This is a genomic window from Pantoea sp. C8B4, assembly GCF_051336905.1.
Classification (GTDB): domain Bacteria; phylum Pseudomonadota; class Gammaproteobacteria; order Enterobacterales; family Enterobacteriaceae; genus Pantoea; species Pantoea rwandensis_B.
Genome location: NZ_JBGMNK010000010.1, coordinates 1 through 208854, shown reverse-complemented (window position 1 = coordinate 208854; position 208854 = coordinate 1). Strand labels below are relative to the sequence as shown.

The following is a 208854-nucleotide window of genomic DNA, read 5'->3' as shown; positions in this document are numbered from 1 at the left end:
ATGTCGCACTTGTTCAGGAACACGATGATGTAAGGAACGCCAACCTGACGACCCAGCAGGATGTGCTCACGGGTCTGTGGCATTGGGCCATCAGTCGCAGCAACAACCAGGATCGCGCCGTCCATCTGCGCAGCACCGGTGATCATGTTTTTTACATAGTCGGCGTGGCCTGGGCAGTCAACGTGTGCGTAGTGGCGAGTCGGGGTTTCATATTCAACGTGTGAAGTGTTGATGGTGATACCACGAGCTTTCTCTTCTGGCGCGTTATCGATCTGATCGAACGCTTTAGCAGAGCCGCCGTAGGTTTTAGCCAGAACGGTGGTGATAGCTGCAGTCAGAGTGGTTTTACCATGGTCAACGTGACCGATGGTGCCAACGTTTACGTGCAGTTTGTTACGCTGAAATTGCTCTTTCGCCATGGCGATAATTCCTTACGTTGTGCCTTCATGAGTCATGAAGGCATCAGTTCACAATTTTTAAACCGTAGCTTATTTGCTACGAGCTTCAATAACGGCCTGAGCGACGTTGTTCGGCGCATCATCGTACTTCAGGAACTCCATGGAGTAAGAAGCACGGCCTTTGGTCAGAGAACGCAGCTGGGTTGCATATCCGAACATTTCAGACAGCGGAACTTCAGCATGGATCTGAACGCCAGTAGCGTTAGATTCCTGTCCTTTGAGCATACCACGACGACGGCTAAGGTCACCGATAACGTCACCGGTGTTCTCTTCCGGAGTCTCTACTTCAACCTTCATGATCGGCTCAAGCAGAACTGGCTGTGCTTTCTTAAAGCCATCTTTGAAGGCTAAAGAAGCGGCCAGTTTAAACGCCAGCTCAGAGGAGTCAACGTCATGGTAAGAACCGAAGTGCAGACGAACACCCAGGTCAACTACCGGATAACCGGCCAGTGGACCAGACTTCAGCTGCTCCTGGATACCTTTATCAACCGCAGGGATGTATTCAGTTGGAATCACACCGCCCTTGATATCGTTGACAAATTCGTAGCCTTTCGGGTTAACACCCGGCTCCAGTGGGTACATGTCGATAACAACATGACCGTACTGACCACGACCACCAGACTGCTTAGCGTGTTTACCTTCAACATCGGTAACTTTAGAACGAATCGCTTCGCGATAAGCAACCTGTGGTTTACCGACGTTCGCTTCAACGTTGAACTCACGCTTCATACGGTCAACGATGATGTCTAGGTGCAGCTCACCCATACCCGCGATGATGGTCTGATTAGATTCTTCGTCAGTCCATACACGGAATGATGGATCTTCTTTCGCCAGACGACCCAGAGCCAGACCCATTTTTTCCTGGTCAGCTTTGGTTTTCGGCTCAACGGCGATAGAGATTACCGGCTCTGGGAATTCCATGCGCTCAAGAATGATGACGTTTTCTGGATCACACAGGGTGTCACCAGTGGTCACATCTTTCAGGCCGATCGCTGCTGCGATGTCGCCCGCACGAACTTCTTTGATCTCTTCACGTTTGTTTGCGTGCATCTGAACGATACGGCCCAGACGCTCACGGTTTGACTTAACCGGGTTGAACACGGTGTCACCGGTGTTAACAACACCAGAGTAAACGCGGAAGAAGGTCAGGTTACCCACAAACGGGTCGGTTGCGATTTTGAACGCCAGAGCAGCAAACGGCTCGTTGTCGTCAGAATGACGCTCAGCCGGCGTGTCTTTACCGTCGTCCAGCATACCGTTGATCGCGGTAACGTCAGTCGGTGCTGGCAGGTATTCAACAACCGCATCCAGCATCGCCTGAACACCTTTGTTCTTAAATGCAGAACCACAGGTTACCAGGATGATTTCGTTTTTCAGCACGCGCTTACGCAGAGAAGTTTTGATCTCTTCTTCAGTCAGCTCTTCACCGCCGAAGAATTTCTCCATCAGCTCATCAGAACCTTCAGCAGCGGCTTCAACCAGGTTGGCACGCCACTCTTGAGCCAGTTCCTGCATATCAGCTGGGATATCTTCGTAAACGAAGGTAACGCCCTGATCTTCATCGTTCCAGTTGATGGCTTTCATTTTCACCAGGTCAACAACACCGGTGAATTTCTCTTCTGCGCCAATAGCCAGCTGAAGTGGAACCGGGTTTGCACCCAGGCGCGTTTTCATCTGGTCAACAACTTTCAGGAAGTTAGCACCCATGCGGTCCATTTTGTTAACGAACGCGATGCGTGGAACTTTATATTTGTTAGCCTGGCGCCATACGGTTTCAGACTGTGGCTGAACACCACCAACCGCACAGTAAACCATTACTGCGCCATCAAGCACACGCATAGAACGCTCAACTTCGATGGTGAAGTCAACGTGTCCCGGGGTGTCAATGATGTTGACGTGGTGTGGCTCGAACTGCTTAGCCATACCTGACCAGTAACAGGTGGTTGCAGCGGAAGTGATGGTAATACCACGTTCCTGTTCCTGCTCCATCCAGTCCATGGTTGCGGCGCCGTCATGCACTTCACCGATTTTGTGGTTTACACCGGTGTAGAACAGAACACGTTCGGTAGTGGTAGTTTTACCGGCGTCGATGTGAGCACTGATACCGATGTTACGATAGCGCTCAATGGGTGTTTTACGAGCCATTTGATTCCTCTGATTCTGAGACGTTCTAAGTTAAAAAAGCCCAGCAGGTAAGCCACTGGGACGCCCGCTGGGTTAATAACAACTACGTGGCTGTTACCAGCGGTAGTGTGCGAACGCCTTGTTGGCTTCAGCCATACGGTGAACGTCTTCACGTTTCTTAACTGCAGTACCTTTGTTCTCTGCAGCGTCAGAAAGTTCGTTCGCCAGGCGAAGAGCCATTGATTTATCACCGCGTTTACGAGCAGCTTCAACGATCCAACGCATTGCCAGAGCATTACGACGAACCGGACGGACTTCAACTGGAACCTGGTAGGTTGAACCACCAACGCGACGTGACTTAACTTCTACAGTCGGACGTACGTTTTCGAGAGCAACTTCGAAAGCTTCCAGACCATCTTTACCTGCACGTTGAGCCAGGGTATCAAGTGCGGTATAGACGATAGATTCTGCAGTAGATTTTTTACCATCTACCATCAGGATGTTTACAAATTTAGCCAGCAATTCTGATCCGAACTTAGGATCTGGCAGGATTTTACGCTGACCAATGACGCGACGACGTGGCATGGAAATACTCCGTTGTTAATTCAGGATTGTCCAAAACTCTACGAGTTTATTTTGACATTAAAGTGAAAATGTTTGGCCTTACTTAACGGAGAACCATTAAGCCTTTGGCTTCTTCACGCCGTACTTGGAGCGTGACTGCTTACGGTCTTTAACACCTGAGCAGTCAAGCGCGCCGCGAACGGTGTGGTAACGCACACCTGGCAAGTCTTTAACACGACCGCCACGGATCAGGATCACTGAGTGTTCCTGGAGGTTATGACCTTCACCGCCGATGTAGGAGGTAACTTCAAAACCGTTAGTCAAACGCACACGGCAAACTTTACGCAGTGCTGAGTTTGGTTTTTTAGGGGTAGTGGTGTACACACGAGTACAAACACCACGTTTCTGCGGGCAAGCTTCCAGCGCAGGCACGTTGCTCTTTGCAACTTTGCGTACGCGTGGTTTGCGAACCAGCTGGTTAACTGTTGCCATTAAATAGCTCCTGGGATTTAGCTTTTTGCTTCGTAAACACGTAATAAATCGCCTCGTATTACTACGAGGAGGCAGAATTTTAGGGCTGTGTCAAAAGGGTGTCAAGAAATAACCAGGTTTTCCTTGCTACCAGGCCACTTGTTGTTGGTGCTTCACCGTCATCGCTACGAAACCAGTATAGTCCAAACGTGCTACTTTGGTCGAAATTTGCTCAACCAACCCACGCGCGACCACATCTTCCTCAAGGACCCAAAGCGCGGCCGGAGAGGCTTGCAGCTTGAAGAACATCTGGCTGCCCTCAAGCGCCGCCGTGACGCCATCCTGCATTAGCAGCAAATCGTCGCCCTCCTGCATCAGCAGTAACAGGCTATCGATATCGCATTGCCAGGGTGATTGCAGCAGCGTGTAGAGCATGTTGGATTCTCAGAAACGAAGGATTCGATGATAAGTGGCGAGTGTCTGGCGCAGTGTCGCGGCATCCAGCACTTCAGCCGTCATCACACGTTCAGCCGTCAGACTTTGCCCACGCGCATCAAGTGACTCGCGGCAGACGAAACACTGGTCGATGTCGTAGAGATCGAGCACGCCAAACGTCGCGATATAGTTGCGAGCCAAAATCTGCTCAGGCTGCTGTTCGCGTTGCAGTTGCAGCACGCCATCGCCAATAAAGAACAGTCCAATGTCTTCGCTAAGCGCGCCAGTGGCCAGCACCGCATCCAGCCCTTCCCTGCCCGCGCTGCTGCCGTGAGGTGCCTGAGTGAAAAGAAATGCCACGCGATTCATCAGAATTGCACCAGACGATCACAGCTCAACGCGGCTTCTGCCAGCGCACCTAAGCCGCTCAGTTCAAAACCAGGCTGCAAATTACTGCCTGCCAGTTGCAAGCGAGTGGCTTCCTGCTCATCCGTCACGCCACGGCGCAATGCGGCAGCCACGCAAATATTCAGCGCGGCACCGCTCTCTTCGCGCAGTTGTTGCCATGCGCGCACCACATCCACTTCATCGCTGGCAGGTGCACTAAGCTGGTTGGCATTCAGCACACCTTCTCTATAAAAGAAAACACTTTCCAGCTGATGCCCTGCTTTGAGCAACGCACGAGCAAACAGCAATGCACTACTGGCATGCTGCGTACCGTACGCCGGCCCCGTTACCAGCAAGGTATAACGCATTAGCGATCCTGCCCCTGGAAGTCACCGCTTTTGAACTGACGGATGTAGAGGTAAACCGTGTGCTTGGAAATATTGAGACGGTCAGCGACCTGGTTAATCGCATCCTTGATATCAAAAATTCCCTTCTCATACAGGTTGAGCACAATCTGGCGATTCTTGGCGTTGTTCGACACATTGCGGTCGTTACTCACTTCCTCAATGGTAAATTCCAGCGTTTGCATCACCAGGTCTTCGACTGAGCTGGCAAAGTTGACGTTGGAATCCACCTGCTGCATTTCCGGCGGCATAAAGGTCGACATAATCTGCGAGAACGGAACATCAAGGTTCATGTTGATACACAGCAGGCCAATCACTCGCTGCTGACGATTGCGAATCGCAATGGTGACAGATTTCATCAGCACACCGCTTTTGGCGCGCGTGAAGTAAGCACGGGACACATTGCTGTCTGCGCCATGCATATCATGCAGCATGCGCAATGCCAAATCGGTAATCGGCGAGCCCACTTTACGGCCGGTATGTTCACCGTTGGCGATGCGCACGGCGGAGCATTTCAAATCTTCCAGTGAATGCAGCACGATTTCGCAGTGCGAGCCGATCAGCATCGCGAGGCCATCAACGACGGCTTCGTAAGATTTGAGAATATCGTAATCGGCTTGCTCGAACGGACGTTGCTCCAGTAAATCGAAGTCAGTCAGTTCACCGGGATTGAATGGATTAGACATCGAAGACATTACCCTAAATGGCTGGAGCCTGTCTCGACAGCTTTGGGGCAGACTCATATTGTGATAGTTGTGCAGGCGCTAGTCTGGCAAATGTCGGGATGTTTAGCCAGAGCTTTACTCATTCCCCTAAACAATTTGGCTTGCTGCAAGACGGCATGTTCGTTCAGCCCTGAGCATTGCGAGTACAGCCAGCGAATCTCAAGTCTGGCGGACAAATAAAAACGCCGCCCGGAGGCGGCGTCAGAAGCGCAAGCAGATTACTGCGTTTTCTTATCAGCAGCGGCCGGAGCCTGTGCTTTCTCATCCGCTTTTGGCGCTGGCTTGATATCCAGCAACTCAACATCAAATACCAGCGTTGAGTTGGCCGGAATGCCCGGAACGCCATTTTTGCCGTAAGCCAGGTTCGGTGGGATCACCAGCTTGATCTTGCCGCCTTTCTTCACGTGCTTCAGACCTTCGGTCCAGCCTGGGATCACGCCGTCGAGACGGAATGACAGTGGCTCGCCACGGGTGTAAGAGTTATCGAACTCGGTACCGTCAATCAGCGTACCTTTATAGTTCACGACGACGGTGTCGCTGTCTTTAGGTGCGTCACCGGTGCCTTCTTTCTCAACCTGATACAGCAAGCCAGATTCAGTTTTCTTCACGCCTTTTTCTTTGGCGAATTTATCAGCGTAAGCGGCACCCTTGTCAGAGTTCTCTTTCGCGTCTTTTTCCATCTTCGCCTGTGCAGCGCCTTTCACGCGGCCTTCGAAGGCTTGCAGTGTCTGCTCGATCTCTTGATCAGACAGCTTGCTCTTGCCACCGAATGCATCCTGAACACCTGCGATCAGCTGATCTTTGTCCAGTTTGATGCCCAGCTTCTCTTGTTCCTTCAGAGAGTTGTCCATGTAGCGACCCAAAGAGGCACCCAGCGCATAAGCTGACTGCTGGTCTTCGTTTTTGAAGGCAGCATTTTTCGGTGCCTGCGGTGCTGCCTGAGCAGCGTCAGCCGGAGCCGCAGCGGTTTCAGCTGCCATTGCCAGCGGTGCATTCAGCGCAATGGCCATGGTGGTAGCTAACAATGTGACTTTAAACAGTGATTTCATCCTTTCTCCAAAACCGAAGCATCTAAACCTCGGGAATCATTGCGGACAGTGGCCCACACTATAACTTTACGTGGCAGCGGCGAACACTCCCACAACGTAATTACCCGCTTAACATCCGACCTTTTTTGCATCAGGAAGTTTCACCAGAGATGAAGGCATTAGCGCTGATTTCAACCGCAAAGCCCCATAAAGGTTAAAAATCGGGTGATTCTGGCGCTAAAGGCCGTAGAATCACGCCCGATACGCGCCAGGCGCAGCACCGTGACAGGAGAAGAGATGATGCAGCATGAAGAGTGGGAACAACGCCTTGAGGCGCTGGAGAGCAAACTGGCATTTCAGGAGCATACCATCGATCAGCTCAATCTGACGGTGACTCAACACGAACTAGAGATGAGTCGCATGCGCGAACAGGTACGTTTATTAGTGGATAAAGTGAAAGCAGCGACACCCTCACCGATTGCTTCGCAGTCCGAAGAGACGCCACCACCGCACTATTAAAGCAAAAGGCCACCCGGAGGTGGCCTTTTGTTGTTCAATGCAGAACTTAGTGGCTGCAGCCGCAACCGCCAGTACCACAACCGCCCTGGCCGTGATCGTGACCATGGTCGTGATCGTGGTCATGATGATGACCATCCGCGCCATGCACATGGCCGTGAGCGATTTCTTCTTCCGTTGCTTCACGGATCGCTACCACTTCCACGTTGAAGTTCAGGTTCTGACCCGCCAGCATGTGGTTACCATCAACCACAACGTGCTCGTCTTCCACTTCGGTGATTTCAACCGGCACTGGACCCTGATCGGTTTCTGCCAGGAAGCGCATGCCAACCTGCAGTTCGTCGACGCCCATGAACACGTCTTTTGGTACACGCTGCACCAGGTTGTCATCGTACTGACCGTAAGCGTCGTTTGCTGGAATATGCACATCAAACTTATCGCCAACCGCGTGATTTTCCAGCGCTTTTTCCAGACCAGAAATCAGGGAACCATGACCGTGCAGATAGTCCAACGGTGCACTCACCGGTGACTCGTCAACCAACACACCGTCTTCGGTACGAACCTGATACGCCAGGCTCACCACCAGGTCTTTTGCTACTTTCATGATATCTCCTAACCGTTGAGAACTGAGATCCCGTCTCATTGGTCTATTTTGCGTGCAATAACCAACCAGAAAGGTTCAAGACTGAGGATGCCAACAAATGTGTTGCTGCATACTGCTCAGCGTTAATGGCGCCGATTGTAGCGGAATTCAATCCCGCTGTAAGTTTAAGCTTAAAAAAAGCTGCGCCATTCCGCTACTCAGGATGAAAAATGCCGATCACTTGCTCATTGCTGCGCACCTTATCGCGAACTTGTTTATCCGCTTCACGCATTTGATGGCCGCACTGCACGCACTCCACCACTTCGACATTGTTTTCACGCCATAACGCCAGCGTGTCTTTTTCCTGACATTGCGGACATACCGCACCAGCAATAAAACGTTTACGCATACTCTTTCCTGCCCGCTATTAAGCAACGGATATGTTAAGTGTAGTCTTACTCGTCATCCCAACCGTCGATCTGGCGCTTTTCATGCTGCATTTCGCGCTGGAAGATGTCTTCTAACTCACGGCGAGCTTCACGCACACGTGAGGCCTGCGCATTATCATCGTGGCTTGGCACCAGCTCACGCAGCATGCGCATATCGAGTCGACGGAAGTGCTGTTGCGCACGTTGCGCCTGATGCGGATGCATGCCGAGTGAAATCAGCGTTTTGCGTCCCAGCTCCAGCGCACTGGAGAAGGTTTCACGCGAGAACAGCGTGACGCCCGCTTGCAGTAATTCATGGGCTTCCACACGGCCACGCGCACGCGCCAGGATTTCCAACTGCGGGAAGTGCTGCTGGCAAAGGTGAACGATGGACATCGAATCTTCCGGATCATTGCAGGTAATCACAATGGATTGTGCATTCTCCGCACCGGCAGCACGCAGTAACTCAAGCTCAGTGGCATCGCCATAGTAAACCTTATAGCCATATTTGCGCATCAGGCTGACAGCCGAGATGTCACGCTCCAGCACCGTAATACGCTTATTGTTAGCCATCAGCAAGCGACCCACCACCTGACCAAAACGACCAAAGCCCACCACAATCACCTGCGGCTGATCATCTTCGACAAACGGCTTCTCATTGTCATCATCGGGCTCATTGAACCGACGTGCGAGAATTTTATCTACACCCTGCATCAACAGCGGTGTGGTCATCATCGACAGCGTCACCGTCACCAGCAACAGGGGTAATTGATCGCCGCTAAACAGTTTGGCCGACGAGGCCGCCGAAAACAGCACAAAAGCAAATTCACCGCCCTGGCTAAGCACCCCGGCAAACTGCAGGCGCTCGGAACTGCGTAAGCCATAAATACGGCCCAGCACATAGAGCACCAGCGTTTTCACCGCCACCAGAATCACTACGCCTAGGATAATCTCCGCGATATGGGTATAGAGCACGCCCAAATTCAGCGCCATGCCGACGGAAATAAAGAACAGCCCGAGCAGCAACCCTTTGAAGGGTTCGATCGCCACTTCCAGCTCGTGCCGATATTCACTCTCGGCCAGCAGGATCCCGGCGATAAAGGTGCCGAGGGCCATCGACAGCCCTAGCATATCCATAAAAAGCGCCGAACCCAGCACCAATAATAATGAAGCCGCCGTGAACACTTCACGCACACCGGAAGCGGCGATAAAGCGGAAAATCGGACGCAGCAGATAACGGCCACCCACCAACATGCCGGCAAACGCCAGCACCTTCATACCCACTTTCAGCCAGTCAACATGACCGCTGTCCCCACCGGCCAGCAACGGCACAAGTGCTAATGCGGGGATGACAGCCAAATCCTGGAAGAGGAGCACTGAGAAGCCAAGCTGTCCTGCTTCGCTACGATTCATGCCTTTATCGCGCATCAATTGCAGTGCCATGGCCGTGGAGGACATGGCCAGGCCAATCCCGCCGATAATCGCGGCCTGCCAGCTAAAGTTGGTTAGCCACAGCAGCACACCAAGAATCGCCGCAGAAACCAATACCTGCGCAGCGCCCACGCCAAAGATTGAACGTCTTAACGCCCAGAGCTTGGCGGGATTCAACTCCAGCCCGATGATGAACATCAGGAACACCACGCCGAGTTCGGAGAAGTGCAGAATCTCATCAACGTCGCTGATAAAGCCTAGCCCCCACGGGCCGATGGCAATGCCGGCCAGCAGATAACCCAGTACGGCACCAATGCCAAGTCGTGCCGCAATCGGCACCACAACCACAGCAGCCACCAGATAAATCACTCCGGCGGTGAGTAACGTTTGACCTTCCATCACATCACTCCCTGCGGCAACGGTGACGAGAGCCAGTCACGGTAGGCACGCGCATAATTGCGCATCACTTCCGGCGTCTGACGGCGAGCCCAGTAGATCACCATCGGCGTCATCCAGTGCATACGACACATCTGCGCCGTCAGCTCAAACGGACGCATGATGTCGCTCATCGGATAACGATTCAGACCATTGTGGTGGTACGCAGTTTCTGGTTCTCCGGTGGTCACCACGCTGCGCCAGTACTTGCCCTCCAACGCATTCCCGTCCTGACCGCTGGCAAACCCGCGCGACAACACGCGATCCAGCCACTCTTTCAGCAAAGCCGGGCAGCTATAGGTGTATAGCGGGTGCTGGAAAACAATGATTTGGTGTTCGCGCAACAACTGCTGCTCGTAATGAATATCAATAAAAAAGTCCGGATAGTGGGCGTATAAATCGTGCACCGTGACGTGGTCCAGTTCCATAGCCGACTGCAGCAAAACCCGATTAGCAATCGAATCCTGTGTTTCCGGATGGGCGTAAAGCAGCAAAATTTTGGGTGGCTGCGACATCGTTCCCCTCCAAAGCGTCGTCACCGCAGCGGAATTCCGCTACCATGCTCGACGCAACTAACCATTATTGAATTATGTTGCCGATAAATTAACATATTCTGACGATACGGCGCTTATGATTGTCTTTTCCGCATTACAAATACGCCGCGGCACCAACGTGCTGCTGGACAACGCAACAGCCACCATTAATCCCGGCCAAAAAGTCGGTTTGGTGGGTAAGAACGGCTGTGGAAAATCCACGCTGCTGTCGCTACTGAAGGGCGAAATTAGCAGTGATGCAGGCAATTTCACTTTCCCAGGTAACTGGGCGCTGGCATGGGTGAACCAGGAAACCCCGGCCCTCAGTAAAGCCGCGCTGGAATATGTTATCGACGGCGACCGCGAATATCGTCAGCTTGAATCCGAATTAGCTGATGCCAACGCCAGGGATGACGGCAACGCCATCGCCCTGCTGCATGGCAAGCTGGATGCGATTCAGGCGTGGAGCATACATGCTCGCGCCTCCAGCCTGCTGCACGGATTGGGCTTTAGCCAGGAACAATTAATGCGGCCGGTGAGTGATTTCTCCGGCGGCTGGCGTATGCGCCTTAACCTTGCGCAAGCGCTGGTGTGCCGATCCGATCTGCTGCTGCTTGATGAACCGACTAACCACCTCGATCTTGACGCCGTTATCTGGCTAGAGCGCTGGTTGAAAAGCTATGAAGGCACGCTGATCCTGATCTCGCATGACCGTGACTTCCTTGATCCGGTGGTGGATAAAATCATTCATATCGAACAGCAGACGATGTTCGAGTACACCGGCAACTACAGCTCGTTCGAGCGCCAGCGCGTCGCCAAACTGGCGCAGCAGCAGGCGTTGTTCCAGAGCCAGCAGGAAAAAGTCCAGCACCTGCAAAAATACATCGATCGCTTCCGCGCCCAGGCCACCAAAGCCAAACAGGCGCAGAGCCGTATCAAGATGCTGGAGCGCATGGAGTTAATTGCCCCGGCTCACGTCGATAACCCGTTCAGCTTCAGCTTCCGCGCACCAGAAAGCCTGCCCAATCCATTACTGAAAATGGAGAAAGTCACGGCGGGTTATGGTGAGCGCATCATTCTTGATGCCATCAAACTGAATCTGGTGCCGGGTTCACGCATCGGTCTGCTCGGCCGTAACGGTGCGGGTAAATCAACGCTGATCAAACTGCTGGCCGGTGAGATTGAAGCGCTGGATGGCAAAGTTGGCCTGGCAAAAGGCATCAAGCTTGGCTACTTCGCTCAGCATCAACTTGAATACCTGCGCGCCGATGAATCGCCATTGCAGCATCTGGCCCGCATTGCGCCACAAACGCTGGAACAACAGCTGCGTGATTATCTCGGCGGCTTCGGTTTCCAGGGGGATAAAGTCAGTGAAATCACCGAACGTTTCTCCGGCGGTGAAAAAGCGCGGCTGGTGCTGGCACTGATCGTCTGGCAACGTCCAAATCTGCTGCTACTCGATGAACCGACCAACCACCTCGATCTCGACATGCGTCAGGCATTGACCGAAGCGCTGATTGATTTCGAAGGCGCGCTGGTTGTGGTTTCGCATGACCGTCATTTACTACGATCCACCACCGACGATCTCTATCTGGTGCATGACCGCAAAGTCGATGTGTTTGAAGGCGATCTCGATGATTACCAGCAGTGGTTGAGCGATCTGCAAAAGCAGCAAGCCCAGCAGGATGCTGCACCGAAGCAGGATAACGCCAACAGCGCCCAGTCTCGTAAAGATCAGAAACGCCGCGATGCCGAACTGCGTGCGCAAACCCAGCCGTTGCGTAAAGAGATCGAGAAGTTAGAGAAGCAGATGGCGAAGTGGCAGAGCCAGCTCAGTGAAGCGGAAGCGATGCTGTCAGACAGTGCAATTTACGATCAGAGCCGTAAGGCCGATTTAACCTCGGCGCTGCAACGTCAGGCAGAGAGTAAATCTGCATTAGAAGACGTTGAAATGGCCTGGCTGGATGCGCAAGAACAGCTGGAGCAGATGCTGGCGGGCTAGCCGCTAGGTTGATTCTGTAGGGTTCGCATTTTGCGAACCTGGTAAATTGTGTTGCTGTTTATGTTGCTGCCGGGTTTGGTGTAAGGGCCAGAAAAGCCCCGCCCGATCGCAAAGGGATCACGCATCCATGCTGATCGACCGCCACATCCATGTGGCGGACGCTTTGCTCTTCGGGCGGGGCTTTCCTGTCCTGTTTAGATTCTCATCGCTGTATCTTGTGCGCTTGTCTGGATGTTTGCACACTTCGTAGCGGCGCAATTTATTGCGCATTTTTTTAGACACGCGCGATAAATAGTGCCGCTACGGATATGAATCAGCCAGTTAGAACGGCACATCACCCAGCACGGTTGCGCGATGCATCACTCTACGCGCCGGATAATAATCCGCATTGGCATAATGCTGCGTGACGCGGTTATCCCAAATAGCCACATCATTCTCCTGCCAGCGCCAGCGCACCTGAAACTCCGGTTTTGCCGTGTGCCAGAACAGGAAATTCAGCAGTGCTTCGCTCTCCTTCTCACGCAATCCCAGTAAACGCGTCGTGAAGCCTTCATTCACAAACAGCGCCTTACGCCCGCTCACCGGGTGCGTGCGAATGACGGGATGGTGCACCGGCGGATGCTTCGCCACGGCCTGTTGCCAGCGTTGATGTTCCTCTTCGGTCATACGGTATTTATATTCCTGGAATGACTTCTTGAAATCGTGTTCTGCCTGCAAGCCACTCAGCAGCTGCTTGAAAGGCTCGGACAGCGCTTCATAAGCCGCAATGCCGGTGGACCACAACGTGTCGCCACCGCTTTCCGGCAGCAGCTTCGACGCTAAAATCGCAATCGCTGGCGGCGTTTGAATAAAGGTCACATCGGTGTGCCAGTTATCGTTATCCGGCGGATTATCCTGATGGGTATCCAGCACGATAATCTCATCCACTCCTTCCGCGTGCGGATACACCGGATGGATGTGCAGATCGCCGAAGCGGATCGCCAGAGCGCGCTGCTGTTCCGGTGTGATCACCTGATTGCGCAGAAACAACACCTGATGGCGCAGCAGACCATGATAAAGCTGTTCAAACTGCGCGTCGCTTAATGGGCGGCTGAGATCAAGATCGCTAACCTGCGCACCGATATGCGGGCCCAGCGCGGTAAAAGTGATACGTTCGTTCATTGCTGTTCTCCATTCCAGGGCGTTAATCGGCGCTGCAAAGCGCGCAGACCCAGTTCTAAGCTAAAAGCGATCAAGGCAATCACGGCGATTCCGGCCAGCACCACTTCGGTGGCAAGGAATTCGCCCGCCGACTGCACCATAAATCCCAGCCCGCGCGTGGCGGCAATCAGTTCGGCAGCCACCAGCGTTGACCAGCCGACGCCGAGGCCAATGCGCAAACCGGTGAGAATTTCCGGCAAGGCGCCCGGCAAGATGACAAAGCGCAGCAGCTGCCAGCGCGACGCGCCCAATGCCTGTGCCGCGCGAATCCGTACCTGCTGAGCATTCTTCACACCCGCCAACGTCGAGAGCGTCACCGGCGCGAAGATCGCCAGATAAATCAGTAAAATTTTTGAGGTCTCACCGATACCAAACCAAATCACCATCAGCGGCAAATAAGCGAGCGGTGGCACCGGGCGATAGAGTTCAATCAGTGGATCGAGCAGCCCCCGAATCGCCGGGCTTAGGCCCATCGCAATGCCGACGGGAATGCCAATCAGCGCGGCAAAGAACAGCGCCACCAGCATGCGCGTCAGGCTGGCGCCCAGGTGCTGCCATAACGTGGCATCCATAAAGCCTTGCGGGCTGGCAATCAGCAGCAGCTTTTGCAGCACCTGCTGTGGCGGCGGCAGAAACAAAGGGGCCACCAAACCCAGCGTTGTGACGCCCCACCACACCAGCAGCAACAACGCGACACTCAGTAGACTCAATGAAAACTGGGGGGAAAACGGCCAGCGCAGTGTGCGTCGGCGAGTCTGGGTTTTCTCATCAATCACCGCACTCATACAAACGCCTCCCGCTGAGAAAAGACCTGATTCAGCACATATTCACGGCGCTCGATAAAGGCCGGGTCGGATTTAATACTGCGGCACGCTTCACCGGCAGCGAACCGCTGACCAAAATCGAGTTTGATACGCTCCACCACTCGACCGGGTCCCGGAGACAACAGCACCAGTTCGCTGGCAAGAAACACCGCTTCTTCAATATCGTGGGTAATCAGCAGAATCTGTTTGCCGGTATCGCGCCACAGCGTCAGCAGCAGGGTTTGCATCTGTTCGCGTGTAAAGGCATCGAGCGCACCAAATGGCTCATCTAACAGCAGCAACTGAGGATCAGCCGCCAGCGCACGCGCAATCCCCACACGCTGACGTTGACCCCCAGAGAGCTGCCAGATAAAACGCTTTTCGGCTCCTTCCAGTCCCACTTTGCGGATCAAACGACGCGCAATCGCATGACGTTCTGCTTTCGCCATACCCGTCAGTTGCAAACCAAACGCCACGTTATCGATCACTTTGCGCCACGGCAGTAGCCCTTCATTCTGAAACACCACGCCGCGTTCTGCGCCCGGTCCATTTACCGCTTTACCATCAAGCGTGATACTGCCTGACTCCAGCGGCAGGAATCCGGCGATCAAGTTCAGTAAGGTGGTTTTGCCACAGCCAGACGGTCCCAGCACCACCAGCAGGTCGCGTTGATCCAGCTGCAGATTGATATCCTGCAGCACCGGTTGTCCGGCGTAACGTGCATTCAGGTTGGTGATGCTGAGCATACGGCCTCCGTTATTTCGCTAAAGGCGCGACAAAGCGCGTCGTGACAAAGCTGCTGTAATCATTAGCTGCATCCGGCACTTTGCCCTGCTCTTTCAGGAAGTGCGCGGTATCAACAATGGCTTTGTTCACTGGCTTGCCCAGCTGTTCCACCTGCTGCTGTGCGGTCAGGTAGGTATTGCCTTGCACCAGCACCGGCACATCGCTTTCCGGTACGCCACTCAGGCGCGCCAGTTTGCTGAGATTGTCGGGCTGCTTCAGCCACTGTTCTGGATTTGCAATGTAGGCTTGCTGTGCCTCAATCGCACTGCGCGCGAAAGCGGTCACCACTTCAGGATGCTGCTGAGCGAAATCCTTGCGCACCACCCACACATCCAGCGTTGGCGATCCCCATTTGCCCACCTGAGAAGAGTCGGTTAACACCGTGCCATCCTTTTCCAGCTCGTTAACCGCCGGTGACCAGACGTACGCGCCGTCGATATCACCGCGTTTCCACGCTGCAATAATGGCTGGCGGTTGCAGATTCACTAACTGCACCTGCGATGGCTTGATGCCCCAATGTTTGAGCGCTGACAGCAGGCTGTAATGGGTGGTGGAGATGAAGGGCACGGCGATGCGTTTGCCAATCAGATCCTTGGGACTGGTGATGGATTTTTTGACCACCAGCGCTTCGGAATTGCCAAGCTGTGATGCCAGTAAGAAAGCTTCGATGGGCAACTGCTGTGTTGCCGCCACTGCCAGCGGGCTGGACCCGATATTACCGATTTGCACATCACCGGAAGCCAATGCCCGCAGCACGCTGGCACCGCTATCAAACTTGCGCCAGTCCACCGTCGCACCACTCTCTTTGGCAAAGGTGTTATCGGCCTGCGCCACTTTGGCCGGTTCCGCCGAGGTTTGATACGCCACGGTGACATTCACCGCCTGTGCCTGAAACGCCATCAGGGCCAATGCTGCCGCCACTGCTGTTATTGTTTTTTTTACTGCCATCATCGTTCACCCCAATGTTATGTCGTGATGGCAGTTTCTCTAGCGGCTGTAATTTCATAAAGGAATTAAAAATTATCCCTAATGAAAATCTGTTCTTAGATCAACATTGGGCAACGCTATGCAAAATGCGCAAATGCAAAGAAGGCGTAAAGACGGAAATATGTCACACGCTCACATAGCGACTGTGCTATTGATAGGCGTCTGATTTTTCACCTCTACTGGCGGTACTGAAATCCATGTCGATTGAGAAAGTTGCCCGCCTTGCTGGCGTGTCTAAAGCTACGGTTTCTCGGGTGCTGAACCAGCATCCGGGCGTGCGTTCTGATACGCGAGCAAAGGTATTGGCGGCCATCGATCACTGTGACTATCAGCCCAACCTGCTGGCTCGCCAGCTGCGTACTGCCCAGAGCCATATGTTGCTGGTGTTAATTTCAGACATCACCAATCCCTTCTGCTCACGTGTGGTGCAAGGCATTGAAGCTGAAGCCGAAGCGCAGGGTTATCACATCCTGTTGTGCAATTCGGCCTCGCAGCTGCCGCGTGAAGCCGCTTATCTGGCGTTATTAAGCGGTAAGGTGGTTGATGGCGTGATCACCATGGATGCCGCGGCCTGCCTGCAACAGCTGAAGGGTTTGATAGGTGACGCGCCTTGGGTGCAATGCGCCGAATACGATCCGGCTATCGCCGCTTCCAGTGTCACGATTGACAATAAAGAAGCGGCTTACGAAACCGTGCGTTATCTGGCCAATAAAGGCCGCCGCCGTATTGCATTGGTTAACTGTGATATGCGCTACCTTTACTCGCATCAGCGTGAAAGTGGCTATCGCGAAGCGCTGGAGCAGCTGGAACTGAATTGGGGTGGCGTGGCATACGCCGAAAACATTTCGTGTGAAGCGGGCAGTGCCGCACTGCGTGAACTGCTGGCGCGACCGGAGCGACCAGACGCCGTGTTTGCGGTCTCAGATGTGCTGGCGGTTGGCGTGATTCACGCCGCGCTGGAGGCAGGATTGCGCATTCCGGAAGATCTCGCTGTCGTGGGGTTTGATGGCATTCCCTTCACCAGCAGCCTCAATCCACCGCTGACTACCATCGAACAACCGATGAATCGGCTGGGTGCACGCAGTGTTCAGCTGCTACTGAACCGCATCCGCCAGCCGCTCAGTGAAGTGGTGCGTGAGGTGTTACCCTGGAAGCGCGTTGAACGCGCCTCCAGCTAACTCAACGCCAAATCAGCAGTACACAGGCTGCCGTGAGCGCACCCATCGCCAGGTTGAAGATTTTCCACGCACGCGGGCTGCGCAACAACCGGCCAATCAGCGAACCAAATCCCATCCAGATAACACCGGATACCACATTAACCAGCGCCATGCCGATACTGATGGCGATCACGGAATGCAGATACGCGTCGCCCGCAAGGCTGAAGCTGGCCACCGCGCCCAACGCCATCAGCCAGGCTTTTGGGTTGATCAGCTGTAACAGACCACCCTGCCAGAACGGCATCTGTTTCACCGTGGCGTCTTCGGTTTCCAGCTTCTCGTACTCTGCGGTGGCAATTTTCCACGCCAGCCACAGCAGATAGAGACTACCGGCAATCTTCAGCACCAGATGCAGTGAAGGATAAAGCAGGATCAAACCGCCGATGCCAAATGCCACCATCAGCAACATGACTTGCATACCAATCATGATACCAATGAGCAGCGGGATGGTGCGCAGGAAGCCAAAATTAGCACCTGAGGCGGTAAGTAACATATTATTGGGCCCTGGCGTGATGGCAGCGACCCAAAGAAAACCCAACATTGATAAAAAAAGACTCAGTTCCATGTATATTCGGGTGCTCCTCACCCAGTAAAGCGGACAACCCATCGAAGCTATCAGCGAGTTATGCATCAGACAAGCCTTTACCCAAGCTATTTTGATCGCCTGAACGGCGAGCGATTCACTCCGCTGCGCGGATTCAGTAACGCGCATCTGCAAACCCTGCTGCCGCGCATACTGCGTCGGCGCGTAACCCTGCGTCCGCACTGGCAGCGACTTGACCTGCCTGACGGTGATTTTGTTGATCTCGCGTGGAGCGAAGACCCCGCGCAGGCGCGCCACAAGCCGCGTATGGTGATGTTTCATGGCCTGGAAGGCAGCTTCCGTAGCCCGTATGCTCATGGCTTAATGCAGGCGTGTCAGGCGCGGGGCTGGCTGGCGGTGGTGATGCACTTTCGTGGCTGCAGTGGCGAACCTAATCGCCTGGAACGCATTTATCATTCCGGTGAAACCGAAGACGCGACCTTTTTCTTGCACTGGCTGCAACGCGAATGGGGCACGGTGCCGACGGCAGCAGTGGGCGTTTCACTCGGTGGCAATATGCTGGCCTATTTATTGGGCATGCAGGGCAATGATGTGCCTGTGGATGCAGCCGTCGCGATTTCGGCACCCTTTGCGCTCGAACCCTGCAGTGAAAAGCTCGATGCCGGCTTCTCACGTTTCTATCAGCACTATTTACTGACCAAGCTGAAACAGAACGCCACGCGCAAACTGCTGGCCTGGCCTGGCACGCTGCCGGTGGAACTGAGCCAGCTGCGGGCATTTCGCCGCATTCGTGAGTTTGATGATGCGATTACCGCACGGGCGCACGGTTTTCTGGATGCCAACGACTATTATCAACGTGCCAGCGCTATGCCGCTGCTCACGGGCGTGCGCAAGCCGCTGCTGATCATCCATGCCAAAGACGATCCCTTTATGACCGATGCGGTAATCCCGCAGCCGGAGCAACTGTCGCCTTCGATTGAATATCAGCTGACGCAAAAAGGCGGTCACGTTGGCTTTGTCGGCGGTACGTTAATGAAGCCGAAAATGTGGCTGGAACAGCGTGTGCCTGACTGGCTTTCAACCTATCTGGATGTGTGATCGTGATTATTCCCTGGCAAGAACTTGAAGTCGCAACACTGGAAAACCTGATTGAAACTTTCGTGCTGCGCGAAGGCACCGACTATGGTGAGCAGGAGCGCAGCCTGGAACAGAAAGTCGCCGACGTGCGCCGCCAACTGGAGCGCGGAGACGTTGTGCTGGTGTGGTCGGAACTGCACGAATCCGTCAACATTATGCCGAAAGGCGAGTTTCGCGGTTAATGCACCCCACAGTAATTCGTGGTAACAATGCTCATCGCCCGACTTCACAGGGAGTTCTGTTATGTCAGCCAGGCATCCAATCATTGCCGTGACCGGTTCCAGCGGTGCCGGTACCACGACCACCAGCCTCGCCTTCCGTAAGATTTTCCAGCAGCTGGATCTGCATGCTGCGGAATTGGAAGGTGACAGTTTTCACCGTTATACCCGTCCAGAAATGGATATGGCGATCCGTAAGGCTCGCGATCTGGGCCGTCATATCAGTTACTTCGGTCCGGAAGCCAATGACTTCGGGCTGCTGGAACAGACGTTTAAGCATTACGGAAAAACCGGGCTGGGTGAGTCGCGCAAATATCTGCACACCTACGACGAAGCGGTGCCGTGGAATCAGGTGCCGGGCACCTTTACGCCCTGGCAGCCGCTGCCGGAAAACACTGACGTGTTGTTCTATGAAGGATTACACGGTGGCGTGGTAACACAGCAGCACAACGTCGCCGAGCATGTCGATTTGCTGGTCGGCGTGGTGCCGATTGTCAATCTGGAGTGGATTCAAAAGCTGGTGCGCGACACCAGCGAGCGCGGCCATTCCCGTGAAGCGGTGATGGATTCAGTGGTGCGTTCAATGGAGGATTATATCAACTTCATCACGCCGCAGTTCTCGCGCACCCACATCAACTTCCAGCGTGTGCCAACGGTGGATACGTCAAACCCCTTTGCCGCGCGTGAAATTCCGTCACTCGATGAAAGTTTTGTAGTGATTCACTTCCGTGGGCTGGAAGGCATTGCTTACCCTTACCTGCTGGCGATGATCCAGGGCTCGTTCATTTCACATATGAACACGCTGGTGGTGCCGGGCGGCAAAATGGGGCTGGCAATGGAGTTAATCATGACGCCACTGGTGCAGCGGCTGATTGAAGGTAAACGGATTGAATAATCCAGAAATTCTGTAGCGGCGGCCGTTTGGCCGCCCGCTGATGTTATCGCTCAATCACTTCGTAACTGTGCGTCATTTTCACACTATTGCCGAGCATGATCGCCACCGAGCAATACTTCTCCGCCGACAGATCGACAGCCCGCGCCACCGCTTTATCGCTTAGCGCGGTGCCGCTAACGATAAAATGCAGGTTGATGTGCGTAAAAATACGTGGCGCTTCTTCACGGCGCTCGGAGGTGAGTTTCACCTCGCAGTCAGCCACATCATTTCGGCCCTTTTGCAGGATCGATACCACGTCAATCGCGCTACAGCCGCCTGCTGCCATCAAAACCATCTCCATCGGGCTTGGCGCTTTGTCACCCGAGTTACCGTCCATTAATACCTGATGGCCAGATGAGGATTCTCCGAGAAAGGTCAGCCCTTCCACCCATTTCACTCGTGCCTGCATTATTCTTTCTCCTGAAGTGGCGGTTTTGCCGCCAGAGTACGCTTTCACTTGATAAACAGCAATCCAGACTCTTCCGCCTGTTGCTGAAGCGAGACAACAGAAGACAGCTTGCAAAAGCTGTGCTACAAACAGTGCTGAAAATATTTTCGTCATCACAGACGAAGGCGGGAAGAATCAAAAGCGTAGCTTAAGAATCACCCGGAAATAATTTTCCTTTACTGGAAACGCTCGACGATTACACCGCCTGACAGGGAAAACTGCCCCCTGTATTTTGGGCACGATTACAACAGAGGATAATAGCGAATGGTTCTCGGCAAACCGCAAACAGACCCTACACTCGAATGGTTCCTGTCCCATTGCCATATTCACAAATATCCGTCCAAAAGCACGCTCATCCATCAGGGTGAGAAAGCGGAAACGCTGTACTACATCGTGAAAGGTTCCGTTGCGGTTCTGATCAAAGATGAAGAAGGCAAAGAGATGATCCTCTCCTACCTCAATCAGGGAGATTTCATCGGCGAACTCGGCCTGTTTGAAGAAGGCCAGGAACGTAGTGCCTGGGTACGTGCTAAGACTGCCTGCGAAGTGGCTGAAATTTCCTACAAAAAATTCCGTCAGCTGATTCAGGTAAACCCGGATATTTTAATGCGACTTTCGTCGCAGATGGCGCGTCGTCTGCAAGTCACCTCCGAGAAAGTGGGCAACCTTGCCTTCCTCGATGTGACGGGCCGTATCGCGCAAACACTGCTTAATCTGGCGAAACAACCCGATGCGATGACGCACCCCGACGGGATGCAAATCAAAATCACCCGTCAGGAGATTGGTCAGATCGTGGGTTGCTCACGCGAAACCGTGGGTCGTATCCTGAAAATGCTGGAAGATCAGAACCTGATCTCCGCACACGGTAAAACCATCGTCGTCTACGGCACCCGCTAATTTCTTATCACCCACGGCGTGATGGCAACATCGCGCCGTTTTTGTTTGCGATGAGCTGATGTGGCGCCGAATCATCTATCATCCTGAGGTCAACTACGCACTGCGGCAAACGCTGGTGCTGTGCCTGCCTGTGGCACTAGGCTGGCTGTTTGGCGATCTGCAAAAAGGCCTGCTGTTCTCATTAGTTCCTGCCTGCTGCAACATGGCGGGTCTCGATACACCACATAAGCGCTTCTTTAAACGCCTGATTGTGGGCGGCTCACTGTTTGCTACCGCCAGTTTCCTGATCCAATTTCTCACCAGTGACGCCATTCCGTTACCGCTGATCCTGTTTGTGCTGCCGCTGTTGATTGGCGTGACCGGCGAAATCAGCCCGCTGCACGGCCGCTTACTGCCCGCTACGCTCATTGCTGCTATCTTCAGCCTCAGCCTGGTGGGCCGCATGCCCATGTGGGTGCCGCCTCTGCTGTATATTGGTGGCACGCTGTGGTACGGCCTGTTTAACTGGTTCTGGTTCTGGCTGTGGAAAGAGCAGCCAATGCGCGAAACCCTCAGCCTGCTGTATCGGGAACTGGCGGATTATTGCGATGCCAAATACACCCTGTTGACGCAGCTTACCGATCCCGAGAAAGCGCTGCCGCCGTTGCTGGCGCGTCAGCAAAAAGCCGTTGACCTGATCACCACCTGCTATCAGCAGATGCACATGCTCTCTGCCAGCCGCGATAACAGCCATAAGCGCCTGACGCGGGCTTTCCAGGTAGCGCTTGATTTGCAGGAGCACATCTCGGTGAGCCTGCACCAGCCGGAAGAAGTGCAAAAGCTGGTCGAGCAGAGTCACGCTGAAGCGGTGATCCGCTGGAATGCCAAAACCATCTCGGCGCGCCTGCGCCTGTTGGCCGATGCCATTCTCTATCATCAGTTGCCCGATCGCTTCCACATGGAGAAGCAACTGGGTGCGCTGGAAAAAATCGCGCGCCAGCATCCTGATAACCCGGTGGGCAACTTCTGCTACTACCACTTCAGCCGCATCGCCCGCGTGTTGCGCACGCAAAAGCCGTTATACACTCGAGACTTGATGGCGGATCGCCAGCGTCGCCTGCCGCTGTTCCCGGCGCTGCGCAGCTACCTGTCGCTCAAGTCCGCCGCATTGCGCACCGCCGCGCGTATTTCGGTGATGCTGATGTTCGGCAGCGCGCTGGCGCTGTTCTTCAATATCCCCAAGCCTTACTGGATTCTGATGACCATCATGTTTGTCAGCCAGAATGGCTACAGCGCCACGCGGGTGCGCATTCAGCACCGTGCGCTGGGCACCTTTGCCGGATTGCTGATCGCCGCAGGATCGCTACAGCTCGACGTCCCCGAATCGATCACCCTACTGTTTATGCTGGCCATCACCCTCGCTAGCTACCTGGTCACGCGCAAGTATTACGGCTGGTCGATGATTGGCTTCACCGTGACGGCGGTGTATTCACTTCAGCTGTTGTCGCTGAACGGGGCGCAGTTTCTGCTGCCGCGCATGATGGATACCCTGATGGGCTGCCTGATCGCCTTTGCCGGTATGATCTGGCTGTGGCCACAGTGGCAGAGCGGATTACTGCGCAGCAACGCGCATGATGCGCTGGAGGCTTATCAGGAAGCCTTGCGAATGTTGCTGGGGCCGGAGCAGTCTCCTGAAAAGCTGGCGTATCAGCGCATGAAGGTCAATCAGGCGCACAATGCGCTCTTCAACTCACTGAATCAGGCATCAAGCGAACCGGGCTTCAACGCGCAGTACCTGAAAGATATGCGCATGTGGGTGACCCACAGCCAGTTCATTGTGGAACACATAAACGCGATGACGATCCTGGCGCGTGAGCACACCATGCTGACGCCGAAGCTGGCGGAACGCTATCTGCAATCCTGTGAAATTGCGCTGCAACGCTGTCAGCAACGGCTGGCGTATGATGGGCCAGGCAATGACAGCAATATTCTGGAAGCGCCGGAGAATATGAATGAAGGGCCGGTAACGATTGTCGAGCAGCATGTGAAGCGCATCCTGCAACACCTGAATGTGATGCACACCATCTCTTCACTGGCGTGGAGCCAGCGACCGCATCACGGCCGCTGGCTGAAAGTGCTACGTCCGAAGGGCTGATTACGCCGCCAGCACTTTCTCAATCGCTTTGGCGAAACGCGCCATACCTTCTTCGATGTCAGTCGGCTCGATCACCAGTGACGGCACAAAACGCATCACATCAGTGCCCGCGGTCAGAACCATCAACCCTTCTGCTGCTGAGGCATTGAGGATATCGCGCGCTTTACTGGCGTGTTGTGGCTTCAGCGCTGCGCCAATCAGTAAACCTTTGCCGCGAATCTCACTGAACAGATCGTATTTGCTGTCGATCGCTTGCAGTGCATCAACGAACTGCTGACGACGGGCCTCTACGCCATCCAGCACTTCTGGGGTGTTGATGATATCCAGTGCGGTTTCAGCAATCGCACAGGCCAGCGGGTTGCCGCCATAGGTGGTGCCGTGCACGCCCGGTGCCATTACCGACGCGATTTCATTGGTGGTTAGCATCGCGCTCACCGGGAAACCGCCGCCCAGCGCTTTCGCGGTGGTGATGATGTCTGGCTTGATGCCGTAATGTTCGTAGCTGAACAGCTTACCGCTACGACCCATGCCGCTCTGTACTTCATCCAGCACCAGCAGCGCTTTATGCTCATCGCACAGCGCACGCAGACCCTGCATAAATTCCTGCGTCGCAGCCACCACGCCGCCTTCACCCTGAATCGGCTCCACGACAATCGCGCAGGTGTGGTCATCCATCACCGCTTTCACCGCATCCAGATCGTTAAACGGCACATGTACGATATCTGCCGGCTTTGGACCAAAGCCGTCGGAGTATTTCGGCTGGCCGCCAACAGAAACGGTAAACAAGGTACGACCGTGGAACGCATTGTGGAAGGCGATGATTTTGCTTTTGAACGGGCTGTGTTTTTTGCAGGCATAGTAACGAGCCAGCTTGAAGGCGGCTTCGTTGGCTTCCGCACCGGAATTACCAAAGAACACGCGATCGGCAAAGGTCGCGGCAATCAGTTTGCTCGCCAGACGTAATGCCGGTTCATTGGTAAACACGTTGCTGGTATGCCACAGGGTTTCACCCTGGCTTTTCAGCGTTTCCACCAGCGCCGGATGGCAATGACCCAGAGCCGTCACCGCGATACCGCCGGAGAAGTCGATATACTCTTTGCCCTGCTGATCCCAGACTCGGCTGCCCTTGCCTTTCACCGGCACGAACTGCGCAGGTGCATAAACAGGCAAAATCACGTTATCGAACGTTTCCCGGGTTACCGCTAGTTTTTCCGCTGCCATTGCCGACCTCATTGGGTTATTTATTGAGCTGAAGTGAAATTATAATCACAAAATATGCATAAAAAATCACACGAAGGCAAACATAAGTTACGTGTCGAGGAAATTAGCCAACAGCTGATGGCCCTGCTCGCTGAGGATACTCTCAGGATGGAACTGCACCCCTTCTAAGGGCAGCGTACGGTGGCGGAAGCCCATGATCTCATCCGGCTCGCCATTACGCAGGCTCCAGGCCGTGACTTCGAATTCTGTGGGCAGCGTCTCGCGCGCCACAATGAGTGAATGGTAGCGCGTAACGGTGAGCGGATTATTAAGGTCGCGAAAAACGCCCCGATTGGTGTGCTGGATAACAGAAGTTTTGCCGTGCATCACCTGCCGCGCGCGCACTATCTGCGCGCCATAGGCTTGCGCAATCGCCTGATGGCCGAGGCAAACACCCAGAACCGGCAAACGCCCAGCAAAATGGCGGATGGCGTCCAGTGAGATACCAGACTGATCCGGCGTGCAGGGGCCAGGGGAGATCACCAAATGGGTGAGTGGCAGCGTCTCCATCTCCGCCAGCGTGATGGCATCGTTACGCACCACGCGTACTTGTGCGCCCAGTTCACAGAAATACTGGTAGAGATTCCAGGTGAAGGAGTCGTAGTTATCAATTAACAGCAGCATAGTGCCCTCAGGCCAGTCAAACCGCCGCTATTCTACGCATTTTACCGGGCTGGGCTCACCACTTTTGCAAACTGCGCCGTCAGCGGCGTCAGATCGCCCGATACACCAGCATACAGTGCGGTACGCCACGCCTCTCGATCCAGCTTATCCCATGTCAGCAGATAACCGGCGTGCAGCGCCAGCTGTTCAAAGAAAATGCGCTGCGTGCGGCCGTTGCCGGCGCGGAACGGATGCAATACGAAGATTTCACAGTAGTAATGCGCAAGCCGCGCAACAAACTCATCCTGTGCCAGGTTTGTCAGTTGTTGTTCATCTTCCAGCGCGCTCATCAGCGCGTTGCCCTCTTTCTCAATATATTCGCAGTGGCAATAGGGTGTCTCATCACGCCAGATATCGATGCTGCGTAACTCCCCTGCCCAACTGTAGAGATCCTGAAACAGCGTGCGATGAATATGGCATAGCCATGGCATGCCGGTGCTGCGCGGACCGAGTTCCAGCGTGGCTAGCCGGGCGGCACTGAAAGCCAGTTCGGCTTTACGCAACTGCACGTCATCATGAATATCGAGGCGGTTTTTCAGCACCGTATCATTGTGCCAGACATAAGGGTCGCGCACGGCCAGCGTGTTATCCGCCATATTGCCTCCTCAGTGACTCAAGTCGCTCTTCATGTTGCTCAGCCGTCATATCGCTGAGTATGTAACCGGCAAGACGGCAACTGGCCTGATAACTGGCCATGCGGCGCTGTTGCCACAGGGTGGCTTTCTGTTTTTCGGTGAGTTGGCTGGTCATGGCGCCTCCGACAAGCAATTTGCCCTAAGTATAAGAGCTAATTTTAGCTTTGCCGGAGAGCAGCAGAACGCGCCGACGAGTGCCGGCGCGTTAAATCATTAAGGCAGGACTTTCGCAGAAAGGATAACAATCGGTTTTGACGGCACATTTTGGTACGGGCCGACATCCTTGGTTGGCACCTGAGCAATCTTGTCGATCACATCCTGGCCTTTCACAACTTTACCAAATACCGCATAACCGAAGTCACGTTGGCCATGATCGAGGAAAGCGTTATCCGCAACGTTGAGGAAGAACTGGCTGGTCGCACTATCTTTATCAGCAGTACGCGCCATCGAGATGGTGCCACGCAGGTTACGCAAGCCGTTGTCGGCTTCGTTCTTAATCGGTGCCACGGTCTGCTTCTGCTGCATATCCGTGGTGAAACCGCCGCCCTGGATCATAAAGCCAGGAATCACGCGATGGAAAATCGTGTTGTTGTAGAAACCGTTGTTGACGTAGTCGACAAAGTTTTTCACCGAAACCGGGGCTTTCTGGTTGTTCAGTTCGAGTTCGATATTGCCCGCAGAGGTGGTGAGCAGCACATGAGTATCCCCTTTAGCGGCCAGAGCCGAAGCGGATACAGAAGAGAGCGCTAACAGGGCGACTGCCGCTGTCAAAGTACGTTTAAACATGAAAGATTCCTTACCATGAAGTGCAAGCTCAAAAACGAGATCGATTGTAAAGAGCAAGTTATATAAGAGCCAGCGTTTTACCGATATTTACGCTGATGTTGCGATTGTCATACTTTTTTGGGCACGCAATCATTTGCGTGATGAAAATCACACTATTAATGAAATATTTCCCGCTCGTTACACTCGTTGTTTATTAAGATCACAGTTGCATTTACAATTCATGACACTTTTTGCCAATCCCGGCGCATCACAGGTTCAGAACATGACAAACCGTAATCGCATTGGCCTTACCTGGATCAGCTTTTTCTCCTACGCGCTCACCGGCGCACTGGTGATCGTTACCGGTATGGTACTGGATAATATTGCCCAATACTTCCAGTTGCCCATCTCAGAAATGAGCAACACTTTCACCTTCCTGAATGCCGGTATCCTGGTCGCGGTATTCCTTAACGCCTGGCTGATGGTGATTGTGCCGTTGAAACGCCAGCTGATTTTTGGCTTTGTGCTGATGATCCTCGCGGTGGCAGGCCTGATGACCAGCCATAACCTGACCATCTTCTCACTGTGCATGTTTGTGCTCGGTGTGGTCAGCGGTATCACCATGTCGATCGGTACCTTCCTGATTACCCATCTGTACGATGGCCGTCAGCGTGGCTCCCGCCTGCTGTTTACCGACTCGTTCTTCAGCATGGCCGGTACCATTTTCCCGATCATCGCCGGTGTGTTGCTGGCTCGCATGCTGCCGTGGTACTGGGTATACGCCTGCATTGGCGTCATTTACATCGCCATTTTCGTTCTGACGTTGATGGTGGAATTCCCGGAACTGAAAAGCGAAGCTGCCGTACAAGGTGGCGAGAAAGAGAAATGGGGCATCGGCGTGCTGTTCCTGTCGATCGCGGCGCTGTGCTACATCCTTGGTCAGCTGGGCTTTATCTCCTGGGTGCCAGAGTACGCGACCAAATCGATGGGTATGGACATTGCGGCAGCCGGTCAGTTGGTGGGTAACTTCTGGACCGCGTACATGGTCGGCATGTGGGTGTTCAGCTTCCTGCTGCGCTTCTTCGATCTACAGCGCATCCTGATGGTGCTGGCCGCATTGGCGACGGTACTGATGTACTGGTTTGTCACCACCAACGACGCCAGCATGCTGCACTGGATCATCATGATTCTCGGCTTCAGCTCCAGCGCCATTTACACCACCATCATCACCCTCGGTTCGCTGCAAACCAAAGTCTCTTCGCCGAAGCTGGTGAACTTTATCCTCACCTGCGGCACCGTCGGCACCATGCTGACCTTTGTGGTCACCGGCCCGATTGTGGCGAAAGGCGGCGCACATGCGGCACTCTCTACCGCGAATGGCTTGTATGCCGTGGTGTTTGTGATGTGTGTGCTGCTGGGCTTTGTGACCAAACATCGCCAGCACGGTCATATTACGCACTAATCGGTGACGTGCAGGGGTGAACGTTCGCCTCCGTTGCCTGGTGCTGTAGCAAGAGAGTGCGCAGTGATGCGCACTCTTTTTTATTAAGCGACTATCGTCGGAATGTCACCGCTTCTGCCTCGCCCAAATAGATTTCACTGCTCGCGGGCTGCGTTGCCGCCACCACGCTTCCCTGCCGTATCGAATAGCGCACGGGCACTTGTCTGCGCACCGCATCAAAGCCACTCTCAGCCGGCAGAATAATCAGACTGGCATAGTCACCCACCGCCAGACCGTAATCCTTCAATTGCAACGTTTTCGCGCTGTTGGTGGTAATCAGACTCAGGCCGTTGTCGATCTGTTCGTAGCCCATCAACTGACAGACATGTAATCCCATATGCAGCACCTGCAGCATGCTGGCCGTGCCGAGCGGATACCAGGGATCAAACACATCATCATGGCCAAAACAGACGTTGATGTCGGCGTCGAGCAACTCTTTCACTCGCGTGATGCCGCGACGTTTGGGGTAGCTATCAAAACGTCCCTGCAAATGAATGTTCACCAGCGGATTAGCCACAAAGTGAATCTTCGACAGCTTCAGCAAGCGGAATAATCGCGAGGTGTAGGCGTTGTTATAGGAGTGCATCGCCGTGGTGTGGCTGGCGGTGACGCGTTCGCCATTGCCATCACGATGTGCCAGCGCCGCCACGGTTTCGACAAAGCGCGATTGCTCATCATCGATCTCATCACAGTGTACATCCACCATGCGGTCATAACGGTTGGCGAGCGCGAAGGTTTTATGCAGCGATTCCACGCCATATTCGCGAGTGAACTCGAAGTGTGGGATGGCGCCCACCACATCGGCGCCGAGACGCAATGCCTCTTCCAGCAGTGCTTCACCATTTGGATAGGAGAGAATTCCCTCCTGCGGAAACGCCACGATTTGAATATCGATCCACGGCGCCATTTCCGCTTTCACTTCCAGCATCGCTTTCAGCGCGGTGAGAGTGGGATCGGAAACATCAACGTGGGTACGCACATGCTGGATACCGTTGGCAATTTGCCACTTCAGCGTCTGCTGTGCGCGCTGTTTGACATCGTCATGGCTGAGCAGCGCTTTGCGCTCCGCCCAGCGTTCAATGCCTTCAAACAGGGTGCCGGACTGATTCCAGGCAGGCTGCCCGGCAGTTTGCGTGGTGTCGAGGTGAATGTGCGGTTCGATAAACGGCGCACTCGCCAGCCCGCCTTCGGCGTCCAGTGCGTCACTCTGATCCACGATTTGCGATGGCTGGGGACGTATCGCCGCAATTTTTCCACCGTTGATTTCCATTTGCCACAAGCCCTGCTGGCCCGCTAAGCGCAGATTGTTGATCCACTTCAGTGACCGGTTCGCCATGCCATCCTCCTGTTCAAAGCAACAGGTTAAGCTAGCACGAAAAACTGTCTGTCAGCGTCATCGATTTTTCGGGTGTCATTATTGGCGCCCCAGCGAGTGACTTTTCACGGCGCCATCGGCAGTGACCCGTTCTGCACAATATTCAACCAAATAAGTCACTTATCTATTTCGTTCAAAATCAATTACATACCTCAAAATAGGTATATGAAGATGCGCTTGATGTGCATCAATAAGCGCCTGATGTAGCGCGCTATCGTAAGCGCAGATACCGCAATTTTTGAGGCAAGCATGAGCAAGCACAGTGTCGTGATCATTGGCAACGGCATGGTGGGCCACCGCTTTATAGAAGAACTGATCGATAAAGCCGAGCCCGGCCAATTTGCCATTACCGTCTTTTGTGAAGAACCGCGCGTCGCCTATGACCGCGTCCACCTTTCCGCCTACTTCTCCCATCACACCGCTGAAGAGCTGTCACTGGTTCGCCCCGGCTATTACGAAAAACATCAGGTCAAACTGCTGATCGGTGAACGGGCGATTACCATCAACCGCGACGAAAAACTGATTCACTCCAATTCCGGTCGCGCGGTGCATTACGACACGCTGATTTTTGCCACCGGCTCTTATCCGTGGATACCGCCGATAAAAGGCGCCGAAGGCAGCGACTGCTTTGTCTATCGCACCATCGAAGATCTCAACGCCATAGAAGCCTGCGCCCGCCGCAGCCAACGCGGTGCCGTGATTGGCGGCGGTCTGCTTGGCCTCGAAGCGGCAGGCGCACTGAAAAACCTCGGTATCGAAACCCATGTCATTGAGTTCGCACCCGGATTAATGGCGGAACAGCTGGATGCGCAAGGTGGCGAGCAACTGCGTCGTAAGATCGAACAAATGGGTGTGCGTGTGCACACCGGCAAAAATACCCAGCAAATTGTGCACCACGCTAAAGGCGGTAAGACGCTGGAATTCGCCGATGGCAGCGCGCTGGATGTCGATTTCATCGTGTTCTCCACTGGCATTCGTCCGCAAGACAAGCTGGCAAAACAGTGTGGGCTGGAAATCGGCCAGCGTGGTGGCATCGCCATCAACGACCGCTGCCAGACGCGCGATCCGGCGATTTATGCCGTCGGCGAATGCGCAGCCTGGCAGAACCGGCTGTTCGGCTTAGTCGCGCCGGGCTACAAAATGGCACAGGTCGCCAGCGATGCGTTGCTTGGACGCGACAGTGCCTTTTCTGGTGCCGATATGAGCGCCAAACTTAAGTTGCTGGGCGTGGATGTCGGCGGTATCGGCGATGCGCATGGCCGCACACCGGGCGCGCGCAGCTATATGTGGCTCGACGAACAGAAACACATCTACAAGCGCCTGATTGTCAGCGAAGACAACCGCACGCTGCTCGGCGCGGTATTGGTCGGTGACACCAGTGATTACGGCAATCTGCTGCAGCTGGCGCTGAATAACATCGCGCTGCCCGATAACCCTGAAGGTTTGATATTGCCAGCAGGCAGTGGCGAGAAGCCGGTATTGGGCGTCGATTCCCTGCCGGACAGCGCGCAAATCTGCTCCTGCTTTGATGTCAGTAAAGGCGATATCGTCAAAGCGGTGCAAGGCGGTTGCCATACCGTGGCGATGCTGAAAAGCGAAACCCGTGCCGGAACGGGCTGCGGCGGCTGCATTCCGCTGATCACTCAGGTGCTCAACGCGGAACTGAGCCGCCAGGGCATCGAAGTCAACAATCACTTGTGCGAGCACTTCCCCTATTCGCGCCAGGAGTTGTATCACCTGATTCGTGTCGAAGAGATCACTTCCTTCGATGCCTTACTGGCGAAATACGGTCAGGGTTATGGCTGTGAAGTGTGCAAACCGACCGTGGGTTCGCTACTGGCCTCCTGCTGGAACGACTATGTGCTCAAGCCACAACTCGCGCCACTTCAGGACAGCAACGATCTGTTCCTTGGCAATATCCAGAAAGATGGTACCTACTCGGTCATCCCGCGCTCACCCGGGGGCGAAATCACGCCAGAAGGGTTGATGACGATCGGTGCGGTGGCGCGCCAGTACAATCTTTACACCAAAATCACCGGCTCGCAGCGTATTGGCCTGTTCGGTGCCCAGCGTGATGACCTGCCTGCCATCTGGTCGCAGCTGATTGATGCCGGATTTGAAACCGGCCAGGCGTATGCCAAAGCGTTGCGCATGGCAAAAACCTGTGTGGGCAGCACCTGGTGTCGCTATGGCGTCGGCGATAGCCTCGGCTTCGGTATCGAGCTTGAGAACCGCTACAAAGGCATTCGTACACCGCACAAAATGAAGTTTGGCGTCTCGGGCTGCACGCGCGAATGTGCGGAGGCACAGGGCAAAGATGTCGGCATTATCGCGACGGAAAAAGGCTGGAATCTGTATGTGTGCGGCAACGGTGGCATGAAACCACGCCACGCCGATTTGCTGGCAGCGGACCTGGATCGCGATACCCTGCTGACTTATCTCGACCGCTTTATGATGTTCTATATCCGCACCGGTGACCGCCTGCAACGTACCTCGCTGTGGCTGGAAAGCATGGAAGGCGGTATCGACTATCTGCGCAGCGTGATTATCGATGACAAACTCAGCCTGAATGCGCAGCTGGAAGCTGAACTGGCGCGCCTGCGGGCTGAAGTCGAGTGTGAATGGGCGGCGACGGTGAACGATCCCCGGCAGCACATCCACTTCAGCACCTTCATCAACAGCGATCAGCGCGATCCGCTGGTGCAGCACGTCGCTCAGCGCGATCAGCATCGTCCGGCAAGCCCTGCCGAGCGTATTGCCATCACCCAGATTGAGGAGATCGACGCATGAGCCAGTGGCATTCCGTGTGTGAACTCGAACAAATCCTGCCTGCCACCGGCGTCTGCGCGCTGGTGAAAGGCCAGCAGATTGCCATCTTCCGTCCGCATGATGATGAGCAACTCTATGCGCTGAGTAACATCGATCCTTTCTCCGCAGCCAGCGTGCTGTCACGCGGCCTGATTGCCGAACATCAGCACACGCTGTGGGTCGCCAGCCCGCTGAAAAAACAGCGCTTCCGTTTAAGCGACGGCGTCTGCCTGGAAGATGCCGCCCGTTCCGTGGCGAGCTATCCGGTGCGCGTTACTGCGGGCCAGGTCGAAGTGTGCGCCTGACAGAATTCTTTTACTTTATGAGACGTCACTATGTTTACTGACACCCTGAATACCTGCGCCGCCAACGCGGCGCGCATTGTGCGTACGGCACAGCACAGCCCGCTGGCCTTCTGGATCAGTTCGGCGATGGCGGGCGCTTACGTTGGTCTCGCCATCATCCTGATTTTCACCCTCGGCAATCTGGCCGATCCAGCCTGGCGTCCGCTAGTCATGGGCGCCACCTTTGGTATCGCTCTGACCCTGGTGATCATTGCAGGGTCAGAACTGTTTACGGGTCATACGATGTTCCTTACCGTGGGCGTTAAAGCCGGTACCATTAGCCAGGGTCAGATGTGGTGTGTGCTGCCGCAAACCTGGCTGGGCAACCTGATCGGCTCGGTATTTGTCGCCCTGCTCTATTACTACGCGGCAGGCGCGATGCTGCCCAATGCAGGCGCACTGATTCACAGCGCCGCGCTGGCGAAAACCACGCAACCGGCAATGGCGCTGTTCTTTAAAGGGGCGCTGTGTAACTGGCTGGTGTGTCTGGCGATCTGGATGGCAGTGCGCACCGAAGGCACGGCAAAATTCATTGCCATCTGGTGGTGCCTGCTGGCCTTTATCGCCTCCGGCTATGAGCACTCTGTCGCGAATATGACGGTCTTTGCACTGTCGTGGTTTGGTCAGCATAATGCCGAACTCACCTTGAGCGGCATTGGCCATAACCTGCTGTGGGTGACGCTGGGTAATATGTTCTCTGGTATGGTGTTAATGGGCCTCGGTTATTGGTACGCCACCCCGCAAGCTCAAAGACCGCAAGTGGCGACACAAGCCGCTGCGCTCAAATCGGTTTAAATGTTTCTAAGCCCACGAACCTCGTTATGTGAATCACGTTATCAACATTAACGGTCACACAGATTTGCAGCGGCGCAATTTATTGCGCGTGTTTAAGCGCCTGCGCGATAAATCGCGCCGCTACGGATTATGCGTACCGAAACTAAGTTGCTTAACTGATGATCATCACGTGGCTCGCGGGCTTTTTTGAGGATGAGCGATGGACTATTTTCCACTGTTTTGCCGCCTGAAGGGCAAACGCTGCTTACTGGTTGGCGGTGGCGATGTGGCAGAACGCAAAGCGCGCCTGCTGCTGGATGCCGGTGCCGATCTGCACGTCGGCGCACTGGATTTCTCCCCTGTATTTCAGCAGTGGGCCGAGCAGGGAAAGTTGCACCTCATGTCCGGCACCTTTCAAGAATGCTGGCTAGAAGGCTGCTGGCTGGTGATTGCCGCCACCGACGATGACGCCGTGAATCAGCAAGTGGGCGATGCCGCCGAAGCGCGCCGCATCTTCTGCAATCTGGTGGATGCACCACAGGAAGCCAGCGCTATCATGCCATCGATTATCGATCGCTCCCCGCTGATGATTGCGGTGTCCTCCGGTGGTCGTGCTCCGGTGCTGGCTCGCCTGCTACGCGAGAAGCTGGAAGCGATGCTGCCACAGCATTTAGGCCAACTGGCTTCACTCGCTGGCACACTGCGCAGTCGGGTGAAGAACACTTTCGCCAGCATGGGACAGCGCCGGGCTTTTTGGGAACGCTTCTTTGCCAGCGATCGTTTGGCACAAACGCTGGCTAATCGCGACCAGCCACGCGCCGATCATATCGTTGATACGCTGTTCAATGCGCCGCTGTCACAACAAGGTGAAGTGGTGCTGGTGGGCGCGGGTCCGGGCGATGCCGGATTGCTGACACTGAAAGGGTTGCAGTGTATCCAGCAGGCCGATGTGGTGGTGTATGACCGCCTGGTATCCGAACCGATTCTAAACCTGGTGCGCCGCGATGCAGAGCGCATCTTTGTCGGTAAACAGGCGGGACATCACTGCGTCCCACAGTCACAAATCAACCAGCTTCTGCTGGAGCAGGCCCAGAGCGGCAAACGTGTGGTGCGGCTGAAAGGCGGCGATCCCTTTATTTTTGGTCGTGGCGGCGAGGAGCTGGAGGTGCTGGCACAGCACCACATTCCGTTCAGCGTGGTACCGGGTATTACCGCCGCATCGGGCTGTGCCGCCTACAGCGGCATTCCACTGACACACCGCGATCACGCCCAGAGTGTGCGCTTTGTTACCGGCCATCTGCAACAGCAGGGCGAAATTGAGTGGAGTAAGCTGGCAGCAGAACAGCAAACGTTGGTGTTCTACATGGGCCTGAATCAGGCACCCGAGATTCAGCGCCAGCTGTTGCAACATGGCATGGATGCAACAATGCCGGTCGCCATCGTGCAGAACGGCACGACATCAGAGCAACGGGTAGAGACCGCAACGCTGGCTGAACTCAACACGCTGGCGCAGCAGTTTGCCAGCCCAGCGCTGATTATCGTCGGGCGCGTGGTCAGCCTGCGTCGCCAGTTACGCTGGTTTTAAACATAAAAAACGGCGAGTCATGACAACTCGCCGTTGTTAGATCATACCGCTCGTCGCTTAAGGCTGAGCCACAAAACCCACTGCTTCGTAGACTTTCTTCAGTGTCTCTTGCGCCTGCGCACGGGCCTTGGTGGCACCATCGCGCATGACCTGATTCAGGAAAGCTTCATCATTACGGAAACGATGATAACGCTCCTGCAGCTCAGTCAGCATGCCGGAAACCGCTTCCGCCACTTCGCCTTTCAGGTGGCCATACATCTTGCCTTCGAATTCCTGCTCCAGCTGCGGAATCGACTTGCCGGTGACACCCGACAAGATATCCAGCAGGTTAGAGACACCGGCTTTTTCTTTGACATCGTAACGCACGACTGGCGGCTCGGCGGAGTCAGTTACCGCGCGTTTGATCTTCTTCACTACCGCTTTGGTGTCTTCCAGCAGGCCAATCACGTTGTTGCGGTTGTCATCCGACTTCGACATTTTCTTGGTCGGTTCCAGCAGCGACATCACGCGTGCGCCTGATTTCGGAATAAACGGCTCAGGAATTTTGAACACATCGCCATACAGTGCGTTGAAACGACCGGCGATATCGCGGCTCAGTTCCAGATGCTGCTTTTGATCTTCGCCCACTGGCACCTGGTTGGTCTGATACAGCAGAATATCGGCCGCCATCAGCACCGGGTAATCGAACAAACCCGCGGTGATGTTTTCAGAATAACGCGCGGACTTATCCTTAAACTGCGTCATACGGCTCAGCTCGCCAAAGTAGGCATAGCAGTTCAGCACCCAGCTCAGCTGCGCGTGCTCAGGCACATGCGACTGCACAAAGATGGTGCTTTTTGCCGGGTCGATACCGCAGGCAAGGTACAACGCTAACGTATCCAGCGTGGCTTTGCGCAGCGCAGCGGGGTCCTGACGAACGGTAATGGCGTGCAGATCGACGATGCAGTAAATGCAGTGGAAATCATCCTGCATCTGCACCCACTGACGCAGCGCACCCATATAGTTGCCAATGGTCAGTTCACCGGAAGGCTGGGCGCCGCTGAAAACGATGGGTTTGCTCATGTTATATCCTGATAATTACAGCCCGAGAGCGGGCAAAAGTTCGCTAAAAGTATCGAGAGTTAAATCGGGTTGGCTGGCGGCAATCGGCTCGCCATAGTTGTAGCCAAAAGTCATACCGACATTGGGTACACCCGCAGCCTGAGCTGCGTGAATATCATTACGAGAATCACCGACAAACAGTAATTCTTTTTGCAGTACGCCAAAGTGACCCAAAACAAGGAAGATCGCTGCCGGATGGGGCTTTTTCACCACCACATCATCACCGCCAATAATCAGCGTGAAGAAATCGGCAATGCCCAGCGATTGCAGCAAAGGCGCGACAAACGGCGTCGGCTTATTGGTGACGATGGCCATCGGCAAGCCTTTGGCGTGCAGCGCCGCCAGCGTCTCTTTCACCTGCGGAAACAGCGTGCTGCCCGCTTCCACCGTTTCGGCGTAGTACTTATCGAACAACGAGCGCGCGTCTCGCTGCTCCTCGGCGTGCGGTTCGCGGCCTAATGCCCAGGTCAGCGCGCGTGTCATCATCACATCTGCGCCATTGCCAATCCAGGTGGAGGCCAGCGCAACGCCGGGCGGCGGCAACTGCAAATCACCTAAAGCATGATCGATGGCCTGGGACAGACCCGGTGCGCTATCGACCAGCGTACCATCGAGATCAAACGCCAGCGCGTGGATATCAGTGAAATGAGCCATTAACTTTCTCCAGTTCGCCGCGCATTTCGTCGATCACTTTTTTGTAATCGGGGTGACCAAAGATAGCTGAACCAGCCACAAACATATCCGCACCTGCCGCCGCGATCTGACCGATGTTATCGATCTTCACGCCACCGTCCACTTCCAGACGGATATCGTAACCGCTTTGATCAATCAGACGACGCGCCTGACGCAATTTGTCCAGCGTGCCAGGAATGAAAGATTGACCGCCGAAGCCAGGGTTCACTGACATCAGCAGAATGATGTCGAGTTTATCCATCACGTAGTCGAGGTAATCGAGTGGCGTCGCCGGATTGAACACCAGACCCGCTTTACAGCCGTGCTCTTTGATCAGTTGCAGCGTGCGGTCAACGTGCTCACTGGCTTCAGGATGGAAGGTAATGTAAGTTGCGCCCGCTTTAGCGAACTCTGGAATCAGTGCATCCACCGGTTTCACCATCAGATGCACATCAATCGGTGCCGTAATGCCATAGTCGCGCAGCGCTTTCAGCACCATTGGCCCCATGGTCAGATTAGGCACATAGTGGTTATCCATCACGTCGAAATGCACCACATCCCCGCCTGCTGCCAGCGCTTTGGCGGTATCTTCGCCCAGGCGAGCAAAGTCAGCAGCAAGAATTGAAGGGGCCAGCAAAAATTGTTTCATCCGATTCTCCCAATTTTGTGCGCCAGCCAGAGCTGGCGTAATGCGTTGGTCGCGGACGAAACAGGCTAGCGGAAAAGCGCCAGCAGTTCGTCAACCTGAGTGCGACCACTTATGCTTCGGCTGATGGAACGCCGGGCTTTGACTACGTGTAAAACCGCATTCTGATACCACTCACGCGTAAGCAACGTGTCGTGGTTGGAAATCAGCACCGGTATGCTGTTTTCATGTGCCAGCTTATTTGCCAGCTCGGCCAAATGCTGCTGCTCGCGCAGGCTAAAGCTATTGGTGTGGTACGCGGTAAAGTTCGCCGTCGCCGACAAAGGCGCATACGGCGGATCGCAATAAACCACTGAGCCAGCAGGGGCGTTGTTCAGAGTAACATCGTACGATTCACAGACAAAGGTCGCTTTTTGCGCCCGTTCGGCAAACCACAACAGCTCCGCTTCCGGGAAGTAAGGTTTGCGATAACGACCAAAAGGCACATTGAACTCACCGCGCAGATTGTAACGGCACAAACCGTTGTAACCATGCCGATTGAGATAGAGAAACAGTAATGCACGCTGATATTCATCTTTGCTGGCGTTAAATGCCAGACGTTGCGCGTAATAGGTCTCTGCGATATTACCTTCAGGCGTGAACAGTTGCCGCGCGTCTTCAATGAACTCAGCCGTGCGGTTTTTAACGATGTTATAGAGATTGATCAGGTCACCGTTGATGTCCGCCAGGTGATAGCGATCATAATCGGTGTTGAGGAACACGGAACCGGCACCCACAAAAGGTTCGACTAAACAGTCACCTTGTGGCAAATGACGACGGATATCGTCAAGCAGCGGGTATTTCCCTCCGGCCCATTTAAGGAAAGCGCGATTTTTCTTCATGCTGTCGTGGTTATTACATCTTAATTATGGGCTGTGGTGGAACCGACAGCAGCTTTGCGCTTTAAACGGGGCCGCGCGATCGCAGCCCCACATCAATTACTGACTTTCTTTCTTCACCTGACTCAACGGTTTTACCCACGGATTTGCCGCACGGACTTCAGCCGGCAGTGATGCCACTGCACGCTTGGCATCGGCTGGCGTAGCGTAAGCACCGCTGACCAACACATACCAGGGCTGACCGTTACGCGTGGTTTTATACACGTGATAACCGCTCAGATTTTGTTTCTTCGCCCAGGCATTCAGGCTCTCTTCTTTCGACGCACCGCTCAACTGCAGCGTGTAACTACCGCCCGTTGGCAGTGACTTACTGGCACCGCTGCTGGCGCTCACCGGCGCATTATGCGCGGCAGTGGTATGCGTTTTATTCTCTTTTGCTCCGGCTGCCGGTTTCGACGTGGTCGGCGCTTTATGCGCGGTGTTGCTGTGCGTTTCACGTGAACCATTGCTGTTGGTACGCGCAGGTGTCTCAGAACGCATCGCCGGAGGCGTCATCGCTTTGCCGTTACCGCTTACGGTAGCAGGGGCGGTCGGCAATGAACTGTTGCCTTGTGCACCCTGTGCCGCGTTATCAACCTGGCCTTGCTGATTGCTCAGCGCACTGTTGAGATCACCCGGCAGCGTTACACGTTGCTGATTGGCGGGCGTATCGACAGGTGCAGCTTGCGTCGGCGTTGAAGACACTGCTGGCATTGAAATCGAGTTGGAATCGCCGCCTGCTGAAGAGGAGGATGTCGCCGGCGTCTGCGATGCGTCCGCTGAAGGTGTGGCGCTTTGCTGGCCACTCATGGACGTCGAGCCGGAAAGGTCGATGTTCTTTTCACCACCGGTTGCCGTTGGCGCCGCATTGCCATTGCTGGCCGTGTTTGCGGGTTTCTTATCATCCGGACCGGTCAATGCCGAACCAATACCCAGCACCACCAACAGCAGAACAAGGATGCCGATCCCCATCATCATATGCTGACGAGAAACAGGTACCTTCGCTTTCGGCGCAGAAGACGTTTTGCGTGGCCGCGTAGGACGGCGGTCACTGGCATCAGGTTTTAACTCGTCTTCCGGTTTGAACTCATCCATCTAGCCTCCTCCGTAAAACAGCACGCTTCCCACGCACCGCATCACCACTCACTGCTTTATCCGTGATACTTCAAGCTGAAACGACGTTGGCTGCATCCTATCATCCAGACATCTCACTGATGTCAGCGCCTGGAACGCATGCGATGGCCACCTTGCTGCAGCTCAACTTATTCCGGATATCTTCAGTATTTTATACAATCGTTAATCGCAGCCAGCACCATATCATGTGCCACACCTGCGCGCACTTCAGAGCGACCAATTGCGAGAGGCAGCACCAAACGCATTTCACCCGCCAGCACTTTTTTATCGCGCATCATGTGCGGAAGATACGCTTCTGCTTGCATGCTTGCCGGGCCGTGCACCGGTAAACCCGCTCGCAAAAATAGCGCAATAATGCGATCGGTATCCGTCGAAGTGAACTGACCCAGCCGTTCGGCGGTACGGGCAGCCATGACCATTCCCGCCGCAATCGCTTCACCGTGTAACCAGTTGCCATAGCCCATGTGCGCTTCAATCGCATGACCAAAAGTATGGCCCAGATTGAGCAGTGCGCGTTGACCGTTTTCACGCTCATCGGCGGCGACCACTTCAGCTTTGAGTTCACAGCAGCGACGGATGCAGTAGGCAAGGGCTTGCTGATCCAGTGCCAGCAGAGCATCAAGATTCTGCTCCAGCCACTGGAAGAATTCCCCGTCGAGGATAATGCCGTATTTGATTACTTCTGCCAGACCAGACGCCAATTCGCGCGCCGGCAGCGTAGCCAGGCAATCGGTATCGACCACCACTGAGGCGGGCTGGTAGAAGGCACCAATCATGTTTTTGCCCAGCGGATGGTTGACGGCTGTTTTACCGCCGACTGAAGAGTCGACCTGAGACAGCAGCGTTGTCGGTACCTGAATAAAGCGCACACCGCGTTGATAGCTCGCAGCGGCAAACCCAGTGAGATCACCAATCACACCGCCGCCGAGCGCAATTAACGTGGTATCACGTCCATGCGGTTTCTGCAGCAGCGCGGTGAAGACATCGTCCATCACAGCGAGCGTCTTGTACTTTTCACCATCAGGTAAAATCACCTGATCCACCTTCACGCCCGCCTGCGAAAGCAGTGCTGACAGCTTGTCGAGGTAGATCGGGGCAAGCGTCTCATTGGTCACCAGCATGGCGTTATCGCCTGCTTTTAGCGGCCAAAAAGAAGCCGGATCGTTAAACAGTCCGGCAGCGATGGTGATGGGGTAACTACGATCCCCGAGTGAGACAGTGATCTTCTCCATGATGACCGATACCTATTGCTGAGCCGTCAGGGCGCTGGATTAATTTTTTTCCAGCATGTTGATGATCTGATTGGCGACAACTTTTGCACTTTGATCGTCAGTGCGAATAGTGACGTCAGCGATCTCTTCATAAAGTGGATTACGTTCGCCAGCTAAAGCTTCCAGTACTTCGCGCGGTGGCTCTTCAACCTGCAACAACGGACGTTTTTTATCACGCTGTGTACGAGCAAGTTGCTTTTCGATAGTCGTTTCAAGATAAACGACCACGCCGCGGGCGGAGAGACGATTGCGGGTTTCACGGGATTTGACAGAACCACCACCGGTCGCCAGGACAATGCCTTGTTTCTCGGTGAGTTCATTAATGATCTTCTCTTCGCGATCGCGGAAACCGTCTTCGCCTTCCACATCAAATACCCAGCCTACATCCGCTCCGGTACGTCGCTCAATTTCCTGATCGGAATCGAAAAATTCCATATTGAGTTGCTGAGCTAACTGACGACCAATAGTGCTTTTGCCGGCACCCATCGGCCCAACCAGAAAGATATTGCGTTTCTCTGCCATTTTATCGGTATTACTAAGAATTCGTTGATGATACCCCGCGTTCAGCATAGTGCTGGCGGGACAGGAACTGAGACCTCATGAGCATTAACAAGAGTCAGACGGAAAATTATCTCAACACTCATGGCCGTTTGGCAACCGAATAAATTGCCCCCGGCGACCTTGTAACAGGACCGGTCTGTGGTTCGCGAGACGGTAACGCCCCTCCTGTTTTCCTTCACACTTCAAGCACCATGCGCGTTGGCTGTGTCTTTTCATCCCTGAAACTTACATAAATAAGCTTAGGAATGAACGCTTTCACCGCCGCGCTTTAACTCAATTTATTTAAGGAAAATATATTCTGACGCCAGTATCGCTTGTGACCGACGCCCATCGGAAGGTTATCCTGCCGCGTTCCGCTACACCGTTTTAAAAATCGCTAAACCTTGTAAGCTAATTCCTGCCCTGCGTCAACGCAGATGGCAAATCAGAGTGAATTTTCCGCTTTATCCGGCTGTAAGCGCTGCTTCCCTGACCAGTCTGGGGGTAATGAAGATCACCAACTCCTTCTTTTTATGTTCTTTGGTTTGCTGCCGAAACAGCGTTCCCAGTAAGGGCAGTTCAACCAACCAAGGCACCCGCTGTTCGGTCTGTATGCGCTGTTGCTGAAAAATCCCGCCCAGCGCCAACGTTTCTCCATCACGCAGCGTCACCTGCGTTTCAATTTCCTGCTTATCAATACTCAGCACGTTGCTTTCACCCACGTTCAGGCTGCGCCCCGGCATGTTCTGGCTTAAGCGCAGTTTTAACTGAATCCGTCCATTCCCCAGCACCATGGGCGTCACTTCCATCCCTAACACTGCCTCTTTAAATTCAATCGCCGTTGCACCACTGCTGCCCGACTTCACCTCGTAAGGAATTTCGGTTCCCTGTTTAATGGAAGCGGTTTGCTGGTGAGAGGTAAAAAGCCGCGGGCTGGCGATGATTTCGATTTGGTTCTCCTGTTCGAGCGCGCTGAGTTCCAGATTCAACAATCCCCCACTGACCTGCCCCAGCGTGACGCCCGCGCGCAATGCAGGACTATTCACGGCCAATGGGATCGCCAGTTGTGGATGGTGCAATGCCGTCGTCACACTTTGCGCAGGCGCGGTGTGCCAGTTCACCCCCAGCTCACGCAGATGTTCTTCATTGATAGTGATGATGTGGGCAGACAACTCGACCTGTTCGAGTGGCATATCCAGCGCGCGCAACCAGCGCGAGGCATCACGCAGCGCGGCGGCGGTGTCACGCAATAACAAGCTGTTGGTGCGGCTATCGACCGTGACACTGCCGCGTGGAGTGAGGAGTGAACGCTCCGCTTGCAGACTACGATAGACATCGCTGGCATTGGCGTAATGCAGCGTGACGGACTGCTGTTCGAGAGGAAGTTGCTGTTGCCGCTCCTCATGTTCTGTTTTCGCCTGTTGTGTCTGCATCTGTTGCCAGCTTTCGGGATAAACCAGCAGCACGCCCTCTTCCTGCACCACGGTGAGTTTTGCCAGCCGGGTCACCAGCGCCAGTGCGCGCTCCCATCCTACATTTTCCAGGCGCAGTGATAAGCGCCCTTCAACGCCAGGTGCAATCAGCAGGTTGGTTTGTTGATAATCTGCCAGCGCCTGCAAAATACGTTCAACGGGGGCATCATCAAACACCAGGCTTAAGCGTTCCTCATTTGCCTGCAAGGGCAGGCTCAAACTCAGGCACAGCAGTAGTGTCATCCATTTCATAATATCCTCCTTTTATAGACCAGGTGATTTGCTGCGGTGGGCAGCTTTGCGCGACATGCAAGGTCATGCTATTCGCGGTTAACGCTGCCACCTGCCAGCTTGAGCGCGGTAACCGAGCCGAAGGGCCAAGCCGATGGTTTTTTCCTTCTGGTGAGCGTAGCCAGGCAACATAGCGCGTGGGAGTACCGATAATGCCCTGCAACCGCCAGCCATCAGGTTCAGCTACCTGCATCCGACATTGCACCTCGGCCTGCGGCTGAAAGGGATCGCGTGCCAGCGTAAAGCCGCTCCACATTACTAACAGCCATGCACTATGGCGCATCTCCATCCTCCAGCCACAGCTGTGTGTTCAGCGAACCCTGCTCTTCTTTGAGTTCAAAGCGCTGCGGTACAGGCAGGCGAGTCAATGACAGCGCTGAAAACAGCGGGACAAATTGCGTCCAGCCGAGCCGCAGCTGTAACTGCTGTGGCTGATTATCCGGCAGCCAGCTTTCCAGTTGATCGCCACGCTCGGTGATCAAAGCTTCGAGCGTAACTTGCTCAGTGACGCCACTAATGGGTTGCTGTAAACGTGCGATTTCCTGTTCCAGCACGTTGATGGCAGGTCGTGCAGCCAATAGCTGCTGACGCTGCATCACCTGCTGTGACATCACCGCCTGCTGGCGTAATTGGGCAGCATGGACCTGTTGCTGCGGGCGTAGTAAAACCCACCACGCCAAAAGCATCAGCAGCAGAGACATGCCCAACAGGCAGGCAATGCGCCACATCAGGGCTAAAGCGAGCCAGCGCTGCAATGCATCATTCACCGATGTTCTCCTGCATCCGCGCGCGCAAGACAAATCGATAGTGCCCAGCGGTTTGGCGCTGCACGCTGGCCGGTTTTACCGTGGCAAACAGCGGCTGCCTCATCAATTGATGACGAAAATCCTGGATCGCCATCATGCTCTGCGCCTGCCCTTCGAACAGCAAGATGCCCTGGCGCCGCTCCACCCGTTTGAGCCAAAGCGTGTCCAGCATCAATATCGGCAAGCGCTGCCAGAACTGTTGCCAGCGCTGATGCTCATCCTTTTTACGCTGCCGTATCAGCTGCGCCTCTAATAGCTCATCGCGTTGCTGCAGCAGCAGTTGCTGTTGCGTCAACTGGCGTTGCAACGCTTCATGCTGTTGGCTGATATCCGCCAACGCCCTGTGCATCTGGCCCTGTGCCTGGCTTCCGCGCCACCATAACGACAGCACCATCATTAACGTCGCCAGCAGGACGCATCCCAGCAGGCAAAAACTTTGCTGGCGGCGGCGCTGCTGCAACCGCACGCGCCAGGGTAATAAATTGACGGCCAGCATCATGCATCCTCCGGGCGCAGTGCCAGACCGAGCGCGATAGCAAACTCACCTTCCTGTGCGGGCAGAGGCGGTTGCCGATAGTGCAGTAATGAAAGCGGTCGGCAGTGCGTCACGCTGGGTTCAGCCAGGCTGAAGGGCGAGGTGCAAAAGATGGACGATGCCTGAGGGAAGGTTTCACGCAGTTTCGCCAGCGTTAGAGGTTCAGTGGCCGCGCCTGAAGTGCCCGGCTCACCGGCTAACATCCATAGCCAGTGATCGCTAAGCGGATGGATTAAAAGTTGGTCACGATGCAGCGGCATGCGCATGGCGATTTGGGTCAACGCCAGGCTGCTCAGTTCAAAGACATCGGGTCGCAGGCCAGCCTCCTTTAGCGGCGCCAGCCACTGCGCAATCACTTCACGCCGTGCCGCCGTAATGCACAGTTGCGTTGCATTACGTGCCGAGCGGTAGTCAATCGACAGCGTGGCGGGTTCAACCGGAAACAGGCGTGGTGCCGAGGATGCCACATAACGGCTCATTGCCGGCTCACTGAGCGAGGTTTCTGGCAGCGGCAATGTTCGCTGCAACACCAGTTGCGGCGGCAAGCCAACTCGCAGTGAATAGCGTTTCGGCAGATGACGCTGCCAGCGCGTCAACATCTCCTGTAACAGTGGGGTCGTTTGCAACACGCCGTTGCGTAACGTATCGTGCGGCAGCGGTTGTTGCCACCAATGGCGTAACTGCCAGCCATGACGTCGGCGTTCAATGCCCAGGGCGCAGAGTTGCCCGTTTTGGATGTCCAATCCGATTTGCCAGCGCTGAAAAGCCATATGCGCGATCTCCTTATCTTTTAAGGTAAAAAAAGAGATACCCTAAATCATTCGAGTCGCGGCAAGGCGGAAAACCAGCGATGGCTCAGGCACTTACTGAAGTCAGCGTCTAAGGTAAGCTCGCGCAGCCGACACAGCTGCAGCTCGAAGTATGACGGGTATATCAAAGCGTCAGGCTTGCCTTTATACTACCGCGCGATTGTTTATAAACTGCCCAAACGACAACAGATGGGAATTCTCAGGTGAAGTTCGTAAAGTATTTATTGATTCTTACAGTGTGTTGCATTCTGCTGGGAGCAGGCACGGTTTATGGTTTGTACAAATACATAGAGCCGCAGCTGCCCGATGTGAACACGCTGAAAGACGTGCGTTTGCAAACCCCGATGCAGGTTTACAGCGCGGATGGCGAACTGATCGCCCAGTATGGTGAGAAGCGCCGCGTGCCGCTCACCCTGCAACAGATGCCGCCTGAGCTGATCAAAGCGTTCATTGCAACGGAAGACAGCCGCTTCTATGAGCACCACGGCGTCGATCCGGTGGGCATTTTCCGTGCCGCCAGCGTCGCGCTGGTGTCCGGTCATGCTTCCCAGGGTGCCAGTACCATCACGCAACAGCTGGCGCGTAACTTCTTCCTTAGCCCTGAACGCACGCTGATGCGTAAGATCAAGGAAGCGTTCCTGGCGATTCGCATCGAACAACTGCTGAGCAAGGATGAAATCCTCGAGCTCTACCTCAACAAAATCTATCTCGGTTACCGTGCCTATGGTGTCGGAGCGGCAGCACAGGTCTACTTCGGTAAGCCGGTTGATCAGCTCTCACTGAGTGAGATGGCGATGATTGCCGGTCTGCCGAAAGCACCGTCAACCTTTAACCCGCTGTACTCTCATGCGCGCGCGCTGGCGCGTCGTAATGTGGTACTGGCGCGTATGCTCGACCAGAATTACATCACGCAGCAGCAGTATGATGACGCGCGCAACACGCCGCTGGTCGCAACCTATCATGGTCCCGAAATTGCCTTCTCCGCACCTTATCTGAGCGAAATGGTGCGTCAGGAGATGGTGAAACGCTATGGTGACGCCGCTTACGATGATGGCTACAAGGTGTATACCACCGTCACACGTCATCTGCAGGAGGCCGCACAACAAGCTGTTCGCAATAACGTGATGGCGTATGACATGCGTCATGGTTATCGCGGCCCGACTAACGTGCTGTGGAAAGTGGGCGAAGCAAGCTGGGATAAGAGCCGCATTCAAAACGCGCTGAAAGATCTGCCCACCTACGGCCCACTGAATGCCGCCGTGGTGACCACTGCCACGGCCGATGAAGCCACCGCGATGATGAAAGACGGCAGCAGTGTCTCTCTGAGTATGGCGGGCGTTCGCTGGGCACGTCCTTACAAATCCGACACGCTACAAGGCCCTACGCCCCGCAGCGTGACGCAGGTACTGCAGGCTGGCCAGCAGATTTGGGTGCGTAAAGTCGATAACGACTGGTGGTTAGGTCAGGTGCCGCTGGTCAACTCGGCCCTCGTCTCGCTCAATCCAGAAGACGGTGCGGTACGCGCGCTGGTCGGTGGTTTTGACTTCAACCAGAGTATGTTTAACCGCGCGACACAGGCACTGCGTCAGGTCGGTTCAAACATCAAACCGTTCTTGTATACCGCCGCGATGGACCGTGGACTGACGCTGGCTTCCATACTGAACGATGTGCCCATTTCACGTTGGGATGCGGGTGCCGGAGCGGACTGGCGCCCCAAAAACTCACCGCCGACCTATGCGGGACCTATCCGCTTGCGTCAGGGCCTGGGTGAGTCGAAAAACGTGGTGATGGTACGTGCGATGCGTGCAATGGGTGTGGATTACGCCGCAGAGTATCTGCAGCGCTTCGGCTTCCCTGCACAAAACATCATCCATACTGAATCGCTGGCATTAGGTGCGGCTTCGTTTACCCCAATGCAGGTGGTGCGCGGTTATGCCGTGATGGCTAACGGCGGCTTCCTTGTCGATCCTTACTTCATTACCAAAATTGAGAATGAACAAGGCGGCGTGGTGTTCGAAGAGAAACCGAAGATTGCCTGCCCACAGTGCAATCTGCCGGTGATCTACGGTGATACCAAAAAATCGCTGGCGCTGAGCGAAGAGAGCGTGGAAAACGTCGCGACCTCCGATCAATCGCAAAATCAGGCGGTGCCACAGCCGGAGCTGGAGCAAGTGCCTGCCCAGCCGCAACCCGCAGGTGATCAGCAATATGCTCCGCATGTGATCAATACACCGCTGTCGTTCCTGATCAAAAGCGCACTGAACTCCAACGTGTTCGGTGAGCCCGGCTGGATGGGAACAGGCTGGCGCGCGGGTCGTGACCTGAAGCGTAACGATATCGGCGGAAAAACCGGTACCACTAACAGCTCGAAGGATGCATGGTTCTCTGGTTACGGCCCTGGTGTCGTGACCTCAGTGTGGATTGGTTTCGATGATTCACGCGCGCTGGGCCGCTCGACCATGTCAGGTGCGATTCCTGACCAGATTTCTGGCTACGAAGGCGGTGCGAAGAGTGCTCAGCCAGCCTGGGATGATTACATGAAATCTGCGCTGGATGGCGTGCCGGTACAGCCGCTGACACCGCCAGATGGCGTTGTCACTGTGACGATCGATCGCGGTACGGGCAAGCTGGCCAACGGTGGCGGCAATACCCGTCAGGAGTACTTCATCAATGGCACTCAGCCAACGGAGTATTCAGTGCATGATGTGGGCACCACACTCATGGACAACGGCCAAAGCCACGAACTGTTCTGATAAAAAAAGCCGGCGTATTCGCCGGCTTTTTTATTGCGTATTTGTCGTATTCAGTAGGTCAATCGACCCTGCTTCACCAGCCACTCACGCACCAGGAACAGCGCACTGACATTCCGGGCTTCACGGAAATCTGGCTCTTCCAGCAACGCCAGCAGGTTATTGAGCGGCCAGCGGTGAACAATCAGCGGTTCAGGTTCATCCCCTTCCAGCTTCTCTTCATACAGCCCTTCTGCCACCACAATGTTCATTTTGCTGGAGAAGTAAGAGGGTGCCATCGTGAGTTTACCCAGCGCTTCGAGTTTTCGGGCACCAAAGCCGGCTTCTTCTTTTAACTCACGGTCTGCGGCTTCAAACACGCTTTCGCCTGGGTCGATTAACCCCTTAGGAAAACCCAACTCATAGCTTTCCAGCCCTACGGCATATTCCTGAATCAGGATCACATCATCACCCAGAATCGGCACAATCATCACCGCTTCCCGGTTGGAAGGTTTCATACGCTCATAGACACGGCGTGCACCGTTACTGAAAGCGAGATCAACCGCTTCAATAGTAAACAAGCGGGAGCGGGCCACCGCTTCCACGTTGAGGATGTCAGGTTTTTTCATTGGAGTTTTCATATCAGCCTCAAACTTAGCACAGCCTTGTGAATCGCGATGACGCCAGCATACCGAAGCCCGCAGCAATGTGCGACACGCAGCGCAGGGAAAGCATCGTGACACACATTTGCTTACGCCTGCTAACAACTTATTGTTATCTATACACTTAAATTTTCACAATAAGTCAATGGGGTTTTGTTAAATTCAGAAAATACCGATATTTAATTGAGAGTCCTGTGGTTAACATCCCATTAAGGAATAATCTAATAAATTATAATTCAATGATTTTGTGCGTTATTTTATCTGAGTTTTTTCTTGTAAGAATGACTTCTGCTCGCCAAAATTGACTGGTAATAATGGTTCCACCGGGAGCACATCGTAAACGTGAAGGCAGTTTTTTGGCTGGATTGAGCAAAGCATGAGCACTTTTATCATCATTCTGGCTGTCATGCTGGCCTGCTCTCTGATAGCAGGAATAGGTTATTGGTACGCTATGCGGCATCGTCCGCCGTTGGCGAAACCGCTGCCGTTTATTAGTCCCCCCTGCCGCAAACTCACTGATGAAGAACGTCTCGCCGTTGAAGCGTACATTGCGTCCCTGGCGAAACAGCAAAAACAAAAACAGAGTACTGCCCGCTCCTCAAAGAAGTCGCGTGAGACCGAATCCCTGACGCTCACGGCGCAGAGCAACAATGTTTATCCCGTCACGCGTTCCATCACTCGCTATGGCCTCTCAACGGATGATGCGCATCAATGGCGCTACTACCTCGATGAAGTGGAAGTGCATCTGCCACCGCTGTGGGAGCAGTACATTGCGGAAGAGAATTATGTTGAGCTGATCCGCACTCAAACGCTGCCACTGGTGATCTCACTCAACGGTCACTCGTTAGTGAATTATGCCCTAGAACAACCCGCCTTGCCGCCGCTGGTGCGTTCAATGTCGAGCAACGCCTCTATTCGTAAAGAGGAGAGCGAAAATGTCGAGCTGCTGCAGGTGCGTAAAGAATCGCCGGAAGAGTACCGCCTATCGCGGCCAGATGGCACGCGCGAGGCCATTGTTATCTGCTTTGCCTTCCTGCTGTTCTTCCTCAGCCTGGTGCTGCCCGGAAGCCTGATGGTGTGGATTGCCCTGCCAGCCTGCGCAATGATCGCGGTTAGCTTGTGGTTCCTTTACCGCTTCCCGGGTGAAAAAGGGCTGCGCGATGTGCACTGCTTGCGCGGAGCACCGAAACGCTGGGGCCTGTTTGGTGAATCCAATCAGGAGCAGAGCAATATCTCGCTGGGCATTATCGATTTAATTTATCCCGCCCACTGGCAACCCTATGTGGCGCACGATTTGGGCCAGGTGACGGATGTCGACATCTATCTGAATCGGCAAGTGGTGCGCCAGGGGCGTTTCCTCTCCCTGCACGATGAGGTTCGCAATTTCCCGGTTCAGCGCTGGCGCAAAAATCTGGTGCTGGCATGTGGTTCTCTGGTGGTCCTGGTGATGCTGTTTACCTGGATTCCGCTCAGTATGCCGATCAAGCTCAGCCTCGCCTGGGTAAAAGGCACCGAAAGCATTGAAGTGAATAGCGTGGATAAACTTAACGCCCTGCCGCTGCACATCGGTGACAACCTGAAGGTGAGTGGAACCGGCATGTGTTCCGTACCGGGCAACTATCAAAGTAATCGCAGCTATGCGTATATGCCGTTCGACTGCTCAGCCATTTACTGGAATAACGCAGCACCTCTGCCGCAGCCGCAGTCAGATATCATCGATAAAGCTGCCGCTCTGCTTGATACCACCACACGTCAGCTGCATCCGGAAACCAACACCGATCCGAAACTCAATCCACAGCTTGCCTCCGCGATTCAGAAATCGGGCATGATTCTGCTGGATGATTTCTCTGATTTAGTGCTGAAAACACAGGATCTGTGCAGCCAGCAGCAAGATTGCGTCCGGCTGAAAAATGCCCTGGTGAATCTGGGCAATGCTAAGGATTGGGATTCACTGATCCACCGCGCTGATTCCGGCAAGCTTAACGGCATGAACGTGTTGTTACGCCCGGTCAGTGCGGAAGCGCTGGAGAACCTGGTGAATACCGCGACCTCGACCTTCTTCTCGCGTGAAACCCGTCGTGCAGCAGAAAATCTGAATAGCCCACCACCGGGCGGCTTCCTGATAATGAGTGATGAGGGCCGTCAGATGGTGAACCAGCCACAGCCTTCCGTGTCGCTGTTTGATCTTGATGCGCCGTCGCAATGGCGCGAATTGCAACGCATGTCCGGTATGCTGTTGCACACGCCGTTTGCTGCCAACGGCATTATTACCAGCATCACCACTGACGCTAACGGCACACGCCACATTGCGTTGCACAATGAACCGGATGCGATGGCGCAATGGCGATACCTCGGTACCGCATTATTGATGCTGGTGCTGATCCTCTGCGGCGTCACCAATGGGCTGCTGGCCCTGCGACGTGTGCATCGTAATCGTCTGCGCATGGTGGAAATTCAGCAGTATTACGACAAGTGCTTCAATCACAATCTGAGCACTATGCAGAGCGTGCGCTCACTGTTCTGAGCCCTTCCCTTCTGTGCTACCCTGTCGCCCTATTTTTTAGGGCGAGAGAGTATGACGATGACGCTAAACTGGTCCGGGATTGATACCGTGCTGCTGGATATGGATGGCACGCTACTCGATCTCGCCTTTGACCGCCATTTCTGGCTGGAGCACGTTCCGGAAACTCTGAGCCGCGAGCGTGATATCACGCTGGCCGAAGCACACCAGCTGATTCAGCAAAAGTATCAAGCCGTGGTGCATACGCTAAACTGGTATTGTCTTGATTACTGGTCGCAAGAACTGGCCTTGGATATCCGCGCCATGACATGGGAAAAGCGTCACCGTGCGGCCATGCGCGAGGATACGCTGCCGCTACTCCAGGCACTGCGTGCTGCGGGTAAACGCACCATCTTGCTGACCAATGCGCATCCGTACAACCTCGAGGTAAAGCTGGAGCAAACCGGTTTGGCTCCCCACCTTGATTTATTACTTTCTACCCATACCTTTGGGTATCCGAAAGAGGATCCACGTCTCTGGCAGGCCGTTCAGCAGCAAACTGCATTCGATAGCGAACGCACGCTGTTCATTGATGATAGCGAAGCGATCCTTGATGCAGCGGCACGCTGGGGCATTCGCTGGTGTTTAGGCGTCAGCAATCCGGATTCCGGTCGGCCCGATCAATCTTTCCAGCGTCATGCTGCAGTGCGAGACTATCGCCAGTTGTGTGAAACGCTGCGTTAAAGCAGGAGCCGCAATGAAAGAAAAAACCAGCGAAGGTGTCCGTCTCGATAAATGGCTGTGGGCTGCGCGTTTTTATAAAACGCGCGCGCTGGCTCGCGAAATGATCGATGGCGGTAAAGTGCATTACAACGGCCAGCGCAGCAAACCGAGTAAAATTGTGGAATTGCAGGCCGAGCTAACACTGCGCCAGGGCAACGATGAGCGAACGGTGGTAATCACCGCCATAGGCGATCAACGCCGCCCAGCCACTGAAGCGCAAGCGATGTATGCGGAGACAGCCGCCAGCATTGAGAAGCGTGAAAAAACGGCACTGGCGCGCAAAATGAATGCCCTGACCATGCCGCACCCCGATCGCCGCCCGGATAAAAAAGAGCGCCGCGATCTGATGAAATTTAAATTGTCGGGCGATGAATAACCGTCGCCCCAACGAGAGAAACACTATGTCTGTTCAAGATCAACTGCACCGTTACCTGTTCGAAAATGTCGCCGTTCGCGGCGAGCTGGTCAACGTATCCGAAACCTGGCGTGAGATTGTCAAAAACCACGACTACGCCGAACCGGTGAAAAACCTGCTGGGTGAATTGCTGGTCGCGACCAGCTTGTTGACCGCAACGCTGAAATTCGATGGCGACATCACCGTTCAGTTACAGGGCGATGGTCCACTGACATTGGCGGTGATCAACGGCAACAACAAACAGGAATTACGTGGCGTTGCACGCGTGAAGGAAGATGCCGACATTGCGCCGGGCAGCAGCCTGAAAGCGATGGTGGGCAACGGCTATCTGGTCATCACCATTTCTCCGGAAAAAGGCGAGCGTTATCAGGGCGTCGTCGGTCTGGAAGCCGATACGCTGGCTGGTTGCCTGGAAGATTACTTCATGCGTTCTGAGCAGTTGCCAACTCGCCTGTTTATTCGTACCAGCGATAAAGGCGCCGCCGGTATTCTGTTGCAGGTTCTGCCTGCACAAGAGCCGAGCCAGGATGATTTTAACCATCTGGCCACCCTGACCGAAACCGTGAAGAGCGAAGAGCTGATTGAGCTGCCCGCGACGGATGTGCTGTGGCGCTTGTATCACCAGGAAGAAGCCACGGTGTTTGATCCGACGCCGGTCAGCTTCAAATGCACCTGTTCACGTGAACGCTGTGGCGAAGTATTAAACACGCTGCCGGTTGAAGAAGTGGACGAAATTCTCGAAGAGGATGGCAAGATCGATATGCACTGCGATTATTGTGGCTCGCACTATGTTTATGATGCTGTAGACATTGCTGCCATTCGTAAAGCACCAACGCCTAACAGCGATCAATTGCACTAATCCCCCTACGGGCGGCATCGCCGCCCGCATTCCTGTCAGGAATGAACTCATCACTTTTTCGCGAAAATTAACTACCTTATACTGACTTTAGTTTCTTAAGTGGCGGATTTCTCTGCTTGTCACGTTCCAGCTCGCATTTTTAACTCTCCTCACTTTTACGCCCTGCTCAGACGTGTACACTGCGCGCGATCTGCCCTGTCCGGCTATGCACGACAGGACGCAGAACCCCTCATAAAAATGCTATGAAGCACCGATTTAAGGAGCAGCCACATGCGCGTTCACGGCCTGACATCGCAAGCCCTTGCCGCTTTGGGCATCAGCAACACCACAGAAGTGGTGTACAACCCTGACTTTGATACGCTGTTTCAGGAAGAAACCCGCCCGGAACTGGAAGGTTATGCGCGAGGCACCCTGACGCAAAGCGGCGCCATTGCCGTGGATACCGGCATCTTTACCGGGCGTTCGCCAAAAGATAAGTACATCGTGCGCGATGACACCACGCGTGACACCTTATGGTGGAATGACGTCGGAAACGGCAAAAATGACAACCAGCCGCTGTCGCAGGAAACCTGGCAGGCGCTGAAAGATCGCTGCACGGCGCAACTCTCTGGCAAACGTCTGTTTGTTATCGACGCCTTCTGCGGCGCGAATCCGGATACCCGCCTGAACGTGCGCTTTGTGATGGAAGTGGCCTGGCAGGCGCATTTCGTCAAAAACATGTTTATCCGCCCTGATGAAGCCGAGCTGGCCTCCTTTAAACCGGATTTTGTGGTGATGAACGCCGCGCAGTGTACCAACCAGGACTGGCAGGTTCAGGGGCTGCACTCTGAGAACTTTGTCGCCTTTAACCTCACCGAACGCATGCAGCTGATTGGCGGCACCTGGTACGGCGGCGAGATGAAAAAAGGTTTGTTCGCCATCATGAACTACCTGTTGCCGCTGAAAGGCATCGCGTCAATGCACTGCTCGGCGAACGTGGGTAAAGCGGGTGACGTTGCGGTATTCTTCGGCCTGTCTGGCACCGGTAAAACCACGCTGTCCACCGATCCCGACCGCCAGCTGATTGGCGATGACGAACACGGTTGGGACGATGACGGTGTCTTCAACTTCGAAGGTGGCTGCTACGCCAAAACCATCAATCTGTCGGAGAAAGCGGAGCCGGAGATCTATCGCGCTATCCGTCGTGATGCCTTGCTGGAGAATGTCGTGGTGCGGGCAGATGGCAGTGTTGATTATGCTGATGCCAGCAAAACTGAAAACACGCGCGTTTCCTACCCCATTGAGCATATTGAAAACATCGTGCAGCCGGTCTCCAAAGCGGGCCATGCGCAACGCGTTATTTTCCTTACCGCTGATGCCTTTGGTGTGCTGCCGCCGGTTTCACGCCTGACACCGGAACAAACCCAGTATCACTTCCTGTCGGGTTTTACCGCCAAACTGGCCGGCACCGAGCGCGGTGTCACCCAGCCAACGCCGACTTTCTCAGCCTGTTTTGGCGCAGCCTTCCTGACGTTGCATCCAACGCAATATTCCGATGTGCTGGTGAAGCGCATGGAAGCAGCGGGTGCAAAAGCGTATCTGGTGAATACCGGTTGGAATGGCAGCGGTAAACGTATTTCACTGAAAGATACCCGCGCCATCATTAATGCGATTCTGGCGGGTGAGCTGGACGACGTAGCGACGGAAACGCTACCGGTATTTAACCTGCAGATGCCAGCGACCCTGGCGCAAGTCGATGACGCGATTCTGGATCCACGTCGCAGCTGGCCGGATGAAGCCGCGTGGCAGGAGGCAGCGCAGGGGCTGGCGCAGCGTTTTGTCACCAACTTTGAGAAGTATACCGATAACGATGCAGGCAAGGCGCTGGTTCAGGCTGGGCCGCAGTTGTGATGTGAATGAGCCGCCAAATGGCGGCTCATTGATACGAAGTCCAACGCGTCACATCGATCTGAGCGAGGCGTTAACTGTGATGCGTACTGATTAACGCTGTACTGTTATTTTCCGGAATCGGCAACCACGCGCGAATGCGCAATCCGCCATGCTCGCTCTCACCTATCTCCAGCGAGCCTTCATGCGCATCGATAATACGCTGCACAATCGCCAGCCCTAAGCCGGTGCCGCTGGTGCTGCGTGCGCTATCGCCACGTACAAAGGGCTGGAACAGATGCTGAAGCTGATCGGGCTTAATACCCGGGCCATCATCTTCCACCTGGAACCAGGCGCGATTCAGTTCCTGACCGCTGCTGACTTTGATCCAGCCGTTACCATAACGCGCGGCATTCACCACCAGATTCGCCACGGCACGCTTAATCGACAGCGGGTTGATATCCAGCATCAACTCTTCCGGCATCACCGCATTCTCAATCTCACGCTCATAGCCGCTTTCCGCCGCAACCACTTCACCTAGCACGCTGTTGAGATCGGCGCGTTCGGTCTGCATCTCCTGCCCAGTACGCAGATAGTCGATGAACTGCTCGATGATGGCGTTGCACTCTTCGATATCTTTATTGATCGACTCGGCCAGATAGCCATCCTGTTCACTCATCATCTCGGTGGCGAGACGAATGCGTGTTAAGGGGGTGCGCAAATCATGGCTCACCCCCGCCATCAGCAACGTACGGTCATCGGCGAGCTGTTTTACACCCGCCGCCATCTGGTTAAAGGCTCGGGTGACGGAACGCACTTCCGATGCGCCATACTCACGCAGAGGAGGAGGAATGATGCCTTTACCGACCTGAAGCGCTGCGTGCTCCAGGTCGACCAGGGGTCGGTTCTGAATGCGGATAAACAGCCAGGCCCCGCCGATCGCCAGCAACATAATCGCCAGGGTGTAGCGGAACAGTGGCGAGAAATCGCCCTGATGGATTTCAGTCAGCGGTACACGCACCCAGATGTCTGGCGACAACCAGGTTTTCAGCCAGACCACGGGGGAATTCTTGTTAACCTCGACACGGACATCGGTCGGGCCACCCAGCTGTTGCGCCATCTGCTCGCTAAGGAATTCGTAATGCTGTGCCCAGCGCAGGCCACTCTCTTCTGCCGCTGCGTTGGTGTACAACGAAATACCCAGTTCACGATAAATTTCACGCCGGAAGGCGGGCGGCACTTCCAGTTGCGTGCCATCTTCCAGCTGCAGTCGATCGGTCATCAACATACGCACTTCGTAGGCGAGGACTTTATTGAACTGCTGCAAACTTGGAAGAATGGCGAAATTCAACACCACCAGATAGGTCGTTACCAGGCTGACGAACAGCAAGGTAACGATCAATAACAGGGTGCGGGCAAACGAACTGCGAGGAGAGAAGCGCAATCGCCTCATGCTTTACTGCCGTCCGGAACGAAGACGTAGCCAAGACCCCAAACGGTCTGGATGTAGCGCGGATGCGCTGGATCTTCTTCTACCATGCGACGCAGACGGGAAATCTGCACGTCGATAGAACGTTCCATCGCACTGTATTCACGGCCACGCGCCAGGTTCATCAGCTTATCGCGTGATAACGGTTCACGCGGATGGCTCACCAGCGCTTTCAACACCGCAAACTCACCACTGGTCAACGGCATTGGCTCATCTTCACGGAACATTTCACGCGTGCCGAGGTTCAGTTTGAACTTACCAAAGGCGATAACCGCTTCTTCCTGTGAAGGCGCACCTGGCAATTCATTGGCCTGACGGCGCAGCACGGCACGAATACGGGCCAGCAATTCACGTGGGTTGAACGGCTTAGGAATGTAGTCATCAGCACCGATTTCCAGTCCGACAATACGATCCACTTCTTCGCCTTTTGCCGTCACCATAATGATCGGCATCGGGTTGCTCTGGCTGCGCAAACGGCGGCAAATGGACAAGCCATCTTCGCCTGGCAACATCAGATCCAGCACCATTAAATGGAATGATTCACGGGTCAGCAGACGATCCATCTGCTCGGCGTTGGCGACACTGCGCACCTGAAAGCCCTGCTCGGTGAGATAACGTTCGAGCAGTGCGCGCAAACGCATATCATCATCGACGACCAGAATTTTGTAGTTCTCTTGCATTGTTCAACTCCCAAAGGCGCCATTGCCTGAGTCAATATTGTGTAAAAAAGATGCCTGCATGTGACAGTTATTAATGGTTTATATTCTAGCCGAAATTGTTACAAAGCATATTAAACAGCAGCTTATATTTAATTTAAGCCCTGAAATGCGTGTTGTCTCCCGCTTTTTATCGGGGCTTTCCAGCCGCTTAGCGCTAATCCGAAAATTTCCGTGGTTTTCTTTTCGAAAATGGATCACCGGGCCGCAGACCGCTCGTTATCACAGCATTTGGGACCATTTGACTTAAGTCGGCAGGCCAGAATCGTTCGATGGGCGATCATTCGCAGCATAATATCTGGCTCTTTTCGTTTTCAGTGCTCATCTGCTCTCGGAACAATACGCATCTCGCGCCTGATAAGGCCAGCGTTAAATAAAGTCTGATTAATCAGTCACTCATCAGCACTTTCTTCCCGCACAACGATCTCAGAAACTGCAAGGGTTCCTGCTGATATTGCGCATCTTTGGAGAGAGAAAAATGAAAAAATCTGCGGTCTTGCTGAGTACACTGGTGCTGGTCAGCCTTTCTCAGGCTCATGCGGCCACCAGCGCGGGTGAAGCGGCGGGAGCCCAGGCCTCCACGACCGCCAAAGGCAATTCAGACGCGATGGGTGTGGGTGCCGTGGGTGCACTGTTAGGGGTGGCGCTGGCAACCATGGGCGGCGGTGACAAAGGCACCAGCAGCACATCGACCACCACCGCGACCACACCAGGCAAATAATCCGAACGTTTAAGGCGCGGCAAGGCTGCGGCGCTTCCCCCTTTTACTGCCAGCCCATTTCGCCACCGGAGAATAAGTTGCACCCAAGGCTTTTTTACCCAAGCCATTATTCTCCGCCTCTTTTTTACTCTGGGTTCTTCACATACTCGATGCAGTTAACAAACCACACTTTCTGTCCTTCCGGCGTATTCACCACGACTTCGTCATCCACCTCTTTCTTGATCAGCGCACGGGCCATCGGTGAATCAATGGAGATGTAATCCTTAACCGCATCGCCATAGATTTCATCCGGCCCCACAATGCGAAACCGCTTTGCATCACCCTGTTCATTTTCCACCTCAACCCAGGCACCAAAGAACACCTTTCCTTCCTGTTGCGGCGCATAATCGACAATTTTCAGATCGGCGAGGCACTTGCGCAGATAGCGCACACGGCGGTCAATCTGACGCAACAGGCGTTTGTTATAGGTGTAATCGGCGTTTTCCGAACGATCGCCAAGGCTGGCCGCCCAGGAGACAATTTTGGTGATTTCCGGACGCTTTTCGTTCCACAAATGGTCGTGCTCGGCACGTAATTTGTTATAGCCTTCGCGGGTAATCAGTTGGGTTTTCATAACATCTACTCGTGGCAATAATGGGTCTTTACGGCAAAGAGGCCAACAATAAGCGACTGCATTGCTATCAGCAAGGTGTGCGCAGCGATGTGCGTGCTGCATTCAGAAAAAGACGGATTCGCCTGTCCCCGGCTGGCAATTTGCCGCCCCAATCCGTATAACTGTCCCCTATTTTCCAACCCTGTGTAAGCATTGTTAATGATGATGAAAGATTCACTGAGCCAGATTATCGCAAGTGAGCTGAAAGCACGCGCCGACCAGGTTGACGCCGCTGTACGCTTGCTGGATGAAGGGAACACCGTGCCGTTTATCGCACGTTATCGTAAGGAAGTGACCGGTGGGCTGGATGATACCCAGTTGCGTCAACTGGAGAGCCGCCTTGGCTATCTGCGTGAGCTGGAAGATCGCCGCCAGTCAATTCTGAAATCCATCGATGAGCAGGGCAAACTCACCCCAGAACTCGCCACGGCCATCAATGGCACGCTGAACAAAACTGAACTGGAAGATCTGTATCTGCCGTATAAGCAGAAACGTCGCACGCGTGGGCAGATCGCCATCGAAGCAGGCCTGGAGCCACTGGCTGAAACGCTATGGAGCGATCCTTCTCAGGAACCCGAGTCATTGGCTGCAAACTATGTGGATGCAGATAAAGGCGTCGCCGATGTGCGCGCAGCGCTGGATGGCGCACGTTATATCCTGATGGAACGTTTTGCCGAAGACGCCACGCTGCTGGCAAAAGTGCGTGATTATCTGTGGAAAAACGCGCATCTGGTGGCTCGGGTGGTGGAAGGTAAAGAGGAAGAGGGCGCGAAATTCCGCGACTACTTCGATCACCACGAACCTCTCAGCACCGTTCCTTCTCACCGTGCGCTAGCGATGTTCCGTGGTCGCAATGAAGGCGTGCTGCAACTCTCTCTGAACGCCGATCCACAATTCGAAGAAGCGCCGCGCGAAAGCCACGGTGAAACGCTGATCGCCGACCATCTGCAACTGCGTCTGAACAATGCTCCGGCAGACAGCTGGCGTAAAGCGGTGGTGAGCTGGACCTGGCGCATCAAAGTGCTGCTGCATCTCGAAACCGAACTGATGGGCACCATTCGCGAACGCGCAGAAGATGAAGCGATTAACGTATTCGCCCGCAACCTGCACGATTTGCTGATGGCGGCTCCGGCAGGCATGCGCGCCACCATGGGCCTCGATCCGGGCCTGCGTACCGGCGTGAAAGTCGCCGTGGTGGATGCCACCGGCAAACTGGTGGCACATGACACCATCTATCCGCACACCGGACAGGTGGCGAAAGCCGCATCGGCTGTGGCAGCACTGTGCATCAAACACCAGGTGGAGTTGGTGGCGATTGGTAACGGTACCGCTTCACGTGAAACCGAGCGTTTCTTCCTCGACGTGCAGAAGCAGTTCCCGCAGATCAACGCGCAGAAAGTGATTGTCAGTGAGGCTGGCGCATCGGTCTATTCCGCATCGGAACTGGCCGCGCTGGAGTTTCCGGACCTGGATGTTTCCATTCGCGGCGCCGTCTCCATTGCGCGTCGCTTGCAGGATCCGCTGGCCGAGCTGGTGAAAATCGATCCGAAATCCATCGGCGTTGGCCAGTATCAGCATGATGTGAGCCAAAGCCAGCTAGCGAAGAAGCTGGACGCGGTGGTGGAAGACTGCGTAAACGCCGTCGGCGTGGATCTGAATACCGCTTCAGTCGCCTTGCTGACGCGCGTGGCAGGCTTAACCCGCATGATGGCGCAGAACATTGTCACCTGGCGCGATGAGAACGGCCGCTTCCAGAATCGCCAGCAGCTGCTGAAAGTCAGCCGTCTTGGGCCAAAAGCTTACGAGCAGTGTGCCGGCTTCCTGCGCATCAATCACGGCGATAACCCGCTGGATGCCTCCACCGTGCACCCGGAAGCTTACCCGCTGGTCGAACGTATTCTGGCCGCGACTGAACAGGCGCTGAGCGAACTGATGGGCAACCCGGGTGGGTTGCGTGATCTCAACGCACGCGACTTCACCGACGAGCGTTTTGGTCTGCCAACCGTCACCGACATCATGAAAGAGCTGGAGAAACCGGGACGCGATCCCCGTCCGGAATTCAAAACTGCGCAGTTTGCCGAAGGCGTGGAAACGCTGAACGATCTGCTGCCGGGCATGATTCTGGAAGGCGCGGTCACCAACGTCACCAACTTTGGTGCTTTCGTGGATATCGGCGTGCATCAGGATGGTCTGGTGCACATCTCTTCACTGTCAGACAAGTTCGTCGAAGATCCCCATCAGGTGGTGAAAGCGGGCGATATCGTTAAAGTGAAGGTGATGGAAGTGGATATGCAGCGTAAACGCATCGCCCTCACCATGCGTCTTGACGAGCAGCCCGGCGAGAGCAATGCGCGCGGCGGCAATAACCGCAGCAGCGGCAAAGAGAATGCACGTCCCGCCGCTAACAGCAAAGGACGCGGTAAACCTGCCAATGCACCTGCAGGCAACAGCGCGATGGGTGATGCGCTGGCAGCAGCATTTGGCAAAAAACGCTAACGCCCAGCCCTGAATAACGCGCGGAGGCGGCTTCGCTCCGCGCGTACACATTTGATAAATCCCCTCATCCGTCTACGCTGAAAAAATCCGTGTGAAAAAATGACCTTCCGCGTGGCCCGACGATCTGATGGACATAATCAACGCCCTACTTGATGAGATTTACGCAGGCCGCTTCCCCGTCGCCGCACGTGAGCGTCTGCTTTCCCACATTCGTGCAGCGCGAGATACCGCTAAACTGCCGCGCAAAGCCCACTGGGATGAGAAGGATGTGGTATTGATCAGCTACGCCGATCAGTTCCGTGAACCCGATAAGCCCACACTTGCCAGCTTCTCGCACTTCTATCAGCAGCATCTGCAATCCACTTTCAGCCTGGTCCATCTGCTGCCGTTTTTTCCCTACTCTTCCGACGATGGCTTCTCCGTGATTGATTATCACCAGGTGAATCCTCTTTGTGGCGAGTGGCAGCATATTGCGGCGCTGCACAGTGAAACCCGGCTGATGTTCGATTTTGTCTGCAACCATATGTCGGCGCACAGCCAATGGTTTCGCCACTTTTTGGCGCAGGATCCCGGCTGGGATGACTTTTTTATCAGCATGCCGCCGGCCACCGATCTCAGCGCCGTGACGCGTCCCCGCACCTCGCCGCTGCTCACACCCTTCGAGATGGCCGATGGTGAGACACGCTTTATCTGGACCACATTTAGCGCCGATCAAATCGACCTTAACTTTGCCAATCATGAAGTGCTGATTCGCATGGTCGACGTATTGCTGGATTACCTGAACAAAGGCGCCGATTACGTTCGTCTCGATGCGGTGGGATATATGTGGAAAACGCCGGGGACAAATTGTATTCACCTGCCCAAGACCCACCAGTTGGTGAAGCTGTTTCGCGCCATCGCTAACGAAGTCGCACCGGGCACGGTGATCGTCACGGAAACCAATGTGCCGCACAAGGACAACATCAGCTATTTTGGTAACGGGCGCGACGAAGCGCAGATGGTGTATCAGTTTTCACTGCCGCCGCTGGTGCTGCATGCCATTCATTCAGGATCCGCACGCGCGCTGCGCCAATGGGCCAGCACGCTGGGCACCAGTAACGGCACCACCACTTTCTTCAACTTCCTTGCCTCGCACGATGGCATTGGCCTCAATCCTGCGCGCGGTATTTTGTCTGAAGTGGAGATCGTAGCACTGGTGCGAGATTTGGCACTGGAAGGGGCGCTGGTGTCTTATAAAAACAATCCCGATGGCACCACCAGCCCTTACGAAATTAACGTCACCTATTTCGATGCTCTCAACCAACAGAATGATGACGATGACACGCGTCTGCGTCGCTTCCTGCTGGCACACGCCATTCTGCTCGCCTTTCCGGGCGTGCCGGCGATCTATATCCAAAGTATTCTGGGATCGCGCAACGACAATGAAGGCGTGCGCGCGGCAGGACACAACCGCGCCATCAATCGCCAGAAATACAGTTTGCGTGAAATGGAACAGTGGATCAGCGGCGATGACCCGTTGCGTCAGCAGGTGTATGAACGACTCAGCGCATTGATCCAGCTGCGCACCCGCCAGCGTGCGTTCCACCCGGATAATGCGATGACGCTACTGGAGAGTGAAAATACCGTGCTGATGTTGCGACGGCATGCGCCAGGCAGTGATGACGGGCTCTTGTGCGTATTTAATCTCAGCAGCCGGGAAGTCACCACGCATCTGCCACAGACACGACATTTTCAGGATGTGATCAGCGGCGAGAAGATCGACGGCAGCCAGCCGATGACACTGGCTGCGTGGCAATTTATGTGGCTGCGTGGATAAACTGCTGCACCTGCTGACAAAACGCATCAGGATGAGAGATAAAGGGAGCGTGGGCGGCCTTCTCCATCACAACCGATGGCGACGCGGGCCAGCGCGCATCCAGCTCCGCCGCAATACGACGCGGCACCAGTCCGTCGAGTGATCCATAGATACGCATAAACGGCAGCGCAAGATGATCCAGCGCCGTACGCAGATCATCCTGTCGCAAAATCTCTAACCCACCTTCCAGCACCGCGACCGAAGGCATTGGCTGCGATAGCACCACGTCTTTGAGCTGACGTGCATCCTGGCGAGCGTTTTCCGTACCCATGGTTTGCAAGGCCAGGAAACGTTCTACGGTGCGCTGGAAATCATTGCTCAACTGCTGCTGGAAGCTCTCCAGCGTCTCAGGCTTGATGCCCGGCCAATTCTCGTGCGCGGTAAAACAGGGTGACGATGCCACGCTAATCAGCGCGGTGACACGTTCAGGCTGCGTCAGTGCAAGCTGGCTGGCAACCAGTCCCCCCAGCGACCAGCCGAGCAACACGGCACGCTCAGGCAGTTGTGGAACCAGCTGTTGAGCCATGTCGGCTAAGGTCAGTGCACCAAATCCCTGGCTGCGGCCAAAGCCGGGCAGATCCACCAGGTGCAGACGAAAATGCGGGCTGAGTCGTGGAACAATGTTCTGCCACACTTCGGCATTCAATCCCCAGCCGTGCAGCAGCACAAGATCGCGATCGCCCGTGCCTGTGGTGTGCCAGTAAAGCGAACTCATCGGTTACACTCCCGAAAAGTGAAAAGAGGCCGCTATGCTATCAATCCCTGCCCTGTGTTGGCTATGCCGCCTGCCATTACAGATTGCCAGACATGGGCTATGCAGCCGCTGTGTGCAACTAATCCCGGCGCTGCCCGCGATCTGCCCTTGCTGTGCACTGCCGGCCAGCGGCACCCGATTGTGCGGCCGCTGTCTGCGTCGTCCACCGCCGTGGCACAGCCTGACCTGCGTTAGCGATTACCTGCCGCCGCTGAGTGATTGGGTCATCCAGCTGAAATTTTCTCGGGCAACCGCACTCAGAGTGATGCTGGCGCGGCTACTTTTGTTAAAATTGTTAAATAGTCGCCGCGTTAACCTGACGCCGCGCATCGATTTGGTGTTGAGTGTGCCGTTACATCGGCGTCGTGCCTGGCAGCGTGGCTATAATCAGGCTGAGCTGCTGGCAAAACCGCTGGCACGCTGGCTAGGTTGTGAATATCGTGCGGGGGTGCGCCGCAGACGGCGGGGGTTGGTCCAGCATGCGTTGCGCGCTTCGGCGCGGAAAAAGAATCTGCGCGGGGCCTTTTCCCTTGAAATGCCGGTGCGCGGACGCCATATCCTGCTCATCGACGATGTGGTGACCACCGGAAGCACGGTGGCAGAAATCAGCCGCATTTTGCTGGCGCAAGGTGCGGCCAGCGTGCATATTGGCTGCCTGTGCCATACCTTGTAGAGCGTCGGCGTTGGGCGTATTATAACCAAGTAATTTAGTCAACTATTGAGCAATCGCCATGATCGTTATTACTGATGCTGCGCAAGAGCACTTCTCAAAATTGCTGTCAAAACAAGAAGATGGCACACAAATTCGCGTATTCGTCATTAATCCGGGTACGCCAACCGCTGAATGCGGTGTTTCTTACTGCCCACCCGATGCAGTAGAAGCCACTGATACTGAAATGAAGTTCGAAAAGCTGTCAGCCTATGTTGATGAGCTGAGCGCGCCTTATCTGGAAGATGCTGAGATCGATTTTGTCACCGATAACCTCGGTTCCCAGCTGACGCTGAAAGCGCCAAACGCCAAGATGCGTAAAGTGTCTGATGATGCGCCAATGGTTGAGCGCGTGGAGTATCTACTGCAAGCGCAGATCAACCCACAGCTGGCTGGTCACGGTGGTCGTGTATCCCTGATGGAAATCACCGATGACGGTTACGCGATTCTGCAGTTTGGCGGCGGCTGTAACGGCTGTTCAATGATCGACGTCACGCTGAAAGATGGCATCGAGAAAGAGCTGCTGGCAGCGTTCCCTGAGCTGAAAGGTGTGCGTGACCTCACTGAACACCAGCGCGGCGAGCACTCTTACTACTGATTTTTTGCGGCAGCACACCCGAGCTGCCGCAAATTTCTACCTCGCTTTGCGCCCGTCATTCACCGCTTTCAGAACCTGCTTCACGGCTTTGTCGGCAAACATCTCTTCCAGCGTGACACATAACTTGCGCCGCCAGTTCGGATACTCATCCACGGTGCCAGGCACGTTTACCGGCATTGTCATGCCGAGCCAATCTTCCGGCTGCAATCCCAGTAATGCGCTTTCCGTGCGGGCCAGGTAACGGTGCATCGCCACATTCAGCGCCGGCGTAAGCGGTTGTTTCAACGCAGGTTGACGACTGCGCGCAGGCATGGCCCCCGCCTGCTGTAAGGCATCCAGTAAAGCCTGCTTTTGTGCCGTGCGTTGTTGTTGCAGGGAGTGCAGCACGCTATCGCGATACATGCCAAGCTTTTCACCCAATGCCAAATCTTCCGCCTGCCAGAATCCGCTCAACGTGGGCAAATCATGGGTGCTGGCACTGGCAATCGACTGGCGAGGATAAGCTGAAGGCTGGCGATAGCGGCCATCGCGCTCCTGTTCGAAGAACAGTACTTTCCACGAGAAAATGCCGTGGCTACGCATCATGCGCACGATGATCGGCGGCACAATGCCCAGATCCTCGCCGATCACCATGCAGCGATGTCGCTGACTTTCCAGCGCCAGAATCGCCATCAAATCGTCCACCGGATACGACACATAGGCGCCTTTATCCGCTGTCTCACCATACGGAATCCACCACAGCCGCAATAACGCCATCACGTGATCGATACGCAACGCGCCGCAATCACGCATATTGGCGCGCAACAAATCGATAAAAGGCTGATAGCCGCGCGCGCGCATCTCGTGCGGATCAAGCGGTGGCAACGCCCAGTTTTGCCCCAATGGCCCCAGGCGATCCGGCGGCGCACCCACAGAAGCGCCCAGCTTGTACAGCTGCGCATCCTGCCAGGTTTCTGCACTGTGCTGCGCCACACCCACGGCGAGATCACGGTAAAGCCCCACCGTCATGCCGAGTTGCTGGCTGCGCTGCCAGCAGGCGGCAAATTGCTGTTGCGCCAGCCACTGCAACCAGCACCAGAACTGAATCTCGTCCTCATGCTGCGAGCACCACTGTTGCACCTCGGGCTGATGTGCATTGCGCCAGGTTTCCGGCCATGACGCCCAACCCCACTCCTTCTCCTGCTGAGCGCTGCGTTCTGCCAGAATGCCGTCAAACGCCGCCTGATAGCGCAGATGATCGCCGCCCTCAGCGACAAATTGCAGGAACGCCTGCTCAGGCTGATAATGCTGCCAGGCCAGACGTAGCGCCGTGATTTTCAACTCCGCCACCGCACGATAGTCGACATAGTCAGTTGCGCGCGCGGCTTGCACAGCCTTGCGCGTTTCAGTGCGTTTCCACCAACGCTGTGCTTCATCACTTTGTGCGAATGCCGCGACCTGATTGATGTCGATATACAACATATTCAGCCAGCGACGCGAGGTGGGGCTATAAGGGCTGGCGTGTTCAGGCTGCGCAGGATAAAGCGCGTGTAACGGGTTGAGGCCAACAAAATCGCCACCGTGAGCGGCAACCTGCTCCAGCATTTGCGCAAGATCGCCAAAATCACCGATCCCCCAATTGCGATCGGATCGCAGCGTGTAAAGCTGTACCAGCGCTCCCCAGCGTTTGTCGCCTTGCGCTAGCGGTTCGGATAAATAGCAGCGACGTGGCGCGATAATAATGCGCGAGTGCCACTGCTGACGTCCCTGCCGCAAGGTCAAACGGTGATAACCCTGCGCCAGACGCGGTGGCAACGCGAAGGCTTCCCCCGCCTGTAGTGTGCCGCTGTAAGTTTTGCAGCGTTCGGTTTCAAACTGCCAGCTAAACTCGCCTTTGCCCTGCGGGCAACACTGACGCGGACGGCGCGGGGTGAAAACCAGCACCGGCGGCAGTGGTGGCGCTTTACCTTCCGGCGTATTCATCACCGCCAGCAGTGCACGTTTGGTGTCGTCGCTGATGCGCACCCGCTCACCGTTCGCGTTGGTAAAATCTACCGCAATACCTGCGTCCTGCGCGGCCTTATCCAGTTTGCTGAGTGTCATCGCGTCTCCTTGGGTGCGGTGCGCATCCATGCGCACCCGACGAAAACCGTACCGAACAACATCGGGTTGCCATTGATGGCGAGCTGGAAATCAGCGCGCGGCCTGCCAGATACGCTGCTGGTAATCGCGAATCGAACGATCGGAGCTGAAACGTCCGGTGCGCGCGGTGTTAAGAATCGCCGCTTTGGTCCACGCCTCCGGATTTTTCCACAAGGCTTCAACCTGCTGCTGCGCCTCGAGATAAGCCTCGAAATCGGCCAGTACCAGCCAGGGATCGCCGCCTTTGGTCAGGCTGGTGAGCAGCATGTCAAATGCCTGCTTGTCACCTGCACTGAACTTGCCCTTCTCCAGGTCTTTCAGCAAACCATCCAGATACTTATTCTGCTTGCGCAGCTTTTTCGGGCTGTAGCCGTTGGCTTTGAGCGCCTTTACCTCATCCACCGTATTGCCGAAGATAAAGATGTTCTTCTCGCCCACCGCTTCGGCGATCTCAACGTTTGCGCCATCCAGCGTGCCAATGGTCAGCGCGCCGTTCAGCGCCAGCTTCATATTCCCGGTGCCGGATGCTTCATAACCGGCGGTCGAGATTTGCTCCGAGAGATCGGCTGCCGGAATCATCAGCTCTGCGGCGGTAATGCGATAGTCCGGAATAAATACCACTTTCAACCGATCGCCAACTTTGGGATCGTTGTTAATCACTTCAGCCACTTTGTTGATGGCGTAGATGATGTTCTTGGCCAGGTAGTAGCCTGGCGCGGCTTTCGCACCAAACAGAAACACGCGTGGCACAAAGTCGGGGTTATCAGGATTGTCCCGCAGCTGACGATAGCAGTGCAGCATATGCAGCAGGCTGAGGTGCTGACGTTTGTACTCGTGTAGCCGCTTAATCTGCACATCGAACAGCGCATCAGGGTTCACATCAATGCCGGTCACGCGTTTGATATACACGGTCAGCCGCAGCTTGTTCTGCTGCTTGATGGTACGGAACTGCTGACGGAAAGCTTTCTTGCGCGCATAGGGCGCCAGCCACTCCAGCGCATCCAGATCGTTGGCCCACTCCACCTGCAACGTCTCATCAATCAGGTTCGACAGCAGCGGATTGCACTGCTTCAACCAGCGGCGCGGCGTGATGCCGTTGGTCACATTGTGGAATTTGGTCGGCCACAGTTGGTGATACTCCGGGAACAGATCCTTCACCACCAGCTCAGAGTGCAGCGCCGCCACGCCATTCACGGCGAAACAGCTCACCACACACAGGTTCGCCATACGCACCTGCCCGTCGGCCACCACCGCCAGCTTTTGCCAGGTCGCGCTGTCGCCAGGCCACTGCTTCTTGACGATTTTTTTCAGCCGCTGGTTAATTTCGCGGATGATCAGCATATGGCGCGGCAGCAGATCGCGCACCAGCTGTTCATCCCAACGCTCTAGTGCTTCCGGCATCAGCGTGTGATTGGTATAGGCGAATACACGACTGGTGATGTGCCAGGCTTCATCCCAGCTCAATTGATGCTCATCCAGCAGAATACGCAGCATTTCCGGGATGGCGATGGTGGGATGGGTATCGTTGAGCTGGATGACTTCAAAATCGGGCAAGGTGTGAATCGAGCGCCCAGCGAGATGATGACGACGCAAAATATCGCCCACCGCGCAGGCGCACTGGAAATATTGCTGCATCAGGCGCAGGCGCTTGCCTTCAGCGTGATTATCGTTGGGATACAGCACCTTGGTGAGTTTGTCAGCATCAATGCCGGGCTGTTCGGCCTGCAGGAACTTGCCATCATTGAACAGGGTGAGATCGAACGGATGCACGCTGGTGGCTTGCCACAAACGTAACGGCAGCGTCACGCCATTGCGGTAGCCGACCACCGGCAAATCCCAGGCTTCACCTTTAAGATGAAATTTAGGTCGCCACTGCAGCGAGCCATCGCTGTTTTTCTTCACTTTGCCGCCGATGCCTACCTGCACATCCTGCGCGGCGTTATGGCGAAACCACGGATAACTGTTGCGCTGCCAGTCGTCCGGCGCCTCTTTTTGCTGGCCATCGTCAAAGGTCTGGCGGAACAAACCGTACTGATAATTAAGGCCATGTCCCATCGCGGCCTGCCCGACAGTGGCCATGGAGTCCATGTAGCACGCGGCCAGGCGCCCCAATCCACCGTTGCCAAGCGCCGGATCCACCTCCTCCTCCAGCAATTCACTGAGTTCTACCTGATGCGCCGCCAGCGCTTCCTTCACCTCGTCGTACCAACCGAGATTCAGCAAGTTGTTGCCGGTCAGGCGGCCGATAAGAAACTCCATCGACAGATAGTTCACATGGCGTTGGCCTGCGCGCGGTGTGGCGGGCGCCTGCGTGGCGAGCATCTCCGTCAGCACACGGCTTAATGCCTGCCACCACTGATGCGGTGTCATTTGCTGGGCGGAGGTAAGTCCAAGGTGCTGCCATTGGCGGGTAAGTGCGGCGTCGAAACGTGTCTTATTAAATTTTTGCTGCGACATATCAATCCCTTCGAGTCCGTTAACGGTAAAGATGGGCGAGCGCATAACCAGAAAGGATAAGTAAAGCCGGGGGCGAAGAAAAAAGCGACAGAGAAATGCGGATGAAGGGAAAAAAAGTGGATTTAAGCGTGGCGCTCAACCTGATGCGACCCTGCGGGCGGCACAGAGGCCGCCCCGGCAGGATGGATTAGCAGAGTTCGAGATGGACTTCGTGTTGCTCAATCACCTTCAGCACGCTGGCGGGCGGCGTCTGATCGGTATACATGTAGTCAATCAGGCTCATATTCCCCAGGTTCACCATCGCATTACGGCCGAACTTAGAATGGTCCACCACCAACATCACGCAGCGTGAGTTTTCGATTATCGCGCGTTTGGTGCGTACTTCGTGGTAATCGAACTCCAGCAGTGAGCCATCCATATCAATACCGCTGATGCCGAGAATGCCGTAGTCGAGGCGGAACTGGGAGATGAAATCCAGCGTCGCTTCGCCCATAATGCCACCATCACGCGTACGCACTTCACCGCCGGCGATGATCACGCGGAAGTCCGGTTTCGCCATCAGCAAAATTGCCACGTTGAGGTTGTTGGTCACCACGCGCAGATTGTTATGGTTCAGCAACGCATGCGCCACCGCTTCAGGCGTGGTGCCGATATCGATAAACAGCGTGGCACCATCGGGGATTTGGCTCGCCACACGCTCGGCAATGCGCGCTTTCTCCGCCGACCACATCATTTTACGATCCTGCCATGCGGTGTTTTCAGAGCTGGAAGGCAGCGCCGCGCCGCCGTGATGACGCTGGATTTTATTCTGATCGGCCAGATCGTTCAGGTCACGCCGAATGGTTTGCGGGCTCACCTCAAAGTGATCCACCAGCTCTTCCGTACTGACATATCCCTGGCGTCGCACCAAATCGATAATGGCGTCATGACGTTGCGTCTGCTTCACATCTCTCTCCTCGGCTCAGAGCCGTTTTCTTTTTATACCTGCTACCGACGTGCCACATTGCGCGTATCGACAAACGCCATTGCCAGGCCGACCAGCAAGCCGGTGACATGTGCAGCGTTAGCAATCGACAGCCCAAAAGCGCCGTACCAGCCAATAATCAGCCATACAATAGCGAAGCCCATCAGACCGCGCTCCAGATAAATGCCACTTTCGGGATCGCGCTCGCCACGCAGCCAGCAATAACCCATCAGCGCATACACCACGCCCGATAGTCCGCCGAACAGCACACCGCTGAATTTGGCCTGCATCCAGCCGCTCAACAGCGCGGAAATGAGCATAATCACAAACAGCTTGCCGCTGCCAATGCGCTTCTCCACTGCGCCACCGAGATACCACCACCACATCAGATTGAACAGGATGTGCAGCAGTGAGAAGTGCAACAGCGCATGGCTAAACCAGCGCCACACCTGGAAATACTGCGAGGAGTCAGCAGGCCACGCCAGCCAATCCAGCGCCACATCATCACCGACAATCTGCATCATGATGAACACCGCCACGCAGGCAATCATGATCGTCATGGTGAGCGGGCCTGCGCGTTCACGAATATTCGCCCAGATGTTGCTGCGTTCATAGCGCAAGCCACTTTCGGTACTGCCTGTATGCCAGCTGGCGGCCTGATAGCGCGGGTGATTAGGGTCGCGTACGAACTGGGCAAGTTCGTTTTCAACCATCTCCAGCCTGGCTTCATCATCCAGCATAATGACATAGTGGCTTTCGCGCTCAATACGCAGCGTGACGCCGCGCGTTGCCATGTAATCCACAAACGCCTGCGCCATACGCGGGTTGTTGAACTGAGTAATGCGCATCGTGCGGGTTCTCCTTCCTTTATGTGATCGTCTCAGACGCCGCCAGTGGCCACCTGCGCGGGGAAGACGGCACGCCAGGCGTCAAAACCGCCATCGATGCTATACGCTGCACTGAATCCCTGCCCTAACAAAAACTGCGCCGCCCCTTTGCTGCTGTTGCCGTGATAGCACATCACCAGCACCGGCAACGCATGATTCGCCTGCGCGATAAAGTCCGCCAGATTGTCATTCGACAGATGCAACGAGCCTGTCGCGTGGCCCATGGCAAAGCTTTGTGGGTCGCGAATGTCCACCAGCTGTGCGCCTTGTGCCAGGTGCTCGTTAGCCTGCTGAACCGAAATACATTCGAAGTTTTCCATGGTGTCTCTCATAAGGTCGTCACAATTAGCGCCTAGTTTAACCTGAGAATCCGTCGCGATAACCTGACAAAAGTTATGGCTATGGATTTTTTTTCCTGCAGGAATGTTAGCTATATCACGCAAAAATGTTTTTATTGAGTTAAGCGCTGGCATCAATGTTGGTTTCCGATTATTATTACGCTCGAAAACGAACATTTTAGAACTATTCCGAACATCGGAGGAGATGACGTGGAAACCAAAGACCTGATCGTGATCGGCGGCGGCATTAACGGAGCCGGCATTGCAGTGGACGCTGCAGGACGCGGACTGTCAGTGCTGATGCTGGAGGCGCGGGATTTGGCCTGTGCAACCTCCTCCAACAGCTCTAAATTAATCCACGGTGGCCTGCGCTACCTGGAACATTACGAATTCCGTCTGGTGGGCGAAGCGCTGGCCGAACGTGAAGTGCTGCTGAAAATGGCACCGCACATTGCCTTCCCAATGCGCTTCCGCTTGCCACATCGCCCGCATCTGCGTCCGGCGTGGATGATTCGCCTTGGCCTGTTTATGTACGACCGCCTGGGTAAACGCACCACCTTACCGGGCAGTAAAGGCCTGCGTTTTGGCGCGGAATCGGCCCTTAAGCCTGAGATCACGCGCGGATTCGAATATTCCGACTGCTGGGTGGACGATGCGCGCATGGTGGTACTTAACGCGCAGGAAGTGGTGAAACAGGGTGGCGAAGTGCGCACCCGCACCCGCGTTAACCGTGCATGGCGCGAAGGCGGTCTCTGGATGGTAGAAGCGGAAGATATCGATACCGGCAAAATTTTCACCTGGCGCGCTAAAGGCCTGGTCAACGCCGCTGGCCCATGGGTGAAGCAACTGTTCGACGATGGTCTGAAACTAAAATCACCTTATGGCATTCGTCTGATCAAAGGCAGCCACATTGTGGTGCCGCGCGTACACCGTGAAAAGCAGGCTTACATCCTGCAGAACGAAGATAATCGTATCGTGTTTGTGATTCCGTGGATGGACGAGTTCTCTATCATCGGTACGACGGATGTGGAGTACAAAGGCGATCCGAAAGACGTGAAGATCGATGACAACGAAATCAGCTATCTGCTGAAAGTGTTTAACGGACACTTCAAACAGCAGCTGAGCAAAGATGACATCGTCTGGACTTATTCTGGTGTGCGTCCGCTGTGTGATGACGAATCGGATTCTCCGCAGGCCATCACCCGTGATTACACGCTGGATGTACACGATGACAACGGCCAGGCGCCGCTGCTGTCCGTGTTTGGCGGTAAGCTGACCACCTATCGTAAGCTGGCAGAGCACGCACTGGAGAAACTGGCGAAGTACTATCCCAACGCCGGCCCAGCCTGGACTAAATCAGCAGTACTGCCAGGCGGTGATTTCTCTGGCACCCGTGAAGATTACGCCGCAGGCTTACGTCGTCGCTATCCGTTTATCAGCGAAGGCATGGCGCGCCACTTTTCCCGTACCTACGGCAGCCGCACCGAAGAACTGCTGGCAGGCGCAAGCAGTCTGGCGGATCTGGGCGAGAACTTCGGCCACGAGTTTTATGAAGCCGAATTGCGCTACCTGGTGAAAAATGAGTGGGTGCGCGAACTGGATGATGCAATCTGGCGTCGTACTAAACAAGGTATGTGGCTGACAGAAGCCGAGCAGACACGCATTCGCGAGTGGCTGGCGGTCAACGGTCAGAAACCGGCGCTGTCGCTGGCTTCGTAATCCAGGCCAAATAAAAAGGCCGTTATCCTGAAAGGGGTAACGGCCTTTTTTATGGTGTCTGAAGTCAAAACAGCGCGATGAGTCGCACCGCTACAACGAAAGTTCACAACCCGCAGCGGCGCAATTGATTGCGTATCATTGAACTTATAAACCGGTATTCTCGCGAATATATTTACGTGCTTTCACCGCATATTCGAACGGATTGGCCAGCGCCGGATCCTGCTCCGCTTCCACCACCATCCAGCCTTTGTAGCCGTAATCGTCGAGGATTTTGAACACCGGTTTGAAATCAATTACGCCGTCGCCCGGCACGGTGAAGGTGCCTTTCTTCACGCCATCAAGGAACGACAGTGATTTTTCACGTACTTCAGCCACCACGCTGTCACGCACATCTTTCAGGTGGACGTGGAAAATACGTGGCAGATATTGGGTCAGCACATCCAGCATCGCCTGCTGTGAGCCTTCGGAGTAGTAGATGTGGCCAGTGTCATACAGCAGGCCGACATTCTGATTGGTCGATTCCATAAAGCGATCGATTTCCGCTGGGGTCTGAATGCCGGTCCCCATGTGATGGTGCAGCGTCACGCGCATGCCCTTCTTCGCCGCGATTTCAGCCAACTCGTTGTAGCCTTCCGCCGTCAGGCGCCACTCTTCATCCGTGAAGATCGGCTTCTGCTCCAGCACCGCCAGCGTGGTGCCCTGAATACTTTTACTTTGCTCGGAGCAGCCAATCACGCGTGCGCCCATGGCGTGCAGGAAGTTCATGTGATGGGTGAACTCGTCGATGGTTTTCGCCTTGTCACCGTTGGCGAAGAAAGTGCTGAACCAGGCATTGCAGATTTGGATACCACGAATATCCAACATCGGCTTCAGCACTGCGGGATCTTTCGGGTATTTACTGCCGACTTCACTGCCGGTGAAACCTGCCAGCGCCATTTCACTGACGGTCTGCTGGAAGGTATTTTCGCTGCCCAGCTCTGGCATGTCATCGTTGGTCCAGCCGATTGGCGCAATCGCCAGTTTTACATTGTCTTTGTTCATTTCAATTCCCTGATTCTGAGAGAGAAGTGTTAGCGCACGGATTCAGTTATTTGGCGTAAAAGTCTGGACGCGCTGGCATGGTCACCGGCTCAATAGCGCCGCTGTTCTGGGCTTTATGGCACGCATCCGCCGCAACGGAAGCGGCAAACCCATCCCAGGCGGAAGGACCGGTCAACTTGCCCGCCGTGGCGTCATTGATGAAGGCCTGCAGTTCAACGTCATAGGCTTCAATGAAACGGTCTTTCCAGTCAGTGAGCAGCGCATTGCCGAGACGCGCGTTTTTGCGCATCTGAATAGAGGAAGGCTCAGGCAGCTTGGCAATGCCCTCTTCGCCCACCACTTCACACTGAATGTCGTAGCCGTATGCGCAGTTCACGAAGATCTCGACATCAATACGAATGCCCTTCTGGGTTTCGAACAGCACGATTTGCGGATCTTTCAATTTGGCGTGGCTCTTCGAGGTGGAGCGCGGGAACACCACCTGCACCGATTTATAATCGTCTTCGGTCAACCAGCGCAGCACGTCCAGCTCGTGAATCAGGGTGTTGGTGATCGCCATATCGGTGGTGTAATTTTCGCCCACGCTCTGGTTGCGGTGCGCACAGTGCAGCATCAGCGGCTCGCCGATTTCACCGTCAGTGATCACTTTCTTCAACGCGCGATAGCCTGAATCGTACGGACGCATAAAGCCCACCTGCACCAGGCGTTTACCGTGTTTAATTTCGGCATCAACGATGCGGCGGCAGCCTTCGGCGCTCATCGCCAGCGGCTTCTCGCAGAACACCGGCTTACCAGCAGCAATGGCGGCGAGGGTGAATTCTTCGTGGGTCGGATCCCATGATGTCACCAGAATGGCATCCACCTCCGGCGAGTTAATCACCTGATGACCATCCTGATACACCTCAGCTTCGATATTCAGACGCTGCAGCGCCGCACGGGCCCCTTCCACGTTGATATCTGAAACCGCCACCACTTTCGCGCCCTGCAACACATTGTTGCAGCGACGAATGTGATCCTGACCAATTGCACCGGTACCAATTACACCGAGTTTGAGCGTCATAATTACACCTGTAGAGTCGGATAAGTATGCCCTTCATATTTCAAGATGCAGGTGCGTTGGCTGCTCTCGTTGGCCGCCTTCCTGACTCTCGAATTATTTGGGGTACATAGGGTGAAACAAGGCCGACGAACGCCGGCCTAAAAAGGGTGTTAGTACTTACGTGCTTGTTCGATATGCACGTTAAGCTTGTCAGCGACTTCCTGCGTGCGTTCAGACGTTGAAGTCTGAGCCACACCAACGTGCCACCAGCTGAAATATTTGTGAATCATGGTTTTTGGCAGCACTTTGATGTCGAACAGCACTGAAACGGTCTGTTTCTGCGCGTCAATCAGTGCAGCTTCCAACTGTTCCAGCGTGGTGATGCGATAAGTTTTACAGCCGTAACCGCCCGCAATCGCCGCGAAATCGACCGGAATAAAGCCGCCATCCAGCTTGCCGCCTTCCGGGTTGCGGAAACGGAACTCGGTGGTGAAGCTGTCCATGCCGTGTTCCATCTGCAGGTTGTTAATACAGCCGTTGGTCATGTTATCCAGCAGCACCACGTTGATTTTCGCGCCTTCCTGAATCGAGGTGACCAGCTCGGAGTGCAGCATCATGAACGAGCCATCGCCAACCATCACGTAAACTTCACGCTGCGGCTGCGCCAGTTTCACGCCCAACGCGGCGTTGACTTCGTAGCCCATGCAGGAATAGCCATATTCAACGTGGTACGAGTTGTAATCTTTGGTGCGCCACATGCGTTGCAGGTCGCCCGGCAGACTGCCCGCTGCCGCGACAATCACTGCATCCTTTGGGAGCTGCTCGTTTAAGGTGCCCAGCACACTGCTCTGCGTCAGCACTGACTGCGTCAGGCGCTCAAACTCAGTAAACAGCGCTTCACGGTCAATGTGATCGGCGATTTCGGGAATAAAATCGTCAGTGTTATAAGTGGCGGCATACACACGCTGCGTCTCTTTCAGCAGCTTGCTTTGCGCCTGCTCAACCTGACCGCCCCAGTGGTTCTCAAAGCCTTTCAGTCCGCTTTCCAGTGAGGTCAACCCTTCACGCGCATCCGCTAACAGCTGCACTGCATCGAGCTTGTAGCTGTCGAAATTGCTGACGTTGATGTTGAGGTAGCTCACTTCAGGATTCTGGAAAATCCATTTCGAAGCGGTGGTGAAATCGGTGTAGCGCGTGCCGATCCCGATCACCAGGTCGGCTTCTTTCGCCAACAGGTTAGCCGCCAGGCAGCCGGTTTCGCCGACGCCACCCACATTCAGTGGATGATCAGAAACAATGGTGCCTTTACCGGCCTGTGTTTCCGCAAACGGGATGTTAAAGCGTTCCGCGAATTTCAGCAGCGCGGTACCGGCATCGGAATATTTCAGACCGCCACCCACGATAATCAGCGGCTTGTGTTTACGCGCAATCAGCGACAGAGCATCTTCCAACTGGGCAGCAGTCGGCAGACGGCGATCCAGACGGTGCACACGTTTCTGGAAGAAATATTCCGGGAAGTCCCAGGCCTCACCCTGCACGTCTTGCGGCAGCGCGATGGTCACGGCACCGGTTTCCGCCGGGTCGGTCAGCACACGCAAGGCATTAATACAGGCAGTCATCAGCTGTTCAGGACGGCTAACGCGGTCCCAGTATTTGCTCACCGCGCGGAAGGCATCGTTGGTACTGATGCTGAGATCGTGGCTCTGCTCGATCTGCTGCAAAACGGGATCGGGCTGACGCGTCGCGAACACATCACCCGGCAGCAGCAATAAAGGAATGCGGTTCGCGGTCGCCGTGGCAGCTGCGGTGATCATGTTCGCCGCGCCCGGTCCCACTGAAGAGGTACAGGCAATAATCTGACGACGCAGTGACTGCTTGGCGAAACCAATCGCCGCATGCGCCATGCCCTGTTCATTACGACCCTGATGCACCACCAGATCGCCGCTGTCCTGCTCCAGCGCTTGCCCCAGTCCCAGCACGTTACCGTGGCCGAAAATGGCAAAAATGCCTTTCACAAATTTGGTTTCAACGCCGTCAACGTTCAGATACTGGTTATCGAGAAATTTCACCAGCGCCTGTGCCGTGGTAAGTCTGATTGTGCCCATATGCTTCTTCCTTTACATGCTGGTACCTGACGTGAGGTACAACGCGGTTCGGGTTTTCGCTGCCGTTACGGCACCCGCGGATAAGTGAAACGTGTGGCGATTATAAACAAATATTTTTTTCATTAAACGTAATTACAGAAGAAACATTTCATTTTGCGATGGAGATCAAATTCAGCGATGAAACGTTGCCAGCGGAGGCCGTTGCAGGGGTAAAAGTGGAATGACAAAATAGCATTTTAACAAGATAGCGAAATTTCATTTCACTTCAGTAGCTTCCTTTATTCACAGCCATTTTCCTGCGACCTGGCTCACAAGCCAGAGCATCAGTGAAACTGATGCTAAACAGCGTGCCGTGATAGCGCATTGTGCAGAGTTTTACCTCGGTCACAAAATCGCGATGGATGTTTCATTTCATATTGTATTTGGAATTTTTATTCCTCATACTGCAACCATAGCCAATCAGGCACCTTGAGAACCCGGAAGCATAGCGCTTGATGTTGGGCGTTTTCGCCCCAGTGTCTGCTTATCACAGAAGGAAACCACAGGTATGAGTACACAACAGAAGCGGCTTGATGTGATTTGTATCGGACGCATCGCCGTCGACCTCTACGGTCAGCAAATCGGATCACGTCTGGAAGATATGACCAGCTTTAATAAATATCTGGGCGGTTCTTCCGGTAACGTGGCCTATGGAACAGCCATTCAGGGCTTGAAATCAGCCATGCTGGCACGCGTAGGGGATGAACATAACGGCCGCTTTCTGCGAGAAGAATTGCAGCGCGTAGGTTGTAACACCGATGGGCTGATCACCGATAAAAACCGCCTGACCGGCCTGGTGATCCTCGGTATTAAAGATGAAGATACCTTCCCGCTGATCTTCTACCGCGATAACTGTGCCGATATGGGCCTGGTGCCGGATGACATTAAAGAGGAATTCATCACCTCTTCTCGCGCTGTCGCGGTCACCGGTACGCATCTTTCACATCCGCAAACCCGCGCTGCGGTACTGAAAGCGTTGGATATCGCCAAACGTAATGGTCTGCGCACCGCACTGGATATCGATTATCGTCCGGTGCTGTGGGGCCTGACGTCACTGGGCGATGGCGAAACGCGTTTCGTTGAATCCGGTGAAGTCACGAAACAGCTGCAGGAAGTGCTGCACTATTTCGATTTGGTGGTAGGAACGGAAGAAGAATTCCATATTGCCGGCGGCAGCACGGATACGCTGACAGCACTGAAAAATGTGCGCCAGGCAAGCAAAGCCACGCTGGTGTGTAAACGTGGCCCGTTGGGTTGCGTGGTGTTTGAAGGTGATATCCCGGACAGCTGGGAACAGACCAAATTGCAAACCGGTGTACGCGTTGAAGTCCTGAACGTGCTGGGTGCAGGCGATGCCTTTATGTCTGGCCTGCTGCGCGGCTGGCTGAATGATGAAAGCTGGGAACAGGCTTGCCGCTACGCCAACGCCTGTGGTGCGCTGGTGGTCTCACGCCACGGTTGCGCGCCAGCGATGCCAACCAAAGAAGAGCTGGACGATTTCCTTGGTCGCGATAAAGATGTGAAACGTCCGGATTTGGATGCGCGTCTCAACCATCTGCACCGCGTCACCACGCGTAAACAGCAGTGGCCAGAACTCAACGTGTTCGCCTTTGACCACCGTAAGCAGTTGGCCGATATGGCACGTGAAGCGGGCGTCAGTGAAGATAAGATCCCGCAGTTGAAACTGCTGCTGTTGCAGGCGGCACAGGAAGCGGCCAACGAAGCAGGCTTAAATGAGAAGAGTGGGATTCTGGCGGATACCACCTACGGCCAGAAAGCGCTGAACGCCATTACCGGCAAAAACTGGTGGATTGGCCGCCCTATCGAACTGCCAAGCTCGCGTCCCCTGCGTCTGGAGCACGGCAACATCGGTTCGCAGCTGGTCGACTGGCCGGCAGAGCACGTGGTGAAATGCCTGGTGTTCTACCATCCGCACGACAGCGCCGAACTGCGTAAAGAGCAGGATGAACTGGTACTCGATGTGTGGAACGGTTGTAACAAGAGCGGGCATGAGCTGCTGCTGGAACTGATTCTGCCGGAGAGCAATCCGGACCGTAATGAAGCGTACTATTACGACATGCTGAGTCACTTCTACAGCCTGGGCATCCAGCCGGACTGGTGGAAACTGCCACCGCTGTCGGCGGAGAGCTGGCAGGCCATCAGCGGGTTGATCGAACAGAACGATCCCCACTGCCGCGGCATTCTGTTGCTCGGCCTCGATGCACCGGAAGAGACGCTGAAAGCCGGTTTCGCTGCGGCGGCGCAAGCGCCTTGGGTGAAAGGCTTTGCCGTCGGACGCACCATCTTCGGCCAACCGTCACGCCAATGGCTCAACGGTGAGCTGGATGATAAAGCGCTGATTGAAACGGTGAAAGGCAACTATCTGCGACTGATTGGCTACTGGCGCGCGGCGCGTGGCTGACAGGGTTTAATCACAGTTAAAAGCGGCTCGCAAGAGCCGCTTTTTTTATTGGCTTTTGCCTTCTCGCTAATCACTTCTTTTTGTGAGGCATTTCATAAACCGATGAAATAAGCGTCACGATAGCGTCAAACAAATGAAATTTTCCATCCATCTGGTACTATAGCGCTCATTATCCAGCCATATTTTCTTTTTTGACGGGCCGAAGTCATGACCAATAATCCAACCCAATTAACCTTGTTACAGGACGATATCCGTCGTCGCTATGAGACGCTGAGTAAACGCCTGAAGCAGGTGGCTCGTTATATACTTGATAACAGCAACAGCATTGCTTTCGATACCGTCGCTTCCATCGCGCAACAGGCCGATGTGCCGCCCTCCACGCTGATTCGCTTTGCCAACGCATTTGGCTTCAGCGGTTTCAACGAAATGAAACAGGTTTTCCGTCAACATCTGATGGAAGAAACGGTGAACTATACCGAGCGCGCCCGTCTGTTCCGCCAGACCGCAACGGATGACAGCGCCAGTTCTCCTGAGAGCCCGGTTGAGATTCTCAACGTCTTCACCATGGTGAACAGCCAGGCATTGCAGCAGCTAGCCATGCAGGTTAATCCGGACCAGCTGAACAAAGCGGTGAAAATGCTCGATGAAGCCGAGAATATCTACATCATTGGCCTGCGTCGCTCATTCAGCGTTGCGTCCTATCTGGTGTATGCACTGCGCCATCTGGAGCGTCGTGCGTTTCTGATCGACGGTCTCGGCGGCATGTTTACCGAGCAGTTGAGCATGGTGAATCCCAAAGACGTGGTGATTGCCATCAGCTACTCGCCGTATGCGCGTGAAGCGGTTGAGCTGGTTGAGTTGGGTGCCAAACGCGGCGCACATCTGATTGCCATCACCGACAGCCAGGTGAGTCCGCTGGCCGCCTTCAGCGATGTGTGTTTTGTGGTGCGCGAAGCGCAGGTTGATGGCTTCCGTTCGCAGGTCGCCTCACTCTGTCTGGCGCAGACGCTGGCGGTTTCACTAGCGTTGAATAATACCGGCACCGGCGAATAACTTCGCCGAGCGTTGCACATCAAAAAGGGCAGCCATTTGGCTGCCCTTTTTACATATGTCATTCATATCTTGCGATGTTCTGGCAGATGCGCATCACTGCACACCCAACGACAAGCGTATCGCTAGCCGATAGGGTCGCCATTAGGGCGACCTGCGACTTTATTTACTGCGCGGATACTTATCGCTGTTCACCCAGGCGTGATCTTTTTCCCAGGTAAACTTCCACAAACGCACCGGACCGGCCATCACGTTCAGATAGTAGTTATCGTAACCCGCAATGGTGGCCACCGGATGGTAGCCACGCGGGACGGTCACCACATCGCGGTTATACGGCGCCATGCACTCGTCGAGTGAACGGTCGTCGGTATACACGCGCTGCATCGCGAAACCAGGCTCTGGATCGAAACGGTGATAATAGGTCTCTTCCAGATAGGTCTCATCCGGGCTGGTTTTCTGGTCATGTTTATGGCTCGGGTACGAACTGGTCGCGCCCTCGTCGGTATACACTTCCACCACCAGCAGGCTGTCGGCCTCTTTGTTGTCCGGTAAAATGTTGTGCACCAGACGCTGATTGCGCCCTTTACCACGCTGCTCCACACCCACATCTTCCGGGGCAATCAGGCGCGCAGGCAGGTTGCCTTTGCTCGGCGCATTACACACCGCCAGTTCCAGATCGCTGTCGGCGTAGACTTCTACTTCATCATCGTGCGGCACATACACCGAGTACGGTGGAATACGCTCGAACGGTGACAGGCGTTTGCCGAGGTTGGGAAACTCCGCGTTGCGGGTTTTCACTGAGGCAAAACCCGCCACCAGCACCAGGCACAGCTCTTTATCGCCGCTGCTGAGTTTCAGGCTTTGGCCCTTCTTCAACAGATAAGCATCAAAACCGACATACTCCCAGCCCGCACTTTCCGGCGTGACGTGCTGAATACGGCCGTTGCTGTCTGGCTGCTGTGCTTTCGAAATCAAAGACATCATCGATCTCCTTGTTAGAGCGAGATTAGCCCAGCGTCGGCATGCTGAACTCTGAAACAGTCTGCTGACCGCTCGGCCAACGCACGGTGGCGGTTTTCATGCGGGTGTAGAAACGCACGCCGTCTGGACCGTGCACGTTCAGGGCACCGAACACTGAGCGCTTCCAGCCGCCGAAGCTGTGGAACGCCATTGGCACCGGCACGGGAACGTTAACGCCTACCATGCCCGCTTCCACGTTCTGCACGAACTCACGCGCGGTGTGGCCGTTGCTGGTGAAGATGGCGCTGCCGTTGCCGAATTCATGGCTGTTTACCAGCTTCAGCGCGCTGTCGAAATCGGTAGAACGCATGATGCTCAATACCGGTCCGAAGATCTCTTCGCGCCAGATCACCATGTCCGGGGTAACGTTATCAAACAGGGTGCCGCCCACGTAATAACCCTCTTCATGGCCTGCGACTTTCACGCCACGACCATCTACCACCAGTTTTGCGCCCTCGGCTTCACCTTTGTCGATGTAGCCCAGTACTTTCTTCTGATGTGCGGCAGAAACCACCGGGCCCATTTCGTTCTCTTCAGCACCTTTCTGGATACCGGGGCCGATGCGCAGCGCTTTGATCAGCGGAGTCAGACGCGCAATCAGTTTGTCAGCAGTATCATTGCCCACTGCGACAACCACAGGCAGCGCCATGCAACGCTCACCGGCAGAACCAAAGGCGCCGCCCATGATGGCATTCACAGTGGCATCCAGATCGGCATCTGGCATCACGATAGCGTGGTTTTTCGCCGCACCAAACGCCTGCACACGTTTACCGTGGGCGCTGGCGGTTTTGTAGATATGCTCGGCCACGCCGGAAGAGCCGACGAAGCTCACTGCCGCAATACGCGGATCTTTGTACAACTGCTCAGCATCTTCGTTAGACGAGTGCACCACGTTGAACACGCCATCCGGCAGTCCCGCTTCTTTCAGCAGTTCAGCCATACGCACAGAGGCTGATGGATCCAGCGCCGGTGGCTTCAGGATAAAGGTGTTACCGCACGCCAGTGCGATAGGGAACATCCACAGTGGCACCATCGCCGGGAAGTTGAAAGGCGTAATACCCGCGACCACGCCAACCGGCTGCATCAGCGAGTAGCTATCCACGCCGGTGCCGACGCTTGGTGAGTTTTCACCTTTGATCAGATGCGGGATTCCGCAGGCAAACTCGATCACTTCGATACCGCGCGTCAGCTCACCTAACGCATCCGACCACACTTTGCCGTGCTCAGACACAATCAGCGCAGCCAGCTCGTCACGGTGTTTTTCCATCAGTGCTTTGAAGTTGAACATCACACGGGCACGACGCAGCGGCGCAGTTTTCGACCATTCAGGGAACGCGGCATGGGCGATTTCGATCGCTTTTTCCACTTCAGCAGCGGTGCTCTGCGTCAGTTCACGCGCGACTTTGCCGGTGGCTGGATCGTATACCGGGATGGTTTCATTGCTGGCGCTGTGGGTAATCTTGCCGCCGATAAAGTTTCCTACGATAGTCATGTCGTTGCCTCTTTGATGTGAAGTTCCCTGCAGGCAGTCGGTTATCACTGCAACACCACCTGACCAGGCAATACGAAAAGCGTGCTATGAAGCTATTACAATGAAATAAATTTTTCAAATACTTCTTTTTGGAAAATTTCCTTTTAGCGGCATGGATCGCATTTTTCCCGCTCTGGCCGTCAGGCAGGCGCAAAGCCCTCACTACGGGCGTTCTTCCCCTCTTGCCCCGGCGCAACCCTAACCCACTGTGACCACACATTTTCTACTTAAGTCACGTCGCTATGCTGTTGCGGGAAACGAAATATGAAATTTTTGCGAGGAAGATCCAATATCTGATATTTCATAATTCACTAACAATGAAATAAATGTTTTCTTTGCAGCATCTGATCCGTATCCTATTACAGGAGCCACACATGGCCATCGATCCAACCCGTTTCTGTATCAACCGTAAAATTGCGCCTGCGCTCTCACTAGAAGCTTTTTTCCAGTTAGTTCAGCGACTGGGTTTGAGCAAAGTGGAACTGCGTAACGATATGCCGGGCGGCAAGGTCACCGATGGTCTGAGCGCGTCGCAGCTGCGATCGCTGGCGGATAAGTATCACATCGAGATCGAGACCATTAACGCGCTCTATCCGTTTAACCGCCCTGATGACGCGCTGTTGAGCAAAGCCGAAGCGATGTTGCAAGAAGCGAAAGCCATTGGAGCCAAAGCGCTGGTGATGTGCCCATTGAACGAGGGTATTGCCATCGCCCCAGAGAAAACGCTGGAGGCGTTGCAGATCCTGGCACCGCGCTTCGCTGAATACGGTATTCAGGGGCTGGTTGAGCCGCTGGGCTTCCCGGTGAGTTCACTGCGCTCTGCGGTGCAGACGCAAAAGCTGATTAAGCAGGCGGGCGTGCCGTTTAAATTGCTGCTGGATACCTTCCATCATCACCTGTACGAGAACGCCGAGCAGGAGTTCCCGCAGGAGATTGAGGTGAACCAGATTGGTTTAGTGCATCTCTCAGGCGTGGAAGATACCCGCCCAACGGTGGAACTGACGGATGAAGAGCGCATTATGCTGAGCGACCGCGATGTGCTGAACAGCGTGGCGCAGGTGAAGCGTCTGGAGATGCTTGGTTATAAGGGCATTTACGCATTTGAGCCATTCTCCTCGGAGCTGGAGAAGTGGGGCGCGAAAGAGATTGAACGCGAAATTCGCCAGAGTATTGAGTTACTGCAAGCCTGATTTATAACGGCGGCCGAGGGTGTGTGGTCGCCGTTTCCCCTACCCTTATCTGTGTCCATAACAAGACACACTTTGTTAGTGTTGGCCTCGGTCGGAGGCCCTTTTTTCCATCCTCGTCATATTTTACGTCATAGCTGCGTTGGCCGCTCTTACTCACCCCAGTCACTTACGGACGTAAGCTCCCGGGGATTCGCGCGTTTGCCGCCTTGCTCTGACTTAAACTATTTCGGGTATGCCTGAGTGCCATAACAACGTTTGCACACCTCAATCACTGACGGACGTAAGTTCCTGGGGACTTACAAACTTGCCGCCTTGCTCTGACGTAAACTATTTAGAGGATGCCTGAGCGATTGAAGACCCTGTTTAGATGCGCCTGAGCGATTGGGATGAATGATGTGAGGGTGCTTTATTCATTGAAGTCAGGCATTTTCTTTGATTTCTACGTTCGCCTCTGCGGGCATGCGCTTCATCATGCGTAACGTGCAGAACAGCGCCAGACATACCAGCAGCGCAGTCAGCAGATACACCAGCGAGACTCCGGCGTAACTCATGATAAACCCCGCAATCGGGCCGGTGATGCCCAATGACAGATCCATAAACGCCGTGTAGGTCGCTAGCGCGCTGCCCTGATTCTGCTGCGGTACCACCTTTACCGCCACCACGCCAATCGCCGGGAACACCAGCGAGAAACCTGCACCGGTTAGAAACGCCCCCATTTTCGCCATCCAGGGATCGAATGAACCCGCCACCAGAAACAGTCCAACCGCTTCGACGGCAAAACAGATGCTGGCGACGCGCAGGCCACCGAGTTTATTGATAGCGTTGGGGAACAGCAGGCGCGTGCCGACAAAGGCGGCACTGAACATCGTTAGGGCAAAGGCGGCACCATCCCAGCCTTTATCCTGATAGAACAGGGTGATAAAGGTGGCGATGACGCCAAACCCTGCTGACCCCATCGCCAGGATCAGGCCAAAACCGTAGATTTTGCCCAGCACATCACGAAACGGCAGCGGTTTGGCTTTGCTGCCTTTCACCGGCGCACGCGGCAGTGCCAGCGCAATCGCCAGCACGCAGATGGCAATGATGATGCTGGAAAGCAGCAGTAAACCGCCGCTGCGGAAAATCACCACACCCAGCGGTGCACCAATCGCCATCGCGCCGTAGGTGACGATACCGTTCCAGGAAATCACCCGACCAATATGCAGCGACCCAACACGCGCCACGCCCCACAGTGAAGTGCCGGTGCCAGAGAAGCTTTGCCCCACGCCCAATATCACGCGCCCCAGACACAGCAAAATCAGGCTGAGGACGCCCTGCCCTTCCGTCAGAGCTGAAAGCAGGATACAGATGCCGCTAATCAGACAACCCACCAGCCCCAGCACCACGACCTTCTTCGGCCCCCACATATCAGCATAGCGCCCGGCATGTGGACGGCTCAGCAGCGTGGCGATGTACTGCAGGCTGATCACCAATCCCGCCCAAAAGGCGCTGTAGCCCAATCCGTCATGGACAAAGCCCGGCAGCACCGCCAACGGCAGGCCAATCGTGAGATAGCTGGCGAAGTTGAACTTCACAATGGAGAGGATCAGAAGATTCAGGCGAAGTCGGCCGTGTTCAGGGGCTGCGGCAGGCTGGTCAGGCATGAGTGATTGCGCTCGTGGGTGACTAAATATTTGTATAGAAGGCTAACTATACGCCTTTTCCTGCCAACTGCATCCGGTGATCGCCCTAATTTATGGTCATCATTTCGTCATATCGCCCACTTACACTCGCGCCCAACAAATCCCAAAGAGGATAAACAATCTGATGCTGCTCCTGATTTGCTGTCAGGCGCGCGTGCCGCAGTGCTACTCCTTCACGGGAGGTAGCCAGTGACGCATGCCGTGCCTATCGAACTGAAAAATCTCAGATGGTCGGTGAACAATCTGACGATTCTGCACGATCTCTCCCTGACGATTCCCGCAGGCGAAATCCTTGCGCTGCTCGGCCCGAGCGGCTGTGGCAAAAGCACGCTGCTGAAACTGCTGGCGGGTTTGCTGCAACCCACGGCGGGTGAGCTATGGATTGGCGATCGCTGCGCTGCCTCTGCACGTCATTGTGATGCGCCGGAAATGCGCAACCTCGGCATGGTTTTCCAGGATTACGCCTTGTGGCCGCACATGACGGTGGCGCAAAACGTCGCTTTCCCGTTGCGCATGCGCGGTGTGAAAAAAGCGGCGGCGCGTGAACAAGCCGATGCAGCGCTGGCGCAGGTTGGCCTGGCTGATTTTGGCGATCGCAAACCGGCGTTGCTCTCTGGCGGACAGCAGCAGCGTGTCGCCCTCGCCCGTGCTTTGGTTGCCAAACCCGCGATTTTGTTGTTCGACGAACCGCTCTCCAATCTTGACCGCGATCTGCGCGAAACCCTGGTGCATACCATGGCCGATCTGCTGCGCAGTGCGGGCATTACCGCTGTTTATGTCACGCATGACCGCGAGGAAGCCAACACACTCGCCGACCGCATTATTCACCTGGCACAGGGCCAGATTGTTTCCGTTACTCACCTCTCAGGGGACCGCAATGCCATCTCTCAAGTCAGTTAAAACAGGAGCCATCAGCGCGATGATTTTGACTTCCGCTATGATGATCAACGATGCCCAGGCGCTGACGGTGTATACCGCCGGTCCGGGTTCGCTATCAAAAAGTCTTGCCACCGGATTCGAAAAGCAAACCGGTATTAAGGTGAATATCTTCCAGGCCACGACCGGCAAAGTCATGGCGCGCCTGGAAGCTGAACAGGCTAATCCGCAAGCCGATGTGCTGATCTCTGCCTCATGGGATACCGCCGAAGATCTGCAACATCGTGGCTGGCTGCTGCCGTATGAAAGCGCCAATGCGGCGAAAGTGCCAGAGCAGTTCAAAACGGCAAACTATGTCGCGCAGGGTATTTCTGCACTCGGCATTGTGTGGAACACCAAAAGCGGCACGCCAGAGCCAAAAACCTGGCAGGACCTGACGGCACCCGCGTTTAAAGATAAAGTCACCACGCCGGATCCCGCTCTGTCCGGAGCTTCACTCGATCTGTTGATTGGCCTGCAAAACAGCGAAGGCGAGAAAGCCTGGCAGTTGTTTGATCAGTTAAAAGCCAATGGCATGGTGATGAGCGGCCCGAATGCCCAGGCCGTCACACCCGTGCTGCAAGGGGCGAAAGCGGCGGTGTTTGGTGCGGTGGATTACGTCACCTATAACAACATCGCGCAGGGTGAAAGCGTCAAAGTGATCTTCCCGGAGAATGGCACCGTGGTGGCACCGCGTCCGATGATGATTCTGAAAAGCAGCCAACATGCCGATGATGCGAAGAAGTTCGTCGATTATGTGCTGTCGGATGAAGGCCAGGAGCAAGTCGCGAAGGCCTGGTTGATGCCTGCACGTACCGATATCAAAGCACAGCGTCCGCTGTTCACCGAGATCAAATTGCTGCCCGCTAATAGCGATGGCAGCAGCGAGCGTTCGGCGGTGCTGAAGCGCTTTGGCGCCCTGTTCGGGCAGTAAATGATGTCGCGTGCCCTGAATGGATTGATTCTACTGGCGCTGACGCTGCTGGTGGCACTGCCGCTGCTGTTTATCGTGCTACAGGCACTGTTTCCACAGCTTGGCGAGGGGAACTGGAGTGGGGCTTTCAGCGCGTTACCGGCGCTGTTTGAAGATCCTCAGCTGGTTCCGATGTGGCTGGGCACGCTGAAAATCGGCGGCGGCGTGGCGCTGTGCAGTTTGCTGCTGGGCTTACCGCTCGGCGCGCTGCGCGGCCTGTTCCGCCTGCCGGGTGCGGCAATGTGGGATCTGTTATTCCTGATCCCCTTCCTCACGCCGCCCTATATCGTGGCGCTGTCATGGACGCTGGCGCTGCAACGCAACGGCTATTTTGAGCAACTCATCGGCATCAACTTTGATAGCCTGCTGTTCAGCAGTACCGGCATGACGCTGGTGATGACGCTGAATATTTTCCCGGTGGTCTATTTTGCGGTGTCGCGTTCGCTGATGGCGAGCGGTCAGCGCCTCGCCTGGGTGGCTCGCGTGCACGGCGCATCAGCCTGGCGCGCTTTTGCCCAGATCACATTGCCCCTGACGCTGCCGGCGTTAGCCGGTGGCGTGCTGCTGGCATTCACGCTGGCGATTGAAGAGTACGGCGTGCCTGCGGCGCTCGGCACTCAGGCGCATCTGACGCTGATGACGGTCGGAATCGAAACCAAACTGGCGGACTGGCCAATCGACTTACCGGGCGCGGCATCCCTCTCGTTGATGCTGAGCCTGGTGGCGCTCACCGCCTGGTTCCTGCAACGTAAACTGACCGGCAGCAGCGATGTGACGGCAGTGAACGGCAAACCGGTGGTACAGGAGCTTGCCGAGGGCGGGCGCTGGCTGCCGCTGATGTTGCTGCCGTTTGTCCTCACCGTTTTACTCGCCGTGGTACTGCCGCTGGGCGCAATGACGCTGAGTGGATTGCTGAATACGCTTTCCGGCGGCCTGCATGTGAATAACCTGACGCTGCGCCATTTCGGCGCGCTGTTCAGTCAGCAAGGGGATGCATTAGCGGCGTTCTCCACCAGCATTGGGCTGGCGTTGGGTGCGGCACTGCTCACCGGCTTGCTCGGCTTCCTGATCGCCTGGCGCGTCTCAGAAGGTAAAACGCGTCTGCTGGCGATGATGGATGGGCTGGCGCTGCTGCCTGCCGCCATGCCCGGCGTGGTAGTCGGCGTCGGTTTGATTCTGCTGTGGAACCGCGGCTTCTGGCCGGTATCGCCCTACAACACGATGTTTATTCTGCTGCTTTCCTACAGCTGCCTGCTGCTGCCGTGGCCGGTACGCTATGTCAGCAGTGCGCTGCGTCAGCTGGCCCCCACGCTGGAACCGGCGGCGCGCGTGCACGGCGCATCACGCTTACAGGCGCTGCGCCTGATCGTCCTGCCGCTGGTCGCTCCGAGTCTGCTGGCTGCGATGATGATGGTGTTTGCCGTAGCATCGCGCGAACTGGTGACATCGCTACTGCTGGCACCCGCCGGGACGCAAACCGTGGCGATTTTTATCTGGCGTCAGTTCGAGCAAGGTTCCGTGGGACAAGGAATGGCGATGGCCACCGTGACACTGCTTGCCAGCCTCACCCTGATGCTGGGCGCCACCATGCTGATGCAGCGCCAGGGGAATAAATAGCGCGATGAATCGCGCCGCTACAACTCAGCTGCACATGCCAGTAGCGGCGCAATTTATTGCGCGTTACACAGCGTCTTTACCGAAAAACGCACTCACGCGTTTCGCTTATTCCTAAATAAACAATCACTTACTCTCATTCAACTACACTCTCCTGAGCCATTGATGACTCAGGAGAGTAAATGAACAACCTGCCCCAGGAAAAAATTGGCCAGAACATGCTGGTCAAAATGGCGATGCTGGTGATTATTCTGGCAGGCATCCGTGCTGCGTCAGAAATTCTGGTGCCCTTCCTGCTCGCCAGCTTTCTGGCGATTGTGCTGAATCCGCTGGTCACCCTGCTGATGCGTCGAGGTGTGCCGCGTGGTCTGGCCATCACAGCAGTGATCAGCGTGATATTTGTCGTCATCCTGTTGTTGGTGGGCGTGATGGCCAGTTCGGCCAGTGACTTCAGCGATACCTATCCGCAAATCCGTAGCATGCTGGAACAAAAGCTCGGCGTGGTGCAGCACTTTGCCGCTCGCTTTCATATCAATGTCTCCACGGAAGCCTTAGCCGCCCGTCTCGACCCGAATGTGATGATGGATATGGCCACCACGCTGCTGAAACAGTTTTCCGGTGCCATGACCAACGTGCTGCTGCTGATCCTCACCGTGGTGTTTATGCTGTTCGAAGTGCGTCATCTGCCTTACAAAATGCGTAACGCTATGGTGAATCCGCAAATCCGCATCGCGGGGTTACACCGCGCCTTCAAAGGCGTGACCCACTACCTGGCGCTAAAAACCCTGGTTAGCCTGATGACCGGTCTCGCCGTTTGGCTGGTGCTGGAACTCATCGGCGTGAAGTTTGCGCTGTTCTGGGGCGTCGTGGCCTTTATCCTCAACTTTGTACCCAACATCGGGCCGATCATCGCCGGCATCCCGCCATTTATTCAGGCGCTGGTATTGAACGGAACTTACGATGCGTTGTTTGTGGTGGCACTGTTCAGCGCGATTCATATGGTGTTTGGCAATATGCTGGAGCCCAGGCTGATGGGCCGCGGCTTAGGGCTTTCCACGCTGGTGGTGTTTCTGTCGCTGATTTTCTGGGGCTGGCTGCTGGGGCCGGTAGGCATGCTGCTGTCAGTGCCGCTCACCAGTGTCACCAAGATATTGATGGAGACCACGCCGGGCGGCAGCCGACTGGCGATTCTGTTAGGCACTGGGCGGCCGGGATCGCGTCCGCGTTAAAACATAAGCATGGCGGCGCGATGCATCGCGCCGGGTGGCCGATTATTGCGTAAACACGCTGTTATCGGTAATCGCCTGCACATCGACCTTGTTCGGCAAAATCTTCAGCTCGCTAAACAGATCTGACACCTTCTGCACTTTCGCCACATCTGCTGCCGTCACACCCCGAATGCCGTGCGAAATGCGCGGCGTAATCTTCTGCGCATCTTCCGGCGAGAGACGTGTTAACTGGGCATAGACTGCGTTGTACTGCTGCGGGTGCTCCAGCGCCCATTCGCGAGCTTTGGCTAAACGATGGGTGAAATCGACAATCGCCGCCCGCTTAGCGGGATCGTCCAGCGAACTCTGCGTGGCAGTGACAAACGACAGTGCCGTGGTTAACCCTTTCCCATCGCGCAGCAGGCGTGCACCGTGCTGTTCGGCAATCCCCAGATAGGGATCGAACGTGGCCCAGGCGGCAATTTGCCCGGAATTAAACGCTGCGCTGGCATCGGTTGGCAAAACAAACCGCACCGGCACCGTATCGCGTTTTACCTGCGCTTCTTCCAGCGCTTCATACAGCAGATGCTGGGAAATACTGCCGCGCGCCGATGACACCACCACTTCCTTTCCGACCAGCTCTTTCACACTGTGAATCGGTGAATCAGCCGGGACGATCACCCCGTTCGAACCAGCATCGCCGACGTTGGTGGCGATGATCTTCAACGGTACACCGCCGGATGCCGCCATCAGTACCGGGAGATCCCCGGCGTAAGAGGTATCGACTGCCCCCGCACGTTGCGCTTCAAACAGCGGTGCCGCACCCTGGAAATTCGCCCAGCGATACTGATAGGGCGCATCTTTCATAACATCGGCGGCCTCAATCAGCGAACGCAGATTGCGCGCCTGATCGCCCAGCACCAGTGTGACTTTGCTTAAATCAGGTGCCGCCTGACTGCTAAACGCCGCGCACAGCAACAGCGTCGAAACAACCGGTTTCATCCATTTCATAGGGGATTCTCAGAGTGCGTTGCGGTTGAGCTGGCGGATGTAAGCATCCCAGTGCAGCTGATATTTGTGGTTACGGATGCTGTTGTCGAAGGCTTGCGCCGCTTTCTCGGATACCGCATCAGGCAGGATGATCAAATCCGCACCGCCCGACTGAGCCGCTAGCTGCGCCTGGCAAGCACGCTCCAGGTAGTAAAGGTTATAGAACGCTTCTTCGATGCTGCCACCGCTGGTGAGTAAGCCGTGATTGCGCAGAATCAACGCGTTAAGATCGCCAAGATCGGCCACAATGCGTTGCTGCTCATCAAGATCCAGCGCAATGCCTTCGTAATCGTGATAGCCAAGGCGATTGTGGAAGCGCGTGCTGTGCTGCGAAATCATCAGCAAACCGTTGCGCTGCGCAGAGACACCAATGCCCGCCGCCGTATGCGTATGCAGCACGGCATGCGCATCCGGACGCGCACGGTGAATGGCGCTGTGAATCACAAATCCCGCGTGGTTAATCCCCAGCCCCGTCGGGTCATCAATGATGTTTCCGTCGATATCAATTTTCACCAGCGTCTCCGCCGAGATTTCATCGAAGGTTTGACCGAAAGCGTTAATCAGAAAATGGGGCTGATCGCCCGGCACACGCAGAGAAAAGTGGGTGTAGATATGGTCAGTCCAGCGCAGCCTGGCCGCCAGGTGATAGGCCTGCGCCAGCTTCACACGCGCCTGCCATTCGCCTTCGCTGATGCGTTGGCGCAGGGAAGCCACATCCAGGGTTTCAGTGCTCATTTTCGCTCCTCATTTCAGGTCAATATGCTTTCCCATCATCGTGGCACAGCGCTTTTCCCGCTGGGAAATGCCAATAACGGCAAAACATTGTCAATTAACGCAAAGCGACGCCGATATTTGACCTGAGTCAGTCCAGAGCAAAAGCAAAACGCTAATATGCACGGCCCCTGGAAGTGTTATGCTGCTGACGCCGCAGCTTAGCCCTCATCTGCTGCTTAAAATGACCGAGGAAAGTCAGGTGCCACCGCAAAGAAAAAATCGCGATTTTGGCTGGCTGTTAATTGTCTGTGCCGGGTTATTACCGTTGGTACTGGGCATCCTTTGTACGGCCATTGAAGCGCGGCACACGGTGAGCCAGCAGCAGATCTCCACCGCTAACTCCTTACTCACTCAAGCCGAAAAAATGAGTGATAACGCCTGGGATATGATCACCCAGCTGCGTCAATACCATTATCAGCCTTGTGCGAAGATCGAGGATCAGCTGCAGCGTGCTGGCACCCTCAACGCCTATTTCCGTTCCGTTGGTCTGCTGAGTGGCGAGAACATTAGCTGCTCGTCTGCCTTTGGTTTAGCCAATGGCACACTGACCCAGATGATGATGCAACCGCCGCCGATCACCGGCAAAGCCTGGTGGAGCATCTCCATTCGTGGCACTTACGGCGTGCCCAATCGACCTGCCGTGGTGTTCGTGCGTCAACTGCCAGACAGCACCGGCTTCTGGGCGGTGATTGATGGCCAGTATCTGATGGACTTTATGCACGCTATTGGCGAGTCACGTGGCTATCAAATGAGCATGCGCTTTAGCGGCGGCGCACCGATTACCAGCGGCCCTGCCGATATCGAGCCCGAGCTGTATTTGAAAAGCGAGCCTTATCAGGCCGAATCCAGCCGCTACCCCATTAGCGTGAATGTCACCGTGCCCGCCTCCGAGTTGCTGAAGGCCTGGCGTCAGGCGCTGTTTATCTTCCTGCCGATGGCGGCAATTTTCTCTATCCTGCTGATGGTATTGACCGCCAACTGGCTGCGCCGCCGCATTTCGTGGGCCGATGAAATCCGCCGCGCGATGCGTAGCCGTCAATTCTCGGTCCATTACCAGCCGGTTTACAGCACGGAAATCGAGCGCTGCAAAGGCGCGGAAGCCCTGTTGCGCTGGCAATTGCCGAATGGTGAGATGATCCGTCCGGATATCTTTATCAGCCACGCCGAATCTGAAGGGATAATTGTGCAACTGACCCAGCATTTGCTGGATCTGATGGCGGAAGATATTCAGGGCTGGGAGGTTGAGCCCGGTTTCCATATTGGCCTGAACGTGGCGGCAGAACACTTGCAACATGCCGATTTCGTGCAGGACATTCAGCGCTTTGCCCGCCGCATTAAAGACAAGCAGATGGTGGTGACGCTGGAGCTCACTGAGCGCAGCCTGATTGATGACGGCGAACTGGTGGCGCGTAAACTCCGCTACCTGCAGTCACACGGCATGAAAGTGGCGATTGATGACTTTGGTACCGGCCACTGCTCACTTTCTTATCTGCTGACCTTCCCGCTGGATTACCTGAAAATCGATCGCGGCTTCATTAACGCCATTGAAGGTCTTGAGGTAGAAACACCGGTGCTGGATGCCATCATTAATCTGTGCCACAAACTCAAGCTGGACGTGCTCGGTGAAGGGGTGGAGACCTCGTTGCAATTCGAGTACCTGAAGCAACGTGGCGTTGTCTACATCCAGGGCTACTATTATGCCCGTCCGATGGATAATGACCGGCTCCGCGCCTGGCTCAATGAGCAAGGGCGCCAGCCACTTCTCGTTGAGGAATCCCATGAGCCTGAATTGCATCATTCTTGATGATTACCAAAACGTTGCCCTGTCGCTAGCCGATTGGGCATCGCTGCAACCTACTGTCCACACCACCGCACTGACCCGGCATTTTGATCATGAAGATGAGCTGATTCGTCACATCGAACACGCCGATATTCTGGTCATCATGCGCGAGCGCACACCGCTCACGGCCGAACTGATTGGTCGCTTGCCTAACCTGAAACTGGTGGTCACCTCCGGCATGCGTAATGCCTCGATTGATCTGCATGCCTGTGCCGAGCGTTATATCGCCGTGTGCGGCACCGCCAGCAGCAGCGCTGCACCGATGGAGCTCAGCTGGGGTTTGCTGATTGGGCTGGCTCGCCACATCGGGGTAGAAAACCAGGCACTGCGCAATAACGGGCCGTGGCAGCAAACGCTGGGGCTCGGTTTGCAGGGCAAAACGTTGGGCTTAGTGGGGCTGGGTAAAATCGGTGGCGAGATGGCCAAAGTGGCGCAGGCCTTTGGGATGCGCGTTTGCGCATGGAGTCAGAATCTCACCGACTCACGCGCAACCGAATGTGGCGCAGAACGGATGCCTTCGCTGCACGCCTTGATGCAAGCGAGCGATTTTGTCTCGGTGCACCTGGTGCTCAGCGAGCGCTCGCGCCACGTGATTGATCAGGCTGCACTGGCGCAGATGAAGCCGGGCGCGCTGTTGATCAACACCTCACGCGCCGCACTTGTCGACCAGCAAGCGATGATTGCCGCGCTGCAATCCGGTCAATTGGCTGGGGCCGGAATCGATGTGTTCGAACAGGAACCGCTACCTGCTGACCACCCGTTGCGCCATCTGCCCAATGTGCTGGCCACGCCGCACCTTGGCTATGTCGCCGACAGCAATTACCACACCTACTTCACGCAGGCAGTGGAAGATATTCAGGGATGGATAAGCGGCGCACCACTGCGCTCGCTACTCTGAACGACGGCGTTTTTCGGCGATACGCAGCGCCACTTCCAGAGTGTCATCCGCCAGCGTGACCGGCGGGCGCTGGCCATTCAGGCGCTGGTTAATACGTTCCAGGGTCGGCGTCAGCTGTCCCACCAACTGCTGATACTCATCAAGCTGGGTAATGGGTTGATTACGCGCGATGCTGGTTTGCGTCAGGCGTTGCAGCTGCCGCAAACTCTCGGCCGCCTGGCTGGTGAGCAATCCCGCCTGCCGCCAGGTTTTCAGGCGTTTCAGCAGCTCATCAGGTTGTTGGGCCAGTAACGCCAATTGGGCATCGGCGCGTTCACCGCAGTCAATCCAGCCAATCGGTGCCACAGGATCGGCAAGCGTTCGCCGTGCATCAGGCGCATAATTGATAAGATTCCTTTCTACACTGTCAATTTGCGACAGCCAGGGATTCTCAAACAATCGGGCGTTTTTTCTCGACATGAACACTCCACCTGAGCCAGGCGGCAGAGTATTACCGAATGATGACAAGCTGGCAAGCAAACTTACCGCTTCGCTTAATGATAAGAAATTCTTATTTATTTGCGCAACAATCAGGTATGGCAATCAAGCCGCCACTTGTCAGAACAATGGATTAATCAATCAGCGATGCGCAGTTGATCTCGCTGATTATCATCAAAATTTTCTCCGCGTTTTTTCAGAAAAAAAATAAATGACACGCTTTGCCTCCCTTTTGATGCATTCCTGGCTGAAACGCACGCATTACGCGGCCTGACGCGCGATAACCAGGATTTTATAAGCTGCGTTTCCTCCGTCATTCCGCCAGAGTTTTAGCCAAAAAATAGCCAGTTGTTGGCTGAAACATGACAAATATCACACAAAATCGGTATACTCTGTCGCGGGACGTAATCATTTCGCCCCTAATTATTACCGTTGCTATGCCGGATAAAATCCTCTTTCACGGCTATGCTTAAATCTTCTCAACGGCGTGGACTGGCCACAAAATGTAGTCTGCAGCGTTGAGGATTTTTCGATTTCCAATACAGGGTTACATCATGAAACTACGTAGGAAGCGTGTAAAACCTATCGGGCTGGATGACGTCACGATTATCGATGACGCCCGTTTGCGAAAAGCCATTACCGCCGCGTCTCTGGGCAACGCGATGGAGTGGTTTGATTTCGGTGTTTATGGCTTTGTCGCGTATGCGCTGGGTAAAGTGTTCTTCCCGGATGCGTCGCCAAGCGTGCAGATGATTGCTGCACTGGGTACCTTCTCTGTTCCCTTCCTGATTCGCCCGCTGGGTGGTCTGTTCTTTGGTATGCTCGGCGACAAATACGGTCGTCAGAAAATCCTCTCCATTACCATTGTCATCATGTCGATCAGTACCTTCTGTATCGGACTGATCCCCTCTTATGCCACCATCGGCATCTGGGCTCCGATTCTGCTGCTGCTGGCGAAAATGGCGCAGGGCTTCTCGGTGGGCGGTGAATATACCGGTGCGTCGATCTTTGTCGCGGAATATTCGCCGGACCGTAAGCGTGGCTTTATGGGCAGCTGGCTCGACTTCGGCTCCATCGCCGGCTTCGTGCTGGGTGCGGGCGTGGTGGTGCTGATTTCCACCGTCATCGGCGAAGCGAAATTCCTTGAGTGGGGCTGGCGTCTGCCGTTCTTCCTCGCGCTGCCGTTAGGTATCATCGGTTTGTATCTGCGTCACGCACTGGAAGAGACACCGGCGTTCCAGCAGCACGTTGATAAGCTGGAACAAGGCGATCGTGAAGGTCTGCGTGATGGCCCGAAAGTATCGTTCAAAGAGATCGCCACCAAGCACTGGAAAAGTCTGCTGGCCTGTATCGGTCTGGTGATTGCCACCAACGTGACCTACTACATGCTGCTGACCTACATGCCGAGCTATCTGTCGCATAACCTGCACTACTCGGAAGATCACGGTGTACTGATCATTATCGCCATCATGATGGGTATGCTGTTTGTGCAGCCGGTGATGGGCATGCTGAGTGACCGCTTTGGCCGTCGTCCGTTTATCATCATCGGCAGTATCGCGCTGTTCGCCTTCTCGATTCCGGCCTTCATGTTGATTAACAGCGGCGTGCTGGGGCTGATTTTTGCGGGTCTGCTGCTGCTGGCGGTGATCCTTAACGCCTTTACCGGCGTGATGGCTTCGTCGCTGCCGGCGATGTTCCCAACGCACATTCGTTACAGTGCGCTGGCCAGTGCCTTCAATATCTCGGTACTGATTGCCGGTTTAACCCCGACCTTCGCCGCGTGGTTGGTTGAGACAACCAGCAATCTGTATATGCCGGCTTATTATCTGATGGTGGTCGCGGTGATTGGTTTGATCACCGGTATCTACATGAAAGAGACCGCCAACAAGCCGCTGCGCGGTGCCACACCGGCGGCGTCGGATATTGAAGAAGCGCGTGAAATCCTGCAGGAGCATCACGACAACATTGAGCAGAAAATCGAAGATATTGATGAAGAGATCGCTAAGCTCGAGGCTAAACGTAAAAACCTGGTGCAGCAGCACCCGGACATCAACGAGTAATCTTCCCCACTCCCGCCGCCCGGCGGGAGTTTTCGTTTCCGCACACAATCCTTCATCCCCGCTGGCGAAAAGGGGTAAACTGTTGTCACTTTTTTCACCAGCAAAAGTTGTACGAACATGTCTGAATTCAATCTTCTCCAACGTCCAAGAAGACTGCGCAAAAGCGCATCAATGCGTGAAATGTTCCAGGAATCCCACCTTCGTCTGAGCGATCTGGCCCTGCCAATCTTCGTTGAAGAAGGCGTGGACGATTACGTGCCGATTAACGCCATGCCGGGTGTGATGCGTATTCCTGAGAAACGTCTCGCCTATGAAATTGAGCGTATCGCCAAAGCCGGTATTCGCTCTGTGATGACCTTCGGTATCTCGCATCACACGGATGCGACCGGCAGCGATGCATGGAATGAGAATGGCCTGGTGGCGCGTATGTCGCGTATCTGCAAAGACACCGTGCCAGAAATGATCGTGATGTCCGATACCTGCTTCTGTGAATACACCAGCCACGGCCACTGTGGCGTGCTGTGCGATCACGGCGTGGATAACGACCAGACATTAATTAACCTCGGCAAACAAGCCGTGGTCGCCGCGCAAGCCGGTGCGGATTTTATCGCCCCTTCAGCGGCAATGGATGGCCAGGTGAAAGCCATTCGTCAGGCACTGGATGCCGCAGGCTTCACCGATACGGCCATCATGTCTTACTCCACCAAGTTCGCCTCTTCATTCTACGGTCCGTTCCGGGAAGCAGCAGGAACGGCATTAAAAGGCGATCGTAAAACTTATCAGATGAATCCGATGAACCGCCGTGAAGCGATTCGCGAGTCCCTGATCGATGAAGCCGAAGGGGCAGATTCACTGATGGTAAAACCGGCGGGTGCTTACCTCGACATCCTGCGTGATATCCGCGAACGCACTACTCTGCCGCTGGCTGCGTACCAGGTGAGTGGTGAATACGCGATGATCAAATTCGCCGCGCAGGCGGGTGCCATCGACGAACGTAATGTGGTTCTGGAGAGTCTTGGTGCGATTAAACGTGCCGGTGCTGACCTGATTTTCAGCTATTTTGCCCTTGATCTTGCCGAGCAAAAAGTGCTCTGATAATCGTTACGCTTAGCAATGGATATCGCAACCGTTGCTAAGCGCTTTATGCCGTTATGGCAGCAAAACACCAGTGAAGTTGTACCCGAATAAATCAAAAGAAAGAGTAACGCGATGAAAGCACCTGCACTGCCTGCGGACGAGTCACGTCGTCTGGCCCAGTTACGTGCGCTCAACATTCTGCACACGCCTGCAGAAGAGCGTTTTGACCGTTTAACCCGCCTTGCCCGTCGTTTATTCGGCGTGCCGGTTGCGCTGGTTAGCCTGTTGGAGGAGGACCACCAGTGGTTCAAATCCATCGCAGGCCAAAGCGCGGCGACCGCACCCCGTAATACGTCGTTCTGTGGTCATGCCGTCCTGCAAGACGATGTGATGGTGGTGGAAAACGCCCTCGAAGATGAGCGCTTCCACGATAATCCGCTGGTGAATACCTCAGAGAATCCGGTGCGTTTCTATGCAGGTTGTCCGCTGCGTACGCCCGCAGGTGCCAAAGTGGGCACGCTCTGTATCGTCGACCACCATGCGCGCGAATTCAATGCGGATGATATGAATACGCTGCGCGATTTGGCCGCGATGGCCGAAGCAGAGTTAGTGGCGTTCCAGACAGCGACCTCGGATGAACTGACGCAAATCACCAACCGACGTGGATTTATGACGCTGGGACAGCTTGCGCTGAATGAGTGCGAAGCCAAACAACTCCCGGCCAGTCTGACCTTCCTCGACCTCGACCGCTTTAAAGCCATCAATGATACGCTCGGCCACCGCGAGGGGGATCGTGCATTGATGGATTTTGCGGATGCGATGAAAGTGAGTTTCCGCCACGCTGATATCTTTGCGCGCCTGGGTGGCGATGAGTTTGTGGTGCTGTTTAACGGCTTACAGCAGGCCGATGCTGAGGGCGTTTTGGCGCGCTTTGATGGCTTCCTGCAAAAGCAAACTCAGGATCTCGACCGCCGCTACGCATTGCACTTCTCATCAGGCATCGTGGAGTTTGACCCCGACCATCCGCTGTCGCTGGAACAGCTGCTGGAAGGCAGCGATGCGCGTATGTACGAAGCCAAAAACGGCAAAAAAAAGCAGGCACAGTAATGCCAGGGCGTGCATAAGCACGCCCCTCTGCCACCGCACCTTACAGTGGACGCGCCAGATCGCTAATCAGTGTCTGATTAAACTTCTGCGGCTCTTCCATCTGCGGCGCATGCCCCATACCTGGGAACTCAATTAAATGTGCCCCCGGAATCATCTTTGTCACCTGTTTGCCCAACACATTGTAATGACCTAACTGCGCTTTGACCGCAGCCGGAGCGATATCGCTGCCAATCGCGGTAGTATCGGCGGTTCCGATCATCAGCGTTGTCGACACTTTCAGGTCTTTGAATTCGTAATAGACTGGCTGGGTGAAAATCATGTCGTAAATGAGCGCAGAGTTCCACGCCACCTTCTTGTGGCCTGGCCCGTTGTTGAGGCCTGCCAGCATATCCACCCACTTGTCGTACCCCGGCTTCCACTGACCGCTGTAGTAAGTCGTCTGCTCATACTTTTTAATGCCCGCCGCACTGAGCTTCAGTTCGCGCTGATACCACTGATCCACCGAGCGCCACGGCGCGCCTTTGGCTTTCCAATCCTCAAGCCCAATCGGATTTACCAGCACCAGCTTCTGTGTCTGCTGTGGATACATCAGCGCATAGCGCGTCGCCAGCATCCCACCGGTTGAATGCCCGACCATCACCGCTTTAGCCACGCCAAGATGCGCTAACAGTTGATGGGTATTCAGCGCCAGCTGCTGGAAGCTGTATTGGTAATTGGCAGGTTTCGTCGAGCTGCAAAAGCCAATCTGGTCCGGCGCAATGACCCGATATCCCTCCTGGCTAAGCGCTTTGATGGTGTCTTCCCAGGTCGCACCACAAAAATTCTTACCGTGCAGTAGCACCACCGTTTGACCATTGGCCTGCTGCGCGGGTTTGACATCCATATACCCCATGCTCAGCGGTTGCTGCTGAGAGGAGAAATTAAAATGCTCGAGTGTGTAAGGGTAATGAAAACCTTCAAGCTGTTCGCCATAAACATTGGCCGCCAATGCAGAGGGGGTGGGTAGCGCTGCCATCGCCGTCAAAATCACGGCAAGTGACTGTTTTATCGGGAAACGAAAAGCCATGCGCACTGCTCCTGAGCTATGAAAAAACCATCAGTCTGGCACGTTAATCGGCAGGACGTATTGATGAGGTGTGCCAGCGCCACGTTTTCTCAAACTGTTAAGCCCGGCAAAGCGATGGGAAATTTGAGTTAAAAATAACGTACGTGATTACGCTAAATATTCAACATCGGTTCAACAAAAACGGCCTTTATTTCACTAAAAGCAAGACCAGTCTTGATGACAAATAATAAAACAGCCAATTCCTTATAAAACTTTACGTTAATCGGATGAATGGAAAGATTAATTATTTTACACTGTGTCCAGTTAATGGAGGATCAAAAAGATGCCGCAAAAATACAACGAAGGGGTTATTGATTCGGTGACCAAATGGATTATGGACAATCTGGATCAGCGCTTAAGCATTGATGATATCGCCGTGAAATCGGGTTATTCCAAATGGTATTTGCAGAAATTATTTGCCCGCTATCATAATGAAACGCTGGCACGGTATATCCGTAAAAAGAAACTGGCATGCTGTGTCAGCGAGCTGAAATACAGCAACGCACCGATCATCAGCCTGGCCGTAAAATACCATTTTGAAAGCCAGCAATCGTTCACTCGCTCCTTTAAGCAAGTGATGGGTTGCACCCCACTCTACTGCCGTAAGCGTCAGCTGGGGAGCGAAGCCGAGCAGCAATTAAAAGAGAGCACTGATCCCTGCGTGATTTGCCGTAAGCATGGATTTAACAGCAGTGAGAAAATGAAAGAGGTGAGAACGCCATCGCTGCGTTCAGGTCAATTTCCCTCACGCATTGATTGTGTGATGCGTTAATAAACCGCGTAACTATTTTTCTTTGCAGGATTTGCATAACAACGGATGGTTCGCCATCCGTTGTTAAGAATAACCCTCATTGATCACGCTGAGATATTCTTCTCATCAGATAGCCTGTCAAAAATGAGCCGGGAATAATTTTAGCCGCCCTATTTTTAATGCATTCTTATCAATAGGTTGATTTACAAACCATTAATTCACATCCGACCACGAAATGTTTTCCGATATTGTAACGGAGACGTATTCAAATTCTTTTTAAAATGTCTTCTTAACATCAACGGTGAAGAGAATCCGGCTTTTTCAGCGATCAGCTCAATCGGTTGGTCGGTTTTTTCCAAAAATCGCTGCGCCAATGCCAGGCGCTGGTTCACTAACCAATCACTGAAACAGCTGCCGGTGGTTTGGTTAAAACGGCGCGTAAAACTGCGACGGCTCATCAACGCTCTCTCCGCCAACTGATCCAGCGTAAGGGCCTGCTGCAAATTTTCGGTGGCCCAACTGAGCGCCGACATAAATCGATCGTTGCCCGCCGAGTGATAGACCGGCTGCTCAATATATTGCGCCTGGCCGCCCTGCCGATGCGGCGGGACCACCAGCATGCGCGCCACACTGTTGGCCACATCCACTCCACACTGTTCACGCACCAGATGCAGGCAGCAATCAATACTCGCTGCAGTGCCCGCTGAGGTCACAATCTGCCCTTCGTCGATATACAACACGTCACGGTCAATCGTCACATCGGGGTAAAGCCGTTCAAAATCACTCATCCAACGCCAGTGTGTCGTGGCACGCTGCTGTTGCAGCAAGCCAGCGGCTCCCAGCACAAAGGCGCCAAGACACAAGCCAACAATCTGAGCACCACGCTGGGCAGCCTGCTGTAACGCTTGCAACAACGCGGGCGGTGGCGCAACGGCAGGATCGCTCCAGCTGGGCACCACCACCATATCCGCTTCGGCCAGCATAGCCAGTTCATGTTCCGCGACAATCGAAAAACCGCTGTTGGTGCGGAGCGGACCGGCGTGGGTGGCACAGATCATTAACTGGTAGCAAGCTCGGCCATCTTCGCGTTCCGCCTTCTCAAACACCGCACAGGGAACGGAAAGATGAAACGGGATGATGTCGTCAAACACCACAACACCGACCTTGATGGGCGCATCCAGGTGCGCCATTTTTGGCGCAAAGTGAACGTTATTTGTCATGCGCAGTACTCCTTCACTTTCGGCACAATCGCCATACTGCTGTGCATCGGAAGTCACCCTGACTTCTCACTCAAAGAGATTATTAGCGATGAAAAACTTTTTTGCTTCAGGAACCTTAGCATTAGCGATGGCAATTTCTGGCAGTGCTATTGCCGAAGAACACAAAGCTGAAAATGCACCGACCATTCGTACAATGAGCGGTGCCACCGCCACCAGCCAGCTGACAGCCAATCAAACCGCGGTCATCGTGATTGATATTCAGAACGAATACTTCGCTGGCGGCAAAATGCCCATTCCAGACGGTCTGAAAGCGTTGCAAAACAGTAAGCGCCTGGTTGAGTTTGCACACAAGCATGGCATGCCGGTGTTCTTCGTCCGCCATGAAGGCGCGGCAGATGGCCCGCTGTTCGCCAAAGGCAGCCGCTTCGCTGAATTCCACAAGGATTTGCAACCGGGCAAAAATGATCGTGTCATTACCAAAGCCACACCGAGTTCTTTCGTGGGAACCGATCTGAAACAACAACTCGACAGTCTGGGCATCAAGCAGTTAATTGTCACCGGTCTGATGACCCATATGTGCGTGTCGTCCACCGCACGTGATGCCGTACCGCTTGGCTACTCGGTCATCATCCCGGAAGATGCCACCGCTACGCGCGATCTGGCGACCTGGGATAACAAGGTGGTCGATCACAAGGTGCTGCAGCAGAGCGCATTGGCAGGCGTTGCTGATGTGTTTGCCGAGATCAAAACCACCGACGCGGTATTAGCGCTGCCCGTTCATTAATCACTGCACTGCTTTACCCGGTAATAACTTTTCAGACATCACCTTGCGGCAGGACAGACCGTCCTGCCGCGCCTGCTGTTGCTGCTCCGCTGACAAATCCTGCCACACGCTTTGCAGATGTTCTGCCAGACCTGACTGGAAATGAATTTTCTGCAGCGCATAGTCCGAGTTGCTGCCTTCAATGATCTGCTGCATTGCCTGGGGTGAGTTGTCGCGCCCGTCATGGGTCAAGGTGCAGAACATGGCGATGTAATAGCCTTTGTCTTCATCGCTATAGTGCGGCATCAGCCACCAGACAGCCGCGCTGATGACGATAAGCACGGGTAGAAGGAATTTAAGTTTGAACATGGAATCATGGGCCTGTTTGAAAAAACGCGGCGATCTTAACAGATTCATCGGTTAACAGCCCTTAAACACCCACGGCAAATGAACGCCGCCTGCGTATTCTCTTAAAGTAGCGTTTTCAGAGTTTATTTATTGAGCAGTTCGGCGCTGTTTGTTAATTTTGAGCCACTTTTCGCGCCATTCGCGCTTCATCGTGCCCGCTGTCACAGGGCCAGTTTTTCGCCTTAAAGCGGCAAAAGCTGGGATAGCGGCCGACAGGGTTACAGGAATGATGATGTCCAACCATAAACTTAAAATGCATTTGATTTCGCTGGCATTGCTGGCGGAAAAAAAACTGACCACACGCAAACGCCTTCCCGCCTACCACCCCTCAGCCGAGCAGGATATCAACTTGCAGGCTCGCGCTAATCCGCCAGCGCCCATTCCGCGTCAGGTTTGGATGTACTGGGAAAGTGAAAAGCTCCCGGCTGAAGTCCAGATTTTTATCGACAAGATTGCCCGTGAAAACCCTGGCTATACGCTGACGGTGATCAACAATCTCAATCTGCACGACTATTTACCCGACCTGAAGTTTGTCCACGCGGGGATGCGGGCTTCGCACAAAAGCGATGTGATTCGCCTGGAGCTGCTGCATCGTTATGGCGGAATCTGGATGGATGCCACCATTATCCTCAATCGCAGCCTTGATGAGCTGTTAGCGGTGAATGCGGATGAGCGTTATGACCTGGTGGCTTTTTATCGCGAGGAATCCACCCGCGATCGCGCTTATCCGGTTATGGAATCCTGGTTTCTCGCCGCGCCGAAAAACAATGCCTTTATCGGCCGCTGGCTGCACTGCTTCCGCCCGATTGTGGAGTTAGGCTCCGAGGCCTTCTTCCAGCAATTATTGGCGCTGCCGAACTACGACACCATTCTGCAGGGCATCAAGACGCCGGATTATCTGGTGGTGTATATCGCTCAGCAGCAGGCGCTGCGGGAAGAGAATCACTACAACTTCTACTTACGCAAAGCGGAAGCCGGTGCGTTATTGTATCAAACGCTGAGCGGCTGGCGTCCGGTGAAACTGAGCCGCATGCTGATGGTGGATGCTTTACCAGAGGTGTTGCCACCGGTGTACAAACTCACCAGCTTTGACCGCAAATATATCGCGACGCATCTGAAGTACGGCGTGGTCAACAGCGATAGCCTGCTGGGGCAAGTATTGCTGCACGAGCAGCCGAAAAACCGGACACCTGCAGCGACGTTAGCGGGTAAAGCCGCTCAATAATGCCAGGTGCGCATCAATGCGTACACTGCAAAAAACGCGCAATGGGGGTGTTTCGTGGCCGAACCCCCAATCCGTGCATGTGGATTGCAACGTCGCTATCAGGCAAAACCTTGCGTTAGTGCTGTAGCGACGCCATGACGCAGCGCCAGGCATTAGCGCTGTAACCTCACCATCAAGCTGAACTTCGTATTCGCGCAGTAGCATCGCCATTAATGGCGACGTGATAATTTACAGCGCCTGCGCGCACGCCCACGCTGAACTCCACGCCCACTGGAAGTTATATCCACCGAGCCAACCGGTGACATCCACCACTTCGCCGATGAAGTAAAGGCCGGGCACCTCACGCGCTTCCATGGTTTTGGAAGAGAGCTGCGTGGTATCGACGCCGCCCATCGTCACTTCGGCGGTACGGTAGCCTTCGGTGCCATTCGGCTGCACGCGCCACTGATGCAATGTGGTGACCAACTCGGCCTGCTGTTTGCTGTTGAGCTGCTTCAGCGTCACATCCGGGATCTGTTTCAGCTCCTGCAACACTTCCACCAGTCGCTTTGGCAAAATTTTCGCCAGGCTGTTTTTCAGGCTGAGGTTCGGATGTGCCTCGCGCTGCACGTTGATGAAATCATCGAGCGAGGTCTCCGGCGACAGATTAATGGTGACAAATTCACCTGGCTGCCAGTAGCTGGAAATTTGCAGCACCGCCGGCCCCGACAAGCCGCGATGGGTAAACAGCATCGCTTCTTTAAACAGCGTGCCGTCCTGCGCCGTAATGGTGGTGGGCAGCGCCACACCCGACAGCGTGTTTAGCTGCTCCAGCAACGGCTTATGCAGGGTGAAAGGCACCAGTGCAGCGCGCGTCGGAAAGACTTTCAAACCAAACTGCTCGGCCACTTTGTAGCCAAACGGCGTCGCCCCGAGGCCCGGCATCGATAATCCCCCACTCGCGATCACCAGCTTTTCTGCCTGCACCTCGGAGCCATTCAGCTGTAGCCTGTAGCCATTTTCATCACGCGTCACGCTCAGCACTTCACTGCGCAAACGCACGGTGACTTGTCCGTCTTCGCACTCTTTTAACAGCAGATCCACAATCTGCTGCGCCGAATCATCGCAGAACAGTTGGCCAAGGGTTTTCTCGTGATACGCAATCTTGTGGCGATTCACCAGATCGATGAAGTCCCACTGGGTGTAACGCGCCAGTGCCGACTTACTGAAATGCGGGTTGTGCGAGAGATACGCCGCCGGTTCGGTGTACATATTGGTGAAGTTACAGCGGCCACCGCCGGACATCAGGATTTTACGTCCCGCCTTTTTGCCGTTATCCAGCAACAGCACACGACGACCCAACTGCCCTGCCTGCGCCGCACAGAACATGCCGGCAGCGCCTGCACCTATTACGATAACGTCAAACTTGTCCACAGTGCTTAATCCACATAATTGAAAGGCGGTGATTGTAGAGATCTGCGGCATTTCGCGCCAGCGTCAAAAAAATGCCGTAAATGTGTCATATTGTAACTCGCTTATTTTTCAGTCTTTTTACCTTGTCTGACGGGGTTTGTGGCAATTTTAAGACAAAAAAGGGCTATATTTTCCTTTCACATCATGCGGGTTGTCGCCGATAATGCGCCGCGTTCATGTCCTCCAAAAAATGGCGTAACGTTTATGCTACATCTGTTCGCTGGTCTTGACCTCAGTACCGGCCTGTTTTTGGTATTAGCTCTGCTGTTTGTCTTGTTCTATGAGGCAATCAACGGTTTCCACGACACTGCTAACGCAGTCGCTACAGTCATTTATACCCGCGCAATGCGGGCGCAATTGGCGGTTGTGATGGCGGGTGTTTTCAACTTCTTAGGCGTTTTGCTGGGCGGTTTAAGCGTGGCCTATGCCATCGTGCATATGCTGCCAACGGATTTACTGCTGAATGTAGGTTCTGCACACGGCCTCGCCATGGTGTTCTCCATGCTGCTGGCTGCCATCATCTGGAACCTTGGCACCTGGTATCTGGGCTTGCCGGCATCCAGTTCTCACACCTTGATCGGCGCGATTATCGGTATTGGTCTCACCAATGCACTGATGACCGGCACCTCGGTCGTTGACGCACTCAACCTGCCGAAAGTGATCAATATTTTCCTGTCTCTGATTCTGTCGCCGATTGTCGGTCTGGTGATTGCGGGTTCATTGATTTTCATCCTGCGTCGTTACTGGAGCGGAACCCCTAAACGTTCGCGCATCCATATGACACCGGCTGACCGTGAAAAGATCGATGGCAAGAAGAAGCCACCGTTCTGGACGCGTATTGCCTTGATCGTTTCAGCGATTGGCGTGAGCTACTCCCACGGCGCTAACGATGGTCAGAAAGGCATTGGCCTGATTATGCTCGTGCTGATTGGTGTTGCACCCGCTGGTTTCGTGGTCAACATGAACGCTTCGGGTTATGACATCACCCGGACGCGCGATGCGGTCAATCATCTGGAACAGTATTACCAGCAACATAGCGATTCACTCACGCATATCATCCAGATGGCACCGCCTGCGGTTCCTTCTCCGGAAGAAGCGGTGGGCGGCCCGCATGAGTTCCATTGCGATAGCAGCCGTGCGCTGCAAGCCATTGACCGTGCGCAAGTGCTGCTGGCCAATCTGAACAGCTATGACCAACTGACGGTTGATCAACGCAGTCAGATGCGTCGCCTGCTGATGTGTGTCTCGGACACGGCCGATAAAGCGGCGAAGCTGCCAGAGACCACCCCGGACGATAAGCGCTTCCTTAACAAGCTGAAGGGCGATTTGCTGGGCACCGTCGAGTACGCGCCGATCTGGATCATCATGGCTGTGGCGTTAGCGCTGGGCATTGGCACCATGATTGGCTGGCGTCGCGTGGCGACCACCATCGGTGAGAAAATCGGTAAGAAAGGCATGACCTATGCGCAAGGCATGTCAGCGCAGGTCACTGCGGCCGTGTCGATTGGTATCGCGAGCTATACCGGAATGCCGGTTTCGACCACGCATATCCTGTCGTCATCGGTTGCCGGAACCATGCTGGTTGATGGCGGTGGATTACAGAGCCGTACTATCAAAAACATCGCCATGGCGTGGGTGTTCACCCTGCCGGTCTGTATTGTGCTGTCAGGTTCGCTCTACTGGATCGCGCTGAAAATTATCTAAGCCGTCAACGGCAAACAAGAGGGCGACTGTTCAACACAGGTCGCCCTTTTTTATTGCCGCTATTTAATGCCAGATCGCCAGGCCAACCAGACTCACGACCACCAAAAAACAGAGCCCGCTGGTCAAGACAAACTGCCTGCGTACGCGCTCGCAGCGGCGAATAAATTCGTCGTCGTGATGATCGCGATAGCGTTTATCCCAGATATAACGCACCAGTCGCACCTGCTTGCTCGGCTGACCATGAGACGTAAAGAAACCCGCCCCATCCACATATTGATACAGCAGCGGATCGCAACCGCGCAGCACAGCCAATAGCGAGCGCAAAGAAGAGAAGTAGCGCGCCATATTCACCAGACAAACCACACACAGAGCCCAAAAAAGCGCGATAGTGCTGATCATGTTCCCCTCCCAGCTGGAGCCGCAATGACGTCGAAGGCAGCGGGGAAATGCTGTAGACGCCCCACGGGAAATTAACCAGCCACAGATGAATCGAATTGCATTGTTGTTATGCGAGCCCGAGCGCGTTACCCAGACGGCAGTGGCACTCATTTTCAGTGTAGGAGATCTGTTCAATTTTTTTCCAGCGATGATTTTCGTTCACCGCGAGTGAAAATTGCGATAGCGCTTGATCTTCCTCACAAGCGAGCCGTGGATTGCAGCATTTGTTAACAACTCTGGCTATACTCAAAACATAACAACATACGCCTGATGGCATAAATGATGGCTGGCGGCGCTTCATCGCCATTGTGCGCAAAGGACAACGCCTGCCGTGAAGGCAAACAACGGGTTGCCCCCAGAATATTGAGAAGGAGTTTTATCATGGCCTATAAACATATCCTGATTGCCGTAGACCTTTCCCCGGAAAGCCAGCTGCTGGTTGATAAAGCCGTTTCACTGGCCCGCCCTTACGATGCAAAAATCTCGCTGATCCACGTTGATGTGAACTATTCAGACCTCTACACCGGGCTGATTGACGTTAACTTGGGTGACATGCAGAAACGCATTTCTGAAGAGACGCACACCGCGCTGAAAGAGCTTTCTACCAACGCCGGTTATCCGATCAGTGAAACCCTGAGCGGCAGTGGCGATCTCGGCCAGGTGCTGGTGGATGCGATTAAGAAATATGAAGTGGATTTAGTGGTCTGTGGCCACCACCAGGATTTCTGGAGCAAGCTGATGTCATCCGCGCGACAGCTGATCAATACGGTACATATCGATATGCTGATTGTGCCGCTGCGTGACGAAGAAGACGAATAAAAATAGGGCCAGTAATGGCCCTGTTTTTTTGGTAGCGGCGTAATGCATCGCGCGTCTTTAAACCTCGCGCGATAAATCACGTCGCGACGCCATAGGGCAGACTCATACCAACGGCGGATAAATATCAAAGCGATGGCTTTTGGTGACCACCGCCGATTGGGTTGCCACGCCCGCTAACGGCGGCGCGTAATCCGGGCGTTTCACCACAATACGTTTCTTCGCCAAACGGCGAGCGGGTTCCAGCAGCGCATCGGCGTCATCATCGGCACCGACCAGCGACTGAAACACCCGCATCTCCTTCTTCACCATCGCGCTCTTTTGACGATGGGGATACATCGGATCGAGATACACCACATCTGGCGCGGGCGCGATATCACTCAACGCCTGCTGACTCACCACATGCAGCAGCGTCAGCCGTTCACGCAGCCAGCCGCCGATCTCCGCATCTTCATAGCCACGACGCAAACCATCATCCAGCAGAGCCGCAACCACCGGATGGCGTTCCAGCATGCGCACCCTGCAACCCAGCGCTGCCAGCACAAAGGCATCGCGCCCCAACCCTGCCGTCGCGTCGATCACGTCCGGCAAATAGCCACCTTTAATGCCCACCGCTTTCGCCACCGCCTCGCCGCGGCCGCCACCAAACTTGCGGCGATGCGCCATGGCACCGGTGACAAAATCCACAAAGATGCCGCCCAGTTTAGGCTCATCTTGTTTGCGCAGCTCGAGGCGCTCCGGCGTCAGCACCAGTGCCATTACGGCCTGATCGTCATGCTGTAAGCCCCAACGCTGCGCCAGATGTAATAAGGCGCCGTCTCCGGCGCCTGATTCATCGATTAAACCGATTTTCACAAGCAGGCTTATCCCTGAATTCCGTAGTGTTCCAGCATCGCGTCCAGCTGTGGTTCACGGCCACGGAAGCGTTTGAACAGCTCCATTGGCTCTTCGGAACCGCCGCGCGTCAGGATGTTGTCGAGGAACGACTGGCCGGTTTCACGGTTGAAGATGCCCTCTTCTTCGAAGCGTGAGTAAGCATCCGCTGCCAGCACATCCGCCCACAGATAGCTGTAGTAACCTGCGGCATAACCGCCGGCAAACACGTGGCTAAACGCATGCGGGAAACGGCCCCACTCCGGGCTTGGCACCACGGCAACCTGCTTCTTCACTTCACGCAGGGTTTCGAGGATTTGCGCGCCTTTTTCCGGATTGAATTCGGTGTGCATACGGAAATCGAACAGGCCGAACTCCAGCTGACGCAGGATAAACAGCGCCGCCTGATAGTTCTTCGCCGCCAGCATCTTATCCAGCAGATCTTTCGGCAACGGTTCGCCGGTCTCGTAGTGGCCAGAGATAAACGCCAGCGCGTCCGGCTCCCAGCACCAGTTTTCCATAAACTGGCTTGGCAGCTCGACCGCATCCCATGGCACACCGCTGATGCCCGACACGCCCGGCGCTTCGATGCGCGTCAGCATGTGGTGCAAGCCGTGCCCAAACTCATGGAACAAGGTGGTGACTTCATCGTGGGTAAACAGCGCAGGTTTGCCCTGTACCGGACGGTTGAAGTTACAGGTGAGGTACGCCACTGGCTTCTGCAAGCTGCCGTCGGCTTTACGCATCTGACCGACGCAATCGTCCATCCACGCCCCGCCACGCTTGTGCTCACGCGCATACAGGTCAAGATAGAAACTGCCGCGCAGCTCGCCGCTTTCATCGAACAGGTCGAAGAAGCGCACGTCTGGGTGGTAAACATCGACGTCTTTACGCTCTTTGGCTGTAATGCCATAAATGCGTTTCACCACTTCGAACAGACCGCTCACCGCACGCTCTTCCGGGAAATACGGACGCAGTTGCTCATCGCTGATGGTGTACAGATGCTGTTTTTGTTTCTCACCGTAGTAAGTGAGATCCCACGGATTCATCTCGTCAACGCCACACTCTTTTTTGGCGAAGGCGCGCAGCTGAGCTAACTCTTTCTCACCCTGCGGACGCGCACGTTTGGCGAGGTCGGTCAGGAAATCGATCACCTGCGCCGGATTTTCCGCCATTTTGGTGGCCAGTGATTTATGCGCGAAGGAGTCAAAACCGAGCAGCTGTGCCAGCTCGTGACGCAATGCCAGCTCTTCGCCCATGATCGGGCCGTTATCCCATTTACCGGCATTTGGCCCCTGCTCAGAAGCACGCGTTGAATAAGCGCGGTACATCTCTTCACGCAGCGCCGCGTTGTCGCAGTAGGTCATCACCGGCAGGTAGCTTGGGATATCCAGCGTCAGCAACCAGCCTTCCTGCTCTTTGGCTTCGGCCTGCGCTTTCGCCGCGGCCAGCGCGCTTTCCGGCATGCCCGCCAGTTCCGCTTCGTCGGTGATCAGCTTGCTCCAGCCCATGGTGGCGTCGAGCACATTGTTGCTGTAAGTCGAACCGAGTTCAGACAGACGCGCCGCGATTTCGCCATAGCGTTTCTGTTTTTCTTTATCGAGACCGATACCGGACAGCTCAAAATCACGCAGTGCGTTATCCACCGCTTTCTTCTGGGCGATATCCAGCGCGGCATAGAAGTCGCCCTGTTTCAGATCGCGATAAGCCTGATACAGGCCTTCATGCTGGCCTACCCAGGTGCTGTATTCGGACAGCAGCGGCAGCGTTTGCTCGTAAGCTTCACGCAGTTCCGGACTGTTCTTCACCGAGTTGAGATGGCTCACCGGTGAGAAAATGCGGCTTAAGTGGTCATCCACTTCCGCCAATGGCTGCACTAAATTGTCCCAAGTGTAAGGTGCACCCTGTGCTACAACGCGTTCAACTTCAGCGCGGCAGTTGTTCAGCGCTTCAGTCACAGCAGGAACCACGTGCTCAGGTTTGATCGCGGAAAACGGCGGAAGCGTGTAAGGGGTGAGTAACGGATTGGTCATAAGCGCAGTCCTTTCTTCATGGAGTGGGGGTGGCGCGCAAAGGCGCGACGCAATCTTTCTAACATGCGGTCAGTGAACGTGAAAATCAATGCTACTGAGAATGGACCGGTAAAGAAAAAAGCGCGAGCGCCGAAACGTCAGCAATTTTTACGCAGCGCGGCTATAATCGCGCCACACACGATGTTTTTATCTCCTTTGATCCAACCGCGGACCCCTCTTTTTTATGCTGAGTTATCGCCACAGTTTTCATGCCGGCAACCATGCCGACGTGCTCAAACATACCGTTGAAAGCCTGATTCTCACCGCCCTGATGGAGAAGGAAAAACCTTTCCTCTATCTGGATACCCACGCCGGTGCCGGACGTTACCAGCTGAGCGGAGAGCACGCCGAGCGTACCGGTGAATATCTGGAAGGCATTGCGCGCATCTGGCAGCAGCCGGACGCGCCAGAACTGCTGAAGCCTTATCTGACGGCCGTTCGCAACCTCAACCCGCATGGCACCTTGCGCTACTATCCAGGCTCGCCGCTGATCGCCCGCTACCTGCTACGCGAAGAAGACAAGCTGGAGCTGACCGAACTGCACTCCAGCGACTATCCGCTGCTGCGTTCTGAATTCAGTAAAGATGCGCGCGCACGCGTAGCGCGTGGCGACGGCTATCAGCAGTTAAAAGCCAAACTGCCTCCGCAGAGCCGCCGTGGTCTGATTCTGATCGATCCGCCGTACGAAATGAAAAGCGATTATCAGGACGTGGTGAAAGGCATTCAGGAAGGTTACAAACGCTTTGCTACCGGTGTGTATGCGCTGTGGTATCCGGTGGTGCTGCGCCAGCAAATCAAACACATGATCAAAGACCTGGAAGCCAGCAACATCCGCAACATTCTGCAGATCGAACTGGCGGTGCGCCCGGATAGCGATCAACGCGGCATGACCGCCTCCGGCATGATTGTGATTAACCCGCCGTGGAAACTGAAAGCGCAGATGGAAGAACTGTTGCCGTGGCTGCATAAGAAGCTGGTGCCGGCGGGTACTGGTCACTACAGCGTGACGCAGATCGTTCCAGAATAACCGGCTTGTCGGGTGCGGCTGCTGGGCCGCCCTTTGCCGTTGCCCTTCTAAGGACACTCTTTATGTGGATCATTCTGGCTGGCGCACTCACTGTGCTGTCGCCTGCCAAACGCCTTGCCGTACTACTGCTGTTATTGGCGACGATAATGGGCCTGTTCCAGGATGTGCTGGACTGGCCTGCTCTCGCCATTTTAGGTGCTATCGCTTTGCTGGCGTGGGTGCGGGTGGAAAATCCCACCAACCGTGCGGTGCTGCTCATCAGCGAAGCGCTGCTGGTGCTGACCGCCGGTGGCCTGTTCCTGCACCTGTTGCCCGGCTTTAACAACCCGCGCCAGATCGAGGAGATGCAGGTTGGCCCCAACAGTGTGCCGTTCAGCTTCTACTATAACTTCGATAAAGCGCTGATTCCCTTTGTGCTGCTGGCTGCGTTACCCACGCTGTTCCGCACGCAGAAGTTTCCCGCACCGCACAAGATTCTGTGGCTGCTGTTACTGGCGGCGATCCCGCTGCTGCTGTACGTCGCCGTGCTGCTGGGTGGACTGGCGATTGAGCCACACTGGCCGGACTGGCTCGGCAGTTTTATGCTGGCAAACCTGTTCTTTGTCTCGCTGGCAGAAGAAGCGTTCTTCCGCGGCTATGTGCAACAGCGCCTGCGCCAGAAAATCGGTGGCGTGGCGGCGCTGTTGATTGCGTCAGTGCTGTTTGGACTGGCGCATTTCCCTGGCGGGATGATGCTGGTGGTCTTTGCCACTCTGGCCGGATTGATTTACGGCCTGGCGTGGCACTGGAGCGGGCGCGTGTGGGTCGCCACCGGCGTCCACTTCCTGTTCAACATGACGCACCTGCTGTTCTTCACCTATCCGGCGTTACAGCATTAAATCTCGAACACCGCGAAATCTCGTGCCAGCTCGGTTGCCGCAAACACCGACTGGCACTCCGCCAGCAGTCTCTCCCGGTCGCTCGACAAATAACGCGAACTGAAGTGCGTGGCGATCATGCGTTTTGCACCTGCCAGTTTTGCTACTTCGGCAGCCTGAATCGTGGTGGAGTGGCCGCGACCATTGGCTTTTTCGGCCATTGCGGCTTCCAGCGTGGTTTCGTGCACCATCACATCCGCACCAGCCGCCAGCTCAAGCGCCACTTCGGTCGGACCGGTATCACCGAATATCGCCACCACTTTGCCCCTGGTCGCCGGGCCGAGATAATCCGCGCCGTTAATCTCACGCCCGTCTTCTAGCCGGATGCATTTGCCCTCTTTCAAATCCTGATACCAGGGCCCACGCGGCACGCCTTCTGCTTTCAGTCGTGGCGCATCAAGAAAGCCCGGCTTGTCATGCTGCTCAATGCGATAGCCATAGCACTCGACCACATGATTCATTGGATAGGCAATGACGCGGAACTCGCCGTCATCCAGCACTTCGCCCGCTTCAATTTCCACGATCTCCAGCGGAAATCCGGTGTAAGAGCCACTGAGGCTGAGTGCTGTCTCAACAAACTGTTTGATGCCTTTCGGACCATATATCGTCATCGGCTCCAGCAGCCCGGCCATTGAGCGGCTGGTGAGCAAACCCGGCAGGCCAAAGATGTGGTCACCGTGCAGATGGGTAATAAAGATTTTTTCCAGCCTGCTCGGCTTAAGTGCAGAGCGCATAAACTGGTGCTGCGTCGCTTCACCGCAGTCGAACAGCCAGGTGTCGCCCCGTTTCGACAGCGTCAGTGCAATCGCCGTGACGTTACGTTGCAGGCTCGGCGCACCCGCGCCGGTGCCGAGAAAAGTCAGATGCATAATGTCTTCCATGTAAGCGGAACCTAGATTTAACCCTATCATAATCATAGGCCGAACCTTTGCGCGGCTTGCACAAGCAGCGTTACACTCTATGCCAATTTTCTTCCAACAGATGGACATTCCGGATGACCCGACATTTTGACTACCTCGCCATCGGCGGCGGCAGCGGCGGTATCGCCTCCATTAACCGTGCAGCGATGCATGGCCAGAAATGCGCGCTGATCGAAGCGAAAGAATTGGGCGGCACCTGTGTCAACGTTGGCTGCGTGCCGAAAAAAGTGATGTGGCATGCCGCGCAGATTGCCGAAGCCATCCACTTGTATGGCCCCGATTACGGTTTCGATACCACCGTGAACAATTTTGACTGGTCGGTGCTGGTGAAAAACCGCAGCGCCTATATCGATCGCATCCACACCTCGTACGACAACGTGCTGGGTAAAAACAATGTTGAAGTGATCAAAGGCTTCGCACGCTTTATTGATGCCAACACCGTGGAAGTGAACGGCGAAACCATCACGGCCGATCACACCCTGATCGCCACCGGCGGTCGTCCAAGCCATCCAAAAGTGCCTGGCGCGGAATACGGTATCGACTCTGACGGCTTCTTCGAGCTGGATGCGCTGCCGAAGCGTGTCGCGGTGGTGGGCGCAGGGTATATCGCGGTGGAGCTGGCCGGTGTGGTCAACGCACTGGGTGCCGAAACCCATCTGTTTGTGCGCAAACACGCGCCGCTGCGCAGCTTCGATCCGCTGATTGTCGATACGCTGGTAGAAGTGATGCAGGCCGAAGGCCCAACGCTGCATACCGAGTCGATTCCAAAAGCGGTGATCAAGAACGCTGACGGCAGTCTGACGCTGCAACTGGAAAGCGGTCATGAGCAAACCGTCGATTGCCTGGTGTGGGCGATTGGTCGCGAACCGGCTACCGACAATCTCAACCTCTCCGTGACCGGCGTGGCGCTGAACGACAAAGGCTATATCAACGTTGATAAGTTCCAGAACACCAACGTGAAAGGCATTTATGCAGTCGGTGACAACACCGGTGCTGTGGAGTTGACGCCAGTGGCCGTCGCCGCAGGGCGTCGTCTGTCAGAACGCCTGTTCAACAACAAGCCCGACGAGCACCTGGATTACAGCAATGTGCCAACTGTGGTATTCACCCATCCACCGATTGGTACCGTTGGTTTGACCGAACCACAGGCACGCGAGCAGTACGGCGACGATCAGGTGAAAGTGTATAAATCTTCCTTCACCGCGATGTACACCGCCGTCACCCAACATCGCCAACCGTGCCGCATGAAGCTGGTATGTGTCGGCCCAGAAGAGAAGATTGTCGGCATTCACGGTATCGGTAACGGTATGGATGAGATGCTGCAAGGCTTCGCGGTGGCACTGAAGATGGGCGCTACCAAGAAAGACTTCGACAACACCGTGGCGATTCACCCGACGGCGGCGGAAGAGTTTGTCACCATGCGTTGATGAATGGGGCGGCATTTGCCGCCCTTTTTACTGCATCTGCAGCACCGGCACTTCTACAACAGTCACTTCCTGCTCGCCGCTCTCCATCAGGCGGAACACCGTTTCCATCATGCCTGCCACATCCTGTTTCACCATGCTGATGTCTTTACACAACAGCGCCACGAACGGGTCCCAGTCGAAACAACCAATCGCCGGATGTTTATCATCAGATAACAGATCCTCAGCACGCAGAAACTGCACCACCCCTTCCAGCGAAATGGTCGAGTTCACGAACAGGCCAAATTGCCCCGTTACATGTTGCTGAAAGTGATTTTTCAACGCCGTTTGCGCTTTTTCCGGCTCATAGCCACACAGCAGCAAATTCTCCTCCGACACGGAAATGCCTCGTTCCTGATGTGCCGCCAAAAAGCCGCGCAGGCGCTCTTTACTGTTGTGATCGCTGGCGCGTCCGCCGACAAAAATCAGCGGCTGCGGACACTTCTCCAGCAGGCTGCGCGTCAGGCTCAATGCGCCATGGAAGTTATCCGAAATCACTGAAGGGGCCAGCGAACCGGGCAGATCGAGATTCAGCGAGGGTACGCCCGCGGCCTGACAGAGTGCCGTGATACGATCGGGATCGGTTGCCCCGGTCACTACCATGTAATCCACCTGCCAGGAGAGCATGGTGCGCGCCGCTTCCAGTTCCAGGTCCGGATCGCGCTGCGTGCAGGTAATCACCGGGAACAGGCCGCGATCGCGCGCCATCTGCTCAAAATTTTCCACGATTGAGCCAAAATAACGGTTGTCGTATTTGGGCACGATCATACCGATGGTTTTCGAGCGCGTGGTACGCAGCATGCTGGCCTGTCGATTCAGCGCATAGCCCTGCTCTTGCGCAATCCGGCTCACTTTCTCGGCAGTGCTGGCACTGATGCGCCGCTTCTTCCAGTTGCCGCTTAAAATCGCGCTCACCGCGCTTGCCGAAACCCCCGTGAGTTCCGCGAGGTCATAAATGGTGGTTTTCTTGTTTTTGCCGATCCCCGTCACAGAACCCATCCCTTTATTGCGCTTTTTGTTGCTGGTTAAAAGTCGGGGTGATACTTGTGCTTCATCGATTGAGCACCACCCAAAACGCCATTGATAAAGGATTATAAGATGAACTCGAACCTCTTCTCCATGCATAACCCACTCAACGGAAAAGTCGCCGCCATTACGGGCGCTGCCTCCGGTATCGGTCTGGAATGCAGCAAAGTGCTGCTGCAGGCCGGGGCGAAAGTCGTCCTGATCGATCGCGACGGCGACAAGTTGCAGCAGCTGGTGGCGGAACTGGGTCCACAAGCGCTGCCGCTGCAGATTGACCTGATGGACGGCAAACAGGTTGACGGGATTCTCGATGACATTCTCAAGCTGGCGGGCCGCCTCGATATTTTCCACGCTAACGCCGGTGCCTACATTGGCGGGCCGGTGGCGGAAGGCGATCCCGATATCTGGGATCGCGTACTGAAACTCAACACCAGCGCGGCCTTTCGCTGTGTGCGTTCGGTGCTGCCGCATCTGATCGCGCAGAAATCGGGTGACATCATTTTCACCAGTTCGATTGCGGGCGTGGTGCCAGTGGTGTGGGAACCGATCTACACCGCATCCAAATTTGCGGTGCAGGCCTTTGTGCATTCAACTCGTCGTCAGGTGGCGCAGCATGGTGTGCGCGTCGGTGCAGTGCTGCCGGGGCCGGTGGTCACTGCCCTGCTCGATGACTGGCCGCAGGAGAAGCTGGACGACGCGCTGGCCAATGGCAGCCTGATGCAGCCCATTGAAGTAGCGGAGTCGGTACTGTTTATGGTGACGCGTTCGCCGGGTGTCACGGTGCGCGATATCGTTATCCTCCCCAACAGCGTTGACCTGTAACCAGCCGAGGTGCAGCAGCATGAGTAACGAAAAATATTTGATTGGTGTCGATGTGGGTTCGGCCAGCGCTCGTGCGGGCGTGTTTGACCGCGCGGGAAATCTGCTCGGTCATGCAAAGCAGTCCATCACCACCTTCCGTGCCCACGGTCATGTGGTGGAGCAATCCGCCAATGAGATTTGGCAGGCGGTCAGTCACTGCGTGCGCGAGGCGGTGGCCACTGCCGCTATCGATCCCGCTGCGGTGGCGGGCATTGGCTTCGATGCCACCTGCTCGCTGGTGGTGATCGATGAACAGGGCCAGCCATTGCCCGTCAGCCCAAACGGAGAGGCAGAACGTAATATCATTGTGTGGATGGATCATCGCGCGACGCAGCAGGCCGATGCCATCAACGCGACGAAACATCCGGTGCTCGACTATGTGGGCGGACGCATCTCACCGGAGATGGAGATGCCAAAACTATTGTGGCTGAAAACATACAACCCGCAGACGTTCCAGGCCGCCGCTCACTTCTTTGACCTTACCGATTACCTGAGCTGGCGCGCGTCGGGCGATAGTGCCCGTTCGTCCTGCACCGTCACCTGTAAATGGAACTATCTGGCGCATGAACAGCGCTGGGATAGCGACTACTTCCGCGCCATTGGTTTACCGGAATTCGCCCAGGAGAAGTTTGCGCGCATTGGGCAACGCATCGTCGAGCCTGGCACGCCATGTGGAAGCGGTTTAACCGCACAGGCCGCCGCCGACTTCGGTTTACCCGCAGGCACGCCAGTGGCCGCCGGGTTAATCGATGCCCATGCAGGTGGCGTCGGTACGCTGGGCGCAGATGGCAGCCCGGAAGACAAACTCGCCTACGTATTTGGCACCTCATCCTGCACCATGACACCCACGCGTGAGGCCGCATTTGTGCCAGGTGTGTGGGGCCCGTATTACTCGGCGATGGTGCCGGGTTTATGGTTGAGTGAAGGCGGACAAAGCGCGGCAGGTGCCGCCATCGATCGCCTGCTGGAGATGCATCCAGCGGCTGCAAGGGCACAGCAGGCCGCCGATGCCGCTGACCTTTCACTGCCGGTGTACCTTGCGGAACAGGCTTTGCAGCAAGCTCGCGGTGAATCAGCAACGGTGGATTTAGTCGAAGGTCTGCATATCGTGCCGGAATTTGCGGGTAATCGCGCGCCCTTTGGCGACCCTTACGCGCGAGCGGTGATTTGCGGTCTGGGCATGGACAATGACGAAGCCAGCCTGATCGCACTGTATATTGCCGGCTTGTGCAGCCTTGGCTACGGCCTGCGCCAAATCATTGAGGCGCAAACCAGCAAAGGCATTGTCACGCGGTCGATTGTCATCAGCGGCGGTGCGGGGCAACACTCGTTGGTGCGCCAACTGCTGGCGGACAGCTGCCAGCTTCCTGTGCAATCTACCCACTGCCCTGAGCCGGTATTACTGGGCTCAGCGATTCTTGCCGCTGCCGCCAGTGGCGTGTATTCCGACGTCACCTCGGCGATGGCCAACATGACTACCGATGAAAAGCGCTGGCATCCGGAGCCGTCGGTTTCGCCACTTCATCAGCACCGTTATGATGCATTCAAATTATTGCAGAGTACCGCGCGTAATATTCGTCAGATAAGCGAATAAACGTCGAATAATATTTCTGTGCGCCGCACAAACGTCGGCGCCCGGTTATTTCATCCTGCCATTTCCTGCAAGATAAAATTTAATTTCTTCACTACTCAAGCTTACGCCACCGGGATACTATTTATCCCTTAGCTAGCGCCCTTCGCGCTGGCATTTTTATGCGTTTTTTAAGGCAAGGGGAGCAGCATGTTTATCGGTATTAAGCCGTGGTTCGAGGTTCAGGCAACCGCATGAATATCATCAGCATTATTATGTCTGCGGGCAAAGCCTCGGTTGATGTCGCGTTGTACACGCTTATTCCTATCATGGTGGTGATGTTATTCATCATGAAATATCTGGAAGTGAAAGGCGTGCTGGATTTTGTGGTACGTCATTCCACACCGTTATTAAAACCTTTGGGTATTACCGGGCTGGCGTTATTTGCCCTGATCCAGCTGAACTTTGTCAGTTTCGCTGCGCCGTTAGCGGCATTAGCGATTATGGAAAAGCGCGGCACCTCCGATCGTCATATGGCGGCCACGCTGGCGATGCTGTTTGCCATGGGGCAAGCCAATGCGTTTTATCCGTTGATTCCCGCAGGACTGAACTGGACTGCGGCACTGCTAATCTCCATCTGCGGCGGCGTGCTGGCCGCAGCAGCCACTTATCACTTCTTTGGCCGCAAACTTTCTGATGCGGCGCTGCTCAATGAAGATGAAGCCGTTGCGAATAATGAAAGCAAGATGGGGCTGATTGCCATCATCAACAGTGCGGGTGCGGATGCGATTCGCCTGGCGCTGGGCTCACTGCCGATGCTGATTCTGTCTCTTTCGGTGGTCGGCATTTTGAAAGAATCCGGTGGCATTGAGATGCTCACCCGGCTGGTTTCTCCGCTGCTGGATAGGCTCAACATCTCCGAAGTCTACATTCTGCCTGCCCTGACCAAATGTCTGGCAGGCGGTACTGCGTATTACGGCGTGGTGGCGGGATTGGTGGAGAAGGGACTCTACAGCGCGCATAACATTAATGCCTCGGCGGGCTGGTTGATTCAGACCTTTGACCTGCCGGGTATTGGTATCTTCCTGGGTCTGTCGAGCCGTTTCCCGCGTCTGTTCCGTTTCGCCGTGCCGGGCATTATTCTTGGCATCGCGCTACGCGGCGTGGCACACGCCCTGATATTTTAATTAACCCTGGCGCTGAAAGGTTTATTCAGCGCCCTGTTTAAATAACACTACAATTCCCGCGTGTTATTTTAAATTAACCCCATACATTCCATCGTTATTTTCATCAGTTGCAAATCCTTTAAATATCGTACTATTATCGCCAGCATGGTTTTGCAAAAATAATTAATCCCGACTTAATATCCGGTTAATTAATTCCTTAACTTCATTGCAGGTAATATTCCTGCACGTCATCTATTGATACGCAGATAGGGTAGATCCATGAGCGGTAAACAAATAACGTGGAATGGCGGGTTACAACCTGAAGCCATCGACATTCTGTCACAAGACGGCGGCATGATTGTGAGCCCAACGAAAGTCGGCTACATCATCATGACCTCTGATAAAGCCGGGTTAGAACGTAAGTTCGAAGCCAAGCAGCGCAAGCGCAACAAGCCTGGCGTGGTGCTGTGTGGCTCGCTGGAACAACTGCGTTCACTGGCTCAACTGACGCCGGAAATTGACCAGCTTTATCAGCAACATTGGGATCAAGATATCCTGCTGGGCTGTATTTTACCGTGGCGCGAAGAGGCGCTGGCGCGTATTCCGGCTGACGGTTCTAAAGAACTGATGATGGATGGACGCCAGACCAGCTGCTTCGTGATTAAATTTGGCCGTCCCGGTGAAAATATTGCGAAAGCGCTGTGGGAAGATCACGGGAAATTCTCATTCGCCAGTTCCGCCAACCCATCGGGTCAGGGAAACCGTGGTCTGGTTGAGGGTATTGGCGAACGTATTGAAGCACGTGCTGATTTAATTATTGAAGCCAATGACTACGTGAAATCCATCCAGCCCAACGACGAAAATAAAGTGCGCTACGAGCAGGGTGTGATGGTGTCGATGGTGGATAGCGAAGGTCGTCTGATCCCGCAGCAAAACGGTGAACGTAAAATCACGCCGTGCCCGGTGCTGATTCGTAAAGGCCTGGATGTCGATAAAATCATGGCGCTGCTGTCAGATATCTTCCCATCATGGGATTACCGCCACGGTGATTACTACTGATGTGCTGACGCCTGTTTCCTTATAGGGGAAACAGGCTCACCTTATTACCACTCCACCGTAATCTTGCCGAAATGCCCTGCTGACTGCTGATGTTTAAACGCCGCAGGCAGGTCGCTCAAGGTACCGTAGCTGTCGCTGATCACGGGGCGAATGCCGGTTTGCTCTAACGCCCGCACAAAGTCCTGCTGCTGACGGCGATGCCCGACAATCAGGCCCTGAATACGTGCCTGTTTTGCCATTAACAGCGAGGTGGGGATCACCCCTTCGCGCCCGGTCAGTACGCCAATCAGCGCAATATGACCGCCGACGCGCACTGCCTCGATCGACTGCGCCATGGTGCCAGGTCCACCGAGTTCAATCACCACATCTGCCCCCTTGCCATCCGTAAGCTGTTGTACGGCTTTGCCCCACTCTGGCGTGCTGCGATAGTTGATGCCCGCATCGGCACCCAGCGCCTGTGCCCTGGCGAGCTTCTCATCTGACGAGGAGGTGACAATCACCCGTGCACCCATCACTTTGGCAATTTGCAGTGCAGTGATCGACACGCCGCCGGTACCCAGCGTGACGATGGTATCGCCCGCTTTGATTTGTGCATCCCCTACCAATGCGCGCCACGCCGTCAGGCCGGACGTGGTAATGGTTGCCGCTTCAGCATGGCGCCAGTCACGCGGGGCGAGCGTAAAGTGATGGGCCGGACGCACCACCACTTCAGCGGCAAAACCGTCTGCTCCATCGCCGGGTGTCTGGGTGAAATTGCCGACCTGGGCAAAGGGTAAACCGTCCTGCCACTGCGGGAAGAAGCAGGACACCACGTGGTCACCGGGCTTAAATTCCGTGACGCCCGCTCCGACCTCTTCAACCACCCCCGCGCCGTCCGCCATCATGATGCGATCCTGCTCGGTGGGAATCGATCCATCAGCCACCAGCAGATCGTGGAAGTTGAGTGACGTCGCGTGAATCGCCACGCGGATCTCTCCGGCGGCGGGTTTACCCGGATCGGGCAGATCCGCCAGTTGCAGATGCTCTAAACCACCGGGCTGTTTCAGGATCATCGCTTGCATGATTGCTGTTCTCCTTGGTAACGGTCGCCATAAATGGCAACCCTACAATGTTGGGTGCAGTGTGTTCGATCAGATATATGGCGACCCCACCCTGATGGATGCCGTGTATACGATCAGATAAATGGCAATCCTAGGGTTTCATGTTCAATCGTAGGGTGCGCATTTATGCGCACCTGGTAAAAACTGACGTTAAGTGTGGCAGTTGTGCTCAATCTCCGCCTGCTACAATGTGCGGTTACAGGGGGGCAATCATGGTTGATGTGAAACGAGTCTACGACGAGATCAGCGAACAGGATGGCTACAGGGTTTTGGTCGATCGGCTATGGCCGCGCGGCATGAAAAAAGCCGATCTGCACTGCGATGCGTGGTTGAAGGACATCGCGCCTTCTGCCGCATTACGCAAAGCGCTACACAGTGAAACCATTGATTTCGCCCATTTCGAAAAGCAGTATCGTGCCGAGTTGCAACAAAACGCAGCACTCGCCGAGCTGAAACAGCGGATGGAAAAGCAAAAAGTGACCCTGCTGACCGCCACCAAACTCGATCAGCAGAGCCACATTACCGTATTGCAGAAACTGCTGGATTAAACATCCGCCCCGTACGCGGCGGCTTTTTGCGCGCGTAACTCAGCCAGGCGCCGTTCCAGTGCGGCCTCAATATTGTCATACGCTGTGCTGCCCAGCGCTAAGCGCAGTGGCATGGCAGGCTGATCCAGTGTGGCGATCATGGCGGTGACAGATTTTGCAGCATCTCCCTTAATCGCGAAATCACCCGACAAGATCGCGCGGCGCAGCTGACCTGAAGCCGAATCATGATAAGCATCCAGCGGCTCGGCAACATCCAGTCCTGCACCAAAGTTAGTGGCGGTTGGCCCCGGCTCTACCAGCAGGAAATCGATGCCAAAGCTGGCCACTTCCTGCCGTACCGCTTCAACAAATCCTTCAATGCCCCACTTGCTGGCGTGATACAGGCTGAAGTTGGGATAAGCCACCTGCCCACCTTCCGAGGAAACCTGCGCGATGCGCCCGCCGCCCTGCTGGCGCAACAATGGAATCACGGCACGAATCAGCTGAATGGAGCCCGTGAGATTGGTGGCGATCTGGCGATCAATCTGCACATCGCTCAGCTCTTCCGCAGCACCAAACAGACCATAGGCGGCATTGCTCACCACCACATCGACGCGCTCCACGTTGGCAAATGCCTGCGCGATGGCTGGCGCAATGCTGGCAGTGTTCGCCAAATCCAGCATCATGACCTGTAACTGCTCACCGTATCGCGCTTGCAGATCTGCCATTGCCTCAGTGCGGCGCACGCAGGCCAGCACGCGATCGCCACGCGCCAGTAAATCTTCACTCATTAAACGGCCCAGCCCACTGCTGGCACCGGTAATTAACCAGGTTTTCATTTTATCGTCCTCCGGTTGAAAACCCGATGATAGATCGCTTTACTGGTGGCTATCGTCTCCCTAATCGCGCATGACCTGGTGAGGAAAATCCACCAATGAGAAGACCTTCCTGGCATGAATTGCAAGCCATTAAAACCCTGGGTGAGCAGCGCAGCTTCCGTCGCGCCGCTGAGATGCTCGGCCTGAAGCGCTCTTCACTCAGCCATCTGGTGAAAACGCTGGAACAGAATCTGGGGGTACAGCTTTTTCAGCGCACAACCCGCAGCGTATCGCTCACCGATGCCGGGCAACAACTCATCGATCGCCTCGCTCCACTCCTGAATGAAATGGATGAAGTGCTGCACGATGTCAGCGCTCGCCGCCAGCAGCACGCAGGTACCTTGCGCATCAGCGCCAGCGATGCGGCAATTAGTATCCTGCTGGAAAAGGTAGTGCCGGGATTTTGCGCCGAGTATCCCAATATCCAGCTCGATCTAGCCGCGCAAGGTGAACTGGTGGATATCACCGCAGCCGGATTCGATGCCGGCATTCGGTTAATGGAAGATGTGCCGCAGGATATGGTGGCGATTACGCTGGGTGGCCCACTGCACTTTATCACCGTCGCTTCCCCCGAATATTTGGCCTCACACCCGCCGGTGCAGCAGCCGCAGGATTTGCTGCAGCAGCAGTGCATTCGCCACCGGCTGCCAAGCGGCAAGCGCTATCGCTGGGAGTATGCAAGGGCGGGAGAGAGCAGTGAGATCGATGTGCCGGGCTTGATTACGCTGGACAATAACGCGCTGATGACCAGCGCGGCCATCAGCGGATTGGGCATTGCTTATGTACCCTCGCTTTACGCCGAAGCGGCGCTGCAATCGGGTCAGTTAGTGGAACTGCTCGCCGACTGGCGGGTGCAGTCGGCGGGGATGGCATTGTGGTTCCCGCCCAACCAGCATCAGTCGATGGCGCTGCGGCTGTTTATCGATGCGCTGAAAATCAGCCTGCCGCGCCAGTCGTAACTCAAGCCTGACGCTGTGGCGCTTTGTGCACCATGGTGTAAGCGTAATCCACGCCCATGCCGTATGCGCCGCTGTGCTCACGCACCAGATCCATCACCGCATCGTAGGTTTCTTTGCGTGACCAGTCGCGCTGGTACTCCAACAATACTTGCTGCCAGGTCACAGGCACCGCACCGGCCTGAACCATGCGCTGAATCGAACGCTCGTGGGCATCGACGCTGGTGCCGCCTGAAGTATCGGTCACCACGTACACTTCAAAGCCCTCTTTCAGTGCCATCAGGGCCGGGAAAGTCAGACACACTTCAGTCCAAAGCGCAGAGATAATCAGCTTCTTGCGACCGGTTTTCTTCACCGCTTCGACGAATTTGGCATCTTCCCATGAGTTCATGGAAGTACGCTCAATCGGCCTGGATTCTGGATGCACCGCCAGCAGTTCTGGCCAGATGTAGCCGCTGAAGCTTTCGGTCTCTACAGAGGTATAAATCACCGGCACGTCGAAAACTTTGCCCGCTTTTGCCAAAGCGACGGTGTTATTTTTGAGCTGCTGGCGATCAATATTGGCGACGCCGAAGGCCATCTGCGGCTGGTGGTCGATGAAGATCAGAGTAGAGTTCTGTGGGTCGAGCAGGTCAAGTTTAGACATGATGTATTCCTCTAAAGTGTTTTTAAATTTGTGTGTTGTGCTGCTGGAATGAACTTTAGAGAAAGGGGCCGCGAAGAGATAACGCAAAGAATTTTACAACTTGTTCAAACTGTTTTTAGAAGGTTGATTTATAAAGATAAAACCAGCTTACAGCGTCTGTATTTGTGGTGAAAATACCTGACTTTCGCATTGCTTATACGGCAATGACGGGCGTAACCTGTGCTGACTAAATCATAAAAAACACCATCGCAAAAATGATCGTACGTCCTCATCAACACTGGTTCCTCCGGCTGTTCGACTGGCATGGCTCGGTACTGGTAAGCATTGTATTTCGCCTGTCACTCAACCTGCTGATGTCGGTGATCGCCATCATCGGTTATCCCTGGTATTCCACCTTGGGCATTCACCTCACCACGGCACCGTTCAGCTTGATTGGTGTGTCGATTGCGGTATTTCTCGGCTTTCGCAACAACGCCAGCTATGCACGCTTTATTGAGGCGCGCACGCTGTGGGGCAATATGCACATCGCCCAGCGCTCGCTGCTGCGTCAGATAAAAACGATTCGTGGCGTCAGTGAAGAACAGGTGCAGGAGTTTATTGGATTGCAGCTGGCATTCAGTTGGGCGTTGAAACACCGACTGCGCAAAACCGATGCGCAGGCTGACTTAGCGCGTTTGCTGCCGGAAAAATGGCAACGCGCGGTGCTGGGCCACCCTATGCCGACATCGCAGACGCTGTTATGTATGGGCGAGTGGTTGGCGCAGCGGCGCGATGAAGGGTTGGTATCGGATATTGTCTGGCAGAGTATTGATGAGAATCTCAATCTGCTGTCGGCATATCTGGGAGGCTGCGATCGTCTGGCCAGCACGCCGATTCCATTTGCCTACAGTTTGATTCTGCACCGCACTGTGTATCTGTTCTGTACCCTGCTGCCGTTTGCGCTGGTGGCGGATTTGCATCTGATGACGCCGCTGGTGTCGGTGTTTATTTCCTACACCTTCCTGTCGCTGGAGTCACTGGCGGAGGAGTTGGAAGATCCGTTCGGCACTGCGCCTAATCATCTGCCGCTGGATGCGCTGTGCGTCAATATCGAGCGTAATTTGAAGGCGATGAATAACGATTTCCCGCTGCCCGAACCACATCAGCCGGATCGCTATTTCAATTTGACGTAATGCGTCCATGTGTCAGACGCGCACAACCGGCACAGGACGAGCAGATGAGACCGACCCCATAGGTAACACTTTTGTGGTCAGTCTCTTTGGATAATTTGTTTTTCTGCCCGGTTAGCTGTGCAGATCCAGCCAGCGCACATACGCCTGATCCCACAGCGCGGCAGGCGAACCCGCTTTACCCAGACCAAACCCGTGCCCGCCACTGCTGAGTTCAATCAACTCTACCGGCACCTGCATACGACGGCAGGCATCGCGCATCATTTCAGTGTTATGGGGATTGGAGGTGTGATCATCTTCCGCCTGGGCGAGGAACGTCGGTGGATATTGTCGGGTGACATAATTCTGCACTGACCAGTTCGCTTCCTGGGTTGGCGTCGCATGATCGCCTACCATCATCAGGTGCGTCTTGGTGTTCTGATACGGCGCTTCAAGGGTGATGACCGGGTAAATCAGGCCAACGCTATCGGCCGTTGGGCGGATCTGGTCCAGCGGGTCCTGCGCAGGATAGGTGGTGAAATCAGGGCGCGCCGCCGCCATACCCAGCAGATGTCCGCCGGCCGAGAAGCCGAGCAAGTGCACTTTACGTTCCATTGAACGCACCAGACGAATGGCGCGCTGCGCATCCTGCAGCGGCGCGAGGTTGCCCGCCTGCCACTTCTCTCCCGGCAAGCGATAACTCAACACATAAACGGTATAGCCATTGGCATTCAACCAACGCGCGACGGGCCAGGCTTCGCGCCCCATGCCGATAAAGCGGTAGCCGCCACCAGCCGCCACAATCACCGCTTCACCATTCGGATTTTCTGGCCGGAAGCGTTGAATGGCCGGAGAAACGATATTCGTCCAGGAGCCGTTCATGCTGACTTTCAACAGTCCAGACGGCCCACCGCCGCCCGGCGGATCGTCAGGCCACAATGGGATGATGTCATCACGGGCAAACAGTTTGCCTGTGGTCATCGAGAGAGCGGTTGCCCCGGTTGCCAACAAAAAGTGACGCCGTGTAAGTTTCATGCCCAGTAGCCAGTATTGAAAAAAACATGTCAGCCTTGTGGGCTGCGTCTCGTTATGTGATGCGTGTCTGATTTCAACGCTGGCGATTATGTACGCATTTTGTACAAAAGATCCATTAAAAAAGCGCCTAAAAAGGCGCTTATTTTATCGTTAATTTGCATAACATTTGCCGCCATCTCATAGCGCCTACCCAAACCTGATTATCGGCTCAGTAGCGAAATCCCGAGACCTGTTTATCGGCTCAGTAGTGAAATCCCCTAAATAATTCGGACTGTAGCAAGGCGGCAAGGATGCGAGTCCCCGGGAGCTTACTCCAGTAAGTGACTGGGGTGAGCAGGCGCAGCCAACGCCGCTACAGTGCGAAGTATGACGGGGATTTAATCCCCTAAATAATTCGAGCTGTGGCAAGGCGGCAAGTGCGTGAGTCCCCGGGAGCTTACTGTAGTAAGTGACCGGGGCGAACAAACGCAGCCAACGCCGCTACAGCTTGAAGTATGACGGGGATTTAATCTTGCTGCTGGAATTGGGTCATCACAGTTTGCTCGCACTGCTGCTGATTATGGCGCAGCTGCGCACGCTCATCCTCGCCCAGTTCCATCCAGGCACTGATCACTTCCTGCGCCGTTTCTTCATTGAATTCAGGCTTATCCATCGCCGAAGAAGACTGGCTGGCAGCCAGCTGAGACTTCATCTTCGCGGTATAGGTATCCAGATCGCTGGTCTTTTTTTCCGTGCTCACCAGATGGCACAGCTGGCTGGCATACACATTCTCTTCGCTGGTGTTATCACCGTCAGCGGCGAAGAGAGGGGCGGAAAGCGAGAGCCCAACGAGGGCGATCAATATGGCTTTCATAATAGACTCCAGTAATTTCCAGAAAATCACTTTTGATTATGTTGCGCACGTGCCGCCTGACAGGCGGCACGCCAGTTTAATAACGGCGTCACCGTGATGCCATGCAGCACGATGCTGCACACCACTAACGTCAACGCCATATCCACCATTTGCTCTGCCTGCGGGCCACGCATGCCGTGCACCCAGGCATAAGCGATGTAATTAATACTGCCGATGCCGCGAATCCCTAACCAGCCAATCAGCAGGCGGCGCATCAGGGGAATTTCGCAGCGCCAGGTGGTGATCCACACCGCCAGCGGACGCACTATCACGAACAGCAGCAGTGCGAGGCCAATGCCGGTCAGGTTCCAGTGCTGCGCCAGTGTGACTCCCAGCACCACCATCATCGCGGCGGCCAGCAGCCGCTCGATGGTATCACCAAATGACAACGCATCGCCGACCACCAGGCCCACTGATTTCACCATACCGCTGCCACCGTGTGCCAGCCGTTGGTTGGGATTGACCCGGGCTTCTGCGGGCAGGTATTGCTCCTCTTCTGACAACGCTTCCTGCGGATAGTGCTTCACCACGCGCAGTTCTGCACGACGTAATCCCACGCCAGCCGCAAAAGTCGCCAGGAAGCCCGAGGCCTCCACCGACTGTGCCGCCGCATAACTTAGCGCAATCAGCGCCAGCGCGAGAAAATCATTGGGTGCTGTGTCCTGATGTGCGCTGCGCAGATGGGTTACCAGATGGCCAATGACGCGTCCCATCAGATACCCGATTGCCAGCCCGCCACCGATGGCCCACAGCCCATCTTTCAACACCCATTCACTCAGATGGCCGATATCCAGCGAGCCAGATTGCATCAGCAGTAACGCCAGCATCAACAGCGGCAGCGCCGAACCATCGTTCATGCCCGCTTCGCTGGAGAGCGCCACGCGCAACGCATCATCATCACGCGCATCGTTAACGGAAATCAGACTGGCCAGCACCGGATCGGTGGGTGCCACGATGGCACCAAATGCCAGCGATATCGCCCAATCGAAGCCGGTCATCCAATGCACCAGCAGCGTCATGCCGCCTACGGTGAGCAGCATCGCGGGAAAGGCCAATCGCACGCCGACCCGCCAGGCATGTGCGTTGAGCGGGAGACGTAACTTGAGCCCGGTGATAAACAGCGAGGCTGCCATGGCGATTTCGGTGAGGTGGGCGGCAAGATTGGCGTGCCCGATGATGTCGATTTGCAGCAGATTGAAGACCCACGGGCCGCATAAAATGCCCGCAAGCAGGTAAAGCCCAAATGAAGTCACTGGCCCACGGTGTATCCAACCGGAAGCCAGTGACATCAGAAGCAACAGACCACCGGTGGCGGCGGTCCAGGCCAGGAAGTTCATAACGCTCCGTTTTTAAATAACATTCTCCCTTAAGCCTGGCACAGGATTGACGATCAGTTTTTCAGGTGACGACTCGCCAGACGAATCAGCAACGCAAGCGCAGCGGCAAGTGTGGAGAGCGCCACCACGCCGGTCCAGCCAAAGTGCGCCAGCGCCAGACTTCCGAGTGCCGCACCGGTCGCCATGCCGATAAATACCACGGTAAACATCAATGCGTTCAGTCGGCTACGCGCTTCTGGTGCCAGGCTGTAGACCAACGTCTGATGCGCCACCAGCGTGGCCTGCACGCCCAAATCGAAGCCGATGGTGCTGATGATGATCAGGCCAATCTGTGCCGGAACCGGCAACAGTGGCAGCAGGAACATCAGCGCAAATGACACCATCACCAGCGTGGCACCATACTGGGTGACACGTGCAGGGCCGATGCGATCCGCCACGCTTCCCGCCAACGGCGCCGCCAGCGCACCCGCTGCACCCGCCAGACCAAATGCCCCCGCTATTGCACTATCAAAATGGAAGCGTTCACTCAGCATCAGCGCCAGTGTTGACCAGAAAGCGCTGAATGCCACTGACAGCAAACCCTGTGCTATCGCCGCACGGCGCAGCGTCTGGTGATGCTGCCACAAGTGCGCCAGCGACAGCAGCAGACGCGGATAGCTGACAGAGGTGCCCGGTTTGAAGCGCGGCAACACACGCCACAGCGCGAGGCTAATCAACAGCACGGCAACCGCCGCCACCATGTACATGGTGCGCCAGCCCAGATATTCCGCCACCACGCCGCTCACCACGCGTGACAGCAGAATACCGACCAGCAAGCCGGTCATCACTGTGCCAACGGTTTTACCGCGGCTGCGCTCTGGCGCGAGAGCCGCCGAAGCAGGCACGATATCCTGCGCCACGGTAGCAGTTAAACCGGTGACAAAGCTGGCGATCAGTAACGCGTTGATGCCGCCAGAGAAGCCGCACAGCAGTAACGCAGCGACCAGCATCAGGCCTTTTATCAGGATGATGGTACGGCGATCGTGGCGGTCACCGAGCGGTGCCAGCAGCAGAATACCGAGTGCATATCCCGCCTGGGTCAGCATTGGCACCATACCCACGCTGCCGATACCGACATTAAATTGTTTGCTGATGATATCCAGCATCGGCTGGCTGTAGTAAATCGATGCCACGCTAAGCCCGGCACCTGCAGCCAGCGTGAACACCAGCGGCGCTGGCAGTTTTTCAGCTGGCAATGCAGTAGATTGCGAAATGGCTGACATAGTGGATTCCCCCGTGAAAGTGCGCTTATTAAAGCGCGACACTGCCATACGCGGTAGACTCATCAATAACAGAACTGTTATGCGTGGTACGTATGAACAATCCAACCAGTATTGACCGCATTGAATTGATGCAGACCTTTATCCGCATTGTTGAAAGTGGGTCGCTGTCAGCGGCGGCGGCACAGTTGGGCACCACGCAGCCCACCATTAGCCGCCGTTTGCAGGCGCTAGAACAGCGGCTGGGTCTCAAGCTGATTCTGCGTACCACCCACGCACTGAAACTCACCGATGATGGTGAGCGCTGTTATGCCCAGGCGCGACAGTTGCTGGCAACCTGGCATGCGCTGGAAGATGAGCTAACCGGCTCCAACGACGATCCAATCGGTACGCTGCGCGTGCGTGCGCCGCACGCTTTTGGCCAGGACCAGCTGATTGATCCGCTGGTGGCGTATCTGCAGCGCTATCCGCGTCTGACGGTGGAGTGGATGCTCAATGACCGTACGCCAGATTTCATCAGCGAAAATGTTGACTGCGCGATTCAGGTTGGCGTGGTGAACGATCCCTCGCTGGTGGCGATTCTGCTGGCTGAGGTCCCACGCTTTGTGGTGGCGGCGCCTTCACTGCTGGCGCAATATCCGCCCGTGGAGGACGTCACCCAACTCCCCGACTTGCCCTGGCTGGCATTAACCAGCTTTTATCGCAACGAACTGGCGCTACAGCGGCTGAGCGATGCTCAGCCGATGAACCTGGCGATTGCGCCCCGTCTCGCCAGTGACAGTTTATATGCCGTCCGCAAAGCCGCCCTTGCAGGCATGGGCGCCGCGATTATCTCTTCGTGGGTGGTGCAGGAGGATTTGGCGGAAGGGAATCTGATTCAACTGGTGCCCGAATGGCAAGCACCGCCGCTACCGGTGTGGCTAACCTATCCGTGGGCCAGTTATTATCCTGCCAGGATGCGGCATTTTTTCGCGATGATCAGGGAAGTGATGCCGAAACTGGCCGGGGCACAGCCGGTGCGGTGATTGAGCAGGTCGCAACATCAACGCGGTGTTTGAACAGGGTGAAATAGCAACGCGGTGATTAATCAGGGCGCGATATTATTACGGTGTTTGACCAGCGCGCCATAAATGCCGCCCCTACGCGGAATGATGCGGATTTTACCAGGGGTGCAGATTTTCGGGGATGATGCTGATTTTACCGGGGTGCAGACTTTCGGGAATGATGTGGATTTTTCGTAGGGTGCAGATTTTGGGGGGATGGTGATTTTCGTAAGGTGCGCATTGATGCGCACCCGGCACACGACATTACTTCTTCTCAACCTTCGACATATTATCCAGCCAGCCCATCACAAAGGCCGACAGCACAAAGGTCAGGTGGATAATCACGTACCACATCAGCTTGCTGTTCTCGACGTTGCGCGCGTCCATAAAGATGCGCAGCAGGTGGATCGATGAAATCGCCACAATTGAGGCCGCGACTTTGTTCTTCAGCGAGCCGGAATCCATTTTACCCAGCCAGCTCAGCTTTTCTTTGTTCTCATCAATATCCAGCTTAGACACAAAGTTCTCGTAGCCAGAGAGCATCACCATCACCAGCAAGCCGCCGACCAGCGTCATGTCCACCAGCGACAGCAGCAGCAGAATCAGATCGTTCTCGGCGATGCTGAAAATGTTGGGCAACAGGTGAAAAATTTCCTGGAAAAATTTAACGGTCAGCGCCAGCAGCCCCAGCGAAAGTCCAATGTAAACCGGTGCCAGCAACCAGCGCGATGAATACATCAGGTTCTCGATAAAACGTTCCATAATTTCCCATTAATCAACAGACAAGTGGTCGATTATAACCGAACTTGTGTGAAGTTATTTCAGCGGTTCTTCAGAAATTTCAGGGGCCGCTGGCAGCGGTAGTGACAAACGAAACTCTGCGCCCCCTTCCGGTCGGTTTTCCGCCCAGATGCGTCCGCGATGGGATTCAATAATGGTTTTGCTGATGGCCAAACCCAGCCCGACACCCGGCACAGCCGACTCCTTATCACCGCGCGCAAACTTGTCGAAAATACGCGTCATGTTCTCAACGGCGATGCCCGGACCGTTGTCCCACACCGCAATCTCCAGCCGCTCTTTATCACGCCAGGCGCGAATGCCGTGCTGCGCGGCGTTACCGGCATATTTCAGGCTGTTCTCAATCAGGTTGGTGAACACGCGCTCTAACATCGCGCTGTCGCCTTTGATCAGCACCAGCTCTGGCGGCAGATCCAGTGCGAAATCATGCCCTTTTAGCGACGGCCCCATACTGCTGAGCGCCCCGCCAATCACTTCATCCAGCGCCACCCACTCTTCGCGCAGGTTAAGACCGCCGGACTGAATACGCGCCATATCCAGCATATTGCTCACCAGCCGAATGGTGCTTAACGTCTGCTCACGAATCTGATTGGCCTGGCCGACATATTTTGAGTCCTCACCGGCCAAATCCAGCATCAGCATTTCCGCCTGACCGAACAGCACCGTCAGCGGGGTTCGCAGGTCGTGTGAAAGTGCCGATAGCAGGGCATTACGCAGCTGCTCACGCTCTGCCGCCAGCCGTGAGGCCGCTTCACTCTGCGACAGCGCCATGCGCTCCAGCGCGTTGGCGATCAACACCGTGAAGGTTTCCACCAGACGCTGCTGTTCGGGAATCATCAGTTGGCGCAGATTCTCTGGCTCAACCACCAATAAGCCCCGGCAGTGATTCCCGCTTTTCAACGGCAGAATTTGATACGGCACCGCAGGCAAGGTATCGGTGCCTGCACCCGCGGGTTGCGCTTTGCTAAAGCTCCATTTGGCGATACCGAGATCGGGCGGCGTGCCAATACTGCTCTCACCCACCGCCTGTAACTCACCCTGCTCATCCGGCAGCAGCAGCTGGCTGCGTGCCTGCAAGGTGACATCAATCACGCGCTGGCTGGTGGCAGCAATATCCTGCGGCGTGAGCGCGCTGCCAAGAGACTTCGCCATCTCATACAGATGGCGCGCACGCTGTTCACGATAGCGCGCCACTTTAGCCTGATAGCGCACGCCTGCTGTCAGGTTCCCGACGATCACCCCTACCGCCAGCATCACCGCGAAGGTCACCAGATACTGCAAATCCGATACCGCCACGGTGCCGGTGGGGGCGACAAAGAACAGGTCAAAGGCCAGGATGTTGATCACCGTGGCAAACACCGAAGGCCAGCGGCCAAAGCGCAGCGCGACTAGCACCACGGCCAACAGATAAATCATCACGCCGTTGGCCGGATCGAACTCCACCAGCAGCCAGCGACCCACAGTCGTCACCAGAATGCACAGCGCAATCGCCATCAGGCAGCCGCGCAGATGCAGCCGCCACTTATCGCTGTTGGCCTGTTTACCACCCAGCGGGTGTGGCGCGTCGCGCACCGGTTCGTCCAGTGCCACTACCAGTAAATCGAGGTCTGGGCCGAGCTGCCCCAAACGCTGAGCAAAGCTGTCGCGCCGCCAGCGTCGCTGTGGCTGGCGTCCGGTGACAATTTTGCCGAGGTTGTGCTCACGTGCGTAACGCAGCACGGCACGGGCTTCATCGGGATCGGAGAGCGTGGCCGTCTCCGCACCGAGTTCCTGCGCCAGTTGCAGGGTGCGCAAAATAGCGCGACGACGCGCTTCCGGCAGGCGATTGAGGCGCGGGGTTTCTACGTACACCGCATGCCATTCGCTGCCGAGACGGGCGGCTAAACGCGCAGCGGTGCGCACCAGCTTTTCACTGCCGGTGTCGTCACCGATGCACAGCAAAATAGCGTCGCGCGTGTGCCACACTTTGTCGCGGCCTTGCTGATCGCGCCAGGCACGCATCTGATCGTCAACACGATCAGCGGTACGGCGCAGCGCCAGTTCGCGTAGGGCAAACAAGTTGCCTTTGCGGAAGAAGTTTTCAATCGCACGTTCAGCGCGATCGCCGACGTAGACTTTGCCCTCTTTCAGCCGTTGACGCAGATCGTCCGGGGGCAGATCCACCAGCACCACCTCATCGGCGCTATCGAAAAACGGATCGGGTACGGTTTCGCGCACCTGAATGCCCGTCACGCCGCCCACCACATCGTTGAGGCTTTCCAGATGCTGCACGTTAACGGTGGTGATCACGTCGATGCCCGCTTCCAGCAACTCTTCGATGTCCTGCCAACGTTTGGGATGACGCGAACCCTGTACATTGGTGTGCGCCAACTCGTCCATCAGAATCACTGCCGGATGGCGTGCCAGTGCCGCATCGAGGTCGAATTCAGCGTGCCGTGAACGCCCAGTGGCACGACGTGGCAACACCGCCAGGCCGTTGAGCAGCGCAGCGGTTTCTTCACGTCCATGGGTTTCCACCACCCCCGCCAGCACATCAAGGCCTTGCGCACGTAAGCGCTGTGCCTCCTGCAGCATGGCGAAGGTTTTCCCCACGCCCGCACAGGCACCGAAGTAGATTTTCAGCTTACCGCGATGGCTGTCACTGTGATTGAGCAACAGCGCATCGGGGTCCGGGCGGGTGATTTCATCGTTCATTCGTTATCCGTCATACCAACGTGCGACAAATCGCGTTGTCGTCATCGGCGCGCTCATCAAAACGGTCGCCATCAATGGCGACCCTACAAACCTGTAGGGTGCGCACTGATGCGCACCTGGTCAAAAACCGCATCGTATTCAATGCCGCATTGATGCGCACCTCGTCATAAACAGCAACGTATTCAATGACGCATTGATGCGCACCTCGTTATAAACCGCATCGTATTAATGACGCCTTGATGCGTAGCGGGTTTTAACCTTGTAACGCATCCAGCGCCATATTCAGTCGCAGCACGTTCACCGTCTCTTCACCGATAAATGGCAGCAGCGGGCGTTCGGTGTTGCGGGCAATCAACGCTTCCACATCCTTCACCGCCATATTGCGTGCCGCAGCGATACGAGGTGCCTGCCAAAGTGCGGCTTCCGGCGAAATATCCGGATCAAGTCCACTCGCCGATGCCGTCACCAGCTCAACCGGTACCGCAGCAGGAGCCTGTGGATTGGCGGTGCGCAGCGCAGCCACGCGTTCCGCCACGGCTTTATCCAGCGCCGGATTACTCGCCGCCAGATTGCTACCGCTGGAAGCCAACGCGTTGTAAGGCGTATCGCCGGTGGCCGACGGGCGGCCCCAAAAGTGTCCCGGCTGGCTAAAGGCTTGCCCGATTTGATCGGAGCCGCGCACCGCGCCATCTTGCTCAATCAACGAACCGTTGGCCTGAAACGGGAACCACCACTGCGCCAAACCCGTGGTCAGCAACGGATAAACCGCGCCGGTTAACAGCGTCAGCAGTATTAACAATACAATAGCCGGACGTAACTGACTCATTTCTCTTCTCCTTAAACCAGGCCAAACAGCGTCAGCAGCAGGTCGATGGCTTTAATACCAATAAACGGCACCACAAGTCCGCCCACACCGTAAATCCACAGGTTGCGGCGCAACAGGGCAGCAGCACTCATCGGGCGATAACTCACGCCCTTCAGTGCCAGCGGGATCAGGAACACAATCACCAGCGCGTTAAAGATCACCGCCGACAGAATCGCCGAGTTCGGCGAGTGCAGCGCCATCACGTTCAGCATATTGAGCTGCGGATAGGTCGCGGCAAAGGCGGCCGGAATGATGGCGAAATACTTCGCCACGTCGTTGGCAATACTGAAGGTGGTCAGCGAACCGCGCGTCATCAGCATCTGTTTACCGATGTGCACCACTTCCAGCAGTTTGGTCGGGTTGGAGTCGAGATCGACCATGTTGCCAGCCTCTTTCGCCGCCTGCGTCCCCGAGTTCATGGCCACCGCCACATCAGCCTGTGCCAGTGCAGGAGCATCGTTGGTGCCGTCACCCGTCATCGCCACCAGGCGCCCTTCTGCCTGATACTGGCGAATCAACGCCAGCTTGGCTTCCGGTGTCGCTTCCGAAAGAAAATCATCCACGCCCGCTTCTGCCGCAATCGCCGCCGCCGTCAGGGGGTTATCCCCGGTGATCATCACGGTTTTGATACCCATCTTGCGCAGTTCAGCGAAGCGCTCTTTGATACCGCCTTTCACAATATCTTTCAGCGCCACCACGCCCAGCACCTGCGCCCCTTCAGCCACCACCAGCGGTGTTCCCCCGGCACGCGCCACTTCTTCCACGCTGGCGTTAACTTCAGCCGGGAAACGACCGTGATTGGCTTCGATATGGCGACGAACGGCATCAACAGCGCCTTTACGGATCAGGCGGTCTTGCACATTGACGCCGCTCATGCGCGTTTGTGCTGAGAACGGAATAAAGCTGGCCCCCATGCTGCTGAGATCGCGTTCGCGCAGGTTAAATTTTTGCTTCGCCAGCACCACGATACTGCGCCCTTCCGGGGTTTCATCCGCCAGCGAGGCCAGTTGCGCGGCGTCCGCTAACTGCTGCTCGGTGATGCCAGGTGCAGGCATAAACTGCGTCGCCTGGCGGTTACCCAGCGTGATGGTGCCGGTCTTATCCAGCATCAACACATCCACGTCGCCCGCCGCTTCCACTGCACGACCGCTGGTGGCGATAACATTAGCACCGAGCATGCGGCTCATCCCCGCCACGCCAATCGCCGACAGCAAGCCGCCGATGGTGGTCGGAATCAGGCACACCAGCAATGCCACCAGTACCGTCACGCTCACTGGCGTGCCGCCATAAGCGGAGAATGGCCACAAGGTTGCGGTTGCCAGCAGGAACACGATGGTCAGCGACACCAGCAAAATGGTTAGCGCAATTTCGTTTGGTGTTTTACGGCGTTTGGCGCCCTCTACCATGGCGATCATACGATCAAGGAAGGTTTCGCCCGGATTGACGCTGCACTGAATCACCAGCCAGTCAGAAAGAATGCGCGTACCGCCAGTGACCGATGAAAAGTCGCCGCCGGATTCACGGATCACCGGAGCCGATTCACCGGTAATCGCACTTTCATCCACTGAAGCACCCCCCTCCAGCACTTCACCGTCGCACGGGATGATGTCACCGGCTTCCACCAGCACCACATCGCCTTTTCGCAGCGTATCGGCCGCGACGTTGTGCCACTGGGCACCGTGGCGCGGCTCCGCCAGCTTTTTCGCATCGCTGGTTTTGCTGATGCCTTTCAGGCTGTTGGCCTGCGCCTTACTGCGCCCTTCCGCCAGCGCTTCGGCGAAGTTGGCAAACAGCACGGTGAACCACAGCCAGATGGCAACCCCAGCGGTAAATCCGGCGTTGCCGCTCAGATGGCCGGTGAGCATACCGATAGCCAGCAGCGAGGTCAGCACGCTGCCCAGCCACACCAGGAACATCACCGGATTGCGAAACTGCACGCGCGGGTCGAGTTTTTTCACCGCATCGAACATGGCAGTGCGCGTTAACGCCGCATCAAACAGCGCCAATTGTTGACGACTCATGATTCCGTTATCCCTGAATTAATTGCAGATGTTCCGCCACTGGGCCGAGTGCCAGCGCGGGGATAAAGGTCAACGCCCCCACCAGCAACACGGTGCCAATCAGCAGCGCGATAAACAGTGGGCCGTGGGTCGGCAGCGTACCGTTACCCACCGGCTGGATTTTCTTCACCGCCAGCGAACCGGCTATCGCCATCACCGGGATGATGATGCCGAAGCGCCCGATCAACATGCAGAAGGCCAGCAACAGGTTCCAGAACGGCGTGTTAGCGCTTAAGCCAGCAAAGGCACTGCCGTTATTGTTAGATGCAGACGAAACGGCATACAGCACTTCACTGAACCCGTGAATGCCGGGGTTAGCCATACCGGCGCGGCCGGCATCGGTCATCATGGCCAGTGCGGTCCCCAGCAGTACCAGGGTAGGCGTCACCAGAATCGCCAGTGCGGTCATTTTCATCTCCCACACGTCGATCTTTTTACCCATGTACTCAGGTGTGCGACCAATCATCAGACCGGCAATAAATACGCCGAGCAGCACAAACAGCAGCATGCCGTACAACCCGGCACCTACGCCGCCGAACACCACTTCACCCAGCTGCATCAGCCACATCGGCACCATTCCACCGAGCGCGGTGAAGGAATCATGCATGGCGTTCACCGCGCCACACGACGCAGCGGTGGTGATTACCGCAAACAGGCTGGAGTTGAGGATGCCAAAGCGCGTCTCTTTGCCTTCCATGTTGATGGCGCTGTCTGCCCCCAAAGTCAGGAAGTGCGGGTTGCCGCGCAGCTCCGCCCACATCACGGTCACCACTGCCAGCACAAACATGATGGTCATCGCCCACAACAGCATATGGCCCTGACGACGGTCGCCCAGATGCTGACCAAAGGTGAAGCACAGTGCTGCGGGGATCAGGAAGATACTCAGCATCTGCACAAAGTTGGTCAGCGCGGTCGGGTTCTCAAACGGATGGGCCGAATTAACGTTGAAGAAGCCCCCGCCGTTAGTGCCCAGCATTTTAATCGCTTCCTGCGAGGCCACCGGACCGAGCGGCAGCGTTTGCTGTGCCCCTTCCAGCGTGGTGAGTGCGTGGTATGGCTCAAACGTCTGGATGCTGCCCTGATAAACGAAGAACAGCGCCATCAACAGGCTGATCGGCAATAATACATAGACGGTGATGCGCGTCAGGTCGCGCCAGGCGTTACCCAGCGTAGCCAGTGAGCGATTGGCAAACCCACGGATTAGCGCAAAGGCCACCGCGATACCGGTCGCTGCCGACAGGAAGTTTTGCACCGTGAGGCCCGCCATCTGGCTAAAGTAGCTCACTGTGCTTTCGCCGGCGTAGGCTTGCCAGTTGGTGTTAGTGACAAAGCTCACCGCGGTGTTGAGTGCCAAATCCCAGCTCAGATTGGGCAGATGTTGCGGGTTCAGTGGCAACGAACCTTGCAGCATCAAAATTGCCAGTAGCAACAAGAAACCCAACGCATTGAACAGCAGAATCGCCAGCAGATAGTGCGGCCAGCGCATCGCGCCGTTTTCTACGCCCGCCAGCCGCCACAGCGCCCGCTCGGTTCGCGGCAGCAGCGGTTTGTCGGCCACCAGCACCGCAAGAAAACGTCCCAGCGGTTGTGCCAGCACCATCAGCACCAGCAGGAACACCGCAATCAGTAAAAACGCATTCGCAGCCATCAGAATGCCTCCGCATTAAGCAGGGCATAAATCAGGTAGCCCAACAAGATAAACACCAGCACGATGCCGGTAATCACGCCCACGCTCACAGCAACCTCCAGAGGATTTGGTAGTGCTGCAAGCATGCGCGGCGCGGCATAAAGAAGGGGTAAAAAGGCGGGAATCCGGCGTAAAGAAAGTATAAAAATGCAGTCGAATTAGGCGGTTTCCAGTGCCCAGATACGATTGAGGTCGATGTTCTGCCACAGGCTATTGTCTTCGGCCCCCGTGATACTGTCGGTGCAGAACGAATCCCCGAGATCCAGCTCTTCCGGTTTCACTTCACGTTGCGCGTGTAAAGACCAGAACACATGCACTTTGGGTTTCAGCAATGATTTTTCGCCAGCCTGCACCACCAGCGCTACGCGCCCGGATGCCAGTCGCACCAGCGATCCCACTGGATAAATGCCAATGGTGCGCACAAAGGCGTGCAATAGCGTGTTATCGAAATGGCCGCGCCAGCTCAGCATGTTGTGCATCGCCTCGGCGGGCGTCCAGCCTTTGCGGTAAGGACGGTCGGAGGTCACCGCATCGTAGACATCGCACACCGCGGCGATGCGCGAAAAGAGTGAGATCTCCTCACCTTTTAATTTGTGTGGGTAGCCACTGCCATCGACTTTCTCATGATGATGCAAAGCGATATCCAGTAAATCCTCGCCCGCATCCGCTTCCATCAGCATCTGCGCCCCCGCGATGGGGTGCTCACGCATGATGGTAAATTCTTCGTCAGTGAGCTTGCCTGGCTTATTGAGGATCTCCAGCGGCACGGCGGATTTACCGACATCATGCAGTAATCCCCCCATCCCTAAGCGCCGTTGCTGGTGCTCGTCCAGACCCAATTTCTTACCGAGGGAGATCATCAATCCACATACTGCCATGGAGTGCAGATAGGTGTAGTCATCATGATTTTTTAGCCGCGCCACGCTGAGCAGCGCAGTGGGTTCACGGGTTATTGACCCGGCAATCTCATCCACCAGGTCCAGCGTATAGTCGAGGTCCAGCCCTTGCCCCATACGCGCTTCGTTGAACATCGCCAGGACTTGCGGTTTACCCTGATGAAAGATGGTTTGCGCCTGATCCAGCTCTTTGAAAAACGCGGTTTGAGGGATCGCTTTTCTCGGCGCTGGCGCGATAGGTGCCTGTACCGACTTATCGACATCGATCCACAACTGCTGGATCCCCTCATTACGGATCATCGCGATCTGGCGCTTATCGGTGATCAGCATTTGGTTGCGAATGCGCTTGTCCTTGATCCACCAAACCTCCAGTTTGTGGATGAACATTCCCTGCCGCAGTTCGTCGACAGTAATCAGCTTTATCACGATATCTCTCCTTAATATCAGTGGATGGTAAGGAGAGGTATCGGCAGCTGAGCAAATATTCTTCAGGAGTGATTTGTGCGATCTTTCCCGGTGTGATTTATCGCTCATATCTCGAGCGACCGTTCAGGTGATGGATGGACGAAAAACTTAGCGAGCGGGAGCGGCACGATTCATCGTGGGTGTTTACAGCCGCAGAGCTGCTGACAGATGCGCAATAAATTTCGCCGCTACGCTTTTCTGAATGGGTTTAGGGTTATAACTCGTCAGGCAACCTGCATACCGCGCTGTGCCATAAAAGTGCTTAGCGGGATGACACGGCTTAACTCTTCCTGCGTGCGGGCATCATTTTCAACTTCCCATTGGTCCTGATAACGCTGGAGGTTGAGCCAGAAATCAACGGAAGTATCAAAAACGGCCGCTAAACGGTATGCCATTTCTGTAGTCAGTTTGCGATTGTTATTGACCATCGCGCTGGCGGTGTTCCTGTGTACATTCAGCATCTCAGCTAAATCATTCACTTTGAGATGGAGGGGTTCGAGGAACTCATACTGCAGCACATCACCCACACTGGTGGGCTTACGTTTTGCCTGATTCATTTTTGTGTCTCTTTGCTGGTAATTTTCGACCACAAGCAGTGGTTATCGGTGGTTTTTATAAGAATGCGGATCGAGATAAAGATCGCTGGCTTCGCCATTCATCCAGCGAAATATGAGTCGATATTGCTCATTAACGAGAATGGAGTAATACCCCAGCAAAGGAGGCTTTAGGGCTTCAAAACGATTGCCGGGCGGCGAGCGCAGGTCACGATGCGTTTTAGCGGCATTGATGATATCGAGCTTACGCGCGAGCGCGGATTCAATTGTTTTGGGGAGGCACCTGTGTGGTAAGGCATAAATAAAAAATTGCTCAAGCCAATCATCCCGAAAATGTCTAATTGCACCCTTCATATGCTTCCCTGCCTGAAAATTAAATCAGGCAGGCAAGTTAACGCCTAAATGCACAACATCAAAGTGCAATATTTAACATTATATGAAATATTCTAGCGAGACTACAAAATTATTTTGAGATTCAAGAAAACTTCATATGAACTGTGAGCAACTTAGCATTATGCAGCCGCTACGTTTGCCTCTATACATCGGTAACGGCGCTATTTATCATGCAGCAGAAGCTATACCACCCGCGTCAATACCGCTTCACCCTGCGAGAACGCCAGCAGGTTTTCAAACACCAGATCCGCCATCGCGGCCATGGTTTCATGGGTGCTACTGGCGAGATGCGGAGTGATCACCACATCATCACGCTTTAGCAGTGCGGCAGGCACCGCCGGTTCGTGCTCGAACACATCCAAACCGGCACCCGCAATCTCACTGGCTTCAAGCGCCGCAATCAACGCCTGCTCATCCACCACGCTGCCGCGCGCAATGTTAATCAAAAAACCTTGTGGCCCCAGCGCACGCAACACCTCAGCATTGACCAGGTGATGCGTCGATGCGCCACCCGGCAGCGTCAACACCAGGAAATCCGCCTGCTTTGCCAGTGATAACAGTGAATCATGGCGCGTGAAAGGCACATCCGGACGTGAGCGTGGATTGTAGAAATGCACGTCCATATCGAATGCCTGCGCACGTTTTGCCAGCTCTTTACCAATACCGCCTAGCCCAACAATCCCGCACACTTTCCCACCGACTTTCGTTGTCAGCGGATAGCGTCCTTTCGCTTGCCAGTTACCGGCGCGCACATAACGATCCGATGCGCTGATGCGGCGCGCCACATCCAGCAGCAGCGCCATGCCGGTATCGGCCACGCAACTGTTGAGCACGCCTGGCGTGTTAGTCACCACAATGCCACGCGCTTCGGCAGCCGCGATATCAATGGCGTCGTAGCCGACACCATTACTGCAAATTACTTTCAGATTGGGCAAACGCGCCAGCAATTCCGCATTGGCACCCATTAGCGCATTACCGCTGGTCACCAGCGCATCGATGCTGGCACCGTGCTCTGCCAGCCAGGCTGCCTGGTCTTCCTGCTGCCACAGGCGCGAGGTAGTGAAATGCGCGTCGAGATTATCCTGCAGCCGCTGCGGCAACAGCGGCCCTTTCAGCAGCACGTTAAACGGCTTTGATCCCATCTTGTTTCCCCTGAGTTTCGTAGGATGTTGCAGACGAATCCTGCTCGTCGCCGACACGTTCAATCGGGCCCATGACCAGCAGGAACAGCAGCGCCGCGACAATGCAATGCGCGCCAACGAACACCAATCCAATACTGTAGCTGCCGGTCACACCGACGATGATGCCAAACAGCAGTGGCGTGATAAATCCGGCCATATTCCCGATACCATTAAAGATCGCGCCCGCCAGACCCACCGCTTCTTTCGGTGCGGTATCGCTAACAATCGTCCAGGTTCCCGCGCCCGCCGCCACGCCTTTGCCAAAGAAGGCAAACGACATAATGGCGATAATGCCGGCATTAGTGGGGATCACGGCTGCCAGAATCAGCGAGGCGGCCATCAGCATGCCGACGATATAGGGCGTTTTGCGCGCCCATGACAGGCTCCAGCCGTTAGCCAGCAATTTGTCAGAGATATAGCCACCGCTGATGCCGCCAAGGAAGCCAAACAACGCCGGGGCGATGGTGGCAAAGCCCGCTTCCATGATGTTCATGCCACGCGCCTGCACCAGGTAAATCGGGAACCAGGTGATAAAGAAGTAGCTGAGCGCAATGATGCAGTATTGCCCGATATAGGCGCACCACAGCATGCGATTGCTGAGCAAGGTTTTGAACATCGCTTTGCTCAGCGGTGGGCGGGCTTTCAGCGTTTGCGCTGAATCGATATCCACCAGCGCACCGCCTTCCTCAATGTATTTCAACTCTGCGGCTGACACATGCGGATGCTGTTTTGGGCTGCGCATATACCAACCCCACACAAACACCGCCAGCACGCCAATGCCACCCAGCACAAAGAACGGCCACTCCCAACCGAAGCGAGACACCAGCCAGCCGGAGAGCGGCGAGAAGATGGCAACGGCAAAATACTGCGCTGAGGCAAACAGCGATGAGGCTCGGCCACGTTCGGCGCCGGGGAACCACATGATTACCGCACGGGCATTGGCCGGAAAACTCGGTGCTTCAATCAGGCCGAGCGCGAAGCGCAGCGCAAACATCAACACCAGCGCCATGGTCATGCCGTTGGAAAATTCGCCAATAAAGCCCATCAAAATGGTAGAAACAGACCAGAGCGCCAGCGTCACGCCATAGACTTTTTTAGTGCCGAAGCGGTCAAGGAATATCCCACCGGGGATCTGACCGATCACATACGCCCAGCTAAACGCCGAGAGGATCAGGCCAAGCTGGATCGCCGACAGACCAAACTCCTCTTTGATCGCCGATCCGGAGATCGACAAGATCGAACGATCGGCATACGCCACCACGGACAGAAACAGGATCAGACAGAGGATCCAGATACGCACATGGCTGTTCTCATTGCGGTTTTTGCTTAGTAACATGGCTGAACCCCTTGATGAAGGAGCGTCCTGCTCCGAAGCGATGATGTTCAGGAATACCGCTTAAATTTCACTGTTCAGCAACTATAGAGAGCCAGATGTGAGGTGGTCATTGTGCGAATGGAGGAATCCGTGCAGTAATTTTGCGCCCGTTTTGGCATCTGCCACAAAGCAGGGTGCGGCGCTGCACAGAACCTTAAATAAGCCGATGCTTTTACGCCGGAATGTGCGCCAGCTCTGAGAAAAACCTTCGCAACATCACTATGAGCCTGCAAATCATCATGCACCGGCTCGCCACATGAGGCGGCCAGCATGATGCACCCGCGAGCAAAATGTGCGCTTAGCTGCAAAATCCATACATGTTGATTGTCAGGGTCCTTACCGCCTCGTAGTCTGAAAATGATTTCATTGAGCCATTTTAACTCTCATTGAAACATTCATTCTAATAACAAGCTTACCCTGGAGTCCGCGATGAAAACCCTCAAGGCGATACTGTTGCTTGGCCTGCTGTCCAGTTCTGCCTCCGCTTTGGCAGAGAAAATTGGCGTATCAATGGCGTATTTCGATCAGAACTTTTTAACCATTATTCGCCAGTCGATTGATAAAGAGGCCAAGGCGCGCGGACTCGATGTGCAATTTGAAGATGCACGCGGCGACGTTGGCCGTCAGACCGATCAGGTGCAGAGCTTTATCGGGGCGGGCGTTGATGCCATCATCGTCGATCCGGTGGATTCCGCCAGCACGCCGCAGCTGACCAAGCTGGCACAACAGGCAAAAATTCCGCTGGTGTATGTCAACCGCACACCAGGTGATAAAACGCTGCCGTCGGGCGTGGTGTTTGTCGGTTCGGATGAGCGCGAGTCTGGCAGGTTGCAAATGGAAGCCCTGGCGAAAATGGCCAACTACAAAGGCAATGTGGCGATCATGATCGGCAATCTGACTGATGCGGGCGCGCTGCAACGCACCAAAGATGTGGAGCAGGTGGTGGCGAAATATCCGGGCATGAAAGTGGTGCAGAAGCAGCCGGCCAACTATGCACGTAATGAAGGCATGGATCTGATGCTCAACTGGATCGGCAATGGCGAGGCGATTGATATCGTCGCCGCTAACAACGATGAAATGGCGATTGGTGCTGCGATGGCGCTGGCGAAGAGCAACAAGAAGATTCTGGTCGGCGGGATCGATGCCACGCCGGATGGCCTGAAAGCCATGGCGCAGGACAAAATGCAGGTCACCGTGTTCCAGGATGCGATTGGTCAGGGGAAAGCCTCGGTGGATGTGGCGCAGAAGCTGATTAAAGGCGAGAAAGTGGAATCACACGTCTGGATCCCGTTTGAGTTGGTGACCAAAGAGAACATGCAGAAGTACGTGGAGAAGAGTCAGTAATCAGGTCAAGATCGCGCGATAAATCGTACCGCTATAGAGACGGTATTAGGGCGCACCTTGTGAACTGCCCCCCGAAAGTTGGACTCGATTCCCACAAATATGGCGTGCCCCCGCGCCCGCAATCCAAAAGGTCGCGCCCTACAAGCAAGGCGTGAGCTACGGCTCACGCACCGTCTTGTCGCGGCGCAAGGTATTGCGCAACTCAGCATTAGTCGCGCAGTTTCGCCATCACCACGATGTCGTGATACTCACCCTCACGCAGACAGGCTTTGCGTTTCACCCCTTCCTGCTCAAAACCCAGACGCTGATAGAGGCGCAGCGCTCGTGCGTTATCGTGAAACGCTTCCAGCTCAATACGTACTATGCCGAGCCAGTTAAAGGCATAATCCATGGCGTTACGAATCAGTTTCTCACCGATACCCCGCCCGCCAAACGCCGGATCGACGCTGATACCAAAACTGATGCTGTGGCGCGTGCGCGGCCGCTGCTCAACAAACAGCGTTAGCTCGCCCACCATCTGGCCATCAATTTCGGCCACAAAGCCGATATAGCCTGCCGCGTCCATGTTCTCGAATTTTTTCTGCCAGGTTTGCACACTGGGAAACGGCAGCTGCGTGGTCCAGCGATAGACCTCAGGGTGGCTGTAAAGGCGTTGGTATGCGGCCGCATCGGTTGGTTCGCGACCGCGAATGATCAGATCCATGTCGGTAATCCCTTTCAATTGCACTAAGCTGTTAACTCTTACCAAACGGAAAGAGTGACTGTATGTTGTATCGTCGTTTTGAACGTTTTATCAATATTTTCCAGGATGCTCCAACCGATTCTCCCCCTTCCAGCGTCTGGCCGTTTTACCTCTATTATCTGCGTCAGGTGTGGCCGAGCTTTGTCGCCCTGCTGATTGTGGGATTAGCGCAGGCGCTGATTGAAGTGGCGCTGTTCAGCTACCTCAGCCGCATCATCGATTTAGTGAATCACTCAACGCCCGCCACGCTGTTCACCGACAACTGGCAGGTGCTGCTATGGATGGGTTTTGTCGCGCTGATTCTGCGGCCGGTGATCATCGCGCTGCACGATATGCTGGTGCATCAAAGCATTAACCCGAGCATGACCAGCATGATCCGCTGGCAGCATCATAACTACGTGCTGCGCCAGAGCCTGAACTTCTTCCAGAACGATTTCGCCGGGCGCATTGCTCAGCGCATCATGCAGACCGGTAACTCCCTGCGTGATTCCGCGGTGCAGCTGGTGGATGCCATCTGGCATGTGGTGATTTATGCCGTGACGTCACTGGTGCTGTTCGCCGAAGCCGACTGGCGTTTGATGATTCCGCTGATTATCTGGATCGTTGCCTATAGCGTCTCGCTGAGCTTCTTTGTGCCGCGCGTGAAACAGCGTTCGGTGGTTTCTTCAGAAGCGCGTTCTAAATTGATGGGCACCATCGTCGATGGCTACACCAACATCGCCACCATCAAACTGTTCGCGCACAACGATTTGGAAAAGCGCTACGCGCGCGAAGCCATTCAGGAGCAGACCGACAAAACCCAGCACGCCAGCCGCATGGTCACCACCATGGATATAACGCTGTCGACGCTGAATGGCCTGTTGATTGTCAGCACTTCCGGGCTGGCACTGTGGCTGTGGAGCCAGTCGCTGATCAGCGTCGGTGCGATTGCATTAGCCACCGGCCTGGTGATTCGCCTGGTGAACATGTCCGGCTGGATTATGTGGGTGGTGAACGGCATCTTTGAGAACATCGGCATGGTGCAGGATGGATTGAATACCATCGCGCAGCCGCTGAGTGTGCAGGATGAACCGCAGGCGAAAAACCTGCAGGTGACGAGCGGGCAGATTCGTTTTGAAGATGTACGCTTTGATTACGGCGGCAGCCGCCAGGTGATTAATCGCCTCAACCTGAATATCAAACCGGGTGAAAAAATCGGTTTGATTGGGCCATCCGGCGCGGGTAAATCAACGCTGGTGAACCTGCTGCTGCGACTGTACGACATCAACGGCGGGCGTATCCTGATTGACGATCACAACATCGCCGAAGTGACGCAAGAGAGTCTGCGCGGCCAGATTGGCATGATTACTCAGGACACCTCACTGCTGCATCGTTCGATTCGAGAAAACCTGTTGTACGGGCGACCGAACGCCACGGAAGATGAACTGCAGGCGGCGATTATTCGCGCCCGTGCCGACGAGTTCATTCCGCTGCTGTCCGATCCACAGGGCCGCATCGGGCTGGATGCACATGTGGGTGAGCGCGGAGTGAAACTGTCGGGCGGTCAGCGTCAGCGTATCGCCATTGCCCGCGTGCTGTTGAAAGATGCACCCATTCTGATTATGGATGAGGCGACTTCCGCACTCGATTCTGAGGTAGAAGCGGCGATTCAGGAGAGCCTGGAAACGCTGATGCAAGGCAAAACGGTGATTGCCATTGCGCACCGCCTCTCAACTATCGCCAAAATGGACCGACTGGTGGTGCTGGATAAAGGCGAGATTGTTGAGATGGGTAACCACCGCGAGCTGCTGGCGCACAATGGACTCTACGCGCGCTTGTGGCAACATCAGACCGGTGGTTTTGTCGGCGAAGATTAATCGCCGCGTCGATACGGCAGGGCTTCGCGCGCCTCAATGGCATAGGCGCGAATCCCTGCTCGTTCCTGCACTAAATACTCTTCTACGGCTTCACGCAATCCCGGATGGCACAGGTAGTGCCATGAATGGGTAATCTGCGGTTCGAAGCCGCGCACCAGTTTGTGCTCGCCCTGCGCACCGGCATCAAAACGCTGTAATCCTTCGGCAATGGCGAAATCCATGCCCTGATAAAAGCAGGTTTCAAAGTGCAGACGGTCAAACTCTGCCAGACAGCCCCAGTAACGCCCGTACAGCGAATTGCCATCCACCAGATAGAACGCCATGGCGGCCGGATGGCCCTGCAGCGTGGCCATGACCACGCGAATCGAGCGCGGCATGCGTTCGGCCAGCAGGCTAAAGAATTGCCGGGTGAGGTAAGGACGCTGACCACGTACCGCATAGGTGTTGGCGTAGCAGGTGTAGACGAAATCCCACTGATCTTCGCTGAGTTCGTCACCACGATACCAGTGGAACTCAAAGCCGCTGCTTTGCACCTGCTCACGCTCTTTACGCAGCTGTTTACGTTTGCGTGACATCAGCGTGTCGAGGAAGTCCTGAAAATCGCGGTAGCCTTTATTATGCCAGTGATACTGGATGCCTAGACGCGCGAGCCAGTCGGGCTGCTGTTCCATCACATCGTTGGCGAACGGCGTGGTGAAATTGATATGTGCACCGCTCAGGCCATGCTGTACCAGTTCATCAGGCAACGCCGCGAGCAGTTGGCTGATAGCGGCTCCTTCACCCAATAAACGCGCACCGGTGACCGGGCTAAACGGGATCGCACCCAGCCATTTTGGATAGTATTGAATGCCGGCGCGGTGGCAGGCATCGGCCCACGCATGATCGAATACGTATTCACCTTGCGAATTGCGTTTGCGATAACCCGGCAGCGCGGCGCTGAGTACGCCCTTTTCACGCCACAACAAGTGATCCGGCTGCCAGCCGTTTTCCGGCCGCACGCTGCCGCTCTCTTCCAGCGTGAGCAGAAAGGCATGGCGTAGAAACGGTTGATCGTCAGGTAACAGCGCATCCCATTCGATGGCGGAAATCTCCGCCAGCGATGACAGATGAAGCAAAGACATGCATGGCTCCCGGCCAGCTAAAGGCGAACAACTAGTTCAACAGGTTTTGTTGCAAGGGAAAAGAGGGGGCGCACTGAATGTATAGCGGCATTGTTCGCTCAGGTGCGCATAAAGACACATCCTTCGTTCCTGCAATATCGCAATTTATGGCGACGGTTACATTGAGCGCACGCGATAAACAGAAATCCAGCTCAATCACGTATACTCACCCTTTTCACCTCAGGAACCGCCATGGATCGCCTTGATTGTGACCGCATGTTTGTCGCTGTGCTGGAAGTCGGCAGTTTTGCTGGTGCCGCCGAGCGCCTTGGCACCAGCAGCGGGCAGGCGTCCAAGCTGGTTTCCCGGCTGGAACAAGAACTGGGCGTGCAGTTGTTTAAACGCAGCACGCGTGCACTGTCACCCACGGAAGTGGGCCGTGCCTATTACGAACGCGTGAAAACGCTGCTGGAGGCGTTCGATACGCTGGATGCCACGGTGCGAGAAAACGCCACCACGCCGTCGGGGCGCTTAAAAATCAGCGCGCCCGGCACCTTTGGTACCGCGGTGCTCGCCAGCGTACTCGTGGCGTTTGCACGTCACTATCCGCTCATTGAACTGGATGTTAACTTCTCCGATTGTGCAGTGAACATCGTCGATGAGGGCTTCGATATGGCGATTCGCATTGGCAAGCTGGATGACAGCAGCCTGATTGCACGTCGTCTGGGCGATGTACCGATTCGCGTGGCGGCCTCGCCGGGCTATCTACTGCAACACAGCACACCGCAGCACTGGCGTGACCTCGCGACGCATCAATGTATTAGCGACACCAACTTCCGCGATCCCTGGCACTGGCCATTTGTGACGCCCTGCGGCGACAGTGTCAGCATGCCGATTCGTGGCCGCTTGTGTTTCTCCAATACCGAAGCCTGTTTGCAGGCAGCGATTGCCGGATTGGGTATCGCGCGTTTGCCGGGTTTTATTGCCGCACCGGCGCTACAACGAGGCGAAATCGTCTCGCTGCTGGATAACTTCGCCACGCCGCCGATGGGCTTGTTTGCCCTTTATCCTCCCGCCCGCCATCTGGCGCAGAAGACCCGCTTGCTAATCGATTTCCTCGCCGATCATTTCCAGCAGCATCCTCCCGGCTGATTCCTTCCAATTTGGAAGTAATGAAAGCCATTTTGCCCGGATTATCACCTAACCAGCAGCGCGGTATGCTCACTCCATCACCAGAGAGGAGTCGAGCATATGTTGGTTAACGGTAAGTGGAGCGCAGAGTGGCACCCGGTTCAAGCCACCGATAAACAGGGCGGATTTGTCCGTCAGACGTCCAGTTTTCGCCACTGGATTACCGCAGACGGCTCCAGCGAATTTGCCGCCGAGCCGGATCGCTATCATCTGTATGTGGCGCTGATCTGCCCCTGGGCTTCACGCACGCTGGTGGCGCGCAGCCTGAAAGGGCTGGAAAACGTCATTAGCGTCTCAGTGGTTGAGCCGCAACTGGGTGCACAAGGCTGGCATTTTGGTGATTATCCGGGTGCTGATCGTGACTGGCTCAATAAAGCCGAATACATCCATGAGTTATATACCCGCGCCGATGCTGACTTTACCGGCCGCGCCACGGTGCCAGTGCTGTGGGATAAAAAGACGCAAACCATTGTGAACAACGAATCTGCTGACATCCTGCGTATGCTGAACAGCGGGTTTGGCGATCTGGCAGACAACAGCCTCGATCTTTATCCAGAAGATCTGCGCACTGAGATCGACGCGATCAACGCATCGATCTATCCACGTCTTAACAACGGCGTTTATCGTACCGGCTTTGCCACCACGCAGGTGAGCTATCAGCAGGCGTTTCATGATGTGTTCAGCCAGTTAGACGAACTTGAACAGCGTCTGAAAGATGGCCGTACCTTCCTGCTGGGCGAGCGCCTGACTGAAGCTGATATCCGTTTGTTCGTGACGCTGGTGCGTTTTGACGTCGCCTATCATGGCCTGTTCAAATGCAACCTGCGCCGCCTGCGCGACTATCCGCTGCTCGATCGCTATCTGAAGAGTATGCTGGCGGTTTCGGGTGTGCGTCAGACAGTGAACATCGACCATATCAAACAGGGTTACTATTCGATTAAGGCGCTGAACCCGAATGGGATTGTGCCGGTAGGCCCGGATATGGCGGATTATGGTTTATAAGGAGCAGGATGATGGCAAAAGCGTTGGTGATTTTTTTACATGGTGTGGGCAGTAATGGCGACGATCTGGCAGGACTCGGTCAGCATTGGGCCAGCCTGCTGCCGGATGTGGCCTTTGCCTCGCCGAATGCGCCCTATCCATTTGAACATGCGATGGGCTATCAGTGGTTTAGCCTGACGGGCATTACCCCAGAAAATCGTCCTGCTCGCGTGCGTCAAGCCCGCGCGGCGTTTGATGAAACACTGCAACAGCTGATGGCGCAGCACGGTATGGCGGGCGCGTGGGATAAAGTGATTCTGGTGGGCTTTTCTCAGGGCTCGATCATGGCGCTGGATGCACTGGCATCTGGCCGTTATCCGCTGGCGGGCGTGGTGGCGTTTTCCGGCCGGTTGTCTTTTGAGGGTGCATTAACACCCAACCCGCAGACCCCGGCCCTGCTGATTCACGGCAAAGTGGATGATGTGATTCCGTTTAGCGAGAGTGAATCTGCGGTAGCGCGTCTGCAGGCGGCAGGCGTCACGGTGGAAGCGCGCTATGAAGCCGCTACCGGCCACACCATTTCGTCACAGGGTGCGATGCAGGCAGCCGCATTCATTGCCCAGTGTTTGCAGGACTAAGGCCAGTAGCGATTCAATGCGCGCCAGGCTTGTTGCGCGGCCACCTCCGGCGGTTGCGCTTTCAGCCCATCGTTAAACACTTCAATGCCGACCGGGCCACGATAGCTGGCGCTTTTTAGCTTATCGACAAAGCGATCCACTTCAATAATGCCGTCACCGGGCAATAAGCGCTGGTGACGCGCAAAATCGCTCAGCGCGCCCCTCTCTTGCGGCGGCATCTCTGCCATATCACACAGCTGCACTTCATAGATACGATCGGCAGGAATGCCATCCAGCTGCGAGGCATCACCGCCTAAAGCACAGATGTGGAACAGATCGACCACCAGTCCAATATTCGGCTGGTCCAGACGCTGCAATCGTTCCCACGCCAGCGGCAGCGTATTATCCACGCTGCACCACGCCATGGGTTCGTACATGATGCGCATGTTATAGCGCGCGGCTTCCGAGGCCATCCAACGCAGATCTTCATCGATGCGCTCCGCCACGCAATCTTCACGCGTGGTGGCCGGTGCCTGAATGGTGTTGCAACCGATAGACTGCGCAATCTGGATAAACTGCCGCAGCTCTTCACGCTTCTGTAAACGTTCGCGGTCAGGGCTGCCGGTAAAGTCGCGCAGTACCTGAACATTGGTAAATCCCAGGTTTAACTCTTGGGCCAGCTGCGGCGTACTGGCCTCCACATCATCCCGCCAGATTTCGACCTGATCGAAACCGGCGGCACGGGCCGCGCGCAGTTTCTGCTCAGGTTCACCGTTTAACAACACCAGGTTAAGGAATTTGGGGTTACTTCGCATCAACGGGCTCCCTAATCGTCCGGATAAATCGGTGACAGGTTCTGCTTGTCACGCAAACAGAACAGCGACCAGTATCTACCTCTTAGGAGTTATTTCAAGCCCGTGATGCGCAGGGCTTTTATCCCAGCAGATTCACCACCGCAAAGCCGGCGAAGGTCATCAGCAGTGAACCCATCACATGCACCATCACGCTCGACATCGCCCAGAGGTATTTACCGGTTTGCAGCAAGCCGACAATTTCCGCTGAAAAGGTAGAGAAGGTGGTTAAACCGCCGCACAAGCCAGTGACGATCAGCAGTTTCCAGAAAGGGTCAATATGCGGATTGCGGATAAAAAACGCCAACGCTGCACCGATGATAAAACCGCCAACCAGATTCACCATTAAGGTGCCCGGCGGCAGATTAGGAAACAACGCGTTGAACCGCAGGGAAATGAGCCAGCGTAGCGAGCAGCCCACGGCACCGCCAAGCACAACAGCCAGTAACGACTTCAACATACTTTTGGAGCTCCTGAAATGAGTTACGCGCAGGGCCGCGGCAGGACAGAAAAACGCCTGACACACCGCCGTCTCCCGCGCAGGGATACGAGTGTTGTCAGGCGTCATCAGCCGTCTGTTTCCAGAACGGCGGTTGGGGAAGGTGGCACGCCATCACCTTAGAAGGACGATAATACGCTGGCGCAGCGGGGGTGACAATACACCAGAGATCAGTGCGTCATTAATGCACAAGTATGCGTCGCAGTAATAATTGTTGGATGCTTTGCCGGTATGACACAAGCACATGAACGAACACCGTGTTTTCTTCAATTGAAAATAATATGCGGTAGTTTTCACTGCTGTTGAATTCGCGGTAACGCGTGACACCCAAATCAGCCAATTGGGAACTCACGGGGCAACTTGAAGGAAAATTGCGTACTCGCGATTCAAACTCGTCAATCACTCGCGCAATGATAGCGTTGTAATCGTTACCTAAACGGCGATGAAAAGCAGAAATCTTTTCCAGACTTAATCGAACAGTGGGGAGATAAATAATAGTGAACTGCTCATCCTTGTGCTCCATATCATCCTCACAGGCCTTCGAGTAACTGTTCGCGAGTCATACCTTTCCCAGCAGCTTTATCCTCTTCCGAGAGGGCCAGCAATTTAAGTAGAGCTAGCGTTTCATCCCGTTGTTGGCGCTCTTCCCAAGACTCAATAACATACGCTGGTGTGCCGTTTTGCGTCACAAGAATTGGCTCGGAAAGATCGAGAGCGGCTGCATTTTTTTTGATATAGCTAATCGTTTCGATTTTCATAAACACCTCCTTAATAGACTAAATTTAGACTTTTTATGTCCTGGTGGCAATGGTTGTTTATCACCCATTTTAAGAACAAAAGGAGATCCCGATGCGTACCCTGATTTTTGACACTGATATTGGCGTGGATGATGCCTTTGCACTGGCCTATGCGGCTAAAACTCAGCAGCTGTTGGGCATTACCACGGTATTCGGCAATGTGGCGGTCGGCCAGGCAGTGAAAAATGCCCGACTGTTCTGCGAAATGATGGGGATTGAAGCATCGGTGTATCGCGGCTGCTCGCGTCCGCTGGCGTTAGCCCCTTCTGCACCTGCCACGCTGCACGGTCTGGATGGATTGGGTGATGCGTTCGAGAACTCACACAGTGAAGAAGCACCCAACGCGGTGCAGTTCATTATTGATAGCGTGCGCACGCAGCCTCATGCCATCACCATCGTGGCGATTGGTCCGCTGACCAATATCGCCAGCGCCATCAATCAAGCGCCGGATATCATTCCACTGGTGAAAGAGTTAGTGATCATGGGCGGTGCCTTTGGCACTGACGGCCATTCCGGTAACGTCTCACCGTTTGCCGAGTTCAATATCTGGAAAGATCCGCATGCTGCCGATCAGGTGCTGGCCTCGGCGCTGCCGGTGGTGGTACTACCGCTGGATGTGACGCACAAAGTGCTGATTACCGGCGATGAAGTGCGGCAGTTAAATCAGCCGGTATTGAGCGCCATCTGCCGCCCTTATCTGGCCTACAGCCTGCAAAAAGAGGGATTTGATGGCATGGCGCTGCACGACACCTTGACGCTGTCATGGCTGGCATTGCCGCAAGCGTTCACCGTCACCGAAGCACCAGTGCGCGTGATAACGGAAGGCATCAGTCGTGGCCAAACAGTACGGCGTCTCGGCGCCCTCGCCTCGCGCGAAGATCCGTTTGCCGGACTCCGCCCACAACGCTTGTGCCTCGGCGTGGATGCCGAAGCGGTGCGGGAACACTTTTTTGCCACATTGCGGGCATGAGATTGATGATCGCTATCAATGGCGTAATGCTTGCCCGTTAAGCGCCGGGTGATAACGCAGTCTGGTACCGTTCCGGGGCTGGCTGCTCTGAACTTTCAGTGCGTGTTGTCAAAAACGGCACGGTGGTTGAGGCCAGAGCGCCTCTGCTGCTGCAAGGGCTATCCGCAGCGCTGAGGCTTTTACGTTGGGCCTGGAGCCAGGCGCAGGGAGGCGACTGGCAGTTCGGGTTGGCCTGAATGGCCTTACCCGAACCGTCCGTCGGCACGACGTAGAAGCCGAAGGCACCGCGTCAGCGGCGCGAGGACGGCCCGGCAGCAGCAGAGGTGCTCTGGCCCGCATTGGCGCGCAGTTAAGCGCACCGACTACCTCGCAAAATGAATCACACCTTTGATCAGCTCACGATTGTTAATCACCTCTGACTCAAAGGCCTCCGCCAAAGTAGAAAAATCATAATGCCGATTCAGCATGATGTCGGCACGTAGCTGCCCACTCGCCATCAGTTCACCGACTTTCGCGAAATCTTCGTGAGTGGCATTGCGGCTGCCCATCAACGTTGTTTCACGTTTGTGGAACTCAATGTCAGGAATCACCAAATCGCCTTTATGCAGGCCGACAAACACAATGGTGCCGCCATGACGAATCAGCTTCACCGCACCGTTCATCGCCGCTGGGCTGCCGGTGGCATCAATCACTTTCGCCGCCAGACGCCCACCAAACTCCGCACGCAACGTGGCTTCGAAATCCTCAGCCATCGGGTTGAGGGTCGCGAGCCCCAGTTTGTCTGTGACATGCGCGCGTCGCGGTTCGCTGGTATCGGCCACCACCACCTGGGCACCCGCCGCAGCCGCTATTGCCGCGACACCCAGACCAATTGGCCCAGCACCGACCACCAACACCTGCTCATCCGCTGCCACCGCCGCCCGACGCACCGCATGCGCGCTGATGGCAAAAGGCTCGATCAGTGCCGCCGCTTCCGGCTCTACATCATCAACAGCTAACAGGTTGCTGGCGGGTACGCTGAGGAACTCGCAGAAGCCTCCATCCTGATGTACGCCAATCACCGATATATTTTCGCAGCAGTTGGTCTTCCCACTCAGGCACGCATCGCACTGCTGGCATGAAACATAAGGAATGAGCGCCACGCGCTGGCCAACCTGGAAATCCGTTACCCGACTGCCCAGTTCCACCACTTCGCCACACAGCTCATGGCCCAGCACGCGTGGATAGCTAAAGAACGGCTGGTTACCCGCCCAGGCATGAATGTCGGTGCCGCAAATCCCGGCGGCGATCGGTTTAATCACAACCTCCTGGGCGGCCGCTGTCGGTTTCTCTCGCTGCTGCCACACCATTTTGCGTGGTTCGGCAACCACCAGAGTTTTCATTGTTGTCATGGGATTCTCCTATGCTGATGTCGCAGTTATGGCGAAAATCGCTGATATCCGCTTTTTGCACATCCCGAACTGTGAGGCAGGCCAATTTTTTTGGGCTTTGTGTGGTTTTTAATAAATAAAAAACCGGAGAACCGCATGAGCCGAAGCCTGAATTTACGCCAGAACGTGATCAATCAAATGCTGGAAGGCATCGCCAAACGCCACATCCGTTCTCCGCTGCCACCGCAGGCTGCGCTGGCTGAAATGTTCAATATCAGCCGTACCACCGTGCGCCATACCTTGCAGCATCTGCATGAGCGCGGCGTGCTGGATAAGGTTGAGGAAACCTACGTTATCGTGCGCGATCCCAGCGAAGAGGATGGCTTTAGTGCATTAGCGCCTCCGATTGACCAGCAAGCGCGACAGTTTGAACAGACGTTTTTTAATCTGATCAATCAACGCCAACTCATGCCCGGCGACAGCTTTAGCGAGTTGCAGCTGGCGCAACAGGTGAAAACCAGTCCTGTGGTGGTGCGCGAGTTTCTGCTGCGGTTTATGCGTTACGATCTGCTGGAACCGGTAAAGCGCGGCCATTGGCGCATGAAAAAGTTTGATCAGCTATACGCTGAGAACCTGTTCGAACTGCGTGAAATGCTGGAAACACATGCACTTACCCGCTTTCTCAACCTACCCTCCAGTGATGAGCGCTGGATTCAGGCGCGCGACCTGTTAGATCGCCACCGTGCCATGCGTGACACCATCGCCAGTAACTACCGCCACTTTGCCGCGTTGGATAAAGAGATGCATACGCTGATTCTGTCAGCGGCTAATAATCCGTTCTTCAATCAGTCACTGGAGATCATCTCCGTGATTTTTCATTCGCATTATCAATGGGATGAGACAGATTTAAAACAGCGTAACATCGTGGCACTGGAGGAACATATGGCTATTCTGACCGCGCTAATCAGCCGCCGGGATGTCGAAGCTTTGTGCGCGTTACATAACCATCTTGGTACGGCGAAGTCATCGATGATCCGCTGCATTCGTCAGTACAATTAAAAACCGATTAAAAACCACAATTCTGAAGCGCCCGCACGAATCTGAAACATCCTCGCAACATCCCAACCGGTTTACTTCTAGTCTCCAAAGCAATCCGTTGTGGCAGCACCGTTTCGCTGCCGCAGGACCCCAACCCTCGATAACGATAAGACCCCAGACCTGGGAGGTTGCAATGGAAAATACATCTGCACGTGGCCGTGACGCTGCGCCAACATCCGTCGCCGATGGACAAGACTTTGTCCCGGCACGCGGCGATGTGGTGCGCTCACCGCGCATTAAGAAGATTCAGCTGACCGCCATGTTGCTGCTGCTGTTTGCTGCCATCATCAACTATCTCGATCGTAGCTCGCTGTCAGTGGCCAACATGACCATTCGTGGAGAACTGGGTTTATCCGCCACCGAAATTGGTGTGCTGCTGTCGGCATTCTCGCTGGCCTACGGCCTGGCACAGTTGCCTTGCGGCGCGCTGCTGGACCGTAAAGGGCCGCGCATCATGCTGGCGCTGGGGATGTTTGTCTGGTCACTGTTCCAGGCTGCTGCCGGTCTGGTGCATAACTTCACCCAGTTTGTGCTGGTACGCATCGGATTGGGCATCGGTGAAGCGCCGATGAACCCGTGCGGCGTTAAGGTGATCAACGACTGGTTCAACATCAAAGATCGCGGCATGCCGATGGGCATGTTTAACGCGGCATCGATGATTGGTCTGTCGATTGCGCCACCGATTCTGGCGGCGATGATGCTGGTGATGGGCTGGCGCGGCATGTTCGTCACCATCGGCGTGCTCGGGATGTTCCTCGCCATTGGCTGGTATCTGATGTATCGCAACCGCGATAACAGTAAGCTGAGCGGTGAAGAGATTCACTATCTGCAAGCCGGCAGCGTGGCATCACGCAAAGAGCCGCTGAGCTTTGCCGAGTGGCGCGGTTTGTTCAAGCAGCGCACCATGTGGGGCATGATGATTGGCTTCAGCGGCATCAACTACACCGCGTGGCTCTACATCGCCTGGCTGCCGGGTTATCTGCAATCGACCTATCATCTGGATCTGAAAAGCACCGGCTTGCTGGCGGCGATTCCATTCCTGTTTGGCGCAGCGGGTATGTTGCTGAACGGCTATGTGGTGGATGCGTTGGTGCGTCGTGGAATGGATGCGGTGAAAGTGCGTAAGGTATCGATTGTCAGCGGCATGCTGCTGTCTGCGGCCTTCACCACCTTCGTCACCCGTGCAACAGACACCACCAGTGCAGTGACGCTGATTGGCATGGCATTGTTCTGCATTCACTTTGCTGGGACATCTTGCTGGGGCTTGATTCACGCGAACGTCACCGCACGTATGACGGCTTCCGTGGGCAGCATCCAGAACTTCGCCAGTTTTGTGTTTGCTTCGTTCGCGCCGGTGATCACCGGTTGGGTGCTGGACACCACCAAGTCATTTAGCCTGGCGCTGATGATTTGTGCAGGCGTGGCCGTAGTGGGTGCACTGGCGTATTTGGTGCTGGTGCGTAAACCGATTACGGATGGGGTTTGATTCCCGGTGCGCATTAATGCGCACCCTACGAAAACCGCACCAAGCCATTGTAGGGTCGCCATTAATGGCGACCCAAACGCGCTTAAGTGGCAAGCATTACGGTATTCATGGCGACCGGGTAAAAAACCGCGTTTCACACTGTCGCGCAATCTCCCACAGCTTATTGCGAATCACCTGTTTCAGCTGCAACGTTGACTGCGATTGCGGCTGATCGCGGCGGCTGATCAACATCACTTCAAACGGCAGCGGTTGTGCCACCGGCAGCAGTTTTAGCTGGTCTGCATAGCGGCAGGCGGTAAACAGATCCACCACGCCCACACCGCCGCCTGCCAGCACCATATCAGCAATCACCGAATAGGTTTTGATCGACAACGACACCGCCGGGTCCAGCCCTTTGTCACGCAACGCACGGTGCAGCACGCGCCCAAGTGGATCCTGGTTCTGCATCATCAACAGGTTATTGGCACACAACCACTCCAGCGTGGCGGGTTCGTTATGGGTGTGATGCTGCGGCAACAGTGCCACCATTGAGGATTGAAACAGCGGTTCCGCCAGCAGATCGGCATCCACCTGCTGACCAAACACCAGCGCGAAATCGAGCTGGTTATCCATGATCATCTGACACAGCGTGCTGAAGTGTTCGGTCACTAACTCCACACTCACCGATGCAGCCTGCTGTCGCCAGTTGACCAGTGCGGGTGCTAATACCATCTGTCCAAAAGCGTGTGCAGCACCCACACGCACCGTTTGCCCCTCGCCGCGCCGCAACTGCTCGGTAAGTTGGGTGATGGAGTGTAAACGCTGATAGAGATCTTCCACTTCGGGCAGTAAACGCCGACCTTCTGCGGTGACCACCATGCCCTGCGCACGCCGTTCAAACAGGGCAAAACCCAGCTGCTGCTCGGCGTGCGTCAAGACGCGACTGACATTTGGCTGCGACACATTGAGCAATCGCGCCGCCGCACTGATGCTGCCGGTCTGCACAATCGCCTGAAAGACTTCAATGTGTCGTAATCGCATAATTACTCGCCCCAGGTCGCTTCGAGCACGCGCAGCCAGTTGCCGTGGCAAATTTTTTCCAGCAGTTCGCGTGAATAGCCGCGTGCCGCCAGCGCATTCACCACCAGCGGAAAACCGGCCACATCTTTCATGTCACCCGGCATGGTGGCGCCATCCAGATCGGAACCAAAGCCCACGCCATCTTCACCCACTTTTTCCAGCAGATACTCCACATGCTGCACGATGGCATCCACGGTGGTGGGTGCATGACGATCGCCATCTTCACGCAGGAAAGGTACGGCGAAGTTCACGCCAACAAAGCCGTGGGTTTCTTTGATCGCCGCCAGCTGGCGATCGGTGAGGTTACGCGACTGGGCGCTGATCACATGGGCGTTGGAGTGACTCGCCACCAGCGGTGCATCGCTGATCTCCGCCGTGTGCCAGAAGCCCTTCTCATCCATATGCGACAGGTCAACCATGATGCGGCGCTGATTACAGTCACGCACCAGCTGCTTACCCGCTGCGGTTAAACCGTTACCGACATCGGGTGAAGACGGATAGAGGAACGGCACGCCCTCGCCAAACTGATTGGGTCGGCTCCACAACGGCCCCAGGGTACGCAGGCCGCTGGCATAAAGAATATCAAGCAGCTCGCCATCGGTATCCAGCGCTTCCGCCCCTTCCACGTGCATCACCACCGCCAGCACGCCCTTTGCCATGCATTCGCGAATATCGCGCACGCTGCGGCAAATCTTCACTTGTCCTTCAGAGGCCTGCTCAATTCGCAGCAGCAGCGCCAGCATCGAAAAAGTGGCATCGCGCGCAGCGCCAATAATTTCCTGAGGAAAATCTGAGAGGTCTGGCGCACTTCTTGCAATCAGAGGGTGAGATGGCACCCAGGTGGCAAATATCCCACCTACCATATTTCCCTGGCGGATACGGGGAAGATCCATCTGACCGCGTCCGGTGCCCTGCATGAAGGCCCGCACTGCGTCAGGCTGATGGTGCTGCCAGAGTTTATTGAGCACATCGTTGTGACCGTCAAAGACCGGAATGTTGAAGATGTCAGACATGTTTTATCGGTTCCATATTCGGGAGAAAGCGCAAGCGCTGCCAGCTGGCGGGGCAAATTGCACCAAAAAGAGGCAAGTCTTTACGCATGAAACAAATGGCTTAATCCCATTATTAATCCTCCCGCACTGCGGGAAAGTCAAGACAAAAAACAGCAAAATAATTAAATTTAATTTTAATAATCAATAACTTGGAGTTGTCATGGTAACCAGAAGACGTTTTCTCGCAGGATGCGCCGCCGTCCCTGCTTTTTCCTATCTGAGTCTCAATACCGCCTTCGCTGATACGCCACCGAGTATGTTCGTGATGGCGATGCAGCTGGACAACATCACCAGCCTCGACCCGCACGAAAGCTTTGAAGCCACCGGCGGCCAGATCTGCGGCAACATGTACCAGCGCCTGGTCACGCCCGATCCACAAAAAGCCGACAAGGTGATCGGCCAGCTGGCAAAAAGCTGGGATGTCAGCAGTGATAACAGCACCTATACCTTCCACCTCGACCCGGCAGCGAAATTCGCCGATGGCACAGCGCTCACCGCAGAAGATGTCGCCTATTCGATTGAACGTATCGTCAAACTGGATAAAAGCCCGGCCTTTATCATCAACCAGTTTGGCTTCACCAAAGACAATGTGACGCAGTTGGTCACCGCGAAAGATGCGCATACCGTGGAGATGAAACTGGGTGCGCCAGCAGCCGAAACCTTCCTGCTGTATTGCCTCTCCGCCACCGTCGGCAGCATCGTGTCGAAGAAAACCTGTGAAGCCAACCAGCAGAACAACGACTTCGGTAATGCGTGGCTGAAACAGCACAGCGCCGGCTCGGGCACCTTCACCCTGCGCACCTGGAAAGCCAGCGAAACGGTGATTCTGGAACTGAACCCGCAATATGCTGCGCAGAGCAAGATTAAGCGCGTGATCCTGAAGCACATCACTGACCCGGCAGCTCAGGCGTTGATGGTGAAGAAAGGGGATGTCGATGCCGCCTACGATCTCACCACCGAGCAGCTGTTGCAGGTGAAGAACGACAGCAACGTCTCGCTGGTCAATCAGTCGCTGTCAGCCATCATGCTGATGTCATGCAACACCAATAATGAATACCTGAAAAAGCCGCAGGTGTGGCAAGCCCTGAAGTGGGCGCTGGACTACGACAGCATCCAGAAGAACATTCTGTCGATGAGCTTTATTACCCATCAAAGCTTCCTGCCAAGCGGCTTCCCGGCGGCATTGGACGATACGCCCTTCCACAAAGACGTGGCGAAAGCTAAGTCGCTGCTGGCGGAAGCGGGTTATCCCAATGGATTCGAGATCACCCTCGACCACTACTCAATGCAGCCGTATCCCGATATCGCTCAGGCGATCCAGACCCAACTGGGCGCCATTGGCATCAAGGTGTCGTTGATTGCCGCCGAGAACCGCCAGGTGTTGACCAAGATGCGTGCGCGCCAGCATCAACTGGCGCTGACCGTGTGGGGCGCGGACTATTTCGATCCTAACTCCAACACCGAAGCCTTCTGTGTGAATACCGACAACAGCGAAAATGCCCGCAGCCGCACGCTGGCATGGCGCTGCAGCTGGTCAGATGAAGAGTTCAATAAACTCACCGAGCAGGCGCTGCACGAACCCGATCCGGCGAAGCGTATTGCACTTTATCAGCAGATTCAGCAGTTGGGCCGCGAGAAAAGCCCGTTCATCTACATGATGCAGAAGACCAAGAATGTCGCCTGCGGCAAAAACATCTCGGATGTGCACATGACGGTGCTGGAGCAATGGCCATACGATCAGGTGAAAAAAGCCTGATGCCTTTACTGAAGAAAATCGTCAGCACCCTGGGAAGCCTGGTGCTGACGCTGTTTGGTCTGTCGGTGCTGACCTTCTTTATTGGTCGAGTGATGCCCACCGATCCGGTGCTGGCGGCGGTGGGTGATAACGCACCGCAATCCGTGGTGGATCGCGTGCGCATTGAGATGGGGCTGGATCAGCCCCTCTACATCCAGTTCGGCCACTATCTCAACCAATTACTCCATGGCGATCTGGGTAAATCGATTCTCACCTCGAATCCGGTAACCACCGATATTGCGCGCTTCTTCCCGGCTACCATGGAACTGGCGACAGCGGCGATTATTATCGCTGCGCTGGTCGGTATTCCGCTGGGAGTCTGGGCGGCAGTGCGACAAAGCACCTGGGTCGATCAGACCATCCGCGTGGTGTGCCTGGCGGGGCATTCACTGCCGGTATTTGTGCTGGCACTGCTGAGCCTGCTGGTGTTCTACGCGGTACTCGGCATTGCGCCGGGGCCCGGTAGGCAGGACATCATCTGGCAGGATATGGTGCCGCAGGTCACTGGCTTTCTCACCATCGACTCGCTGCTCGCGGGTGAAACCGATGCCTTCTGGGATGCGCTGGCACACATGGCGCAGCCGGTATTGATCCTCGCCTACTTCAGCATGGCCTACATCACGCGTATGACGCGCACCTTTATGCTCAATGCCTTGAGCGGCGAGTTCGTGATCACCGCGCGTGCTAAAGGGCTGTCATCGCGCCGGGTGATCTGGCGGCATGCCTTCCCTACCGTGGCGGTGCAGCTGGTCACCGTGCTGGCGCTGACCTACGCCGGCTTGCTGGAGGGCGCGGTCGTCACCGAAAACGTCTTCTCCTGGCCCGGCCTCGGACAGTATCTCACCACCTCGCTGATGAACGCCGACATGAATCCGGTGGTCGGTGCCACGCTGCTGGTCGGCACCGTGTATGTGTTGCTGAATCTGCTGGCTGACCTTCTCTATCGACTTTGGGACCCACGCGTAAAATGATCTTCTTCTCTCGTGACTGGCTGCTGGACGATACGCCAGCCAATCGCCGTCAGGCGGTGTGGGGCCGACGCTATCGCTTGTGGCTCAGCCTGCGCAGCAACCCGCTGGCGATGGCCGGATTGGCGGTCATTGCCGTTATGCTATTGCTGGCGCTGTTCGCCCCGTGGCTGACGCCCTTTGACCCTGGCACACAGCATCTGGAAAATCGTCTGGCGCTGCCTTCAGCGGCGCACTGGCTCGGCACGGATGAACTCGGCCGCGATGTCTGGACGCGCATTATCTATGGCGGACGTACCACGCTCGGCATGGTGATCGCCGTGGTGCTGCTCACCGCCCCGCTCGGCCTGCTGATTGGCTGTATCGCGGGCTACGCGGGTGGCATTGTGGATAAGACGCTGATGCGTATTACCGACATCTTCCTCGCTTTTCCGCGTTTGATTCTGGCGCTGGCGTTTGTGGCTGCGCTAAAGCCCGGCGTGGAGAGCGCGATTCTGGCGATTGCCTTAACCGCCTGGCCGCCGTATGCGCGTCTGGCACGTGCCGAGACGATGCAGTTCCGCCACAGCGATTTTATCGCCGCCAGCCGACTCACCGGTGCCTCGCCGTTGCGCATTATCCTGCGCCACATCATGCCACTGTGCGTGCCGAGCCTGATTGTGCGTGTCACGCTCGATATGAGTTCCATCATCATCACCGCCGCCAGCCTCGGTTTTCTGGGGATGGGCGCGCAACCGCCGTCGCCTGAATGGGGCACCATGATTGCGACCGCGCGCCGCTTCCTGTTTAGCGAATGGTGGGTGCCATTGATGCCATGCATCGCCATCTTCCTGACCTCACTGGCGTTTAACTTTCTCGGCGACGGTCTGCGTGACGTGCTGGACCCTAAGGAGCGCTAAATGCTGGTGGAAATTGAAAACCTGCGCATTGCCTTTCGCAGTCGCACAGAAACCTTTGAAGCGGTGCGCGGCGTCAGTTTTAGCGTGGGCCGCGAGAAGTTCGCTATCGTGGGTGAGAGCGGTTCCGGTAAATCCCTGACCGCACGCTGCCTGATGCAGTTGCTGCCGGGTAATGCGGAAGTCACCGCCGACGTATTGCGTTTTGACGGTATCGATCTGCGCGGCGCCAGCGAAAAAGTACTGCGCCAGATTCGCGGCAAACGGGTGGGATTCATCCTGCAAGACCCGAAATATTCGCTCAATCCGGTGATGACCATTGGGCAGCAGATTGCGGAAGCCTGGCGCGAGCACAAAGGCGGCAGCCGCAAAGCGGCGATGCTGGCGGCGATTGATCTGCTGGAGCAGGTGAAAATTCGTGATGCCGCCGCGGTGGCGAAGCGCTATCCGCATGAAGTTTCCGGCGGGATGGGCCAGCGCGTGATGATTGCCATGATGCTGGCACCGGATCCAGAACTGCTGATCGCCGATGAGCCTACCAGCGCGCTGGATGCCACGGTACAGGCAGAGATCCTGAAGCTGATTGACGATCTGGTTTCAGCACGCGGCATGGGGTTGATCCTGATCAGTCACGATCTGCCTTTGGTGTCGCACTTTTGCGATCGCGTGGCGGTGATGTACGCCGGACGCATTGTCGAACTGCTGGAGGCGGGACAACTGCAGCAGGCGCAACACCCGTATACCCGTGGATTGCTGGCCTGTTTACCCTCATTAAAACATCCGCGCGAGCGTTTACCGGTATTGCAGCGCGATGCGGCGTGGCGGGAATAACGTCTTGCCCATCTACGCGGTTTTATCCCCATGCCCGCTTTACGCCCGCAGGATGCGTAGGGATGCGTACCGTTCAACGAACGCACAGAATTTACAGGCAGCTTCATGATTGAAATAGATAACCTGCGCATCGCCTTTGGTGCGCATCAGGTAGTGAAAGGTGTGAGCTTCGCCGTCGCCAACGGCGAAAGCTTTGGCATGGTCGGCGAGAGTGGTTCGGGCAAATCCACCATCCTGCGCGCCCTTGCCGGGCTCAATGCCGACTGGCAAGGCAGCATGAAATTTGGTGGCATGGAGCTGGGCGCCAAACGCAGCCGTGCTTTCTATCGCCAGGTGCAGATGGTGTTTCAAGACCCCTTTGGTTCGCTGCACCCGCGTCAAACTATCGACCGCATTTTGCATGAGCCGTTGCTGGTGCATCAGCTGGATCGCGCCGAACAGCGCATCAGCCAGGCGCTGAGTGAAGTTGGCTTACCTGCTGCGGTTCGTTTCCGCTATCCGCATCAGCTTTCCGGCGGTCAGCGTCAGCGCGTGGCAATTGCCCGCGCATTGATTGCCGAACCGGAAGTGCTGCTGCTGGATGAGCCCACTTCGGCGCTGGATGTGTCAGTGCAGGCCGAAATCCTGAATTTACTCAGCGATCTACGCAGCGAACGCAAACTCACCTACATTATGGTGACGCATAACCTCGCGGTGGTGACCCATCTGTGCCAGCGCATTGGGGTGATGCAGCACGGTGAGATGGTGGAGCAGTTGAGCGCGGAGGATTTGCGCGCGCGGCGCATCCAGCATCCGCATACCGCTCAACTGTTTGATCTCAGCATGACGCTGGAGGAACCAGCATGACCGCGAACTGGCAACAGGCCGCTGATATCGCCCCACTTTTCGATCTCAGCATGACGCTGGAGGAAGCAGTATGACCGCAAACTGGCAGCAGCCCGCTGATATCGCACCACTTTTCGATCTCAGCATGACGCGGGAGGAACCAGTATGACCGCGAACTGGCAACAGGCCGCCGAAGTAGCACAGCAGATAACACAAGGCTGGCAGCAGCCCGGCGCACCGGGTGGTGCGATAGTCCTGTTTGATGCTCATCAGATTCACTCCACACACTGCGCCGGTCTGGCCGATCTGGCGCAACAAACCCCCTTCAGCGCCGACAGCGTGGTGCGTTTTGCCTCGATAACCAAGCATCTGTTTGCCGCGCTGGTCACCGGGCCGGGCCGCCGTTATCTGCAACTCGACGATAAGCTGGTGCAGCATCTACCGCAGCTTACGGGCGCCAACGGCCAGATCACCGTCGGCCAGGCGCTGGATATGAGCAGTGGTCTACCTGATGTGCGCGAGACCCTGTCGCTGCTGGGATTGTCGGTGTACAACGCCACCAGCGCTGCCGATCTGCTGGATTTTGTCGCACAGAAAGGGGACCTCAGCTACCCGCCGGGAAGCGAGATCTCTTACACCAACACCGGTTACCGCCTGGTGGAAGAGGCGCTGAAAGCCAAAGGTGTACTGTTCAACGATCTGTTGCAGCAATATATCTGCGAGCCGCTGGATATCAGTTTGATCGCGCCGGAAACCTGGTTCGATATCGTGCCGGGACTGGTGCCGGGTTACTGGCAAAATGGCCAACAGTGGCAGCTCTCCAGCGCCGGATTACACCTTTCCGCCTCGGGCAGTGTCACCGGCAGCGTCAATCATCTGACGCGCTGGCTGCAAAGCCTATTAGCGGACAGTGGTCCCGGCGCAGGGGTATTGCAACGTTTGACCGCACCGCGCAGCCTCAATGATGGCCGAATCAGCGGCTACGGGCTAGGCATCACCAGCTCCACACTGGGCAGCCAAACGCTGTTTGGTCATGGCGGTTCACATGCGGGTTACAAGAGCTACTTCCTGTTGCATCCGGAGTTGAAGCTGGGCGTCGCGATTGTCGCCAACCGCGAAGATGTGACGACGTCAGAAAGTGCACTGCGTGTAATGGCGGCACTGCTGAATCGCACGCTGCCGGAGAAAGGTCATGATCTGACGCCGGGCTTATACGTGGCGGAAAACGCCGCCGACTGGCTGGAGATCAAAGGGGTCACAGCGACCTGGCTGGGTGCTGGCGAAACATTGTGGCGCGCCGACCCGCATGGTAATGCGGTCTCGCTCTCCAGCACCTTCCCGATCACACTGCGTCATGAAGGTGCAGCCATTGTCGGTGAAATCGGTCATGCGCCGCGCCATTTTGTGCCGCTACAAGCCGAAAGTGCCAGCCTTGAACAGCTTCAGGGCCGTTGGTTCGCGCATGCCTGGCGCAGTGAAATGGTGATTGAGGGTGATCGGCTGATCATGGGCATTGGCCCAGCGGCCATTCATGCCACGTTGCAATCGCTGGGCGGCGATCGCGTGCTCGCCACTGCACAGGATGGGCCATGGGAAAAGCGCTTTGTGATAGCGCGCGAAGGTGACTCGCTGCGGCTGCTGCTCAATCGCAGCCGCGTGGTGAGGTTTACGCGCTAAGCGGACGCCATTGATGACGTGAAGCGAGTCAATGAAGCGCACATTCGTAAAAGCCTCAGCGCTGCGGATACCCCTTGCAGCAGCAGAGGTGCGCTGGTCTCAACTATTGTGCCTTTTTTAACAACCCACACAGAAGCCTCGAAGCAGGCTGGTGCCGCTCAGGGGCTGGCAATTCGCAGCGCTGAGCGTAATGAGTCTGCCAGGAGAGTCCGCAGGACGCGGGCGAAAGGCGGGGCGGCACACGATGTGCCATCCCCGCCGGTCCGTCAGGCAGACGAATGAAGTGAAGGTACCGCTTTAGCGGCGCGAGGACCGCCAGCACCTGAGCGGCACCAGACGGCGTTATCCCCTGCCGCGGAATGAACAATCATTACGCCTTAAATGGCAATCTGCGCATTCAAGCATCACGGCTTAAACAACGTGGTGGCGCAGACGACCAATCTTCTCGATCTCGACCTCAATCACATCACCGGGGAACATAAACAGTGGTGGCGTGCGTTTCTTACCGACGCCGCCCGGTGAACCGGTGATGATCACATCACCTGCTGACAGCGGGCTGAACGCTGAAATGTATTCGATAATTTTTGCCACCGGATGCACCATGCTGGCGGTGGTGTCGTTCTGCACTTCACGCTCATTCAGCCAGGTTTTGATCGCCAGCTGCTGCGGATCGGGGATTTCATCTGAGGTGGTCATCCACGGGCCAAAGCCACCGGTCTGCTGCCAGTTTTTACCGGCGGTAAACCAGGTAAACTGCATGTCACGCACCGTGGCATCCATAAAGCAGCTGTAACCCGCAACGTGTTGCAGCGCATCGGCCGCTTTAACCTGATAGGTATCTTTGCCGATGATCACTGCCAGTTCGCCTTCGTAATCGAACTCCTGCGTGGTGGCCGGTTTTAACAGCGGCTGCTCATGACCTGCCAGTGAATCGGCAAAACGCACAAACAGCGTTGGCGCTTCTATAGTCTCGGCAAACTCTTTACGCTTGTCCGCGTAGTTCATGCCAACACAGAACACTTTGCCAGGATTTTCCACTACCGGAAGAAAGCGAATAGCGCTGTATGGGTGATCCGCAGGCAGTGAGCGAAAGGCTTCCAGGTCGCTGACCGCGCCGCGTTGTAACAAAGATTTCAGGTCCGGGCACTCCGCGCCGAGGCGCGAACCGACGTCAACAATGCCCTCTTCCCGCACGATTCCGTAACTTTTTCTTTCCTGGTCAATAAGATAAAAACTGCAGAGCTGCATGACTGCCTCGTTGTTATATATAAATTGCGCGCAGGTTACCAAAAGCCAGCAGGAAATGCGGTACGACCTGCCAGGAATATGCCTGCACCATGCCTTGCTCTACACCGCTGCGGCGTGGTTTATCGCACTCTCCTGGAGCGGCATTGTTGATGCAAGGTGTGCAATAAATTGCGCCGCTACACATCCAGCGGCCTTCGATGCTGGCGGCATTGTTGCTGGCAGATGCGCAATAAATTGCGTCGCTACACATCCAGCGGCCTTCGATGCTGGCTGCATCATGACTGGGTGCTGGCCAGATAGGAGAACGCACTCAGCAGGCTGATCAAGGTGCCCATTTGATCGGCACGATAGCCCACGGTTACGGCATCAATACGCGTCACGCCGGGAATCAGACTGAACAAATCCGCGAGCACCGGTTTACTGGCCTGCAACTGCATCTCATACGGCGCGGTCAAACGTGTGGTGCTGACCTGGCGCGCACGCTGTACCGCCGCGGTGGCGGCAGCACGAATGGCGTTTTGTGCCGCTTGCGGACTGATGGACTCGGCGCAGGTATGGGAAATCGCGCGTTTCACGCAGACGTAATCCACCGACGGATAGTGTTCGGCGATCCAGCCTTGTAGCTGGTCGTCACCGCTGACGAGCCAGAGCGGCGTACCCTGTTCGGCGGCGGCGGCAGCGTAGATATCGCTTTCGCCCATCACTTTGCCATTGATATGAATGCGCCAAAAAGCGCGGCCGTTAATGGTGTGCGCCAGCACGCCTGGCTCGCCCGCCGCGCTGTGATAGCCGATAAAGAACAGGCCATCGAAGGGCTGCTGCTCAATGCCTTCCACCATCGACAAGCCACGCGGCTTGCCCTGCACCATGCGCGCACGCGGATCGATGTTTTCTGCGCGCAGGTTGGTCATTTGCGCATGGCTGTCGGCCACCACCACTTCGGTGGCTCCGCCGGCAAATGCACCGTCGATGGCGGCGTTCACTTCCTGTTCCATCAACCCGCGTGCCAGCTGGTATTCCGCATGGCCGGGTGAGCACTGTTCCGGACGCATCACGCCCGCGATACCTTCAATGTCAGCAGAGATGAATATTTTCATAAGTCAGGCAAATTCCATGCGGGTTGAAACACGGTCGCCATAAATGGCGACCCTACGGGCAATTGTGGGTCAAGTGCAGCATTCAGGCTGACCGCAAGCGCTGCTGTAAAAGGCGCCATTAATGGCGACCGAAACGCACTGAAGTGACAAGCATTACGCTATGAATGGCGATCCTGTCATTAGCAGTACAACCAATCGCAACCCTAGGGTTTAGCCAATTCATCCAGCACCTGCGTCAGTGACGGACGATGATGGCCGCGAAAACCGCTGACCGCTTCGGCGCTTAACAACGCATCCAGCACTGCGTGTTCAGTGGCATCGGCAGCGGCGGCGAGCAGCGGTTCCAGCGCCGCATCCTCAGGCGGAATTGGCTGCGTTTGCGTGGAGAATGCCACGGCAATATCGCCTGAACCATGGCCCCAATAGCTGCCTAAACGCCCTAATCCGGCACCGGCGCGTTTGGCGATACGCTTGAGCTGGCGGGCATCCAGCGGCGCATCGGTGGCCATGATAATGATGATGGAGCCGGCATCGCGCTGCGGCGCCAGTTCTGGCAGCAGCGGCCCAATCATGTCACCCATGCGCACACCATCCAGCGTGAACGCATTGAGTGCCCCAAAGTTAGCCAGCACCAGCACGCCCAAAGTGGCATTCAGTGAAGGAATTAAGCGCGATGCGCTGCCAATGCCGCCTTTCAAACTGAAACAGCTCATGCCACGTCCGGCACCGACGCTGCCACGGGCGAAATCGGCCTGCGCCGAGTCCAATGCATCCTGCGCCATCGCTTCGGTCACCGCCAACGCCTGAATGTCGTTCAGCCAGCCATCGTTGCATTCCAGCGCCAGCGGATTGACGGTCGGCAAACTGCGACCCAGCTCCGGGTTGCGGCTGATGGCATCGCGTACCAGCGTGGTAAACAGCGTGCCGACTGCCAGCGTGTTACTGAGCAAGATCGGCGTTTGCAGCACGCCTAACTCTTCCACTTGCACCAACCCGACCGGCTTGGCAAAGCCATTAAAGACCGCCGCGCCGCAGGGTAACGGCTTGAGAAACAGATTATCGCCCGGCGGCACAATCGCCGTCACACCGGTTTGTCTCTCACCGTCTGCCAGCGTGTGATGGCCGACGCGCACGCCGGGCACATCGCTAATGCGGTTGGTGGCGCCGCAAGCACTGCGCGGTTGCCCGAGCTGACGTTCAGTGCGCCAGCGTTGCAGCAGCCCATCGCGCTGCAGTTGTTGGAAATCCATGTTTAACTCTTTAGTTTGGGATCGAGCGTATCGCGCAGCGCATCACCCAGCAGATTAAACGCCAGCACAGTAATGAAAATCGCCAGGCCGGGGAACACGCTGACGTGCCATAAACCGCCCATCATCATGCTGCGGCTCATTGCCAGGATATTACCCCACTCCGGCACATCCGGTTCCGGGCCTAAGCCGATAAAACTGAGCCCCGCTGCCGTTAGAATACTGGTGCCGATACGCATGGTGAAATAGACAATCACATTGGAAAGCGTGCCGGGCAGAATGTGGCGCAGCAGGATCACACGATCGGGCGCCCCGGCGCAGCGCACCGCTTCGACATACGCAGCCTGTTTGAGCGATAACGTTGAGGCGCGCACAATGCGGGCAAATACCGGCACGCTGAACACCGCTACGGCGATTATCACGTTATTCAGTCCCGGACCGAGAATCGCCACCACCGCAATCGCCAACAGCATGCCGGGGAAAGCAAACAGCACGTCGGAACCGCGCATGATGAGCATATCGATCCAGCGACCGTAATAGCCCGCCAGCAAACCGAGGAGTACGCCCACCACCATGCCCAGCGTTACCGACAGCACGCCAACATAGAGTGAAATGCGCGCACCGTAGATGATGCGGCTCAGCAGGTCGCGTCCCAGATCATCGGTGCCCATCCAGTGTGCCGCTGAAGGGGGTGATGATAAGGCCATCCAGTCCGGTGCCATCGGATCCCACGGCGCCAGCCAGGGCGCGAAGATCGCCACAATAACCAGCAGCAATACAAAACCACCGGAGACCAGCGCCAGCGGATTACGCACAAAGGCGTGCAGGAAATCGCGCCACGGTGAGCGGATGGTCTGTGACGTTGCGGCAGAGAGAGAATCTGTACTCATCACGACTCCTGTCGCAGGCGAATGGCTGGATTGACCACGGCGTAGAGCAGGTCCACCAGCAAGTTAATCACAATAAATTCAAACACGAACAGCATCACCAGCGCCTGAATCACCGGCTGATCTTGTGCTTTGATCGACTCGATCAACAGCCAGCCCAAACCGGGCCAGTTGAAGACGCTCTCTACGACGATCGATCCGCCGAGCAGAAAACCGAACTGCAAGCCGAGCATGGTGATCACTGGGATCAGGGCATTACGCATCACGTGCTTCCACGTCACCAGCCGATTGCGCAGCCCTTTGGCTTTGGCGGTGCGCACATAATCTTCCTGCGCCACTTCGAGGAAGGCGGAACGGGTGAAGCGCGCCATCACGGCGGCCACTGAGGAACCCAAAGTGATAGCAGGCAGGATGATGTCGCTGGCCTTGTTGAACCCGCTCACCGAGAACAGGCCGAAGGGCATGGCAACGAACTGGATCAGCAACAGGCCCAACCAAAAAGTGGGCATCGAGATGCCGCCGACGGCGACGCTCATCAATGTCCAGTCCTGCCATTTACCACGCTTCAGTGCGGCCAGCACACCGAGAAACAGGCCGAGGATCACCGACCAGGCGAAGCCCGCCAGCGCCAGCCATAGGGTTGGCATAAAGCCTTGCTTGATCACTTGCAGCACCGGCTGTTGCGTGCGGTAAGTGACGCCAAGATCGCCACGCAACAGTCCGCCGATCCAGTTAACGTACTGCTGCGGCAGCGGATCGTTGAGTCCAAGATGCTGGCGCGCGGCTTCGACGGCTTCAATCGGTGCATCTGGCCCGGCGTAAATACGTGCGGGATCGCCCGGTAGCAGCTTGATAAAGCCGAACACTAACAGCGAGACCACCAGCAAGACCGGGATCATCTCCAGCAGTCGGCGAATAATGTATGCGAACATGCAGTTCCTTTTGGATGGCGACCAGGTACGTATAAATGCGCACCCTACGTAAAATGTGCTGATGAGCCGTAGGGTCGCCATCTGCGACGACCCATCACGACAAGTTCTTACTTAAAGGCCGCCTGGGTATAAAGGAAGTTGCCATCTGCCAGCATGGACACGCCTGTCAGGTTGCTGCGCTTGCCCACCAGGTTGTCTGGCGTGCCGAGGAAGGCAACTGGCGCATCTTTCCACAGCAGCTTCTGGGCTTCCGCATAGGCTTCACCGCGTCTGGCTGGATCGGCAGTGGCTAACCCACCGGCGATGGCTTTATCGACATCCGGATTGCTGAAGTACGAGACATTATATGAGGTCGGCACCCAGGATTCGGTGGCATACAGTGGACGCAATGCCCAGTCCGCATCACCGGTTGAGGTCGACCAACCACCGTAATAGAGGTCAAACTCTGCCTGTTTTGGATCTTTTACGCCCCACAGCTTGGCGTTACGTGTACCGGAATCCATTGGTGTCACTGTGGCACGAATGCCAACGGTCGCCAGCTGGGCTTTAAGAACCTGCGCCGCACGCACGCTGGCGGTGGTGTTAGTGGTCCACAGTTTCAAATCCAGACCGTTCGGATATCCGGCCGCTTTCAGCAAGGCTTTGGCTTCATCCGGAGCGTAGTGATAATTCGGCTCGCTCTGCTTCTGATAGAACTGCACCCCTTCCGGCATCGCGGAAGAAGCCGGTTTACCCATACCGGCAAACGCCACTTTCAACCACAGATTACGGTCGATGGCGTAGTTGATCGCCTGGCGCACGCGCACATCTGCCAATGGCTTGTGCTGGGTGTTGATCGCCATGTAGTAGAGATAGATGCTCGGATCGCGCTGGATCGCTAATTTACTGTCGCTCTGAACGGTGGCGATCAGATCCGACGGCAGCGGCCAGATCGCATCCACCTGCCCTGATTTCAGTGCGGCAACACGGGTGGCATCTTCCGGGCTGGGCGAGAAGGTCACTTTATCCACCTTCGGCCAGCCTTTTTGCCAGTAACCATCATACTTCACCAGCGAAACGGCCTTGCCCGGCTGCCAGTCGACAAACTTGAACGGACCGGTGCCGACCGGATGCAGGCGCAACTGTGCTTCTTCTGGGTATTGTTTGAGGATCGCCGGGCTCCACATCACCGCTGACGGGTGCGCCAGGGTATTGATGAAGGCACCAAAGGATTGATTGAGGTCGATTTTCACCTGGTCCGGTGCCAGCACCGTCACCTTGGCAATCATCTTATACAGGCTGTTACGCTTCAGGCCTTTGGTCTGATCGGCGAGGCGATCGAGGTTGGCCTTGACCGCTTCAGCATCAAACGGCGTGCCGTCCTGGAATGTGACGCCTTTACGCAGCGTCAGGGTAAATTCGGTGGCGTTGTCATTATGGGTATAACCGGTCGCCAGCCAGGGTTGCAGCTTCATCTGCGCATCGAACTGGAACAGGCGTTCAAAGATGCCGCTCTGTACCGAATAGCTGACGTTGTCCGAGGTATCGTGTGGGTCAAGACCGGTGATATCGGCATACATCGAAATACGCAGATCCTGCGCCTGCGCGGCGGCAGCCAGCGCGAGGGTCAAGCCAAAAGCCAGTGACGAACGGCGAAAAAGGGTTTTCATGAAATCTCCTGGTATTGAGCGTTAGCGCGATGCAATGTCGTCAGCGACCCAGTGTTGCGGTGCAACCTGGCGATAACGGGGTTTGGTGACCGTTTCGCCCAACTTGCGCAGCGGCGAAGGAATTTCGCTATCTTCGAAAGTACGGGTCTGACGGTTCTGTGGATCGGCCACCGGCACCGAGGCCAGCAGACGTTGGGTATACGGATGTTGCGGCTGGTTGAACACCGACTGACGCGGGCCAAGCTCGACAATCTGACCGAGATACATCACCGCCACGCGGTTAGCGATACGCTCCACCACCGCCATGTCGTGCGAGATGAAAATCCACGCGACGCCAGTCTGCTTTTGCAGGTCCATCATCAGATTGACCACTTGCGCCTGAATGGAGACATCCAGCGCTGAAACGGCCTCATCGGCGATGATAACTTTAGGTTTTAACGCCATGGCACGGGCAATCGCGATACGCTGACGCTGGCCGCCGGAAAACTCATGGGGATAACGCGTGGCATGTTCGGGCAACAGACCAACGCTTTTCAGCAGGGCATCGACCTGCGGCGTGGCTTCTTCCAGCGATTTCACCAGGCCGTGCAGCAGCAGTGGCTCGGCAATGGTGAAACCCACGGTCAGACGCGGATTTAAAGAGGCGTAGGGATCCTGAAATACCATCTGGATTTCGCGGCGCAGCGGCTGAAACTCCGCCTCTTTCAGGTTGGCGATTTCACTGCCCTGGAAATGAATACTGTCGGCCTGACTCTTAATCAGGCGCATCAGCGCGCGGCCGGTAGTGGATTTGCCGCAGCCGCTCTCGCCGACAATCGCCAGGGTTTCGCCCGGCCACAGGCTGAAGTCGATCTGCTCCACCGCGTGCACCTGATGGGTTAAGGCAGAAAAGATGCCGCTGCGAATCGGGTAGTAAACTTTTAAACCGCGCACATCCAGCAGCGGGGTTTCGTCATAACGGGCGGTGCGCTGTTCACCGCTATCGGCGGGCTGAGTGGCGCCCAACAGTGGGAAGCGCTGCGGCCAGCGCTGCTCGCGCATGTCGCCCAGTTTTGGCACGGCGGCCAGGAGCGCTTTAGTGTAGGGATGCTGCGGCGCATTGAAGATGTCGGCGACCGTGCCCTGTTCCACCACTTCACCGCGTAACATCACCACCACGCGGTCGGCGATTTCCGCCACCACGCCCATGTCGTGAGTGATAAACAGCACTGCCATCTGCTTCTCGCGTTGCAGGTCGCGCAGAATGTGCAGGATGCGCGCCTGCACGGTGACGTCCAGCGCGGTGGTCGGTTCATCGGCAATCAGCAGCTGTGGATCGCACGCCAGCGCCTGCGCAATCATCACGCGCTGACGCATGCCGCCCGACAGCGAGTGCGGGTAGCTTTTCATGACGCGATCAACATCGGCAATGCGAACCTGGCGCAGCAGTGCCCGCGCACGCGCATCCGCTGCGGCTTTATCGCACATCTGATGATCACGCAGCGCTTCCGTCAACTGATCGCCCACTCGCAGCACCGGATTGAGTGAGGTCATCGGCTCCTGAAAAATCATCGCCATCTCACGACCACGTAAAGTGCGGCGGTGAGTGTCGTCGAACTTTTCCAGTGCGTGGGTTGTGCCGCGACGGTCGCGGAACTGCATACTGCCGCGATCGATTCGGCCTGAAGCGGCCAGCAGGCCCATCACCGCCAGCGATGTGACGGATTTTCCCGAGCCGCTTTCACCCACTACGGCGACAATTTCACCGGGATAAATGGCAAAAGTGATGCCTTTCAGTGCCTGATTTTCGCCGCTGCGGCCGCGAAACGAGACGCTGAGATCCTGTATCGCGAGTACCGGCGCGGGACCGGCAACGCTGGCGGCGTTGGGGGTAAGTAAAGTGTCCGTCATCGTTGCCTCTTGCGGTTACAGCCAGATTCGGCCCTGAGCGTAGGAAAGGAAGGGTGAGCTATCGGCGGCCAGCCAGATGGGGCCATCCAGATCAACGTGTTCTGCAGCCATCGCCACCGGCAGCGCAGCTTCCATTGCGAGTGAGGAGCCCAGCATGCAACCAACCATCAGACGCATATCCCGCTTCTGCGCTTCTTCGACCATCGCTAAGGCTTCGGTCAGGCCGCCGCACTTATCCAGCTTGATGTTGATCATCTCGTAGCGATTACGCAGCTCGGCGATGTCTTCACGCGTATGGCAGCTCTCATCAGCACACACCGGAATCGGGTGGTTAAACCGTTGCAGGTCCTGGTCCTGCCCGGCAGGCAGCGGCTGTTCAACCATGGCGATGTTGTAAGCCTGTAGCGCAGTGAGCAGACTGTGCAGATCGACGCCCGACCAGGCTTCATTGGCATCGATGATCAAGGTGGCGCGCGGCGCAGCCTCTCTGATGGCTGCCACCTTCTCTAATATTTCGTCACGGTTCAGTTTGATTTTCAGCAGGATGGCGCCACGCGACACGGCATCAGCCGCTGCGGCCGCCATGTTTTCGATGGAGTCGAGGCTTAAAGTCTCCGCCGTGATCACCGAAGGCGGTGCAGCGCGTTCGCACTGCTGCCACAGCGTCTGCTTCGCCAGCGCGGCATCCAGACGCCACAGCGCACAGTCCAGCGCATTACGCGCTGAACCGGCAGATAAACGGCTTTGCAGATCGATTCGGCTTAAGCCCGCTTCAACATCTTCACGCATCGCTTCCAGCTGCGCCTCAACGCTGTCTGGTGTTTCATCGTAGCGCGGCGTCGGCGTGCACTCGCCACGTCCAATAAAGCCGTTTTGCTCCAGCGTGACGCGAATGACAGTAACGGCGGTACGCGTACCACGCGAAATAGCGAAAGGACGCGCCAGCGGCAGCTCCAGCACTTCAATCTGCATGCGCCGCATCTTAGCCACGCTCCTGCAGCAGGGCAGCGATATCTGCGATACCAAAACGCACCGGATCGGTAGCAGGCACGCCGAATTCAGCGCTGACTTCCGCACAATAGGCGCGGGCCTCTTCTTCGCTGTAGTTGGAGGTGTTAATAGCAAAACCGGCCAGCTGAACATTGTCGCTGGTTACATCGGCTGCGCGCAGGTTGGCCTCCACGCAATCTTTTAAACTCACCATCGGCTGATGCGGTAAATGACGCATGTGCGGACGGCCCATTTCGTGGCACATCACCAGCCAGTGCGGCTGCGCACCGTGAATCAGGCCCATGCTGACGCCCGCATAAGAAGGATGGAACAGCGAGCCCTGACCTTCAACGATATCCCAGTGGTCGGCATCATTGGCGGGTGACAGGGCTTCCACTGCACCGGCGATGAAGTCGGCAATCACCGCATCAATCGCAATGCCTTCACCAGCAACCAGAATGCCGGTTTGCCCGGTCGCGCGGAAGTCCGCCTTCATACCGCGTTCACGCATTGCCGCTTCCAGCGCCAGCGAGGTGTACATCTTGCCAACTGAGCAGTCCGTACCGACAGTAAGTACACGCTTACCTGTCCGCTTTTTGCCGCTGCCAACATTCAGTTTTGGACGCATATGACGCAGGTCAAACAGCTCAACGCCAAATTCCTGGGCTAACGCGACCAGCTCTGGCTCATCCACCAGACGATGGTGCAAACCGCTCGCCACGTTCATACCGGCTTTGATTGCGCCTTTAACCGTGTCGAGCCAGTGCTCGGGCAGATAGCCCCCCGCATTGGCGGTGCCCAGTACCAGCGTTTTCGCGCCACGTTCTTTTGCCGTGGCGATATCGAGCACGTCCAGACCTAAGCTGACAGTACAGCCCGGCAGTTTAATTTCGCCGACGCACTGCTCAGGGCGCCAGACGTGAATGCCGCGCGCCGTTTTAGCGGCCAGTGGATCGGTGACATCGCCAAGGAACAATAAATAGGGTTGTGGGATCAGCATGATGTTTCTCGTTTCAGACGGGTTAGAGGGTCTGAATCGACTATTCCATGCGGGTTAAGAGGTGACGAATGCTTGTTTGGTAGCGGGGTATAACATCAGGCTATAGCCAGATCGAAAACTGATGGTTAACGATACTAAGCCTTTGATAGAGAGAAAATTCGCGGCGTTATTGAGCGGGGGAGATAAGAAAATCATTGATAACCACAGGTCGATCCCTGACCGCGATTATCGAGGGTATAAAGTGCGATTAATGCAGTGCGCCTGGCGGGACGTGCTTGAAAGTCTCAACATATGCACGAAACACGTAGCGGAAAAAACGTTTCATTGGATACCTGGCTCAAAAATTGTTGAAGAAATACGCGAAAAGTATAACTAACGCGCGTTTTTCACGCAATTATTTTTGAGCCAGATCACAAAATGAGGGGTTTGGCAGATGCCTGAATTAGCTGAACAGGCCAAGGTGCTCGCTGAGAATAGTGCAGCCGATGCTGATTAATACGACACCCCCTAACACTTCAGCCCATTTACCCATGACCGGACCGATAAAGCGTCCGACCATCACGCCCGTGGTGGCCATAATCGTCGTGGCGGCGCCAATTGTCAGTGCAGTGAGCACAATATTCACCTGCAGGAATGCCAGGCCGACGCCCACCGCCAGCGCATCAAGGCTGGTTGCTACCGCGGTCATCGCCAGTACCATAAAGCCATGACGCTGCGGCGCTTCGCACGGATCATCCGCCGTCTGACGGAAACCTTCCATCATCATGCGGCCACCAAGAACGGTTAACAGGGCAAACGCCACCCAGTGATCCCATGCCATGATGTAGCGACTGGCCGCCAGGCCGATCGCCCAGCCAATCAGCGGCGTCAGCATTTCAATCACGCCAAAGATCAGGCCGGTGCGCAGCGCTTCTTTGAAGTTCGGGCGATGCAGCGACGCGCCTTTGCCCAGTGCTGCGGCGAAGGCGTCCATCGACATACCAAAGGCCAGAATCAGAGTTGCGATAAATGTCATGGGTTTTCAATCAATGCCGCGAAAAATGCCTTCAAGCGAGCGATTTTCCGCATCTATTGTTCAGTAATGAAAAAGTGCGCGCAGTCTAGCACGCAAAATCATCAAAAAAAAGACAGTAAAATCATGGATTTAAGTATAGCAAAGGCTATAACTCTTAACTTGCGCTATTTATGACGCTAAGTGGATGGAATAGAAGAATTTTCTTAAGGTTACCCGGCACAGGGATTGCACGCCAGCACGCTTTTATGCGCTAATGCCCGCGCTAATTGATAGGAAACCTGCGATGAAAAACCCGTTTGAAACGCTGATTATCCCTGGCGGAATCCTGCTGCTGGGCTTTCTCTCCGCACTACTGCTGCCCGCGCCGCAATTCGGCCTGGAATTGTCCAGACGGATTCAGGAGATGCTGCATTTGCAGGACCTGAATCAGCTCTACACTATCGTGTTTTGCCTGTGGTTCCTGCTGCTGGGCGCGATTGAATTTTTTGTCATCCGCTTTGCATGGCGTCGCCTCGCTAAGAAGTGATCCCCACCGCCGCGTAATGCTTTTTTCCTCTGACCACTGTCTGACGCGGCGAAAAATTAACACCCACAAAAATGTAACATTAGTTTTACACGATCTGGCGAAATATCACGCAACATAAAAACCGCATAAAAAATCAATCCACTATAAATTGATATTAATCATACAGTTAATATGTGACGCCGCTCACTCTCTGAACATTACCCTGCGCATTCCCCTCACAATATCGCAACAACTGCATTACCATAACCCTCTGATTAAGGGATAAAAATCCCTTATGACAGCGGGGTCGAGCTGATTAATTCTTATGCTGAATCATTTCGGCCTTTAAAAAATAAACAAACGTTTAATTCCGATACGAGAATGTTATATTCAAATGCATATGCATAACGTGCAGTTAACCGTTATCGTCCCCTGACTTAAACCTGAGTCTTAACCTTTGAGAAATAGCGCGACGCGCTCGAAAGAAGCGTGGCTGTTTCGCCTGCGAACCTGTTGAACTTCAGGTCAACAGAGAGAGGAGATGTCGCCTCATGAGTACTACTGCGGTAAACCTGGCGCTCGCCGCCGCTGGTATGGATAGCGCAAACCTTCAGGAACGAAAGGATGTCGACGTACTGCTGATCGGCGCAGGCGTTATGAGTGCCACCTTAGGCGCGTGGCTGCAGGATCTGGAGCCTGACTGGTCGATTGAGATGGTGGAACGCCTTGACGATGTCGCGGTGGAATCCTCCAACGGCTGGAATAATGCCGGGACCGGTCACGCTGCGTTGGCCGAGCTGAACTATACGCCGCAGAAGGCGGATGGCAGCATCGACATTGCAAAAGCGGTGGCGATCAACGAATCGTTCCAGATTTCTCGCCAGTTCTGGGCGTACCACGTTCAGAAAGGCAATCTGCGCAATCCAAAAAGCTTTATCCACAGTACGCCGCACATGAGCTTCGTCTGGGGCGACGATAACGTTGAGTTCCTGCGCAAACGTTTCCAGGCGCTGCAAAAAAGTACCCTGTTCCGTGGCATGAACTATTCAGAAGATCGCGACCAGATCACCCAGTGGATTCCGCTGGTGATGAATGGCCGTGACAGCAAACAGAAAGTGGCTGCCACCTGGACCGAAATGGGCACCGACGTCAACTTCGGTGAAGTGACGCGTCAACTGATTGCCTCTTTACAGAAGAAAGCCAATTTCCGCCTGCGTCTGCGTCAGGAAGTGCGTGATATCAAGCGCCTGAGCGATGGCCGCTGGCAAGTGACGCTGCATAATCTGGCCAGCGGTGAAAATCGCCAGCTGATCACGCGCCAGCTGTTTATCGGTGCGGGCGGTGCCGCGCTGCCACTGCTGCAAAAATCCGGCATCCCGGAAGTGAAAGGCTACGCCGGTTTCCCGGTGGGAGGTTCCTTCCTCGTGACCGAGAATCCAGAAGTGGTGCAACAACACATGGCGAAGGTGTACGGTAAAGCCAGCGTTGGCGCACCGCCGATGTCGGTACCGCACGTGGATACGCGTGTGCTGGATGGTAAGCAGGTGCTGCTGTTTGGGCCTTTCGCCACCTTCTCGACCAAATTCCTGAAACAGGGTTCGCTGCTGGATATGTTCGGCGCGATGAATGGCAGCAACCTGTTGCCGATGATGCAGGTCGGCCTGAAGAGTTTCGACCTGGTGAAATATCTGGTCGATCAAGTGCTGCAAAGCGATGACGATCGGATGGAAGCGCTGCGTGCTTATGTACCGCAGGCTAAGCAGGAAGACTGGCGTTTGGTCACTGCCGGCCAGCGTGTACAAATCATCAAAAACGATGAGAAAGAGGGCGGCGTACTGCGTTTAGGCACGGAAGTTGTGACCTCTGAAGATGGTTCGATTTCAGCCCTGCTCGGCGCTTCGCCAGGGGCATCTACGGCAGCGCCGATTATGCTGGAGCTGATGGCGAAAGCCTTCCCTGAGCAGATGCGTTCACCTGAGTGGCAGACCAAAATCCGCGCGGTGATCCCAACATGGGGCCGTAAGATGAACGGTGACGTAGCGCTGACCGAGAAGATTCTGGCGGAAACCAGCCGCGTACTGCAGCTCGATTACGCACCAATCGTTACGCCTGACGCAGCCAACGACGAAGCCCGCGAGACGGCACACGTGGTGGGGAAGTAACAAGGCAATCCTGATTGCTGTGAATACTGATAAGGCCGCGCAAGCGGCCTTTTTAATGGCTAAATGCGAGAAATGTCCCAAATTGGGATATAAGTTTGCTATAGTCCCAATGCGGGACTAAGATGCGCGTCATGAGAATCATATCGGTACGGACACTCAGGGAGTTCATGACGGCGAACCCCGACTCAGCTCAGCCGTTGAGAGCCTGGATTGATGAAGCACAAAAGGCCAACTGGTCCAGTCCGGCAGATATCAAGGATCAATACCGCAGCGCCAGCATTCTGAAAGGCAGTCGCGTGGTGTTTAACATTAAGGGAAATGATTATCGACTGGTTGCGGCCATCGCCTACCCACAGAAGCTGATTTTCATAAAGTTTATCGGCACACACCGGGAGTACGATGCCATTGATGCAAACACAGTGGAGCAACGTAAATGACACTGACCATTAAACCCATTCACACCGAACTCGATTACGAAACGGCACTTGAAGCCATCTCTCCGCTCTTTGATGATGTGCCTGAGCTGGGCACGCCAGAAAGCGATTATATGATTGTGATGAGTATGCTAATTGAAGCATGGGAGAAAGAGCACTACCCCATTGAAGCTGCCGATCCGATTGAAGCGATTAAATTTCGTATGGAGCAACAGGGATTAACAGCCAAAGATCTGGAACCTGCCATTGGTCGTCGTAATCGCGTTTATGAAGTATTAAATGGCAAGCGCTCTTTGTCTCTGGAGATGATTCGCAATCTGCATAAGCAGTTTGGCATTCCTTTAGAGAGCCTGGTGGGTCTCTGAAATTGCGAAGGGCGCCAATGATAGCGCCCCATTTGCTTCTGTTGCATGTCTGGTTTCAGCTCAGCAGCACCGCGTCGTACAGCATCCAGGCCGTGGTGGCCACCAGCGACAGTGCCATCAGACTGTTAAACGCCTGACGTTTCCACGCCACCTGCAGATGACTGCGCAGACGATCCCCCATCGCGGCCCAAATCAGGATGCAGGGTAAGTTCAATGCGGCAAACCCCAGCAACACCGTGATGACGCCGTTGCTGTTGGCGTACATCAGCGCCACGTTAGTCACCATCAGCCAGGCTTTGGGATTCACCGCCTGAAAACAGATGCCGCCCACCAGCGTCATCGGGTGTGGACGCTCACGCGCTTCTGGTGCTGCGGCCCGAAAGATTTTCCATGACAGCCACAGCAAATAGCTGCACCCCACCACCGTTAATGGCAAACGAATGGATGCCATCCAGTGCAGCAACACATCCAACGCCATGCTAGCCAGCAGCATCTGTATCGCACAGCCGAGCAGAATGCCAAACAGCATAGGCAGCGTGCGTTTAAAACCAAAATTGACGCCCGATGTGGCGAGCAGCAGGTTGTTCGGTCCGGGGGTGATCGACATCACCGTGACGTAGCTGAAGAATGAAGGGTCGAGCATGATGCGCTTCCTGATGGTTCAAAGTTAACATCATGCTAATGCGTGCCGGGCAATGGAAACAGAGACACAAAACGACTATTGTAATGGATACAGTTTGCTTTATTTTAGATTGTACCCATTACACGCGGAGGCTTTTGTGTCCCTTCCCCTTTCATCCGGTCAAACGCTGTATCAGCAGCTGGCAGATAGCTTTGCCGAGTCGATTCATCAAGGCACGCTAAAACCGGGCAAACGGTTACCCGCTATCCGCCGCGTGGCACAATCGCATCAGGTTAGTGTCAATACTGTGCTCAATGCCTGGCAAATCCTTGAAGATCGCGGCCTGATAGAAGCGCGTCCGCAATCGGGCTATTACGTGCGTGGCGTGATGCCGGCCGTGACGCGTCCGGTCAAACCGCTGCCCGCGAAAATCAACGACCCCAGCACGCAGAAGCTGGAACTGATTGAGCAAGTGTTTGCCGCACAGAATAATGCCGATTACACCAATATCTCTCTGGCCTGTCCGCAGGATGGCACCTTCTATCCGGCAGCACGCTTAGGCCGAATTACCTCAGGCATTTTACGGCACAATCCCGACATCATCGGGCGCTATGCGCTTCCGCCTGGTAGTGAGCGCTTACGGGAGGAGATAGCGCGCCGCAGTCTGCATACCGGCATCAATCTGACTGCGCAAGAGATCACCCTCACCCACGGCTGCATGGAAGCCTTACAGCTGGCGCTGCGTGCGGTCACGAAACCTGGCGATTGCATTGGGCTGGAATCCCCCACTTACTTCTTCCTGTTCCCACTGCTGGCATCACTGGGCCTGAAAGCACTGGAAATCCCCACCGATCCACAGCAAGGGCTGTCGCTGGATGCGCTGGAGATGCTGCTGCAGGAGAAGCGTATTCAGGCGCTGATCGCCATGCCCGGCGCGCAGAATCCTCTTGGCTATGTGATGCCACTGGAGAATAAGAAGCGGCTGGCAAAGTTAGTGAATACTTACCACGTTCCGATGCTGGAAGATGGGCTGTATGACGAGTTGCAGTTTGACTGGCCTCTATCACCGCCGGTGAAAGCCTTTGATAGCGATGGCTGGGTGATTTACTGCACCAGCTTTACCAAAACGGTGGCGCCGGATTTCCGCGTGGGCTGGACCGCTGCCGGCCGCTTCCATCAGGCCATCGCCCGTTTGAAAGCCGTCTCTTCCATGTCTGAGTCGCGCCTATTGTGTGAGACCCTCGCCGAATTTCTGGCAAGCGGTGGCTACGACCATCATTTGCGATCGCTGCGCCGTCGCTATGCCGCCAATCTCGATGCGGCGCGCGGCATCATGGCGCGCCATTTTCCGCAGGGAACCCGCGCTACCCTGCCCAAAGGAGGTTTTGTGTTTTGGGTGGAGTTGCCTGGAAAAGTGGATACCGTGGAGATGTTCCACCGGTTATTGCAGGAGCAGATTTGCGTGACGCCGGGAGCGCTCTACTCGCTGAGCGACCGTTATAAACATGCACTGCGCCTCTCCTGCTGTTATCCGTTTGATGAGCGTTATACGTGGGCACTAAAACGCACCGGCGCGCTAGCCTGCGAAATCACAGGCCTGGCACCGGGACAGGATCAAGGCTTGCCGTTGCGGCCCCAGGTGGTGTAACCCTCACGCTCGGTCAGACGCTCGTAATAGAGTTGCACGGCTGGAAATTCAGGGTGCTCCAGTGGGGTTTCAAACCAGCGATTGACCGCAAGCCCCACCGGAATGTCTGCCAGCGAGAAGTTGCGTCCTGCGACGTAGCGCCCGGTTTTTTGCAGATGCTGGTCAAGAATATTCATGGTGTGCGTCCAGCCTTTAATCGCGGCGGCCAGCAAACGCGGATCCTGATGGGCAGGTGAGTTGCGCACCAGTGACATAAACGCATAGCGCCAGGAAGTATTGAGTTCGGTGGCTTGCCAGTCCATCCACTGATCCACCGGTGCACGCGCACGTGGGTTTTCCGGATAGAGCCAGTCGCCGCCGTTGCTGTTGGCGAGATAGCGCAGAATGGCGTTGGATTCCCACATCACGAAGTCATCTTCGATGATTACCGGCACCATGGCATTAGGGTTGAGCGCCATGAATTCCGCCGAGTGCAGCGATTGCGGGTCTTCACCCCAGGGTTCGAGCTCATACGCGAGATCCAGTTCTGAACACAACCACAGAACTTTGCGCACGTTGATTGAAGAAGTACGACCAAGAACTTTTAACATAGCGGACTCCGATTCCAGAATTCTTAACCTATTCATAGTCCTGTTGACTGACATTAGCAATCTGCAGGATGTAAATCAGGATTTCAGAGTGCCTCAACCAGCAAGGAGTGAAAATGAAAGTCGCGTTTAAGCAGGTGGATGTGTTTACCTCATCAGCGTTTAAAGGTAATCCGCTGGCAGTCATCATGGATGCAGAGGGATTAAGTGACGCCCAACTGGCCGCTATCGCCCGCTGGACCAATTTGTCGGAAACCACCTTTGTCCTGCCACCACAGGATGCTGCGGCCGATTATCGGGTGCGCATTTTTACCACTGAAGGGGAATTGCCCTTTGCCGGTCATCCGACGTTGGGCACGGCTCACGCCTTGCTGGAAGCGGGATGGACAGTGAAAACACCGGGTAAGATCGTGCAGGAGTGCGGCGTTGGCCTGGTGGATGTGCGCATTAGCGAGGATGGCGCGCTGGCCTTCGCCGCCCCCGACGTCGCGCTGACGCCATTTGATGACGCGTTGATGAGCAGCGCACTGAACAGCGAAGCCTTTGATGCCCACCAGACGCCGACCATTGTCGATATGGGGATTCGCTGGCTGCTGATCCCGATGAACAGTGCGCAGGCGGTGTTGGATGTGCAGGCCAGCGCAGCGGATCTGCTGCGTTTGCAAAAACATGCCGACGTCAATGGCACTGCGCTGTTTGGCCCGCTGCCAGAGGAGTGCGGCGAGCAGTATGAGGTGCGCGCGCTGCTGGTTGAGAACGGCAGCCTGACCGAAGATCCGGTAACAGGCAGCGCCAACGCCTGTCTGGCGCGCTATTTCGCGGCACAGGGGAAAACCGAGGATTATCGTGCGCGTCAAGGCAGCGCTATCCAGCGTGAAGGGCGAATTCAGGTGAGTTTTAGCGGTGATAGCATCTGGATTGGCGGCCAGACAGTGACCGTGATTGACGGGACGATTGAGATCTAAAAACACGCGCAATAAATTGCGCCGCTACGGCCCCCTGCATCGCTACGTAGCGGCGCGATTGAGATCTCAAACATGGGCAATTAACGACCAACCGCATGATTGCGTAGCAGGGCGATTGAGATCTCAAACACGCGCAATAAATTGCGCCGCTACGGCCATCCAAAGGAGTGCGTAGCGGCGCGATTTATCGTGCATGAATGCCGCGTCACTCAGCGTGCATGATTACAGCGACTGTCCGCCTGACGCTTCGATGCGCTGCGCGGTGATCCAGCCGGTTTCTTCGCTCAGGATGGCGCTGATCGCGTCACCAATATCATCCGGTTGACCCACACGGCCCAGCGATGTCACCGAGGCAATGTGATCGTTAAGATCTTTGGTGTCACGCACGCGTCCACCGCCGAAGTCAGTTTCAATCGCACCCGGTGCCAGAATATTGACGCGAATGCGGCGCTCGCCCAGCTCTTTGGCCTGATAGCGCGTCAGCACTTCCATCGCCCCTTTCACCGAGGCATAGGTGCCTGAGCCCGGCAACGTCATGCGCGTTAATCCGCTGGAGATGTTCAGGATGCGACCACCATCAACGATCAACGGCAGCAGCTTCTGCGTCAGGAAGTAAGGCCCTTTGAAATGCACATTGATCAGCGCATCAAATTCTTCTTCCGTGGTTTCTGCAAACAGCTTGTAGTGACCGTGACCGGCGTTGTTCACTAAATAATCAAAGTTGTCGCGCTGCCAGGTTTTTTGCAGTGCCTCTCTCACCTGTGCCACGAAAGTGTTAAAGGTGCTGCTGTCGCCAACATCCAGCTGCAGTGCCACAGCACGCGCGCCCAGCGCCTCAATCTCTTTCACCACGGCCTGCGCTTCTTCCGCGTGACCACGATAGGTGAAAAGAATATCTACACCTTTGGCCGCCAGTTTCAGCGCACCATTCTTGCCCAAACCGCGGTTGCCGCCGGTAATCAATGCAATTTTATGACTCATGTTTCGCTCCAGGTGGAAAATTGAACACGGGATAAGGATATTCGTTATAAATTGATCTATAAACGCAGAGGAATACGCAGCACTGTTTCACTAACAACAACAATCGGTGAACAACATGGATAAAATTCACGCAATGCAGGTTTTTGTGCGGGTGGCAGAAATGGGCAGTTTTACCCGTGCAGCTGAAAGTCTTGGACTACCAAAAGGCAGCGTATCGCGCCAGCTTCAGGCGCTGGAAAATCAAATGGGCACGCGTCTGCTGCATCGCACCACCCGGCGTGTTCATCTCACCCAGGATGGGCTGGTCTACTACGATCGTTGTCTTGATCTGTTGTCGATGCTCGACGATATGGACAGCCTGTTCCAGCACGATCCCGCCACCCTGAGCGGCAAGTTGCGCGTCGATATGTCGGTGGCCATGGCCACCGGATTTATCCTGCCGCGTTTGCCTGAGTTTCTGCAGCATTATCCCGGCATCGAAATTGAGCTTAGCAGCAGCGATCGCCAGGTGGATGTGATTCGTGAAGGTTTTGACTGCGTGATCCGTGTGGGCGAGCTGAAAGATTCGGGTCTGATTGCGCGAAAAATCGGATCACATGCCTTGATTAACTGCGCCAGTCCCGACTACCTTTCCCGCTTCGGCATGCCGGTGCGCCTCGAAGATCTGGCACAGCACGCGATGGTGCATTACACCCAGCAGCTGGGGCAGCCCTCTTTGGGGTTTGAATATTTTGATGGTAAGCAGTGCCACTATGTTCAGACCGGCGGCGTGGTGACGGTGAACAGCACCGAAACTTATCGTGCCGCCTGCATCGCGGGTTTAGGCATTATTCAGGTGCCCGCGATTGGCGTGCAGCCACTGCTGGAATCAGGCCAGTTAGTGGAAGTGCTGCATCACTTCCCGGCCAAGCCGATGCCGATTTCGTTGCTTTACCCACATCGCCGCAACGTAGCACGCCGCGTGCGGGTGTTTATGGAGTGGCTGAGTCAGGTGTTGCAGGAGTATGTGACATAAAGGGCTATAATTTTAATTTCGCAGTGAACAGGATGATTATCGTCTATGACAGACAAACCTAACCAAGAATCCACGGCTGAAAAGAAGCCGCTTATTGATATCAAGACCGGAAACAAAACCGTGGATGGCTCAATCCGGAACGTGTCGCGCTTTGCGACCTGGTTCCAGGCCATTCCGGCGGTGGCGCATTTTATGCGCGCGCTGGATCGGTTTAACGATCGCCTCGGCAGCCAGTTTGGCGCGGCGATCACTTACTTCTCCTTCCTATCTCTGATACCGATTTTGATGGTCTCCTTTGCGGCAGTCGGTTTTGTGCTGGCGTCGAATCAGGATTTACTCACCGAGTTGATCAACAAAATCGTTAACAGCATCAGCGATCCTACGCTGGCCACTACGCTAAAGAACACCGTGAACACCGCGATTCAGCAGCGCGCGACGGTCGGGTTAACCGGTTTGCTGCTGGCGCTCTACTCTGGCATCAACTGGATGGGCAATTTGCGCGAGGCAGTGCGCGCGCAGTCGCGTGATGTTTGGGAGCGTAAGCCGGACGATCAAGAGAAGTTGTGGAAGAAGTATGCGCGTGATTTGGTGTCGTTGCTCGGCCTGATGCTGGCATTGGTGATTACGCTGTCGCTGACCTCCATTGCCGGTGCCGCGCAGAATGCCATCGTTAACGCGTTGGGATTGGAGGATATCGAGTGGCTGCGTCCGGCGATGACCATTATTGCGCTGTCGATCTCCATTTTTGCCAACTATCTGTTGTTCCTGTGGATTTTCTGGATTCTGCCGCGCCACAAACCGCGCAAAAAAGCGCTGTTTCGCGGCACGCTGCTGGCGGCGATTGGCTTTGAGGTGATTAAGTTTGTGATGACGCTGACGCTGCCAAAGCTAGCCACTTCGCCTTCTGGTGCAGCCTTTGGTTCGGTGCTGGGATTAATGGCGTTCTTTTACTTCTTCGCCCGTCTGACACTGTTCTGCGCCGCGTGGATCGCCACCGCAAAATACAAGGATGATAAAGAGATGCCGCAGCCGCATCAGGGCAATTAACATCGCAAATTTGTTACATTTGCCCTAACAGCTAAAAATGTTTCCTGCGGGCTATTATTTCAGCAAAAACCAGCAGGAAACGCTAAAGGGTCACTTTAATTTGGCCCTTTTGCAGAGATTCCCGCCAAAAAAGTGACACTTCCCGTTCCCATCACCCGTCGATTGCCGCAACTCAGAAATTATCCACTTTTTCGCCGAAAATGCCTGTTCTGGCGCGGGTTTTCGTCATTGAATGCCGCAAAACAGGTGCGTAAGATTCTCTGTCTACATTTACAATTAAGAAACAGTCATGCAAGCCTCCATCACAGAAACACTCGACAAAAAACACGACGACACGCCCGTAAACTCACGCGGCAAAGTGGTCGTGGCATCGCTTGTCGGCACCGCGATCGAATTCTTCGATTTCTATATTTATGCCACTGCGGCAGTGATCATTTTCCCGCACATTTTCTTCCCGCAGGGCGACCCCACCGTCGCGACGCTACAGTCGCTGGCGACTTTCGCTATCGCCTTTGTCGCGCGTCCAATTGGTTCTGCGCTGTTCGGCCACTTCGGCGACCGCGTCGGTCGTAAAGCGACGTTGGTAGCATCGCTGCTGACCATGGGTGTCTCCACGGTATTGATCGGCCTGCTACCGAGCTATCAAACCATTGGCGTCGCCGCTCCACTGCTGCTGGCGCTGGCGCGTTTTGGTCAGGGTCTGGGCTTGGGTGGTGAATGGGGTGGTGCGGCTCTGCTGGCAACCGAGAATGCCCCCGCGAAGAAACGTGCGCTCTACGGCTCTTTCCCACAGCTCGGCGCGCCGATTGGCTTCTTCTTCGCTAACGGTACTTTCCTGCTGCTTTCCTGGCTGCTGACCGATGAGCAGTTCATGAATTGGGGCTGGCGTGTGCCGTTCATTCTCTCTGCCGTTCTGGTGCTGATTGGTCTGTATGTGCGCGTATCGCTGCACGAAAGCCCGGTGTTTGCCAAAGTGCAAAAAGAGAATAAGCAGGTCAAAATGCCCATCGGCACGCTACTGAGCAAGCATCTGACCGCTACGATTCTTGGCACCTTCATCATGCTGGCGACCTATACGCTGTTCTACATCATGACCGTGTACTCGATGAGTTACGGCACTGCACCGGCGCCAGCGGGCCTGGGCTTTTCCCGTAATAGCTTCCTGTGGATGCTGATGGTGGCGGTGATTGGTTTTGGTGTCATGGTACCGATTGCAGGCCTGCTGGCTGATCGCTATGGCCGCCGTCGCACCATGATCACCATTACCCTGATGATTATCGCCTTTGCACTGATGTTCCCGGTGCTGTTAGGTTCCGGTTCGCAAATTCTGGTGATGGGCTTCCTGCTGCTGGGTCTGAGCATTATGGGCCTCACCTTTGGGCCGATGGGTGCGCTGCTGCCAGAGCTGTTCCCGACCGAAGTGCGTTATACCGGCGCGTCGTTCTCGTATAACCTGTCGTCAATTCTCGGGGCGTCGGTTGCGCCTTATATTGCGACATGGTTGAACGCTAACTACGGTTTGCAGGCGGTCGGTTTCTATCTGGCTTCCATGGCCGTGCTGACGCTGATTGCGCTGATTGCCTGTAAAGAGACGCGCCATCAGACGCTGTACGAAGCGTGATAGCGCCTGTTTGAAATGATGAAACCCGGCTCAGGCCGGGTTTTTTATTGGGTAAGGATTTCAGAGGGCGGAAAACCACTAAACCTTAAGGATAGCCCGTTAATCGGCAGATGATAACGCAGTCTGGTGCCTTTCAGGGGCTGGCGGTCCTCACGCCGCTAGCGCGGTACCTTCACTGCATTCGTCTGCCTGACGGTAGCTGCGGGCTCTCCTGGCAGACTCATTACGTTCAGCGCTGCGGATTGCCTGCCCCTGAAAGGCCCCAGCCTGCTCTGAAGCTTCAGTGCGAGTTTTTAAAAAGGGCACGATAGTGGAGGCCAGAGCGCCTCTACTGCTGCAAGGGCTATCCGCAGCGCTGAGGCGTGACGTTGGGCCAGAAGTCCACGCCGGGAAGCGTGGACAGTTCGGGGCCGACCAGGGAGGGTCGATTCCCGAACGGTTCGTTGGCACGACGTCAAAGCCGAGGGTACCGCGTTAGCGGCGCGAGGACTGCCCGGCACAGTAGAGGTGCTCTGGCCCGCACTCCGGCATACTCAGCCAAACGAAAAAAAGCTGCCACTTTTAACAGTGGCAGCTTTTGTTGGTTGGGTCTTAGCTGGCGAGCATTACAGCAAGCCGGGGTTTTTCTTGTGCTGAAAACTGTGTCGCGCGTGGCTTAGCCAGCAACCGCGATACGTTTCATGTCGGTCATGTAGCCACGCAGTTTGCGGCCAACCGCTTCGATTGGGTGCTGACGAATGGCTTCGTTAACGTCACGCAGCTGTGCGTTATCAACCTGAGTACCTTCAACCGCTTTGCCCAGATCGCCTGGCTGCAGCGTGGTCATGAACTCTTTCAGCAGCGGTACTGCCGCGAAGGAGAACAGGTAGTTACCGTATTCTGCGGTATCAGAGATAACCACGTTCATTTCATACAGACGCTTACGTGCGATGGTGTTCGCGATCAGCGGCAGCTCGTGCAGTGATTCGTAGTAAGCAGACTCTTCAATGATGCCTGCATCGATCATGGTTTCGAAGGCCAGCTCAACGCCCGCTTTCACCATGGCAACCATCACAACGCCTTTGTCGTAGTACTCTTGCTCGTCGATTTTACCTTCGAACTGTGGAGCGTTCTCGAATGCAGTTGCACCGGTCTCTTCACGCCAGGTCAGCAGGTTTTTATCGTCGTTCGCCCAGTCAGCCATCATACCGGAAGAGAATTCGCCCGAGATGATGTCATCCATGTGCTTCTGGAACAGCGGAGCCATGATGGTTTTCAGCTGCTCAGACAGTGCGTAAGCACGGATTTTCGCTGGGTTAGACAGGCGATCCATCATCAGGGTGATGCCACCGAATTTCAGTGATTCGGTGATGGTTTCCCAGCCGAACTGAATCAGTTTTTCGGTATAAGCCGCATCGTGACCCTCAGCCACCAGCTTGTCAAAGCACAGCAGAGAACCGGCCTGCAGCATACCGCACAGGATAGTCTGCTCGCCCATCAGGTCAGATTTCACTTCTGCAACGAAGGAAGATTCCAGTACGCCAGCACGGTCGCCGCCGGTTGCAGCAGCCCAGGCTTTAGCAATCGCCAGGCCTTCGCCCTTTGGATCGTTTTCTGGGTGAACTGCGATCAGGGTTGGAACACCGAAACCACGCTTGTACTCTTCACGTACTTCGGTACCTGGGCACTTCGGTGCTACCATCACAACAGTGATGTCTTTACGGATGGTTTCACCAGATTCAACGATGTTGAAACCGTGTGAGTAGCCCAGCGCAGCGCCATCTTTCATCAGAGGCTGAACCGCCTGAACCACTGCTGAGTGCTGTTTGTCTGGCGTCAGGTTAACCACCAGATCCGCCTGTGGGATCAGCTCTTCGTAGGTACCTACTTTGAAGCCGTTATCGGTCGCTTTGCGGAAAGAAGCACGCTTTTCAGCGATCGCTTCAGCACGCAGTGCATAAGCGATGTCCAGACCGGAGTCACGCATGTTCAGGCCCTGGTTCAGACCCTGAGCGCCACAGCCAACGATAACGACTTTTTTGCCTTTCAGGAAGCTTGCGCCGTCTGCGAATTCATCGCGAGACATGAAACGACATTTGCCTAACTGCGCTAACTGGTTGCGCAGATTCAATGTGTTGAAGTAGTTAGCCATGGGTACTCCGGTTAGATGTTGTGATTGCTTTTGTTCGGTAACGACACCCTGTTCAGTGCCGCGAATGACCCCATCATATGACAGGAAATCTATTGCTTAAATTGATATATTAGCAAGGTCACATTGCAGAATTTGCAACAACCCTTTGAGGTGAAACGCGCATGGATTTACGAGACCTGAAGCTCTTTCTTCATCTGGCCGAAAGCTGTCACTTTGGTCGCACCGCGCGTGCTATGCACGTCAGTCCCTCCACGCTATCGCGCCAGATTCAGCGCCTTGAAGAAGATGTGGGTCACGCGCTGTTTCTGCGCGATAACCGCACCGTCACGCTCACTGAAGCCGGTGAACGCCTCAAGCAGTTTGCTCAGCAAACCTTATTGCAATATCAACAACTGCGCCACGTGATGGATCTGAACGGCCCGTCCCTGAGCGGCGAACTGCGCATATTTTGCTCGGTGACCGCCGCTTACAGCCATTTGCCGCCGATTCTCGACCGCTTCCGCGCCGAACATCCGCAGGTGGAAATCAAACTCACCACCGGCGATGCCGCCGACGCAATTGAGATGGTGCAATCTGGCGAGGCAGATTTGGCGATTGCCGGACGTCCGGAATCGCTGCCCGCCAGCATCGACTTCACGCCGCTCGCCATTCTTCCGCTGGTGCTGATCGCGCCCGCCCTGCCGTGTGCGGTGCGCAGCCAGGCCACACAGGCGCAACCTGATTGGTCGCAGATTCCGTTTATTGTGCCGGAACAAGGCCCGGTGCGGCGCGGTATCGATTTGTGGTTCCGCCGACATCGCATTCCGAATCCGCAAATTTATGCCACGGTTTCCGGGCATGAGGCGATTGTCTCAATGGTGGCGCTGGGATGTGGTATTGCGCTGCTGCCGGATGTGGTGCTGGAGAACAGCCCGGAGCCGGTACGCAATCGCGTACTGACGCTGGAGAATGTGGAGTCGGTGGCGCCGCTGGAACTGGGCGTCTGTGTACAAAAAAAGCGGCTCGGGGAGCCGCTTATCAGTGCTTTCTGGAACCTGCTGTAACTACTGCCCGGCGAGGAAGAAACGGAACGCCGGGTTGTTCGCCTCATCGTGCCATTCGTAGCCCAACGCCGTGAGATGGGTTTCAAAATCCGGCTCTTGATCGTTGGCTTCGAAGGCCGCCAGCACACGACCAAAATCGGTGCCGTGGCTGCGATAGTGGAACAGCGAGATATTCCAGTGCGCGCCCAGCGTCTGCAGGAATTTCAGCAGCGCGCCGGGTGCTTCCGGGAACTCAAAGCTAAACAGACGTTCGCGCAACGGCTTCGACGGACGACCGCCCACCATGTAGCGCACGTGCAGTTTCGCCATCTCGTCATCCGACAGATCCACGACGTTATAGCCACTCTCATTCAGTTGACTGATGATCTCGCTGCGCTCTTCCAGGCCACGCGTTAGACGCACGCCGACGAAGATGCAGGCGTTGTCGGCATCCGCATAACGGTAGTTAAACTCGGTGATCGAACGGCCACCCAGCGTCTGGCAGAACTTGAGGAAACTGCCCTGCTGTTCTGGAATCGTTACCGCCAGCAACGCTTCGCGCTGTTCGCCGATTTCGCAGCGTTCCGACACATAGCGCAGACCGTGGAAGTTGACGTTGGCGCCCGACAAGACGTGCGCGAGGCGCTCGCCTTTGATGTCGTGCTGCTGGATGTACTTCTTCATGCCCGCCAGCGCCAGCGCGCCCGAAGGTTCCGCTACCGCACGCACATCTTCAAACAGGTCTTTCACCGCCGCGCAGATGGCATCGCTATCCACGGTGATGATGTCATCGAGATACTCTTTGCACAGACGGAATGTCTCGTTGCCGATGCGCTTCACCGCCACACCTTCAGCAAACAAGCCGACGCGCGCCAAATCCACTGGCTCGCCCGCATCCAGCGCCGCTTTCAGACAGGCTGAGTCTTCCGACTCTACCGCGATCACTTTGATCTGCGGCATCAGCTGTTTGATCAGCACCGCCACGCCTGCTGCCAGGCCACCACCGCCGACCGGCACGAACACGCGATCGATATGCGCATCTTGTTGCAGCAATTCCATCGCCAGCGTGCCCTGCCCGGCAATCACTGCCGGGTGGTCAAACGGTGGCACAAAGGTGTAACCCTGCTGCTCGGCCAACTCGATAGCTTTGGCTTTTGCCTCGTCGAAGTTAGCACCAAACAGATAAACCTCACCGCCAAATGCGCGCACTGCATCAACCTTGATGTCTGCCGTGGCCACCGGCATCACAATCAGTGATTTGATGCCAAGCCGACTCCCCGAAAGTGCCACACCCTGTGCGTGGTTTCCGGCCGAAGCCGTAATCACGCCGCGTGCTTTTTGCTCTTCGGTCAGTCCGGCAATCATCGCGTAGGCCCCACGCAGCTTGAAGCTGTGTACTGCCTGGCGATCCTCACGCTTCACCAAAATGGTGTTGCCGAGACGCGATGAAATTTTTTCCATTTTTTGCAGCGGCGTGACCTGCGCAATTTCATACACAGGCGCACGCAGCACCGCGCGCAAATACTCCGCGCCGTTAGGCGACGCGGGTAGCGGTTGAGACTCAGCCATTCGTTGTTAGCCTCCCAGCTTGGACTTATCGCGCACCGCACCTTTGTCAGCACTGGTAGCGAGTGATGCATAAGCACGCAGCGCAAAGGAGACGGCACGTTCGCGGTTGTGCGGGGTGTAAGCCGCTTCGCCACGGCCCAACTCTTTTTCACGACGAGCGTGGATTTCGTTGTCCGGCAGATCCAGATGGATACGACGGTTCGGGATATCCAGCTCAATCATGTCGCCATCCTGGATCAGCGCAATGGTACCGCCGCTCGCCGCTTCAGGTGAGATATGACCCACAGAGAGACCGGAAGAACCGCCGGAGAAGCGACCATCGGTGATCAACGCACAAGCTTTACCCAGACCCATGGATTTCAGATAGGTGGTCGGATAGAGCATTTCCTGCATGCCCGGACCGCCTTTTGGCCCTTCGTAACGGATGACAACGCAATCGCCAGCCACAACTTTGCCGCCAAGGATCGCTTCTACCGCATCATCCTGGCTTTCGTAGACTTTTGCCGGGCCTTTGAAGGTCAGCAGCTCAGCATCAACGCTGGCGGTTTTAACGATACAGCCATCTTCAGAGATGTTGCCGTACAGTACGGCCAGACCGCCATCCTGCGAGAAAGCATGCTCACGAGTACGAATACAACCCTCTACACGGTCATCATCCAGCGTGTCCCAGCGGCAGTCTTGTGAGAAGGCCTGGGTGGTACGAATACCGGCTGGGCCTGCGCGGAACATCTTCTTCACCGCTTCGTCCTGGGTCAGCATGATGTCGTACTGATCCAGGGTTTCACGCATGCTCTGCTGCAGAACGTTGCGCGCAGTGGTGTCGATCAGCCCTGCACGATCCAGCTCGCCCAGAATCGCGACCACACCACCGGCACGGTGCACATCTTCCATGTGATATTTCGGCGTACTTGGTGCCACTTTGCACAGGTGCGGCACTTTGCGCGACAGGCGATCGATATCCGACATGTTGAATTCGATCTCGCCTTCCTGTGCCGCTGCCAGCAAGTGCAGAACGGTGTTGGTGGAACCGCCCATGGCGATATCCAGCGTCATGGCGTTCTCGAACGCGGCTTTGGTGGCGATGTTGCGTGGCAATACGCGCTCATCATCCTGCTCGTAATACTTTTTGGTCAGGCTAACGATGCGCTTACCGGCGTTGAGGAACAGCTCTTTACGGTCGGCGTGGGTCGCCAACAGTGAACCGTTGCCCGGCTGTGCCAGACCCAATGCTTCGGCCAGACAGTTCATCGAGTTCGCGGTGAACATGCCTGAGCAAGAACCACAGGTTGGGCACGCAGAGCGTTCGATTTTATCGCTGTCTTCATCGCTGACGTTCGGGTTAGCGCCCTGAATCATCGCATCAACCAGATCCAGCTTGATGATTTTGTCGGACAGCTTGGTTTTACCGGCTTCCATTGGGCCGCCGGACACAAAGATCACCGGGATATTGAGGCGCAGTGCCGCCATCAGCATGCCGGGAGTGATTTTGTCGCAGTTGGAGATACACACCATGGCATCGGCGCAGTGCGCGTTCACCATGTACTCCACGGAATCGGCGATCAGCTCGCGCGAAGGCAGTGAATACAGCATGCCGCCATGACCCATGGCGATACCGTCATCCACCGCGATGGTGTTGAACTCTTTGGCGACACCACCGGCGGCTTCGATTTGCTCAGCCACCAGCTTGCCCATATCGCGCAAGTGCACGTGGCCCGGCACGAATTGGGTGAATGAGTTAACCACGGCGATAATCGGTTTACCGAAATCGGCGTCGGTCATTCCTGTGGCGCGCCACAGGGCGCGTGCACCCGCCATGTTACGACCATGGGTGGTGGTGGCAGAACGGTACTTAGGCATGCTCTATTTACTCCAGTCTGAAATATGACGCGGGCGCAGCGGCACCCGCGTAACTGTCTTGTTATGGATTAACTTGATCCAACCAGCCGTACTTGTCTTCGGTTTCGCCAGTGAACAGGCCGAAGAATGCGCTCTGTATTTTGGTGGTCACTGGACCGCGTTTGCCCGCACCGACCTGAATGCCGTCAACGCTGCGTACCGGGGTGATTTCTGCCGCAGTACCCGACATGAACACTTCATCAGCCAGATACAGAGATTCACGCGACAGCGTTTGCTCACGCACTTCGATACCCAGGTCGATCGCCAGCTTGATGATGGCGTCACGGGTGATGCCCGGCAATGCTGAAGAGGTGAACGGTGGCGTGAACAGAATGCCGTCTTTCACTTCGAACAAGTTTTCGCCAGCACCTTCTGAAATATAGCCGTTGGTGTCGAGAGCGATACCTTCCTGATAACCGTGGCGACGCGCTTCGCTGCCGACCAGCAGTGAGGAGAGGTAGTTACCACCGGCTTTAGCCGCGGTTGGCAGGGTATTCGGTGCAACACGGTTCCATGAAGACACCATCGCATCGATACCGTTTTCCAGTGCTTCAGCACCCAGGTAAGCACCCCATGGGAAAGCAGCGATGATCACGTCGGTGGTGTAGCCATCTGGTGGATTCACACCCAGGCCTACGTCGCCAACAAACGCCAATGGACGAATGTAAGCGCTTTTCAGTTTGTTCACACGAATCACTTCGCGGCACGCTTCCATCAGCTCATCAACAGAAGCGGCGATAGGAAAACGATAGATTTTGGCGGAGTCGTGCAGACGTTGCATGTGTTCACGGTGACGGAACACCACTGGGCCTTTATGTGAGTCGTAGCAACGTACGCCTTCAAACACTGAAGTACCGTAGTGCAGTGCGTGAGACATGACGCTGACCTTGGCGTCTTCCCACTTAACCATCTCCCCGTTGAACCAGATAAAGTCTGCTTTCTTCGTACTCATTGCTATTTCCTTTGGCGACTAAGCGCGGATTTGTTGTGATGTCTGTTGCTGGATCTCGACACAGGCGACATCCATAAGTTTGCTTAACTGCGAAGACAGTAAATCGACCGAACGCTGGCTGGCAACGGTCATCTCGATATTAATGTTCTCAGCGTTGATCGCAGATGCCATGTTCATCGAGCACACCTGGAAGCCACGGTGGCGGACAACACGCAAAATGCGCTCCAATATTTCAGGGCGGAAGCGGGCTTCGATAGACAATTGATGCTGATTCATGCGGTTTTCTCCATCATGTTTGCGTTGCTGGCACCCGGCGGTACCAATGGCCAGACGTTCTCATGCTCATCAATCGAAACATGCAGGAAGTAAGGACCTTCACTGTTCAGCAGAGCATCTATCGCGGCGTCGACCTGATCTTTACGGCTAATGTGCTGGCCTGGGATATCAAAGGCGCTGGCCAGCGTGAGGAAATCGGGGTTATCGGTGAGGATGGTTTCGCTGTAGCGGCCATCAAAGAACAGCTGCTGCCACTGACGCACCATGCCCAAACGTTGGTTATCCAGCAGCAGGATTTTCACCGGCAGCTTGCCGCGCTTGATGGTGCCCAGTTCCTGGATGTTCATCATGATTGAGCCATCACCTGACACGCAGATCACGGTGTCTTCCGGGCGAGCAACCTGCGCACCGATGGCGGCAGGCAGACCGAAGCCCATGGTGCCCAGGCCGCTGGAGGTGATGAAGTTTTCTGGTGCGGTGAAGCTCATATGCTGCGCAGCCCACATCTGATGCTGCCCAACATCGGTGGTCACTACGGCGCTGTCTGCTTTACGATCGGAGAGCTGTTTCAGCAGGAGCGGCGCGTAAATGGCCTCGCCTGGATGATCGTAACGCCAGTCAAACTCGGCTTTCATCGCTTTAACTTCGGTGCGCCAGCCTTCAATCTGCATTGGCATACTCAACGCGGGCAGCACCTGGTTCAAATCACCTTGCAACGAAACGTGCGCGCGACGGAGTTTGTTCAACTCGGCCGGATCGATATCGATATGAATGACGTTCGCATGCGGGGCGAAGGTGTCTAACTTGCCGGTGACGCGGTCGTCGAAGCGCGCACCCACCGCAATCAGCAAATCACAGGATTGCACGGCAAGGTTGGCAGCTTTGGTGCCGTGCATACCCAACATGCCGAGATAGAGATCGCTGCTGGCGTCCGCGCTTCCCAGGCCTTTCAACGTGGACACCGTTGGGATGCCGGTTGCTTCAGCCATGGCACGTAATGCAGGCACCGCTTGTGCCATGCCAACACCGCCGCCGATATACAGCATTGGCTTATGCGACTGCGCCATCAATGCGCGGGCTTCCGCGATATGCTCTGGCGAGTGGCTGATCGCCTCTTCAACCGGCAGCAAGTGCGGGGTTAAATCGGCACTGGCAATTTGGATGTCTTTCGGGATATCCACCAGAACCGGACCGGGACGGCCAGACTGGGCGATGGCAAAGGCTTCGGCCATCACGGAAGGCAAATCTTCGAGGGATTCAACCAGGAAACTGTGCTTGGTGCAGGCTAATGACAGGCCGAGAACGTCGATTTCTTGGAAGGCATCGGTGCCGATGAACGCAGATGAAACCTGACCGGTGATCGCGACAACCGGGATGGAATCCATAAACGCATCTGCTAAACCGGTGATCAGGTTAGTGGCGCCGGGGCCGGAAGTGGCAATACAAACGCCGGTCTTACCGGTGGCACGGGCATAACCAATTGCCGCCATCACTGCACCTTGTTCATGACGACACAGTAGGTGTTCCACGCCGCCATCGTAGAGCGCATCGTACACTGGCATGATTGCGCCGCCAGGATAGCCAAACACTGTGTCGACACTCTGCGCGCGTAAAGCCTGAACTACCCACTGTGCACCTGTCATCGTTATTCTCCTGTATTCCTGGTGGAACAACAGAATTTTATGCTACTGCTCATAATCTGTTCCTCGCTGATTCGCTGATATTTAGCCAGGTCGAAAAAAAACCCCCGGACCTTTCGGTGCGGGGGTTTTTGGAATTCCGGGCTTGATTTTTAAGCCTTTCTTTCTCCAAGCGATGCCCCGCACGGTGGGATAATAATCACCACCACGCTAATCACGACTAGGCTAATCACTTGTAGAAGGGCTTTCATGTGTTGTCTGTTTTTTCGATTGTTCGAAGTAATACCTACAGAGTTACCATAGTTATCTACGCATTGACAATTATTTTCATAATGTTTTTTTATGACGCAAGCAATGGGTGTGGGTTATCGCCTTGTAAGTTAAAGGTTATTTTTAGTTGTGAAAAATTTTCATTACGCACACTGCGTAACCTCTCTGTTAATTCTGCGATATCGACCTCAATTGCGGCGAAAACATTGTAAAAACCGCCGATTTACTGGAACCCGGCGCTGATGTTTTTTAATCGCATTCGCAATCTGAATTTACTCCTCGCATGATGAAGACAACAAGGAGTGGTTATGTCTTTATCAAAGGTTCTCACTCGCGCGGCGCTCGGTGTGCAGGCGCCATTAGTAACGGTTGAGGTGCATATCAGCAAGGGCTTGCCCGCTTTAACGCTGGTTGGCTTGCCTGAAACCACGGTGAAGGAAGCGCGGGAACGGGTACGCAGTGCCATTATCAATAGCGGATTCACCTTCCCTGCTAAACGCGTCACCATCAATTTGGCCCCCGCCGATCTGCCAAAAGAGGGAGGACGCTACGACCTACCCATCGCCATTGCGATTCTCGCGGCCTCAGAGCAGCTTCCTGACGCGAAACTGGCTCACTATGAATTCCTGGGGGAGTTAGCACTGAACGGCGCGCTCTGTGGCGTTCAGGCCTCCATTCCAGCAGCGATGGCCGCATTGCAAGCCGGCAGGCAGATGGTGTTAGCTGAAGAGAATCAACAGGATGTCGGATTGATCCAACAAGGGGAAACGCTTGTCGGTAAACATTTGCTCGAGATCTGCGCTTTCCTGCATAACCAGTCGACACTCACCGTTGCGCATTATCAACCTGAGGCGCTGCAACAGGAAAGCCAGGATCTCAGCGAAATCATCGGTCAGGAACAAGGACGTCGCGCCCTGGAGATCACTGCCGCTGGCGGGCATAACCTGTTACTGCTTGGACCGCCCGGCACAGGGAAAACGATGCTGGCGACCCGCCTGCCCGGCATTATGCCGCCCTTAGACGACCAGGAAGCGCTGGAGTGCGCAGCGATTAATAGCCTGGTCAGCAGCCGAAACCTCCATCATCAGTGGCGCAGAAGGCCATTCAGAGCACCTCATCACAGCGCTTCGCTGTATGCATTAGTGGGAGGTGGAGCACTCCCCCGGCCTGGTGAGATCTCTCTGGCGCACAATGGTGTCCTGTTTCTGGATGAACTCCCGGAGTTTGACCGCAAGGTACTGGATGCATTACGCGAGCCCATTGAATCCGGCGAGATCGCAATTTCCCGTACACGCGCCAAAGTCACTTATCCAGCGCGCTTTCAGTTAATTGGCGCCATGAACCCCAGCCCTACCGGGCATTATCAAGGCAGCCACAACAGATGCACGCCGCAACAGGTGCTGCGCTATTTGAGCCGGCTCTCAGGTCCGTTTCTTGATCGCTTTGATCTGTCTCTGGAAATCCCGTTGCTACCCAGTGGAACCTTAAGTCAAAAACAGGAAGTCAGTGAGAGCAGCGAGACTGTGCTTAAACGCGTCCTTGCTGCTCGTCAGAGGCAAATTGAGCGAGCAGGCAAAATAAATGCTCATTTATCTAATCCGGAGATTGCCCAGTGCTGCGTACTGAGACAGGACGATGCTATATGGCTGGAAGCTGTGTTGAATTCGTTGGGCCTTTCTGTGCGCGCGTGGCAACGCATTTTGAAAGTCGCCAGGACGATTGCCGATTTGGCAGGGGAGGAGACGATTTCACGACAGCATTTGCAGGAGGCGGTGGGTTATCGCAGCATTGACCGATTGCTAATCTTTCTGCACAACAGTCTGGAATAAAAAACGGGGCTTTAGAAGCCCCGCTATTTTTTAATCATCGCTATCGCTAAAGTCTTCCACAGTGTCCATCTGCGGCTTACCGCCAGACAATGTGTGGAAACGCTTAGGACGCTTAATACGTGCGGTATATTTCGACCAGACACGTTCAGCTTCCGTTTGCGGCTCACGCAGACCACGACATACTTCTAAAAACGAACGCTCTTCTTCAGTCGCTGGTTCACGCTTGGCGAGGTCCAGTTCATTGAAGGCGTAACCGTGGCGTTCCAGAAGCTGAGCTTCTTTAATGGTGAAATCACCATGACGTGAAAAACCACGAGGGTAATGTTTGTTATCAAAGAAACGATTTGTTGTTGCGAAGCTATCCGCCATTTTACACGCTCCCGACTCTCTTATGGCCGTGCTATTTATGGCGCGGAGTATTAGATAGGCTTGACAGAGTGTAAAACAAAACATTTAAATCAGTACGACAAACATTTTTTGGGAGAATGCTGTGGATACGGAATTACTGAAAACTTTCCTCGAAGTGAGCAGAACACGCCATTTCGGGCGTGCTGCTGAAGCGCTTTACCTCACGCAATCTGCCGTTAGTTTTCGCATTCGTCAGCTGGAAAATCAGTTAGGAGTCAACCTTTTCACCCGTCATCGAAATAATATTCGGCTGACCTCTGCGGGTGAGCGTTTATTACCCTATGCAGAGAGCCTGATGAGTACCTGGCTGATGGCCAAAAAGGAAGTCTCACATACACAACAGCATCATGAGCTATCGATAGGCGCCAGCGCGTCGTTGTGGGAAGCTTATCTAACCCCTTGGTTAAAAACGCTTTATGAGAACCGTGAAAGCCTTCATCTTGAAGCACGTATCGCACAACGGCATTTGCTGGTAAAGCAATTACATGAGCGTCAATTGGATCTTTTAATCACCACCGAAGCGCCGAAAATGGATGAATTAACCAGCCAACAGATTGGTCATATTTCACTCGCGCTCTTCCGTGCACGTAAGACTGAGAAACGTGAAAAATATGATTACATTAAACTGGAATGGGGTGCGGATTTTCATCAACATGAAAGTTATTTATCCAGTGATGATGTGCCAGTATTGACCACAACTTCAGCGCATGTGACACGTGAATTACTCCACACTACCGGCGCTTGCGCGTTTTTACCGGATTCATGGCACAGCATTTATAGTGATTTGATGGTTATTCCAGATACACCCGTTGCCGTTCGCCCACTCTATGCGGTGTGGCTGCAGAATAGTGATCAACAGGCGCATATTCGTCAGCTGCTTAAATTTCCAGTATTGACGCAATAAAGCAGAAATTGAGAGGGGTTTGAGTGTCGCGCAGTGAAACTCAAACCCTTTTCACTGGCGAATTTATGAGGTAAATGCCAAATTTTGGACAAAAAAAATCCTTTGCCGAAGCAAAGGATTGTTTTCTGGCAGGGGCGGAGGGACTCGAACCCCCAACACCCGGTTTTGGAGACCGGTGCTCTACCAATTGAACTACGCCCCTAAAAGGGTGGCGGAACGGACGGGGCTCGAACCCGCGACCCCCTGCGTGACAGGCAGGTATTCTAACCAACTGAACTACCGCTC

The 208854-nt window shown here is 55.4% G+C and carries 194 protein-coding genes, 1 tRNA gene and 1 riboswitch; of the genes, 80 read left to right on the top strand and 115 right to left on the bottom strand.

What is annotated here, in order from left to right; translation table 11 throughout:
- The 9 genes from ACCW76_RS14580 to fkpA form a co-directional block, all read right to left on the bottom strand.
- Window positions 1-419, bottom strand: a 419-nt coding sequence (locus tag ACCW76_RS14580; RefSeq protein ID WP_436338942.1) for a GTP-binding protein, incomplete at its 3' end; no start/stop codon positions are given.
- 69 nt (window positions 420-488) lie between these two features.
- Complete coding sequence (gene fusA / locus ACCW76_RS14575) at window positions 489-2603, bottom strand: elongation factor G (RefSeq protein WP_436338940.1); 2115 nt, start codon at window positions 2601-2603, stop codon at window positions 489-491.
- A 93-nt stretch (window positions 2604-2696) separates the two neighbouring features.
- Entirely contained in the window at window positions 2697-3167 is a 471-nt protein-coding gene (rpsG, locus tag ACCW76_RS14570) for a 30S ribosomal protein S7 (RefSeq protein WP_007886246.1), read from the bottom strand.
- A gap of 96 nt (window positions 3168-3263) precedes the next feature.
- Window positions 3264-3638, bottom strand: coding sequence for a 30S ribosomal protein S12 (rpsL, locus tag ACCW76_RS14565; RefSeq protein ID WP_006120575.1), 375 nt, complete (start codon window positions 3636-3638; stop codon window positions 3264-3266).
- A gap of 126 nt (window positions 3639-3764) precedes the next feature.
- Window positions 3765-4052, bottom strand: coding sequence for a sulfurtransferase complex subunit TusB (gene tusB / locus ACCW76_RS14560; protein ID WP_436338938.1), 288 nt, complete (start codon window positions 4050-4052; stop codon window positions 3765-3767).
- A 9-nt stretch (window positions 4053-4061) separates the two neighbouring features.
- Window positions 4062-4421: a sulfurtransferase complex subunit TusC gene (gene tusC, locus ACCW76_RS14555; RefSeq protein WP_038644324.1), complete on the bottom strand. Its 360-nt coding sequence runs from the start codon at window positions 4419-4421 to the stop codon at window positions 4062-4064.
- Complete coding sequence (gene tusD, locus ACCW76_RS14550; protein WP_038644322.1) at window positions 4421-4807, bottom strand: sulfurtransferase complex subunit TusD; 387 nt, start codon at window positions 4805-4807, stop codon at window positions 4421-4423. The genes tusC and tusD overlap by 1 nt, the downstream gene beginning before the upstream one ends.
- The gene (locus ACCW76_RS14545; RefSeq protein ID WP_034830776.1) at window positions 4807-5529 is read right to left on the bottom strand and encodes a helix-turn-helix transcriptional regulator; all 723 of its coding nucleotides are present in this window, start codon (window positions 5527-5529) and stop codon (window positions 4807-4809) included. The genes tusD and ACCW76_RS14545 overlap by 1 nt, the downstream gene beginning before the upstream one ends.
- Window positions 5530-5786: 257 nt before the next feature.
- On the bottom strand, window positions 5787-6617 hold the full coding sequence (fkpA, locus tag ACCW76_RS14540; protein WP_436338935.1) for an FKBP-type peptidyl-prolyl cis-trans isomerase: 831 nt from the start codon (window positions 6615-6617) through the stop codon (window positions 5787-5789).
- Between the two features lie 279 nt (window positions 6618-6896).
- On the opposite strand from fkpA, the gene ACCW76_RS14535 reads away from it, so the two are divergent.
- Complete coding sequence (locus ACCW76_RS14535; RefSeq protein WP_034830802.1) at window positions 6897-7115, top strand: SlyX family protein; 219 nt, start codon at window positions 6897-6899, stop codon at window positions 7113-7115.
- 46 nt (window positions 7116-7161) lie between these two features.
- On the opposite strand, the gene slyD is transcribed toward ACCW76_RS14535, so the two are convergent.
- The 4 genes from slyD to kefG form a co-directional block, all read right to left on the bottom strand.
- Window positions 7162-7716, bottom strand: coding sequence for a peptidylprolyl isomerase (gene slyD / locus ACCW76_RS14530; protein ID WP_034830781.1), 555 nt, complete (start codon window positions 7714-7716; stop codon window positions 7162-7164).
- Window positions 7717-7909: 193 nt separating this feature from the next.
- Window positions 7910-8104 (bottom strand): YheV family putative zinc ribbon protein, encoded by a 195-nt coding sequence (locus ACCW76_RS14525; RefSeq protein ID WP_034830784.1) that lies wholly within the window; start codon window positions 8102-8104, stop codon window positions 7910-7912.
- 46 nt (window positions 8105-8150) lie between these two features.
- Window positions 8151-9953, bottom strand: a complete 1803-nt coding sequence (gene kefB, locus ACCW76_RS14520) for a glutathione-regulated potassium-efflux system protein KefB (RefSeq protein ID WP_200680279.1) — start codon at window positions 9951-9953, stop codon at window positions 8151-8153.
- Window positions 9953-10504 carry a glutathione-regulated potassium-efflux system ancillary protein KefG gene (gene kefG / locus ACCW76_RS14515; RefSeq protein ID WP_034830789.1) on the bottom strand — a complete coding sequence of 184 codons (552 nt, stop codon included), beginning with the start codon at window positions 10502-10504 and terminating at the stop codon, window positions 9953-9955. The genes kefB and kefG overlap by 1 nt, the downstream gene beginning before the upstream one ends.
- Window positions 10505-10619: 115 nt before the next feature.
- Between kefG and ACCW76_RS14510 the strand changes: the two genes are divergently transcribed.
- Window positions 10620-12524, top strand: a complete 1905-nt coding sequence (locus ACCW76_RS14510; protein ID WP_200538693.1) for an ABC transporter ATP-binding protein — start codon at window positions 10620-10622, stop codon at window positions 12522-12524.
- Between the two features lie 321 nt (window positions 12525-12845).
- Here the strand turns inward: ACCW76_RS14510 and tauD are convergent, their stop codons facing one another.
- Genes tauD through tauA form a run of 4 tightly spaced genes read right to left on the bottom strand, consistent with a single transcriptional unit; the run spans window position 12846 to window position 16264 of the window.
- A complete protein-coding gene (tauD, locus tag ACCW76_RS14505; RefSeq protein ID WP_436338932.1) occupies window positions 12846-13685 on the bottom strand; it encodes a taurine dioxygenase in 840 nt (279 codons plus the stop codon).
- Window positions 13682-14509: a taurine ABC transporter permease TauC gene (gene tauC / locus ACCW76_RS14500; protein WP_436338930.1), complete on the bottom strand. Its 828-nt coding sequence runs from the start codon at window positions 14507-14509 to the stop codon at window positions 13682-13684. The genes tauD and tauC overlap by 4 nt, the downstream gene beginning before the upstream one ends.
- Window positions 14506-15273, bottom strand: a complete 768-nt coding sequence (tauB, locus tag ACCW76_RS14495) for a taurine ABC transporter ATP-binding subunit (protein WP_436338928.1) — start codon at window positions 15271-15273, stop codon at window positions 14506-14508. Before tauB ends, tauC begins: the two co-directional genes overlap by 4 nt.
- Before the next feature lie 10 nt (window positions 15274-15283).
- Window positions 15284-16264, bottom strand: a complete 981-nt coding sequence (tauA, locus tag ACCW76_RS14490) for a taurine ABC transporter substrate-binding protein (protein ID WP_436338926.1) — start codon at window positions 16262-16264, stop codon at window positions 15284-15286.
- 233 nt (window positions 16265-16497) lie between these two features.
- On the opposite strand from tauA, the gene ACCW76_RS14485 reads away from it, so the two are divergent.
- Complete coding sequence (locus ACCW76_RS14485) at window positions 16498-17478, top strand: LacI family DNA-binding transcriptional regulator (protein ID WP_436338924.1); 981 nt, start codon at window positions 16498-16500, stop codon at window positions 17476-17478.
- Window position 17479: 1 nt separating this feature from the next.
- Here ACCW76_RS14485 and ACCW76_RS14480 read toward each other — a convergent pair whose 3' ends face one another.
- On the bottom strand, window positions 17480-18082 hold the full coding sequence (locus tag ACCW76_RS14480) for a LysE family translocator (RefSeq protein WP_038644309.1): 603 nt from the start codon (window positions 18080-18082) through the stop codon (window positions 17480-17482).
- A 60-nt stretch (window positions 18083-18142) separates the two neighbouring features.
- Between ACCW76_RS14480 and ACCW76_RS14475 the strand changes: the two genes are divergently transcribed.
- The 3 genes from ACCW76_RS14475 to ACCW76_RS14465 all read left to right on the top strand — a co-directional run bounded on the left by ACCW76_RS14475 (window position 18143) and on the right by ACCW76_RS14465 (window position 20311).
- Window positions 18143-19159, top strand: coding sequence for a hydrolase (locus ACCW76_RS14475; protein ID WP_038644307.1), 1017 nt, complete (start codon window positions 18143-18145; stop codon window positions 19157-19159).
- 2 nt (window positions 19160-19161) lie between these two features.
- Window positions 19162-19380, top strand: a complete 219-nt coding sequence (locus ACCW76_RS14470) for a YheU family protein (protein WP_034820041.1) — start codon at window positions 19162-19164, stop codon at window positions 19378-19380.
- A 61-nt stretch (window positions 19381-19441) separates the two neighbouring features.
- Window positions 19442-20311, top strand: a complete 870-nt coding sequence (locus tag ACCW76_RS14465) for a phosphoribulokinase (protein WP_038644305.1) — start codon at window positions 19442-19444, stop codon at window positions 20309-20311.
- 43 nt (window positions 20312-20354) lie between these two features.
- Here the strand turns inward: ACCW76_RS14465 and ACCW76_RS14460 are convergent, their stop codons facing one another.
- Complete coding sequence (locus tag ACCW76_RS14460; RefSeq protein WP_038644303.1) at window positions 20355-20759, bottom strand: OsmC family protein; 405 nt, start codon at window positions 20757-20759, stop codon at window positions 20355-20357.
- Window positions 20760-21062: 303 nt separating this feature from the next.
- Between ACCW76_RS14460 and crp the strand changes: the two genes are divergently transcribed.
- On the top strand, window positions 21063-21695 hold the full coding sequence (gene crp, locus ACCW76_RS14455) for a cAMP-activated global transcriptional regulator CRP (protein WP_000242758.1): 633 nt from the start codon (window positions 21063-21065) through the stop codon (window positions 21693-21695).
- Between the two features lie 58 nt (window positions 21696-21753).
- Complete coding sequence (locus ACCW76_RS14450; RefSeq protein WP_038644300.1) at window positions 21754-23829, top strand: YccS/YhfK family putative transporter; 2076 nt, start codon at window positions 21754-21756, stop codon at window positions 23827-23829.
- Here the strand turns inward: ACCW76_RS14450 and argD are convergent, their stop codons facing one another.
- The 5 genes from argD to ppiA all read right to left on the bottom strand — a co-directional run bounded on the left by argD (window position 23830) and on the right by ppiA (window position 27173).
- The gene (gene argD / locus ACCW76_RS14445) at window positions 23830-25050 is read right to left on the bottom strand and encodes a bifunctional acetylornithine/succinyldiaminopimelate transaminase (RefSeq protein WP_436338920.1); all 1221 of its coding nucleotides are present in this window, start codon (window positions 25048-25050) and stop codon (window positions 23830-23832) included.
- An 87-nt stretch (window positions 25051-25137) separates the two neighbouring features.
- A complete protein-coding gene (locus ACCW76_RS14440; protein ID WP_436338918.1) occupies window positions 25138-25713 on the bottom strand; it encodes an aminodeoxychorismate synthase component II in 576 nt (191 codons plus the stop codon).
- Window positions 25714-25754: 41 nt separating this feature from the next.
- Window positions 25755-26348, bottom strand: coding sequence for a putative adenosine monophosphate-protein transferase Fic (locus tag ACCW76_RS14435; protein ID WP_436338916.1), 594 nt, complete (start codon window positions 26346-26348; stop codon window positions 25755-25757).
- The gene (locus ACCW76_RS14430; RefSeq protein ID WP_436338915.1) at window positions 26338-26502 is read right to left on the bottom strand and encodes a YhfG family protein; all 165 of its coding nucleotides are present in this window, start codon (window positions 26500-26502) and stop codon (window positions 26338-26340) included. Before ACCW76_RS14430 ends, ACCW76_RS14435 begins: the two co-directional genes overlap by 11 nt.
- 98 nt (window positions 26503-26600) lie before the next feature.
- Complete coding sequence (gene ppiA / locus ACCW76_RS14425; protein WP_166936265.1) at window positions 26601-27173, bottom strand: peptidylprolyl isomerase A; 573 nt, start codon at window positions 27171-27173, stop codon at window positions 26601-26603.
- 262 nt (window positions 27174-27435) lie between these two features.
- Here ppiA and tsgA point away from each other — a divergent pair, with 262 nt between their 5' ends.
- Window positions 27436-28614, top strand: coding sequence for an MFS transporter TsgA (tsgA, locus tag ACCW76_RS14420; protein ID WP_436338913.1), 1179 nt, complete (start codon window positions 27436-27438; stop codon window positions 28612-28614).
- Between the two features lie 91 nt (window positions 28615-28705).
- Here tsgA and ACCW76_RS14415 read toward each other — a convergent pair whose 3' ends face one another.
- Window positions 28706-29989: a cytosine deaminase gene (locus ACCW76_RS14415; RefSeq protein WP_436338911.1), complete on the bottom strand. Its 1284-nt coding sequence runs from the start codon at window positions 29987-29989 to the stop codon at window positions 28706-28708.
- Between the two features lie 288 nt (window positions 29990-30277).
- On the opposite strand from ACCW76_RS14415, the gene nirB reads away from it, so the two are divergent.
- From nirB to cysG, 4 genes are all read left to right on the top strand, one after another.
- On the top strand, window positions 30278-32818 hold the full coding sequence (gene nirB, locus ACCW76_RS14410; protein ID WP_436338909.1) for a nitrite reductase large subunit NirB: 2541 nt from the start codon (window positions 30278-30280) through the stop codon (window positions 32816-32818).
- Window positions 32815-33141 carry a nitrite reductase small subunit NirD gene (nirD, locus tag ACCW76_RS14405; RefSeq protein ID WP_038644290.1) on the top strand — a complete coding sequence of 109 codons (327 nt, stop codon included), beginning with the start codon at window positions 32815-32817 and terminating at the stop codon, window positions 33139-33141. The genes nirB and nirD overlap by 4 nt, the downstream gene beginning before the upstream one ends.
- A gap of 30 nt (window positions 33142-33171) precedes the next feature.
- On the top strand, window positions 33172-33975 hold the full coding sequence (gene nirC, locus ACCW76_RS14400; protein WP_436338907.1) for a nitrite transporter NirC: 804 nt from the start codon (window positions 33172-33174) through the stop codon (window positions 33973-33975).
- A 199-nt stretch (window positions 33976-34174) separates the two neighbouring features.
- Entirely contained in the window at window positions 34175-35539 is a 1365-nt protein-coding gene (gene cysG, locus ACCW76_RS14395) for a siroheme synthase CysG (protein ID WP_436338905.1), read from the top strand.
- Between the two features lie 57 nt (window positions 35540-35596).
- Here the strand turns inward: cysG and trpS are convergent, their stop codons facing one another.
- The 12 genes from trpS to pilM all read right to left on the bottom strand — a co-directional run bounded on the left by trpS (window position 35597) and on the right by pilM (window position 45694).
- Window positions 35597-36601: a tryptophan--tRNA ligase gene (gene trpS, locus ACCW76_RS14390; protein WP_034819607.1), complete on the bottom strand. Its 1005-nt coding sequence runs from the start codon at window positions 36599-36601 to the stop codon at window positions 35597-35599.
- 15 nt (window positions 36602-36616) lie between these two features.
- Window positions 36617-37294 carry a phosphoglycolate phosphatase gene (locus ACCW76_RS14385; RefSeq protein ID WP_436338903.1) on the bottom strand — a complete coding sequence of 226 codons (678 nt, stop codon included), beginning with the start codon at window positions 37292-37294 and terminating at the stop codon, window positions 36617-36619.
- Window positions 37278-37961 (bottom strand): ribulose-phosphate 3-epimerase, encoded by a 684-nt coding sequence (gene rpe / locus ACCW76_RS14380; RefSeq protein WP_034819612.1) that lies wholly within the window; start codon window positions 37959-37961, stop codon window positions 37278-37280. The genes ACCW76_RS14385 and rpe overlap by 17 nt, the downstream gene beginning before the upstream one ends.
- A gap of 65 nt (window positions 37962-38026) precedes the next feature.
- A complete protein-coding gene (dam, locus tag ACCW76_RS14375; RefSeq protein ID WP_038644286.1) occupies window positions 38027-38839 on the bottom strand; it encodes an adenine-specific DNA-methyltransferase in 813 nt (270 codons plus the stop codon).
- A gap of 96 nt (window positions 38840-38935) precedes the next feature.
- Window positions 38936-39970 (bottom strand): SPOR domain-containing protein, encoded by a 1035-nt coding sequence (locus ACCW76_RS14370; RefSeq protein ID WP_045833785.1) that lies wholly within the window; start codon window positions 39968-39970, stop codon window positions 38936-38938.
- A 182-nt stretch (window positions 39971-40152) separates the two neighbouring features.
- Entirely contained in the window at window positions 40153-41241 is a 1089-nt protein-coding gene (gene aroB / locus ACCW76_RS14365) for a 3-dehydroquinate synthase (protein WP_038644284.1), read from the bottom strand.
- 39 nt (window positions 41242-41280) lie between these two features.
- The gene (aroK, locus tag ACCW76_RS14360) at window positions 41281-41802 is read right to left on the bottom strand and encodes a shikimate kinase AroK (protein WP_034820046.1); all 522 of its coding nucleotides are present in this window, start codon (window positions 41800-41802) and stop codon (window positions 41281-41283) included.
- A 482-nt stretch (window positions 41803-42284) separates the two neighbouring features.
- Window positions 42285-43544 carry a DNA uptake porin HofQ gene (hofQ, locus tag ACCW76_RS14355; protein ID WP_436338900.1) on the bottom strand — a complete coding sequence of 420 codons (1260 nt, stop codon included), beginning with the start codon at window positions 43542-43544 and terminating at the stop codon, window positions 42285-42287.
- The gene (locus tag ACCW76_RS14350; protein ID WP_436338898.1) at window positions 43486-43866 is read right to left on the bottom strand and encodes a HofP DNA utilization family protein; all 381 of its coding nucleotides are present in this window, start codon (window positions 43864-43866) and stop codon (window positions 43486-43488) included. The genes hofQ and ACCW76_RS14350 overlap by 59 nt, the downstream gene beginning before the upstream one ends.
- On the bottom strand, window positions 43856-44350 hold the full coding sequence (locus ACCW76_RS14345) for a hypothetical protein (protein ID WP_436338896.1): 495 nt from the start codon (window positions 44348-44350) through the stop codon (window positions 43856-43858). Before ACCW76_RS14345 ends, ACCW76_RS14350 begins: the two co-directional genes overlap by 11 nt.
- The gene (locus tag ACCW76_RS14340) at window positions 44343-44888 is read right to left on the bottom strand and encodes a PilN domain-containing protein (RefSeq protein ID WP_436338895.1); all 546 of its coding nucleotides are present in this window, start codon (window positions 44886-44888) and stop codon (window positions 44343-44345) included. The genes ACCW76_RS14345 and ACCW76_RS14340 overlap by 8 nt, the downstream gene beginning before the upstream one ends.
- Window positions 44885-45694, bottom strand: coding sequence for a pilus assembly protein PilM (gene pilM / locus ACCW76_RS14335; RefSeq protein WP_436338894.1), 810 nt, complete (start codon window positions 45692-45694; stop codon window positions 44885-44887). The genes ACCW76_RS14340 and pilM overlap by 4 nt, the downstream gene beginning before the upstream one ends.
- A 242-nt stretch (window positions 45695-45936) precedes the next feature.
- On the opposite strand from pilM, the gene mrcA reads away from it, so the two are divergent.
- Complete coding sequence (mrcA, locus tag ACCW76_RS14330) at window positions 45937-48486, top strand: peptidoglycan glycosyltransferase/peptidoglycan DD-transpeptidase MrcA (protein WP_045833781.1); 2550 nt, start codon at window positions 45937-45939, stop codon at window positions 48484-48486.
- Between the two features lie 50 nt (window positions 48487-48536).
- On the opposite strand, the gene nudE is transcribed toward mrcA, so the two are convergent.
- Window positions 48537-49103, bottom strand: coding sequence for an ADP compounds hydrolase NudE (nudE, locus tag ACCW76_RS14325; RefSeq protein ID WP_038644276.1), 567 nt, complete (start codon window positions 49101-49103; stop codon window positions 48537-48539).
- Window positions 49104-49500: 397 nt separating this feature from the next.
- Between nudE and ACCW76_RS14320 the strand changes: the two genes are divergently transcribed.
- The 5 genes from ACCW76_RS14320 (at window position 49501) to pckA (ending at window position 55571) form a co-directional block, all read left to right on the top strand.
- On the top strand, window positions 49501-51648 hold the full coding sequence (locus tag ACCW76_RS14320) for an intracellular growth attenuator family protein (RefSeq protein WP_436338892.1): 2148 nt from the start codon (window positions 49501-49503) through the stop codon (window positions 51646-51648).
- 51 nt (window positions 51649-51699) lie between these two features.
- Window positions 51700-52368: a GMP/IMP nucleotidase gene (yrfG, locus tag ACCW76_RS14315; RefSeq protein ID WP_038644273.1), complete on the top strand. Its 669-nt coding sequence runs from the start codon at window positions 51700-51702 to the stop codon at window positions 52366-52368.
- A gap of 13 nt (window positions 52369-52381) precedes the next feature.
- Window positions 52382-52783: a ribosome-associated heat shock protein Hsp15 gene (gene hslR / locus ACCW76_RS14310; protein ID WP_038644272.1), complete on the top strand. Its 402-nt coding sequence runs from the start codon at window positions 52382-52384 to the stop codon at window positions 52781-52783.
- 25 nt (window positions 52784-52808) lie between these two features.
- Entirely contained in the window at window positions 52809-53681 is an 873-nt protein-coding gene (gene hslO / locus ACCW76_RS14305) for an Hsp33 family molecular chaperone HslO (protein WP_436338890.1), read from the top strand.
- A 270-nt stretch (window positions 53682-53951) separates the two neighbouring features.
- Window positions 53952-55571 carry a phosphoenolpyruvate carboxykinase (ATP) gene (gene pckA / locus ACCW76_RS14300; RefSeq protein WP_436338888.1) on the top strand — a complete coding sequence of 540 codons (1620 nt, stop codon included), beginning with the start codon at window positions 53952-53954 and terminating at the stop codon, window positions 55569-55571.
- A 70-nt stretch (window positions 55572-55641) separates the two neighbouring features.
- Here the strand turns inward: pckA and envZ are convergent, their stop codons facing one another.
- Together envZ and ompR are read right to left on the bottom strand one after the other, a co-directional pair.
- On the bottom strand, window positions 55642-57000 hold the full coding sequence (envZ, locus tag ACCW76_RS14295) for a two-component system sensor histidine kinase EnvZ (protein WP_436338886.1): 1359 nt from the start codon (window positions 56998-57000) through the stop codon (window positions 55642-55644).
- Entirely contained in the window at window positions 56997-57716 is a 720-nt protein-coding gene (gene ompR / locus ACCW76_RS14290; RefSeq protein WP_001157751.1) for an osmolarity response regulator transcription factor OmpR, read from the bottom strand. Before ompR ends, envZ begins: the two co-directional genes overlap by 4 nt.
- A 514-nt stretch (window positions 57717-58230) precedes the next feature.
- On the opposite strand from ompR, the gene yjbE reads away from it, so the two are divergent.
- On the top strand, window positions 58231-58473 hold the full coding sequence (yjbE, locus tag ACCW76_RS14285) for an exopolysaccharide production protein YjbE (protein ID WP_436338885.1): 243 nt from the start codon (window positions 58231-58233) through the stop codon (window positions 58471-58473).
- Between the two features lie 124 nt (window positions 58474-58597).
- On the opposite strand, the gene greB is transcribed toward yjbE, so the two are convergent.
- Window positions 58598-59086: a transcription elongation factor GreB gene (gene greB, locus ACCW76_RS14280; RefSeq protein ID WP_097119380.1), complete on the bottom strand. Its 489-nt coding sequence runs from the start codon at window positions 59084-59086 to the stop codon at window positions 58598-58600.
- Window positions 59087-59290: 204 nt separating this feature from the next.
- On the opposite strand from greB, the gene ACCW76_RS14275 reads away from it, so the two are divergent.
- Both ACCW76_RS14275 and ACCW76_RS14270 read left to right on the top strand, forming a co-directional pair.
- Window positions 59291-61621, top strand: a complete 2331-nt coding sequence (locus ACCW76_RS14275) for a Tex family protein (protein WP_436338946.1) — start codon at window positions 59291-59293, stop codon at window positions 61619-61621.
- Between the two features lie 127 nt (window positions 61622-61748).
- A complete protein-coding gene (locus tag ACCW76_RS14270) occupies window positions 61749-63437 on the top strand; it encodes an alpha-amylase family glycosyl hydrolase (RefSeq protein WP_436338883.1) in 1689 nt (562 codons plus the stop codon).
- Here the strand turns inward: ACCW76_RS14270 and bioH are convergent.
- Window positions 63418-64191, bottom strand: a complete 774-nt coding sequence (gene bioH / locus ACCW76_RS14265) for a pimeloyl-ACP methyl ester esterase BioH (protein WP_436338882.1) — start codon at window positions 64189-64191, stop codon at window positions 63418-63420. The two genes, ACCW76_RS14270 and bioH, sit on opposite strands and share 20 nt — an antisense overlap.
- Window positions 64192-64225: 34 nt before the next feature.
- On the opposite strand from bioH, the gene ACCW76_RS14260 reads away from it, so the two are divergent.
- Together ACCW76_RS14260 and nfuA are read left to right on the top strand one after the other, a co-directional pair.
- Window positions 64226-64903 carry a phosphoribosyltransferase family protein gene (locus ACCW76_RS14260; protein ID WP_436338881.1) on the top strand — a complete coding sequence of 226 codons (678 nt, stop codon included), beginning with the start codon at window positions 64226-64228 and terminating at the stop codon, window positions 64901-64903.
- Between the two features lie 58 nt (window positions 64904-64961).
- Complete coding sequence (gene nfuA, locus ACCW76_RS14255) at window positions 64962-65537, top strand: Fe-S biogenesis protein NfuA (RefSeq protein WP_034819678.1); 576 nt, start codon at window positions 64962-64964, stop codon at window positions 65535-65537.
- A gap of 36 nt (window positions 65538-65573) precedes the next feature.
- Here the strand turns inward: nfuA and malQ are convergent, their stop codons facing one another.
- The 5 genes from malQ to glpE form a co-directional block, all read right to left on the bottom strand.
- The gene (malQ, locus tag ACCW76_RS14250) at window positions 65574-67619 is read right to left on the bottom strand and encodes a 4-alpha-glucanotransferase (protein WP_436338880.1); all 2046 of its coding nucleotides are present in this window, start codon (window positions 67617-67619) and stop codon (window positions 65574-65576) included.
- A gap of 90 nt (window positions 67620-67709) precedes the next feature.
- Complete coding sequence (gene malP, locus ACCW76_RS14245; protein ID WP_436338878.1) at window positions 67710-70115, bottom strand: maltodextrin phosphorylase; 2406 nt, start codon at window positions 70113-70115, stop codon at window positions 67710-67712.
- A 187-nt stretch (window positions 70116-70302) separates the two neighbouring features.
- Window positions 70303-71061, bottom strand: coding sequence for a DeoR/GlpR family transcriptional regulator (locus ACCW76_RS14240; protein WP_034819687.1), 759 nt, complete (start codon window positions 71059-71061; stop codon window positions 70303-70305).
- A gap of 41 nt (window positions 71062-71102) precedes the next feature.
- Entirely contained in the window at window positions 71103-71927 is an 825-nt protein-coding gene (gene glpG, locus ACCW76_RS14235; RefSeq protein ID WP_038644257.1) for a rhomboid family intramembrane serine protease GlpG, read from the bottom strand.
- Between the two features lie 32 nt (window positions 71928-71959).
- Window positions 71960-72286, bottom strand: coding sequence for a thiosulfate sulfurtransferase GlpE (gene glpE, locus ACCW76_RS14230; RefSeq protein ID WP_045833772.1), 327 nt, complete (start codon window positions 72284-72286; stop codon window positions 71960-71962).
- Window positions 72287-72514: 228 nt separating this feature from the next.
- Here glpE and glpD point away from each other — a divergent pair, with 228 nt between their 5' ends.
- Window positions 72515-74023: a glycerol-3-phosphate dehydrogenase gene (gene glpD, locus ACCW76_RS14225; RefSeq protein WP_436338876.1), complete on the top strand. Its 1509-nt coding sequence runs from the start codon at window positions 72515-72517 to the stop codon at window positions 74021-74023.
- 144 nt (window positions 74024-74167) lie between these two features.
- Here glpD and iolE read toward each other — a convergent pair whose 3' ends face one another.
- The 3 genes from iolE to iolD form a co-directional block, all read right to left on the bottom strand.
- Complete coding sequence (gene iolE, locus ACCW76_RS14220) at window positions 74168-75064, bottom strand: myo-inosose-2 dehydratase (protein ID WP_045814078.1); 897 nt, start codon at window positions 75062-75064, stop codon at window positions 74168-74170.
- A gap of 46 nt (window positions 75065-75110) precedes the next feature.
- On the bottom strand, window positions 75111-76124 hold the full coding sequence (locus tag ACCW76_RS14215) for a Gfo/Idh/MocA family protein (protein ID WP_038644253.1): 1014 nt from the start codon (window positions 76122-76124) through the stop codon (window positions 75111-75113).
- A gap of 149 nt (window positions 76125-76273) precedes the next feature.
- The gene (gene iolD, locus ACCW76_RS14210) at window positions 76274-78208 is read right to left on the bottom strand and encodes a 3D-(3,5/4)-trihydroxycyclohexane-1,2-dione acylhydrolase (decyclizing) (RefSeq protein ID WP_436338875.1); all 1935 of its coding nucleotides are present in this window, start codon (window positions 78206-78208) and stop codon (window positions 76274-76276) included.
- A gap of 547 nt (window positions 78209-78755) precedes the next feature.
- Between iolD and ACCW76_RS14205 the strand changes: the two genes are divergently transcribed.
- Together ACCW76_RS14205 and ACCW76_RS14200 are read left to right on the top strand one after the other, a co-directional pair.
- Entirely contained in the window at window positions 78756-80669 is a 1914-nt protein-coding gene (locus tag ACCW76_RS14205; RefSeq protein ID WP_045814080.1) for a bifunctional 5-dehydro-2-deoxygluconokinase/5-dehydro-2-deoxyphosphogluconate aldolase, read from the top strand.
- 207 nt (window positions 80670-80876) lie between these two features.
- Complete coding sequence (locus ACCW76_RS14200) at window positions 80877-81722, top strand: MurR/RpiR family transcriptional regulator (protein ID WP_034819711.1); 846 nt, start codon at window positions 80877-80879, stop codon at window positions 81720-81722.
- Window positions 81723-81881: 159 nt separating this feature from the next.
- On the opposite strand, the gene iolB is transcribed toward ACCW76_RS14200, so the two are convergent.
- A complete protein-coding gene (gene iolB / locus ACCW76_RS14195) occupies window positions 81882-82700 on the bottom strand; it encodes a 5-deoxy-glucuronate isomerase (RefSeq protein ID WP_038644251.1) in 819 nt (272 codons plus the stop codon).
- A gap of 25 nt (window positions 82701-82725) precedes the next feature.
- Window positions 82726-84231 (bottom strand): CoA-acylating methylmalonate-semialdehyde dehydrogenase, encoded by a 1506-nt coding sequence (locus tag ACCW76_RS14190; protein WP_038644250.1) that lies wholly within the window; start codon window positions 84229-84231, stop codon window positions 82726-82728.
- 413 nt (window positions 84232-84644) lie between these two features.
- On the opposite strand from ACCW76_RS14190, the gene ACCW76_RS14185 reads away from it, so the two are divergent.
- Complete coding sequence (locus ACCW76_RS14185; protein WP_436338873.1) at window positions 84645-85460, top strand: TIM barrel protein; 816 nt, start codon at window positions 84645-84647, stop codon at window positions 85458-85460.
- 419 nt (window positions 85461-85879) lie between these two features.
- Here ACCW76_RS14185 and ACCW76_RS14180 read toward each other — a convergent pair whose 3' ends face one another.
- Window positions 85880-87103: an MFS transporter gene (locus ACCW76_RS14180; protein ID WP_045814083.1), complete on the bottom strand. Its 1224-nt coding sequence runs from the start codon at window positions 87101-87103 to the stop codon at window positions 85880-85882.
- Window positions 87104-87331: 228 nt separating this feature from the next.
- Here ACCW76_RS14180 and ACCW76_RS14175 point away from each other — a divergent pair, with 228 nt between their 5' ends.
- The 4 genes from ACCW76_RS14175 (at window position 87332) to ACCW76_RS14160 (ending at window position 91873) form a co-directional block, all read left to right on the top strand.
- A complete protein-coding gene (locus tag ACCW76_RS14175; RefSeq protein WP_045814084.1) occupies window positions 87332-88042 on the top strand; it encodes an ABC transporter ATP-binding protein in 711 nt (236 codons plus the stop codon).
- Window positions 88020-88991 carry an ABC transporter substrate-binding protein gene (locus ACCW76_RS14170; protein ID WP_197079561.1) on the top strand — a complete coding sequence of 324 codons (972 nt, stop codon included), beginning with the start codon at window positions 88020-88022 and terminating at the stop codon, window positions 88989-88991. The genes ACCW76_RS14175 and ACCW76_RS14170 overlap by 23 nt, the downstream gene beginning before the upstream one ends.
- Window positions 88992-90647, top strand: coding sequence for an ABC transporter permease (locus tag ACCW76_RS14165; RefSeq protein ID WP_436338871.1), 1656 nt, complete (start codon window positions 88992-88994; stop codon window positions 90645-90647).
- Window positions 90648-90826: 179 nt separating this feature from the next.
- Window positions 90827-91873, top strand: a complete 1047-nt coding sequence (locus ACCW76_RS14160) for an AI-2E family transporter (protein ID WP_436338870.1) — start codon at window positions 90827-90829, stop codon at window positions 91871-91873.
- Window positions 91874-91915: 42 nt separating this feature from the next.
- On the opposite strand, the gene ACCW76_RS14155 is transcribed toward ACCW76_RS14160, so the two are convergent.
- The gene (locus ACCW76_RS14155; protein WP_436338869.1) at window positions 91916-92863 is read right to left on the bottom strand and encodes an ABC transporter substrate-binding protein; all 948 of its coding nucleotides are present in this window, start codon (window positions 92861-92863) and stop codon (window positions 91916-91918) included.
- Window positions 92864-92872: 9 nt separating this feature from the next.
- On the bottom strand, window positions 92873-93637 hold the full coding sequence (locus tag ACCW76_RS14150; RefSeq protein ID WP_038644243.1) for a class II aldolase/adducin family protein: 765 nt from the start codon (window positions 93635-93637) through the stop codon (window positions 92873-92875).
- Window positions 93638-93875: 238 nt separating this feature from the next.
- Between ACCW76_RS14150 and ACCW76_RS14145 the strand changes: the two genes are divergently transcribed.
- The gene (locus ACCW76_RS14145) at window positions 93876-95480 is read left to right on the top strand and encodes an EAL domain-containing protein (protein WP_436338945.1); all 1605 of its coding nucleotides are present in this window, start codon (window positions 93876-93878) and stop codon (window positions 95478-95480) included.
- On the top strand, window positions 95455-96414 hold the full coding sequence (locus tag ACCW76_RS14140) for a D-2-hydroxyacid dehydrogenase family protein (RefSeq protein ID WP_436338868.1): 960 nt from the start codon (window positions 95455-95457) through the stop codon (window positions 96412-96414). The genes ACCW76_RS14145 and ACCW76_RS14140 overlap by 26 nt, the downstream gene beginning before the upstream one ends.
- Here ACCW76_RS14140 and ACCW76_RS14135 read toward each other — a convergent pair.
- Window positions 96406-96873 carry a hypothetical protein gene (locus ACCW76_RS14135; protein ID WP_038644241.1) on the bottom strand — a complete coding sequence of 156 codons (468 nt, stop codon included), beginning with the start codon at window positions 96871-96873 and terminating at the stop codon, window positions 96406-96408. The genes ACCW76_RS14140 and ACCW76_RS14135 overlap by 9 nt on opposite strands.
- Here ACCW76_RS14135 and ACCW76_RS14130 point away from each other — a divergent pair.
- From ACCW76_RS14130 to ACCW76_RS14115, 4 genes are all read left to right on the top strand, one after another.
- Complete coding sequence (locus tag ACCW76_RS14130) at window positions 96872-97102, top strand: hypothetical protein (protein WP_436338866.1); 231 nt, start codon at window positions 96872-96874, stop codon at window positions 97100-97102. The genes ACCW76_RS14135 and ACCW76_RS14130 overlap by 2 nt on opposite strands.
- 343 nt (window positions 97103-97445) lie before the next feature.
- Window positions 97446-98951, top strand: a complete 1506-nt coding sequence (gene proP / locus ACCW76_RS14125) for a glycine betaine/L-proline transporter ProP (RefSeq protein ID WP_045814089.1) — start codon at window positions 97446-97448, stop codon at window positions 98949-98951.
- A 117-nt stretch (window positions 98952-99068) separates the two neighbouring features.
- On the top strand, window positions 99069-100046 hold the full coding sequence (gene hemB / locus ACCW76_RS14120) for a porphobilinogen synthase (RefSeq protein WP_034819746.1): 978 nt from the start codon (window positions 99069-99071) through the stop codon (window positions 100044-100046).
- A gap of 114 nt (window positions 100047-100160) precedes the next feature.
- Complete coding sequence (locus tag ACCW76_RS14115; RefSeq protein ID WP_045833758.1) at window positions 100161-101135, top strand: GGDEF domain-containing protein; 975 nt, start codon at window positions 100161-100163, stop codon at window positions 101133-101135.
- Between the two features lie 40 nt (window positions 101136-101175).
- Here the strand turns inward: ACCW76_RS14115 and ACCW76_RS14110 are convergent, their stop codons facing one another.
- On the bottom strand, window positions 101176-102201 hold the full coding sequence (locus ACCW76_RS14110; RefSeq protein ID WP_436338865.1) for an alpha/beta fold hydrolase: 1026 nt from the start codon (window positions 102199-102201) through the stop codon (window positions 101176-101178).
- Window positions 102202-102523: 322 nt separating this feature from the next.
- Here ACCW76_RS14110 and ACCW76_RS14105 point away from each other — a divergent pair, with 322 nt between their 5' ends.
- Window positions 102524-103012: a helix-turn-helix domain-containing protein gene (locus ACCW76_RS14105; RefSeq protein ID WP_038644237.1), complete on the top strand. Its 489-nt coding sequence runs from the start codon at window positions 102524-102526 to the stop codon at window positions 103010-103012.
- Window positions 103013-103209: 197 nt separating this feature from the next.
- Here the strand turns inward: ACCW76_RS14105 and ACCW76_RS14100 are convergent, their stop codons facing one another.
- Window positions 103210-104211 carry a GlxA family transcriptional regulator gene (locus tag ACCW76_RS14100; protein ID WP_045833756.1) on the bottom strand — a complete coding sequence of 334 codons (1002 nt, stop codon included), beginning with the start codon at window positions 104209-104211 and terminating at the stop codon, window positions 103210-103212.
- 88 nt (window positions 104212-104299) lie between these two features.
- Between ACCW76_RS14100 and ACCW76_RS14095 the strand changes: the two genes are divergently transcribed.
- Window positions 104300-104995 (top strand): cysteine hydrolase family protein, encoded by a 696-nt coding sequence (locus ACCW76_RS14095; protein WP_436338864.1) that lies wholly within the window; start codon window positions 104300-104302, stop codon window positions 104993-104995.
- On the opposite strand, the gene ACCW76_RS14090 is transcribed toward ACCW76_RS14095, so the two are convergent.
- Window positions 104996-105343 carry a hypothetical protein gene (locus ACCW76_RS14090; protein WP_436338863.1) on the bottom strand — a complete coding sequence of 116 codons (348 nt, stop codon included), beginning with the start codon at window positions 105341-105343 and terminating at the stop codon, window positions 104996-104998.
- Between the two features lie 265 nt (window positions 105344-105608).
- Between ACCW76_RS14090 and ACCW76_RS14085 the strand changes: the two genes are divergently transcribed.
- The gene (locus ACCW76_RS14085; protein WP_436338862.1) at window positions 105609-106607 is read left to right on the top strand and encodes a glycosyltransferase family 32 protein; all 999 of its coding nucleotides are present in this window, start codon (window positions 105609-105611) and stop codon (window positions 106605-106607) included.
- A gap of 228 nt (window positions 106608-106835) precedes the next feature.
- On the opposite strand, the gene ACCW76_RS14080 is transcribed toward ACCW76_RS14085, so the two are convergent.
- Window positions 106836-108020, bottom strand: a complete 1185-nt coding sequence (locus ACCW76_RS14080) for an NAD(P)/FAD-dependent oxidoreductase (protein ID WP_436338861.1) — start codon at window positions 108018-108020, stop codon at window positions 106836-106838.
- Window positions 108021-108263: 243 nt separating this feature from the next.
- On the opposite strand from ACCW76_RS14080, the gene pitA reads away from it, so the two are divergent.
- Window positions 108264-109763, top strand: coding sequence for an inorganic phosphate transporter PitA (gene pitA / locus ACCW76_RS14075; protein ID WP_436338860.1), 1500 nt, complete (start codon window positions 108264-108266; stop codon window positions 109761-109763).
- Window positions 109764-109826: 63 nt separating this feature from the next.
- Here the strand turns inward: pitA and uspB are convergent, their stop codons facing one another.
- Window positions 109827-110162, bottom strand: coding sequence for a universal stress protein UspB (uspB, locus tag ACCW76_RS14070; protein WP_034819764.1), 336 nt, complete (start codon window positions 110160-110162; stop codon window positions 109827-109829).
- A gap of 420 nt (window positions 110163-110582) precedes the next feature.
- On the opposite strand from uspB, the gene uspA reads away from it, so the two are divergent.
- A complete protein-coding gene (gene uspA / locus ACCW76_RS14065) occupies window positions 110583-111020 on the top strand; it encodes a universal stress protein UspA (RefSeq protein WP_045814098.1) in 438 nt (145 codons plus the stop codon).
- Between the two features lie 102 nt (window positions 111021-111122).
- On the opposite strand, the gene rsmJ is transcribed toward uspA, so the two are convergent.
- Both rsmJ and prlC read right to left on the bottom strand, forming a co-directional pair.
- Window positions 111123-111872 (bottom strand): 16S rRNA (guanine(1516)-N(2))-methyltransferase RsmJ, encoded by a 750-nt coding sequence (rsmJ, locus tag ACCW76_RS14060; RefSeq protein ID WP_436338859.1) that lies wholly within the window; start codon window positions 111870-111872, stop codon window positions 111123-111125.
- 8 nt (window positions 111873-111880) lie between these two features.
- On the bottom strand, window positions 111881-113923 hold the full coding sequence (gene prlC / locus ACCW76_RS14055) for an oligopeptidase A (protein ID WP_436338857.1): 2043 nt from the start codon (window positions 113921-113923) through the stop codon (window positions 111881-111883).
- Between the two features lie 223 nt (window positions 113924-114146).
- On the opposite strand from prlC, the gene ACCW76_RS14050 reads away from it, so the two are divergent.
- Together ACCW76_RS14050 and ACCW76_RS14045 are read left to right on the top strand one after the other, a co-directional pair.
- A complete protein-coding gene (locus tag ACCW76_RS14050) occupies window positions 114147-114989 on the top strand; it encodes a 23S rRNA (adenine(2030)-N(6))-methyltransferase RlmJ (protein ID WP_038644229.1) in 843 nt (280 codons plus the stop codon).
- Between the two features lie 62 nt (window positions 114990-115051).
- Window positions 115052-115867 carry a CPBP family intramembrane glutamic endopeptidase gene (locus ACCW76_RS14045; RefSeq protein ID WP_436338855.1) on the top strand — a complete coding sequence of 272 codons (816 nt, stop codon included), beginning with the start codon at window positions 115052-115054 and terminating at the stop codon, window positions 115865-115867.
- On the opposite strand, the gene rnz is transcribed toward ACCW76_RS14045, so the two are convergent.
- Window positions 115864-116775, bottom strand: a complete 912-nt coding sequence (rnz, locus tag ACCW76_RS14040) for a ribonuclease Z (protein WP_436338854.1) — start codon at window positions 116773-116775, stop codon at window positions 115864-115866. The genes ACCW76_RS14045 and rnz overlap by 4 nt on opposite strands.
- Window positions 116776-116900: 125 nt before the next feature.
- Here rnz and gorA point away from each other — a divergent pair, with 125 nt between their 5' ends.
- Complete coding sequence (gene gorA, locus ACCW76_RS14035) at window positions 116901-118253, top strand: glutathione-disulfide reductase (protein WP_436338853.1); 1353 nt, start codon at window positions 116901-116903, stop codon at window positions 118251-118253.
- Between the two features lie 27 nt (window positions 118254-118280).
- Here the strand turns inward: gorA and ACCW76_RS14030 are convergent, their stop codons facing one another.
- Entirely contained in the window at window positions 118281-119279 is a 999-nt protein-coding gene (locus ACCW76_RS14030) for a LacI family DNA-binding transcriptional regulator (RefSeq protein ID WP_436338851.1), read from the bottom strand.
- A 108-nt stretch (window positions 119280-119387) separates the two neighbouring features.
- Here ACCW76_RS14030 and ACCW76_RS14025 point away from each other — a divergent pair, with 108 nt between their 5' ends.
- From ACCW76_RS14025 to ACCW76_RS14010, 4 genes are all read left to right on the top strand, one after another.
- Entirely contained in the window at window positions 119388-120137 is a 750-nt protein-coding gene (locus tag ACCW76_RS14025; RefSeq protein WP_197080196.1) for an SDR family oxidoreductase, read from the top strand.
- 19 nt (window positions 120138-120156) lie between these two features.
- Entirely contained in the window at window positions 120157-121770 is a 1614-nt protein-coding gene (locus ACCW76_RS14020) for an FGGY-family carbohydrate kinase (protein ID WP_436338849.1), read from the top strand.
- Between the two features lie 230 nt (window positions 121771-122000).
- The gene (locus ACCW76_RS14015; protein WP_038644224.1) at window positions 122001-122933 is read left to right on the top strand and encodes a nucleoside recognition family protein; all 933 of its coding nucleotides are present in this window, start codon (window positions 122001-122003) and stop codon (window positions 122931-122933) included.
- 258 nt (window positions 122934-123191) lie between these two features.
- Window positions 123192-123971 carry an L-threonylcarbamoyladenylate synthase gene (locus tag ACCW76_RS14010; protein ID WP_038644223.1) on the top strand — a complete coding sequence of 260 codons (780 nt, stop codon included), beginning with the start codon at window positions 123192-123194 and terminating at the stop codon, window positions 123969-123971.
- Window positions 123972-124015: 44 nt separating this feature from the next.
- Here ACCW76_RS14010 and ACCW76_RS14005 read toward each other — a convergent pair whose 3' ends face one another.
- Entirely contained in the window at window positions 124016-125032 is a 1017-nt protein-coding gene (locus ACCW76_RS14005; RefSeq protein ID WP_436338846.1) for a zinc-dependent alcohol dehydrogenase family protein, read from the bottom strand.
- Window positions 125033-125283: 251 nt separating this feature from the next.
- On the opposite strand from ACCW76_RS14005, the gene ACCW76_RS14000 reads away from it, so the two are divergent.
- A complete protein-coding gene (locus ACCW76_RS14000) occupies window positions 125284-125619 on the top strand; it encodes a DUF488 domain-containing protein (protein WP_436338844.1) in 336 nt (111 codons plus the stop codon).
- Here the strand turns inward: ACCW76_RS14000 and ACCW76_RS13995 are convergent.
- Entirely contained in the window at window positions 125616-126437 is an 822-nt protein-coding gene (locus ACCW76_RS13995; RefSeq protein WP_436338843.1) for an SDR family oxidoreductase, read from the bottom strand. The genes ACCW76_RS14000 and ACCW76_RS13995 overlap by 4 nt on opposite strands.
- A 95-nt stretch (window positions 126438-126532) precedes the next feature.
- Between ACCW76_RS13995 and ACCW76_RS13990 the strand changes: the two genes are divergently transcribed.
- Window positions 126533-127435 carry a LysR family transcriptional regulator gene (locus ACCW76_RS13990; RefSeq protein WP_436338842.1) on the top strand — a complete coding sequence of 301 codons (903 nt, stop codon included), beginning with the start codon at window positions 126533-126535 and terminating at the stop codon, window positions 127433-127435.
- Between the two features lies 1 nt (window position 127436).
- On the opposite strand, the gene ACCW76_RS13985 is transcribed toward ACCW76_RS13990, so the two are convergent.
- On the bottom strand, window positions 127437-128078 hold the full coding sequence (locus tag ACCW76_RS13985; protein WP_045814110.1) for a hydrolase: 642 nt from the start codon (window positions 128076-128078) through the stop codon (window positions 127437-127439).
- Between the two features lie 254 nt (window positions 128079-128332).
- Here ACCW76_RS13985 and ACCW76_RS13980 point away from each other — a divergent pair, with 254 nt between their 5' ends.
- On the top strand, window positions 128333-129250 hold the full coding sequence (locus ACCW76_RS13980) for a bestrophin family protein (RefSeq protein ID WP_436338839.1): 918 nt from the start codon (window positions 128333-128335) through the stop codon (window positions 129248-129250).
- Window positions 129251-129361: 111 nt separating this feature from the next.
- Here ACCW76_RS13980 and ACCW76_RS13975 read toward each other — a convergent pair whose 3' ends face one another.
- The 4 genes from ACCW76_RS13975 to ACCW76_RS13960 all read right to left on the bottom strand — a co-directional run bounded on the left by ACCW76_RS13975 (window position 129362) and on the right by ACCW76_RS13960 (window position 133752).
- A complete protein-coding gene (locus ACCW76_RS13975) occupies window positions 129362-130207 on the bottom strand; it encodes an alpha/beta hydrolase (RefSeq protein WP_038649806.1) in 846 nt (281 codons plus the stop codon).
- 559 nt (window positions 130208-130766) lie between these two features.
- Window positions 130767-131114, bottom strand: a complete 348-nt coding sequence (locus ACCW76_RS13970; protein ID WP_045814112.1) for a YaeQ family protein — start codon at window positions 131112-131114, stop codon at window positions 130767-130769.
- A 26-nt stretch (window positions 131115-131140) separates the two neighbouring features.
- On the bottom strand, window positions 131141-132490 hold the full coding sequence (locus ACCW76_RS13965) for a cation:proton antiporter (RefSeq protein WP_436338838.1): 1350 nt from the start codon (window positions 132488-132490) through the stop codon (window positions 131141-131143).
- Between the two features lie 53 nt (window positions 132491-132543).
- Entirely contained in the window at window positions 132544-133752 is a 1209-nt protein-coding gene (locus tag ACCW76_RS13960; protein ID WP_436338837.1) for an MFS transporter, read from the bottom strand.
- Window positions 133753-133844: 92 nt separating this feature from the next.
- Between ACCW76_RS13960 and ACCW76_RS13955 the strand changes: the two genes are divergently transcribed.
- Window positions 133845-134774: a LysR family transcriptional regulator gene (locus tag ACCW76_RS13955; RefSeq protein WP_045814114.1), complete on the top strand. Its 930-nt coding sequence runs from the start codon at window positions 133845-133847 to the stop codon at window positions 134772-134774.
- Between the two features lie 282 nt (window positions 134775-135056).
- Here the strand turns inward: ACCW76_RS13955 and ACCW76_RS13950 are convergent, their stop codons facing one another.
- The 11 genes from ACCW76_RS13950 to ACCW76_RS13900 form a co-directional block, all read right to left on the bottom strand.
- A complete protein-coding gene (locus ACCW76_RS13950) occupies window positions 135057-135554 on the bottom strand; it encodes a TIGR00645 family protein (protein ID WP_045832201.1) in 498 nt (165 codons plus the stop codon).
- A 54-nt stretch (window positions 135555-135608) separates the two neighbouring features.
- Window positions 135609-138284 (bottom strand): two-component system sensor histidine kinase KdpD, encoded by a 2676-nt coding sequence (gene kdpD, locus ACCW76_RS13945; protein ID WP_436338835.1) that lies wholly within the window; start codon window positions 138282-138284, stop codon window positions 135609-135611.
- 253 nt (window positions 138285-138537) lie between these two features.
- The gene (kdpC, locus tag ACCW76_RS13940; protein WP_436338833.1) at window positions 138538-139110 is read right to left on the bottom strand and encodes a potassium-transporting ATPase subunit KdpC; all 573 of its coding nucleotides are present in this window, start codon (window positions 139108-139110) and stop codon (window positions 138538-138540) included.
- An 11-nt stretch (window positions 139111-139121) separates the two neighbouring features.
- Entirely contained in the window at window positions 139122-141170 is a 2049-nt protein-coding gene (gene kdpB, locus ACCW76_RS13935) for a potassium-transporting ATPase subunit KdpB (protein ID WP_436338832.1), read from the bottom strand.
- 7 nt (window positions 141171-141177) lie between these two features.
- Window positions 141178-142857, bottom strand: a complete 1680-nt coding sequence (kdpA, locus tag ACCW76_RS13930; protein WP_436338831.1) for a potassium-transporting ATPase subunit KdpA — start codon at window positions 142855-142857, stop codon at window positions 141178-141180.
- The gene (gene kdpF, locus ACCW76_RS13925) at window positions 142857-142946 is read right to left on the bottom strand and encodes a K(+)-transporting ATPase subunit F (RefSeq protein ID WP_064511346.1); all 90 of its coding nucleotides are present in this window, start codon (window positions 142944-142946) and stop codon (window positions 142857-142859) included. The genes kdpA and kdpF overlap by 1 nt, the downstream gene beginning before the upstream one ends.
- Window positions 142947-143054: 108 nt before the next feature.
- Window positions 143055-144218, bottom strand: a complete 1164-nt coding sequence (locus ACCW76_RS13920) for an HD-GYP domain-containing protein (RefSeq protein WP_436338830.1) — start codon at window positions 144216-144218, stop codon at window positions 143055-143057.
- Window positions 144219-144481: 263 nt separating this feature from the next.
- The gene (locus ACCW76_RS13915) at window positions 144482-144814 is read right to left on the bottom strand and encodes a HigA family addiction module antitoxin (RefSeq protein ID WP_038644208.1); all 333 of its coding nucleotides are present in this window, start codon (window positions 144812-144814) and stop codon (window positions 144482-144484) included.
- A gap of 42 nt (window positions 144815-144856) precedes the next feature.
- Window positions 144857-145165, bottom strand: coding sequence for a type II toxin-antitoxin system RelE/ParE family toxin (locus ACCW76_RS13910; RefSeq protein ID WP_436338829.1), 309 nt, complete (start codon window positions 145163-145165; stop codon window positions 144857-144859).
- 221 nt (window positions 145166-145386) lie between these two features.
- Window positions 145387-146346: a 2-hydroxyacid dehydrogenase gene (locus ACCW76_RS13905; RefSeq protein ID WP_436338828.1), complete on the bottom strand. Its 960-nt coding sequence runs from the start codon at window positions 146344-146346 to the stop codon at window positions 145387-145389.
- Window positions 146327-147721 carry an MFS transporter gene (locus ACCW76_RS13900; RefSeq protein ID WP_038644205.1) on the bottom strand — a complete coding sequence of 465 codons (1395 nt, stop codon included), beginning with the start codon at window positions 147719-147721 and terminating at the stop codon, window positions 146327-146329. Before ACCW76_RS13900 ends, ACCW76_RS13905 begins: the two co-directional genes overlap by 20 nt.
- A 468-nt stretch (window positions 147722-148189) precedes the next feature.
- On the opposite strand from ACCW76_RS13900, the gene ACCW76_RS13895 reads away from it, so the two are divergent.
- Window positions 148190-149104, top strand: a complete 915-nt coding sequence (locus ACCW76_RS13895; RefSeq protein ID WP_436338826.1) for a sugar ABC transporter substrate-binding protein — start codon at window positions 148190-148192, stop codon at window positions 149102-149104.
- A 208-nt stretch (window positions 149105-149312) separates the two neighbouring features.
- On the opposite strand, the gene ACCW76_RS13890 is transcribed toward ACCW76_RS13895, so the two are convergent.
- Entirely contained in the window at window positions 149313-149807 is a 495-nt protein-coding gene (locus ACCW76_RS13890) for a GNAT family N-acetyltransferase (protein ID WP_045814125.1), read from the bottom strand.
- A 62-nt stretch (window positions 149808-149869) separates the two neighbouring features.
- Between ACCW76_RS13890 and ACCW76_RS13885 the strand changes: the two genes are divergently transcribed.
- Window positions 149870-151702, top strand: a complete 1833-nt coding sequence (locus tag ACCW76_RS13885) for an ABC transporter ATP-binding protein (RefSeq protein ID WP_436338824.1) — start codon at window positions 149870-149872, stop codon at window positions 151700-151702.
- Here the strand turns inward: ACCW76_RS13885 and ACCW76_RS13880 are convergent.
- A complete protein-coding gene (locus ACCW76_RS13880) occupies window positions 151699-152823 on the bottom strand; it encodes a GNAT family N-acetyltransferase (RefSeq protein WP_436338823.1) in 1125 nt (374 codons plus the stop codon). The two genes, ACCW76_RS13885 and ACCW76_RS13880, sit on opposite strands and share 4 nt — an antisense overlap.
- A 231-nt stretch (window positions 152824-153054) precedes the next feature.
- On the opposite strand from ACCW76_RS13880, the gene ACCW76_RS13875 reads away from it, so the two are divergent.
- The 3 genes from ACCW76_RS13875 to ACCW76_RS13865 all read left to right on the top strand — a co-directional run bounded on the left by ACCW76_RS13875 (window position 153055) and on the right by ACCW76_RS13865 (window position 155612).
- Complete coding sequence (locus ACCW76_RS13875; protein WP_436338821.1) at window positions 153055-153954, top strand: LysR substrate-binding domain-containing protein; 900 nt, start codon at window positions 153055-153057, stop codon at window positions 153952-153954.
- Window positions 153955-154053: 99 nt separating this feature from the next.
- Entirely contained in the window at window positions 154054-154995 is a 942-nt protein-coding gene (locus ACCW76_RS13870) for a glutathione S-transferase family protein (RefSeq protein WP_436338819.1), read from the top strand.
- A gap of 11 nt (window positions 154996-155006) precedes the next feature.
- Window positions 155007-155612: an alpha/beta hydrolase gene (locus ACCW76_RS13865; protein ID WP_436338943.1), complete on the top strand. Its 606-nt coding sequence runs from the start codon at window positions 155007-155009 to the stop codon at window positions 155610-155612.
- On the opposite strand, the gene ACCW76_RS13860 is transcribed toward ACCW76_RS13865, so the two are convergent.
- From ACCW76_RS13860 to ACCW76_RS13845, 4 genes are all read right to left on the bottom strand, one after another.
- Window positions 155609-156406: a sugar phosphate isomerase/epimerase family protein gene (locus ACCW76_RS13860; RefSeq protein ID WP_200680341.1), complete on the bottom strand. Its 798-nt coding sequence runs from the start codon at window positions 156404-156406 to the stop codon at window positions 155609-155611. The two genes, ACCW76_RS13865 and ACCW76_RS13860, sit on opposite strands and share 4 nt — an antisense overlap.
- Before the next feature lie 118 nt (window positions 156407-156524).
- Window positions 156525-156902: a fluoride efflux transporter CrcB gene (gene crcB / locus ACCW76_RS13855; RefSeq protein ID WP_436338817.1), complete on the bottom strand. Its 378-nt coding sequence runs from the start codon at window positions 156900-156902 to the stop codon at window positions 156525-156527.
- Between the two features lie 91 nt (window positions 156903-156993).
- Window positions 156994-157069, bottom strand: a riboswitch (Fluoride riboswitch).
- A gap of 53 nt (window positions 157070-157122) precedes the next feature.
- Entirely contained in the window at window positions 157123-157464 is a 342-nt protein-coding gene (locus ACCW76_RS13850; protein ID WP_045814134.1) for a plasmid stabilization protein, read from the bottom strand.
- 7 nt (window positions 157465-157471) lie between these two features.
- On the bottom strand, window positions 157472-157699 hold the full coding sequence (locus ACCW76_RS13845; protein ID WP_034819917.1) for a type II toxin-antitoxin system Phd/YefM family antitoxin: 228 nt from the start codon (window positions 157697-157699) through the stop codon (window positions 157472-157474).
- A gap of 91 nt (window positions 157700-157790) precedes the next feature.
- Here ACCW76_RS13845 and ACCW76_RS13840 point away from each other — a divergent pair, with 91 nt between their 5' ends.
- The gene (locus tag ACCW76_RS13840) at window positions 157791-158708 is read left to right on the top strand and encodes a nucleoside hydrolase (RefSeq protein ID WP_436338816.1); all 918 of its coding nucleotides are present in this window, start codon (window positions 157791-157793) and stop codon (window positions 158706-158708) included.
- A gap of 362 nt (window positions 158709-159070) precedes the next feature.
- Here the strand turns inward: ACCW76_RS13840 and ACCW76_RS13835 are convergent, their stop codons facing one another.
- The gene (locus ACCW76_RS13835) at window positions 159071-160099 is read right to left on the bottom strand and encodes a zinc-binding alcohol dehydrogenase family protein (protein ID WP_436338815.1); all 1029 of its coding nucleotides are present in this window, start codon (window positions 160097-160099) and stop codon (window positions 159071-159073) included.
- A 135-nt stretch (window positions 160100-160234) separates the two neighbouring features.
- Between ACCW76_RS13835 and ACCW76_RS13830 the strand changes: the two genes are divergently transcribed.
- Entirely contained in the window at window positions 160235-161137 is a 903-nt protein-coding gene (locus ACCW76_RS13830; RefSeq protein ID WP_436338814.1) for an FCD domain-containing protein, read from the top strand.
- 172 nt (window positions 161138-161309) lie between these two features.
- Window positions 161310-162662 (top strand): MFS transporter, encoded by a 1353-nt coding sequence (locus tag ACCW76_RS13825; protein ID WP_045814140.1) that lies wholly within the window; start codon window positions 161310-161312, stop codon window positions 162660-162662.
- Between the two features lie 105 nt (window positions 162663-162767).
- On the opposite strand, the gene ACCW76_RS13820 is transcribed toward ACCW76_RS13825, so the two are convergent.
- Both ACCW76_RS13820 and ACCW76_RS13815 read right to left on the bottom strand, forming a co-directional pair.
- Window positions 162768-163682, bottom strand: coding sequence for a LysR family transcriptional regulator (locus ACCW76_RS13820; protein ID WP_038644186.1), 915 nt, complete (start codon window positions 163680-163682; stop codon window positions 162768-162770).
- A 2-nt stretch (window positions 163683-163684) separates the two neighbouring features.
- The gene (locus ACCW76_RS13815) at window positions 163685-164734 is read right to left on the bottom strand and encodes a dipeptidase (RefSeq protein WP_436338813.1); all 1050 of its coding nucleotides are present in this window, start codon (window positions 164732-164734) and stop codon (window positions 163685-163687) included.
- A 199-nt stretch (window positions 164735-164933) separates the two neighbouring features.
- Here ACCW76_RS13815 and ACCW76_RS13810 point away from each other — a divergent pair, with 199 nt between their 5' ends.
- The 6 genes from ACCW76_RS13810 to ACCW76_RS13785 all read left to right on the top strand — a co-directional run bounded on the left by ACCW76_RS13810 (window position 164934) and on the right by ACCW76_RS13785 (window position 171765).
- Window positions 164934-166529: an ABC transporter substrate-binding protein gene (locus ACCW76_RS13810; protein WP_436338811.1), complete on the top strand. Its 1596-nt coding sequence runs from the start codon at window positions 164934-164936 to the stop codon at window positions 166527-166529.
- On the top strand, window positions 166529-167539 hold the full coding sequence (locus ACCW76_RS13805; protein WP_038644180.1) for an ABC transporter permease: 1011 nt from the start codon (window positions 166529-166531) through the stop codon (window positions 167537-167539). Before ACCW76_RS13810 ends, ACCW76_RS13805 begins: the two co-directional genes overlap by 1 nt.
- The gene (locus ACCW76_RS13800; protein ID WP_436338809.1) at window positions 167536-168435 is read left to right on the top strand and encodes an ABC transporter permease; all 900 of its coding nucleotides are present in this window, start codon (window positions 167536-167538) and stop codon (window positions 168433-168435) included. Before ACCW76_RS13805 ends, ACCW76_RS13800 begins: the two co-directional genes overlap by 4 nt.
- Window positions 168436-169263 (top strand): ABC transporter ATP-binding protein, encoded by an 828-nt coding sequence (locus tag ACCW76_RS13795; protein ID WP_045814145.1) that lies wholly within the window; start codon window positions 168436-168438, stop codon window positions 169261-169263.
- A 105-nt stretch (window positions 169264-169368) separates the two neighbouring features.
- Window positions 169369-170109, top strand: coding sequence for an ABC transporter ATP-binding protein (locus ACCW76_RS13790; RefSeq protein WP_045814146.1), 741 nt, complete (start codon window positions 169369-169371; stop codon window positions 170107-170109).
- A gap of 144 nt (window positions 170110-170253) precedes the next feature.
- Window positions 170254-171765: a serine hydrolase domain-containing protein gene (locus ACCW76_RS13785; protein WP_436338808.1), complete on the top strand. Its 1512-nt coding sequence runs from the start codon at window positions 170254-170256 to the stop codon at window positions 171763-171765.
- A 411-nt stretch (window positions 171766-172176) separates the two neighbouring features.
- Here the strand turns inward: ACCW76_RS13785 and ACCW76_RS13780 are convergent, their stop codons facing one another.
- The 11 genes from ACCW76_RS13780 to mntP all read right to left on the bottom strand — a co-directional run bounded on the left by ACCW76_RS13780 (window position 172177) and on the right by mntP (window position 183720).
- Complete coding sequence (locus tag ACCW76_RS13780) at window positions 172177-173013, bottom strand: fumarylacetoacetate hydrolase family protein (RefSeq protein WP_436338807.1); 837 nt, start codon at window positions 173011-173013, stop codon at window positions 172177-172179.
- Window positions 173014-173026: 13 nt separating this feature from the next.
- Window positions 173027-173263 carry a hypothetical protein gene (locus ACCW76_RS13775; RefSeq protein ID WP_436338805.1) on the bottom strand — a complete coding sequence of 79 codons (237 nt, stop codon included), beginning with the start codon at window positions 173261-173263 and terminating at the stop codon, window positions 173027-173029.
- A gap of 25 nt (window positions 173264-173288) precedes the next feature.
- Window positions 173289-174110 carry a M55 family metallopeptidase gene (locus ACCW76_RS13770; RefSeq protein WP_200539090.1) on the bottom strand — a complete coding sequence of 274 codons (822 nt, stop codon included), beginning with the start codon at window positions 174108-174110 and terminating at the stop codon, window positions 173289-173291.
- A 203-nt stretch (window positions 174111-174313) separates the two neighbouring features.
- Complete coding sequence (locus tag ACCW76_RS13765; RefSeq protein ID WP_436338803.1) at window positions 174314-175360, bottom strand: P1 family peptidase; 1047 nt, start codon at window positions 175358-175360, stop codon at window positions 174314-174316.
- 2 nt (window positions 175361-175362) lie between these two features.
- Window positions 175363-176247, bottom strand: a complete 885-nt coding sequence (locus ACCW76_RS13760; RefSeq protein ID WP_436338801.1) for an ABC transporter permease subunit — start codon at window positions 176245-176247, stop codon at window positions 175363-175365.
- Entirely contained in the window at window positions 176247-177176 is a 930-nt protein-coding gene (locus ACCW76_RS13755; RefSeq protein WP_045814153.1) for an ABC transporter permease, read from the bottom strand. Before ACCW76_RS13755 ends, ACCW76_RS13760 begins: the two co-directional genes overlap by 1 nt.
- Before the next feature lie 107 nt (window positions 177177-177283).
- The gene (locus tag ACCW76_RS13750) at window positions 177284-178825 is read right to left on the bottom strand and encodes a glutathione ABC transporter substrate-binding protein (protein ID WP_436338799.1); all 1542 of its coding nucleotides are present in this window, start codon (window positions 178823-178825) and stop codon (window positions 177284-177286) included.
- A gap of 21 nt (window positions 178826-178846) precedes the next feature.
- Window positions 178847-180715: an ABC transporter ATP-binding protein gene (locus ACCW76_RS13745; protein ID WP_436338797.1), complete on the bottom strand. Its 1869-nt coding sequence runs from the start codon at window positions 180713-180715 to the stop codon at window positions 178847-178849.
- Window positions 180716-180730: 15 nt separating this feature from the next.
- Window positions 180731-181696 carry an N-acetyl-D-Glu racemase DgcA gene (gene dgcA, locus ACCW76_RS13740; protein WP_436338795.1) on the bottom strand — a complete coding sequence of 322 codons (966 nt, stop codon included), beginning with the start codon at window positions 181694-181696 and terminating at the stop codon, window positions 180731-180733.
- 1 nt (window position 181697) lies between these two features.
- Window positions 181698-182705 carry an N-acetyltransferase DgcN gene (gene dgcN, locus ACCW76_RS13735; RefSeq protein ID WP_038644154.1) on the bottom strand — a complete coding sequence of 336 codons (1008 nt, stop codon included), beginning with the start codon at window positions 182703-182705 and terminating at the stop codon, window positions 181698-181700.
- A gap of 442 nt (window positions 182706-183147) precedes the next feature.
- Window positions 183148-183720 (bottom strand): manganese efflux pump MntP, encoded by a 573-nt coding sequence (gene mntP, locus ACCW76_RS13730; protein ID WP_045814158.1) that lies wholly within the window; start codon window positions 183718-183720, stop codon window positions 183148-183150.
- A 283-nt stretch (window positions 183721-184003) separates the two neighbouring features.
- Here mntP and ACCW76_RS13725 point away from each other — a divergent pair, with 283 nt between their 5' ends.
- From ACCW76_RS13725 to ACCW76_RS13710, 4 genes are all read left to right on the top strand, one after another.
- On the top strand, window positions 184004-184246 hold the full coding sequence (locus ACCW76_RS13725) for a DUF1158 domain-containing protein (RefSeq protein WP_045832230.1): 243 nt from the start codon (window positions 184004-184006) through the stop codon (window positions 184244-184246).
- Between the two features lie 530 nt (window positions 184247-184776).
- Window positions 184777-186387: a malate dehydrogenase (quinone) gene (mqo, locus tag ACCW76_RS13720; protein WP_038644146.1), complete on the top strand. Its 1611-nt coding sequence runs from the start codon at window positions 184777-184779 to the stop codon at window positions 186385-186387.
- 131 nt (window positions 186388-186518) lie between these two features.
- Entirely contained in the window at window positions 186519-186824 is a 306-nt protein-coding gene (locus ACCW76_RS13715; protein WP_045832244.1) for a type II toxin-antitoxin system HigB family toxin, read from the top strand.
- The gene (locus ACCW76_RS13710) at window positions 186821-187186 is read left to right on the top strand and encodes a helix-turn-helix domain-containing protein (RefSeq protein ID WP_045832231.1); all 366 of its coding nucleotides are present in this window, start codon (window positions 186821-186823) and stop codon (window positions 187184-187186) included. The genes ACCW76_RS13715 and ACCW76_RS13710 overlap by 4 nt, the downstream gene beginning before the upstream one ends.
- A gap of 55 nt (window positions 187187-187241) precedes the next feature.
- Here ACCW76_RS13710 and ACCW76_RS13705 read toward each other — a convergent pair whose 3' ends face one another.
- Entirely contained in the window at window positions 187242-187829 is a 588-nt protein-coding gene (locus ACCW76_RS13705; protein ID WP_436338792.1) for a LysE family translocator, read from the bottom strand.
- Window positions 187830-187965: 136 nt separating this feature from the next.
- Between ACCW76_RS13705 and ACCW76_RS13700 the strand changes: the two genes are divergently transcribed.
- On the top strand, window positions 187966-189456 hold the full coding sequence (locus ACCW76_RS13700) for a PLP-dependent aminotransferase family protein (RefSeq protein WP_436338791.1): 1491 nt from the start codon (window positions 187966-187968) through the stop codon (window positions 189454-189456).
- Here ACCW76_RS13700 and ACCW76_RS13695 read toward each other — a convergent pair.
- Window positions 189423-190046: a glutathione S-transferase family protein gene (locus ACCW76_RS13695; protein ID WP_038644142.1), complete on the bottom strand. Its 624-nt coding sequence runs from the start codon at window positions 190044-190046 to the stop codon at window positions 189423-189425. The two genes, ACCW76_RS13700 and ACCW76_RS13695, sit on opposite strands and share 34 nt — an antisense overlap.
- A gap of 113 nt (window positions 190047-190159) precedes the next feature.
- On the opposite strand from ACCW76_RS13695, the gene ACCW76_RS13690 reads away from it, so the two are divergent.
- The gene (locus ACCW76_RS13690) at window positions 190160-191008 is read left to right on the top strand and encodes a PhzF family phenazine biosynthesis protein (RefSeq protein ID WP_436338790.1); all 849 of its coding nucleotides are present in this window, start codon (window positions 190160-190162) and stop codon (window positions 191006-191008) included.
- Between the two features lie 222 nt (window positions 191009-191230).
- On the opposite strand, the gene ACCW76_RS13685 is transcribed toward ACCW76_RS13690, so the two are convergent.
- On the bottom strand, window positions 191231-191989 hold the full coding sequence (locus ACCW76_RS13685; protein ID WP_045832235.1) for an SDR family NAD(P)-dependent oxidoreductase: 759 nt from the start codon (window positions 191987-191989) through the stop codon (window positions 191231-191233).
- Window positions 191990-192104: 115 nt separating this feature from the next.
- Between ACCW76_RS13685 and ACCW76_RS13680 the strand changes: the two genes are divergently transcribed.
- From ACCW76_RS13680 to ACCW76_RS13670, 3 genes are all read left to right on the top strand, one after another.
- On the top strand, window positions 192105-193004 hold the full coding sequence (locus tag ACCW76_RS13680; RefSeq protein WP_045814179.1) for a LysR family transcriptional regulator: 900 nt from the start codon (window positions 192105-192107) through the stop codon (window positions 193002-193004).
- A 45-nt stretch (window positions 193005-193049) separates the two neighbouring features.
- On the top strand, window positions 193050-194051 hold the full coding sequence (yhjD, locus tag ACCW76_RS13675; protein ID WP_436338787.1) for an inner membrane protein YhjD: 1002 nt from the start codon (window positions 193050-193052) through the stop codon (window positions 194049-194051).
- A 289-nt stretch (window positions 194052-194340) separates the two neighbouring features.
- Window positions 194341-195672 (top strand): MFS transporter, encoded by a 1332-nt coding sequence (locus tag ACCW76_RS13670; RefSeq protein WP_436338785.1) that lies wholly within the window; start codon window positions 194341-194343, stop codon window positions 195670-195672.
- A gap of 655 nt (window positions 195673-196327) precedes the next feature.
- Here ACCW76_RS13670 and ilvC read toward each other — a convergent pair.
- Window positions 196328-197803: a ketol-acid reductoisomerase gene (gene ilvC / locus ACCW76_RS13665; protein WP_436338784.1), complete on the bottom strand. Its 1476-nt coding sequence runs from the start codon at window positions 197801-197803 to the stop codon at window positions 196328-196330.
- A gap of 161 nt (window positions 197804-197964) precedes the next feature.
- Here ilvC and ilvY point away from each other — a divergent pair, with 161 nt between their 5' ends.
- Window positions 197965-198846, top strand: a complete 882-nt coding sequence (ilvY, locus tag ACCW76_RS13660) for an HTH-type transcriptional activator IlvY (RefSeq protein ID WP_034820008.1) — start codon at window positions 197965-197967, stop codon at window positions 198844-198846.
- Here ilvY and ilvA read toward each other — a convergent pair whose 3' ends face one another.
- The 6 genes from ilvA to ilvL all read right to left on the bottom strand — a co-directional run bounded on the left by ilvA (window position 198847) and on the right by ilvL (window position 205409).
- Entirely contained in the window at window positions 198847-200394 is a 1548-nt protein-coding gene (gene ilvA / locus ACCW76_RS13655) for a threonine ammonia-lyase, biosynthetic (RefSeq protein ID WP_038644129.1), read from the bottom strand.
- Between the two features lie 6 nt (window positions 200395-200400).
- Window positions 200401-202251, bottom strand: coding sequence for a dihydroxy-acid dehydratase (ilvD, locus tag ACCW76_RS13650; RefSeq protein ID WP_436338781.1), 1851 nt, complete (start codon window positions 202249-202251; stop codon window positions 200401-200403).
- A gap of 61 nt (window positions 202252-202312) precedes the next feature.
- Window positions 202313-203242, bottom strand: coding sequence for a branched-chain amino acid transaminase (locus ACCW76_RS13645; protein WP_034820022.1), 930 nt, complete (start codon window positions 203240-203242; stop codon window positions 202313-202315).
- Between the two features lie 18 nt (window positions 203243-203260).
- A complete protein-coding gene (gene ilvM, locus ACCW76_RS13640) occupies window positions 203261-203518 on the bottom strand; it encodes an acetolactate synthase 2 small subunit (protein WP_034820026.1) in 258 nt (85 codons plus the stop codon).
- On the bottom strand, window positions 203515-205161 hold the full coding sequence (gene ilvG, locus ACCW76_RS13635; protein ID WP_166935133.1) for an acetolactate synthase 2 catalytic subunit: 1647 nt from the start codon (window positions 205159-205161) through the stop codon (window positions 203515-203517). Before ilvG ends, ilvM begins: the two co-directional genes overlap by 4 nt.
- Before the next feature lie 149 nt (window positions 205162-205310).
- Complete coding sequence (gene ilvL / locus ACCW76_RS13630) at window positions 205311-205409, bottom strand: ilv operon leader peptide (RefSeq protein WP_071531048.1); 99 nt, start codon at window positions 205407-205409, stop codon at window positions 205311-205313.
- 327 nt (window positions 205410-205736) lie between these two features.
- On the opposite strand from ilvL, the gene ACCW76_RS13625 reads away from it, so the two are divergent.
- Window positions 205737-207257, top strand: coding sequence for a YifB family Mg chelatase-like AAA ATPase (locus tag ACCW76_RS13625; protein WP_038644123.1), 1521 nt, complete (start codon window positions 205737-205739; stop codon window positions 207255-207257).
- Window positions 207258-207287: 30 nt separating this feature from the next.
- Here ACCW76_RS13625 and ACCW76_RS13620 read toward each other — a convergent pair whose 3' ends face one another.
- Entirely contained in the window at window positions 207288-207626 is a 339-nt protein-coding gene (locus ACCW76_RS13620; protein WP_034820034.1) for a DUF413 domain-containing protein, read from the bottom strand.
- 121 nt (window positions 207627-207747) lie between these two features.
- Between ACCW76_RS13620 and hdfR the strand changes: the two genes are divergently transcribed.
- Window positions 207748-208569: an HTH-type transcriptional regulator HdfR gene (gene hdfR / locus ACCW76_RS13615; RefSeq protein WP_034820037.1), complete on the top strand. Its 822-nt coding sequence runs from the start codon at window positions 207748-207750 to the stop codon at window positions 208567-208569.
- 126 nt (window positions 208570-208695) lie between these two features.
- Here the strand turns inward: hdfR and ACCW76_RS13610 are convergent.
- Window positions 208696-208771: transfer RNA gene (locus ACCW76_RS13610), tRNA-Trp, on the bottom strand.
- Between the last annotated feature and the right edge of the window lie 83 nt (window positions 208772-208854).

Coding starts and splice junctions, on each gene's coding strand:
- fusA (WP_436338940.1), bottom strand. CDS start 2,603: ATGGCTCGTAAAACACCCATTGAGCGCTATCGTAACATCGGTATCAGT.
- rpsG (WP_007886246.1), bottom strand. CDS start 3,167: ATGCCACGTCGTCGCGTCATTGGTCAGCGTAAAATCCTGCCAGATCCT.
- rpsL (WP_006120575.1), bottom strand. CDS start 3,638: ATGGCAACAGTTAACCAGCTGGTTCGCAAACCACGCGTACGCAAAGTT.
- tusB (WP_436338938.1), bottom strand. CDS start 4,052: ATGCTCTACACGCTGCTGCAATCACCCTGGCAATGCGATATCGATAGC.
- tusC (WP_038644324.1), bottom strand. CDS start 4,421: ATGAATCGCGTGGCATTTCTTTTCACTCAGGCACCTCACGGCAGCAGC.
- tusD (WP_038644322.1), bottom strand. CDS start 4,807: ATGCGTTATACCTTGCTGGTAACGGGGCCGGCGTACGGTACGCAGCAT.
- ACCW76_RS14545 (WP_034830776.1), bottom strand. CDS start 5,529: ATGTCTAATCCATTCAATCCCGGTGAACTGACTGACTTCGATTTACTG.
- fkpA (WP_436338935.1), bottom strand. CDS start 6,617: ATGAAATCACTGTTTAAAGTCACATTGTTAGCTACCACCATGGCCATT.
- ACCW76_RS14535 (WP_034830802.1), top strand. CDS start 6,897: ATGCAGCATGAAGAGTGGGAACAACGCCTTGAGGCGCTGGAGAGCAAA.
- slyD (WP_034830781.1), bottom strand. CDS start 7,716: ATGAAAGTAGCAAAAGACCTGGTGGTGAGCCTGGCGTATCAGGTTCGT.
- ACCW76_RS14525 (WP_034830784.1), bottom strand. CDS start 8,104: ATGCGTAAACGTTTTATTGCTGGTGCGGTATGTCCGCAATGTCAGGAA.
- kefB (WP_200680279.1), bottom strand. CDS start 9,953: ATGGAAGGTCAAACGTTACTCACCGCCGGAGTGATTTATCTGGTGGCT.
- kefG (WP_034830789.1), bottom strand. CDS start 10,504: ATGTCGCAGCCACCCAAAATTTTGCTGCTTTACGCCCATCCGGAAACA.
- ACCW76_RS14510 (WP_200538693.1), top strand. CDS start 10,620: ATGATTGTCTTTTCCGCATTACAAATACGCCGCGGCACCAACGTGCTG.
- tauD (WP_436338932.1), bottom strand. CDS start 13,685: ATGAACGAACGTATCACTTTTACCGCGCTGGGCCCGCATATCGGTGCG.
- tauC (WP_436338930.1), bottom strand. CDS start 14,509: ATGAGTGCGGTGATTGATGAGAAAACCCAGACTCGCCGACGCACACTG.
- tauB (WP_436338928.1), bottom strand. CDS start 15,273: ATGCTCAGCATCACCAACCTGAATGCACGTTACGCCGGACAACCGGTG.
- tauA (WP_436338926.1), bottom strand. CDS start 16,264: ATGATGGCAGTAAAAAAAACAATAACAGCAGTGGCGGCAGCATTGGCC.
- ACCW76_RS14485 (WP_436338924.1), top strand. CDS start 16,498: ATGTCGATTGAGAAAGTTGCCCGCCTTGCTGGCGTGTCTAAAGCTACG.
- ACCW76_RS14480 (WP_038644309.1), bottom strand. CDS start 18,082: ATGGAACTGAGTCTTTTTTTATCAATGTTGGGTTTTCTTTGGGTCGCT.
- ACCW76_RS14475 (WP_038644307.1), top strand. CDS start 18,143: ATGCATCAGACAAGCCTTTACCCAAGCTATTTTGATCGCCTGAACGGC.
- ACCW76_RS14465 (WP_038644305.1), top strand. CDS start 19,442: ATGTCAGCCAGGCATCCAATCATTGCCGTGACCGGTTCCAGCGGTGCC.
- ACCW76_RS14460 (WP_038644303.1), bottom strand. CDS start 20,759: ATGCAGGCACGAGTGAAATGGGTGGAAGGGCTGACCTTTCTCGGAGAA.
- crp (WP_000242758.1), top strand. CDS start 21,063: ATGGTTCTCGGCAAACCGCAAACAGACCCTACACTCGAATGGTTCCTG.
- ACCW76_RS14450 (WP_038644300.1), top strand. CDS start 21,754: ATGTGGCGCCGAATCATCTATCATCCTGAGGTCAACTACGCACTGCGG.
- argD (WP_436338920.1), bottom strand. CDS start 25,050: ATGGCAGCGGAAAAACTAGCGGTAACCCGGGAAACGTTCGATAACGTG.
- ACCW76_RS14440 (WP_436338918.1), bottom strand. CDS start 25,713: ATGCTGCTGTTAATTGATAACTACGACTCCTTCACCTGGAATCTCTAC.
- ACCW76_RS14435 (WP_436338916.1), bottom strand. CDS start 26,348: ATGGCGGATAACACGCTGGCCGTGCGCGACCCTTATGTCTGGCACAAT.
- ACCW76_RS14430 (WP_436338915.1), bottom strand. CDS start 26,502: ATGACCAGCCAACTCACCGAAAAACAGAAAGCCACCCTGTGGCAACAG.
- ppiA (WP_166936265.1), bottom strand. CDS start 27,173: ATGTTTAAACGTACTTTGACAGCGGCAGTCGCCCTGTTAGCGCTCTCT.
- tsgA (WP_436338913.1), top strand. CDS start 27,436: ATGACAAACCGTAATCGCATTGGCCTTACCTGGATCAGCTTTTTCTCC.
- ACCW76_RS14415 (WP_436338911.1), bottom strand. CDS start 29,989: ATGGCGAACCGGTCACTGAAGTGGATCAACAATCTGCGCTTAGCGGGC.
- nirB (WP_436338909.1), top strand. CDS start 30,278: ATGAGCAAGCACAGTGTCGTGATCATTGGCAACGGCATGGTGGGCCAC.
- nirD (WP_038644290.1), top strand. CDS start 32,815: ATGAGCCAGTGGCATTCCGTGTGTGAACTCGAACAAATCCTGCCTGCC.
- nirC (WP_436338907.1), top strand. CDS start 33,172: ATGTTTACTGACACCCTGAATACCTGCGCCGCCAACGCGGCGCGCATT.
- cysG (WP_436338905.1), top strand. CDS start 34,175: ATGGACTATTTTCCACTGTTTTGCCGCCTGAAGGGCAAACGCTGCTTA.
- trpS (WP_034819607.1), bottom strand. CDS start 36,601: ATGAGCAAACCCATCGTTTTCAGCGGCGCCCAGCCTTCCGGTGAACTG.
- ACCW76_RS14385 (WP_436338903.1), bottom strand. CDS start 37,294: ATGGCTCATTTCACTGATATCCACGCGCTGGCGTTTGATCTCGATGGT.
- rpe (WP_034819612.1), bottom strand. CDS start 37,961: ATGAAACAATTTTTGCTGGCCCCTTCAATTCTTGCTGCTGACTTTGCT.
- dam (WP_038644286.1), bottom strand. CDS start 38,839: ATGAAGAAAAATCGCGCTTTCCTTAAATGGGCCGGAGGGAAATACCCG.
- ACCW76_RS14370 (WP_045833785.1), bottom strand. CDS start 39,970: ATGGATGAGTTCAAACCGGAAGACGAGTTAAAACCTGATGCCAGTGAC.
- aroB (WP_038644284.1), bottom strand. CDS start 41,241: ATGGAGAAGATCACTGTCTCACTCGGGGATCGTAGTTACCCCATCACC.
- aroK (WP_034820046.1), bottom strand. CDS start 41,802: ATGGCAGAGAAACGCAATATCTTTCTGGTTGGGCCGATGGGTGCCGGC.
- hofQ (WP_436338900.1), bottom strand. CDS start 43,544: ATGAAATGGATGACACTACTGCTGTGCCTGAGTTTGAGCCTGCCCTTG.
- ACCW76_RS14350 (WP_436338898.1), bottom strand. CDS start 43,866: ATGCGCCATAGTGCATGGCTGTTAGTAATGTGGAGCGGCTTTACGCTG.
- ACCW76_RS14340 (WP_436338895.1), bottom strand. CDS start 44,888: ATGATGCTGGCCGTCAATTTATTACCCTGGCGCGTGCGGTTGCAGCAG.
- pilM (WP_436338894.1), bottom strand. CDS start 45,694: ATGGCTTTTCAGCGCTGGCAAATCGGATTGGACATCCAAAACGGGCAA.
- nudE (WP_038644276.1), bottom strand. CDS start 49,103: ATGAAAACTCCAATGAAAAAACCTGACATCCTCAACGTGGAAGCGGTG.
- ACCW76_RS14320 (WP_436338892.1), top strand. CDS start 49,501: ATGAGCACTTTTATCATCATTCTGGCTGTCATGCTGGCCTGCTCTCTG.
- yrfG (WP_038644273.1), top strand. CDS start 51,700: ATGACGATGACGCTAAACTGGTCCGGGATTGATACCGTGCTGCTGGAT.
- hslR (WP_038644272.1), top strand. CDS start 52,382: ATGAAAGAAAAAACCAGCGAAGGTGTCCGTCTCGATAAATGGCTGTGG.
- hslO (WP_436338890.1), top strand. CDS start 52,809: ATGTCTGTTCAAGATCAACTGCACCGTTACCTGTTCGAAAATGTCGCC.
- pckA (WP_436338888.1), top strand. CDS start 53,952: ATGCGCGTTCACGGCCTGACATCGCAAGCCCTTGCCGCTTTGGGCATC.
- envZ (WP_436338886.1), bottom strand. CDS start 57,000: ATGAGGCGATTGCGCTTCTCTCCTCGCAGTTCGTTTGCCCGCACCCTG.
- ompR (WP_001157751.1), bottom strand. CDS start 57,716: ATGCAAGAGAACTACAAAATTCTGGTCGTCGATGATGATATGCGTTTG.
- yjbE (WP_436338885.1), top strand. CDS start 58,231: ATGAAAAAATCTGCGGTCTTGCTGAGTACACTGGTGCTGGTCAGCCTT.
- greB (WP_097119380.1), bottom strand. CDS start 59,086: ATGAAAACCCAACTGATTACCCGCGAAGGCTATAACAAATTACGTGCC.
- ACCW76_RS14275 (WP_436338946.1), top strand. CDS start 59,291: ATGAAAGATTCACTGAGCCAGATTATCGCAAGTGAGCTGAAAGCACGC.
- ACCW76_RS14270 (WP_436338883.1), top strand. CDS start 61,749: ATGGACATAATCAACGCCCTACTTGATGAGATTTACGCAGGCCGCTTC.
- bioH (WP_436338882.1), bottom strand. CDS start 64,191: ATGAGTTCGCTTTACTGGCACACCACAGGCACGGGCGATCGCGATCTT.
- ACCW76_RS14260 (WP_436338881.1), top strand. CDS start 64,226: ATGCTATCAATCCCTGCCCTGTGTTGGCTATGCCGCCTGCCATTACAG.
- nfuA (WP_034819678.1), top strand. CDS start 64,962: ATGATCGTTATTACTGATGCTGCGCAAGAGCACTTCTCAAAATTGCTG.
- malQ (WP_436338880.1), bottom strand. CDS start 67,619: ATGACACTCAGCAAACTGGATAAGGCCGCGCAGGACGCAGGTATTGCG.
- malP (WP_436338878.1), bottom strand. CDS start 70,115: ATGTCGCAGCAAAAATTTAATAAGACACGTTTCGACGCCGCACTTACC.
- glpG (WP_038644257.1), bottom strand. CDS start 71,927: ATGCGCATTACTCAGTTCAACAACCCGCGTATGGCGCAGGCGTTTGTG.
- glpE (WP_045833772.1), bottom strand. CDS start 72,286: ATGGAAAACTTCGAATGTATTTCGGTTCAGCAGGCTAACGAGCACCTG.
- iolE (WP_045814078.1), bottom strand. CDS start 75,064: ATGAACAAAGACAATGTAAAACTGGCGATTGCGCCAATCGGCTGGACC.
- ACCW76_RS14215 (WP_038644253.1), bottom strand. CDS start 76,124: ATGACGCTCAAACTCGGTGTAATTGGTACCGGTGCAATTGGTCAGGAT.
- iolD (WP_436338875.1), bottom strand. CDS start 78,208: ATGGGCACAATCAGACTTACCACGGCACAGGCGCTGGTGAAATTTCTC.
- ACCW76_RS14205 (WP_045814080.1), top strand. CDS start 78,756: ATGAGTACACAACAGAAGCGGCTTGATGTGATTTGTATCGGACGCATC.
- ACCW76_RS14200 (WP_034819711.1), top strand. CDS start 80,877: ATGACCAATAATCCAACCCAATTAACCTTGTTACAGGACGATATCCGT.
- iolB (WP_038644251.1), bottom strand. CDS start 82,700: ATGTCTTTGATTTCGAAAGCACAGCAGCCAGACAGCAACGGCCGTATT.
- ACCW76_RS14190 (WP_038644250.1), bottom strand. CDS start 84,231: ATGACTATCGTAGGAAACTTTATCGGCGGCAAGATTACCCACAGCGCC.
- ACCW76_RS14185 (WP_436338873.1), top strand. CDS start 84,645: ATGGCCATCGATCCAACCCGTTTCTGTATCAACCGTAAAATTGCGCCT.
- ACCW76_RS14180 (WP_045814083.1), bottom strand. CDS start 87,103: ATGCCTGACCAGCCTGCCGCAGCCCCTGAACACGGCCGACTTCGCCTG.
- ACCW76_RS14170 (WP_197079561.1), top strand. CDS start 88,020: ATGCCATCTCTCAAGTCAGTTAAAACAGGAGCCATCAGCGCGATGATT.
- ACCW76_RS14165 (WP_436338871.1), top strand. CDS start 88,992: ATGATGTCGCGTGCCCTGAATGGATTGATTCTACTGGCGCTGACGCTG.
- ACCW76_RS14160 (WP_436338870.1), top strand. CDS start 90,827: ATGAACAACCTGCCCCAGGAAAAAATTGGCCAGAACATGCTGGTCAAA.
- ACCW76_RS14155 (WP_436338869.1), bottom strand. CDS start 92,863: ATGAAATGGATGAAACCGGTTGTTTCGACGCTGTTGCTGTGCGCGGCG.
- ACCW76_RS14150 (WP_038644243.1), bottom strand. CDS start 93,637: ATGAGCACTGAAACCCTGGATGTGGCTTCCCTGCGCCAACGCATCAGC.
- ACCW76_RS14140 (WP_436338868.1), top strand. CDS start 95,455: ATGAGCCTGAATTGCATCATTCTTGATGATTACCAAAACGTTGCCCTG.
- ACCW76_RS14130 (WP_436338866.1), top strand. CDS start 96,872: ATGAACACTCCACCTGAGCCAGGCGGCAGAGTATTACCGAATGATGAC.
- ACCW76_RS14135 (WP_038644241.1), bottom strand. CDS start 96,873: ATGTCGAGAAAAAACGCCCGATTGTTTGAGAATCCCTGGCTGTCGCAA.
- proP (WP_045814089.1), top strand. CDS start 97,446: ATGAAACTACGTAGGAAGCGTGTAAAACCTATCGGGCTGGATGACGTC.
- hemB (WP_034819746.1), top strand. CDS start 99,069: ATGTCTGAATTCAATCTTCTCCAACGTCCAAGAAGACTGCGCAAAAGC.
- ACCW76_RS14115 (WP_045833758.1), top strand. CDS start 100,161: ATGAAAGCACCTGCACTGCCTGCGGACGAGTCACGTCGTCTGGCCCAG.
- ACCW76_RS14110 (WP_436338865.1), bottom strand. CDS start 102,201: ATGGCTTTTCGTTTCCCGATAAAACAGTCACTTGCCGTGATTTTGACG.
- ACCW76_RS14105 (WP_038644237.1), top strand. CDS start 102,524: ATGCCGCAAAAATACAACGAAGGGGTTATTGATTCGGTGACCAAATGG.
- ACCW76_RS14100 (WP_045833756.1), bottom strand. CDS start 104,211: ATGACAAATAACGTTCACTTTGCGCCAAAAATGGCGCACCTGGATGCG.
- ACCW76_RS14095 (WP_436338864.1), top strand. CDS start 104,300: ATGAAAAACTTTTTTGCTTCAGGAACCTTAGCATTAGCGATGGCAATT.
- ACCW76_RS14090 (WP_436338863.1), bottom strand. CDS start 105,343: ATGTTCAAACTTAAATTCCTTCTACCCGTGCTTATCGTCATCAGCGCG.
- ACCW76_RS14085 (WP_436338862.1), top strand. CDS start 105,609: ATGATGATGTCCAACCATAAACTTAAAATGCATTTGATTTCGCTGGCA.
- pitA (WP_436338860.1), top strand. CDS start 108,264: ATGCTACATCTGTTCGCTGGTCTTGACCTCAGTACCGGCCTGTTTTTG.
- uspB (WP_034819764.1), bottom strand. CDS start 110,162: ATGATCAGCACTATCGCGCTTTTTTGGGCTCTGTGTGTGGTTTGTCTG.
- uspA (WP_045814098.1), top strand. CDS start 110,583: ATGGCCTATAAACATATCCTGATTGCCGTAGACCTTTCCCCGGAAAGC.
- prlC (WP_436338857.1), bottom strand. CDS start 113,923: ATGACCAATCCGTTACTCACCCCTTACACGCTTCCGCCGTTTTCCGCG.
- ACCW76_RS14050 (WP_038644229.1), top strand. CDS start 114,147: ATGCTGAGTTATCGCCACAGTTTTCATGCCGGCAACCATGCCGACGTG.
- ACCW76_RS14045 (WP_436338855.1), top strand. CDS start 115,052: ATGTGGATCATTCTGGCTGGCGCACTCACTGTGCTGTCGCCTGCCAAA.
- rnz (WP_436338854.1), bottom strand. CDS start 116,775: ATGCATCTGACTTTTCTCGGCACCGGCGCGGGTGCGCCGAGCCTGCAA.
- gorA (WP_436338853.1), top strand. CDS start 116,901: ATGACCCGACATTTTGACTACCTCGCCATCGGCGGCGGCAGCGGCGGT.
- ACCW76_RS14025 (WP_197080196.1), top strand. CDS start 119,388: ATGAACTCGAACCTCTTCTCCATGCATAACCCACTCAACGGAAAAGTC.
- ACCW76_RS14020 (WP_436338849.1), top strand. CDS start 120,157: ATGAGTAACGAAAAATATTTGATTGGTGTCGATGTGGGTTCGGCCAGC.
- ACCW76_RS14015 (WP_038644224.1), top strand. CDS start 122,001: ATGAATATCATCAGCATTATTATGTCTGCGGGCAAAGCCTCGGTTGAT.
- ACCW76_RS14010 (WP_038644223.1), top strand. CDS start 123,192: ATGAGCGGTAAACAAATAACGTGGAATGGCGGGTTACAACCTGAAGCC.
- ACCW76_RS14005 (WP_436338846.1), bottom strand. CDS start 125,032: ATGCAAGCGATGATCCTGAAACAGCCCGGTGGTTTAGAGCATCTGCAA.
- ACCW76_RS14000 (WP_436338844.1), top strand. CDS start 125,284: ATGGTTGATGTGAAACGAGTCTACGACGAGATCAGCGAACAGGATGGC.
- ACCW76_RS13995 (WP_436338843.1), bottom strand. CDS start 126,437: ATGAAAACCTGGTTAATTACCGGTGCCAGCAGTGGGCTGGGCCGTTTA.
- ACCW76_RS13990 (WP_436338842.1), top strand. CDS start 126,533: ATGAGAAGACCTTCCTGGCATGAATTGCAAGCCATTAAAACCCTGGGT.
- ACCW76_RS13985 (WP_045814110.1), bottom strand. CDS start 128,078: ATGTCTAAACTTGACCTGCTCGACCCACAGAACTCTACTCTGATCTTC.
- ACCW76_RS13980 (WP_436338839.1), top strand. CDS start 128,333: ATGATCGTACGTCCTCATCAACACTGGTTCCTCCGGCTGTTCGACTGG.
- ACCW76_RS13975 (WP_038649806.1), bottom strand. CDS start 130,207: ATGACCACAGGCAAACTGTTTGCCCGTGATGACATCATCCCATTGTGG.
- ACCW76_RS13970 (WP_045814112.1), bottom strand. CDS start 131,114: ATGAAAGCCATATTGATCGCCCTCGTTGGGCTCTCGCTTTCCGCCCCT.
- ACCW76_RS13965 (WP_436338838.1), bottom strand. CDS start 132,490: ATGAACTTCCTGGCCTGGACCGCCGCCACCGGTGGTCTGTTGCTTCTG.
- ACCW76_RS13960 (WP_436338837.1), bottom strand. CDS start 133,752: ATGTCAGCCATTTCGCAATCTACTGCATTGCCAGCTGAAAAACTGCCA.
- ACCW76_RS13955 (WP_045814114.1), top strand. CDS start 133,845: ATGAACAATCCAACCAGTATTGACCGCATTGAATTGATGCAGACCTTT.
- ACCW76_RS13950 (WP_045832201.1), bottom strand. CDS start 135,554: ATGGAACGTTTTATCGAGAACCTGATGTATTCATCGCGCTGGTTGCTG.
- kdpD (WP_436338835.1), bottom strand. CDS start 138,284: ATGAACGATGAAATCACCCGCCCGGACCCCGATGCGCTGTTGCTCAAT.
- kdpC (WP_436338833.1), bottom strand. CDS start 139,110: ATGAGTCAGTTACGTCCGGCTATTGTATTGTTAATACTGCTGACGCTG.
- kdpB (WP_436338832.1), bottom strand. CDS start 141,170: ATGAGTCGTCAACAATTGGCGCTGTTTGATGCGGCGTTAACGCGCACT.
- kdpA (WP_436338831.1), bottom strand. CDS start 142,857: ATGGCTGCGAATGCGTTTTTACTGATTGCGGTGTTCCTGCTGGTGCTG.
- ACCW76_RS13915 (WP_038644208.1), bottom strand. CDS start 144,814: ATGAATCAGGCAAAACGTAAGCCCACCAGTGTGGGTGATGTGCTGCAG.
- ACCW76_RS13910 (WP_436338829.1), bottom strand. CDS start 145,165: ATGAAGGGTGCAATTAGACATTTTCGGGATGATTGGCTTGAGCAATTT.
- ACCW76_RS13905 (WP_436338828.1), bottom strand. CDS start 146,346: ATGGGATCAAAGCCGTTTAACGTGCTGCTGAAAGGGCCGCTGTTGCCG.
- ACCW76_RS13900 (WP_038644205.1), bottom strand. CDS start 147,721: ATGTTACTAAGCAAAAACCGCAATGAGAACAGCCATGTGCGTATCTGG.
- ACCW76_RS13895 (WP_436338826.1), top strand. CDS start 148,190: ATGAAAACCCTCAAGGCGATACTGTTGCTTGGCCTGCTGTCCAGTTCT.
- ACCW76_RS13890 (WP_045814125.1), bottom strand. CDS start 149,807: ATGGATCTGATCATTCGCGGTCGCGAACCAACCGATGCGGCCGCATAC.
- ACCW76_RS13885 (WP_436338824.1), top strand. CDS start 149,870: ATGTTGTATCGTCGTTTTGAACGTTTTATCAATATTTTCCAGGATGCT.
- ACCW76_RS13880 (WP_436338823.1), bottom strand. CDS start 152,823: ATGTCTTTGCTTCATCTGTCATCGCTGGCGGAGATTTCCGCCATCGAA.
- ACCW76_RS13875 (WP_436338821.1), top strand. CDS start 153,055: ATGGATCGCCTTGATTGTGACCGCATGTTTGTCGCTGTGCTGGAAGTC.
- ACCW76_RS13870 (WP_436338819.1), top strand. CDS start 154,054: ATGTTGGTTAACGGTAAGTGGAGCGCAGAGTGGCACCCGGTTCAAGCC.
- ACCW76_RS13865 (WP_436338943.1), top strand. CDS start 155,007: ATGGCAAAAGCGTTGGTGATTTTTTTACATGGTGTGGGCAGTAATGGC.
- ACCW76_RS13860 (WP_200680341.1), bottom strand. CDS start 156,406: ATGCGAAGTAACCCCAAATTCCTTAACCTGGTGTTGTTAAACGGTGAA.
- crcB (WP_436338817.1), bottom strand. CDS start 156,902: ATGTTGAAGTCGTTACTGGCTGTTGTGCTTGGCGGTGCCGTGGGCTGC.
- ACCW76_RS13850 (WP_045814134.1), bottom strand. CDS start 157,464: ATGGAGCACAAGGATGAGCAGTTCACTATTATTTATCTCCCCACTGTT.
- ACCW76_RS13845 (WP_034819917.1), bottom strand. CDS start 157,699: ATGAAAATCGAAACGATTAGCTATATCAAAAAAAATGCAGCCGCTCTC.
- ACCW76_RS13840 (WP_436338816.1), top strand. CDS start 157,791: ATGCGTACCCTGATTTTTGACACTGATATTGGCGTGGATGATGCCTTT.
- ACCW76_RS13835 (WP_436338815.1), bottom strand. CDS start 160,099: ATGACAACAATGAAAACTCTGGTGGTTGCCGAACCACGCAAAATGGTG.
- ACCW76_RS13830 (WP_436338814.1), top strand. CDS start 160,235: ATGAGCCGAAGCCTGAATTTACGCCAGAACGTGATCAATCAAATGCTG.
- ACCW76_RS13825 (WP_045814140.1), top strand. CDS start 161,310: ATGGAAAATACATCTGCACGTGGCCGTGACGCTGCGCCAACATCCGTC.
- ACCW76_RS13820 (WP_038644186.1), bottom strand. CDS start 163,682: ATGCGATTACGACACATTGAAGTCTTTCAGGCGATTGTGCAGACCGGC.
- ACCW76_RS13815 (WP_436338813.1), bottom strand. CDS start 164,734: ATGTCTGACATCTTCAACATTCCGGTCTTTGACGGTCACAACGATGTG.
- ACCW76_RS13810 (WP_436338811.1), top strand. CDS start 164,934: ATGGTAACCAGAAGACGTTTTCTCGCAGGATGCGCCGCCGTCCCTGCT.
- ACCW76_RS13805 (WP_038644180.1), top strand. CDS start 166,529: ATGCCTTTACTGAAGAAAATCGTCAGCACCCTGGGAAGCCTGGTGCTG.
- ACCW76_RS13800 (WP_436338809.1), top strand. CDS start 167,536: ATGATCTTCTTCTCTCGTGACTGGCTGCTGGACGATACGCCAGCCAAT.
- ACCW76_RS13795 (WP_045814145.1), top strand. CDS start 168,436: ATGCTGGTGGAAATTGAAAACCTGCGCATTGCCTTTCGCAGTCGCACA.
- ACCW76_RS13790 (WP_045814146.1), top strand. CDS start 169,369: ATGATTGAAATAGATAACCTGCGCATCGCCTTTGGTGCGCATCAGGTA.
- ACCW76_RS13785 (WP_436338808.1), top strand. CDS start 170,254: ATGACCGCGAACTGGCAACAGGCCGCCGAAGTAGCACAGCAGATAACA.
- ACCW76_RS13780 (WP_436338807.1), bottom strand. CDS start 173,013: ATGCAGCTCTGCAGTTTTTATCTTATTGACCAGGAAAGAAAAAGTTAC.
- ACCW76_RS13775 (WP_436338805.1), bottom strand. CDS start 173,263: ATGTGTAGCGACGCAATTTATTGCGCATCTGCCAGCAACAATGCCGCC.
- ACCW76_RS13770 (WP_200539090.1), bottom strand. CDS start 174,110: ATGAAAATATTCATCTCTGCTGACATTGAAGGTATCGCGGGCGTGATG.
- ACCW76_RS13765 (WP_436338803.1), bottom strand. CDS start 175,360: ATGGATTTCCAACAACTGCAGCGCGATGGGCTGCTGCAACGCTGGCGC.
- ACCW76_RS13760 (WP_436338801.1), bottom strand. CDS start 176,247: ATGAGTACAGATTCTCTCTCTGCCGCAACGTCACAGACCATCCGCTCA.
- ACCW76_RS13755 (WP_045814153.1), bottom strand. CDS start 177,176: ATGTTCGCATACATTATTCGCCGACTGCTGGAGATGATCCCGGTCTTG.
- ACCW76_RS13750 (WP_436338799.1), bottom strand. CDS start 178,825: ATGAAAACCCTTTTTCGCCGTTCGTCACTGGCTTTTGGCTTGACCCTC.
- ACCW76_RS13745 (WP_436338797.1), bottom strand. CDS start 180,715: ATGACGGACACTTTACTTACCCCCAACGCCGCCAGCGTTGCCGGTCCC.
- dgcA (WP_436338795.1), bottom strand. CDS start 181,696: ATGCGGCGCATGCAGATTGAAGTGCTGGAGCTGCCGCTGGCGCGTCCT.
- dgcN (WP_038644154.1), bottom strand. CDS start 182,705: ATGCTGATCCCACAACCCTATTTATTGTTCCTTGGCGATGTCACCGAT.
- mntP (WP_045814158.1), bottom strand. CDS start 183,720: ATGACATTTATCGCAACTCTGATTCTGGCCTTTGGTATGTCGATGGAC.
- ACCW76_RS13725 (WP_045832230.1), top strand. CDS start 184,004: ATGAAAAACCCGTTTGAAACGCTGATTATCCCTGGCGGAATCCTGCTG.
- mqo (WP_038644146.1), top strand. CDS start 184,777: ATGAGTACTACTGCGGTAAACCTGGCGCTCGCCGCCGCTGGTATGGAT.
- ACCW76_RS13715 (WP_045832244.1), top strand. CDS start 186,519: ATGAGAATCATATCGGTACGGACACTCAGGGAGTTCATGACGGCGAAC.
- ACCW76_RS13710 (WP_045832231.1), top strand. CDS start 186,821: ATGACACTGACCATTAAACCCATTCACACCGAACTCGATTACGAAACG.
- ACCW76_RS13705 (WP_436338792.1), bottom strand. CDS start 187,829: ATGCTCGACCCTTCATTCTTCAGCTACGTCACGGTGATGTCGATCACC.
- ACCW76_RS13695 (WP_038644142.1), bottom strand. CDS start 190,046: ATGTTAAAAGTTCTTGGTCGTACTTCTTCAATCAACGTGCGCAAAGTT.
- ACCW76_RS13690 (WP_436338790.1), top strand. CDS start 190,160: ATGAAAGTCGCGTTTAAGCAGGTGGATGTGTTTACCTCATCAGCGTTT.
- ACCW76_RS13685 (WP_045832235.1), bottom strand. CDS start 191,989: ATGAGTCATAAAATTGCATTGATTACCGGCGGCAACCGCGGTTTGGGC.
- ACCW76_RS13680 (WP_045814179.1), top strand. CDS start 192,105: ATGGATAAAATTCACGCAATGCAGGTTTTTGTGCGGGTGGCAGAAATG.
- yhjD (WP_436338787.1), top strand. CDS start 193,050: ATGACAGACAAACCTAACCAAGAATCCACGGCTGAAAAGAAGCCGCTT.
- ACCW76_RS13670 (WP_436338785.1), top strand. CDS start 194,341: ATGCAAGCCTCCATCACAGAAACACTCGACAAAAAACACGACGACACG.
- ilvC (WP_436338784.1), bottom strand. CDS start 197,803: ATGGCTAACTACTTCAACACATTGAATCTGCGCAACCAGTTAGCGCAG.
- ilvY (WP_034820008.1), top strand. CDS start 197,965: ATGGATTTACGAGACCTGAAGCTCTTTCTTCATCTGGCCGAAAGCTGT.
- ilvA (WP_038644129.1), bottom strand. CDS start 200,394: ATGGCTGAGTCTCAACCGCTACCCGCGTCGCCTAACGGCGCGGAGTAT.
- ilvD (WP_436338781.1), bottom strand. CDS start 202,251: ATGCCTAAGTACCGTTCTGCCACCACCACCCATGGTCGTAACATGGCG.
- ACCW76_RS13645 (WP_034820022.1), bottom strand. CDS start 203,242: ATGAGTACGAAGAAAGCAGACTTTATCTGGTTCAACGGGGAGATGGTT.
- ilvM (WP_034820026.1), bottom strand. CDS start 203,518: ATGAATCAGCATCAATTGTCTATCGAAGCCCGCTTCCGCCCTGAAATA.
- ilvG (WP_166935133.1), bottom strand. CDS start 205,161: ATGACAGGTGCACAGTGGGTAGTTCAGGCTTTACGCGCGCAGAGTGTC.
- ilvL (WP_071531048.1), bottom strand. CDS start 205,409: ATGAAAGCCCTTCTACAAGTGATTAGCCTAGTCGTGATTAGCGTGGTG.
- ACCW76_RS13625 (WP_038644123.1), top strand. CDS start 205,737: ATGTCTTTATCAAAGGTTCTCACTCGCGCGGCGCTCGGTGTGCAGGCG.
- ACCW76_RS13620 (WP_034820034.1), bottom strand. CDS start 207,626: ATGGCGGATAGCTTCGCAACAACAAATCGTTTCTTTGATAACAAACAT.